The 230,686-nt window shown below is 55.0% G+C and carries 217 protein-coding genes and 8 tRNA genes (1 of these 225 running past the window's edge); 186 read left to right on the top strand and 39 right to left on the bottom strand.

Annotated features, from left to right (window positions below; all coding sequences use genetic code 11):
• Positions 1-78 precede the first annotated feature (78 nt).
• The 4 genes from JYE50_RS08790 (at position 79) to JYE50_RS08775 (ending at position 3,686) form a co-directional block, all read left to right on the top strand.
• Positions 79-942: a class I SAM-dependent methyltransferase gene (locus JYE50_RS08790; protein ID WP_084095167.1), complete on the top strand. Its 864-nt coding sequence runs from the start codon at positions 79-81 to the stop codon at positions 940-942.
• Positions 935-1,732: an RluA family pseudouridine synthase gene (locus JYE50_RS08785; RefSeq protein ID WP_283399166.1), complete on the top strand. Its 798-nt coding sequence runs from the start codon at positions 935-937 to the stop codon at positions 1,730-1,732. Before JYE50_RS08790 ends, JYE50_RS08785 begins: the two co-directional genes overlap by 8 nt.
• 128 nt (positions 1,733-1,860) lie before the next feature.
• Positions 1,861-2,988 (top strand): tRNA guanosine(34) transglycosylase Tgt, encoded by a 1,128-nt coding sequence (tgt, locus tag JYE50_RS08780; RefSeq protein ID WP_084095166.1) that lies wholly within the window; start codon positions 1,861-1,863, stop codon positions 2,986-2,988.
• 62 nt (positions 2,989-3,050) lie between these two features.
• On the top strand, positions 3,051-3,686 hold the full coding sequence (locus JYE50_RS08775) for a DUF4867 family protein (RefSeq protein WP_084095165.1): 636 nt from the start codon (positions 3,051-3,053) through the stop codon (positions 3,684-3,686).
• A 53-nt stretch (positions 3,687-3,739) separates the two neighbouring features.
• Here JYE50_RS08775 and JYE50_RS08770 read toward each other — a convergent pair whose 3' ends face one another.
• Positions 3,740-5,239 carry a carboxypeptidase M32 gene (locus JYE50_RS08770; RefSeq protein ID WP_084095164.1) on the bottom strand — a complete coding sequence of 500 codons (1,500 nt, stop codon included), beginning with the start codon at positions 5,237-5,239 and terminating at the stop codon, positions 3,740-3,742.
• A gap of 185 nt (positions 5,240-5,424) precedes the next feature.
• Between JYE50_RS08770 and JYE50_RS08765 the strand changes: the two genes are divergently transcribed.
• The 6 genes from JYE50_RS08765 (at position 5,425) to JYE50_RS08735 (ending at position 12,589) form a co-directional block, all read left to right on the top strand.
• A complete protein-coding gene (locus JYE50_RS08765) occupies positions 5,425-7,623 on the top strand; it encodes an InlB B-repeat-containing protein (protein ID WP_084095163.1) in 2,199 nt (732 codons plus the stop codon).
• Between the two features lie 31 nt (positions 7,624-7,654).
• Complete coding sequence (locus JYE50_RS08760) at positions 7,655-9,862, top strand: InlB B-repeat-containing protein (RefSeq protein ID WP_084095162.1); 2,208 nt, start codon at positions 7,655-7,657, stop codon at positions 9,860-9,862.
• 15 nt (positions 9,863-9,877) lie between these two features.
• Entirely contained in the window at positions 9,878-10,843 is a 966-nt protein-coding gene (locus tag JYE50_RS08755) for a class B sortase (protein WP_084095161.1), read from the top strand.
• A 69-nt stretch (positions 10,844-10,912) separates the two neighbouring features.
• A tRNA-Ala gene (locus tag JYE50_RS08750) sits at positions 10,913-10,985 on the top strand.
• A 540-nt stretch (positions 10,986-11,525) separates the two neighbouring features.
• Positions 11,526-11,915 (top strand): hypothetical protein, encoded by a 390-nt coding sequence (locus tag JYE50_RS08745; protein WP_084095160.1) that lies wholly within the window; start codon positions 11,526-11,528, stop codon positions 11,913-11,915.
• A 443-nt stretch (positions 11,916-12,358) separates the two neighbouring features.
• Positions 12,359-12,589, top strand: a complete 231-nt coding sequence (locus tag JYE50_RS08735) for a DUF2188 domain-containing protein (protein ID WP_084095159.1) — start codon at positions 12,359-12,361, stop codon at positions 12,587-12,589.
• 70 nt (positions 12,590-12,659) lie between these two features.
• Here JYE50_RS08735 and JYE50_RS08730 read toward each other — a convergent pair whose 3' ends face one another.
• Positions 12,660-13,235 carry a heavy metal-binding domain-containing protein gene (locus JYE50_RS08730; RefSeq protein WP_179138257.1) on the bottom strand — a complete coding sequence of 192 codons (576 nt, stop codon included), beginning with the start codon at positions 13,233-13,235 and terminating at the stop codon, positions 12,660-12,662.
• A gap of 46 nt (positions 13,236-13,281) precedes the next feature.
• Entirely contained in the window at positions 13,282-13,575 is a 294-nt protein-coding gene (locus tag JYE50_RS08725) for a hypothetical protein (protein ID WP_143763560.1), read from the bottom strand.
• 459 nt (positions 13,576-14,034) lie between these two features.
• Here JYE50_RS08725 and JYE50_RS08720 point away from each other — a divergent pair, with 459 nt between their 5' ends.
• Entirely contained in the window at positions 14,035-14,502 is a 468-nt protein-coding gene (locus JYE50_RS08720) for a hypothetical protein (protein WP_084095157.1), read from the top strand.
• A 210-nt stretch (positions 14,503-14,712) separates the two neighbouring features.
• Here the strand turns inward: JYE50_RS08720 and JYE50_RS08715 are convergent, their stop codons facing one another.
• The 3 genes from JYE50_RS08715 to buk form a co-directional block, all read right to left on the bottom strand.
• Positions 14,713-15,480: a helix-turn-helix domain-containing protein gene (locus tag JYE50_RS08715; RefSeq protein ID WP_179138256.1), complete on the bottom strand. Its 768-nt coding sequence runs from the start codon at positions 15,478-15,480 to the stop codon at positions 14,713-14,715.
• A 451-nt stretch (positions 15,481-15,931) separates the two neighbouring features.
• Positions 15,932-18,028 carry a hypothetical protein gene (locus JYE50_RS08710; RefSeq protein ID WP_084095155.1) on the bottom strand — a complete coding sequence of 699 codons (2,097 nt, stop codon included), beginning with the start codon at positions 18,026-18,028 and terminating at the stop codon, positions 15,932-15,934.
• A 269-nt stretch (positions 18,029-18,297) separates the two neighbouring features.
• Positions 18,298-19,404, bottom strand: coding sequence for a butyrate kinase (gene buk / locus JYE50_RS08705; protein WP_084095154.1), 1,107 nt, complete (start codon positions 19,402-19,404; stop codon positions 18,298-18,300).
• A 251-nt stretch (positions 19,405-19,655) separates the two neighbouring features.
• On the opposite strand from buk, the gene JYE50_RS08700 reads away from it, so the two are divergent.
• From JYE50_RS08700 to JYE50_RS08675, 6 genes are all read left to right on the top strand, one after another.
• Positions 19,656-20,501, top strand: a complete 846-nt coding sequence (locus JYE50_RS08700) for an ABC transporter ATP-binding protein (protein WP_084095153.1) — start codon at positions 19,656-19,658, stop codon at positions 20,499-20,501.
• 2 nt (positions 20,502-20,503) lie between these two features.
• On the top strand, positions 20,504-21,190 hold the full coding sequence (locus JYE50_RS08695; protein ID WP_084095152.1) for an ABC transporter permease: 687 nt from the start codon (positions 20,504-20,506) through the stop codon (positions 21,188-21,190).
• Positions 21,191-21,631, top strand: a complete 441-nt coding sequence (locus JYE50_RS08690) for a LytTR family DNA-binding domain-containing protein (RefSeq protein ID WP_084095151.1) — start codon at positions 21,191-21,193, stop codon at positions 21,629-21,631.
• A 1-nt stretch (position 21,632) separates the two neighbouring features.
• The gene (locus JYE50_RS08685) at positions 21,633-22,112 is read left to right on the top strand and encodes a DUF3021 family protein (protein WP_084095150.1); all 480 of its coding nucleotides are present in this window, start codon (positions 21,633-21,635) and stop codon (positions 22,110-22,112) included.
• Between the two features lie 172 nt (positions 22,113-22,284).
• The gene (locus JYE50_RS08680) at positions 22,285-23,118 is read left to right on the top strand and encodes a TrmH family RNA methyltransferase (RefSeq protein ID WP_084095149.1); all 834 of its coding nucleotides are present in this window, start codon (positions 22,285-22,287) and stop codon (positions 23,116-23,118) included.
• Between the two features lie 34 nt (positions 23,119-23,152).
• Positions 23,153-24,325, top strand: a complete 1,173-nt coding sequence (locus JYE50_RS08675) for a Card1-like endonuclease domain-containing protein (RefSeq protein ID WP_084095148.1) — start codon at positions 23,153-23,155, stop codon at positions 24,323-24,325.
• 107 nt (positions 24,326-24,432) lie between these two features.
• Here JYE50_RS08675 and JYE50_RS08670 read toward each other — a convergent pair whose 3' ends face one another.
• A complete protein-coding gene (locus JYE50_RS08670) occupies positions 24,433-24,957 on the bottom strand; it encodes a hypothetical protein (RefSeq protein ID WP_084095147.1) in 525 nt (174 codons plus the stop codon).
• Between the two features lie 127 nt (positions 24,958-25,084).
• Here JYE50_RS08670 and JYE50_RS08665 point away from each other — a divergent pair, with 127 nt between their 5' ends.
• Positions 25,085-25,969, top strand: a complete 885-nt coding sequence (locus JYE50_RS08665; RefSeq protein WP_084095146.1) for a LysR family transcriptional regulator — start codon at positions 25,085-25,087, stop codon at positions 25,967-25,969.
• 39 nt (positions 25,970-26,008) lie between these two features.
• Here JYE50_RS08665 and JYE50_RS08660 read toward each other — a convergent pair whose 3' ends face one another.
• The 3 genes from JYE50_RS08660 to JYE50_RS08650 are packed head-to-tail and all read right to left on the bottom strand — an operon-like array spanning position 26,009 to position 28,832.
• Positions 26,009-27,214, bottom strand: a complete 1,206-nt coding sequence (locus JYE50_RS08660) for a hypothetical protein (protein ID WP_084095145.1) — start codon at positions 27,212-27,214, stop codon at positions 26,009-26,011.
• A gap of 20 nt (positions 27,215-27,234) precedes the next feature.
• Positions 27,235-28,374, bottom strand: coding sequence for a hypothetical protein (locus JYE50_RS08655; RefSeq protein WP_084095144.1), 1,140 nt, complete (start codon positions 28,372-28,374; stop codon positions 27,235-27,237).
• Positions 28,371-28,832, bottom strand: coding sequence for an RNA polymerase sigma factor (locus JYE50_RS08650; RefSeq protein WP_084095143.1), 462 nt, complete (start codon positions 28,830-28,832; stop codon positions 28,371-28,373). Before JYE50_RS08650 ends, JYE50_RS08655 begins: the two co-directional genes overlap by 4 nt.
• Positions 28,833-29,062: 230 nt before the next feature.
• Between JYE50_RS08650 and JYE50_RS08645 the strand changes: the two genes are divergently transcribed.
• The 10 genes from JYE50_RS08645 (at position 29,063) to JYE50_RS08600 (ending at position 37,286) form a co-directional block, all read left to right on the top strand.
• Positions 29,063-29,575, top strand: a complete 513-nt coding sequence (locus JYE50_RS08645; RefSeq protein ID WP_084095142.1) for an RNA polymerase sigma factor — start codon at positions 29,063-29,065, stop codon at positions 29,573-29,575.
• Between the two features lie 182 nt (positions 29,576-29,757).
• Positions 29,758-30,483: a MerR family transcriptional regulator gene (locus JYE50_RS08640; protein WP_143763558.1), complete on the top strand. Its 726-nt coding sequence runs from the start codon at positions 29,758-29,760 to the stop codon at positions 30,481-30,483.
• Positions 30,480-31,838 carry an alpha/beta hydrolase family protein gene (locus JYE50_RS08635; protein ID WP_084095583.1) on the top strand — a complete coding sequence of 453 codons (1,359 nt, stop codon included), beginning with the start codon at positions 30,480-30,482 and terminating at the stop codon, positions 31,836-31,838. The genes JYE50_RS08640 and JYE50_RS08635 overlap by 4 nt, the downstream gene beginning before the upstream one ends.
• Before the next feature lie 41 nt (positions 31,839-31,879).
• Positions 31,880-32,884: a 4-hydroxythreonine-4-phosphate dehydrogenase PdxA gene (gene pdxA, locus JYE50_RS08630; protein WP_084095141.1), complete on the top strand. Its 1,005-nt coding sequence runs from the start codon at positions 31,880-31,882 to the stop codon at positions 32,882-32,884.
• Between the two features lie 563 nt (positions 32,885-33,447).
• Complete coding sequence (locus tag JYE50_RS08625) at positions 33,448-33,612, top strand: response regulator (protein ID WP_179138255.1); 165 nt, start codon at positions 33,448-33,450, stop codon at positions 33,610-33,612.
• 103 nt (positions 33,613-33,715) lie between these two features.
• The gene (locus tag JYE50_RS08620) at positions 33,716-34,177 is read left to right on the top strand and encodes an NUDIX domain-containing protein (protein WP_084095140.1); all 462 of its coding nucleotides are present in this window, start codon (positions 33,716-33,718) and stop codon (positions 34,175-34,177) included.
• Positions 34,178-34,197: 20 nt separating this feature from the next.
• Positions 34,198-34,665, top strand: a complete 468-nt coding sequence (locus tag JYE50_RS08615) for an HIT family protein (RefSeq protein WP_084095139.1) — start codon at positions 34,198-34,200, stop codon at positions 34,663-34,665.
• A gap of 19 nt (positions 34,666-34,684) precedes the next feature.
• Complete coding sequence (locus tag JYE50_RS08610; RefSeq protein ID WP_084095138.1) at positions 34,685-35,134, top strand: free L-methionine (R)-S-oxide reductase MsrC; 450 nt, start codon at positions 34,685-34,687, stop codon at positions 35,132-35,134.
• A gap of 23 nt (positions 35,135-35,157) precedes the next feature.
• A complete protein-coding gene (locus JYE50_RS08605; RefSeq protein WP_084095137.1) occupies positions 35,158-35,916 on the top strand; it encodes a GNAT family N-acetyltransferase in 759 nt (252 codons plus the stop codon).
• A 350-nt stretch (positions 35,917-36,266) separates the two neighbouring features.
• Positions 36,267-37,286 carry a serine hydrolase domain-containing protein gene (locus tag JYE50_RS08600; protein ID WP_084095136.1) on the top strand — a complete coding sequence of 340 codons (1,020 nt, stop codon included), beginning with the start codon at positions 36,267-36,269 and terminating at the stop codon, positions 37,284-37,286.
• 120 nt (positions 37,287-37,406) lie between these two features.
• Here the strand turns inward: JYE50_RS08600 and JYE50_RS08595 are convergent, their stop codons facing one another.
• The 3 genes from JYE50_RS08595 to JYE50_RS08585 form a co-directional block, all read right to left on the bottom strand.
• The gene (locus tag JYE50_RS08595; RefSeq protein WP_084095135.1) at positions 37,407-37,655 is read right to left on the bottom strand and encodes a hypothetical protein; all 249 of its coding nucleotides are present in this window, start codon (positions 37,653-37,655) and stop codon (positions 37,407-37,409) included.
• Between the two features lie 177 nt (positions 37,656-37,832).
• A complete protein-coding gene (locus JYE50_RS08590) occupies positions 37,833-39,065 on the bottom strand; it encodes a glycerate kinase type-2 family protein (RefSeq protein ID WP_084095134.1) in 1,233 nt (410 codons plus the stop codon).
• A 75-nt stretch (positions 39,066-39,140) separates the two neighbouring features.
• Positions 39,141-40,499 (bottom strand): GntP family permease, encoded by a 1,359-nt coding sequence (locus JYE50_RS08585; RefSeq protein WP_084095133.1) that lies wholly within the window; start codon positions 40,497-40,499, stop codon positions 39,141-39,143.
• Positions 40,500-40,707: 208 nt separating this feature from the next.
• Here JYE50_RS08585 and JYE50_RS08580 point away from each other — a divergent pair, with 208 nt between their 5' ends.
• The 11 genes from JYE50_RS08580 to JYE50_RS08530 all read left to right on the top strand — a co-directional run bounded on the left by JYE50_RS08580 (position 40,708) and on the right by JYE50_RS08530 (position 51,621).
• On the top strand, positions 40,708-41,385 hold the full coding sequence (locus JYE50_RS08580) for a response regulator transcription factor (protein ID WP_084095132.1): 678 nt from the start codon (positions 40,708-40,710) through the stop codon (positions 41,383-41,385).
• The gene (locus JYE50_RS08575) at positions 41,349-42,257 is read left to right on the top strand and encodes a sensor histidine kinase (protein ID WP_084095131.1); all 909 of its coding nucleotides are present in this window, start codon (positions 41,349-41,351) and stop codon (positions 42,255-42,257) included. Before JYE50_RS08580 ends, JYE50_RS08575 begins: the two co-directional genes overlap by 37 nt.
• A gap of 202 nt (positions 42,258-42,459) precedes the next feature.
• Positions 42,460-43,146, top strand: a complete 687-nt coding sequence (locus JYE50_RS08570) for an ABC transporter ATP-binding protein (protein WP_084095130.1) — start codon at positions 42,460-42,462, stop codon at positions 43,144-43,146.
• Positions 43,146-45,929, top strand: a complete 2,784-nt coding sequence (locus tag JYE50_RS08565; protein WP_084095129.1) for an ABC transporter permease — start codon at positions 43,146-43,148, stop codon at positions 45,927-45,929. Before JYE50_RS08570 ends, JYE50_RS08565 begins: the two co-directional genes overlap by 1 nt.
• A gap of 3 nt (positions 45,930-45,932) precedes the next feature.
• Positions 45,933-47,231, top strand: a complete 1,299-nt coding sequence (locus tag JYE50_RS08560; protein WP_084095128.1) for a COG1361 S-layer family protein — start codon at positions 45,933-45,935, stop codon at positions 47,229-47,231.
• A 194-nt stretch (positions 47,232-47,425) separates the two neighbouring features.
• Positions 47,426-48,307 carry a YunG family protein gene (locus tag JYE50_RS08555; RefSeq protein WP_179138254.1) on the top strand — a complete coding sequence of 294 codons (882 nt, stop codon included), beginning with the start codon at positions 47,426-47,428 and terminating at the stop codon, positions 48,305-48,307.
• 112 nt (positions 48,308-48,419) lie between these two features.
• Positions 48,420-48,878 (top strand): ribose 5-phosphate isomerase B, encoded by a 459-nt coding sequence (rpiB, locus tag JYE50_RS08550; protein WP_084095126.1) that lies wholly within the window; start codon positions 48,420-48,422, stop codon positions 48,876-48,878.
• A gap of 39 nt (positions 48,879-48,917) precedes the next feature.
• Entirely contained in the window at positions 48,918-49,844 is a 927-nt protein-coding gene (locus JYE50_RS08545; RefSeq protein WP_283399164.1) for an NAD(P)H-dependent oxidoreductase, read from the top strand.
• A 24-nt stretch (positions 49,845-49,868) separates the two neighbouring features.
• Positions 49,869-50,195: a MazG nucleotide pyrophosphohydrolase domain-containing protein gene (locus JYE50_RS08540; RefSeq protein WP_084095125.1), complete on the top strand. Its 327-nt coding sequence runs from the start codon at positions 49,869-49,871 to the stop codon at positions 50,193-50,195.
• A gap of 24 nt (positions 50,196-50,219) precedes the next feature.
• A complete protein-coding gene (locus JYE50_RS08535) occupies positions 50,220-50,864 on the top strand; it encodes an HAD hydrolase-like protein (RefSeq protein ID WP_084095124.1) in 645 nt (214 codons plus the stop codon).
• A 34-nt stretch (positions 50,865-50,898) separates the two neighbouring features.
• The gene (locus JYE50_RS08530) at positions 50,899-51,621 is read left to right on the top strand and encodes a class I SAM-dependent methyltransferase (RefSeq protein WP_084095123.1); all 723 of its coding nucleotides are present in this window, start codon (positions 50,899-50,901) and stop codon (positions 51,619-51,621) included.
• Positions 51,622-51,651: 30 nt separating this feature from the next.
• On the opposite strand, the gene JYE50_RS08525 is transcribed toward JYE50_RS08530, so the two are convergent.
• From JYE50_RS08525 to JYE50_RS08515, 3 genes are all read right to left on the bottom strand, one after another.
• A complete protein-coding gene (locus JYE50_RS08525) occupies positions 51,652-52,449 on the bottom strand; it encodes an HAD hydrolase family protein (RefSeq protein ID WP_084095122.1) in 798 nt (265 codons plus the stop codon).
• 113 nt (positions 52,450-52,562) lie between these two features.
• Positions 52,563-53,402, bottom strand: coding sequence for a metal ABC transporter permease (locus JYE50_RS08520; protein ID WP_084095121.1), 840 nt, complete (start codon positions 53,400-53,402; stop codon positions 52,563-52,565).
• A complete protein-coding gene (locus tag JYE50_RS08515; protein WP_084095120.1) occupies positions 53,402-54,148 on the bottom strand; it encodes a metal ABC transporter ATP-binding protein in 747 nt (248 codons plus the stop codon). Before JYE50_RS08515 ends, JYE50_RS08520 begins: the two co-directional genes overlap by 1 nt.
• A 98-nt stretch (positions 54,149-54,246) precedes the next feature.
• Between JYE50_RS08515 and rpiB (JYE50_RS08510) the strand changes: the two genes are divergently transcribed.
• The 42 genes from rpiB (JYE50_RS08510) (at position 54,247) to JYE50_RS08305 (ending at position 84,542) form a co-directional block, all read left to right on the top strand.
• Positions 54,247-54,705: a ribose 5-phosphate isomerase B gene (gene rpiB / locus JYE50_RS08510; protein ID WP_084095119.1), complete on the top strand. Its 459-nt coding sequence runs from the start codon at positions 54,247-54,249 to the stop codon at positions 54,703-54,705.
• 37 nt (positions 54,706-54,742) lie between these two features.
• Positions 54,743-55,513 carry a ParA family protein gene (locus JYE50_RS08505; RefSeq protein ID WP_084095118.1) on the top strand — a complete coding sequence of 257 codons (771 nt, stop codon included), beginning with the start codon at positions 54,743-54,745 and terminating at the stop codon, positions 55,511-55,513.
• Between the two features lie 96 nt (positions 55,514-55,609).
• Complete coding sequence (locus JYE50_RS08500; RefSeq protein ID WP_084095117.1) at positions 55,610-56,464, top strand: ParB/RepB/Spo0J family partition protein; 855 nt, start codon at positions 55,610-55,612, stop codon at positions 56,462-56,464.
• 103 nt (positions 56,465-56,567) lie between these two features.
• A complete protein-coding gene (locus JYE50_RS08495) occupies positions 56,568-57,257 on the top strand; it encodes a sugar transferase (protein ID WP_084095116.1) in 690 nt (229 codons plus the stop codon).
• A 132-nt stretch (positions 57,258-57,389) separates the two neighbouring features.
• Positions 57,390-58,262, top strand: a complete 873-nt coding sequence (locus JYE50_RS08490) for a transketolase (protein ID WP_084095115.1) — start codon at positions 57,390-57,392, stop codon at positions 58,260-58,262.
• Positions 58,259-59,182: a transketolase family protein gene (locus tag JYE50_RS08485; protein ID WP_084095114.1), complete on the top strand. Its 924-nt coding sequence runs from the start codon at positions 58,259-58,261 to the stop codon at positions 59,180-59,182. Before JYE50_RS08490 ends, JYE50_RS08485 begins: the two co-directional genes overlap by 4 nt.
• A gap of 7 nt (positions 59,183-59,189) precedes the next feature.
• Positions 59,190-59,933 carry a LicD family protein gene (locus tag JYE50_RS08480; protein ID WP_084095113.1) on the top strand — a complete coding sequence of 248 codons (744 nt, stop codon included), beginning with the start codon at positions 59,190-59,192 and terminating at the stop codon, positions 59,931-59,933.
• 204 nt (positions 59,934-60,137) lie between these two features.
• Positions 60,138-60,941, top strand: coding sequence for an MBL fold metallo-hydrolase (locus JYE50_RS08475; protein WP_084095112.1), 804 nt, complete (start codon positions 60,138-60,140; stop codon positions 60,939-60,941).
• 4 nt (positions 60,942-60,945) lie between these two features.
• Entirely contained in the window at positions 60,946-62,850 is a 1,905-nt protein-coding gene (locus JYE50_RS08470) for an ABC-F family ATP-binding cassette domain-containing protein (RefSeq protein ID WP_084095111.1), read from the top strand.
• Positions 62,851-63,367: 517 nt separating this feature from the next.
• Positions 63,368-63,676 (top strand): 30S ribosomal protein S10, encoded by a 309-nt coding sequence (gene rpsJ, locus JYE50_RS08465; protein WP_084095110.1) that lies wholly within the window; start codon positions 63,368-63,370, stop codon positions 63,674-63,676.
• Between the two features lie 19 nt (positions 63,677-63,695).
• Positions 63,696-64,337, top strand: coding sequence for a 50S ribosomal protein L3 (gene rplC / locus JYE50_RS08460; RefSeq protein WP_084095109.1), 642 nt, complete (start codon positions 63,696-63,698; stop codon positions 64,335-64,337).
• 23 nt (positions 64,338-64,360) lie between these two features.
• Positions 64,361-64,984 carry a 50S ribosomal protein L4 gene (gene rplD, locus JYE50_RS08455; RefSeq protein ID WP_084095108.1) on the top strand — a complete coding sequence of 208 codons (624 nt, stop codon included), beginning with the start codon at positions 64,361-64,363 and terminating at the stop codon, positions 64,982-64,984.
• On the top strand, positions 64,981-65,286 hold the full coding sequence (gene rplW, locus JYE50_RS08450) for a 50S ribosomal protein L23 (RefSeq protein WP_084095107.1): 306 nt from the start codon (positions 64,981-64,983) through the stop codon (positions 65,284-65,286). The genes rplD and rplW overlap by 4 nt, the downstream gene beginning before the upstream one ends.
• A gap of 21 nt (positions 65,287-65,307) precedes the next feature.
• Positions 65,308-66,141, top strand: coding sequence for a 50S ribosomal protein L2 (gene rplB / locus JYE50_RS08445; RefSeq protein ID WP_084095106.1), 834 nt, complete (start codon positions 65,308-65,310; stop codon positions 66,139-66,141).
• 18 nt (positions 66,142-66,159) lie between these two features.
• Entirely contained in the window at positions 66,160-66,438 is a 279-nt protein-coding gene (gene rpsS / locus JYE50_RS08440) for a 30S ribosomal protein S19 (protein ID WP_084095105.1), read from the top strand.
• Positions 66,439-66,460: 22 nt separating this feature from the next.
• On the top strand, positions 66,461-66,844 hold the full coding sequence (gene rplV / locus JYE50_RS08435; protein WP_093957130.1) for a 50S ribosomal protein L22: 384 nt from the start codon (positions 66,461-66,463) through the stop codon (positions 66,842-66,844).
• Between the two features lie 18 nt (positions 66,845-66,862).
• The gene (gene rpsC / locus JYE50_RS08430; RefSeq protein ID WP_179138253.1) at positions 66,863-67,531 is read left to right on the top strand and encodes a 30S ribosomal protein S3; all 669 of its coding nucleotides are present in this window, start codon (positions 66,863-66,865) and stop codon (positions 67,529-67,531) included.
• Positions 67,532-67,534: 3 nt separating this feature from the next.
• Entirely contained in the window at positions 67,535-68,005 is a 471-nt protein-coding gene (gene rplP / locus JYE50_RS08425; RefSeq protein WP_084095104.1) for a 50S ribosomal protein L16, read from the top strand.
• On the top strand, positions 68,002-68,193 hold the full coding sequence (gene rpmC, locus JYE50_RS08420; protein ID WP_084095103.1) for a 50S ribosomal protein L29: 192 nt from the start codon (positions 68,002-68,004) through the stop codon (positions 68,191-68,193). Before rplP ends, rpmC begins: the two co-directional genes overlap by 4 nt.
• A 20-nt stretch (positions 68,194-68,213) precedes the next feature.
• Positions 68,214-68,471, top strand: coding sequence for a 30S ribosomal protein S17 (gene rpsQ / locus JYE50_RS08415; RefSeq protein WP_084095102.1), 258 nt, complete (start codon positions 68,214-68,216; stop codon positions 68,469-68,471).
• An 18-nt stretch (positions 68,472-68,489) separates the two neighbouring features.
• A complete protein-coding gene (rplN, locus tag JYE50_RS08410) occupies positions 68,490-68,858 on the top strand; it encodes a 50S ribosomal protein L14 (RefSeq protein WP_084095101.1) in 369 nt (122 codons plus the stop codon).
• A gap of 15 nt (positions 68,859-68,873) precedes the next feature.
• Positions 68,874-69,209 (top strand): 50S ribosomal protein L24, encoded by a 336-nt coding sequence (rplX, locus tag JYE50_RS08405; RefSeq protein ID WP_084095100.1) that lies wholly within the window; start codon positions 68,874-68,876, stop codon positions 69,207-69,209.
• Positions 69,210-69,226: 17 nt separating this feature from the next.
• Positions 69,227-69,769 carry a 50S ribosomal protein L5 gene (gene rplE, locus JYE50_RS08400; protein ID WP_084095099.1) on the top strand — a complete coding sequence of 181 codons (543 nt, stop codon included), beginning with the start codon at positions 69,227-69,229 and terminating at the stop codon, positions 69,767-69,769.
• Between the two features lie 18 nt (positions 69,770-69,787).
• The gene (locus tag JYE50_RS08395) at positions 69,788-69,973 is read left to right on the top strand and encodes a type Z 30S ribosomal protein S14 (RefSeq protein ID WP_084095098.1); all 186 of its coding nucleotides are present in this window, start codon (positions 69,788-69,790) and stop codon (positions 69,971-69,973) included.
• A 20-nt stretch (positions 69,974-69,993) separates the two neighbouring features.
• Positions 69,994-70,395 (top strand): 30S ribosomal protein S8, encoded by a 402-nt coding sequence (rpsH, locus tag JYE50_RS08390; RefSeq protein ID WP_084095097.1) that lies wholly within the window; start codon positions 69,994-69,996, stop codon positions 70,393-70,395.
• Between the two features lie 33 nt (positions 70,396-70,428).
• On the top strand, positions 70,429-70,968 hold the full coding sequence (gene rplF, locus JYE50_RS08385) for a 50S ribosomal protein L6 (RefSeq protein WP_084095096.1): 540 nt from the start codon (positions 70,429-70,431) through the stop codon (positions 70,966-70,968).
• Positions 70,969-70,986: 18 nt separating this feature from the next.
• Positions 70,987-71,355 carry a 50S ribosomal protein L18 gene (gene rplR / locus JYE50_RS08380; protein ID WP_084095095.1) on the top strand — a complete coding sequence of 123 codons (369 nt, stop codon included), beginning with the start codon at positions 70,987-70,989 and terminating at the stop codon, positions 71,353-71,355.
• Between the two features lie 17 nt (positions 71,356-71,372).
• Entirely contained in the window at positions 71,373-71,870 is a 498-nt protein-coding gene (rpsE, locus tag JYE50_RS08375) for a 30S ribosomal protein S5 (protein ID WP_084095094.1), read from the top strand.
• A gap of 13 nt (positions 71,871-71,883) precedes the next feature.
• Positions 71,884-72,066 carry a 50S ribosomal protein L30 gene (gene rpmD / locus JYE50_RS08370; protein ID WP_084095093.1) on the top strand — a complete coding sequence of 61 codons (183 nt, stop codon included), beginning with the start codon at positions 71,884-71,886 and terminating at the stop codon, positions 72,064-72,066.
• 16 nt (positions 72,067-72,082) lie between these two features.
• Positions 72,083-72,523, top strand: a complete 441-nt coding sequence (gene rplO / locus JYE50_RS08365; RefSeq protein WP_084095092.1) for a 50S ribosomal protein L15 — start codon at positions 72,083-72,085, stop codon at positions 72,521-72,523.
• A gap of 1 nt (position 72,524) precedes the next feature.
• The gene (gene secY / locus JYE50_RS08360; RefSeq protein ID WP_084095091.1) at positions 72,525-73,811 is read left to right on the top strand and encodes a preprotein translocase subunit SecY; all 1,287 of its coding nucleotides are present in this window, start codon (positions 72,525-72,527) and stop codon (positions 73,809-73,811) included.
• A 42-nt stretch (positions 73,812-73,853) separates the two neighbouring features.
• Positions 73,854-74,483: an adenylate kinase gene (locus JYE50_RS08355; protein WP_084095090.1), complete on the top strand. Its 630-nt coding sequence runs from the start codon at positions 73,854-73,856 to the stop codon at positions 74,481-74,483.
• Positions 74,480-75,250 (top strand): type I methionyl aminopeptidase, encoded by a 771-nt coding sequence (gene map / locus JYE50_RS08350; RefSeq protein ID WP_084095089.1) that lies wholly within the window; start codon positions 74,480-74,482, stop codon positions 75,248-75,250. Before JYE50_RS08355 ends, map begins: the two co-directional genes overlap by 4 nt.
• A gap of 2 nt (positions 75,251-75,252) precedes the next feature.
• On the top strand, positions 75,253-75,555 hold the full coding sequence (locus JYE50_RS08345; protein WP_084095088.1) for a KOW domain-containing RNA-binding protein: 303 nt from the start codon (positions 75,253-75,255) through the stop codon (positions 75,553-75,555).
• A gap of 2 nt (positions 75,556-75,557) precedes the next feature.
• Positions 75,558-75,779, top strand: a complete 222-nt coding sequence (infA, locus tag JYE50_RS08340; protein WP_084095087.1) for a translation initiation factor IF-1 — start codon at positions 75,558-75,560, stop codon at positions 75,777-75,779.
• A gap of 23 nt (positions 75,780-75,802) precedes the next feature.
• Positions 75,803-75,916 (top strand): 50S ribosomal protein L36, encoded by a 114-nt coding sequence (gene rpmJ / locus JYE50_RS08335; protein ID WP_025434559.1) that lies wholly within the window; start codon positions 75,803-75,805, stop codon positions 75,914-75,916.
• A gap of 103 nt (positions 75,917-76,019) precedes the next feature.
• The gene (locus JYE50_RS08330) at positions 76,020-76,499 is read left to right on the top strand and encodes a hypothetical protein (protein WP_084095086.1); all 480 of its coding nucleotides are present in this window, start codon (positions 76,020-76,022) and stop codon (positions 76,497-76,499) included.
• A 60-nt stretch (positions 76,500-76,559) separates the two neighbouring features.
• Positions 76,560-78,410, top strand: a complete 1,851-nt coding sequence (gene uvrC / locus JYE50_RS08325) for an excinuclease ABC subunit UvrC (RefSeq protein ID WP_179138252.1) — start codon at positions 76,560-76,562, stop codon at positions 78,408-78,410.
• Between the two features lie 193 nt (positions 78,411-78,603).
• Positions 78,604-78,897 carry a hypothetical protein gene (locus JYE50_RS08320; RefSeq protein ID WP_084095084.1) on the top strand — a complete coding sequence of 98 codons (294 nt, stop codon included), beginning with the start codon at positions 78,604-78,606 and terminating at the stop codon, positions 78,895-78,897.
• Between the two features lie 93 nt (positions 78,898-78,990).
• The gene (pepV, locus tag JYE50_RS08315; RefSeq protein WP_084095083.1) at positions 78,991-80,358 is read left to right on the top strand and encodes a dipeptidase PepV; all 1,368 of its coding nucleotides are present in this window, start codon (positions 78,991-78,993) and stop codon (positions 80,356-80,358) included.
• Positions 80,359-80,426: 68 nt separating this feature from the next.
• Complete coding sequence (locus JYE50_RS08310) at positions 80,427-82,034, top strand: ABC-F family ATP-binding cassette domain-containing protein (RefSeq protein WP_084095082.1); 1,608 nt, start codon at positions 80,427-80,429, stop codon at positions 82,032-82,034.
• A gap of 63 nt (positions 82,035-82,097) precedes the next feature.
• Positions 82,098-84,542: a glycoside hydrolase family 94 protein gene (locus JYE50_RS08305; protein WP_084095081.1), complete on the top strand. Its 2,445-nt coding sequence runs from the start codon at positions 82,098-82,100 to the stop codon at positions 84,540-84,542.
• A 124-nt stretch (positions 84,543-84,666) separates the two neighbouring features.
• Here JYE50_RS08305 and JYE50_RS08300 read toward each other — a convergent pair whose 3' ends face one another.
• From JYE50_RS08300 to JYE50_RS08290, 3 genes are all read right to left on the bottom strand, one after another.
• Entirely contained in the window at positions 84,667-86,175 is a 1,509-nt protein-coding gene (locus tag JYE50_RS08300) for an ABC transporter substrate-binding protein (protein ID WP_084095080.1), read from the bottom strand.
• A gap of 347 nt (positions 86,176-86,522) precedes the next feature.
• Entirely contained in the window at positions 86,523-87,473 is a 951-nt protein-coding gene (locus tag JYE50_RS08295; protein WP_084095079.1) for a carbohydrate ABC transporter permease, read from the bottom strand.
• 14 nt (positions 87,474-87,487) lie between these two features.
• Positions 87,488-88,456 (bottom strand): ABC transporter permease, encoded by a 969-nt coding sequence (locus JYE50_RS08290; RefSeq protein WP_084095078.1) that lies wholly within the window; start codon positions 88,454-88,456, stop codon positions 87,488-87,490.
• Positions 88,457-88,742: 286 nt separating this feature from the next.
• Between JYE50_RS08290 and JYE50_RS08285 the strand changes: the two genes are divergently transcribed.
• From JYE50_RS08285 to JYE50_RS08210, 16 genes are all read left to right on the top strand, one after another.
• Positions 88,743-91,157, top strand: coding sequence for a glycoside hydrolase family 94 protein (locus JYE50_RS08285; RefSeq protein ID WP_084095581.1), 2,415 nt, complete (start codon positions 88,743-88,745; stop codon positions 91,155-91,157).
• Positions 91,154-92,575, top strand: a complete 1,422-nt coding sequence (locus tag JYE50_RS08280) for a phosphoglucomutase/phosphomannomutase family protein (protein WP_084095077.1) — start codon at positions 91,154-91,156, stop codon at positions 92,573-92,575. Before JYE50_RS08285 ends, JYE50_RS08280 begins: the two co-directional genes overlap by 4 nt.
• A gap of 35 nt (positions 92,576-92,610) precedes the next feature.
• Positions 92,611-94,332, top strand: a complete 1,722-nt coding sequence (locus tag JYE50_RS08275; protein WP_084095076.1) for a sensor histidine kinase — start codon at positions 92,611-92,613, stop codon at positions 94,330-94,332.
• Between the two features lie 15 nt (positions 94,333-94,347).
• Complete coding sequence (locus JYE50_RS08270; RefSeq protein WP_084095075.1) at positions 94,348-95,556, top strand: ABC transporter substrate-binding protein; 1,209 nt, start codon at positions 94,348-94,350, stop codon at positions 95,554-95,556.
• 11 nt (positions 95,557-95,567) lie between these two features.
• Complete coding sequence (locus JYE50_RS08265; RefSeq protein WP_084095074.1) at positions 95,568-96,317, top strand: response regulator transcription factor; 750 nt, start codon at positions 95,568-95,570, stop codon at positions 96,315-96,317.
• A 220-nt stretch (positions 96,318-96,537) separates the two neighbouring features.
• Complete coding sequence (gene hpf, locus JYE50_RS08260; protein WP_084095073.1) at positions 96,538-97,077, top strand: ribosome hibernation-promoting factor, HPF/YfiA family; 540 nt, start codon at positions 96,538-96,540, stop codon at positions 97,075-97,077.
• Between the two features lie 257 nt (positions 97,078-97,334).
• Positions 97,335-97,577 (top strand): hypothetical protein, encoded by a 243-nt coding sequence (locus JYE50_RS08255; RefSeq protein WP_084095072.1) that lies wholly within the window; start codon positions 97,335-97,337, stop codon positions 97,575-97,577.
• Positions 97,578-97,675: 98 nt separating this feature from the next.
• Positions 97,676-98,155 carry a COG2426 family protein gene (locus tag JYE50_RS08250; RefSeq protein WP_084095071.1) on the top strand — a complete coding sequence of 160 codons (480 nt, stop codon included), beginning with the start codon at positions 97,676-97,678 and terminating at the stop codon, positions 98,153-98,155.
• Positions 98,156-98,171: 16 nt separating this feature from the next.
• Positions 98,172-99,050, top strand: a complete 879-nt coding sequence (locus JYE50_RS08245; protein ID WP_084095070.1) for a DUF368 domain-containing protein — start codon at positions 98,172-98,174, stop codon at positions 99,048-99,050.
• 158 nt (positions 99,051-99,208) lie between these two features.
• Positions 99,209-99,283: transfer RNA gene (locus JYE50_RS08240), tRNA-Pro, on the top strand.
• A 20-nt stretch (positions 99,284-99,303) separates the two neighbouring features.
• A tRNA-Glu gene (locus JYE50_RS08235) sits at positions 99,304-99,376 on the top strand.
• A gap of 20 nt (positions 99,377-99,396) precedes the next feature.
• Positions 99,397-99,470 (top strand) — tRNA-Ile (locus tag JYE50_RS08230).
• 9 nt (positions 99,471-99,479) lie between these two features.
• Positions 99,480-99,556, top strand: a tRNA-Asp gene (locus tag JYE50_RS08225).
• A 33-nt stretch (positions 99,557-99,589) separates the two neighbouring features.
• Positions 99,590-99,665, top strand: a tRNA-Thr gene (locus JYE50_RS08220).
• A 27-nt stretch (positions 99,666-99,692) separates the two neighbouring features.
• Positions 99,693-99,777 (top strand) — tRNA-Tyr (locus JYE50_RS08215).
• Between the two features lie 5 nt (positions 99,778-99,782).
• Positions 99,783-99,866: transfer RNA gene (locus JYE50_RS08210), tRNA-Leu, on the top strand.
• Between the two features lie 152 nt (positions 99,867-100,018).
• Here the strand turns inward: JYE50_RS08210 and JYE50_RS08205 are convergent.
• Both JYE50_RS08205 and JYE50_RS08200 read right to left on the bottom strand, forming a co-directional pair.
• Positions 100,019-102,094: a CotH kinase family protein gene (locus JYE50_RS08205; protein ID WP_084095069.1), complete on the bottom strand. Its 2,076-nt coding sequence runs from the start codon at positions 102,092-102,094 to the stop codon at positions 100,019-100,021.
• A 300-nt stretch (positions 102,095-102,394) separates the two neighbouring features.
• On the bottom strand, positions 102,395-105,001 hold the full coding sequence (locus tag JYE50_RS08200) for a glycoside hydrolase family 3 protein (RefSeq protein WP_084095068.1): 2,607 nt from the start codon (positions 104,999-105,001) through the stop codon (positions 102,395-102,397).
• 243 nt (positions 105,002-105,244) lie between these two features.
• Here JYE50_RS08200 and JYE50_RS08195 point away from each other — a divergent pair, with 243 nt between their 5' ends.
• The 11 genes from JYE50_RS08195 (at position 105,245) to JYE50_RS08145 (ending at position 114,274) form a co-directional block, all read left to right on the top strand.
• Positions 105,245-105,835 (top strand): TetR/AcrR family transcriptional regulator, encoded by a 591-nt coding sequence (locus JYE50_RS08195; protein WP_084095067.1) that lies wholly within the window; start codon positions 105,245-105,247, stop codon positions 105,833-105,835.
• A gap of 12 nt (positions 105,836-105,847) precedes the next feature.
• Positions 105,848-107,074 carry an MFS transporter gene (locus tag JYE50_RS08190; protein WP_084095066.1) on the top strand — a complete coding sequence of 409 codons (1,227 nt, stop codon included), beginning with the start codon at positions 105,848-105,850 and terminating at the stop codon, positions 107,072-107,074.
• Positions 107,075-107,097: 23 nt separating this feature from the next.
• Positions 107,098-107,964, top strand: a complete 867-nt coding sequence (locus JYE50_RS08185) for a CPBP family intramembrane glutamic endopeptidase (protein WP_084095065.1) — start codon at positions 107,098-107,100, stop codon at positions 107,962-107,964.
• 142 nt (positions 107,965-108,106) lie between these two features.
• A complete protein-coding gene (locus JYE50_RS08180; protein ID WP_084095064.1) occupies positions 108,107-108,877 on the top strand; it encodes a hypothetical protein in 771 nt (256 codons plus the stop codon).
• Between the two features lie 103 nt (positions 108,878-108,980).
• Positions 108,981-109,385 (top strand): HIT family protein, encoded by a 405-nt coding sequence (locus tag JYE50_RS08175; RefSeq protein ID WP_366212099.1) that lies wholly within the window; start codon positions 108,981-108,983, stop codon positions 109,383-109,385.
• 36 nt (positions 109,386-109,421) lie between these two features.
• On the top strand, positions 109,422-110,039 hold the full coding sequence (locus JYE50_RS08170; RefSeq protein ID WP_084095063.1) for an HAD family hydrolase: 618 nt from the start codon (positions 109,422-109,424) through the stop codon (positions 110,037-110,039).
• 60 nt (positions 110,040-110,099) lie between these two features.
• Complete coding sequence (locus tag JYE50_RS08165; RefSeq protein ID WP_084095062.1) at positions 110,100-111,107, top strand: phosphotransferase; 1,008 nt, start codon at positions 110,100-110,102, stop codon at positions 111,105-111,107.
• Between the two features lie 20 nt (positions 111,108-111,127).
• Positions 111,128-111,655 carry a GNAT family N-acetyltransferase gene (locus JYE50_RS08160; protein ID WP_084095061.1) on the top strand — a complete coding sequence of 176 codons (528 nt, stop codon included), beginning with the start codon at positions 111,128-111,130 and terminating at the stop codon, positions 111,653-111,655.
• A gap of 123 nt (positions 111,656-111,778) precedes the next feature.
• Complete coding sequence (locus JYE50_RS08155; protein ID WP_084095060.1) at positions 111,779-112,828, top strand: hypothetical protein; 1,050 nt, start codon at positions 111,779-111,781, stop codon at positions 112,826-112,828.
• 24 nt (positions 112,829-112,852) lie between these two features.
• Entirely contained in the window at positions 112,853-113,353 is a 501-nt protein-coding gene (locus JYE50_RS08150) for an NUDIX hydrolase (RefSeq protein WP_084095059.1), read from the top strand.
• Positions 113,354-113,479: 126 nt separating this feature from the next.
• Positions 113,480-114,274, top strand: coding sequence for a mechanosensitive ion channel family protein (locus JYE50_RS08145; protein ID WP_084095058.1), 795 nt, complete (start codon positions 113,480-113,482; stop codon positions 114,272-114,274).
• A gap of 53 nt (positions 114,275-114,327) precedes the next feature.
• Here the strand turns inward: JYE50_RS08145 and JYE50_RS08140 are convergent, their stop codons facing one another.
• Positions 114,328-115,017 carry an ABC transporter ATP-binding protein gene (locus tag JYE50_RS08140; protein WP_084095057.1) on the bottom strand — a complete coding sequence of 230 codons (690 nt, stop codon included), beginning with the start codon at positions 115,015-115,017 and terminating at the stop codon, positions 114,328-114,330.
• 16 nt (positions 115,018-115,033) lie between these two features.
• Positions 115,034-118,057: an FtsX-like permease family protein gene (locus JYE50_RS08135; RefSeq protein ID WP_179138251.1), complete on the bottom strand. Its 3,024-nt coding sequence runs from the start codon at positions 118,055-118,057 to the stop codon at positions 115,034-115,036.
• A gap of 224 nt (positions 118,058-118,281) precedes the next feature.
• On the opposite strand from JYE50_RS08135, the gene ansA reads away from it, so the two are divergent.
• The 26 genes from ansA (at position 118,282) to JYE50_RS08005 (ending at position 143,895) form a co-directional block, all read left to right on the top strand.
• The gene (ansA, locus tag JYE50_RS08130; RefSeq protein ID WP_084095055.1) at positions 118,282-119,304 is read left to right on the top strand and encodes an asparaginase; all 1,023 of its coding nucleotides are present in this window, start codon (positions 118,282-118,284) and stop codon (positions 119,302-119,304) included.
• 170 nt (positions 119,305-119,474) lie between these two features.
• Complete coding sequence (locus tag JYE50_RS08125; protein WP_084095054.1) at positions 119,475-120,404, top strand: C-GCAxxG-C-C family (seleno)protein; 930 nt, start codon at positions 119,475-119,477, stop codon at positions 120,402-120,404.
• A gap of 159 nt (positions 120,405-120,563) precedes the next feature.
• Entirely contained in the window at positions 120,564-121,490 is a 927-nt protein-coding gene (locus tag JYE50_RS08120; protein WP_084095053.1) for a LysR family transcriptional regulator, read from the top strand.
• A 254-nt stretch (positions 121,491-121,744) separates the two neighbouring features.
• A complete protein-coding gene (locus JYE50_RS08115) occupies positions 121,745-122,377 on the top strand; it encodes a redox-sensing transcriptional repressor Rex (RefSeq protein ID WP_084095052.1) in 633 nt (210 codons plus the stop codon).
• 1 nt (position 122,378) lies between these two features.
• Positions 122,379-125,081, top strand: a complete 2,703-nt coding sequence (adhE, locus tag JYE50_RS08110; RefSeq protein ID WP_084095051.1) for a bifunctional acetaldehyde-CoA/alcohol dehydrogenase — start codon at positions 122,379-122,381, stop codon at positions 125,079-125,081.
• A gap of 14 nt (positions 125,082-125,095) precedes the next feature.
• A complete protein-coding gene (locus tag JYE50_RS08105; RefSeq protein WP_084095050.1) occupies positions 125,096-125,845 on the top strand; it encodes a phosphotransferase family protein in 750 nt (249 codons plus the stop codon).
• Entirely contained in the window at positions 125,749-126,111 is a 363-nt protein-coding gene (locus JYE50_RS08100) for an NAD(P)H-dependent oxidoreductase subunit E (RefSeq protein ID WP_494545864.1), read from the top strand. Before JYE50_RS08105 ends, JYE50_RS08100 begins: the two co-directional genes overlap by 97 nt.
• Positions 126,112-126,171: 60 nt before the next feature.
• Positions 126,172-127,848 carry a [Fe-Fe] hydrogenase large subunit C-terminal domain-containing protein gene (locus tag JYE50_RS08095; RefSeq protein ID WP_084095048.1) on the top strand — a complete coding sequence of 559 codons (1,677 nt, stop codon included), beginning with the start codon at positions 126,172-126,174 and terminating at the stop codon, positions 127,846-127,848.
• Positions 127,841-129,010, top strand: a complete 1,170-nt coding sequence (locus JYE50_RS08090; protein ID WP_084095047.1) for a SpoIIE family protein phosphatase — start codon at positions 127,841-127,843, stop codon at positions 129,008-129,010. The genes JYE50_RS08095 and JYE50_RS08090 overlap by 8 nt, the downstream gene beginning before the upstream one ends.
• Positions 129,011-129,019: 9 nt before the next feature.
• Entirely contained in the window at positions 129,020-130,441 is a 1,422-nt protein-coding gene (locus JYE50_RS08085; protein WP_084095046.1) for a 4Fe-4S dicluster domain-containing protein, read from the top strand.
• A gap of 147 nt (positions 130,442-130,588) precedes the next feature.
• Positions 130,589-133,225 (top strand): cation-translocating P-type ATPase, encoded by a 2,637-nt coding sequence (locus tag JYE50_RS08080; protein WP_084095045.1) that lies wholly within the window; start codon positions 130,589-130,591, stop codon positions 133,223-133,225.
• 286 nt (positions 133,226-133,511) lie between these two features.
• A complete protein-coding gene (locus JYE50_RS08075) occupies positions 133,512-134,060 on the top strand; it encodes a GNAT family N-acetyltransferase (RefSeq protein WP_084095044.1) in 549 nt (182 codons plus the stop codon).
• Positions 134,061-134,074: 14 nt separating this feature from the next.
• Positions 134,075-134,887: a class I SAM-dependent methyltransferase gene (locus JYE50_RS08070; protein WP_084095043.1), complete on the top strand. Its 813-nt coding sequence runs from the start codon at positions 134,075-134,077 to the stop codon at positions 134,885-134,887.
• A gap of 34 nt (positions 134,888-134,921) precedes the next feature.
• The gene (locus tag JYE50_RS08065) at positions 134,922-135,437 is read left to right on the top strand and encodes a GNAT family N-acetyltransferase (RefSeq protein WP_179138250.1); all 516 of its coding nucleotides are present in this window, start codon (positions 134,922-134,924) and stop codon (positions 135,435-135,437) included.
• A complete protein-coding gene (locus JYE50_RS08060) occupies positions 135,437-136,222 on the top strand; it encodes a class I SAM-dependent methyltransferase (protein WP_084095041.1) in 786 nt (261 codons plus the stop codon). The genes JYE50_RS08065 and JYE50_RS08060 overlap by 1 nt, the downstream gene beginning before the upstream one ends.
• A gap of 88 nt (positions 136,223-136,310) precedes the next feature.
• Positions 136,311-136,664 carry a TIGR04076 family protein gene (locus tag JYE50_RS08055; RefSeq protein ID WP_084095040.1) on the top strand — a complete coding sequence of 118 codons (354 nt, stop codon included), beginning with the start codon at positions 136,311-136,313 and terminating at the stop codon, positions 136,662-136,664.
• A gap of 10 nt (positions 136,665-136,674) precedes the next feature.
• The gene (locus JYE50_RS08050) at positions 136,675-137,184 is read left to right on the top strand and encodes a GNAT family N-acetyltransferase (protein ID WP_084095039.1); all 510 of its coding nucleotides are present in this window, start codon (positions 136,675-136,677) and stop codon (positions 137,182-137,184) included.
• Positions 137,185-137,218: 34 nt separating this feature from the next.
• Positions 137,219-138,115 carry a carbohydrate kinase family protein gene (locus JYE50_RS08045; protein WP_084095579.1) on the top strand — a complete coding sequence of 299 codons (897 nt, stop codon included), beginning with the start codon at positions 137,219-137,221 and terminating at the stop codon, positions 138,113-138,115.
• A 72-nt stretch (positions 138,116-138,187) separates the two neighbouring features.
• A complete protein-coding gene (locus tag JYE50_RS08040) occupies positions 138,188-138,784 on the top strand; it encodes a helix-turn-helix domain-containing protein (RefSeq protein ID WP_084095038.1) in 597 nt (198 codons plus the stop codon).
• 17 nt (positions 138,785-138,801) lie between these two features.
• The gene (locus JYE50_RS08035; RefSeq protein ID WP_084095037.1) at positions 138,802-139,209 is read left to right on the top strand and encodes a GNAT family N-acetyltransferase; all 408 of its coding nucleotides are present in this window, start codon (positions 138,802-138,804) and stop codon (positions 139,207-139,209) included.
• A 21-nt stretch (positions 139,210-139,230) separates the two neighbouring features.
• A complete protein-coding gene (locus JYE50_RS08030; RefSeq protein ID WP_084095036.1) occupies positions 139,231-139,740 on the top strand; it encodes an NUDIX hydrolase in 510 nt (169 codons plus the stop codon).
• Positions 139,741-139,775: 35 nt separating this feature from the next.
• Positions 139,776-140,471 carry an HAD family hydrolase gene (locus tag JYE50_RS08025; RefSeq protein WP_084095035.1) on the top strand — a complete coding sequence of 232 codons (696 nt, stop codon included), beginning with the start codon at positions 139,776-139,778 and terminating at the stop codon, positions 140,469-140,471.
• A 17-nt stretch (positions 140,472-140,488) separates the two neighbouring features.
• A complete protein-coding gene (locus tag JYE50_RS08020) occupies positions 140,489-140,941 on the top strand; it encodes a GNAT family N-acetyltransferase (RefSeq protein WP_179138249.1) in 453 nt (150 codons plus the stop codon).
• A gap of 17 nt (positions 140,942-140,958) precedes the next feature.
• Positions 140,959-141,498 (top strand): BUD32 family EKC/KEOPS complex subunit, encoded by a 540-nt coding sequence (locus JYE50_RS08015; RefSeq protein WP_084095578.1) that lies wholly within the window; start codon positions 140,959-140,961, stop codon positions 141,496-141,498.
• Positions 141,499-141,605: 107 nt separating this feature from the next.
• A complete protein-coding gene (locus JYE50_RS08010) occupies positions 141,606-142,982 on the top strand; it encodes a peptidoglycan-binding domain-containing protein (RefSeq protein WP_084095033.1) in 1,377 nt (458 codons plus the stop codon).
• A gap of 148 nt (positions 142,983-143,130) precedes the next feature.
• Positions 143,131-143,895, top strand: a complete 765-nt coding sequence (locus tag JYE50_RS08005; protein WP_179138248.1) for an HAD hydrolase family protein — start codon at positions 143,131-143,133, stop codon at positions 143,893-143,895.
• A gap of 1 nt (position 143,896) precedes the next feature.
• Here JYE50_RS08005 and JYE50_RS08000 read toward each other — a convergent pair whose 3' ends face one another.
• The 6 genes from JYE50_RS08000 to JYE50_RS07975 all read right to left on the bottom strand — a co-directional run bounded on the left by JYE50_RS08000 (position 143,897) and on the right by JYE50_RS07975 (position 149,966).
• Complete coding sequence (locus JYE50_RS08000; protein ID WP_179138247.1) at positions 143,897-144,829, bottom strand: ComEC/Rec2 family competence protein; 933 nt, start codon at positions 144,827-144,829, stop codon at positions 143,897-143,899.
• Positions 144,830-144,878: 49 nt separating this feature from the next.
• The gene (locus JYE50_RS07995) at positions 144,879-146,003 is read right to left on the bottom strand and encodes a DHHW family protein (RefSeq protein ID WP_084095030.1); all 1,125 of its coding nucleotides are present in this window, start codon (positions 146,001-146,003) and stop codon (positions 144,879-144,881) included.
• 18 nt (positions 146,004-146,021) lie between these two features.
• Entirely contained in the window at positions 146,022-147,419 is a 1,398-nt protein-coding gene (locus tag JYE50_RS07990; protein ID WP_084095029.1) for an MBOAT family O-acyltransferase, read from the bottom strand.
• A 6-nt stretch (positions 147,420-147,425) separates the two neighbouring features.
• Entirely contained in the window at positions 147,426-147,878 is a 453-nt protein-coding gene (locus JYE50_RS07985) for a DUF4358 domain-containing protein (protein WP_084095028.1), read from the bottom strand.
• A complete protein-coding gene (locus tag JYE50_RS07980; protein WP_179138246.1) occupies positions 147,875-148,657 on the bottom strand; it encodes a GDSL-type esterase/lipase family protein in 783 nt (260 codons plus the stop codon). Before JYE50_RS07980 ends, JYE50_RS07985 begins: the two co-directional genes overlap by 4 nt.
• A 121-nt stretch (positions 148,658-148,778) precedes the next feature.
• Positions 148,779-149,966, bottom strand: coding sequence for a DUF2130 domain-containing protein (locus JYE50_RS07975; protein WP_084095026.1), 1,188 nt, complete (start codon positions 149,964-149,966; stop codon positions 148,779-148,781).
• Between the two features lie 175 nt (positions 149,967-150,141).
• Here JYE50_RS07975 and JYE50_RS07970 point away from each other — a divergent pair, with 175 nt between their 5' ends.
• From JYE50_RS07970 to JYE50_RS07960, 3 genes are all read left to right on the top strand, one after another.
• The gene (locus JYE50_RS07970; RefSeq protein ID WP_084095025.1) at positions 150,142-151,119 is read left to right on the top strand and encodes a biotin--[acetyl-CoA-carboxylase] ligase; all 978 of its coding nucleotides are present in this window, start codon (positions 150,142-150,144) and stop codon (positions 151,117-151,119) included.
• 3 nt (positions 151,120-151,122) lie between these two features.
• Positions 151,123-151,653: a biotin transporter BioY gene (locus JYE50_RS07965; RefSeq protein WP_084095024.1), complete on the top strand. Its 531-nt coding sequence runs from the start codon at positions 151,123-151,125 to the stop codon at positions 151,651-151,653.
• 97 nt (positions 151,654-151,750) lie between these two features.
• Positions 151,751-153,244, top strand: coding sequence for an alpha-L-fucosidase (locus JYE50_RS07960; protein WP_084095023.1), 1,494 nt, complete (start codon positions 151,751-151,753; stop codon positions 153,242-153,244).
• 108 nt (positions 153,245-153,352) lie between these two features.
• Here the strand turns inward: JYE50_RS07960 and JYE50_RS07955 are convergent, their stop codons facing one another.
• Together JYE50_RS07955 and thrS are read right to left on the bottom strand one after the other, a co-directional pair.
• Complete coding sequence (locus JYE50_RS07955; protein ID WP_084095022.1) at positions 153,353-154,165, bottom strand: Bax inhibitor-1 family protein; 813 nt, start codon at positions 154,163-154,165, stop codon at positions 153,353-153,355.
• Positions 154,166-154,186: 21 nt separating this feature from the next.
• Positions 154,187-155,971 (bottom strand): threonine--tRNA ligase, encoded by a 1,785-nt coding sequence (gene thrS / locus JYE50_RS07950; protein ID WP_084095021.1) that lies wholly within the window; start codon positions 155,969-155,971, stop codon positions 154,187-154,189.
• A 394-nt stretch (positions 155,972-156,365) separates the two neighbouring features.
• On the opposite strand from thrS, the gene JYE50_RS07945 reads away from it, so the two are divergent.
• On the top strand, positions 156,366-157,583 hold the full coding sequence (locus JYE50_RS07945) for a L,D-transpeptidase (protein ID WP_179138245.1): 1,218 nt from the start codon (positions 156,366-156,368) through the stop codon (positions 157,581-157,583).
• Positions 157,584-157,634: 51 nt separating this feature from the next.
• Here the strand turns inward: JYE50_RS07945 and JYE50_RS07940 are convergent, their stop codons facing one another.
• Entirely contained in the window at positions 157,635-158,813 is a 1,179-nt protein-coding gene (locus JYE50_RS07940) for a phosphoglycerate dehydrogenase (RefSeq protein WP_084095019.1), read from the bottom strand.
• 162 nt (positions 158,814-158,975) lie between these two features.
• On the opposite strand from JYE50_RS07940, the gene JYE50_RS07935 reads away from it, so the two are divergent.
• The 7 genes from JYE50_RS07935 to tatC all read left to right on the top strand — a co-directional run bounded on the left by JYE50_RS07935 (position 158,976) and on the right by tatC (position 171,687).
• Positions 158,976-159,287: a metal-sensing transcriptional repressor gene (locus tag JYE50_RS07935; RefSeq protein WP_084095018.1), complete on the top strand. Its 312-nt coding sequence runs from the start codon at positions 158,976-158,978 to the stop codon at positions 159,285-159,287.
• Positions 159,288-159,301: 14 nt separating this feature from the next.
• Positions 159,302-161,860, top strand: a complete 2,559-nt coding sequence (locus tag JYE50_RS07930) for a heavy metal translocating P-type ATPase (RefSeq protein WP_084095017.1) — start codon at positions 159,302-159,304, stop codon at positions 161,858-161,860.
• Between the two features lie 292 nt (positions 161,861-162,152).
• On the top strand, positions 162,153-169,328 hold the full coding sequence (locus JYE50_RS07925) for a Cna B-type domain-containing protein (RefSeq protein ID WP_084095016.1): 7,176 nt from the start codon (positions 162,153-162,155) through the stop codon (positions 169,326-169,328).
• 110 nt (positions 169,329-169,438) lie between these two features.
• Positions 169,439-170,191 (top strand): hypothetical protein, encoded by a 753-nt coding sequence (locus JYE50_RS07920; protein WP_084095015.1) that lies wholly within the window; start codon positions 169,439-169,441, stop codon positions 170,189-170,191.
• 104 nt (positions 170,192-170,295) lie between these two features.
• Positions 170,296-170,652 carry a Sec-independent protein translocase protein TatB gene (gene tatB / locus JYE50_RS07915; protein ID WP_084095014.1) on the top strand — a complete coding sequence of 119 codons (357 nt, stop codon included), beginning with the start codon at positions 170,296-170,298 and terminating at the stop codon, positions 170,650-170,652.
• A 33-nt stretch (positions 170,653-170,685) separates the two neighbouring features.
• Positions 170,686-170,889 carry a twin-arginine translocase TatA/TatE family subunit gene (locus tag JYE50_RS07910; protein ID WP_084095013.1) on the top strand — a complete coding sequence of 68 codons (204 nt, stop codon included), beginning with the start codon at positions 170,686-170,688 and terminating at the stop codon, positions 170,887-170,889.
• A gap of 18 nt (positions 170,890-170,907) precedes the next feature.
• Positions 170,908-171,687, top strand: a complete 780-nt coding sequence (gene tatC / locus JYE50_RS07905) for a twin-arginine translocase subunit TatC (protein WP_084095012.1) — start codon at positions 170,908-170,910, stop codon at positions 171,685-171,687.
• Positions 171,688-171,734: 47 nt separating this feature from the next.
• On the opposite strand, the gene JYE50_RS07900 is transcribed toward tatC, so the two are convergent.
• Positions 171,735-172,613 (bottom strand): LysR family transcriptional regulator, encoded by an 879-nt coding sequence (locus JYE50_RS07900; RefSeq protein ID WP_084095011.1) that lies wholly within the window; start codon positions 172,611-172,613, stop codon positions 171,735-171,737.
• 146 nt (positions 172,614-172,759) lie between these two features.
• Between JYE50_RS07900 and JYE50_RS07895 the strand changes: the two genes are divergently transcribed.
• The 14 genes from JYE50_RS07895 to JYE50_RS07830 all read left to right on the top strand — a co-directional run bounded on the left by JYE50_RS07895 (position 172,760) and on the right by JYE50_RS07830 (position 187,219).
• Positions 172,760-174,796, top strand: coding sequence for an FAD-binding protein (locus JYE50_RS07895; protein ID WP_084095010.1), 2,037 nt, complete (start codon positions 172,760-172,762; stop codon positions 174,794-174,796).
• 302 nt (positions 174,797-175,098) lie between these two features.
• A complete protein-coding gene (locus JYE50_RS07890) occupies positions 175,099-175,875 on the top strand; it encodes an alpha/beta hydrolase (protein WP_084095009.1) in 777 nt (258 codons plus the stop codon).
• 18 nt (positions 175,876-175,893) lie between these two features.
• Positions 175,894-176,661, top strand: coding sequence for an SGNH/GDSL hydrolase family protein (locus JYE50_RS07885; RefSeq protein WP_084095008.1), 768 nt, complete (start codon positions 175,894-175,896; stop codon positions 176,659-176,661).
• Positions 176,662-176,894: 233 nt separating this feature from the next.
• Complete coding sequence (locus JYE50_RS07880; protein WP_179138244.1) at positions 176,895-177,431, top strand: GNAT family N-acetyltransferase; 537 nt, start codon at positions 176,895-176,897, stop codon at positions 177,429-177,431.
• Positions 177,432-177,574: 143 nt separating this feature from the next.
• Entirely contained in the window at positions 177,575-177,871 is a 297-nt protein-coding gene (locus JYE50_RS07875) for a YciI family protein (RefSeq protein ID WP_084095006.1), read from the top strand.
• A 17-nt stretch (positions 177,872-177,888) separates the two neighbouring features.
• Complete coding sequence (locus tag JYE50_RS07870; protein ID WP_179138243.1) at positions 177,889-178,050, top strand: hypothetical protein; 162 nt, start codon at positions 177,889-177,891, stop codon at positions 178,048-178,050.
• Positions 178,051-178,079: 29 nt separating this feature from the next.
• A complete protein-coding gene (locus tag JYE50_RS07865; RefSeq protein WP_283399185.1) occupies positions 178,080-179,234 on the top strand; it encodes a tyrosine-protein phosphatase in 1,155 nt (384 codons plus the stop codon).
• A gap of 155 nt (positions 179,235-179,389) precedes the next feature.
• Entirely contained in the window at positions 179,390-180,739 is a 1,350-nt protein-coding gene (locus JYE50_RS07860) for an MATE family efflux transporter (RefSeq protein ID WP_084095004.1), read from the top strand.
• 925 nt (positions 180,740-181,664) lie between these two features.
• Positions 181,665-182,126: an Hsp20/alpha crystallin family protein gene (locus tag JYE50_RS07855; RefSeq protein ID WP_084095002.1), complete on the top strand. Its 462-nt coding sequence runs from the start codon at positions 181,665-181,667 to the stop codon at positions 182,124-182,126.
• 165 nt (positions 182,127-182,291) lie between these two features.
• A complete protein-coding gene (ftsH, locus tag JYE50_RS07850; RefSeq protein ID WP_084095001.1) occupies positions 182,292-184,124 on the top strand; it encodes an ATP-dependent zinc metalloprotease FtsH in 1,833 nt (610 codons plus the stop codon).
• A 222-nt stretch (positions 184,125-184,346) separates the two neighbouring features.
• The gene (locus JYE50_RS07845; protein ID WP_436197982.1) at positions 184,347-184,550 is read left to right on the top strand and encodes an integrase; all 204 of its coding nucleotides are present in this window, start codon (positions 184,347-184,349) and stop codon (positions 184,548-184,550) included.
• A gap of 371 nt (positions 184,551-184,921) precedes the next feature.
• Entirely contained in the window at positions 184,922-185,383 is a 462-nt protein-coding gene (locus tag JYE50_RS07840; RefSeq protein WP_084095000.1) for a low molecular weight protein-tyrosine-phosphatase, read from the top strand.
• An 83-nt stretch (positions 185,384-185,466) separates the two neighbouring features.
• Positions 185,467-186,291: a tetratricopeptide repeat protein gene (locus JYE50_RS07835; protein ID WP_084094999.1), complete on the top strand. Its 825-nt coding sequence runs from the start codon at positions 185,467-185,469 to the stop codon at positions 186,289-186,291.
• Positions 186,278-187,219 (top strand): DUF4037 domain-containing protein, encoded by a 942-nt coding sequence (locus JYE50_RS07830; protein ID WP_084094998.1) that lies wholly within the window; start codon positions 186,278-186,280, stop codon positions 187,217-187,219. The genes JYE50_RS07835 and JYE50_RS07830 overlap by 14 nt, the downstream gene beginning before the upstream one ends.
• Positions 187,220-187,332: 113 nt before the next feature.
• Here the strand turns inward: JYE50_RS07830 and JYE50_RS07825 are convergent, their stop codons facing one another.
• Positions 187,333-187,974, bottom strand: coding sequence for an HAD family hydrolase (locus JYE50_RS07825; RefSeq protein ID WP_179138241.1), 642 nt, complete (start codon positions 187,972-187,974; stop codon positions 187,333-187,335).
• Between the two features lie 307 nt (positions 187,975-188,281).
• Here JYE50_RS07825 and JYE50_RS07820 point away from each other — a divergent pair, with 307 nt between their 5' ends.
• The 8 genes from JYE50_RS07820 to gdhA all read left to right on the top strand — a co-directional run bounded on the left by JYE50_RS07820 (position 188,282) and on the right by gdhA (position 195,486).
• Positions 188,282-189,145: an NAD(P)/FAD-dependent oxidoreductase gene (locus JYE50_RS07820; RefSeq protein ID WP_084094996.1), complete on the top strand. Its 864-nt coding sequence runs from the start codon at positions 188,282-188,284 to the stop codon at positions 189,143-189,145.
• A gap of 14 nt (positions 189,146-189,159) precedes the next feature.
• The gene (trxA, locus tag JYE50_RS07815; RefSeq protein WP_084094995.1) at positions 189,160-189,474 is read left to right on the top strand and encodes a thioredoxin; all 315 of its coding nucleotides are present in this window, start codon (positions 189,160-189,162) and stop codon (positions 189,472-189,474) included.
• Positions 189,475-189,498: 24 nt separating this feature from the next.
• On the top strand, positions 189,499-189,960 hold the full coding sequence (locus JYE50_RS07810; RefSeq protein ID WP_084094994.1) for a MarR family winged helix-turn-helix transcriptional regulator: 462 nt from the start codon (positions 189,499-189,501) through the stop codon (positions 189,958-189,960).
• A gap of 15 nt (positions 189,961-189,975) precedes the next feature.
• Positions 189,976-190,755: a transporter substrate-binding domain-containing protein gene (locus JYE50_RS07805; protein ID WP_084094993.1), complete on the top strand. Its 780-nt coding sequence runs from the start codon at positions 189,976-189,978 to the stop codon at positions 190,753-190,755.
• 25 nt (positions 190,756-190,780) lie between these two features.
• Complete coding sequence (locus tag JYE50_RS07800) at positions 190,781-191,455, top strand: amino acid ABC transporter permease (RefSeq protein ID WP_084094992.1); 675 nt, start codon at positions 190,781-190,783, stop codon at positions 191,453-191,455.
• Positions 191,455-192,192 (top strand): amino acid ABC transporter ATP-binding protein, encoded by a 738-nt coding sequence (locus tag JYE50_RS07795; RefSeq protein ID WP_143763592.1) that lies wholly within the window; start codon positions 191,455-191,457, stop codon positions 192,190-192,192. Before JYE50_RS07800 ends, JYE50_RS07795 begins: the two co-directional genes overlap by 1 nt.
• 93 nt (positions 192,193-192,285) lie before the next feature.
• The gene (locus tag JYE50_RS07790) at positions 192,286-193,986 is read left to right on the top strand and encodes a CotH kinase family protein (protein WP_084094990.1); all 1,701 of its coding nucleotides are present in this window, start codon (positions 192,286-192,288) and stop codon (positions 193,984-193,986) included.
• A 165-nt stretch (positions 193,987-194,151) separates the two neighbouring features.
• Positions 194,152-195,486, top strand: a complete 1,335-nt coding sequence (gene gdhA, locus JYE50_RS07785) for an NADP-specific glutamate dehydrogenase (protein ID WP_084094989.1) — start codon at positions 194,152-194,154, stop codon at positions 195,484-195,486.
• A gap of 592 nt (positions 195,487-196,078) precedes the next feature.
• On the opposite strand, the gene JYE50_RS07780 is transcribed toward gdhA, so the two are convergent.
• The 3 genes from JYE50_RS07780 to JYE50_RS07770 form a co-directional block, all read right to left on the bottom strand.
• Positions 196,079-196,306 carry a hypothetical protein gene (locus JYE50_RS07780; protein ID WP_084094988.1) on the bottom strand — a complete coding sequence of 76 codons (228 nt, stop codon included), beginning with the start codon at positions 196,304-196,306 and terminating at the stop codon, positions 196,079-196,081.
• Positions 196,307-196,496: 190 nt separating this feature from the next.
• Positions 196,497-196,922: an ACT domain-containing protein gene (locus tag JYE50_RS07775; protein WP_143763554.1), complete on the bottom strand. Its 426-nt coding sequence runs from the start codon at positions 196,920-196,922 to the stop codon at positions 196,497-196,499.
• Positions 196,923-197,047: 125 nt separating this feature from the next.
• On the bottom strand, positions 197,048-198,352 hold the full coding sequence (locus tag JYE50_RS07770; protein WP_084094986.1) for a phenylacetate--CoA ligase family protein: 1,305 nt from the start codon (positions 198,350-198,352) through the stop codon (positions 197,048-197,050).
• 399 nt (positions 198,353-198,751) lie between these two features.
• On the opposite strand from JYE50_RS07770, the gene JYE50_RS07765 reads away from it, so the two are divergent.
• Complete coding sequence (locus JYE50_RS07765; protein ID WP_304588406.1) at positions 198,752-199,615, top strand: DegV family protein; 864 nt, start codon at positions 198,752-198,754, stop codon at positions 199,613-199,615.
• A 205-nt stretch (positions 199,616-199,820) separates the two neighbouring features.
• Positions 199,821-200,702 (top strand): SPFH domain-containing protein, encoded by an 882-nt coding sequence (locus JYE50_RS07760; RefSeq protein WP_084094984.1) that lies wholly within the window; start codon positions 199,821-199,823, stop codon positions 200,700-200,702.
• 60 nt (positions 200,703-200,762) lie between these two features.
• On the opposite strand, the gene JYE50_RS07755 is transcribed toward JYE50_RS07760, so the two are convergent.
• Both JYE50_RS07755 and JYE50_RS07750 read right to left on the bottom strand, forming a co-directional pair.
• Complete coding sequence (locus JYE50_RS07755) at positions 200,763-201,269, bottom strand: YitT family protein (protein WP_304588420.1); 507 nt, start codon at positions 201,267-201,269, stop codon at positions 200,763-200,765.
• On the bottom strand, positions 201,269-201,640 hold the full coding sequence (locus JYE50_RS07750; protein ID WP_304588404.1) for a YitT family protein: 372 nt from the start codon (positions 201,638-201,640) through the stop codon (positions 201,269-201,271). The genes JYE50_RS07755 and JYE50_RS07750 overlap by 1 nt, the downstream gene beginning before the upstream one ends.
• 449 nt (positions 201,641-202,089) lie before the next feature.
• On the opposite strand from JYE50_RS07750, the gene JYE50_RS07745 reads away from it, so the two are divergent.
• The 17 genes from JYE50_RS07745 to JYE50_RS07665 all read left to right on the top strand — a co-directional run.
• The gene (locus JYE50_RS07745) at positions 202,090-205,413 is read left to right on the top strand and encodes a PD-(D/E)XK nuclease family protein (RefSeq protein WP_179138237.1); all 3,324 of its coding nucleotides are present in this window, start codon (positions 202,090-202,092) and stop codon (positions 205,411-205,413) included.
• Between the two features lie 46 nt (positions 205,414-205,459).
• Positions 205,460-205,870 carry a hypothetical protein gene (locus tag JYE50_RS07740; RefSeq protein ID WP_084094981.1) on the top strand — a complete coding sequence of 137 codons (411 nt, stop codon included), beginning with the start codon at positions 205,460-205,462 and terminating at the stop codon, positions 205,868-205,870.
• 95 nt (positions 205,871-205,965) lie between these two features.
• On the top strand, positions 205,966-207,462 hold the full coding sequence (gene thrC, locus JYE50_RS07735; protein ID WP_084094980.1) for a threonine synthase: 1,497 nt from the start codon (positions 205,966-205,968) through the stop codon (positions 207,460-207,462).
• A gap of 218 nt (positions 207,463-207,680) precedes the next feature.
• Complete coding sequence (locus JYE50_RS07730; protein WP_179138236.1) at positions 207,681-208,754, top strand: M24 family metallopeptidase; 1,074 nt, start codon at positions 207,681-207,683, stop codon at positions 208,752-208,754.
• A 45-nt stretch (positions 208,755-208,799) separates the two neighbouring features.
• On the top strand, positions 208,800-209,357 hold the full coding sequence (gene efp, locus JYE50_RS07725; protein ID WP_084094978.1) for an elongation factor P: 558 nt from the start codon (positions 208,800-208,802) through the stop codon (positions 209,355-209,357).
• A 2-nt stretch (positions 209,358-209,359) separates the two neighbouring features.
• Positions 209,360-209,803, top strand: a complete 444-nt coding sequence (locus JYE50_RS07720) for a CD1247 N-terminal domain-containing protein (RefSeq protein WP_084094977.1) — start codon at positions 209,360-209,362, stop codon at positions 209,801-209,803.
• Positions 209,804-209,946: 143 nt separating this feature from the next.
• Complete coding sequence (locus tag JYE50_RS07715) at positions 209,947-210,522, top strand: metallophosphoesterase family protein (RefSeq protein WP_084094976.1); 576 nt, start codon at positions 209,947-209,949, stop codon at positions 210,520-210,522.
• On the top strand, positions 210,498-211,868 hold the full coding sequence (locus JYE50_RS07710) for a TrkH family potassium uptake protein (protein WP_179138235.1): 1,371 nt from the start codon (positions 210,498-210,500) through the stop codon (positions 211,866-211,868). The genes JYE50_RS07715 and JYE50_RS07710 overlap by 25 nt, the downstream gene beginning before the upstream one ends.
• A gap of 16 nt (positions 211,869-211,884) precedes the next feature.
• Complete coding sequence (locus JYE50_RS07705) at positions 211,885-212,535, top strand: potassium channel family protein (protein WP_084094974.1); 651 nt, start codon at positions 211,885-211,887, stop codon at positions 212,533-212,535.
• A gap of 23 nt (positions 212,536-212,558) precedes the next feature.
• Complete coding sequence (locus tag JYE50_RS07700; protein ID WP_084094973.1) at positions 212,559-213,545, top strand: glycosyltransferase family 2 protein; 987 nt, start codon at positions 212,559-212,561, stop codon at positions 213,543-213,545.
• A gap of 310 nt (positions 213,546-213,855) precedes the next feature.
• Positions 213,856-215,775 (top strand): Cna B-type domain-containing protein, encoded by a 1,920-nt coding sequence (locus JYE50_RS07695; protein WP_179138234.1) that lies wholly within the window; start codon positions 213,856-213,858, stop codon positions 215,773-215,775.
• 21 nt (positions 215,776-215,796) lie between these two features.
• The gene (locus JYE50_RS07690; RefSeq protein ID WP_084094971.1) at positions 215,797-218,118 is read left to right on the top strand and encodes an ABC transporter substrate-binding protein; all 2,322 of its coding nucleotides are present in this window, start codon (positions 215,797-215,799) and stop codon (positions 218,116-218,118) included.
• A 60-nt stretch (positions 218,119-218,178) separates the two neighbouring features.
• Positions 218,179-219,018 (top strand): sugar phosphate isomerase/epimerase family protein, encoded by an 840-nt coding sequence (locus JYE50_RS07685; protein ID WP_084094970.1) that lies wholly within the window; start codon positions 218,179-218,181, stop codon positions 219,016-219,018.
• A 38-nt stretch (positions 219,019-219,056) separates the two neighbouring features.
• Positions 219,057-219,938 (top strand): ROK family protein, encoded by an 882-nt coding sequence (locus tag JYE50_RS07680; protein ID WP_084094969.1) that lies wholly within the window; start codon positions 219,057-219,059, stop codon positions 219,936-219,938.
• 669 nt (positions 219,939-220,607) lie between these two features.
• On the top strand, positions 220,608-223,205 hold the full coding sequence (locus JYE50_RS07675; RefSeq protein WP_143763550.1) for a hypothetical protein: 2,598 nt from the start codon (positions 220,608-220,610) through the stop codon (positions 223,203-223,205).
• 88 nt (positions 223,206-223,293) lie between these two features.
• The gene (locus JYE50_RS07670; RefSeq protein ID WP_304588399.1) at positions 223,294-230,166 is read left to right on the top strand and encodes a Cna B-type domain-containing protein; all 6,873 of its coding nucleotides are present in this window, start codon (positions 223,294-223,296) and stop codon (positions 230,164-230,166) included.
• A gap of 94 nt (positions 230,167-230,260) precedes the next feature.
• Positions 230,261-230,686, top strand: partial view of a SpaA isopeptide-forming pilin-related protein gene (locus JYE50_RS07665; protein WP_369413451.1) — the start only. The gene runs 2,496 nt beyond the window's last position; the window shows 426 of its 2,922 coding nt (coding positions 1-426); it begins with the start codon at positions 230,261-230,263; the stop codon falls past the right edge of the window.

Below are 230,686 nucleotides of genomic sequence, written 5' to 3'. Positions count from 1 at the left end.
ATGGAAAGCTGAAGATGTCAGTCTTTTCACCTCCTACCTGCTACCTCATACCTCCTACCTGAACTGAAAGGAGCCCCTATGTTCTTAGCTGACAGCTGGGTTGATTACGAAGTTTTAGATACCGGTGACGGCGAAAAGCTGGAACGCTGGGGAGAGATTATCCTGCGGCGCCCGGACCCGCAGACGATCTGGCCCAAGGCCCAGGAAAAACTGTGGAAGAGTGCCCAGGCACATTATCACCGCAGCGAGCGGGGCGGCGGAGAATGGGAGTTTCTGAAGAAGCTGCCGGAACGGTGGACCGTGAAACACGGGGATCTTTCCTTCTATGTGCGTCCCACGGGCTTCAAACATACCGGCCTTTTCCCGGAACAGGCGGCCAACTGGATCTGGATGAGCGACCTGATCAAAAAGGACGGCCGCAAGGATATCAAGGTGCTGAACCTGTTCGGCTATACCGGCGGGGCTACACTGGCCTGTGCCGCTGCAGGCGCCCATGTGACCCATGTGGACGCGGCAAAAGGCATGGTGCTGTGGGCCAAGGAAAACAGGGAACTGAGCAAACTGCCGGAAGACCGTTTCCGCTGGATCGTGGAGGATGCGCTGCGCTTTGTGCAGCGGGAACTGCGCCGCGGCAACAGCTATGACGGTATCCTGATGGATCCGCCCAGCTACGGCCGGGGACCTTCCGGTGAAGTATGGAAACTGGAAAATGAACTGTACGGACTGATCGACACCTGCGCGCAGGCCCTGAGCCGGGAACCGCTGTTCTTCCTGATCAACAGCTATACCACGGGCTTCCAGGCCAGCGTGCTGAGCAACATGCTGGAGAAGTGCGTGGTGCGCCGCTTCGGCGGGAAGGTGGACAGCGAGGAGCTGTGCCTGCCTGTAACCGCGGGAGGCGTGCTGCCCTGCGGCGCCAGCGGGAGGTGGCAGCGTGATTGACCTGGTAGACTCTATCCTGTATGAGGATAATCAGGTGCTGGTAGCCGTGAAGCCGCCGAACATGCTTTCCCAGGCGGACAGGACCGGGGATCCGGATATCCTGAGCGTGCTCAAGGAGTACATCAAAGAGAAATATCACAAACCCGGCAATGTTTACCTGGGCCTGGTACACCGCCTGGACCGCCCGGTCGGCGGGCTGATGGTTTTTGCCCGGACCAGCAAAGCGGCAGGACGGCTTGCTGTTCAGCTCCAGGAACATGATATCGGCCGGCAGTACCTGTGCATTGTCACCGGTGAAGTGCCGGATGAATTTACCCTGACCGACTACCTGATCCACGATGAGATCAAGAACAGGGAAGTCGTATGTGAGGCGGACGAGAAGGGCGGAAAGCTTGCCATTCTCCACGGACGCTGCATTGACCGCCGGAACGGGACAGCCCTGTGCGCGATCCGCCTGGAGACCGGCCGGAAACACCAGATCCGGGCCCAGCTGAGCAATATCGGCGCGCCGCTGTGGGGCGACAACCGCTACGGTACCGGGATCCCCGGACAGCAGATCGCCCTGTGGGGCTACAAGCTGACCTTCCGCCATCCCACCCTAAACGAGCTGATGGTCTTCCACTCCCTGCCGGAAGGCAATATCTGGGATACCTACGCGGACCTGCTGACTGTGCCGGAAGACACGGACACACCGCGGGAACGCCCGGCGCTGGTGCTGCGCGAAGAGGTTGTGCAGAAGCTGGAAGAGTTTGACAAGTTTAAGCCGATCAAAACAGACGAGTTGCTTTGATCTCAATGAACAATTAACAATGAACAATGAACAATTAATACTGAAACAGCCGAGTGAACTGTCCTGAGGTGTCATCCCGAGCGAAGTCGAGGGATCCCTTGCCATTTAAAACCAGAAAGGAATCCGATTTGAGTAAACCATTCAGTTATGAAGTAAAGCACGTGTGCAAGCAGTCCGGCGCAAGGCTGGGCGTGCTGCATACGCCTCACGGGGATATCCCCACGCCGATCTATATGCCGGTGGGTACCAGCGCCTGCGTGAAGGCGATGACGCCCCGGGAAATGGAAGAGATCGGCACGAAGATCCTGCTGTCCAACACCTACCACTTGCACCTGCGGCCTGGTGAGGCCCTGGTGAAGGAAGCCGGCGGCCTGCATAAGTTTATGGGCTGGAACGGCCCGATCCTGACGGACAGCGGCGGATTCCAGGTGTTTTCCCTGGCGGGGATCCGGAAGATCAAAGAGGAAGGTGTTACCTTCCAGAGCCACCTGGACGGCTCCCGGCAGTTCATCGGCCCGGAGGAGTCCATGGATATCCAGCAGGCGCTGGGCTCCGATATCGCCATGGCCTTTGACGTCTGTTCTCCCTATCCCTGCGACTGGGAAACAGCAAAGAAGAACATGGAGATCACCCACCGCTGGGCGGAGAGGTGCAAGAAGCACCACACCCGGGAAGACCAGGCGCTGTTCGGCATCGTGCAGGGTGCCTTCTACAAGGACCTGCGGATCGAGAGCGCCAAGACACTGGCTGATATGGATTTCATCGGTTACGGCATCGGCGGCCTGAGCGTCGGAGAACCGAAGCCGATCATGTACGATATGCTGGACGAGATCAGGCCGTATATGCCGGAGAACAAACCCCGGTACCTGATGGGCGTCGGCACCCCCGACTGCTTCATTGAGGCAGTGATCCGGGGCGTGGATATGTTCGACTGCGTGCTGGCCACGCGGATCGCCCGCAACGGCAGCGTGATGACCAGCAAGGGCCGGGTGGTTGTCAAGAACGGCAAATATGCCCATGACTTCAGCCCCCTGGATGACCAGTGTGACTGCTACGCCTGCAAAAACTTCACGAGGGCATATATCCGCCACCTCTTCAACGCGAAGGAGATCACCGGCGGACGGCTGGCATCGATTCACAATCTGCGGTTCCTCATCCACATGATGGAGGAAATCCGGGAAGCGATAGCGAATGATTCTTTGCTTGATTATCGTAAAGAATTTTATGAACGGTATGACCTGACGAAAAACTTCTGATCGGAAATAATTCTGAATTCTGCATTCTGAATTCTGAATTGATAAATGAGGAGGACAAAACCATGAAGATCTTACCCGTAAGCGACCCGTCATTCCAGAACTACGGCCAGGTGATCACCGGCTACGACCTGAAGGAACTGCTGGACACCCTGGACAAGGTTACGCCCTGCCCCGATGGTGTGGAATATGTTCCGGAACAGCCTGAACTGCAGGCGCTGGCCATTGAAAAGGATCTGCGGAACAATGCCTATGGCGGAATGCCCATCCAGATCGGCTGGTGCAACGGCCACAACACCAAGATGAACTGCCTGGAGTATCACCGTGACAGCGAACTGAACGTCGGCACAGAGGATTTCATCCTGCTGCTGGCCAAGCGCGAAGACCTGGTGGACGGCATCCTGGACACTGACAAGGTGGTTGCTTACCTGTGCCCTGCCGGCACCATGGTTGAAGTATATGCCACGACCCTGCACTACGCTCCCTGCAGCGCCAAGAAGGGCCAGGGCTTCAAGGTCATCGTTGTCCTGCCGAAGGGAACCAACCTGGCCAAGCCCGAGTTTACCGTGAAGAACGCTGAAGATGAACTGATGACCGCCGCCAACAAGTGGCTGCTGGCTCACGCGGATTCCGCCGAAGCTGCCGCGGGCGCGAAGGTCTGCATCAAGGGCGTCAACCCCGACATCGCAGATCTGATCTGATTCAAGACATAAGCAAAGGGCACTGCCAATCGGCAGTGCCCTGTTTTATTTGATCATAATCCATACAGTTCGCTGAACTTCTTTTTCAGGTAATCCGTATACACAGCAGCGTCCAGCGGTCCGCCCATGGCGGCGGGCAGGAGATCCTGCGGCTTTTTCAGGGCGCCGTACTGGTGGATGTTCTCCGTCAGCCAGGTGGTGACAGGGGAGAGGTCGCCCTTGGCGACAGTCCCCCAAACGTCCACGGTCTTTTCCATCTGGCGGAGCATCTGGACGCCGTAGGCGCTGCCCAGGGCATAGGAAGGGAAATAACCGATATATCCGGTGGACCAGTGACTGTCCTGCAGGCAGCCGCGGCGGTTGTCGGGCACATCCACCCCCAGCACATCTTTATACAGCCTGTTCCACTCGCCGGGGATATCGGCAACCTTCAGGTTTCCGGCGATCATGGCTTTCTCCAGCTCGTAGCGGATCATGACGTGCAGGGAATAGGTCAGTTCGTCAGCTTCCGTCCGGATAAGGGAAGGTTTGGACAGGTTGATGGCGGAATACAGTTCCTCTTCGGTAACGCCCTTCATCTGTTCCGGGAAGACTTCCTTCAGGATCTTCAGCAGGGGAGCGCAGAAGGCACGGCTGCGGCCGATGATGTTCTCATAGAACCGGGACTGGCTTTCATGGACACCCATGGTGACGCCGCCGGCAAGGCCGGTGAACTGCAGATCATCCCGTACATCCATTTCATACAGGGCGTGCCCGCCTTCGTGGATCACGCTGTACATGCTGGAGAAGGGATCCTCCTCGTGATAGTGGGTAGTGATCCGGATGTCCCATTTGTTGGGGCCGCCGGTGAAAGGATGTTCTGTCTCCCCGATGGCACAGTTCAGTGGATCAAGTCCTTCCAGAACCATGAGCTTATCAGAAAAGATCCTTTGCTGCGCAATGGGCCAGGGACCCTTCATGAAGGCGGGCACCGGCTTTTCCCGGGCTGCCACTTCCCTGATGACCGGAGACAGCTCCTCCCGCAGGGTACGGAAGAAGGGATCGAGGTCGGCCATCACAGCGCCTTTTTCGTACTGATCCAGCAGGATATCATAGGCAGGCTTTGCCGGATCCTTCAGCGAGGCAAACCGCCGGCGGGCGGCAATGAGCTTTTCCAGATAAGGCGCGAACATATTCCAGTCGCTTTTCTCTTTCGCGTCATGCCAGACGGCGGAGGATTCATTGGTCAGCTCCTGGTATGCGACGAACTCCTCCATGGGCAGGATGTGCAGATCGTCATAGCTTTCCTTCATCACTTCCGCCCGGCGGAAGGTTACCTCATCGGTTTCATCTTTATGCTGCAGGATGGTTTCCAGAACCTCGCCGGTTTCCGGATTAACCAGCTGCCTGTACATCAGTTCACCCACATAGGAAAGGGCCTTGCCGCGGCCTTTCCAGGAGTTTTTCGGCGCGACGGTGTCGCCGTCCACAAACAGGATACTCTGGGCATGGCCCAGCGCGTAGGCTGCTTTTTCCAGCTCGTTCAGTTTTTCAATGGCTTCACTCAATATCATGTGGTTCACGCTCCTTTGCCTGTGGTATCGATTATAACAGACAAATGTTAAAAAAATAAGAACAAATCCGCAAAATGTTGACAGTATAAGGGCTCAATGCTACAATATGTGCCAATGTGGCAAACGTTTTAGCGGTTGCAGTTTGTCCGGACAAAAACTCATATTATACCAGGAGACAGAATCCGATGAACACGCGCGGAACAGGGAACCAGGTCAGCCTGCGGGCAGTTTTTTCTTTTTTGGTTATTTTGGTGATGATGATGCTTTCGGCCGGAGGCGCGGCCGCGGAACAGACGGAAACGCATACCCATGAAGGGTGGACCGCGGTTGAAGCATTGCCGACGGAATCGGGCAGTTACTACCTGACAAAGGATATTGAAATCACTTCTGCCTGGAAGATCAGCAGCGGAATGAATATCACACTGTGCCTGAACGACCATTCCATCACCATGACAGCTGCGGGATTGGGAATTATAATCGATGGCGGCACCCTGAACCTGTACGACTGCGGGACGACAGCGCACAGCTATACAACCGATACCTGGCCTGCGGTGATCGGCAGCGGATCCGGCACCTTTACCGGGGGCTATATTACCCATGCCGCCGGTAAAAACGGCCCCGCAATCCGAATAAATAAGGGCGAATTTAGTATGTACGGCGGTACGCTGATCGGAAACAACAATGTGAGCGATCAGTATTATTCCGGTGCGGTAGATATGGATGCCGGCACCTTTAATCTGTACAACGGAACTATTGCCGGCAATCAGGGAAGCAGAAGATTAGGCGGCGGAGCGGTATACAAAACCGGTGGCACAATGAACATATATGGCGGAGAGATCAGGCATAATTACGCCGAGTCCGGCGGAGGTGTACTGTCCTATGGCGGCACTACGATAATGAGAGGCGGCAGTATTCATCATAATACAGGCTATGCTGCCGGAGGCTTTTTTATAGCTGAAGGAACGGTTTCCATGTCAGGGGGCAGTATTGCTGATAATTCTGCGACAAATATCGGCGGGATGGTAGTGAACGGAACATTCAATATGTCCGGAGGCAGCATTACGGGAAACACCGATTCCAGCGATTATGGCTGCATATGTATTGGCGGGACAATGAACCTGTCCGGGGGCAGCATTAAAGGAAATACTTCGAAATATGGCGCTGTCAAGGATGAGGGAACGCTCTGTATTTCCGGCAATCCGGTGGTTGCCGGCAACAAAGCCCCAAACGGTAATGAGATGAATGTTTATCTGCCCGGAGGCAAGACGGTTCTTGTTACAGGCGCGATGACCGATGGCGCATCTGTGGGTATAACCACAGAGACTGCACCGACAGCAGGGAATCCGGTTAAGTTCGGCGTGAAATACAAAGCAAACAATACAGAATCTCCGGATAAATGGTTTTCCAGCGACAAAGGCTTTGACGTGCTTGTGATGAACGATACAGCTGATCAGGATGCATATCTCGCTGCAAAAGTTACCCTGACCTATGACGGTAACGGCGCAGACTCAGGGGACGTACCGGCTGCACAGACGGTTACCCACGGAACGGCGGTAACAGTAGCGGGCGCGGGAACGCTGAAAAAGGCGGGCAGCATCTTCGATCACTGGACGACGGTACCGGAGGAGGGAAGGAATACCTTTGCTCCGGGCGATGAGATTTCCCTTGAAGGGAATAAAACACTGTATGCTTCCTGGCTTACGGGATATACCGTGACATGGCAGAACGGAGACGGATCCGTGCTGGATGAAAAGGAAGTCAAAGAAGGGGATCCGCAGCCGACTACGGACAAAATCCCCGCAAAGAAGCCGGATGAGCAGTATACCTATACTTTCACCGGATGGGCGGAACCGGTGATTGACGAAAACGGGAACCGGGTGTATAAACCGGAGTTCTCCACGCAGCCGCGGGAATACACAGTAACCTTTGCGGATGACGACGGCAGCCCCCTGAAAGAGATTACGGTGGAATACGGAAAGACGCCGGTTGTCCAGCCGCCGGAAAAGAAGGAGAGGGAAACAAGCACTTATACCTTCGCCGGATGGAGCGACGGAACGAATACCTATCCGCCGGACGCTGAGCTGCCTGCGGTAAAGAAGGACGTGACCTATAAGGCGGTGTACACGGTGACAGCCAAGCCGACTGCCGCACCGGTGCCGGGTCTGGCGGCGGCTCCTACAGCCAGCCCGACCGTCATCCCGACGGCAATACCGAAGGTTACAGCCGCACCTACAACAGCTCCGGAACCGACAGTGACACCGAAGCCGGTGCCGAAAACAGGAGACCGGGAAGACGTGCTTCTGTGGGCGGAGATCCTGGCCCTGTGCCTCGCCATGCTGGTGGTGCTGTGGGCGGTAAGATCCGGCCAGAGAAGAAAACAATAAAAGAAACACGTGTCTCACAGGAGAGAAAAAGATGAATCCGCGGAGAGCAGGAAACCGCACTGACAGGACAATCACGATCATTCTGGCCATTCTGATGATGCTGACAGTCATTCCCGCCGGGAACGGCCTTGCTGAAGAAGTACACAGCCATGAAGGCTGGGAGGCTGTTGATGCCTTACCAATTGCGTCGGGCAGTTATTACCTGACAAAGGATATAGAGATCTCCTCTCCCTGGACGATCGCGAGCGGAGTTACGATCGATCTGTGCCTGAATGATCATTCGATCATCATGACGGCGGACAATAAAGCGGCGATCAGCATCAGCGGCGGTACGCTGAACCTGTATGACTGCGGAACAACGGTACACAGCTATACAACCGATACCTGGCCCGCGGTGATCGGCAGCGGATCCGGAACCTTTACCGGGGGATATATTACCCATACCAGCGGCATGAAGGGACAAGGTGTCCTGATGACACACGGTGTGTTTAACCTGCACAGCGGTACGATCATCGGGAACTGGACTGTCGGAAACGGCGCAAACGACCTGTACGGAAACGGCGGCGGCATCCGGGCGGAAGGCGGCACCGTGAACATAACCGGCGGGTCAGTTCTAGGTAACAAATCACATTTCGGCGGGGCCGGGCTGTTTCAGGATTATGCCCATATAAACCTGTCCGGAGGCCGGATCGCGGACAACCAGGGCGGTTATGCCGGAGGATTGTATCTTGCGGGCGGCACGTGTGAGATGACGGGCGGCATTATAGAACAAAACAACTCGGACCGGTCCCACGGCGGTGGCGTCTTTGTCCATAAAGGGCACAACGATAAACTGTCCGACATGAAAATGTCCGGCGGAATCATCCGGAACAATGCATCGTGCAGAAGCGGCGGCGGTGTTTACGTCAATTATGGCAGTTTCTCGATGTCCGGTGACGCGGAGATCAGCGGCAATAAAGCGAAAGATACCGGCGGCGGTGTATATACCTGGGGGATCACAAATATGAGCGGCGGCACGATCAGCGGCAATACCGCTGAAACCGCAGGGGGCTTTAATGTGGCCTCAAAATCATCGACTGTTATTACCGGAGGCCGTATCATCAACAATACCGGAACTGCGGAGGTGGGCGGCCTGTGCAATAACGGCGGAAGCATCATCATGACCGGAGGAGAGATCACCGGAAACGCTGCTCCGGAATCCGGCGGCGGTGTTTATAACGACGGTACATTCAATATTGAGGGAAATCCGGTGATCACCGGCAATACCGGCCTGAACGGCGCAAAGAGCAATGTATACCTGTTTAACGGGACAAAAAGTTCTTATATGACTGTTACGGGCGCACTGACCGGCGCGAAGATCGGCGTGACGAGCGTGAAAGAACCGCAAGCAGGAAGTCCCGTTATGATCGCGGAAGGTTACGGAAGTTTTAATGCTTCCGTACCGACAGGCGTGTTCTTTGAGATGGACGACAGCGAGACCTATGATGTGATCCGGCTGAATGACACTGCTGATCAAAATGTGTATCTGGCGGCGAAGGTGACACTGGCCTATGACGGCAACGGCGCTGATTCGGGAGACGTTCCGCCCGCGCAAACTGTTATCCACGGCAAGACTGTAGCGGCGGCAGCCCCGGGAAGCCTGAAGAAGGCCGGCCATATCTTTGATTACTGGACGACGGTACCGGAAGGCGGAAGAGTTTCCTATGCGCCGGGGGATGAAATCACACTTGAAGGGAATATGACCCTGTATGTTTCCTGGACGGCCGGACATACAGTGACCTGGCTGAACGGGGATGATTCCGTACTGGATCAAAAGGAATACCGGGAAGGTGATCCGAAACCCAACACGGAAAAAAATCCCACAAAGGCGGAAGACGACCTGAATACCTTCGTGTTTGACAAGTGGGAAGAGATCATCACCACAGATGGGAACACGGTTTACAGGCCGGAGTTCAAAGCTGTGCCGAAGCCGAAAGCCACGCCCACGGCAACTGTCCCGGCGGCTGTGGCAGAAATACCTGCTGTTACGGCAACAACCGCACCGACCGCAACGCCTGCAGCGACGATCGCACCGACGGCGGCACCGACAGCTGTTCCGGCGCCGACATCGACTCCCAGGCCGGTGCCGAAGACCGGGGATCGGGAAAATGTATTCCTCTGGGCTTGTCTGATGACCCTGTGTGCGGGTATACTTGCTGTGACACTGGTTTTGATTCCTTCCAGGAAAAGAAGGAAATAAAAAGAGGTACAGGGTATGCCGTATTATCCGGAGAGAAGACCGGATCCGTATGCGGAAGAACAGAAGCGGATCGAAGAAGCCGCGGCGCGGAGCAGGCGCCGCAGGCTTGCTCTTGCTGCGCTGTTTGCCCTGATCATTGTTTACAGCCTGATCCGGCTGATCGCCTACGGTGCGGATTACTTTTCCTCCCGGCAGGCCAGCCGGGAACTGCATGAGCTTTATGAAGAACCGACACAGGCTGTGACTGCCGCGCCAACCGCAACCCCGCAGGCACAGCCGGCGACGGAAGCACCACGGCAGGAGGAAGCGACACCCACGCCGGAACCGGAGCAGGAGGCTGTTCTTCCGCCGGTCGCTTATCCGAATAATCCTGATGTGATCGTTACAGAGCGGTTCCGGAAACTGAGGAAGAAGAATAAAAACATCATCGGCTGGGTTAAAGTGGATGCTGTGGAAGAGCCTGTCGGGCTGAAAGACAACTCCTATTTCCTGACCCATGACATCAACGGCAAAAAGAACGCAAACGGCGCGATCTTTACGGATTCCGGCATCAACCTGAATTCAAGGCCTTATACGGTTTTCCTCTTCGGCCATAACATGAAGAGCGGAAACATGTTCGGGCGGCTGAGAAAGTACAAGGAAAGTGCCTACTGCTACAGGCACCGGATCATTACTTTTGACAGCATGTATGAAGAAGGCCGGTACGCGGTATTCGCCGTGACGGAGATCAGCACAGAACCGGGGGACTCAAACTATTATGACCTCTGGTCACTGGACTCCCAAAACGTAGAGGAAAGGGAAGCAGCGCTGAACAAGCTGCTTTCCCGGTCCATTCATACCAGGATGCTGGACGTGCATCCGGATGAACAGTTCCTGATCCTGGTCACATGCGAAGGCAGGGATACGGACCGGCTGGTGGTTGCCGCCCGGCGGATGCGGGAAGGGGAAACCGAGAATAACCTTACGCTGCCTCCGCTCTGAAGATTTGTTTCTGTCCGGGAAAAAAGTGCTTTACAAAGCGGAAAAGATGTGATAATATATCCGCTGTTCGGGGCATTAGCGCAGTTGGTAGCGCACAACACTGGCAGTGTTGGGGTCAGGAGTTCGAATCTCCTATGCTCCACAAAAAAACGGATCACCTTCACGGTGATCCGCTTTTTTTGTTGTGTCGCAGGGAGATTCGCCCTCCTGTTCCAACACTGCCAAAGGCAGTGACGGGGGGAACGAAGGAAGCGGTAGCCCAGTGGGCTATCCTGCGATGCAGGAAGCGACCTGAGTGAGTCAACCGAAGCAAGCAGAGGGTTGAAGCGACAGCAATGCTCGCTGCGACGACTGAGGTTGCGGAACAGGAGTTCGAATCTCCTATAATTATGTATCATGAAGATCTCATTCATAATATTTGAGATTAGATTTTTTACAAGCGTGCTTGTGACAAATAAAACATGCATGAAAAGAAACGAAACAAAGAGAAGAAAACAAGGCGGAGAAAAGGCAAAGAGAGAACATAAATGTGCGCACAGCGACACAAATTGACATAATTGTGGTAAAAAATGACCGCAATAAGCACAAAATGACATAAATGTATCGCATACGATACAAAACACGCGATTGACAAACGAGGGATTTTTAGGGTATAATGCAAATGTATAAGGAGGTGACGCAAATGTATGAACTTGATGGATTTATAGCATTCAACTTTGATGTTGGTGTTGCAAGCGCATCAATCACACCAAACGGCATAACTTTCAATCGATCTGTGATTATGAAATTGGACTACCCAGAGTATGTAGTACTACTGATTAATCCAGAAACGAAACAAATAGCTATTAAAGCTTGTACAGCCGATACACCTCTTGCTACGCCGTTTTACAAAACACAGGAGGATGGAAAAGCAGTCAGGTCTGTACGTTGGAATAGTCGGGACTTGTTAAATAGTATATCTGAACTAATGAACTGGGACTTGAAAGAGATGCCACATCGGGTTGAGGGTAGACTATTATCTCAAGGTAATACAATGATATTCGATCTTACAAAGGCAACCGATATGAAGTAAGTTGTCTAACAGCATAAGCTGTTTGACATAAAAAAGCTTCATCCATGCTGGCACATGAATGAAGCACAAGCGAAAAGTTAGTTCGGTGAACCTCCCTATACTTTCCTGATTCATATAAAGTATAGCACTCCGAATTAACCTTTCGCAATAAAATCCGTAAGATGACTTCAACTTGTTTCTGTTATGTTTCGGATTTGAGTCGAGAGGAAAGGAGGGCTTGTATTATGATAAAAGACGATTCTTTTATTGTATCATACATTTATCGCGCATATATCACGCTTAAAGATGGGACACGTATATATGCTCGTCAATACGGAAAAAAAGCATTTCGTATTCCGGTGTATGCATGTAAACATGAATAATCGATGATCTGAAGAAGGGCTTGGAGGTTCACCTTCTTCTCTTGTAAACTTAATGAGTGTACAAAGAGAGGAATGATAATAATGTCAAAGGGTATTAATCAGCATGTTACACCACATAAAGGTGGTGGGTGGCAATTGATTGGTGCTGGAAACAGCAAACCAACGATGGTTGCTAAAACCAAAAAGGAAGTTGTTGATTTTGGACGTAAGATCGCACAACATCAAAAATCAGAACTTGTTATACATGGCAAAGATGGGCGTATTCAAGAAAAAGATTCTCATGGACACGATCCATTCCCGCCGCATGGATAAAAAGAAGCAGTTTCTGCTTTATAGCAGAAACTGCTTCTTTGTTGGTAGTGTTATATGCTGAAAGAATAACCTATTCTTTTTCTATTATGACAGCATTCCCATTTGCTGTTACACAAATCACAAAGGGTTCATAAACGGTGATCTGCCTATTTAATGCACTGGATCTCTCTGGCTCAAGAGTTATGTAATCAAAATCAACGCCAATAACAGCATTACACCCAAGCTCATAAGCTGCTTCTTTAAGCTCTTTTAGTGCTTGTCGACGAATTTTGACTAACGCATTGGTGAGATCCTCACCATGTCTTCCTTCATCAAACCACTGTGCACGCGGTATCTGTGTAGCGTCATCACCTGAAATATATCCTGAATACTTGACAATTCTATAGCCATCAAAATTGAAACCAGAAGATATAAGGATCTGAGATATAGCTCTTTGTTTATCAATTTCCGCTTGCTTTGCTGCAATAGCGTCAGATTTTTGTTTTTCAATATATTCACTGAACAGTGAAACGTATTTTTCAACTTTTGAATCGTCAACTATATAGCTGGAGAAACCCTCTCTGAAACTAAGGTTATTTTTTCTTAAAAATGATTCAAATTCATTCTTGTCAATGGAATATTGTAAAGCTATATCCTTCGTTTTCATGTTTATACCTCCCATTAATAGCCAATATTTTATTGATTATTTCTCCTTATAAATACTTTTGTGCTTCCTGATTTGATGGATCTATATCTAGAACCAAATTGGCATACTTCCTTGCGTTTTTAGGATCTGATTTGCATTTTTGTAAAAGGAGTGCGACATCTTCATTGATGGCAATTGTGGATTCTGTTTGCTTTGCAACAGTTTGAATAATAGAAGGTATTATTCTATGTTTGTCTTCAGATGTTTTTTCGAACTTTGTGCCACAAAAGAGGCAAATACGATATTCACCGTCTTCCTTCCATCTGGAAGCACCACAGCTGCTACATATCAAAGCTCTCATAGACAATCACCCTTATAAACGCTATATAGTTATTTCTTATCTCAATTCAACAGTATATTACAATGTTATATTATGCATATCAAGAACAATTTATGTATACTTCTTCTGTGAACTAAAGAAAAAAGAACAATAAGCTATCCAATCCATGATTTATATAAGGAAGCAACATGACCTGTAATATGATAGAATGTCAATGATTTTTGAAAAACTATGTCAAATACATCTATGGAATTGCCTTTACTGATTGATCTTTTACATGCCGTCAGCTATAATATATCTAACACTTAAAACTTAATTGTGGTGTTTTCCCTTGAATCTTGATTTATCCAAGAAAAATCCCTGATTATTGCAAATTTTGTTATTGGCTATTTTTGAATCTGTACTTTTTGTTTTCTTTAGGAATTCGGCTTATAAAGAGAAAAAAGCTGAATAATAAAATAATGATTTATGGAGGGGAAAATGAAAAAACTAACTTCAATAGCTCTTGTACTCTGTATCGTCATGATTCCTGTTCTTAGTTTGGCTGCTACTATCGATCTATCAGGAATGTCCTTAGCTGATTTAATTAAGCTCCAAGAACAGATAACTATTGCCATGTGGAAAACCCAAGAATGGCAAGAGGTTACAGTACCTGCTGGTCTATATCAGGTTGGACGTGAGATACCTGCTGGAAAATGGACTATTACTGCAACACCTAATGCATCTATGGCTCAAGTCGAGATAGGAAGTAAGCTTGATGATACAGGCATGGGTATTTCTTGGTCTGGAAGTTATGAATCTAACTACCTATATGGGAAAGAAAGTTGGCTGTACAACGAATCTCAAATGAATTCCTGGAATGTTACCTTAACTGATGGCCTGTATATAAATTTAGGCGCAACAATGGTATTTACTCCTTATGCTGGGCCTAGTTTTAAGTTCAAATGATCTATTGAACAAGAACAAAATGCACCGCTTGAACAATCACTGTGGTGCATTTTTGTTGTATTGGCAGACATAGATAATGAACGTCCTTCGGACTTATCAAGGGATTCCTCTTTTTGTCTGCTCGTTGCATTGCCAAAATTCCAGACAGATATATCACAACCCGCAAAAAAAAACGGACCAGGGATCGTTCCCTGGTCCGTTCCACTATCTTCACTTCGAATTTTCCCACTGTTCCGCCAGGCCGCGCAGTTTATCCTTGCTCAAAAAGGGCAGAAGGGGGACAAGACTGTCCATGGAGAGGGAACCGTTTTCCAGCATGCGGCTGACGATTCCATCCAGGGTGTCTTTGGATAAGAAAGGCGCGAGGGCCGGCAGGCGGGAGGGATCGTGCTTTTCATAGTTCTCCGCAAGCTGATCCAGTTTTTCTTTGCTCAGGAAAGGCGACAGGGAGAGAATTGTGCTTTCATCCAGTTCCCCGTGCCGGTCGACCAGGGCATCCAGTGTACTGCCATTTAAAAACGGCGCAAGGGCAACCAGATCCTTCGGAGAGACATCTGCAGCCTTTTCCGCGAGACGGCCCAGACATTCCGCATCCAGGAACGGCGCCAGGCAGACAATATCACAGACAGCTGCAGGTTTATCGGATTTCTCCGCATCCTGTACAGCTTTCTCCACTGCCTCCGGAGAAGCCAGCGGGGCAACCTGTGCGATTTCACTGATTGTCACAGGTTCTTTGCTGATCAGCTTATCAATGATCTTTGTTTCCTGACGGTCATCCCCGAGCAGGTCAGAAAGACTGATATCCAGGACTTCACAGAGCTGGGACAGTTTGCCGATATCCGGCATGGAGTTTCCGCGCTCCCAGTTGCTGACAGCCTGGAAGCTGACGCCCATTGCGTCGGCAAGCGCCATCTGGGTCATATTCTGTGCCAGACGCGCATCTTTGATCCTTTTGGCGGTTTCAATGGTATTGAACATATGCATTACCTCCGGTTTTCTGTTTGCCCGGCCGGGTACAGGGACAGTATACACAGACGGCAGGAGAAATGTAAATCAAGAGATGCTTGAATAAGGGCAGATATGGGATTCAAACAACGATTGATATGATGAATGTCAGGTATAAATCACCCCGCAGAGGATAGCTCTGCGGGGTGTTATGCCTTCGGATGGAACAGTATTAATCTGAATCCGTGGGAAATTCTTCGACGCGCCTGCAAGCAGGCTTGCTCAGAATGACACCCTTGTCAGCAAGGCTCGCCGTGCCGATGAAGGCCGCGGATAGGAGGGGAGTGATCCGAGAGGTGACCCAGTGGGTCATTCGCCACAGGCGAAAACGAGGTGAGCGAGTCAACCGAAACGAGCAATGCGAAGCGCTCCAAGCAAGCAGTGCGAAGATTGAGGTTGCGGATAGGAGGTCTGATTACTTTATTCAGACCGGGTCGGAGGCGGAGACGGCCTCTTCGGCTGGGGCTTCCTGCAGGGCCATATCCATGACAAGGGCAAGGGGGAAGGGCTCTCCTTCATATTCATTGACATAGAAGGCGAGCATTTTCCCGTTATAGCCAATGGCCGGGTCCATATAATACAGATCATCCCAGTTCAGATTTCCGGCCAGCATCATGCTGTTATAGAAGGCGAGCTGCGGCTCCATTCCGGACAGAGCGGCATGCGCAAGCATTCCGCCGTCTATCACCTCACCGGTGTCTCCGTCCAGGCTATGGATTGAAGCAAAAATGATATCCGAGTCAATGCTTTCTGCATTAGTGATAAGCGAAACAACAGATCCGTTTCCGAAGAGGGAAGGATACATAAAGGTACCGTCTTCCTGTGCGACAGGGTCCAGGTCCTCAAGCAGGAACTGGCCGTGGAAAATAGTCAGGTTCAGCTTATGCCATGCATCCCGGAACTGCCTTACGGTTTTAACCGGTTCAGCGGGAGTGATGCCCACGAGCGTATCGGCGAGGACAGGCAGGGCCGCGGGGTTCAGTGCCTTGACGGACATATGGTTAAAACCGATCTCAACATCCGGGTCCACATGACTTCCGGACAGGGTGTAGTGTTTACCCTGCATATTCAGACTGATGAGCTCATCTGTCTTCTTTTTCCGAAGCTGATGATATTCGGCAGGCTCGCATTCCGCAGCTTCAGCGCACCAGGAGGTAAGCAGGGCATACAGGGATTCATCCGTCTGATCGTTCACAAAAACCTCGATCTCATTGATCAGGGCGTCTTCCTCCTCAGAAGAGACAGACAGAACCAGGAACTCATCCGAGTATCCCAGGTACAGTACCCGTTTCCATTGACCGTTGTTCCAGACGGGCTCACCGACAGAGACGCTGTCGACCGAATAGCCGTCTATACCCTCGGGACCGGTAAGCATCAGCGCTTTAAAGTTTTTACAGAACCGGCGAAGGGACACGGGCTCGCCGTCAGCCGGCTGCTCCCCGGTGAGGACCAGGTTTTCATCCATCCACAGCGCGGAATCGGGCGACAGCTGAAGAGAGGGATCTATCATGCTGTTCAGCCAGGCTCGGCCGGTTTCGGTATCATTGCAGAACAGATACCAGATGCCGTTCTCTCCCGATATGGTTTTTCCGCGCCAGGTAAAGGCTTCCGGGAGGATCTCGTTGTACTGGCTGTCCAGCATGAAGACATAGTCATAAGTCCATTCGGATTCGTCACCGGACAGGGTACCGGACAGGATGGAGGCGGGTCCGAACATCTCCATCGCGTTTTCCGACATGGATTTCATGGTTTTTTCAGCTTCTTCCGGGGAGTCTCCGAATGTAAATCCTACATGGACAAACTGTGCCATTATATTGGTATAATCCTCCGCCATGCAGAAAGCGGAAGAAACAGTTCCCTTGTCCTTCCCCATGACAGGTTCCTGCGGGAAGACCATCGGCAGACCGTAAAAGTCTATCAGGTGCTTGAAACGGATGGAATCAAACATGGCCTGTTTTTCTTCCGTGAGGGGCGTGAAAAGGGACATTGCCTTTTCACATTCATCGCATTCCTTCATATTGAAGCAGACGGCATAGGTTCCATCCAGGTAACACTTTGCCCTGTAAGTGCTGTCCGGCGTATCCGGATAGGTGTAGCAGAAGGTCATCAGGTGGTTTTCAGGATCAACAGCAGGCGTGTCTGTAGTTCCTCCCAACTGGGAGATAAAGTAGGTCGCGAAACTGTACAGCGCCTGATAGGTGTTCTCCTCATCACTGTCTTCCGGGTAACGCTCTTTGAATCCTTCGAGCAGCGGCGCAATATCAGCGGAGCGGAGCTGGTATTCCGCCCGGTCCCAGGCACAGTTTCCCCACATCTGCAGACTGTCGGTCCATACGCCCTCATTGTCCGCGTCATGGAAAACAGTCAGCGGGATTCCGGGGAAAGCAAAGGCAATATTCCCAACGGTGCCCTGATACACTTCAAAGGGATCATAGAATGCCTCGTCCTCTTCCGCGGACGCACAGCAGGTAAAGAGGAAGACAATCAGCAGGATCATGGCCGGAATGACTTTTTTATGCATTCGGATTCGCTCCTTTTCTCCCCGGAACCCCGGTTTATGTGATTGTGACTTGCGATGCTTCCACATTGATAAAAAAATATAAGGCCCATGCAGCCGTGCCGGCCGCGGGGGAGCGTGCGATGGTCTACAGGCCTTATGAACTCAGGTGCGGGTTTTTCTTTCAGACAACGAAAAAAGAATAACATAACTGCATACAATTTGCAATGCATTGCAGTCTGGACAAAAATCCGGGCCCGGGAAGCAGCTCCCGGGCCCGGCCGTGATTCACTTTACAGATCGATTCCTTCGAAGCCCTGCCATACATTCTTTCCGCTGTAAGTAATCGCTTTGGCTTCGCCGCGAAGCACCTTCAGCACGGGGAAGGCCATGGCCTCCTGCTCCATCTCGCCAGGATAAACGGCAATGGGAGCAATCCAGCCGCAGCGCTCCCGGATACCTTCCTCGATATCCCTGAAGCGCATGAGGCCGCCGGTAAGCACGATGGCGTCCACCTTGCCGCAAAGCACGGCGCTCATTTCGCCGATGCTCTTGCAGATCTGGTAGATCATGGTGTTCCAGACCAGCGTTGCCTTTTTGTCTCCCTGTTCCACCAACGCGTGGACAGTATCCGAGTTGGACGTTCCGAAAAGGCTGACGAATCCGCCGGAACGGGAGCACATCCGCCGCACATCATCCAGGGGATGGGTTTCAAGATAATCCAGCAGCTCCAGCACCGGTACGCTGCCGATCCGGGTGGGGGCAAAGGGACCGTCACCGTCGGCTCCCATGGTGCCGTCTATCATTTTTCCGTGATAATGCGTGCTGACCGTGACACCGCCGTCAATATGTCCCACAATGAAATTGCAGTCCTCATACCGTTTGCCGAGAGATTCGGCATGGGCTTCGGCGACAGCCTTGGGGTTCAGCACATGGGAGTGGGGCGTGCGGTAGAGTCCGCGGATGCCGGTAAGGCGTGCGTAATCACAGTACTCATCCACGTTGGTGGGGTTCAGCGTATAAGCCGGCTTATGATAATTCTGCGCGAAACGCCAGGCAAGCATAACGCCCAGCTTCGCGGCATGTTCACTTCCGCCGACAGCCGCTTCGGTATCGTCATACAGCTTCTGGTCGATGATCGTTACGCCGCTGGGCTGTGTGCAGGCGCTTCCGCCGCGGCCGACAAACACATCGATTTCGGAGGGGTCAACCCCTTCCTCTTTCAGCATATCCAGGATCACCTGGTAGCGGAAAGGCACCTGGCCGTTCACATGGGGGAACTGCAGCAGAACCGGCGCGTCATGGAACTGGCTTTTCTGGAACAGTTCCTTTTTGTTTTCAAAGAGGCTGATCTTGGTGGAGGTGGAACCGGGATTGATGATCAACAGTTTAAAGTCCATAATTCATTCCCAACACTATTCTTCAAGAATGGGCTTCCTTCGCAGAAAGCTGGAATATCATTTCGACACACCGGAATGATAACCCTTTGCATTAATTATGTTTTTCGGGCGCGGGGGAAGGGCGTCCGCCATTTACCCTGTGAATCCGGCATCTCATGCACGGAAACCGGCAACATACGTTCCGGCAGGTTGAAACCTCCTTTTCACTCTGCTATTGTGTGCCCTGCGAAAAGCATTACGGGAGGTACGACATGATTCAATGCACTGGAATCGAAAAATCCTACACTGACAAAAAGGTCCTGTCAGGAATCAGCTTTGACATTCCGGACGGCCAGATCTTCGGACTGCTCGGTCCCTCCGGCGCCGGAAAGACGACCCTGATCAAGATCCTGACCGGCCAGCTGGCTTTTGACGGAGGATCGGCCATGATCCTCCAGAAAAACGTAAGGCATCTTACGGGGGAGGATAAGAAGAAGATCGGCATCATGATGGACCAGTTCGGCGTATATGAACGGCTGTCCTGCTATGACAACCTGAAGGTGTTCGCGGACATCTACGGTACCCCGAAGGAAAAGATCATGGAAACCCTGAAACTGGTGGGCCTGGAGGATTCCGCAAAAAAGCCCGCTTCCAGCCTGTCCAAGGGCATGCGGGTCCGGCTCCAGCTGGCACGGGTGTTCATGGTTTCCCCGGAAATCATCTTCCTGGACGAGCCTACAACCGGCCTGGATCCGATGACGATGAAACAGATTCACAGGATTATCCTGGATAAGAAAAAGCACGGCTGCACCATCTTCCTCACGACCCACAACATGGAGGAAGCGGCCAAACTCTGTGACACTGTCGCCCTGCTGAATGAAGGCGTGATCGTGGACACGGGAGCGCCGGAAGAAATTTGCCGCCGGTTTAACCACCAGAAGAAGATCGTCCTTCACCTGAAAACGGGCGAGGACAGGGAACTGGCCCACAGCAGGGAATCCGCGGCTGAGATCAGCAAACTGCTGGAGGAGGACAAGGTGGAAACCATCCATTCCTCAGAGCCGACACTGGAGACCGTATTCCTGGAACTGACAGGAAGAAAACTGGAGGAAGAGTGAGCATGAATAATATTCTTGTTATGATCAGAAAGCAGATGAAGGATACCTTCAAAAACAAGGCGGTCCTGATTCAGCTGATACTGCTGCCGGTGGTTGCATTCGTGCTGGAACGGGTCATCAGGCCGGAAGGAGTACCGGAACTGATGTACACCAAAATGTTTGCCGCCATGTATATGGCCATGGCGCCCCTGACCGCGATGTCTTCCATTATCGCGGAGGAAAAAGAGAAGAACACCCTCCGGGTGCTGATGATGTCCAACGTTAAGCCCGGACAGTATCTGACGGGTATCGGCGCCTATGTATGGATCATCAGCATGATCGGTTCTGTATTGTTTGCCGTTTCCTTTCCGGCGGCTGAGATGCCCTTCTTCTTCCTGGTGATGGGCGCGGGCTTCATTATTTCCATTGTGATCGGCGCCGTGATCGGTATTGCTTCAAAGAACCAGATGTCCGCCACTTCCATAGGAGCTATGGCGATGATCATCCTCTCTTTCATTCCGATGTTTGCCATGTTCAACGACGGGATTGAAAAGGTGGCCAGGTTCCTTTACACCCAGCAGACCCGGTTCCTTCTTGACGCTATGTCCTTTGCTGAAATAAAATGGGATGGAGCTGCCATCCTGGCGGCGAATGCTGTCCTGGCGGTGGTGATGTTCTTTATCGCCTTCAGGAAAAAAGGACTGGAGTAAATGAGGATAGATATCGACATCAACGATCAGTATCCTGATACATCCGTGACAATCCATGCCCCGAGGTTGTCCCAGGATATCGAGAAGATGATCGCCATGATGCGGATGCTGGATATGCAGATCAGCGCGGAAAGGAACGGGGAAACCTACATCCTGGACGCCAATCAGATCCTGTATATCGAAGCGGTGGAGCGAAAAACCTTCATCTATACAGAGACGGACATGTATGAGTCGGAACTGAAACTGTATGAGGTGGAGGAACAGCTTCTCGAAAGGGATTTCCTGCGGATCAGTAAACAGAGCATCGTCAACCTGAGGATGATCAAGAGCCTGAAAGCCGATATCAACCGAAAGATCAAGCTGACACTGAAAAACGGGGAACAGATCATGGTTTCCCGGATGTACGCCGACGAGCTGCGCGCAAAGCTGGGGGTGAGGTAAGATGAAAGAAAAACTGAAATACCTCAACTGGCTTATCAAGGAAATCATGGCAAGCTTCGGAGGGGGCATCGTGACGCTCGCCCTGATGAGCTACCTGCTGGGAGACGGTGTGGCGCAGTTCAGCCCAGTGTTCGGCCTCGGGAAGCGCGGTATACCGCTCGAGATCGTGGTGCAGTTCCTGCTGCTCGCTGTTTTTTCCGTCATCGTCAAGGACGTGCTCCTGACAGACCGGTGGATCAAAAACATGAGCGTCTTCCTGCGGAAAACCCTCTATTTCTTCGTTGTTATCCTGGGTGTATTCATTATGAGCCGCCTGTTCAAATGGTTCCCGGCAGACGCGACCAGGGCCTGGATTTTCTTTGGTGCATTCTTTGCAGTGGCTATGGTTATCATGACCATACTGACCCGGACAAAGGAAATATCGGAGAACAATAAGCTGCAGGAAGCGCTGGAGAAATACAAGAAAAGGGAAAAGAAGTAATTGATGAGGCAGCGGAGCGGAAGCTCCGCTGCTTGTCAATTAACAATGAACAATGAACAATGAACAATTAAGTGCTCCGGAATGCAGATAATATCACGCTTCTTGCGGGCGCTCACGGCGTATGCTACAATCCAGACAGATCCAAACCTCTATTTAACAGGAGTACCGGCAGATGAAGATTGAACGCATGTATGCGCGCGGAGCGGAATACCAGCGGTTCGAAACGCTTAAACGCAACCGCGAAAAACGTACCAGACAGAAGCTTGCCTTTATGGAAGGCGTGCAGATGGTGGAGCAGGCTATCCGCCATAACTGGGAGTTTGCCGCCATGGCGGTGGCTGACGGACGCCGTCTGTCCGGATGGGCGGAGGATATGATCGCGAAAGCGAAGCCGGAAGTTCTTTATCAGATGGAGGAAGGCATGCATGCGGATCTTTCCGACCGGGAAGAGAGCTGCGAGATCATTGCCCTTGTCCGTGAACGTACGGACGGACTGGAACGGATCGAAGAGAAGGCTTCCGAAAGCAGCATGCCGCTGCTGTATGCTGTCTTTGACCGCCCGGCGTCCCCCGGAAACCTGGGAACCTTCCTCCGCTCCGCCGACGCCTTTGGCGGAACGGGGGTTATCGTTACCGGCCATGCCGCGGACTTTTATGATCCGCAGTGCATCCGCGCCAGCGTGGGCACGGTGTTTGCCATTCCCTTTACGGAGATGCCCAGCGCGGAGGGGGCCCTGGAGTGGCTCCATGCACGGCCGGAAAAGCCGCTGATCGTTGGGACGAGCGCCCACGGAACAAAGAACCTTGATGAGATCGACCTGACCGGCCCGGTTGCCCTGGCCATCGGCAATGAGACTTTCGGCCTGTCCCGGGCCTGGAAAGACGGATGCGATGTGCTGGCGAAGATCCCGATCTTCGGCGCGGCTTCCTCGCTGAACGCCGGAAGCGCCGCCACCGTCTGTTTCTATGAAATCAGCCGGCAGCGCCTTGCCAAAGGGCTGAAATAAAAAACTGGATCCGGACAGGAGAAAGGCATCACAGATGGAAGTAAAGACGCTGGTTGAACTGTTTGACGAACGCCCGCTGGAAAATGTGCTGGGTGTGGAGATCTTTCATCCGGAAGAGGTGATCTATGTCTGTCCGGAGGGAACGCCGGAGCATGCCTGGAGGCAGCTGAAGGATTACTTTGCCCACCGCGGGATCGAGGCCGCGATGGAGTTCCTGTATGTGAACATCTATGATACACAGAAGATCCTGGAACTGTTCCGCGCCATCCTGAAGGATCATCCGGACGCTGTGATGGATATCACAGGCGGAACGGACGCGGTGCTGTTCGCGGCCGGACTGGCCTGCTCCGAGGCAGCAATCCCCGTGGTCACCTACAGCCGCACGATGAATAAGTTTTACAGTATCCAGAACGCGCCGTCCATGCACGGTTACGTATGCGATATCACCTTCTCGGTGGAGGACTGTTTCCTGATGGCCGGCGGATCCATGCGCAAAGGCCGGGTGGACAACAGCATCCTGTCCCGGTATATGGAGGATATTGATCCGTTCTTTGAGGTTTTCCTGAAGTACCGGCGCAGGTGGGATAAGATCGTTACCTACATCCAGCGCGTATCGGCCGCACGGGAGGACGGAACCTATTCCCTGAGCGTGCAGGGAGACTACACCGTCAAGGGAGAACAGGGCGCCCGGCTGACGGCGCCGGAGGAAGCGTTCCGGGACCTGGAAAAAATCCGGATGATCTCCGGACTGAAGATCGTGCCGGAGGAGAGCGTGGAGTTCTATTTCCGGGATCCGCAGATCCGGGCATGGCTGCGGGACGTGGGCAGCGTACTGGAACTGTATATCTACAAAGCGTGCCTGGATACCGGCATGTTCAACGATGTACGGACCAGCGCGGTGGTGGACTGGAACGGGGATGACCGGGACAACGCGGTGTCCAACGAGCTGGATGTGATGTGCACCCGGGGGATCACGCCGGTGTTCATCAGCTGCAAAACCTGCATGATCCGGACCGAGGCGCTGAACGAACTGGCGGTGCTCCGGGACCGCTTCGGCGGGGAGATTGCCCGGGCGGCCATTGTGACCGCGGAACCCGCGGGGGCATCTGCCCGAAACCGCGCCGCGGAACTGAACATCCGGATCATTGACCTGAACGATCTGGAGGAAGGGAACATCGGGGAGAGCATAAGGAGCCTTATGAAATAATGAACAATTAACAATGAAAAATGAAGAATTATATATACTGTTTTTACCTGAAGATAAAACAAACCCGGAAGCGCTAAAAGCGGTTCCGGGTTTTGTTTTGGGGGAGGTCAGGGTTTGACCGGACCTTTACGGTAGCGGCCGAAGAAGATGCCGTCATCCACATAACCGGCGGTTTCAGAAACCCACATGGGGAACTTTCCGGTGGCCAGGGCGGTCTGGCCGTTCAGCATACCGGTGTGGAAGGAAAGATGCCGGTACTGGCGGAGAACCAGCTCCATGCGGGTGAAACGGCAGTTCTCCGGCTTTTCATACAGCATTTCATCTGTCAGCGTATCAAGGTATGCCATGGTTTTGGCTTCGATCTGATCCAGGTAGGCCAGCAGCTGTTCATCGGTCAGGACGACGGAAGTCGGGTTGTCCGGATTATCCATGCCTTCCTGATGGAAGGAGGGCTCTTCATAGACATTGGGATTGAAGAACCATTTATCCGCGGAATGGAGCGCGTGGTAAGCCCAGCGCCAGCAGGGAGCGCCGCAGCACAGGGCATTCCGGTCATAGGTCTGGAGGGAAGTCCTGATATTCAGGAAGTTGGGTTTGACGGTATCCCTGATAATCATAACCAGTTCGTTCATGGTGAATCTCTCCTGTTCGGTTGCTTTTTTCCGGGCCCGTGAGTATAATAGCATCGGTTAAACAATCAGTAAAATTGAAATAAACGAAAGAAACGATCGATAAAATCGATACAGAGGAGAACCAAACATGACGATCACGCAGCTGGAAACCTTTCTGAAGATTGCGGAAACCCGTAATTTTACCACCGCGGCCAGCCTGCTGGGATACGCGCAGTCCACCGTGACCATGCAGATCAAACAGCTGGAGGAGGAACTGGGCTGCCTGCTGTTTGAGCGGCTGGGAAAGACCGTGGCGCTGACCGCGGAAGGGGAACGGCTGTGTGAATATGCGGCGAAGATGATGCAGCTGGAACGGGAGATCAGGCTGGAGGTCCCAACGGTGAGAGAGCCGGCCGGAATTCTCCGGCTGGGCGTGTCCGAGTCGCTGTGTTATCACGGGCTTCCGGAAGTGCTGCTGAAGTATAAGCAGAAGTATCCCAAAGTGGAGATTCAGCTTTCCTTTATCATGCATGATACTTTTCCGGCGACGCTGAAGAAGGGAACATTGGACCTGGCTTATTCACTGAATCCTCCGGAGGAATACCCGGATCTGACGATGCTGTATGACAGGCCGGAAACGCTGGGGTTTTACGTCAGCCCGGAACACCCGCTGGCAAAGAAGAAAAAGATCACGGAAAAGGATCTGGAAGGCATTCCCCTGCTGCTGACCTCCCATAACTGCAGCTTCCGGCATATGCTGCTGGAGGATCTGGCGGAAGCCTCCGTGACGCCGCACATCGCCCTGGAGACCAGCAGCAAGGAGGTTCTGAAACAGTTCGCTATCAACGAGCTGGGAGTCGCCTTTATGCCGGATCTGGCAGCGCGGAGGGAAGTCGAAAAAGGCCGGCTGAAAAAGCTCAGCTGGGCCGGGAAAGCGTTCCCGATCTGTGCCCGGATCTACGTTCACAAGGATAAACATGTGAGCATGGCCATCCGGGAACTGGCAGATCTCATCGCGGAAAACGAAGCATAAAAAAACAGCCGGCTACGAAGGATCGTAACCGGCTGAAGTTTATTCTTCGGCCCTGTTCTTTTCCAGCTTATCAATAAACTTCTGCGGGGAAAGCTTACCGCTCAGGAACTCTTTCAGCAGGGAGCCGAAAGCAACATCTTCACCGTAGTCACCCAGGCCCACATTGAAAACGGGTACGGCATTGATCCGCAGGGTGCTGTCCACCATTTCCTGCGACAGGAAGCCGTCTTCTATTTCGGGGAAGTATTTCCGGTTAAACGCGTCCACGTCCAGCTGATCCGGATGTGAATACTGTAAATCTCCTTCTTCCTCCTCAAGGGTGATGACCCGCTCCAGGAAGTCGGACGCGCGGGAAGCAAAGGGACTGTCCTTCCGGACACAGATGACCCGGGATTCGACATAGATCAGGGGATCCTGGCCCGGGTCTATGCGGTAGGGAATCATGTTGTCCCAGGTGTAGGGATCACGGCTCAGGAAATCCTTTCCGTTATCCAGATCGGTAAACAGCGGCCGGAGGTCCTTCTGGTCCTTTTTCTTTACAGGCTCCTGCTTTTTGAGCTCCCGGATGATGCGGTCCGTCCGCTCCAGGAGCGCGACAAGTTCCGGTGAATTGTACCGGGCAGGTTCACCGGCGTGGACTGACTGGTAAAACCAGCTGTCCAGCAGCAAGAGCACGATGGTGCGCTCCGTGTAGTTCTTTTCCCCGAAGTTATACATCAGCTCGAAGCCCTCATGAGGCGTGGCCAGATAAACCTCCAGGAAATCCAGCATCTCCGTGAAGGAGGAAGGGGGCGTCCTGTCCGCAAAGGGGGAGGCGTTCCAGGCATCGGGAATCCAGAACAAAGGCGTTTTCACATGGATCATTCCCCGTACGCCCCACATACGGCCGTCTTCTGTGATCAGGTAGTTTTTCAGGATATTCCCGAAAATGGGCGGCATGGTATCCAGGTCTTTCAGCAGGGCTTCACCGGGTTCAAAAGAGGCAATGACGCCTTTTTCCCGGACTTCTTTCATGGACAGGCCCTCGTCGTAGAGACGGAAGAAATCCGCGTCTTCGGCTTTGGAATGAGGATTGAAACACAGGTCTTTCACGGAGGCTACTCCGGGCATTTCCGCCCAGTACTCCTGCAATTCATCTTCAAGCGCCATCACGGTCAGGGGGAAGGATTCCTCGCCCAGAACGGGGGAAATGGCGAGTGTGATCAGCAGCACTGCGATGAGCAGTGCAGAAATTGTTTTTTTCATTTTTTATACTCCTATTCCTGTTATTTCTTCAGGTCCAGGGTAAGGACGGTCTTTCCCGGGCCGGTCAGCAGGATGCCGACTGCCTCCGGAATGCTGTCCCCGGGAATCATCTGCATCATATGGATTACGGGCAGGTCGTTCAGCTGATTCAGGACACCGCAGCCGGACAGGTTCATACCGAAGGGGAACTCTGTTCCGTCCGGCCGGACAAAGTCAAGGGAATAGTTTTCACAGTTGTCCCAGAAGGTTTCTTCATCCATGTCTTCCGGGAAGAGATAATCGGCAAGCAGATAGACGCCGGCAGGCATCCGCAAAGCCCGGACGGATTCCAGCCGAATCCCCTCCGGAAGTCCGGTGTTTTCCGGTATTACGTATTCCCCTGTTTCAACCGGCGCCTGCAGGGGGATGCTGACATCCACCCCTTCCCAGACGGCTTTGGGTTCGTCCTCTTCCTGGTTCAGATTGATTTCCGCGACCCGCAGGCGGACCTGGCAGTCCACTTTTTCCCCGGAGGCTTTGCCGTTCATCATGGCACAGGAGAAATAGGTGAGGCTGCCGTCCTCATTGAACAGCGGATCTTCAAACTGGTATCCGTCAGACAGTTCCTCCGGAATCTCCAGGACGGCGCGGACGCTGTAAAGCGGCCGGTTCAGCTGTTTCGCGGCATCAACCCAGGAGGTGTCCGGGTCCACACCGAGCTTTTCGGCAACGGCGTCGCCGTTTTCCCCGTTGGCGCCGACGGCGTCATAGGGATCATCCCCGGTCAGCAGAATGCCGGATTCCCCGGTGGCTTTGGCGACAACGGAGGTGGTGGCGGTGTAGCCGTCGCAGTACAGGCCGCCGACGGTGAAGGTGACCGGGCCGATGGTATGGGAAATTTCTCCGTTATCCTTCATAATCTGCACCGTGTCCTGCGGGACAGAGATGTCATAGTATCCTGAAAAGAAATCGGTCCATCCGAAAATCTGGCCGGCAGCCACGGCGATGGTTGTGGCCGCTATGATAATACATGCCGCAATGAGTACGGCCCTGAATGTTACGCGTTTCACGGGTTCTTCCTCCTTTACGGAGCAGGCGGCCGTCATCAGCGCGTTACGGCATTCATCGGGCATGGGCTTAAAGGCGCCCCGCAGATCCAGGTTATCAAGATCGCGCTTCATTCCGCATTCAGCTCCTTTCTCAGTTCTCCTTTTCCCCGGTGCAGCCGTCCGCGGAGGGTTGTCAGCGGAACACGCAGCACCTCGGCTGCCTCCTCATAGCTCATGCCCTCCGAATAGCAGAGGACCAGCGGCAGCCGGAGAGTATCGGGAAGCGCTTCCAGCGCCAATGCGAGGTCGGGATCCGGAACGGATGCCGGGACCTGCGCGGGAATCTTTTCCAGGGAAACAACCGGCCGGCGTTTTTTTCGCGTGTCATAGCACGTATTGATCAGTATGCGGGTGATCCAGGTGCGGAAGTATTTCTCCTCCCGGAGCCTGTCCCGCTTTTCCCAGGCTTTCAGGACGGTATCCTGAAGGGCGTCCTGTACGTCGGCGTCGTTCTGCAGGATCGACCAGGCAACCCGGTACATCATGTCCGAGCCGGCTTCGACCTGCGCTATAAAGAATCCCCTGTCCACGGTGTTCAACCTCCATCATTGACGGGTTTTTAGTAACGTTACACCTATTAGACGATTGAGGATATGAAATCCTCACACGGTGCAAAAAAAGATTTTAAAACATTTGTGAATAACGGAAAAGCAGGCAATGAGCCTCCCGCGTAAAGTTACAAAGCTTACGAAATCGTAAGGCAGAAGTCACCTGAAAGTAAGATTCGTCTGCTAATCTTGTGACTGAGGAGGGAAGACTCATGGAAATCATGCGCAGCGGACGCTGTAACGTCAGGGAAACCGAACTGAGAAACGAAAACACACTCTCAGCATGGTATGATTCATATGGTACGGATATTCTCCGTTACTGCTTTATGATGCTTGGAAACCGGACGGACGCGGAAGACGCTACCCAGGAAACATTCCTGAAGGTCTGGCGGAACATCGGACGGTTTGAAGCCAAGAACGGATGCTCCCCCAAATCATGGATCATCCGGATCGCCGGCAATACCTGCCGGGACTACCTCAGGAGAGGCTGGCACAAGTATGAGAACCGGCTGATCACTCCGGAAGACCTGAAGAAACTCGGAAACGCGCCGGACGAGAGCCGGGAAATGATCATGGACGTGATGAACCTGCCGGAGAAATACCGGGAAGTGGTCCTGCTGGTGTTCCTGCAGGGAATGACCCTCCGGGAAGCCGCGGACTGCATGCAGACCAGTGCGTCCACCATCTCCAGGAGACTGGAAAAAGCCAAGAGAATGATAGCCTGAACCTATTTCATAACATCCTTTTTAGCAGAAGCCCTGTCCGGTTGCCCGGACGGGGCTTCTGTGATATCATCGAAATGATTTTCCGATCAAAATCACCGAAAACGGAAAAATCCCCTTACGTCATGTATTGCATGTGACGCGGCGTAATAAAGTAGGATGACGCCGAAAGGAGGTGGAACGCTATGGCACAATACACCACCGGAGAACTGGCGAAAGAGTGCGGCATCACAGTCCGGACCGTACAGTTTTATGACCAGCGGGGGATCCTGGTTCCCAGCGCGCTGACCGAAGGCGGCCGCAGGCTGTATTCAGAGGAAGACCTGAAGATGATGAAGATCATCTGCTTCCTGCGGGATACGGGCCTGTCCCTGGACACCATCGGAAAGCTGCTGAAGGAAGAGGACCTGGGCAGTGTGGTCTCGATTTTCCTGGAACAGCAGGAACAGGTGCTGCAGGAGGAGATCGCAGACCGGAAGGATAAGCTGGAGCGGCTGGAAGAACTGAAAAGCGGACTGAAGGATGTTCCGTCGGTTTCCGTGGAATCCATCGGTGACATAGCGACCGTTATGGAAAATAAAAAGAAACTGAGCGCAGTGCACCGGAAGATGGTGCTGGTCGGAGCACCCTTCACCGTGGCAGAGGACGCGGGGATCCTGCTGTGGATCTTCAAAGGACAATGGTGGCTCTTCGCGGCGGCCCTGGCGGCGGCCATTCCCGTAATCATCTGGATGGTCCGGTATTATTACCGCAACGCAGCCTATATCTGTCCTCAGTGCCATGAGATTTTCAAACCGGCCATGAAAGAGTTTTTCTTTGCAAACCATACGCTGAAAACCCGGAAACTGACCTGCGTGAAATGCGGGCATAAGGGATACTGTGTAGAAACTTACGGAGGAAACGTGGAATGAAGAAGGTACTGTCTGTTTTACTGGCCCTGATGATGCTGATCGCCTGCGGCGCCGCTGCCGCGGAGCAGGAAACCCGGAAGATCGAAACGCCCGCGGACGCGGAGGAATGGATCCGGGTTTTCCTGGGTGAACACCCGGAAGAACTGGACGGCGCCTGGGCGATGACTGCCCAGATGCAAGCCGCCGCCGACCAGATGGGCGGCATAGGCGGCCTGGCGAAATCACTGGCTGCGCTGGGCACGGCCGGAGAGATCGGCTCCGCTGTGGAAGGGGAACTTTCCGGATTTAAAACGTTCAGCATTCCCTGCGCGTTTTCCCTGATGCCGGTGGACCTGGTCCTGGTTATCCAGGACGGCGCTGTCGCCGGCCTGCAGACCGGCGCATACAGCGGGAGAAAGGAAGAAAAGACAGAAAGTGATCTTTTTGACAGTGTTGAGCTGAACCTGCCGGTACCGGCCCTTGGAGAACTGCCCGGAATCCTGACCATGCCCAAAGGAGACGGTCCGTTCCCGGCAGTGGTGCTGATCCAGGGCTCCGGCGCCAGCGACAAGGACGAAGCTGTCATGGGCCTCAGGCCTTTCCGGGATATTGCGGAAGGTCTGGCGGAACAGGGTGTCGCTGTATACCGCTTCGACAAACGGACCTATGTTTATGGCGCAGCGATGGCGGATAACCGCCGGATCACGCTGATGGACGAATCGATCGATGACGCGGTGAACGCGGTGCAGCTGCTGGCGAAACAGGAAAAGATCGATCCGGAGCGGATCTTTGTGCTGGGACACAGCCTGGGCGGCAACGCCATTCCTGCCATTGCCCGGGAACTGAAGAAGCAGCCGGCGGACAGCCGCGGCTTCATCATGATGGCAGCATCCCCGCGTCCCCTGGAGGAACTGGCACGGGAACAGAATGAATTCCTGTATTCCCTGATGCCGGAGGAAACAGAAGAACAAAAGGCGGAAAAAGAAGCATACCTGGCAGAAATAGAGAAAACGTTCAGCGACCTGGATAAGCTGAAAGACCTGGACAGCCTGACGGATGATGATACGGTGCTGGGAATCTGGAAATCCTACTGGAAATGGCTGGCGGATTACGATATCCTGCAGGCGGCAAAGGAGATCACACAGCCTGTCCTGCTGCTGCAGGGCGAGGAAGACTACCAGGTGACCATGGAAGACTTCAGCATCTGGCAGGAAGCGCTCGGAGACAAGGCAAACTGGAAAATGATTGCCTATCCGGGGCTGGTCCATGTTTTTATTCCCGGACAGAAAGCGGAAGGTTCCGCGGTTTACAGCCGGACCGAAAAAGTGGACAGCCGGGTTATCAGCGACATCGCGGACTTTATCAACGCACAGTAACTGACAAAGTATTCAGGCAATAACAACCGGGGGACAGAAACGTGAACAGACCTTTTATCGGCATCCCCATGGGAGACGCTGCCGGCATCGGACCGGAAATCGTGCTGAAAACCATCGCGAACCCGGAGATAAGCGGGATTGCCCGCTGTGTTGTGGTGGGAGATAAAGGCGTGATGGAACTGGCGGAAACCTATCCGGGCTCCCCCAAACCCGGGATCAACGTGATCCGGGAACCGGCGGAGGGAAGGTATGAGCCGGGAATCCTGAACCTGATCGACCTGCATAACATCGACCTGAATAAACTGAAGGTCGGGACGGTTGACGGGATGTGCGGAAAGGCCTCCTATGAGTATATCGCTGAGAGCATCCGCCTCGCGAACGCACGGCTGGTGGACGCAGTTGCCACAACACCGATCAACAAGGAATCCCTGAGGAAAGGCGGCGTTCCCTATATTGGTCATACCGAGATCTTCGGGGCTTTGACAGGCACAGAGGATCCCCTGACCATGTTTGAGGTGCGGGGGATGCGGGTGTTCTTCCTGACGAGACATGTTTCCCTGCGGGAGGCCTGTGACCTGGTAACCAAAGACAGGATTGTGGACTATGTACACCGCTGCACAGAGGCGCTTCGCCGGCTGGGTGTGACGGAGGGAACCATGGCTATTGCCGGACTGAATCCCCACAGCGGAGAACACGGGCTGTTCGGCACTGAAGAAGTGGAACAGGTATACCCGGCGGTCGAGCAGCTCCGGAAGGAAGGATACAACGTGGAAGGCCCCATCGGGGCGGACTCGGTATTCCACCTGGCGCTCCAGGGCCGGTACAACAGTGTGCTGTCGCTGTATCACGACCAGGGACATATCGCCACCAAGACGCTGGACTTTGAAAGGACGATCGCCATTACCAACGGCATGCCGATCCTGCGCACTTCCGTGGACCATGGAACAGCGATGGACATTGCCGGAAAGGGGATCGCCAGCGCGGTCAGCATGATGGAGGCGGTGCGGCTTGCAGTTAAATACGCACCGGCGTTTAAGAATAATTAAGAATTCTGCGATCGCCGTTAACAAAATGCTTTCAGCATTTTGACGGCTGTAGCATGGGAGGCATTCGCATCGAATGGCTCGGCGTTACCAGCGCTGAAGCGCTGACGCCTGCATGGACGATCTGTTGCCAGCACTAAAGTGCTGACAGATCTGTCTAAAGCGCTGGTGCCTCCTCAACAATTCAGAATTATTCTTTCCCCAACCCGTTTCATCGTCCGGACAGAACAGCATCCCTGTTGTCATTCCGACCAAGCGTTAGCGCGTGGAGGAATCCCTTACTATAATTGGCATCGGCAGTCAAACCGTTTCATGGTTGAAATGAAGGGAACGATAGGGACGGTCAGAGTCAATTAAGAATAAAGAGTTATGAATGTCTCTGCATTACGGCTTTTCAGCATGGCCGGGCAGAGACTTTTTTTCGTCTGCAGAAATACGTACCGGCAGGACGGGCTCACGCGCTGCCATACGCGGAGAAATGAAAACAAATGAAATGTACATACTTTTACAACTCCTTTACATTATTTCAGTATTTGCTGTGATATACTGAAACGGGGTGATGAGAGATGGCAAATATTCTGTTTGTGGACGATGAATCGGCCATTCGCGATATGTTGAGAACGGTGATGAAACTGGCGGGGCACAGGCCCCTGGAAGCGGCAGACGCGGACCAGGCACGGCGGGTGATGCGGGAGCAGGCTGCCGACCTGGCTGACCCATACCGGTGGTAGTCCGGTTATCCGCTTGTATTCTTACCGCTGTTCTCTTTCACGGACAGCGGTTTTCCTGTATAATAAGCCAATCAGCACACAAAAACGGACAAGGAGAAGCAATATGAGCAGAAGTATACGAACCTCAGCCAAGGCCCTGGTGATCAGGGACGGCCGCATGCTGGCCATCCGGCTTCATGACCAGGACGGGGATTTCTATATCATGCCCGGCGGCGGACAGAACACCGGGGAACTGCTTCCCGCGGCGGTTGAACGTGAAGTGGCGGAGGAAACCGGTATCGCGGTGAAAGCCGGGGACGCCGTTTTTATCATCGAAGGCGAGAAAGGCGAGGAAAGCCACCGGGTGGATATCGTGTTCCGGTGTGAATACCTGGGTGAAAGCGACGCGGAACGGCACACGGACTGGAACCAGACCGGATATGAGTGGCTGGACATCGCGACACTGAACACGGCGCCGCTTTATCCCTCAAAGCTGAGACGGCCGATCATGAACCTGTCTGCGGAGAAGGAAGCGCCGGTTTATCTTGGAAATGAAAACGTCGGAGATCCGGAGATCACGGACTGACGGAAAAGAAGGAGAAAAACATGGAACACAAGTTACTGCCCGCGGATGAATGCCTGGTCTGCGGAAGGATTGAACAGACCCTGCGGGGAGAAAACCCGTTTTTTGTGCGGGAACTGGAAACCGGTTATGTGGTGATCGGCGATCACCAGCGGTTTGAAGGCTATACCCTGCTGCTGTGCAAGGAACACGCGACGGAACTGAGCCAGCTGACACCGGAGTTCCGGGCGGCTTTCCTGCGGGATATGGCGATCACGGCGGAGGCAGTTGAGAAGGCCTTCAAGCCCGACAAGATGAACTACGCGCTGCTGGGCATCGGCAAATGCCAGCATATGCACTGGCACCTGTATCCCCGCAGGGAGGGGGATACTCCGACACCCGGACCTGTGTGGCGGGTGACGGACGCGAATGATGACCGTTGGATCCCGTCCCCGGAAAAGCTGGAAGAGCTGAAGGAAAAAGTGAACCGGGAACTGGAAAAACTGCTGTGACAGGCAAACGGAGGAACATATGCAATACGATATACTGACGGAACAGGCCAGAGGAATCCTGGAAGCGGAGCCGTGGTACGCGTCGGCAATGAGCAATCTTTCCGCGCTGCTGATGACCTCCATGGACAGGCTGAACTGGGCCGGATTTTATCTTGTAAGGAACGGCGGGCTGACCGTTGGGCCGTTCCAGGGCAAGCCGGCCTGCATTCATATTCCCATGGGCAGGGGTGTATGCGGAACGGCGGCCATGATGGACGAAATACAGGTGGTGCCGGATGTACACCTGTTTCCGGGCCATATTGCCTGCGACAGCGAATCGGCATCGGAGATCGTGATCCCGATCCATCATGATGGAAAGGTCGCGGCGGTTCTGGATATGGACAGCCCGGTAAAAAGCCGGTTCTCCGCGGAAGACGCGGATGGCCTGACGGCGCTGGTGCGGCTGATGGAAGAGAAGATCCACTGGTAAAAGAGTAAATGTGAGGGATATGTATGACACAGCAGGAGATCCTGGACGCCGCAATGCGGCAGTCCGCTGTTGATTGTTCCTGCTCTGCGGAAGATTTCCGCAGGGAAACGAATGTTGTGGTTGAATCCAGGCCATCGGCAGACGCGAGCAGGTACCTGACCAATCCGAATATCTGCGCGCTGTTTACCTATGGTTCCAATGTTGTCGCATCCTGCCGCGGAGACCTGATCCCGGAGGTGGAAGCCTTTGTCAACGGCATGCCCAAGCATCACCGGTGCTTTGAACCACAGGGCATTTATGAACTGAACCGGATCCTGCAAAAGGCAGACGCGCGGGTTACCTGGATGCACAGCTTTTACCTGCCGGATCTTCAGGCTGTCTTCAGCGCGGAAGTTTTCTGCCCTTATGAAACGCGGGAACTGCATCCGGAGGATTTTACAGACCTGTACCTGCCGGAGTGGAGCAACGCTTTGTGCAGCAGCCGGAAAGAGCTGGACATGCTGGGCATCGGCGCGTATGACGGCGGGAAACTGATCGGCCTGGCGGGATGCTCCGCGGACTGCGCGGAGATGTGGCAGATCGGGATTGACGTGCTGCCGGAATACCGGCAGAAGGGGATCGCTTCCACACTGACCAACCAGCTGGCCCGGGCGATATTTGAACACGGTAAGATCCCGTTTTATGCCGCCGCCTGGTCCAATGTCCGGTCAGTGAAGAACGGACTGAAAAGCGGTTTCCGGCCCGCGTGGGCAGCAATGCAGGCGGAAAAGATAAATAAATGAAAACTGAAGATTTAAAACTTTGCGATCGCTGTTACCAAAGATCCGTTTGCTGTCACTCCGGATCTTTGACAGCTGTAGCATGGCAGTTGTATTCCGCAATCTCAATGGTCGTAACTCCATAATATGGAGCTTACTCCCTTTCGATTGACCTCAGATCCGATGAGATTTCCGCCACTGGCGGTCATCGGCTCTTCGCCCCAAATCAAAGATTTGGACAACTGCTCAATAAATGAATAATGGCGGAGGGATGGCTACGCCATCCTTTGAATTAATAATCCGCGCGGCGGGGACGTACAGGACGCGGAGACGGGCGCCGCAGAGCAGACTGATACAGGAGACAGGTGAAAGAGATGGACTTCAGGCATTTTGGGGGCGTGTTCGGCGTGTATGAGCGGACTGCCCCGCTGACAACGGGCGGCGCGGGACTGGCGGACAGGAATTTTACCATTCCTAACGATCCGTCCTTCAGCTATCAGACGGCTTCGGGCACAAAAGGATTTACCGCCGCGGCCGTACTCGCATTGATCGCGGAAGGAAAAGCCGGCCTTGACGACTGCGTAAAAAGGATCCTGGCAGAAAGCCATGAACCGCAGAAATACGGAAAGCTGGAGTGGCTGGATGAGATGGTTACGTTCAGATCGCTGCTGAGCCACACGTCGGGTGTGCCCGATTATTATGACGAAGACCTGACAGACAGCTTTGAGGACGTCCTGAACGGAACACCCTGCTATCACTATGAAAAGCCGGAACAGTTCTTTCCCCTGACGGAGAAAGCCTGGAAGAAGCAGGAGAAATCTTACAGCTTCCGGGACGTATTCAAGTATTCCAACGGCGGATTCGTCCTTTTGGCAGCGGCGGCGGAAGCTGTGTCGGGCGAACCGTTCGGGGAATACGTCACAAGGCATGTGTTCAGACCATACGGGATGAACAGGAGCGGCTTTTTCCGCTTTGATGAGCAGCCGCCGGACGGTATTGTCCGCGCGGCCGCGTACCAGGGGAACGGGAAAAGCAACATCTATGCGGTACCCGTGATTGGCGGAGGGGACGGCGGCGCCTATACGAATCCGGCGGACATGGCACGGTTCTGGAATGCCCTTGATCCGGAAATCAACCCGCAGAGTCCTGCGGCGGGCCTGGTTGAGGAAGCCTGGACCCCGCGGCAAAAAGCAGAAGAAAACTTCTACGGGCTTGGATTCTGGATCAGCGGGAAAAATCCGAGGATCGTATTCCTGGAGGGCTTTGATCCCGGCGTTCAGTTTTTCAGCTTTTACAACCGCGACACGAAGCGATCCCTGACGATCTGCCTGAACGATGAAAACATGAACTGCGACGAGGTTTTTGAACAGTATTTTCCCATGATACAGGGATAAAAAGAGGGGGCAGCCGGTTCATCCGGCTTGCCCCCTCAAATCGTAGACAAAGTGGTTTCAGCAAGTAATAGCTGAGCCCCTTCCGGGTTCTCCGGAAGGGGCTGATTTGTTGAACTGTGTTTAAGCGGCCAGGGCTTCGACCCTGTTCAGGTAATCAAAGAACTTCATTTCATCCTTATAGGAGGAAGCGAACAGCTCGGGCTCGTTAAGGCCTTCTCCCTGGAGCATGGCCGTGATGCCGATATAGCGCTGGGCGGGATCCTTGAGATCATATTGTTCACCCTGCGCAGTGACAACCAGCACGGAAGCCTCGCAGCGGTCGAGCGTTTCTTCGAACAGTTTCAGTTCATCATTATTCCTGATCTTCATATGTATCAACTCCTTTGCGATCAGAATTCATGAGAAAGAAGTTGTACCACTTCTTTCATACAATATGATACAGCAAAAAAGAGCCAACACAATCGAAAAACAGGCGATTTGGCGGACAAATTGTACAGGTTTGACAATACATGTCGCATCTGGTAAAAAAGTGACAGGCGGCAGGCGTCAGTCCAGCAGGGCGACCGCCACGTCATTCACGTTGGTGCCTGTGGGGCCGGTGATGATCAGGCCGCCGGTCTTCTCCAGGGCATGATAGGCATTGTTATCCTGCAGTACCGCGTCAATGGACAGGCCGTGCTTCGCCAGCTCAGCACAGGTATCGCCGTCCGCATAGCCGCCGGCCGCGTCCGTGGGGCCATCAGTTCCGTCGCTGCCCACAGAGAAGACAGCAGCCCGTTCCAGGCCGGCGATGCCCGCCGCGGCGGAAAGGGCGATCTCCTGATTCCGGCCGCCTTTTCCGTGACCGGTCAGTTTTACCACGGTTTCCCCGCCGGCGATGAAAGCCAGGGCCTTGGGATCCGCGGAATGTGTTTTCAGGATGGAGGCAAGGAAGCTTCCGGCTTCCCGGGCCTGACAGCAGAGCTGGTCCGTGAGGATGACGGGTTCATAGCCCAGATTCCGGCAGGTGACAGCCGCGGCAGCACAGAGCTCCCGGACACTGCCGTTGATCTGTGTGTGTACGTTATCCAGGGCTTTGGGCGTTTCGACGCCCAGCAGGTTTTCAGCCGTTTCGGACATGCGCAGGTTATACTTTTTCCGGATGCGCTGCGCATCCTCCGCGGTGGAGGAGTCCGGGCAGGCGGGACCGGAGGCAATCATATCCAGCGGATCCCCGAGGATATCCGAAAGTACAACGGCTTCGACTTTTCCGGGCCAGCAGAGCTGGGCAAAGCGCCCGCCCTTGACCTGGGAAAGACGCTTGCGGATGGTGTTGATCTCCACAATGTCCGCGCCGCAGGCAAGCAGCTGGCCGGTGATATCCTGCAGTTCCTCCCCGGAAACCAGGGGTTTTTCAAACAGTGCACTGCCGCCGCCGGAAAGCAGAAAGAGAACCGTATCCTTTTCCGTCAGGTCTGCCACGAGGTCCAGGGCAGCCTGGGTGCCTTTGAAGGAGTTTTCATCCGGCACGGGATGGCCGGCTTCGAAGCAGGTGAAATTGGCGATGGGTCCCATGACGTGATCGTATTTGGTGACCACCACGCCGTTTTCAATCCGGTCACCAAGACAGTCGGATGCGGCTTTTGCCATCTGCCAGGCAGCTTTGCCGGCGGCGACCAGCAGCACCCGGCCGGAAAACTCCATGCTTTTCAGGGCACGCTGTACCGCCGCGTCCGGCTGTACGGCCGCAATGGCTTCGCGGACGATCTGATCCGCGTGTTCACGCAATTGTCGGTTCAATGTGAAGCCTCCTTATCTTACGGGGGAAAGAAGCGCACCGTGCGGGCACGGTGCGCGGGAAGTGATCCTTCAGCATCAGAAAATCAGGCTGAGGATGAAGATTTCAATGATGGCGGCGATGCCAATGACCAGGGTCATGGCCGTCTGGGTTCTGTAACCTTCTTCAGGCTGCATTTCGCCGAAGTTGGTAACCACCCAGAAGTAGCTGTCGTTGGCATGGGAAACGGTCATGGCGCCAGCGCCGATGGCCATAACCACCAGGGCGATGTCCACGGGAGCGGTGAAGCCGAGCACGGGAAGCAGAGGCGCCACAATACCGGCAGTGGTGGTAATCGCGACGGTGGAGGAACCCTGCGCGCTCTTGAGGATGGCGGCGAGCAGGAAGGGGAAGAAGATGCCGATGGCCTGCAGGGCAGAAGCATTGGCGGTGATGTAGTTGACCATGTCGGAGGAAGAAATGACCTTGCCCAGGACGCCGCCGGCCGCGGTGACGAACAGGATCGGGCCAACGGTCTTCAGCGTATCATTGGTCAGGTTATAGAAATCCTTGCCCTTGCCGGCGGTGAACAGCTGGATGATGGCCAGCACGGAACCGACAGCCAGAGCCATGATGGGCGTGCCCAGGAAGGTCAGCAGGTCGGCAACCGGGCCGGTCCACTTAGCCATGGAGGAGATGGAGGACAGGGCCATCAGCAGGATCGGAACCAGCAGGGGAGCCAGAGCGTTGCAGCCGCCGGGCAGCTTGCCGAATTCCGCCTTGAGTTCCTCATAGGACTTGACAACTTCGCCGTTGTCACCGGTTTCGTCCGCGCTCTTGATCTTCTTACCGATAAACTTCGCATAAATGAAGCCGGCAATCAGCGGGAAGATGGAGCAGAGCACGCCGATGCCGATGACCAGGAGCAGGTAATCGCCCGCACCGAGGGTCTGGGCCGCCGCGATGGGGCCGGGTGTCGGCGGGATAAAGACGTGGGATACATACAGACCGCAGGAGAGGCAGACCGTCATCGCCACGGAGGAGACGCCGGTGCGCTTGACCAGGGCTTTGCGGATCGGGTTCAGGATGACGAAGCCGCTGTCGCAGAAGACGGGGATGGAAACCACCCAGCCCATGAGTTCGATGGCCAGTTGGGGATTCTTTTCACCCACCAGTTTGATGACCATGTCAGCCAGCTTCAGGGCAGCGCCGGTTTTTTCCAGCACCGTGCCGATGAAAGCGCCGAGGATGATGACGATACCGATGGAGGTGAAGGTTCCGGAGAAGCCGGCACCGATGATACCCGGAATCTGGGTCAGTGGGATACCCGCAATAATGGCAAGCAGCAGGGAAATCCCCATGATTGCCAGGAAGGGATGAACCTTGAGCTTCGAAATGAGCAGGATCATCAGGACGATCGCGACAACAAACGCGATGATAAGCGGAAGACCGGTCATAAAAGAACCCTCCTTACTAAATATGGAATTGTCGTAAACGGTTCAATACCATATGCAGTGTATCACCGGTCAAAGAGAATGTCAACGAAATTGTATTTTTTCTGTATTTCCAAGGCAAACTTGCCGGGCTTTCCACGGCGTGATATCATTAGTTAACAGCCGCGCAGATATGTTGAAGCAGCTGCACAGAAAACGGAGAACAGGAAAGATGAATACCATACTGCTTGTGGAAGATGATGCCGCCCTGCGGGAGGGACTTACAGAACTGTTTATACGGGACGGATATGAGGTTATTGCCGCCGGTTCCCTGCGGGAAGCGCGTGAACGCCTTTCGGACGCGGTGCAGGCGATCGTGATGGACGTAGGCCTGCCGGACGGGGACGGAGTGAACCAGTGCCGGGAGTGGCGTGCCGCCGGAGAAACACGGCCGGTGCTTTTCCTGACTGCCCGGGGTGAGGAATTTGACGTGGTGCGGGGCCTGGATTCCGGCGGAAACGATTATGTGACCAAGCCTTTCCGGATGCAGGAGCTGCTAAGCCGCGTACGGGTACTGCTGCGGGGCAGCACCCGGACTGCCCAGACGACCAGCCGGAGCGGCTTTGTTGTGAACCATGAGCGTATGCAGGTGGTGAAGGACGGGGAAGTGCTGCCCCTGACACTGACCGAATACAAGATCGTTACCATGCTGATGGATCATCCGGCTGTGGTTCCGCGGGAACGCCTGCTGGAGGTCCTGTGGGATGAAGGCGGAAAGTTTATCGATGACAACACGCTGTCTGTTCATATGAGCCGGCTGCGGGAGAAGGTGGGCGCTGAGCACATCAGCACCATACGGGGAGTGGGATATCAATGGTTGGATACATCCTCAGCGGAATCCTCCTGCTGATCCTGGCTGCTGTCCTGGTCCGCCGGTATCTTGACATGAAGCGGCTGGACAGGCTTTCTGAGAAAATGGAGGATTACCTGACGGGAAACGGCGGAGACCTGTCTCTGTCCCTGAAGGAAGACAAGATCGCGCAGGTGGAGAACGCTGCCCTGGAGATGCAGAACCGCATTGAGACGGCGGAAGAGCGTTTCCGGCAGGAGGCGAGACGGACCAGCAACCTGACGGCGGACATCTCCCACCAGCTGAAGACGCCGCTGGCTTCCCTGCGCCTGTACTGCGAGATGGATGAAAGCGCTCACAGCGAGCAGCAGATCGCCCAGATCGAGCGTATGGAGACGCTGATCAGCAGCCTCCTGCGGCTGGAAAAACTGTGCGCCGACGGATATGAATTTGCCTTTGAGGAATGCAATGTCCGGAAGATGATCGAAAAAGACTGGGAACAGATGCATTCCCTGTGGCCGTACACAACCCTGACCATAGAAGGGGAAGCTGTTATTCGCTGCGATGAGAAATGGCTTTCCGAGGCTTTCCGGAACCTGATCAAGAATGCCTGCGAACATACCGGAGAGAACGGGGAAATCCATATCTTCATGGAACGGACGGAAAGCTTTTTCTACTGCACGCTGGAGGACAACGGCGGCGGCGCGGCAGCGAAGGACCTGCCGCATCTGTTTGAACGCTTTTACCGCGCGGAAGGACAGCACAGCAAGGGAGCAGGCCTGGGACTGGCGATCGTGAAGGAGATCATTTACCGCCATCACGGACAGATCATGGCGCAGAATACGGACAAAGGACTGAAGTTTACAATCTCGCTGCCAGTGCTGGACATGATAAAGACAATTAAGAATTCAGAATTCAGAATTCAGAATTAAACATAGAGAGCTGGATGAAGACACTGCTGCTGCGGGGAGCAATCTGAACCCGAGGGAAAGACAATTCATAATTCATAATTCATAATGAATACTTGCGGCGGAGGAATAAGAGAAGGGATAAGTATTCTTACGAAAACGTAAGATGAAAGTCACCTGAAAGTAAGGTTGGTTTGATATGCTGGCTTCCGAGGAGGGATGAACGATGGAAATGATTCGTTGTGAAGATCTTATGAAAACCTACGGGAGCGGTACCGGTGCGGTACATGCGGTTGACGGTGTCAGCCTCTCTTTTGAGCAGGGAAGTTTTACCGCTGTCACAGGTAAGAGCGGCAGCGGCAAATCCACCCTGCTTCATCTTTTGTCCGGCCTGGACCGGCCGACATCCGGAAAGGTGATCTACCAGGACAACAACCTGTTCCAATACAATGACAACCAGCTGTCGGTGCTCCGCCGCCGGCGCTTCGGATTTGTTTTCCAGGCTTACAACCTGGTGCGGGAGCTGACTGCACAGGAAAACATCCTGCTGCCGGTGATGCTGGATAACCGCAAGCCGGACGAAGCTTACCTGAAAAGGCTGGTGGAGATGCTGGATATCGATGACCGGCTGAGCCACCTGCCAGGCGCCCTGAGCGGCGGGCAGCAGCAGCGGGTCTGTATTGCCCGGGCCCTGGCCAACAAACCTTCCATCCTGTTTGCGGATGAACCTACCGGTAATCTGGACGGAAAGACCGGCAGGGAAGTGCTGACCCTGATGCGCACCGTGAGCAGTGAGCTGGGCATTACCATGATCCTGGTCACCCATGACCTGGGCGTAGCTGAACAGGCAGACCGTATTATCCGACTGGAGGACGGCAGGGTCGCTGAAGACAGCGGCAAGGGGGCCAACTGATGAAACGCCTTACGCTGAACCAGGTTGCGAAGGCAAATATCCGGGTGAACCGGAAAGCCTATATAAGCCTTTTTATCGGAATCCTGCTGGCTGTTTTCCTGGCCACATGCACAAGCCTGTGCGCCTGGGGAACTGTGCGGGGCCACGAAGAACAGATGGCCCAGCGCGTAGGCTGGATGGATATGTATATGCTGGGAAGCGGCGGCCCCACAGATGACCAGCTCCGGGACTGCGGCTTTTTCCAGAGGATCGGTCATGTGATGGTGGATGCCTGTGTGAAAGACACCGACGTCTGCACAGGCTTCTATGACGAAGAAGCTGAAAAGCTGATCAACCGGACGCTCATGGAAGGCCGTATGCCGGAGAAGGCCGGTGAGATCGCCGCGGAGCTGAGCGCCCTGATCCGCATGGATAAGGACAAAGCCCAGGTGGGCGATGTGCTGACACTGACCATGAAGCCGGTTCACGGGCCTGAAGAGCAAAAGACTTTTACCCTGGTGGGTATCCTGAACGAACAGACGGAATACCTGAACTGGGATGGATATACAGAAGGCGAAGGCATGAAGCTGCCTTCCATTGTGGTCTCCCCGGAGGAGAAGTATGCCGTAGGAGGCGTGCAGGTCCACCGTGTGCTGACCTACGCGCCGCTGATCACCCTGAACCAGGTGATGCGGAACTGCCCGCTGGCCCTTGGAAGATACGTCGCCGGTGTGAGCCGTGAAACCGGTGAGGCCGTGTATTATGACTCCGGCTGGAACCGGGCCAGGGATCTGGTGAACCGGATCGGCCTGTGGGTTGTGTTCGGTGCGGCGCTGATGCTGTCCGCCTGTATCGGGATCACAACGGCTATGGAGAGCCTGCTGAGCCGGAAAACAGAGGATATCGGTATGCTGCGGGCCATCGGTGCGACGCGCCGGCAGATCCGAAGGATCTACGGAGCGGAAGCCTGGATGCTGGCTGCTACGGCGCTGCCTGCCGGCCTTCTGCTGGGTATCGGTGCAACCCGGATCATTTCCGTGCTTAGCCGGGGCCAGGTGATGTTTTCCCCGCAGATCTGGCTGCTGATCCCGATCCTTGGACTGTCCGGCCTGTGCGTGTTTGTCGCGTCCCGGCTGCCGCTTTATCACGCGTCTGCCCAGATGCCTATGGGCGTGCTGCGGGATACGGGTATGCTGCGCCGTGCCGGGAAACTGAAGAATCACAGCGCGTTTAAACCGGATACGCTGATCGCGGGACGCCGGGTGCGGCTTCATCCGCTGCGTCAGGCCGGTACCGCAGGCATGATTGCGCTGACACTTCTGTCCACGCTGCTGCTGGGCGAGGTTGTCCTTGGGATCAAAAACCAGGACGGTGAATATCCGGCATACGAACTGTACAACCTGGGCAATACCCATACGGAAGACAGGTTTTCCCAGTGTGAATCCGGCGCTGAAGACGTCCGGTATGAGATCCGGAAGATCTCTGGCATGGACGGCGTCAGCAAGGTCAGGGCCAACACGGAAATCACCGCCAACCTGCTGATGGATGAGATACCGGAGTATTTAAAAGACCGGACCCTGACAGGCGTCACTGAGGACGGTACTGAGATTCGTTACAGTATCAACGCGCTGGGTGTTTTCGGAGAGCCTGATACGTGGCTGTATTTCACCGACGAAGAACTGGCGGATGCAAGGGCCCGGAGCAATGTTGACTGGACGGCCAGCGACCTGGTGATGAATGTGGACCGGATGGAACTGATCCGCAGCAAGCTTGGCATTGCTGAAAAGGTTGTACCGATCAGCATCATGATCGCTGATGTGGATCCGGAGGAACTGAAAGAGTGGGTTGTTGACGGAACCATCGATCCGGAAAAAATGGACAGCGGCGAACAGGTGCTGGTTTACGCGCCGACAGTATGCGTCAGGATGATGAAGCAGGGCGGCGCCCAGATAGAAACAGAACAAATATCCGGACAGGTTAAGGATGATGAGTGGGATCTGGTTATCCGCAATGATCATTTCAAAAAGGGAATGCCCCTGAGTCTGCTGGAACTGGCCGGAAACAAAGCGGAAGATGTTCCGAACGAAATGCCTGTCGGTGCAAACTGGAAGGCCTGGTATCAGTCCATGGAGGCTATGCAGGCTGACGTGAGCATCGGGGCTGTCCTGAGCGGATCTCCAATGATCTGCAGCGGCTATGCGAGCGGCTTAACCGTTATTGTATCAGAAAAAGGCGCGCAGGCTTTGGGCCTGAAGCTGCCGAATCCGGGAATGGTTGAGGTTTATCTTTCTGACGGCCTGACGCCGGAGCAGGAAGAATTGATCGAGAATCAGCTCAGGCAGATCGGAAACCGGGGCTGGCTGGGCTTTGAAAACGAACTGCGGATCAACCGTGCGAGACAGGCCAAAAAGATCCGTGAGATCCTGATCCTGGCCGGCATGACCCTTCTGTTCTTTGCTGTGTCCGTGTTTATGCAGGTATCCGGTGTGTCCCGGCAGATCCGGTCCGACACCCGGATGATCGGTACCCTTCGAGCTGTGGGCGCTGACCTGAAAATGCTGGTGGGATGCTACCGGCTGCCGGTATGGATCTGCGCGGCCTGCGCCATGATCCCGTGCCTCCTGTTCTACGCGGTCAGCGGAATACCCGCGTTGAGACTGTTTACGCTCTGCCATCCGCAGATTATGATACCGGTCCTGGCCATCCTGGCAGCCTGTGTCGCGCTGGCCTGTACAGCAGGCATCCGCGGCCGCCTGTACCAGGTATCCCGCCGGCCGATCGTTGAGAATATCAGGGAGTTGTAATATATGAAGAGAATCAATAAATGGATCGCGGTCCTGATGACCGCTTTGTTCCTCATGCCTGTATGCGGCGTACAGGCCGAAGACACTGAGGCATTTACCATTGACGATACCGCGGTGCTGCGCGGTATGGACCGTTCCTGGTACCAGGGATATATGCCGGACGTTTCCAGGAACAGATGGAACCTGGTGATCCCGGTCCGCTCTGAAAGCGCTGCCGGCGCGATCACAGCTGAACTGGCGGTGAATGACACGAAGAAGTCCCCTTTCAAGCCCCAGGTGATGACCGTGCAGGCCAATGAAGAGACTAAGGGGCTCTGGGGAGTGCGCTTTGCCCTGTCGGTGTTCCCGGACCAGAAGAATGCTGATTATCCCTGCACGATCCGCCTGACCGGCAAGGACAAGGACGGCAATCCGCTGAGCACGGAGATCCCCTATATTGTGAAGTTCCGCGGCGCCAAGGAAAGCATTGAAAAAGCCGCTATCGCGGTGACCGAGGTGCAGTCCGAGCTCCACGTCGGAGAAGAGGGCGTGATCCGCGTCACCCTGGCCAATCCCTGCTCCGCAACCATCATAGAGAACCTGGAGCTGAAGATGAACGACGCTGCCGGCCATATCCTTCCCAGAAAGGGAGAAACCCTGAAGATCGGTACGCTGCCTATCGGCGAAAGCGTGACTGTGGAGTATCCGGTGACTGTGCTGGAGAAAGCGAACGTGGCGCCGCATGTGCTGAAAATGGACCTGAACTGGACTGCCCTTGACCAGGACGCGACCTACACCGTGAACAATACGGTGTCCATCAGCCAGGAGATCCGGCTGGAACAGGGCGGCATCAGAATGGCCTCCAGCGTTGTGGCAGGAGATTCCGCAACCCTGACGCTGCCCCTGATGAACATGGGCAAAGCGGACGTTGTGAACGTGCTGGCAACTGTTTCCATGCCGGGCATTACCGAGCGCCAGAGCGTGCTGGTTGGTACCATCCAGCCCGGTGAGACCAAACAGGCCCAGCTGATCCTGAGCCCCGCAAAGGATACTGCCGGTGATTTCTCCGGTACCATTACGGTGGAATGCACGGACCAGGACGGAAACCCCGCTTCCTTTGAACTGCCGGTGAACCTGAAGGTGGAAAAACCGGTGCAGACTGAGACCGATAAGACGGACAGCGGGAAAAAGGAAAAGAAGGAACAGACTTCTCCGCTGACCCTGGCACTGGCAGGTGCCTGCGGATTGCTGCTGATCCTGCTGATTCTCCAGGGCGTGATCCTGCGCAGGAAACTGCATCGTCTCGAAGAAGACAAACTGTAAGACAGACAGGGCAAAAACCTTTTTCAAAACCTCCTGAAAAGCAACGGTGCCGGACAGAATCAATCTGCCCGGCACTGTTGTTTACGCCTGCCTGTGTGAAGCGGTTAATACGGGAAGCATTCTGTATGTATTGCAAACTGAGGCTATTCCTGTATAATCAGAGAATGAATGACTGCCGGGAAGGAGGACGCCGGATGGATATCCAGATCTATGAAGACGCGGCAAACCGGGAACAGTGGCTGGAACAGCTGAAGAACTGCGACTGGAAGGCAGGCGCTTTTCTTTATTCCCTCCTGAAAGAAAACCGTTTCCATGAAAGGTATGGGGAAAAGGCAAAGGTTCTGCTGCTGACGGACGGAACGAAGCTGGCTTCCTTCTGTACCTATGCGGAGAAGGATGAAATCCCGGATACGGAACGGAAACCCTGGATCGGATTTGTTTATACCTATCCGGAATACCGGGGCCGCCGGCTGATGGGAAAACTGATCGCCCAGGTGAAGGAACTGGCTCGGGAGGACGGATATGATACAGTGTACGTTTCCACGCGGGAACAGGGACTGTATGAAAAATACGGTGCGGAATTCGTTGCTGTAATGAAGGATGCCTGGGGAGAAAACAGCCAGGTGTTCCGGATGAACACCTACGGGTTTTACGGCTGGGAGACCGCGCTGGTTCCGGCGAAGACAACAGACTATCCGGGAATCCGCACACCGAGGGACCTGTATAATATCCTTTGGCACGTATGGGAAAAAGAGACCTGTGCACCCCGGATGCAGCAGGACTGGAGCGAAGAGAACCGGACGCTGGGCCAGTGCTCAATCACGGCCTTCCTGGCACAGGATATCTTCGGCGGAAAAGTGTGGGGTGTTCCGCTGGGAGACGGGAATTTTCACTGTTTTAACGCAGTCGGGGACTGTGCGTTTGACCTGACCAGTGAACAGTTCGGAGATGAAAAACTGGATTATTCCCTGCTGTATGAACAGACGAGGGAAGAGCACTTTCAGAAAGCTGAGAAGGAAGCACGGTACGAGGTGCTGAAAGCGAAGCTTTCAGCACAATTCAGAATTCAGAATTAAGAATTCAGAATTATAGAGTGTTTAAGCATATCAAAGATTTAGACAACCACACAAACTCACATTTATAGTTGATCATTATCAGGTTAATCGCTGAGACGGAGGTGTGTGCGTCATGATCGCACTGGCGAGTGATCATCATGGGGTTGCCCTGAAGCATGAACTGATGAAAATGCTGGACGGGATGGGCCTTGCGTGGAAGGATTTCGGCAGCTATGACGAAAACAACCGGAACGATGACTATCCTATATACGGGTATAAAGCCGCGAGGGCGGTGGCTTCGGGAGAATGCGACCGGGGCATTCTGATCTGCGGCACCGGGATGGGTATCAGTATCGTCGCGTGCAAAGTGAAGGGAATCCGTGTCTGTACCTGCAGTGACGCATACAGCGCCGAAATGAGCAAACGGCACAACAACAGCAATATCCTGACAATGGGTGCCCTGGTGGTAGGGACAGAGAAGGCGAAGATGATCGCCCGGCACTGGCTGACCGCCGAATTTGAAGGCGGACGCCATCAGCGGCGGATCGATATGATCGAAAAGATTGAAAACGGAGAGGCTCCGGACGCGTAAAACAGTCCGGAGTTCATTATAAGCAGAAAGGGAAAAGCAATGAAGGCACTGATCGTTTACTGCCACCCGTCGGAAGATTCCTTTACCAGGCATGTCCGGGACGCATTTATCAGGGGCATTGAAGATTCCGGAAATGAATATATTCTTTCGGATCTGTACGCCATGGATTTCCGGACGGACATGTCTGAAAAGGAATACCTGCGGGATGCCAACTACAGAGACACCAATGATCTGGCGGAGGATGTGCTGGCAGAGCAGGAAAAGGTTAACGCGGCGGACGCGATCGTCCTGATCTACCCTGTGTTCTGGACGGAAGCCCCGGCGAAACTGGTTGGATGGTTTGACCGGGTATGGTCATACGGCTTCGCATACGGCGAAAAAAGGATGAAGATGCTGGACAAGGGATTGATCCTGTGTACCGCCGGCAATACGGCAGAGAGACTGGAACAGTTCGGCTTGCTGGACAGCATGAAAAAGGTGATGTTCGGCGACCGGTTCTTTAACCGGATCAGGAAGCAGGAGTTTGTCGTCTTTGACGGGATGACAAGGGAACTGGAACAGCGGGAAAGGAACTGGGACCGGAACCTGGAAACAGCCTATGAGAAAGGGAAAGACCTGTTTGCTTCCGGGGAAGAACCGTTCTCCGTGGAAGGCCGGTTTTTTACCGCGGTGGAGAATTCTGAAACCGGGGAAGTGTCTGCACAGACCATTTTCAGCTATCACCAGCAGGGAAACGTTATCTGGGCGGAATATTCCGGCGGAAGTGTTGTGAAGGGCTTCCTTGTGGGAACGATGGATGAAAAGCACTGCCTGCATTTCACCTATCAGCATCTCAATAAGGCAGGAGAACAGAAGTCGGGTTCCTGCGATTCCGAACCGCGGGAGGTTAACGGAAAACTGCGGTTCTATGAAAAGTGGAAATGGACGATGGGCGAGGAAGGAACCTCCATCATTGAAGAAATCTGACGCGATAAAGGAAGGCGTACAGTCATGACAGACTTTGGCATGAATGAAATGCAGGAAATGCAGCGGCAGCTTCAGGACAGGTATAAAGACAAGTGGGAAGCGATCGGACCGGAAACCGGGAAGAACAAGCTGCTCTGGATGATCGGCGAAACCGGCGAAGTGATCGATATCGTCAAGAAGAATGGCGGAACCAGGGCAGCCGGGGATCCTGAAGTGAGGAAGCATCTTGTGGAAGAAATGGCGGACGTGCTGATGTACTATAACGACGTGATGCTCTGCTACGGGATTACACCGGAAGAACTGAAAGCCGCATATACAGAAAAGTTTGAAAACAATATGAAGCGCTGGTGAACCGGCGGGAGACGGGGTACGGCGATGAAATACCAATACTGTTTGTTTGACCTGGACGGAACGCTGATGGATCCCGGTATCGGGATCACCAATTCTGTCATGTATGCCCTGAAGAAATACGGTATAGAGGTGAAAGACAGGACGGAACTGTATTCCTTTATCGGACCGCCGCTTCAGGATTCCTTCCGGAAGTACTGCGGCTTTTCCGAAGCACAGGCCAGCCAGGCGGTGGAGTATTACCGGGAATACTTCAGGGCGGGCGGAATGCTGGAAAACAAGGTATATGAGGGAATACCGGAGCTCCTTCAGGAACTGCAGGACCGAAAGGTCACTGTGGCGCTGGCCACATCCAAACCGTATGAGTTCTCGGTGCAGATCCTGAAGCATTTTGGGCTGTATCCGTACTTCAGCTATTTCGGCGCGGCCACCATGGACGGCCGTATCAGCAGGAAGGCGGATGTGATCGCGCACCTGCTGGAGGAGATCGGCGATGCGGACAGGGAGGCCATCCTGATGATCGGGGACAGGGCACAGGATATTGCCGGCGCCAAAGCGAACGGACTGCACAGCGCAGGGGTGCTGTGGGGATACGGATCCCGGGAAGAGCTGTCCGGAGCGGGAGCGGACCATCTAGTATCCGAACCGGCCGGTATCCTGGAACTGATCTGATCAGGATTTACGATGATCCATGAGGTGAGAAACAGTGGACAATGTATTTGAACAGGTTGAAAAGAATATAGACAATCTTGTGGTGAACAACGCGGACTGGACGGCATGTGCCACGAAGGAAGAACTGGCGGCGGCGAGAAAAGGAGAACTGCACCTGCGCTTCTGGAGCGGGGAGGTGCCGGAAGCGTGGCTGAAGGATATCAAAGGAAAACGTGTACTCTGCCTCGCCGGAGCCGGCGGACTGCAGGCGCCTCTTTTTGCCTGCGCCGGCGCAAAAGTGACGGTGATCGATATTTCCGGCAAAATGCTGGAGAAGGACATGGTAATCGCTGACCGGGAAAAGCTGAACATTGAAATCGTGAAGGGAAATATCTGCGACCTGTCCCGGTTTGAAGATGAATCCTTTGACCTGATCTTCAATCCTCCGTCCCTGATGTATATCCCGGACGTCAGTGTGGTATTCCGGGAATGTTTCCGCGTACTGGCCAAGGGAGGGGAACTGATGATCATGGCTCCGGCTCCCATCCAGTATGTATGTGACCGGGTGGAGGATGAGCAGGGCGGCTACTACAAGGCCGTGAACCGGATGCCCTGGTGTTCCCGGGATTATGATGATTCCGAATGGGTTGAGTACGGACACACCATGGACGAATACCTGGGCGGGCTGATCAGCTGCGGCTTTGTGCTGAACGGATATTTGGAATGCCAGGAAGAGGACATTACCGAACTCAATTTCCTGGTCAGGGCTAAAAAATGAGCCCGGGATCATCCGGGTCCAAAGGCTTGTTTATTCATCGGCTATGATCCCGAAGTGGATCATGGCTTTTTTAATGCCATCCTTCTCCGGGAGATCTGTGACATAAGAGCAGGCGGCTTTGACATCCTCCGGGGCGTTGCCCATGGCGATGCTGTTTCCCACATGCTCAAACATGGGCATATCATTCCGGCTGTCGCCGAAGGCGAAGCAGTCCTCCAGGGGAACGTTCAGCTTCTGCCGGATGACGTCGATACCGGTTCCCTTGGAGAAGGCCGCGGGGACGACCTCCCATCCGCCTTTGCCCCGGTCTATGGCTGTGTAGGGCATACCGATGGCAGCAGTTTCCTTTTCAATCCGGTCGATCAGGTCACGGGTGTCGGAGAAACAGAACATCTTCACAGCCCTGAACTCCGGATCGGTTTCAGTGATATCCCTGTCGAGTCCGGCTTTCCGGGCGAAGTCCCGGAAGAGGGGAATGGCCGGATGGGAAGGCGCCAGGGGGTCAAAATAGATGGCGGTATCACATTCATAGGTGAGGGGCACGTTCAGATCCAGGAAAAGCTGCCGGAGGCGGAGACTTTGGGGAAGATCATATTCCATGCTCTGCAGGGTTTCACCGCGGAATACGATTCGGGTACCGCAGCCCATAATCCAGCCGTCGACGGGAAAACCGTCCAGCCGGTGATCCGTGTTGCACAGGGTTCGTCCGGTATTGATAAAAAGCAGATGACCGTTCTCATGCGCTTTTTCCATGGCGGGAAGGACAGAAGCCGGCAGCTTCCGGCTGTCGTCAAACAGGGTTCCGTCGATATCGAAAAAAAGCAGCATGAAGGTTCCTCCTCAGGGTATGAATGAGTCTCCATTGTAGCGGCTCCGGAAGTTCTTTGCAACAGAAAACGGAGACCGGAAAGGCCTCCGTGGGAAACCGCGGGAAAGCAGATTTATTTCCGGGCGCTCCTGACCGCCAGGGAAACGGCATAGCACAGGGCGGAGACCAGCACGATGGACGCGCCGGCACTGGTATCCAGGTAATAGGAAAGGGTCAGGCCCAGCAGGCCGCTGAAAAGAGCGAGCACCACGGACCAGACCGCGTGCTGGCGGGAAGAGCGGGCGATGTTGCGTCCGGCGGCAGCCGGCAGGATCAGCAGGGCGTTGATCAGCATAACGCCGACCCAGCGGATGGAAAGCATGACAGCAACGGCGACTATGACCACGAAAGCGCATTCCACCAGGCGGGTTTTGATGCCGCGGCTGCGGGCCAGGAAGCTGTCCACACTGGTGAGCAGCAGGGAGTTATACAGCAGCGCCCAGAAGGCCAGGGTGCCGATGAGCGCCAGCAGCAGCCAGAGAAGATCCCCGGGAGTGACTGCCAGGATATCGCCGATCAGCAGGGAGGAATACTTCGCGAACTTGCCGCCACGGGCAAGGATCAGCAGGCCTGCCGCCACCGAGGTGGAGGAGAAAACAGAGATGACCGTATCCGCGGAGGCGGAACCGGACTGTTTGATCACGCAAATGAGGATAGCCCAGATAATGCCGAAGACCAGCATGGCGACCAGGTCGTTCCGCAGACCGAGGATGATGCCCAGACCGATGCCGGTGAGGGCGGAATGGCCCAGGGCATCAGAGAAGAAAGCCATCTGGTGATTGACCGCCATGGTGCCCAGCAGGCCGAGAAGCGGGGTCAGCAGCAGGATCGCCAGGAAGGCGTTTTTCATGAAGGTGTACTGATAGGCCTCCAGGGGGAGGATCGTACCGAGGATGCTGTAGATCGTATCCATTATTCCGCCTCCTCCTCTCCGCTGTAGCCGAAGACCGCGGAAAACTCGGGAGAGGCAAAGACCTCTTCCGCGGACCCCTGGGCCAGGACGGATTTATCCAGCAGGACCACGTGGTCCGCGTATTCCCGCACGAAGCGCAGGTCATGGCTGACCAGCAGGATGGCCATATGATGGGAATGCTTGAGATCCAGCAGGGTATCCAGGAACATTTTCAGGCCGTTACGGTCAATGCCGCTGACGGGTTCATCCAGCACCAGCAGGTCCGGCGCGGGATTCATGGCCAGGGCCAGCAGAACGCGCTGCAGTTCGCCGCCGGAGCAGCGGCCAAGGGGCTGGTCCGCGAGACTTTCGGCATTGACGGAGGCAAGCGCTTCGTCCACCCGGGCACGGGTCTTTTTACTGACGCCGGTCCAGACCGGACGCTTTGACAGGGAAGCGGCCATGAAGTCCCGGACGGTGAGAGGCATTTCCCGGTCAAACTGCAGGTGCTGGGGGACATAGCCGGTCCGCAGGTGCGGAATATCCAGCCCGCGGCCGTCCACATGGCGGATGAGGCCTGTGTGGGGGATCTGTCCCAGCAGTGCACGGATCAGCGTGGTTTTACCCGCGCCGTTCTGCCCGATCAGGACAGTGAGCTGTCCGCAATGGATATGCATGGACACATCCTGGAGCAGGGTCTGGCCGCCGCGGCGGACGGCAATCCTGTCCAGATCGATGTGGCAAAGCTCGCAGTGATGCAGGGGCATTGATCTTCCCGCCTCCTTGAAATTCAGCGCATGATGATGTATTATAGCATAGATTCCTATGCGAAGGAATATTATAAGGAAACGGGAGCGTATAAGCCATGATTGCACTTGCCTGTGACCATACCGGAGTTGCCCTGAAACAGGAACTGATGAAGATGCTGGACGAGATGGGACTCGCCTGGAAGGACTACGGCAATTACGACGCGAACAACCGGGATGACGACTATCCGGTATACGGTTACAAGGCTGCCAAAGCGGTGGCGGACGGAGAATGTGACCGGGGAATCCTGATCTGCGGAACCGGCATCGGCATCGGCATCGCTGCCGGCAAGGTGAAAGGCATCCGCGTCTGCACCTGCAGCGACGTGTACAGCGCGGAACTGAGCAAACGGCACAACAACAGCAATATCCTGACCATGGGCGCCCGGGTGGTAGGTACGGAACTGGCGAAAATGATCGCCCGTCACTGGCTGACCGCCGAATTTGAAGGCGGACGCCATCAGCGGCGGATCGACATGATCGAAAGAATTGAGAACGGAGAAGCTCCGGAAGCGTAAACCGCTGTCCGGAGTTCCTCATGAAAGGCAAAAACATATGGCAAAAATCATCGCGATCGCGAATCAGAAGGGCGGGGTGGGCAAGACCACCACGGCCGTGAATCTTTCCGCCGCCATCGCGCAGGCGGGTAAAAAGGTCCTGATGGTGGATCTCGATCCCCAGGGGAATACAACGAGCGGTTTCGGAAGAGGCGTGAACGAGCGCAGCTCGGTTTACGACGCACTGATGGGCCGCGCGGACCTGAAGAACTGCATTCAGGACACGGATATTAAAAAGCTGAAGCTGATCGGGTCAGATATCCGCCTGGCCGGCGCCGAGGTGGAGCTGGTCAGCGTGAAGGAACGGGAGTTCTACCTGAAGAAGCTGCTTGGCGTTGTCCGGGATGACTATGATTTCATCTTCATTGACTGCCCGCCGAGCCTGAGCCTGCTGACCCTGAACGCCATGGCGGCCTCAGACAGCGTGCTGGTTCCGATCCAGTGCGAGTATTACGCGCTGGAGGGCGTGAAGGCCCTGATGGACACGGTGAACCGGGTGAAGCACACCTTCAACCCCCATCTGGAGATCGAAGGGATCCTGCTGACCATGCTGGACGGCCGGACCAACCTGGGCCTGCAGGTGGTGGACCAGGTGAAAAAGCACTTCAAGAAGGCGGTATTCGCCACCACGATTCCCCGGAACGTCCGGCTGGGCGAGGCTCCGAGCCACGGCGAACCGATCTGCATCTATGATCCCCGCAGCAGCGGCGCCATGGCCTATGAGAGCCTGGCGAAAGAAGTACTGTCCCGCAACAAGAAAAAGAAGTAAAACGACAATTCATAATTCAGGATTCAGAATTCATAATTGAGAATGATGAAATCCTGATAAATGGAAAAGAATCAGATTTAACAGGAGACTGCAGTTATGCCGAAGAAGACGCATGGCCTGGGAAGGGGTCTTGACTCCCTGTTCGCAGGCGCCGAAGACTGGGGAACCAGCATCCAGGAAATTTCCGTGGGTGAACTGGATCCAAACCCGGATCAGCCTCGCCGCACCTTCAGCCCGGAAAGCATCAGCCAGCTGGCGGACAGTATCCGGGAGCAGGGCGTGCTGCAGCCGCTGCTGGTAGCTCCCGCAGGCGGCGGCCGGTATATGATCATTGCCGGTGAACGCCGTTACCGCGCGGGCCGGGAAGCCGGACTGGAAACCCTGCCCTGCATCGTCAAGGATATTGACGTGATCCGCCAGCGGGAAATCGCGCTGATCGAAAACCTGCAGCGTGAAGACCTGAACCCCATCGAAGCCGCGAAGGGCATCCGCGCCCTGATGGACCAGTGCGGCTATACCCAGGAGAAGGTCAGCACCCGGCTGGGCAAGAGCCGCCCTGCTGTGGCCAATATGCTGCGCCTGCTCCAGCTGCCGGATGAAGTGACCGAGATGGTGAAGGACGGCCTGCTGACCGCCGGACACGCCCGGGTACTGGCCGGTGTGAACAGCAAGACGGAACAGCTGCGCCTTGCGCATAAGGCCGTTGATGAGGGACTGAACGTCCGCCAGATGGAACAGCTGGTGAAAGCCCTGGGCGCGAAACCCAAGAAGAAATCCGCGCCGAAACGGCTTCCCGCGGAACTGAATGAACTGCAGGAGAAGATCCTGCAGCGGACCGGCCTGAAGAGCACCCTGACCGGCAGTATCTCCAAAGGCCGGATCGTGCTGCAGTACAGCAGCCGGGAAGAACTGGAAAGATTTAACGAAATGCTGGAACGCATTTCTGACTAATTCAGAATTAAGAATTCAGAATTCAGAATTATTGGTTTGAATTCTGCCGGGATTCTATCCACCTGTAAGCGTTAAAGATAAGGTTTATTTGACGGAGGAAGACATGGGGAAGAGTGAGCTGCCGAAGGAGCCGTACTGGGACGGGCCGCTTTCCCATCCTTTCTACAGTAAAGTGGTCAAGCGGGTCCTGGATTTCCTGCTGGCTCTGATCCTGCTGGTTCCCGCACTGATCGTGATGATCCCGCTGGCTGTCTGGGTGAAACTGGATTCCAAAGGTCCGGTATTTTACCGGGCGGTACGCGGCGGATACCATAACCAGCCCTTCCGCATTTTCAAATTCAGGAGCATGGTGGTGGACGCTGACAAAACCGGAGGGTGCACTGCCAAGAATGATGACCGGGTGACCCGGGCAGGACGGGTGATGCGGCGGCTGAAGCTGGACGAACTGCCCCAGCTGTTCAACATCCTTAAAGGCGATATGAGCTTTGTAGGCCCGCGGCCGGAACTGCTGCTGTATACGGAACAGTATACGGAGGAACAGCAGTGCATTATGTGGGTGCGGCCGGGCATCACGGACCGCAGCAGCATTGTGTATATCTCCCAGGATGAGATCGTGGGAGAGGAAGATCCTGTGGCCAACTTCGAGCGGCTGATCCTGCCGGAGAAGAACAGGCTGCGGGTGGAATACGCAAAGAGCCAGAGCTTTAAGCTGGACGCGGAACTGTTTTTTGAAACGATCAAAGGCGTGTTTCATAAAGCAGAAGACATGAGAAAAGAAAAGAGAAATTCATAATTCACAATTCATAATTATGAATTGTTGATGCAAAGTATGGGATGGTCCTGTATGGAGCGGATCAATGCAGTGTTATTCCAGAATTGAGGAAAACACTATGAATTCTGAATTCTGATTTAAGAAGGAGACGGCATGGAAAGCTACGAGGCGCTGGTGCACAGCGGGTTTGAGGGGAAACCGGACGTCCGGGATCCGAAAACGCTGGCCTGGCTGATCCGCAGGAACGGTCTTGAAATGACCCACCTGAGCCGGGGCAGCCATATCGGCAGCGTATTCAGCGTCGCGGAGATTATCGCGGTGCTTTATGCTTCTGTGCTGAATGTGGATCCGAAGGAACCGAAAAAGCCGGACCGTGACCGCCTGATCCTGAGCAAGGGCCACGCGGGCAGCGCGGTATATGCCGCACTGGCGGAGACCGGCTTTTTCCCTGTGGAACAGCTGAAAACGCACTATGCCAACGGATCGATCCTGTCCGGCCATGTGAGCCATAAGGGAGTTCCGGGCGTGGAGGTTTCCACGGGATCCCTTGGCCACGGCCTGGGCGTTGGCGTTGGTATGGCGCTTGGAGCGAAGATGGACGGTGCGCAGTGGCGGACCTATGTGGTGCTGGGCGACGGGGAATGCGATGAAGGCTCCGTCTGGGAAGCCGCGCTGCAGGCAGCCCAGTACAAGCTGGACCGGCTGATTGCCGTGATTGACTACAACCATATGCAGAGCCTGGCCACAGTGGATGAAACCCTGCGGCTGGAGCCTTTTGAGCAGAAATGGAAGGACTTTGGCTGGAACGCCCTGAGCGTGAACGGGCATGACACAGAAGCGCTGCAGAAGGCGTTTGACTGGGCAAAGGAAAACGCCGGCAGCCGGAAACCGTCTGTTATCCTGGCCCATACCGTGAAGGGCAAGGGCGTTTCGTTTATGGAGAACGATATCCTGTGGCATTACCGGACGCCCCAGGGCGAAGAATATGACGCAGCACTGAAGGAACTGGAGGCACAGAGACCGTGAGAGACGCGTTTGCGCGGGTGCTTGAAGAGGAAATGGCGCAGAACGAGCGGATCGTCCTGATTACGGGCGACCTGGGCTTCGGCGTGCTCCGGCAGATCCACAGAAGATTTCCGGACAGGCTGATCAACGCCGGCATCGCGGAACAGGGCATGGTCAGTATGGCCGCAGGACTGGCAACTACCGGACGGACGGTGCTGGTGTATTCCATCGGCAATTTCCCGGTGCTCCGGCCGCTGGAGCAGATCCGGAATGACTGCGTCTATCACAAGGCGGACGTCAAGATCGTATGCGTCGGCGGCGGATTTGTATACGGAAGCCTGGGCATGAGCCATCACGCGACAGAGGATATGTCCGTCATGCGTGCCATACCGGATATGATCTGCTATACGCCGGGAGATCCGGCCGAAACAGAGGCTGTGACCCATGACATGATCTGGCGGAAGGGAACCTGCTACCTGCGCCTGGGCCGGGGCAACGAACCGAAGGTGCATGAGGGCCCGGTGAAGGGCTGGAGCTTCCCCAAAGCCATTACACTGCGCGGCGGCAGGGATATCGCGATCCTGAGCTGCGGCGGGATCCTGACCCAGGCTATGGACGCGGCGGAAAGACTCGCCGCGAAAGGAATCAGCGCGCGGGTGGTCAGCTTCCCCTGCCTGAAGCCACTGGACACGGACACGGTGAAGGAGCTGCTGACAAGCTTCCGGCGGATCATTACCGTGGAGGAACATACGATCATCGGCGGCTTCGGCAGCGCGATCTGTGAACTGGCCGCGGAAGCCGGAACCGGCTGCCGGGTGAAACGAATCGGCCTGGAGGACTGTTTCACCACAGTGGTGGGAGACCGGCAGTACCTGCGGGAAGTATACGGTATGGACGGAAAAGCAATCGCTGACAAGGCGGAAGCCTTCCTGAAAGAATGAGGAACGCATGGAAAGAGAACTGACGCTGGAGGAGATCCACGCGGAGCTGATGTGCCAGCTGCGGGACATCCTGGCAGTCTGCGAAAGACACGGGATTGAGTATAACCTGATGTGCGGGACACTGCTGGGCGCGGTGCGCCACAAAGGGTTCATTCCCTGGGACGATGACGTGGACCTGCTGATGACACGGGGGGAATTCACCAAATTCCGTGAGGTCTATCCCAAAGAGTGCGATGAACGGTTTGAACTGACCTACCTGGACACATGGACTCCCCGGGTGATGAACCGGGACCCGGAGAAGGCAGCCGCCTTCACCGATTTCTTTATCCTGGATCCGCTGCCGCCGGAAGGCTGGCGGAGAAAGCTGCATCTGCTGCACCTGCATCTGCTGCAGGGGATGATGAAGAAAAACGTGGACTACAGCCGGTTCGGACTGAAAAACCGGATCCTGCTGCGGGCAACGCACCTGCTGGGACTGCCTTTCTCCTATGCGTGGAAGGCAAAACGGTATGAGAAGGTATCCACCCGGATTAAAAGCGGGAATGACCTGCATATGTCCAACGGCGCGTTTGAACTGATGACGCATGTGTGGCATCCGGAACAGTTCGCCGAAAAGATGAAGGTGCCTTTTGAAACGGAGGAGTGCCTGATCCCGGTAAAGTACGATGAAGTGCTGACGGTGCTGTTCGGACCGGACTATATGACGCCGCCGCCGGAGGCGGAGAGGGTTGCGAAACATCTTGACCTGTAAACAGGTCAAGATGTTTCGCAACAATTCATAATTCACAATTCATAATTATGAATTGTTTACCCGGCCTTTACTTGCTGAAGCAGGAAAAACTGACAGTATATGACATGGAATTGCGGCAGGGAAAAGCATACAATCATTATGAATTATGAATTATGAATTCTGAATTCAGAGAATGACAGGAAACGGGGATAAGACCAGTTGGACATGTACTTTTGCCCCCTGTACTCCGGATCAAGCGGAAACTCGCTGTTCTGCCAGTACGGGAACACCAAACTGCTGATTGACGCGGGAAAATCCGGGAAGACCATCGAGGACGCACTGGCTTCCATCGGTACGGATATCAATACGATCAGCGGAGTGCTGATCACCCATGAGCACAGCGACCACATCTCCGGCGCCGGCGTGCTGGCCCGGAAGTACCATCTTCCGCTTTATGCCACCCGGGAAACCTGGTGGGCGATGAAAGACAAGCTGGGGAAGATTCCGCAGGACTGTATGCGGGAGATCACAGCCGGGAAGGATTTCTGGCTCGGAGACATCGGCGTGGTGCCTTTTTCCATTCCGCATGATGCCGCGGATCCGGTGGGATTCCGGCTGTACGGCGGAGAACTGAGCGTTTCCACGGCGACTGATCTGGGCTATTTTTCCGAGGAAGTGTATGCCAATGTGGCCGGCAGCACACTGGTGCTGCTGGAAAGCAACCACGATCCGGATATGCTCCGGGCAAACCCCCATTATTCAGCGGCGCTGAAGGCGCGGATCCTGGGGGATCACGGACACCTGAGCAACGAAGCCTGTTCCGAGGCGCTGCTGCGGCTGATCAATGCCGGAACCGGCAATGTGATCCTCGGACACCTGAGCGGGGAAAACAATACCCCCCTGCTTGCCCGCCGGACGTCAGCGGACGCCCTCACACGGGAGGGAATCCGGCCGGATCAGGACATCAGCCTGCAGGTTGCCCTGCGGGATGAGGTCGGCGGTGTTTATATATTGAAAGAGAGAGCATAAGTTCATGATCATACTGGCCCTTCAGGACGTAAAGAAGAGCTTCGGCACCCATGAGGTGCTGAAGTCTGTTTCCTTTACCCTTCAGGAGGGCGAACGGATGGGCATGGTCGGGGTGAACGGCAGCGGCAAGAGCACCCTGATGAAGATCATTGCCGGCGTGGAAACTGCCGACAGCGGCAGTGTCAACATGCAGAAAGGCCTTCGTATCGGTTACCTGGCCCAGCAGGGCGAGCTGACCGGAGAGGAGACCGTGCTGGAAACACTGGAGAGCGTTTTTGAACCCCAGCGGCGCATGGAAGCGGAACTGCGGGCCCTGGAGCAGGAAATGGCCATTTCCGGTTCCGATCCCGACGCGCTGAGAATCCTCGGCAGCCGGTATGACGCGCTGACACGGGAATTTGAACGAAGCAACGGCTACGGCTGGCGGTCCTCTGTGCAGGGCGTGCTGGCAGGCCTGAAGCTGCGGGAGTTCCAGGATATGAAGACCGGCCTGCTTTCCGGCGGGGAACGAACCAGGCTGTGCCTTGGCCGCATGCTGCTGACAGAGCCGGATCTGCTTCTGCTGGACGAGCCGACCAACCACCTGGACCTGAAGAGCATCGCCTGGCTGGAGGATTACCTTGCTGCATTCCGCGGCGCGGTGCTCGTCATCAGCCACGACCGGTATTTTATGGACCGGGTCTGCGGCCGGATGGCGGAGCTGCTGATGGGCAGTGTGGAAACCTACAACGGCAACTATACGGAATATCTTGAAAAAAGAACCGCGGTTTATGAAACCCGCATGAAGGCCTGGGAACTGCAGCAGAAGGAAATCGCGCGGCAGGAGGCCATCATCGCCATGTACCGCCGGTTTAACCGGGAGAAAAGTATCAAGGCCGCGGAAAGCAAACAGAAGCGGCTGGATAAGATTGAGCGGTTGGAGCGGCCCCAGGAAGAGGGGACTGTCCGGTTCCGTTTTGAAACCCGCCGGAGAACCGGGGATGACGTGCTGATGACGGAAGGCCTGAGCAAAGGCTACGGCGACCGGATCCTTTTCAAAGACCTGAAGATGCATGTGCGCGCCGGTGACCGGATCGCCCTGATCGGCGACAACGGTACAGGAAAGAGCACCCTGCTCAAGTGCCTCATCGGCACCGAAAAGCCGGACGGGGGTACCATCCGGTGGGGAACCGGCGTGGACCTGGGCTACTATGACCAACACCAGGCGGGGTTGAATGAGAATAAAACAGTACTGGATGAGGTCTGGGACAAATTCCCCAGGATGGAACAGTATGAGGTGCGGGGAGCACTGGGACTGTTCCTGTTTACCGGGGATGACGTGTTTGCGCCTGTCAGCACCCTGAGCGGCGGGGAGAAGGGCAGGGTAGCCCTGACGGAGCTGATGCTCCGGAAAGACAATGTGCTGCTGCTGGACGAACCCACCAACCACCTGGACATGGACAGCCGGGAGGTGCTGGAGAACGCGCTGAGCGATTTTCCCGGCACGATCATATCCGTCAGCCATGACCGGTATTTTATCAACCGCTTTGCCGAAAAGGTCTGGGTACTGGACGGAAACGAGATTAAGGAATACCTCGGCAACTATGACAGTTACGCGCTGAAGGTAAGCCGGGACCAGGAACCGGACGGGAATGCCACGCAGCAGACCCGTACGGCGATGGAAAAGGAAAAACGGAGAAGCCGGGAAGAAGAAAAGAAACTGCGTGAACAGAAGGAAGCCCTGAAGGCAGTTGAACAGTCCATTGCAGCGGCGGAGAAGAACGCCGGGCTGATGGAAGCGGAGCTGGCAGATCCGGAGACCTGGAAAGACCCGGAGAAGGCGGCGGAAACCACCCGCCGGTACAATGACCTGAAAGCGGAAATTGAGCGCCTCTATGAACAATATGATGCGCTCGAAAGTGCCCTGTAATACAAGATAATGTATATAATGCCCGGAACCGAAAGGTTCCGGGCAATTTGTATGTTTCCGGGAGGTCGTAAATAGATACACATGACAGGGTGTATATAAATAACAGCTGGAAGTATTGAAAAATAACGATAAATATGATAGAAAAAAGCAAAAGAAAATTTTCAGGGTGGGAAAAGAGGCGGAAAAGCGAAAAACAGGGACACACCAGAGAAAGTGTTCACATTCAAACCACGGAACGCAAGCAAAATGGCAGTTCACGGGAAATCAAAAAAGTAAAAAAGTTCAAAAAAATTTTCAAAAAAGATCGATTTACCCCTTGAAAAAAACTTTCGGGTCATATATAATTCTCCTGTTGTCTGTTTAGGGATGAAGTGGTAAGTTGCCGTCCGGCCAGACGGGTAATTATCACGGACCAGCCCGCTAATCGGGCGACGGACTCGATAGCGTCAGAGAGGACCTGCACCTGCAGTGGGTCACGGAGAACGCAAACGAGAACGAATTGAGGAGGTTAACAGGAATGGCCAACCAGAAAATCCGTATCAAGCTGAAGAGCTACGAGCACAAACTGATCGACCAGAGCGCGGAGCGGATCGTTGAAACCGCAAAGCGTACCGGCGCTCGTGTCTCCGGCCCCATCCCGCTCCCCACGGAAAGGGAGATCGTCACTATCCTTCGCGCCGTCCATAAGTACAAGGACAGCCGCGAACAGTTCGAACGCCGTACACACAAGCGGCTGATCGACATCAACAATCCGAATCCCAAGACGGTGGACGCCATGATGAAGCTCGATCTTCCTGCTGGTGTCGAAATCGAAATGAAACTGTGAGGCAGGAGGAGCGATTAAAATGAAGAAAGCGATCGTGGGCAAAAAGATCGGCATGACGCAGGTCTTCACTGAAGACGGCCGTCTCGTACCGGTCACCGTGATTGAAGCGGGCCCCTGCACAGTGGTGCAGACCAAGAACATCGAAAGCGACGGCTACGATGCCGTACAGGTCGGTTTCGGCGATCTGACCGAGAACCGTGCCAAGAAGCTGCTCACCAAACCTGAACTCGGTCACTTCAAGAAGGCCGGCGTGGATGCCAAGCGCACCCTGCGTGAGTTCCGGTTCGAAGACTGCAGCGGTTACAAAGTCGGCGACGTTCTGAAGTGCGACCAGTTCGCCCAGGGCGACAAGATCGACATCACCGGAACCAGCAAGGGTCATGGTTACACCGGTCCCATCCAGCGGTGGAACCAGCACACCGGCCCCATGGCTCACGGCTCCAAGTATCACCGCGGCGTGGGTTCCATGAGCGCGAACTCCGACCCCAGCCGGGTATTCAAGAACAAGCACATGGCCGGCCACTACGGTGTGGATAAGGTCACGGTGCAGAACCTGGAAGTCGTCCAGGTGGACGCGGAACGCAACCTGCTGCTGGTCAAGGGCGCTGTGCCCGGCCCCAACGAAGGTCTGCTGATCATCCGTGACACCTGCAAGGCCTGAAGCTGAGCAAGGAGGAAGAGACAATGGCAAAAACCGCACTTTATAATATGGAAGGAAAGACCATCGGCGAAGTTGAGCTGAGCGACGAGATCTTCGCGGCTCCGATCAACGAAGCAGCGATGCACCTGATGGTCCGCTCCTACCTGGCCGCACAGCGCCAGGGAACACAGAGCGCCCTGACCCGCGGCGAAGTCCGCGGAGGCGGCCGTAAGATCTACCGCCAGAAGGGCACCGGTAATGCCCGGCACCATGGCAACCGCGCTCCCCAGTTCAAACACGGCGGCGTGGTGTTCGCCCCCAAGCCCCGTGATTACGATCTGGCCGTGAACAAGAAGGTTCGCCGCCTGGCTTTCAAGAGCGCTATGACCTCCAAGCTGAACGCCGGTGAGATCATCGTTGTTGACAAGCTGGAGCTGAAGGATGCCAAGACCAAGCTGATGGCCGAAACGCTGAAGAAGCTGCAGGCTGAAAAGAAGGCTCTGGTAATCCTGCCTGAGCGTGAAGAGAGCATCATCCGTGCGACCGCGAACCTGCCCCAGGCGAAGGTCAGCTACGTGAACACCCTGAACGTATACGACATCCTGAACGCCGACAAACTGGTGATGACCGTTGCGGCCAAGGAAAGCGTCGAGGAGGTGTACGCATGAAGAACCCCCATGACATCATCAAGCGGCCGATCCTGACGGAAAAGGCATACGAAGGAATCGACGAGAAGCGCTACGTCTTCGAAGTCGATATCAAGGCCAACAAGGCCGAGATCAAGAGCGCCATTGAAGCTGTTTTCGCGGATGACGGCGTGAAGGTTGCCAAGGTCAACACCCTGCGCACCATCGGTAAGATGAAGCGCCAGGGCCGCACCCAGGGCATGACCCCCGAAACCAAGAAGGCCTATGTGATTCTGAAGAAGGACTCCAAGCCCATCAAGTTCTTCGAAGGCATGGCACAGTAACGCAAGGGAGGAACGAAAGAAATGGCTATCCGAGTTTACAAGCCGACTTCGCCCGCCCGGCGGCATATGTCGGTTCTGACCTTTGAAGAGGTCACCAAGAAAGCGCCCGAGAAGAGCCTGACCGAGGTTCTGAAGAAGAACAGCGGCCGGAACAAGCAGGGCAAGATCACCGTCCGTCATCAGGGCGGCGGCAACAAGCGGAAATACCGCATCATCGACTTCAAGCGTGACAAGGTGGACATCCCCGCCAAAGTCAGCGCCATCGAGTATGACCCGAACCGCAGCGCCTTCATCGCCCTGCTGAACTACGCGGACGGCGAGAAGCGCTACATCCTGGCTCCTCTGGGCCTGAAGGTCGGGGACACCGTGGTCAGCAGCGACAACGCCGACATCAAGCCCGGCAACGCGCTGCCCATCAGCAACATCCCCGTCGGTACCCTGATCCACAACCTGGAGATCAAGCCCGGCCGCGGCGGCCAGATGGTTCGCAGCGCCGGCATGAGCGCCCAGCTGATGGCTAAGGAAAACGGATTCGCGCAGGTGCGTCTGCCCAGCGGCGAAATGCGGAAACTCCCGCTGAACGCCAAGGCGACCATCGGCACCGTCGGTAACACCGATCATGAGAACGTACGCCTGGGCAAGGCCGGCCGTGTCCGCCACATGGGCATCCGTCCCACCGTCCGCGGCGTCGTCATGAATCCCTGCGATCACCCGCACGGCGGCGGCGAGGGCAAGAGCCCCGTCGGTATGCCGGCTCCTGTGACTCCGTGGGGCAAGCCCGCGCTGGGTCTGAAGACCAGGAAGCACAAGAAGTACTCCAACAAGATGATCGTCAAGCGCGCAAGCTCGAAGTAAAGGAGGCACCTGTAGAATATGAGTCGTTCCGTAAAGAAGGGCCCTTACGTAGAGCCCGCGCTGATGAAGCGTATCAACGAGATGAATACGAGCGGCAAGAAAGCGGTCGTGAAGACCTGGAGCCGCTCCAGCACGATCTTCCCGGACTTTGTTGGCCACACCGTCGCCGTGCATGACGGCCGGAAGCATGTTCCGGTGTATGTCACCGAAGACATGGTCGGTCACAAGCTGGGTGAGTTCGCCCCCACCCGCACCTTCCGCGGCCACGCCGGGGACAAGAACAGCTCGCGGAAGTAATTAGAAGAGGAGGAAAAACGAAATGGCTACCCGTTCGAAAGAAAAGGCAGCGGCCCGCAAGGCTAACGCTGACAAGCGTCCTCAGGCCCATGCCAAGTACATTCGCATCTCTCCTCGTAAGGTGAAGATCGTGATCGATCTGATCCGCGGAAAGAGCGTGGATGAAGCCGCTGCGATCCTGCAGTTCACCCCCAAGGCCGCGAGCCCCGTGGTCCTGAAGGTCCTGAACAGCGCCATCGCCAATGCGGTTAACAATCAGGAACTGAACCGTGACAACCTCTATGTCGCCGAAGTGTATGCCAATCCCGGTCCTACGCTGAAGCGCTACGTTGCCCGCAGCCGCGGCAGCGCGTCACCGATGCTCAAGCGCACCAGCCACATCAGCGTGGTGCTGGACCAGAAGTAAGGCGAAGGAGGAAAAGACATGGGTCAGAAAGTAAATCCCCACGGTGCACGGGTCGGAGTCATCTATGACTGGAGCACCCGCTGGTACGCCGGGAAAAAGGATTTTGCCAACAATCTGGTGGAAGATTTCAAGCTTCGCAAGATGCTGAAAGAAAAGTACTACTCCACCGGTATCAGCCACATTGATATCGAACGTACGGCGCAGACCATGACAGTGAACATCTTCACTGCCAAGCCCGGCATGATTATCGGCCGCGGCGGCGCCGGAATCGAGGAACTGAAGAAGAACATCACCGAGTTCCTTGGCCGTCCCTGCCACATCAACGTCATGGAGATCAAGCAGCCTGACGCCGATGCCCAGCTGGTGGCTGAGAACATCGCCCAGCAGCTCGAGAAGCGCATCAGCTTCCGCCGCGCGCTGAAGCAGGCCATGGGCCGCAGCATGAAGATCCCGGGAGTCAAGGGTATCAAGACTGCTGTCAGCGGACGTCTGGGCGGCGCCGACATCGCCCGCAGCGAGCACTACCATGATGGTTCCATCCCGCTGCAGACCCTGCGCGCTAACATCGACTACGGCTTCGCGGAAGCGAAGACAACCTACGGACGCCTGGGCATCAAGGTCTGGATCTACAAGGGACAGATCCTGCCCCGGGCCAAGAAAGCCCCCGCCGGGAAGGAGGGAAAGTAAGCCATGTTAATGCCCAAAAGAGTTAAGCACCGCAAGCAGTTCCGCGGCCGCATGAAGGGTAAAGCCCAGAGAGGCAACACCCTGGCTTACGGCGAATTCGGACTGCAGGCCACCGAACCGCACTGGGTTACCAGCCAGCAGATTGAGGCGGCCCGTATCGCCCTGACCCGTTACACCAAGCGTGGCGGTCAGGTGTGGATCAAGATTTTCCCCGACAAACCGGTAACGGCCAAGCCCGCCGAGACCCGCATGGGTTCCGGTAAAGGCGCTCCTGAGTACTGGGTAGCCGTGGTTAAGCCCGGCAGAGTGCTGTTTGAAATCGCCGGCGTCTCCGAAGAGATCGCCCGTGAAGCTCTCCGTCTGGCCAGCCACAAGCTGCCTCTGAAGACCAAGCTGATCACCAAGGCATCCGAAGCCGCAAAGGCCGCCGCCGAAAATGTGACAGCCAAAGAAGCGGGTGGTGAAGAAGCATGAAGGCAAATGAACTGAATGCCATGAGCAAGGAACAGCTCGAAGAAAAGGTTAAGGAACTGAAGAGCGAACTGTTTGGCCTTCGCTTCCAGCTCGCGACGGGCCAGCTGCAGAACACCATGCAGATCAGCCAACTGAAGCGCGACATCGCACGGTGCAAGACGATCCTTCGGCAGAAGGATGAAGCCTGAGAAAGGAGGCAGCTGGAACAATGGAAGAAAGAGGACTTCGTAAAACAAGGATCGGCGTTGTGGTCAGCGACAAAATGGACAAGACCTGTGTCATCCAGATCAAGACCCGCGTCCGTCATCCCCTGTACGGAAAAATCATGAACAAGACCAGCAAACTGAAGGTTCATGATGAAAATAATGAATGCGGTATCGGAGATACCATTAAGGTGATGGAGACCCGCCCGCTGAGCAAGGACAAGCGTTGGCGTCTCGTTGAGATCATCGAGAAAGCTAAGTAATTTAAGGAGGAAACCGCTATGATTCAGCCGCAAACCCGGCTTAAGGTAGCCGACAATTCCGGCGCCAAGGAAATCATGTGCATCCGTGTTCTGGGCGGTTCTTTCCGGCGTGACGGCAGCATCGGTGATGTCATCGTGGCCAGCGTCAAGACAGCAACCCCCGGCGGCACCGTGAAGAAGGGCGAGGTCGTCAAGGCCGTTATCGTCCGTATGCGCAAGAATAAGCGCCGTCCCGACGGCAGCTACATCAAGTTTGACGACAACGCCGCCGTCATCATCAACGACCAGAATATGCCCCGCGGCACCCGTATCTTCGGGCCCGTGGCTCGCGAGCTGCGTGAGAAGGATTTCATGAAGATCGTCTCTCTGGCTCCCGAAGTACTGTAAGGAGGCAGAACGGTAATGCATGTAAAGAGTAAAGATACCGTGATCGTTATCAGCGGTAAAGATAAGGGCAAGAAGGGCAAGATTTCCGCCGCTTTCCCGAAGCTGAACCGTGTGACGGTTGAGGGCGTGAACGTTGTAACCAAGCACCAGAAAGCCCGCAACGCTGCGCAGGCCGGCGGCATCATCCACAAGGAAATGCCCATCGACGCCAGCAACGTTATGCTGGTTTGCCCCAAGTGCGGCAAGGCCACCCGTGTCAACAACAAGGCCGAGAAGGTCACTGATGAAAACGGCAAGAGCCACCGCAAACTGATCCGCGTCTGCAAGAAGTGCGGCGCCGAAATCGACTGATAAGGAGGAAGAGCCAAATGGCAACCAGAATCAAGGAAAAATATCTGGCCGAGGCGATTCCTGCCCTGGAGGAAAAGTTCGGCTACAAAAACGCCATGCAGGTTCCGAAGCTCGCCAAGATCGTGATCAACATGGGTCTGGGCGACTGCAAGGATAATGCGAAGGCCATGGAAATGGCTGTGAATGAACTGACTGCTATCGCCGGTCAGAAGCCCCTGGTCACCAAGGCCAAGAAGTCCATCGCTAACTTCAAAGTCCGTGAGGGCATGAACGTTGGCGCCAAGGTCACCCTGCGCGGTGCCCGGATGGAAGAGTTCATGGACAAGCTGGTCAGCGTGGCCCTGCCCCGCGTCCGCGACTTCCGCGGCGTGAGCGCCAAGGCTTTCGACGGCCGCGGCAACTACAGCCTGGGCATTCGTGAACAGCTGCTGTTCCCCGAAATCGAATACGATAAGGTGGAGAAGATCCGCGGTATGGAAATCGTGTTCGTAACGACCGCGAAGACGGACGAAGAGTGCAAGGAGCTGCTGAGGCTTCTGGGCATGCCCTTCGAGGCGTAAGAGGAGGAGGACAGAAAAATGGCAAAACTGAGCATGAAACTCAAGCAGCAGAGGCCGGCCAAATTCTCAACCCGCGCCTATACCCGTTGCCGCATCTGCGGAAGACCCCACAGTGTGCTGCGCAAGTACGGCGTATGCCGCATCTGCTTCCGGGAACTGGCTTATAAGGGACAGATTCCCGGTGTCCGCAAGGCCAGCTGGTAAGCGAAAGGAGGAGACAGGAAATGGTAGTTAATGATCCCATCGCCGATATGCTCACCCGCATCCGCAACGGACAGGTGGCCCGGCACGACGCCGTGACCATGCCCGCCAGCAATACGAAGAAGGCGATCGCGAAGATCCTTCTGAACGAAGGTTACATCAAGGCGGTTGACTTTATTGATGACGGACTCCAGGGCGAAATCAAAATCACCCTGAAATATATGAACGGCAAGCAGACCCCTGTTATCGCGGGTCTGAAGCGCATCTCCAAGCCCGGTCTGCGGGTTTATGCCCGCAGCGAAGAGCTGCCGAAGGTTCTCGGCGGCCTGGGCATCGCCATCATCAGCACCAGCAAGGGACTGATGACCGACAAGGAAGCACGGAAAGCTGCCATCGGCGGCGAAGTGCTGGCGTACATCTGGTAATAACACGCTCGTGAAGTAAGGAGGAATGACAAAATGTCTCGAATCGGAAAACTTCCGATCACAGTACCCGCGGGCGTGACGGTGACGGTGGACGAGAATAACTTCGTGACGGTTAAGGGCCCCAAGGGCACCCTGACCCAGCAGGTTAACCCGGACATCAAACTCAAGCAGGAAGGCAACGTCCTGACGCTTGAACGCCCCACCGATTCCAAGCCCCACAAGGCCATGCATGGCCTGTACCGGGCGCTGGTAAACAACATGGTCGTTGGCGTGACCGACGGCTTCACCAAGACCCTGGAAATGGTCGGTACCGGCTACCGCGCCAGCGCGGAAGGCAAGACCCTGACCATTAACATCGGTTTCAGCCATCCGGTGGTTCTCGAGGCGCCCGAAGGCATCACCTACGAGACCCCCAACCAGACCACCATCGTGGTTAAGGGAAGCAACAAACAGCAGGTCGGCAACCTCGCGGCAGATATCCGTGCTATCCGGAAACCCGAACCCTACCTGGGCAAGGGCATTAAGTACCAGAATGAGCACATCCGCCGTAAGGAAGGCAAGACCGGTAAGTAAGAGAGGGAGTGACTGCAGATGTTTAAAAAACGTGACCGGAACGAGATTCGCGTGATTCGTCACGCACGGGTACGGAAAAAGATCAGCGGCACACCCGAAGCCCCTCGTCTTTCCGTATATCGCTCCAACAAGCACATTCAGGCTCAGATCATTGACGACACCAAGGGCGTAACCCTGGTGAGCGCCAGCACGATGGATCCGGCCCTGAAGGGTCAGCTGGAGGAAGTGGACAAGAAGGGTGCCGCCAAGCTGGTGGGCAAGCTCATTGCGGAGCGCGCCGTCGAAGCCGGCATCAAGACCGTGGTTTTTGACCGCGGAGGGTATATGTACACCGGACGCGTGGCCTCTGTGGCTGAAGGCGCCCGGGAAGCCGGACTTGAATTCTGATAAGGAGGACGACGCAAATGCAACGCACAGAACAGGTCAGCGAATTCAAAGAGCGCCTGGTAGTAGTCAATCGCGTCAGCAAGACTGTTAAGGGCGGCCGCAACATGCGGTTCAGCGCCCTGGTCGTCGTCGGCGATGAAAACGGCCGCGTCGGTGCCGGTATGGGCAAAGCTGCCGAAGTTCCGGAAGCTATCCGCAAGGCCAATGAAGACGCTAAAAAGCACCTGGTGAACGTGCCGCTGGACGGCACAACCATTCCCCACGAAATGACCGGATACTATTCCACAGCCAAGTCCGTTCTGATCCCCGCTCCGGAAGGAACCGGCGTGATCGCGGGCGGTGCTGCCCGTGCCGTGCTTGAAATGGCCGGCATCAAGGATATCCGGACCAAGAGTTTCGGAACCAACAACCCGATCAACATGGTTAAAGCTACCATCGAAGCCCTGAAGCAGGTGCGCAGCGCCGAGCAGGTTGCCAAGATGCGCGGCAAGACCGTGGAAGAGATCCTGGGATAAGGAGGCAGAAGAGATGAAACTGAAGATTACCCTGGTGAAGTCTCCTATCGCCAGCCTGCCCAAGCATAAGGCTACTGTTGCCGCACTGGGCCTGCGTAAGGTCGGCCAGACGGTTACCCAGCCTGACAACCCCGCTATCCGGGGCCAGATCTTCGCCGTGAAGCACATGGTGAAGGTTGAGGAAGTTGACGAATAAAGGAGGTTGAACCCCAATGAAACTGCATGAAATGCATCCTGCCGAAGGGTCCACTTCCGCTCAGAAGCGGCTGGGCCGCGGTGCCGGTTCCGGCCTGGGCAAGACCTCCGGTAAAGGTCACAAGGGTGCCAAAGCCCGCAGCGGCGGCGGCAAACGGCCCGGATTTGAAGGCGGCCAGATGCCTCTGTACCGCCGTGTGCCTAAGCGCGGATTTACCAACGTGTTCGGCACCGATTACGCTACTGTGAACGTGGAACGCCTGGAAGTCTTCGAAGACGGTGCTGTGGTTGACGCTGCTGCGCTGCTGGAGAAGAAGATTATCCGCAAGGAGCTGGGCGGCGTGAAAATCCTCGGTGTCGGTGAGCTGACCAAGAAGCTGACCGTGAAGGCGGCGAAGTTCTCCGCTACCGCCAAGGAAAAAATCGAAGCCGTCGGCGGAAAGGCCGAGGTGATTTGACATGATCGAAAGCATCCGTAAAATGTGGAAGATCGGGGAACTCCGCAAGAAGATCCTCTACACCTTCTTTATGCTCGTGCTTTTCCGTCTTGTCGGTGTCATTCCAGCACCCGGTGTGGATGCAGTGAAGGTTATGGAAGCTATGAAGCAGAATGCCTCCACCCTGCCGCTGCTGGAGCTGGTCAACATGATGACCGGTAACAATTTTGAACAGATGACCCTGATGGCTATGGGTATCACGCCCTACATCAACGCCAGCATTATTATGCAGCTGCTGACCATTGCCATTCCCGCCCTCGAGCGGCTGAGCAAGGAAGAAGACGGCCGCCAGAAGATCAACCGGATCACCCGGTATGTGACGATCGGCCTGGCTGCACTGCAGGCGATCGGTCTGGTCCGCAGCCTTGGCTTCATCAAGGCTGGCTGGCTGAACTACGTACTGGTCGGCGTCAGCATGGCCGGTGGTACCGCCCTGGCGATGTGGATCGGTGAGCGGATTACCGAAAAGGGAATCGGAAACGGCATCAGCCTTCTGATCTTTGCCGGTATCATCTCCAATATCTTCAACGGTATTGTGAAGAACTTCCGTACCGCTTCCACCACCGGACTGACTTCCGCATGGATCAATCTGGTTGTGGTGCTTGCCACCTGCATCCTGATGACTGTCGTCGTAACCTTTGTTGAACTGGGCGAGCGCAGGATTCCCCTGCAGATCGCCAAGCAGGTGAAGGGCCGCCGCGTTTACGGCGGACAGAACACCCACATGGGCCTGAAAGTGGTCTCCGTCGGCGTTCTTCCCCTGATCTTTGCTTACTCCTTCCTGGCATTCCCGGGAACGATTGCCCAGCTGATTGACAAGAACAGCGGCTTTGCCAAGTGGTGTGAACAGAACCTGAGCAATAACAACGGAATCAGCTATGTTTACCTGATCCTGTCCTCCCTGCTCATCATTGCTTTCACCTTCTTCTATTCTTCCATCAGCTTCGATCCCAAACAGCAGGCTGAACAGCTGCAGCAGCAGGGTGCTGTTATCCCCGGACAGCGGGGCAAGAACATCCGGCAGTATCTGCAGAACATCATGAACCGCCTGAACCTGTTTGCGGCTTTCTTCCTGGCTATTCTGGCCGCTATCCCCACGCTTCTGATGAAGTGGGCCGGCGTGACGAATATCCCCTTTGCTGCCAGCTCCATCCTGATCGCTGTGAGCGTCGCTCTCGAAACCGTCCGGACTATCCAGGGCGAGATGAGCGTCCGCGGCATCGACATGGATATGGATGGATTTATGTAATTGCTCCGGCAGTTCCATAAACCCAATGAATGGAGTAATGATATGAACATTATCTTCTTAGGGCCTCCAGGGGCCGGTAAGGGCACACAGGCGCAGCGCATCTGCGACGCGCTGAAGATTCCGCAGATCTCCACCGGTGATATTCTCCGGCGGGCGATCAAGGAAGGTACAGAAACCGGTATCAAGGCGAAGAGTTTTATCGACGCCGGCAAACTGGTTCCGGACGAAGTTATCATTGACATCGTCAAGGAACGCCTTGCCATGGATGACTGCAAAGACGGTTATATCCTGGACGGCTTCCCGCGTACCGTTCCCCAGGCGGAAGCCCTGAGCACCTTCGCTACCATCGACAGCGTTATTGAGCTGGCGGTTGATGACCAGGTGCTGGTAGACCGGCTGAGCGGACGCCGGGTGTGCCTGAAGTGCGGCGCTACCTATCACGTCAGCATGCTGAACGGTAAAACCACCTGCGACAAATGCGGTGAGGAACTGATCCAGCGGAACGACGATAAGGCCGAGACCGTACTGAGCCGCCTGGAAGTGTATCATGCCCAGACAGCCCCGCTGATCAATTATTACGGACAGAAGGGCCTGCTCAAAACGATCCCCGGAGATCAGGGCATTGATGGTATCTTTACAGCGATCATGAACGCTTTAGGAGCAAAGGCATGATCAGCCTGAAGAATCCGAATCAGATCGCAAAGATGCGCGAAGCAGGGAAAATCCTTCGTGAGGTGGAGGATGAAGTCCGCCTGGCAATCAAGCCGGGCGTGACAACCGCGGAGCTGGATATCCTGGCCGAAAGGCTGATCCGGAAAAACCACGCGATCCCTTCCTCCCTTCATTACGAAGGATATCCCTGCAGCATCTGCGCGAGTATCAATGATGAGGTTGTGCACGGTATTCCCAGTGACCGCAGGGTACTGAAAGATGGAGACATCATTTCAGTTGACTGCACACTGCTGCTGGACGGCTGGCAGGCAGACTCCGCTTTTACAGCGGGTGTCGGAACGATCAGCGCGGAAGCGGAGAAGCTGATCCGGGTAACCGAGGAATGCTTCTGGAAAGCGGCCAGGCAGTGCATTGCCGGCAACCGGCTGGGTGATGTGGGCCACGCGGTCCAGGCCCATGCCGAAGCAAACGGGTTCACACCGATCCGGGAATTTACCGGACACGGTATCGGCAGGGAGATGCATGAAGATCCCGCCGTATACAACTTTGGTGAACCCGGTCATGGAATGAGACTTCGCAAGGGCATGGTCATTGCGGTCGAACCCATGATTGCCGCAGGCAACTGGCGGCTGACGATCGATGATGACGGCTGGTGCGCACGCACCGCTGATCACAGTTTGACGTCACATTACGAGCACACCATTGCCATCACGGAAGAAGGGCTTCCGGAAATCCTGACCCTTCCCGGCTTTACCTGGGAGGAATAAGGATGAAGGAACCTTTCAGCTTTGAACCCGGCAGGGTAGTGGAAAGCGCGCAGGGAAGGGATAAGGGACACTGCTTCCTGATCCTGGAGAACGCGGCCGAAGGCATCGTCATGATCGCCGACGGACTCCACCACAAGCTGGGAAACCCGAAGAAGAAAAAGACGAAACATCTGCGCGCAAAACCGGTGCTGCTGGACCTGAAGGCTTTGCGGCCGGAAGGCGGAGCGCTGCAGGACAGTGACCTGAGAAGGGCGCTGGAAGTAAACGGTTTTGCCGAGAAACGCTCGCTGCGAGAGGGGGACTGAGTTTGTCCAAGAGCGACGTAATCGAAATGGAAGGCAAGGTTATTGAAGCTTTGCCCAACGCCATGTTCCAGGTGGAGCTTCAGAACGGCCACCAGATCCTGGCGCATATCTCCGGAAAGATGAGGATGAATTTCATCCGGATCTACCCCGGTGACAAGGTAACGATTGAATTATCGCCCTATGATCTGACCAGAGGCCGGATCACCTGGCGCAGCAAGAACTGATCCTGAAAGAGGAGGGTACAACGATGAAAGTTCGTCCGTCTGTAAAGCCGATCTGCGAAAAGTGCAAGATCATCAAGCGCAAAGGCCGCGTGATGGTTATCTGCGAAAATCCCAAGCATAAGCAGAAGCAGGGCTGAGCAACCGAAACCCGTGTCCGGTACGTCCGGAACGGGTTTTTTTGTTCGCCTTTACGGCTTGGAATGATTATGTTACAATTATCCTGGAAAAGGAGGGAGTGCCATGTACAGACGATATTCCCAGGTAGGGGAAGGCGCCGTGCCTCTTTCGCAGGTTAACCGGAACAGGATCAAAAACATTGTCATCCTGTTATTGAGTGTTGCGCTGATTGCCCTGCTGATCATCAGCTTGCCGATGATCAAGGATAAGGGAAATATCCGCACGCAGTATATCATGCAGCTCCGGAGGGAATGCCAGGAAGCATATAACAACACGCAGACACTGAGCAGGACCGCCGGGGCCGATTCGGCTGAGATCCTTGCGAGTGTCAGAAGCAATATTCACGCGATGCGCGTTGTCAACAATCTGAGCGCCAACAGCGGAAACGGATTCCTTGTGGATGACTCACGCCTGGCATCGCTGCTCAGCACGGTGGAAGAATATATGGGTATCCTGACAACCGGTATGGAAACAGGCCAGTATGTGACCAGCCTGTCCACAAACCTGGCAGACATGCAGGCTGCAATCAGCAACCTGGAATAAAAAACAACAGAAGCGGGGGTCCCGCTTCTTTTTATGCCTGAAAGAAAGGGGGAGACGGCAGTGATCCGATGGAGTGAAAAGCTGGAAGAGAAGATCCGGATGCTACCGGACTCTCCCGGATGTTACCTGATGAAGAACGCGGCAGGCGAGATTATCTACGTGGGCAAGGCGGTCAACCTGAAAAACAGGGTGAGGAGCTATTTCCGCGATACAGCCCATACACCCAAGGTGGCGGCAATGATCGCCCATATCGATGATTTTGACATCCTGCTGTGTGAAACCAACCTGGAAGCGCTGATCCTGGAATGCAACCTGATCAAGCTTCATAAACCCTATTACAACATCCTGCTGAAGGATGACAAACACTATCCTTACCTGAAGGTCGATATGCGGCAGCCGTTCCCCCGGCTGGAGCTGTGCCGGAAAATGGAGAAGGACGGCGCCCGGTATTTCGGACCGTATATCGGTGCCAATGCCGTCCGGCAGGTGATTGAAGCCGTCCGCGACGTGTTTCCGATCCGCTCCTGCACACAGACGCTGCCGCCTAAAACCCTGAAACGCCCCTGCATGAACTATGATATCGGCCGGTGCCTTGCCCCATGCGCGGGAAAGTGTACGGAAGAAACATACCGGGAGATGATGGAGGGAGTCCTGAGTTTCCTGGGCGGGGATTATGAGGGTGTCCTGAAAAAACTGAAGAAGGATATGCAGGACGCGGCCGCGGCCATGCGGTATGAAAAGGCGGCGGCCATAAGGGATAAGATACGTGACGTGGAAGGCCTCATGGAGCGGCAGATCGCCCTGCGGACAGACCGGAGCGAGCAGGACCTGATCGCCCTGGCGCAGGACGGACTGGACGCCATGATCCAGATCCTGTACGTCCGGGGCGGCCGGATGGTAGGCGGGGATCACTTTGCCCTGCCGCGGGAAGGCGGCGAGGAACCCGGAGAGATCATCGCCTCCTTTATGACCCAGTATTATGAACAGGCCGGACTGATCCCCCGGAACGTGCTCTGCGAGACGCTGCCGGAGGGTGCCGTTGAACAGCTGGAAGCCTGGCTGCGGGAAAAGAAGGGTTCCGCGGTGACCGTGGCAACACCCCGGCGGGGAGAAAAGCACGAACTGGTGCTGCTGGCTGCGAAAAACGCGAAAGATGCCCTGCTGAAGCGGAATGCAAGGCGCACCATTCACGAAGAACGCACAGTGGAAGCGGCAAAGAAGCTGGGACAGATCATCGGCATGGACCGGTATCCCCGGCGGATAGAAGGCTATGATATATCCAATACCCAGGGTGTCCAGAGCGTGGCGGCGATGGTTGTGTTCATTGACGGTGAACCGGCACGGAAGGAATACCGCCATTTCCGGATCAAAACAGTGGAGGGAGCAAATGACTTTGCCTCCCTGTATGAAACCCTGAGCAGGCGTTACGCGCACGCTGCACGTGAAAAAGAAGAAGGTACGGAGAAAGGGAAGTTTACGGACCTGCCGGACCTGATCCTGATCGACGGCGGCCCCCAGCAGCTGCGCTTTGCCAGGCAGGCAATCCTGGACCTGGGAATAGAACCTCCGGCCATGTTCGGCCTGGCGGAAAGGCTGGAAGAGATCTGGCTGCCGGACGCGGAGGAACCGATTCTGCTGGATCACCACACCCCGGAACTCCAGCTGGTGCAGCGGGTCAGAAATGAAGCTCACCGCTTCGGCATTATCCATCACCGGACGCTGCGGGGCAAGGCTTCCATTCATTCACAGCTGGAAGATATCCCCGGTGTCGGACCGGCAAGGCGGAAGGCGCTGCTGAAGGCTTTTGGCAGCCTGAAGGCTATCCGTGAAGCGGATCCGGATGCCCTGGCTGCCGTTCCCGGCATGAACCGCGCAGCAGCGGAAGCGGTTCGGGCCTGGGCGGAAAAATAAAGGTTGCCATAGGGCCTGAATCCATGAGATAATAATTTGTTGATATATTCATAATTCATAATTCATAATTATGAATGGTCAACGGATGCCCGGATGGTTCTGTGACAGACCGATCAAGAGGGAATTGTCAGGTGAACCGGGCATACACAATATCATTATGAATTATGAATTGGTTTTCGAGGGGGTTCTTTTCATGGCTACCGCGCTTTGGGTGAAGACAATCCGGCACCACAGGACAGACCTGCAGACAACGGTGGCCTGCACCCGGGCGGACGCTCATGCGGCTCTTCACGACGCGTGCCATGAACTGGACCTGCCGGAACCCATCTGGCTGGACAAAAACGAGCGGGAATGGGAAGAATTCGGAATGACCCGCTTTATGCCGGATGCTTTCTTTGAAACGGTTCCTTTTGAACGGCTGGAAATTGAGTACATTGATCCGGACGCCCCGAAGAAAAAGAGCAGGGATCCGAGGAATGCCTTCTAGTTCAATTCAGAATTCAGAATTCATAATTCAGAATTATTGGTTAACATCTGAGCATAGCAGAGACTGCGGACGGAGAACAGGAAGCAGGGAGAAATGATGGAAAAGAAAGTTTATGAGCTGATAGACAGCTATCGGGATGCCTACACGGAAATGCTGCAGCGCTGGATCCGTGTCCCTTCCGTGAGAAGCGACGCGGAAGACGGAGCGCCTTTCGGCCGGGATGTCCGGAAGATGCTGGACACAGCAATGGAAGATGCCCGTTCACTGGGATTTCCGGTGCGGGATTTTGACGGATACGCCTGTGACGTGACCCTGGGAGACGCGGAAGAAAAGATCGCGGTACTGGGTCACCTGGATGTGGTTCCGGTGGGAGACGGATGGACAAAGCCGCCTTTTGAGGGACTGATCGAGAACGGCCGGATGTATGGACGGGGCACCAACGATGATAAAGGCCCAGCCCTGGCATCTCTCTTTGCCATGAAGGCAATCAAAGAGGCCGGTATTCCGCTGAAAAAGAGCATCCGGCTGATCCTTGGCTGCGATGAGGAAAGTGAATGGCAGGATATGGCCTACTACGGCGCTCATGAGCAGATTCCGGATGTCGGTTTCAGCCCGGACGCCAGTTTCCCGCTGATCAACACGGAAAAGGGAATGCTGGTCCTGGCAGTGTTTGCCCCCGTTTCCCAGAGCGGCCTGAAGATCCTGGAACTGTCCACCGGAGACAGGGTCAACGTGATCCCGGGCGAATGCCGGGCCCTGGTGGAGGGGAATGAGGATACCGCCGCACAGGTTCGGGCATACGCGGAAAAGACGGGGCTGCCTTATACGGCTGAAGTAACGGACAAGGGTGTGTGGCTGAAGGCTGTCGGCATTCCCGGACACAGCGCTTATCCGGAAGGCAAACGGAACGCTATCGGCATGATGCTCCTGCTGCTGAAGGAACTGGGAGCGGACGGACCGATTGCAACCCTGGCGGATAAGGTCGGAATGGAACATGACGGACGGAGCCTGGGCTGCGCCTGCAGGGATGAGATCTCAGAGGAACTGACCTGCAATATGGGCATCCTGAAGCTGGAGAACGGCAAATGGTTCTGTACCCTGGATATGCGCTGCCCGGTGACCGCGGACCAGGAAAAGCTGAAGGAGTCGGCAATCGGCAATCTGCAGGGATTCGAGGTTTACATCGGAACCCAGAAGCCGCCGCATCATGTGCCGGCGGAGAGCGAGCTGGTGAGCAGCCTGCTGGCTGCCTATGAAGAGGAAACAGGCCTGGAAGGGAAACCCATGTCCACCGGCGGCGGAACCTATGCCAAGGTGCTGAAACAGGGTGTGGCCTTCGGGGCGCTCTTCCCCGATGAGGAAGACCTGGCGCATCAGGCGGACGAGTATGAGGAAATCGACCGGCTTATGCTGGCGATGAAAATATACGCAAATGCACTGATCCGGCTTGCAGCCGAATGAACAATGAACAATTAACAATGAACAATTATAGTTACTGATTCGACGAGAGCATACAGGAGAAGGATAACATGATTACAGTAAGCAACGTATCACTGACATTCGGCGGGCAGAAGCTGTTTTCCGGCGCGGACCTGAAATTCCTGCCGGGCAACTGCTACGGCATTATCGGCGCGAACGGTGCCGGTAAATCCACCTTTCTGAAGATCCTGAGCGGTGAGCTGGAACCCACGACCGGTTCCGTGACTGTTCCGCCCACGGAGCGCATGAGCACCCTGAAACAGGACCAGTTCATGTATGATGCCTATCCGGTTCTGGATACGGTCATCATGGGCAATCAGCGCCTGTATGACATCATGAAGGAAAAGGATGCGCTGTATGCCAAGCCCGACTTCAGCGAAGCGGACGGCGAGAAGGCGGCGGAGCTGGAAGGCGAGTTCGCTGAAATGGACGGCTGGAACGCTGAAAGCGACGCGGCCACGCTGCTGACAGGCCTTGGTATTCCCGCGGAAGAGCATACGATGCTCATGTCCGAGCTCCAGGCCGGCGACAAATTCAAGGTGCTGCTTGCCCAGGCGCTTTTCGGCAATCCGGATATCCTGCTGCTGGACGAACCGACCAACAACCTGGATAACCGCTCCGTGGCCTGGCTGGAGGACTTCCTGATGGATTTCCCGGGCACCCTGATCGTGGTCAGCCATGACCGGTGGTTCCTGAACAACGTGTGTACCCACATCGTGGATATCGACTACAACCAGGTGAAACTGTATGTCGGCAACTATGACTTCTGGTATGAATCCAGCAAGATCATGCAGGCCCTGATGAACGACCAGAAGAAGCGCCGCGAGGATAAAATCCGCGAACTGCAGGCCTTTATCCAGCGGTTCTCCTCCAACAAGTCCAAGGCCAAGCAGGCCACCAGCCGCCGCAAGCTGCTGGATCAGCTGACCATTGAACAGATGCCGGCTTCCAGCCGCCGCTACCCCTGGGTCGCCTTTACCCCGGACCGTGAGGCGGGCAAGGACATCCTGCAGGTGACGAACCTGAACTACACACAGGACGGCGTGCAGCTGCTGAAGGATGTTTCCTTCCTGGTGACCAAGGGCCAGAAGATCGCCCTGGTGGGCAATGAGCAGGCCCAGACAGCGCTGTTTAAGATCCTGGCGGAGGAAATCCAGCCGGACAGCGGTACGGTGAAGTGGGGCGTAACGATTTCCACCAGTTATTTCCCCAAGGACAACAGCAAGTTCTTTGACGGCTGCGACCTGAACATGATGCAGTGGTTTGCTCAGTATTCCCCGGAACAGCTGGAAACCTACATGCGCGGCTTCCTGGGCCGGATGCTCTTCAGCGGCGATGATGTGTACAAGCCTGTGAGCGTACTCTCCGGCGGCGAGAAAGTGCGCTGCATGCTGAGCCGGATGATGCTTTCCGGAGCGAATTTCCTGATGCTGGACCAGCCCACCAACCACCTGGACCTGGAATCCATCACAGCTGTGAACAACGGCCTGATCAATTTCCCGGGCAATGTGATTTTTACAAGCCAGGATCACCAGTTTATTTCCACGATTGCTGACCGGATCATTGAAATCAAGCCGGACGGCACCATTGCGGACTATCTGTGCAACTATGAAGAGTATCTGGAGAAGATGAAGGAAACGTTTGCACAGGGGAAGTAACTGTGATATACTGTCAAATGAATGTTTTTTGACGGACAAATCACCACAGGAGGAAAGGATTCCATGAAATACGGTCATTTTGACGACAAGGCGCGGGAGTATGTCATTGATACGCCGCGGACTCCGTATCCCTGGATCAACTATCTCGGATGCGAGAAATTCTTCGGCATTATCAGCAATACAGCCGGCGGCTACTGCTTCTACCGTGACGCAAGACTGCGCCGGATCACCCGTTACCGTTACAACAATATGCCGATCGACAACGGCGGCCGGTATTTCTACATCAATGACAACGGCACTGTCTGGAACCCCGGATGGAAGCCTGTGAAAACAGAGCTGGATGAGTATTCCTGCCGCCACGGCATGGGCTATACGATCATCACCGGCAAAAAGAACGGCCTGAAAGCCTCCCAGAAGAGCTTTGTGCCCATGGGCTATGACGCAGAAGTGCACCAGGTGACCCTGACCAACGAAGGGGATACCGCCAAGGACGTCATCCTGACCAGCTTCGTGGAGTTCTGCCTGTGGAACGCGCAGGACGACATGCTGAACTTCCAGCGCAACTTCTCCACCGGTGAGGTGGAAGTGGAAGACGGTGTTGTCTATCACAAGACTGAATACCGCGAACGCCGGAATCATTATTCCTTCTATGCTGTCAATACGCCCGTGGACGGTTTCGACACCGATATGGAAACCTTCCTGGGCATGTATAACGGTTTTGAAAACCCCCAGGCGGTTATGACCGGAAAGATGGGCAATTCTGTCGCCTCCGGCTGGCAGCCCATGGCGGCTCACCAGATCAAGGTACACCTGGAAAAGGGTGAAGAAAAGAAATTCAACTTTGTTCTGGGTTATGTGGAGCTGCCCGTTGAGGAAAAGTGGGAAAAGAAGGGCGTTATCAACAAGAAGCCCGCAAAGGCCATGCTGGCCGCCCTGTCCTCCGATGAACAGGTGGATAAGGCCTTTGCCCAGCTGAAGGCTCACTGGGATAACCTGCTGAGCGCCTACACACTGACCTCTTCCGAAGAAAAGCTGAACCGGATGGTCAACATCTGGAATCCTTATCAGTGCATGGTAACCTTCAACATGAGCCGGTCCACCTCCATGTTTGAGAGCGGTATCGGCCGGGGTATGGGCTTCCGTGATTCCAGCCAGGACCTGCTGGGCTTTGTGCACCAGATTCCGGAACGGGCCAGGGAACGTATTCTGGATATCGCCGCGACCCAGTTCCGCGACGGCGGCTGCTACCATCAGTATCAGCCCCTGACCAAGAAGGGCAACAACGACATCGGCGGCGGCTTCAACGATGACCCGCTGTGGCTGATCGCCGGTACGGCTGCCTATATCAAGGAAACAGGCGATTTCGGCATCCTGGATGCCGCCACGCCCTATGACTGCAATCCGGATGACTGCGGCACGCTGCTGGAGCACCTGGAAGCCAGCTTCATGCACGTGGTGAACAACCGCGGACCGCACGGCCTGCCGCTGATCGGCCGCGCCGACTGGAACGACTGCCTGAACCTGAACTGCTATTCCGATACGCCGGATGAAAGCTTCCAGACCTTCTCCAATCCCAACGCGCCGGATGAGCGGGTTGCGGAATCCGTGCTGATCGCCGGCATGTTTGTGTCCATCGGACCGGAACTGGTGGCGATCGAACGCCGCAGGGGCAACAACGACAAGGCGGATGCCTACCAGAAGGATATCGACGCCATGACCGCCGCCATTGAAAAGGACGGCTGGGACGGCGAATGGTTCGTGCGCGCCTATGATGCCATGGGCAACAAGGTCGGCAGCAAGGAATGTGAGGACGGCAAGATCTTCATTGAATCCCAGGGCTACTGCGTGATGGCCGGCGTCGGCGTGAAAAACGGCATGGCTGAGAAGGCGCTGGAGAGCGTCCATAACATCCTGGAAACCGAGCACGGTATCGTGCTGCTGCAGCCGGCTTACAAGGAGTATCACCTGGAGCTGGGTGAAGTGAGCTCCTACCCGCCGGGATACAAGGAAAATGCCGGTATCTTCTGCCACAACAATCCCTGGATCATCGCGGCGGAAACCGTGGTGGGCCACGGCGACCGGGCCTTCGACCTGTACAGCCGGATCGCTCCCGCCTGGCGCGAGGAGATTTCCGACCTGCACAAGCTGGAGCCCTATGTTTACAGCCAGATGATCGCCGGCAAGGACGCGAAGAACTTCGGACAGGCCAAGAACAGCTGGCTGACCGGTACCGCGGCCTGGAACTTCTACGTAATCAGCAATTACATCCTGGGCGTGAAGCCCGACTGGGACGGCCTGAAGATCGATCCCTGCGTGCCCCACACCTGGGACGGCTACAAGGTGAGCCGCCGCTTCCGCGGAGCTATGTATGACATCGAGATTAAGAATCCCTCCCATGTCTGCCGCGGCGTGAAGCAGGTTACCGTTGACGGAAAGGAAATCAGCGGCAATGTGCTGCCTGCCTTCGGCGACGGAAAGACCCACAAGGTTGAGGTTGTCCTCGGATAATCTGAATATGAATCAAGTCCCCCTGTTCCGGTAAGGAACAGGGGGACTTTTTTTGCCGCACACAAAACGGAACCGCCGGAGTACGGCGGTCCCGAAAAAAGGAGTAGGTGTTGTCCCTGATAGTTTATTTAGCCATGTAGGCGTCCAGCTGGGCATTGGCTTCGTTCAGGTAAGCTTCCATGCCGGCAGCGTCCAGAGCGCTCAGGAAGGCAGGCAGTTCGGAGTCAGGATCAACCGCGCCGCAGTCCAGGGCGAGGGCATACTGGGCGGCAACGTTGCCCAGAGCAGCCATTTCATTTTCAACGGGGGTGTTGTCGAACACGAAGCCCAGGGAAGGAATGCCCTTCGCACCGGCGTAGTATTCCTGGAAGGACTTCCGGAATCCCTTGCCTTCATCAGCGGTATCGGGCAGGATGGTGACGTTGCCGACGCCGTTGGTCCAGGGGCTGTAGGTGGCACGGGCATCCGCGTTGAAGACGACCAGGCCTTCATCGTTAAGGGTGTAGTGGATGCCTTCCACGCCGTAGTTCATCAGGGTCATGAGGGTCGGGTCGCTGTTCAGCAGAGCCAGGAACTTGAAGGCTTCTTCCGGATGCTCGGAAGCGGAGTTGATAGCCATCATGGCACCCTGGGAAGCGGTGGTGTCCACATAGGGATCGGTGCAGGGCACGAATTTGATCTCGGCGCCGCGAGCCAGCACCTCGGCAGAATATTCATAACCGAAAGCGTAGGACTGGGTTCCGATCAGGTAAGAAGCGTCCTTCTGGTGGTTGGTGCGGCAGTCATTGGAGGTTTCACCCACGGACAGGGCGGGATCAATGTAGCCGGCTTCGTAGTACTTGTGCATCTGATCCACGAAAGCTTTGTATTCGGGAGTGGCGAACTTGTTAACGAGTTTGTTTCCATAGACGCCATCAGCGGAAACATCTTCAGGATTCAGGTACAGGGAGAGGAGGTTGGTGGAACCGGCGTCACCGGCAACGATGATGGAGTTGGTGACCATACGCTCGGCAACCATGGGCTCCACGAGGAAGGGGTAGAAGCTGTCGCCCTTGACTTCCTTGGCCTTGGCGAAGATCTCGTCCCAGCCGAAGAATCCCTTGGCCATCAGATCGTCCACGGTGTAACCCAGTTCGGTCAGCAGGGTGACGTTCACGTCCCAGGTGTTCTGGGTAGCGGTGTCTTTGAAACCGTTGACGGCGTAGATGCCCTTGCCTTCAGCGCCTTCGATGGTGGCGGCCTGCATCAGGCTTTCCGGGATGGCGGCTTTCAGGTCGGCACCGTACTTTTCGATCAGGTCATCCAGCTTGAGGAAGTAACCCTTCTTGGCATAGCTGTTGTACTCGTCAGAGCTCCAGGAACAGGTGAAGACGATGTCCACATCCTTGTCGCCGGAGGTCAGGGCATTGACGGCTTTCTCGTCGAAGTCGCCCCAGGTGCCCCAGATGACTTCCAGTTTCGCGCCGACTTTGTCAGCGATGTATTCGTTGACTTTTTCCAGCACAGCGCTGTCATCGGTTACGTTGGAACCATGGAACATGATGGTGATGGTGGGCAGATCATCAGCCGCGGCGAAGCTGCACACGGAGAGGACCAGTGCCAGGGTCAGAATGAGAGACAGGAACTTTTTCATGGTTATCCTCCTTATTTTCAGCACCTGTCCGGTGCTGAGATTCTATATTTTTAAGGGCTGGACCCTTAAATTACCTTGTGATGAATGAACCTTTTGATTTTCAGGAACTGATGTTCCTGAAATTTCCGCAAGCTCAATCGGCGCGACTGCCTTCCACAATCTCAGTCGGCACAGTGGGTTTTGCTGACGCTTCAACCCACTGTTTGCTTCGATTGACTCGTTCGGGTCACTTCCGCTTTCAGCGGACAGCCCACTGGGCTGCCGTTTCCCTCGCTCCCCAGACAGCTCGCTTGTTTCGCTTGAATTCACATCCGATGAGATTTCAGACATTGTCTGTCATCGGATGTTCATCCTTTTACCGAGCCGATGGTCAGACCTGCGATGACGTACCGCTGGAAGAAGGGGTATGCACAGGCAATAGGAACCACGATGAACACCACGAGGGCCATTTTCAGGGACTGGGAAGGCAGCTGTGCCGCAGCCTTGGCGGCATCCGCCCCCAGCATGGAGGAGTTCTTTGCAAGGAAGTCCGCGTTACGCTGCATCCGCATGAGCAGATACTGGAGAGGCATGATTTCCATGTTCTTATTCAGGTACAGCAGGGAAAGGAACCATTCATTCCAGTATCCCAGCGAGACCAGCAGGGCGATGGTCGCGATGCCGGGCTTGACCACCGGCAGGACAATCCTGACCAGGGTGGAGTACTCTCCGCTGCCATCAATGGTGGCTGCCTCGATCAGCTCATTTGGCACTGTGGTCTGCAGGAAGGTGCGCATGATGATGACATTGAAGGGGCTGAAGAGCATGGGAACGATCAGGGCAGCGTAGTTATCGCTGAGGCCCAGGACGCTCTTGCAGATGACGAAGGTGGGGACAAGGCCGCCGCCGAAGATCATCGTAAAGAAGCTGAGGAAGTTGAAGAAATTCCGGTGGCGGTAATCCCTTCTGAACAGGGGATAGGCATACAGTACAGTCAGGGCTACGCTCAGGGTTGTACCGATGATAGTGATCAGGAAGGAGTTGAAGTAGCTTCTCCAGAGCGCGTTGCCCAGCTTAAAGGTGTAATCAAATGCCTGGGTGCTCCAGGAAAGCGGCGTGAAGGAGTAACCTATCTGCCGGATGCTCTCTTCGGAAGAGAAGGCGATGATAACCACAAAGAGGAAGGGAATAATGCACATCAGGGCGAAGAGTGCGAGCACCACATGGAAGGCGGTCTGGGTTCCGGAACCGAAACGGTTCAGGGAGAAGGAACCGGCTTTTATTTTTTTCCGAGGAGAAGATTTGGCGATCGTTGTCATTTTTATATCCCTCCTCAGAACAGGGAGCTTTCCGCGTCGATCTTCCGAACCAGCGTGTTGGCACCGACGATACAGATCAGGCCGATGGCGCTCTGGAGGAAACCCGCGGCGGAGCTCATTCCCAGGTTGTGTGTGTTGGCGTAAGCCCGGTAGACATAGGTGTCAACCACCTGGGTGACCGGGTACAGGGAACCGGAGTTCTGGGGCACGTTATAGAACAGGCCGAAATCCGCATTGAAGATCTTGCCGACATTCATGATCAGCAGGATGACGATCATGGGGCGGATACCGGGCAGGGTCACGTGCCAGATCTGCTGCCACTTGGTGGCGCCATCGACAGCTGCCGCTTCATACTGGGTGGTGTCAATGCCGGTGATGGCGGCGAGGTACAGCACTGACGAATACCCCAGGTTCTTCCACAGGTTACAGATGGTAAGGATCAGCGGCCACCAGGTGGTGTCGTGGTAAAAGTTGGCGGCTTTTTGTCCGGCGGCTTTCTGCATGAAGGGAATCATACCGCTGGTAGGATCCAGGAAGGCCAGGACGAAGTAGCTGGCAACGACCCAGGACAGGAAGTAGGGGAAGAACATCAGAGTCTGGTAGGTCTTGGCCATGAACCGGGAGGTCAGCTCGCTCATCATAATGGCGAAGGCCACGGAGATGATCAGACCCAGGATGATCCACAGGATGTTATAACCCAGGGTGTTGCGGATCATGATGCCGGTGTCGGGGGATTTGAGAAATTCGAAGTTCTTCAGGCCCACCCATTCGCTCCGGACGATATTGTTCCAGAAAGTGTTGGGGCGGAAGGCCCGGTAGTTTTTAAACGCGATCACAATACCGAACATGGGCAGGTAACGGATCAGCAGCAGCCAGATGGCACCGGGAAGCATCATGGTGGTCAGCCAGAAGGTCTTTTTCCTGGAAGTGACGCTTCCGTTTCCGATCCGTCGCTTACCGGCGTTTGATTGAATTGCCGTCATACTATTGTTCTGCTCCTTTCCCGCGATGTCCGATCTGGTAATTGAATTCTATAAAACAGACATCCAATCTGTCATTATCTCCGTTTGTTAATTCTTGACTCCGGTTGTTGTGTTGGCAAAGACGGACAATTGCATCCAATAAATGCCTTGATCCGACGGGGTGGATGGCTTCCGGGGAAAGAAGAAGGACGCCAATCCAAGACAAAAAATGACAGGCCTGTTCCTTCTTCTTGTGCTTTTCTTTTGCTATGCTTATAATGAAAATGCGGACAACAGGAGGTTCTATATGCGTTACGGGTACTTTGACGATGCCGCACGTGAATACGTAATTGACCGGATGGACGTACCGGTCTCCATGACCAACTACCTCGGAACTCAGCGGATGGGTACTGTAATATCCCATAACGCGGGAGGCTACAGCTGGCTGGACAGCCCCCAGCATCACCGGATCACCCGGTTCCGGCCAAACGGAGTCCCCATGGACTGGCCGGGACATTATGTTTATCTTAAAGATGAAGAAACAGGAAAGTACTGGTCCCTGAGCTGGCAGCCCACAGGGCTTCCGCTGGACGAGGCCCGTTATGAGGCCCGGCACGGACTTAGCTATTCCCGTTTCTTTTGTGAATATGAAGGAATCAACGCGGAGCAGATCCTGTTCATTCCCCGGGAGGACGGGAACGAGGATCCGGTGGAGATCTTCGACGTCCGCGTCCGGAACACTTCCGATAAAGAACGGAAGCTCAGCGTGTTTGGCTATGTGGAGTTTTCCTTCCATGAAATCGACATGGACAACCAGAACTTCCAGATGAGCCTGTACGCTGCCGGATCCCACTATGAAAATGACGCGGTTCTCTGCGAACTGCATTATGAACAGAATGCCTGGCAGTTCCTGGCGGGCAACTTCAAGCCGGACGGATTTGACGGCGTGCGGGAAGCCTTTATCGGTCCTTACCGTACAGAGCGGAATCCGCTGGGTGTTGAAACCGGAAAACTGACATCTTCCACGGAACTGGGCGGCAACCCCTGCGGCGCGCTGCAGAAGAAGCTGACCCTGAAGCCCGGCGAGGAAGCGAGAGTCATCTTCTATCTGGGAACAGGCAGGGGAGACGCGGCGGAAAAAGCCCGGACCCGGTATGATGAAGCCGGCACGGACCGCGCCTTTGAAGAGCTCCGCAAGTTCTGGGATGACAAACTGGGCAGGTTCCAGGTTACCACGCCCCACGAGAATATGAACCGCTCCCTGAACATCTGGAACTTCTACCAGAGCGAAGTGAACGTCCTGTTCTCCCGGTTCTCCTCCTTTATAGAGGTAGGCGGACGCACGGGCCTGGGTTACCGGGATACCGCACAGGATGCCATGTGCATTCCCCACGCGGAACCGGATATGTGCATGAAACGGATCTGCCAGCTGCTGCATGGACAGATGAAGCAGGGCTACGGCCTGCACCTGTTTGACCCGGCGGTGCTGGAAAAGGCGGACGAAGGTACCTTCAAGTCCCCCACGGTGATCCCGGAGGCGGACAAGAAGGGCATGCTGCACGGCCTGAAGGATGCCTGCGCGGACGACGCGCTGTGGCTGATCCCGGCAATCGTGGAAAACGTCCGGGAGAGCGGTGATCTGTCGTTTTTTGACAAGGTAATCCCCTTTGCCGATGAAGGAAGCGGCACTGTCTGGGAGCATATGAAAGCGTCTCTTGACTTCTCCTATGAACAGGTGGGTGCCCACGGCGTAACAAAGGGCCTGCGGGCGGACTGGAACGACTGCCTGAACCTGGGCGGCGGCGAAAGCGCCATGGTGGCCTTCCTGCTGGTGTGGGCCACGAACCATTTCCTGGATGCCGCCAGGGCCCTGGGACGCAAAGAAGATGAAGCGAAATATACGGCGCTGAAGGAACAGATGGAAAAGACCTGCCGGAAGCAGCTGTGGGACGGCAAATGGTTCCTGCGTGGCTTTACGGCAGCCGGCGCGCCGATCGGATCACAGGAAGCCCGGGAAGGCAAAGTCCATATGGAAAGCAATACCTGGGCGGTCATCAGCGGCGCCGCGGACCGTGAGCAGGGACTGAGCTGCATGGACGCGGTGGACGAATGGCTGTATACCCCCTGGGGACTGATGCTGAACGCTCCTTCCTTTGTGACACTGGATGACAGCATCGGCTTTGTGACCCGGGTTTATCCCGGCGTCAAGGAGAACGGCGCGATCTTCAGCCATCCGAACCCCTGGGCCTGGGTGGCGGAATGCATGCTGGGCCGCGGAAACCGGGCCATGAAGTTTTATGATGCCCTGCTGCCGGAAAACCAGAACGACAAGATGGAGATCCGCCAGGCGGAGCCCTACAGCTACTGCCAGTTCATCATGGGCAAGGATCACACGGCCCATGGCCGTGCCCGCCATCCCTTTATGACCGGTTCCTCCGGCTGGGCATACTTCGCGGCTACCCGCTATATGCTTGGTATCCGTCCGGGCTTTGACGGCCTGACGGTGGATCCCTGCATCCCGGCGGAATGGGACGGCTTTGAAGCTGTACGCAAATGGCGCGGCGCTGAATACCGGATCACGGTGAAGAATCCGGCGCACGTGGAAAAAGGCGTTGGCCGCATCATTGCGGACGGCAAGCCCGTGGACCGGATCCCGGTCTATACAGAAGGAATCCATACCATTGAAGTGGAACTTTCCGGAGAGGAGCGTGACCGCAAATGATTAAGTTCGGTACAGGCGGATGGCGCGCAATCATCGGGGACGGTTTTACCAAGGCAAATATCCGGCTGGTCGCCGCGGCGGTGGCCCGCAGAATGAAGCGGGAAGGCGTCGCGGAGGAAGGCATCTGCGTAGGCTATGACCGGCGGTTCCTGAGCAAGGAAGCGCTGATCTGGTTCTGCGAGGTGCTGGCAGGCGAGGGGATCAAGGTGTTCTTTGTGAACATGAGCTGCCCGACGCCCCAGATTATGTTTACCGTAAAAGAAAAGAAGCTGCCCTACGGCGCGATGGTGACCGCGAGTCACAATCCCGCGACGTGGAACGGCATCAAGCTCTTCACCTTCGGCGGCCGGGATGCCGCGCAGGACGTGACGGAAGCCATCCAGGAAGAAGCGAACAGCATCGCGGAGGCGGATGTCCGGGCCATGGATTTCGAGGAAGCGAAGGCGGAGGGGATCATCGCGATCATCGATCCGCGGGACGCTTACCTGGACTCCATCCTGAACCAGGTGAATACGGAAGCGATCCGGAAACGGCGTCTCCGGATCGTGCTGGACCCGATGTTCGGCGTCAGCCTGACGGGCCTGCAGACGATCCTGTACACCTGCCGCTGCGACGTGGACGTGATCAACGACCGGCATGACGCGTTCTTCGGCCGGCACCTGCCGGCTCCGAACCCGGACACGCTGGTGGATCTGCAGTACGCGGTGAAGGAACACAAGGCGGACGTGGGTATCGCCACCGACGGTGACGCGGACCGCCTGGGCATTATTGATGAAAACGGCCGGTATGTGACCGCAAACGAGACCCTGGCCCTGCTGTATTACTACCTGCTGGAGTATAAAGGATGGAAAGGCGCCGCGGTGCGGAACATTGCCACTACCCACCTGCTGGACCGGATCGCGGAAGCGCACGGGGAAAAGTGCGTGGAAGTGCCGGTTGGCTTCAAGCATATCTCCGCGGGCATGGAAAAATATGATGCCCTGATCGGCGGAGAATCCTCCGGCGGCCTGACGGTCCGGGGACATATCTCCGGCAAGGACGGCCTGTATGCCGCCAGCCTGCTGGTGGAAATGCTTTCCGTGAGCGGCAGGAAACTCAGCGAGCTGGTGCAGGACCTGTATGAAAAATACGGCGAAATGCACACGGCGGAATATGACTGGGCCCTGACCGAAGAAAGCCGGGAGGAGATCGCCCGGAAGATCATGGAAGAGAAACAGCTGCCCGTTTTCGACAAAAAGGTGGAAAAGGTCAGCTATATGGACGGCTGCAAGGTCTACCTGGAAAACGGCTGGGTGATCGTCCGCTTCTCCGGAACTGAACCCAGGGTCCGGATCTTCGCCGAAGCGGAGACAGAGGAAAAGGCAAAGCAGACCGTGAAACAGATGGCGGATTTCGTCGGACTGCCCTGGCAGGAATGATTTGACCGGCGGGAACCACGGGAAGGACAGAAAGCATGGAAATGGATACGGGCAGACAACCGAAGAGACGCCTGTTTGGCAGCGTGCGGCAGTCACTGCGCGCGCAGATAGGCCTGATTGTGCTGCTCAGCTATCTGATTCCCGTGGTCCTGCTGGGTGTTTTTACGGGCGGCTTCCTGATGAAGAAGCTGGAGAACCAGACGCGGGCGGCAATCACCTCCGGCGCTGAACAGGCCTGGACGCTGACGGAACAGAAGATTCAGCGGACACTGGATCTGGCCCGTGACGCCACCTATGACGGGGAACTGATGGACTCCTGGCAGAAATGGAAAGACGGGAGTGTCGGGGACAACGAGTATATGCGGCTGGGGCGAAGCTACCTGGAACGGAAATACAGCCGGGAGCCGCTGCTGTCTTTTGTGGCCTGTTTCCCGGTGGAAAAGCCGGATATGCGGATGTATCTCCGGAACGGGGCCATGGAGAATACCGGCGAACTGCAGGCGCTCTGTGAAACTGTTCTGGCCATGGGAGAAGAACTGGATACCCGCTGCCGCTTTATCCGGTTCGGGGATAACATCTACCTGGTGCGGAACCTGCTGAACCTGCGGATGGAACGCTTCGGTATGCTGATCCTGGGGATCAACGAGGAAAGCGTTTTCCGGCCCCTGACGGAACTGGGACAGGAATGGGACGCGCAGGTGGCGGTCCGCCTGGATGACTGCGGTGATCCGGAAACCGAATGGGTGGACCTGGGATCGGGCCTGACGGATGACCGGAAAGAAAAACTGTATTATACCCGCCTGTCCGGAGATATCGAAAACGGACTGAACGTGCAGCTGACCATGGACCGCAGGAAGCAGTACAGCGAAGTTTATTCCTTCCAGATGCTGCTGCTGGTGATGGCCCTGCTGCTGCTTCCCATCATGATCCTGATCGGCGTTTACCTGAGCAGGCGTATCGTGAAGCCGCTGACACTTCTGTCAGCGGCCAGCCGTCGTATTGAAGAAGGCAAGCTCGGCGCGACTGTTCCCCTGAATGGGGAGGATGAACTGGGCCGCCTGGGCAGGTCCTTCTCCCAGATGTCCCTGCGGCTGAAGGAACTGATCGACAAAACCTACAAGGAAGAAATCGAACTGAAGAATGCGCAGATCCTGGCGCTTCAGAGCCGGATCAATCCGCATTTCATCAACAACGCCCTGGAGGACATCAACTGGACGGCCAGGATGGAGGGTTCGGAGAATATCTCCTCCATGGTGACCTCCCTGTCCGTGCTGCTGAACGCCACCATGGCCCGGGAGGACAGGCGTCTGGTTACCCTGCGGGAAGAGATGGAAGTGGCGGAAGCATATATCTATTTTATTGAGCAACGCTTCGGTACGGACCTGACCGTGAACCGTGAGATCGAGGAAAAGGCCATGGACGGCATCCTGCCGCTGCTGACGATCCAGCCGCTGCTGGAGAACGCCGTGGAGCACGGCATTGCCCCGGCGGGAGGCGGCGTGATCACCATCCGCTGCTCGCTGAACGACGCGTGCATGCATGTTGAGATCATCAATACAGGCCGGGAAACCGGTAAGGAAGACCGGGAACGGATCGAGGCAGCCCTGCACGGGCAGCCCACCGGGAAACATCTTGGCCTGGCCAATATCGTGAACAGGCTGCGCCTGATCTACGGGGAATCGGTAACGATCCGCGTGGATACGGACACACCCGGACAGACCACGGTGTCTATCGTGATCCCCCGGGAAATTCACTGAAGGAGGCGAAAAGGTATGCGGATCAGAAAACGGATTGCCGCTGTGGCGGCTTTAGTACTGATGATTGCTGCCGGAGCCGGACTGGCTGAGGACGGCGTTACACTGCGGACCATCAGCTGCTTTGCCGGTCCGGACGGTTCCGCTGAAGAATACGTCGCGATCCTGAAACGCTATGAATCGATGAGCGGCAATACGGTGATCGACAATTCCTCCATTATCGATGAGACCTGGAAGACGGCTATCCTGAAGGACTTTGCGGCAGGGAATGAACCGGATATCCTTTTCTTCTTCGCGGCCGGGGGAGACTCGGCGCCGATCCTGTCCCGGGTTGTTTCCCTGGAGGAGATCAACGCGGCTTATCCTGATATAAACCTTCAGGAAGAGGATGTCCTGCGGGAACCGGACGGAAAGGTTTACGCGGTACCGGTGAGAGGCTTCTGGGAGGGTTTGTTTGTCAATACAGACCTGTTTGACAAATACCAGGCGCCGCTGCCGAAGGACTGGGCATCCCTGCTGGAAGCAATCCGTATATTCCGGGAAAATGATATTGTACCTATTGCCATCTCCCTGTCAGACGTTCCTCATTACCTGGCGGAAATGTCCGTGCTGGCATGCGCCACGAAGGAGGAACAGCAGGCCCGGCCGAAAACCTTTGAAGAGGTTCCGGCATCCTGGTTTGAAGCAATGGGCGTGATCCGGGAACTGGCGGAAGCCGGGACTTTTGCGGACAACGCGTGGAGAACGGATGATGAGTCATCCACGGCGCTGTTTGTTGCCCAGAAAGCTGCCATGAAGATAGACGGCAGCTGGCTGGATTCCAATTTCCCGCATAAGATGATGGATTCCCTGGCTGTGCTTCCCATGCCGCTGAAGAACGGGGAAGGGGCTTCCAGCTGCTATGTCGGCGGCGTATCCATGGGCTTTTACCTGACCCGCCGGGCCTGGGATTCCGGACACCGGGACGCGGCTGTGGAACTGCTGAAAGAACTGACCAGCGAAGAAAGCATCTGGGAACTGGGCAGTTCGTCCCTTTCCGGCAGACTGCTTGATTCCGCGAACGACCTGCAGACGGGCAGGCAGATGGTCAGCCCGCTCCAGGACGCCATGAACAACCGTGCCCGTGAAAAATGGCTGCTGCAATGCATTCCGGCGGTGGCGGAGGGCACAATGACGCCGGAAGAATGCTGGCAGCGGGTGATGGCACTGAATCCCTTCGGGGAATGAGAGGAGAAGCAATGTACCGAGTAATCCTTGTGGACGATGAACGGCTGATCATCCGGGGCCTTTCCACGGTGGTGCCGTGGGCGGAGCTTGGCTGCGAGGTGGCGGGAACAGCCCATGACGGAATCTCCGGGCTGGAACTGATCCGCAGCATTCACCCGGATATCGTGCTGACGGACATCCGGATGCCTAATATGGACGGGCTGACCATGCTGGCAGCCATCCGCAGCGAGTTTCCGGATATCCAGATGAGCGTTCTGACTGCCTACCGGGATTTTGAGTATGCCCGGCAGGCAATCACCCTGGGCGTATGCCGTTATCTCCTGAAACCCAGCAACCTGGATGAACTGAAGGAAGCCTTCCGGCAGATGGTTTCCCGGCTGGACGCGATGCCGCAGCTTCGGGATGAGGAACCGGAAGACGAATCCGTAAAGGAAGCCGGCAACCACCTGGTCAAGGCGGCGCTGGCCTATATGAAGGAACACTGCACAGAACAGCATCTTTCCCTGGGTGAAGTGGCGGATCATGTATATGTGAGCCAGTGGCACCTCTCCAAGCTGCTGAACCGGGAAACGGATCAGAGCTTCTTTGACCTGCTCGGAAGCATGCGGATCGCGAAGGCGAAGGAAATGCTGAAGAATCCCTCCTACCGGATCCATGAGATCGCGGAGGAAACCGGTTTTTCCGATGTGGCGCACTTCTCCCGCAGCTTCAAAAAGATTACCGGATGCACGCCCGGAGAGTACAGAAACCGTGAATCATAAGGCTTTCATGTGATAAATGGTACAAATCAAATGTAAAAAATACAAAAATTTATAAAACAAAGAAGGAATCCTCTCCATCGTGTCGAAATAATAAATCAGAACGACAAACGAAAGGGTGTGATGCCGATGGCACACGATCTTTCACAGAAGGGCAGTCAGAAATGACCGCTGTTCTGTGAGAATCACGGAATCACTAATTTGAAAGGAGCCCATCGGACATATGAGACTTACGATACAGGCACGAAACATGTCGGTTAGCCCGGCAATTACTCAGAGGATCGAAAAGAAAACGGAAACCATGGGCAAATACCTCTGGCCTGAAACCGAACTGCAGGTCAAAATGAGAAAGGAGAAGAACGACCGCCGGGTGGTGGAAATCACCGTCCCCATGGGAAAGAACGTAATCCTGCGCAGCGAGTCCTCCGCGGATGACAACCTGTTCCTGGCCATTGACAAAGCGCTGGCGAAGATGGAACGGCAGATCCGGAAACACAGGACCAAGCTGGGCAAGAATCTGAGAGAAGAGATCCCGGACGTGCCCGAATTCATTGAAGAGGATTCAGGCGAAGAAGAGAAAGAGAGAAAGGTGGTTAAGCAGAAGACCTTCCCGGTACGCCCCATGAGCGTGGAGGATGCCGCGATCGAAATGGAACTGCTGGGACACAATTTCTTCGCCTTTGTGAATATTGACACAGACAGGACCAACGTCCTCTACCTGAGAAAGGATGGAGACCTGGGACTGCTGGAGCCGGAAGCCTAAACAGACTTGAAAGTCCGGACAGGACAATCAGGAGTCGGCACAAAAAGCTCGCACAGCATGATGATATCCGACAAGGAACCATGCATATCAGGCGCGATTAGCGGACAGAGCGTAAGGCCGAAAAGCAAGACCCTGAGATCCGGACGTACAATATACCCCGGGGCCGCGGGTGCGGCCCCTTTTTTTGCGCATTATTGCCCGTATTGCCGGATTCTGCTATAATAACTCAGCTATTTTTCGGGGAGGGGACGGTCTGTATGCGTTGCAGCTGTAAAGAATGCGGAACCTACATGATCCAGGCGGAAAGCGATCATCTGGGCTGTATCTGCCCGGACTGCGGGTATCGCTGCAATGACTGCCTGGGAACGAACACCGTGGTCAGCCGGGACCGGCTGAAGGAACTGGCTTTTGATCCCCGGTTTGATCCGGAGAATATCGCCAGGTCCTTTGAGGATCCGGAAGATGCAGAATGGTTTGATGACGACATAACGGGGCGGTAAGACCGGACTCCGGCTGCCTTTACACTGTTTTGCGGCTATGCTATAATGCCCACGTTGTTTTTCTGACAGGACGCCAGCACTGACCGCCGGAGGAATATATGCTGAAACACTACGTTATTTCATTCCTGATCTCCATGGTTCCCCTGATCGAACTCAGGGGGGCTTTGCCTTACGCACTGGCCAACGGCATTCCCACCCTGCCTGCCTATATCGTGTGCATGGTGGCGAATATGCTGCCGGTGCCGGTGATCTTCTTTTTCGCACGCAGGGTGCTGGAATGGGGCAAGGATAAAAAATACATCGGACGCTTCTTTACCTTTTGCCTGGAAAAAGGCCATAAAGCGGGCGAGAAGCTTAAGGAGAAGGCCGGGACCAAAGGACTGTTCATCGCGCTTCTGCTGTTTGTCGGCATCCCGCTGCCCGGTACCGGCGCCTGGACGGGAACCCTGGCCGCAAGTATCCTGGATATGGATTTCAAATCCAGCGTAATCGCTGTTCTGCTGGGTGTCCTGCTGGCTGCTGTTATCATGGGCGTGGGCAGCCTGATCGTTATCAACGGCGTACAACTTTTTGCCTGAAGGGAAGGGTTATTCAATGCTGCAGTGGTTTCTTGACATTCTGCGCGGAGCCGTAATCGGCGTTTCCAATATCATCCCCGGCGTATCGGGCGGGACCATGGCGGTGTCCATGGGTATTTATGACCGTGTGATCTATGCGGTGAATAATCTTTTCAAGCAGTTCAAAAAGAACTTCCGGGATCTTCTGCCGATTATTATCGGCGTGCTGATCGGCCTGTTTGCTTTTGCTGCGCTGATCGGCAACCTGCTGGGAACAAAGTCCAGTGAGATTCCGATGACACGCCTTCCCACCAATTTCGCGTTCATCGGACTGATCCTCGGCGGCCTTCCCGCCATTTACAAGCGGGTCAATATGAAGAGCGCCAGGATTCCCGGCGTTATCCTGTTCCTGATCTTCCTTGCGCTGGTGGTGGTTCTGCCCCTGCTGAATCCTCCGGAAGCCAGGACGGTGGATCATTCCATCGGCACCATTCTGCTGATGATCCCGCTGGGAGCGATCGCCTCTTCCACGATGGTCGTTCCGGGCATTTCAGGTTCCATGATCCTGATGCTCCTGGGTTACTACAACCCCGTCATCAACGCCATGAATGATCTGCGGGGAGGGGACTGGTCCAGCCTGGCGATCCTGGCTCCTTATGCGATCGGCCTTCTTGTGGGCATCGTGTTCATTGCGAAGCTCATGAATTTCCTGCTCAAAAAGCATGCCGCACTGACCTTCAGCGCTATCTTCGGACTGGTGATCGGATCGCCTGTGGCCCTGCTTATGCAGAACCGTGAATGCTTCCAGATCGCAACTACCGGAAACTGGATTATCAGCATTGTGTGCCTGGTCATCGGGTTTGCGGTTGCGTGGTTCATGTCCACGCTTGATAAAAAGCAGTCAGAACCTGCCTGATCCGGGGGCTTTTTTGAGGGACACGCATATACGTGATAAAGACTGACTCAACATTGAAAATTTTCTTCCGAAAATGGAGAAAATAGTGATTGACATCCGGTCAAAAATCATGTATATTAACAAAGTCGCCTGCGGGATAGACCGCGGGAAGGATGCACCGGGGTGTAGCGCAGTCTGGCTAGCGCACGTGCTTTGGGAGCATGGGGCCGGGGGTTCGAATCCCTTCACCCCGACTCAAAATCGCCTCGTACGTGGCTCCGTGGTCAAGAGGCCTAAGACACCGCCCTTTCACGGCGGCTACCCGGGTTCGAATCCCGGCGGAGTCACTTTCTTTCCTTTCCGATATGGGCCTTTAGCTCAGTTGGTCAGAGCGGCCGGCTCATAACCGGTTGGTCCGGGGTTCAAGTCCCTGAAGGCCCACAGCCATTTGGCCCGGTAGCTCAGTTGGTTAGAGCGCCAGCCTGTCACGCTGGAGGTCGAGGGTTCGAGCCCCTTCCGGGTCGCCACTTTTCTGGTTGAATCCGCAGAACGAGCTTCGTGCTGGCGTAGCTCAATTGGCAGAGCAGCTGATTTGTAATCAGCAGGTTGCGGGTTCGAGTCCCATCGCCAGCTCCACCCTTTGGGTCAAGAGGGACATCATATGGGTAGGTTCCCGAGTGGCCAAAGGGAGCAGACTGTAAATCTGCCGCTATTAGCTTCGGTGGTTCGAATCCACCCCTGCCCACCATACTTGCGGGAATGGCGGAATTGGCAGACGCGCATGATTCAGGTTCATGTGTACGTACGTACTTGCAGGTTCAAGTCCTGTTTCCCGCACGTAGAGCTCTTGAGAAATCAAGAGCTCTTTTTCATACGTACCTATGCTGTACCCATGAGGGAATTGAGCGACGAAAAAAACTTGTTTGTCCAACCGGAACAAACAAGTTCATCGATGATGCAGATCCGGCCGATGAGCCTGTCCGTCCGGATCAGACGGCTTCAGGCGGCATCGGCGGTTTCGGACCAAAGTATTTCTCCATTTCCGCATTGCTCAGGCCGAAGGCTTTTTTCGTAAAATCCCACAGCCGTGTCGGCCGTTTCCGGATCACGTTCCGGAGGCGTTCCACACGCTTCTGCCAGTATTTGTAGGCACCTTCCGCCGTCCTCGGTGCTTCGGAAACGATGTTTCTGTCGTTTTCCGGTCCCCAGCGAGTCCAGTGCCGCTCCATCTCCGGTTCTATCAGCTCCACCAGTTCGTCCAGTACTTCCATCATCGTGTCCGTTGTCAGTTTTTGATAGATTTTGCCGTATATGGTCAGGTACCGGTCCTTGTATTCCGGAACGGTCAGCAGCTTCCGAAAGATCGTATTGTCGTAATTAAGTTGACCCATGCCGCTCTTCTTGGTATAACTCTTCGGACTGTCGAATCCGGAGTTCCACAGGCCGTAGTCCAGATCGTTGATCAGCCATTTCCATTTACTTCCGGGAGCGTTCAGGCGGTAGATACGGAAATTGCCGATATCGCTGTTGCCGAAGAACATCTCGAAGCCCATAAACCAGAAATAATTGTCCACATCGATGTTGTCCAGGATGTACTGCAGATCCTCCTGTTTTTTGGCCGGTTTGCCGGCTTTGATCTTTTTGATCATAGCCTTGTATTCCGTATTGGATCCGTTCTTCACTCTGCTGCTTGCCTCCAGCAGGTCCAGCTGGTCCGCGTCCTTCAGGTCCAGCCCCTCAAACTGCGCGACCATATACTCGTCCACCCGTTCCCGCAGGTTCATATGGCCCCAGTACTGACCGTTCAGATATACTACATAGGGTTTCCATGCCTGATGGGCCACGGTGCTTCCGAACAGATCCATCAGCCGGCTCTGAAACCCGTCCTGCAGCCGGGTCCACATGCAGTCATTTCCGCTGTTCCGCAGCACGAAGCTTTTATATTCCTCATAATCCCTGTCCGGGAACAGTTTTGCTTTGAACGTTTTTTCACCGTATTTGCTTTTCGCTTTGAATTTGAAACTCTTCTGGGGCATGTCCAGCGAATAGTCGCCGTTCAGGGAGATATCCGCACCCTGACTGACAATCCTTTCTCCGGTGTCGTCGTACATCTCCACATAGCTTTCATATTTGACCCCGGAGTTCTTCACTTTCCGGTAAACAGTGTTTTTGAAGGGCAGGCCTTCTTTGTTGTTGACACCCTTTCCAACGGTCAGCATTCCCCGTTTGCGATTCCACAGGTCTTCCGGATCCACAGTGACTGATACCACCGGCAGGCTGTGATCCGCTTGGATAAAGAACGTACCGGTGAGCGTATCGCCGGGCCGGATCATTCCCTCCGCGAAAGCCCTGGCCCGAATCACGGTCGTAGCGGTAATTTCCAGTGTTTCCCCGTTGTAAGGCGTGGATTTCCGCGTCGGCTCCGATCCGTCCAGGGTATAAAACACCTGTGTGCCTTCCGGGACGATGATCTGAAGATACTGGTCTGAATCATAAAAACCTGGCTCCGCCGAGAACGACGGCGCCGCGGTATACCCCACGAAGCCGCCTTTGTTTGCCGCAAAAGGCGTAGGCGTGTCATAACAGTACAGGCCACCATCCTCATGACTCCGTCCGAAGGAGATATCCGTCTTCATTTCAGGAAGCGTGATCCGGTCATGCACGGTGCCCTCCACGTCAGTCAGGACAATAATCTCCCCGCTCTTCCGGCTGATCGTGAAAGATGCGTGCAGCTCCGCGTCGCTGCTCTTTTCCGTGTCCTTGTCACACAGAATGACCCTGTATTCCCCGGGACGAATCGTTGTTCCGTCGGGAAACTGCCATTTCAACGGTTTTTCCGGATTGTCGCTCAATCCCCATCCGCTCAGATCAACGGCAGAATCTCCGGAATTGAAGATCTCGACCCAGTCTGTATATCCCGCTTTCGGATAAGTAGCGACCGAATCATTGCTGGCCATCACTTCGCTGATCATAATCACCGGATGAGGTGCATTCTCCGCGGTTGCCACATTCCAGGCCGTCGCTGTCAGGAGCAGAACCGCTGCTATGATCATAAACCGCTTCAACCTTTTTTCCTCCGATCATCGGTTTTCTGTCTGAATAAACTCATAACTCACATGTTTCACTTTCGGGACAGATTATACAATAATCTACGAATCACGAACAATTATTTTTCCCCATAAAAGGAATTTCGCAAGCCTTGCTGTCAGCAAAACTCCCCATATGGATGCAATCCCAACATCTTCAAGTTCTGCTTCCCGTACGCGGAGCTCTTGAGAAATCAAGAGCTCTTTTCTTTTGTTTCGGCACAGAAAAAGGAGACAGGGAACTGAATCCCTGTCTCCGAAAATGCCGCCTGTCTTACATTACAGTTCTATTTCCGCGGCGATCCGCTCATCGAGGCAGGAGCCGCCGGCATAAACCAGGTATTGTCCGGGCTCAATAACCTTCTTCCCAGCATCCTCCATATAGATCTCCAGGTCGCAGGGATTAACGGTGAAGACGGCTTCCGCACTCTGCCCGGGGATGAGGCTGTGAAGCCGTTCAAAGCCGATGAGCCGGCGCAGCGGATGCACCGTTTTGGAGGGCGATACGCGCCGGATATACAGCTGGGCTACCTCATCGCCGGTTACGGCGCCGGTGTTCTTCACATTCACGGAGACACGCAGGCCGCCGTTCTGTTTTTCAACTTTCAGGCCGCTGTAGCTGAAGGCGGAATAGCTCAGGCCGTAGCCGAAGGGATACAGTACCGGCTTATCAAAGTACCGGTAGGTCCGGGGATGGTTGATCAGGTCATAGTCCTCCATCGGCGGCAGGTCCGCGTCGCTTCTATACCAGGTCATCGGGAGACGTCCGGCCGGGTTTGCTTCCCCGAAGATGGCGGAAGCCAGGCCGTTGCCAAGATCCTGGGAGCCGGTGGCGTTCATCAGGATAGCGGGCACATGTTCCTGCATCCAGTTGACGGCATAGGGATAGTTTGTGATCAGGACGACCGCGACATTCGGGTTTGTCTCATACACCGCTTCCAGGAGCTTCTCCTGCAGAGGGATCATCTCAATCGTGCTGCGGTCGATTTCTTCCTTTGCGTTCATGACCGGGTTGCAGCCCAGGGCAACAATGACCTTTTTCGCCTTTTTGGCCAGTTCCTTCGCGCGGGCGATGCCGTCTGAGACGATCTCCACGGTGAGCGCCGTCGCTTCCTTTTCGGAACCGGCCCAGGCTTCCAGAACATTGCCGCCTTCCTTGGTATTGCTTTCGGGTTTGCGCCGGACCAGGGGATCCGTCTTCAGCTTTCCGCTTTCCAGGTAGACGTTCCGGTTGCCAAAGCAGTAAAGCTTCACGTCACACGCTTCGTCATTCCAGTATTCGGTCAGCTCTACACAGTTCGCGTTTCGCGGACACGGCGTGCGGACCGCATCCGCCTTACCGATTGTGAAGTTTTCCATGACCGTAAAGGTGAACGGTTCATCGGAGGCCAGGCTGATCTTTCCGTCCGGCCCTACGGTCGCATACTTCCTGAATTCGGGAGCGTAGAGGAAATTGCTTCCGCAGCCCCAGTTCAGCTGTTCAAAGACGAGAGCATCTTCCGCTTTATCCACCAATACCAGTTCAGCAGGGCCGGGATCGGGCGTTCCCCACGGAATCCGCGCCGGACGGCTGGCACCGATATATTTGTTTCCGGCTTTGAAGCGGAAAAGGGTCTGTCCGCTCTCATAGGGGATCGTCCGGTGCATTTTCTTTTCCAGACCGGCCTTCAGCGTTACGCTGTACGTCGGTTTTCCGGCGTACCAGTCCATATACCAGTTGTTTCCCACAAAGCCGATGAGAGCGATATCGTCCTCTTTTGAGAAGGGCAGGAAGCCGTTTTCGTTCTTCAGCAGGACGTTGGAGGCCTTGCTCATTTCCAGGGAGATCCGCTTTGCCTCATCTGTTCCGACATCTGCCATATCCAGTTCGGCATAGGGATCCTCCGGATCGAAGGTGCCCTGGCGGATAAGCTCCACAACGGTGCAGGTAATGGACTTGTCCATTTCCGCTTCCGTGATCAGCCCGCGCTCATAAGCCTCTTTTGCCGCTTTGACGACTTCGACCGGATTATCCAGCATGGCGTCCACGCCGGCCTTTACACCTTCAGCCAGGGTTTCCGCATGGGATTCAAAATAATGATGGAAGTTCACGGTCTGCAGGAAATCACCGCCGTCCGTCATGGCATACTGAATACCCCACTGATCTTTCAGGATGTCCTGAACCTCATGGTTCAGCATGGCGGGCAGATGGTTGATCTCATTATAGGAGGTCATGACGCCTTCCGCATGGCCTTCCTGAGCGCAGTAGCGGAAAGATTCCAGTTCATAGTCATATTTGACCTTGTCGCTGATGTCAAAGCTGTCATATGCGCGCCGGTATTCCTGGTTGTTGGCATAGAAATGCTTCAGCACAGCGGCGGTCCGGACACGGTCTCCCCGTGCACCGGGGGCAAGGGGTGTGCCATCGTAATTGTGCTCATCCTGCATGCCGGCGATGTAGGCGGAGGCCATCTTGCCGGTCAGGTACGGATCTTCGCCGTAGCCTTCCTCATTCCGGCCCCAGCGAGGATCACGGCAAAGATCGACAGTGGGCGCCAGGCGCCCGTGACCGCCCTTGCCGACGGCATTTCCGAAGGCGCGGGATTCCTTTCCGGTCACATCGCCGGCTTTGCGGATCAGATCCCGGTCAAAGGTTGCAGCCATACCGATCGGCTGGGTAAAGGAGGTTGTTGGCGTCGGCGGGTACAGCTCTCCCTGCCCGGCGCGGGCCTGGACACCATGGGCACCCTCGCCGCCGCAGGTGGAGGCGATGATCCCGAGACGGTCGTTCCGGACACGCAGGGAGAACCAGCTGAACTTTTCCTCAACGGTCATTTGGGAAACGAGCCATTTTGCACGGGCTTCGTTTGAAAGGGATGTATCGTACAAAGGTGTATTCCTGTCCATACGGCGTCCTCTTTTCTTTCGTCAATTGTTTTATATATCATAAACCTTAGAGTTCACTTGAGGTCAATATGCGATATGCCCTGAAGTGCTCTGCTGCAGAAAACGGAGAGGCACCCCCTGCCTTCTTAGAATGTGATTAATGACAGATAAAAAATCGACTAAAAGTCGAAAATTAGCTTGACAAATGCAGAACGGCTCATTACACTAAAAACCGACCGATGGTCGAAAACAAGGAGGGTGAGTATGAAAAAGGGCGAAAGAAGAAAACAGGAACTGCTTCAGATCGCATACAGGATGTTCATTTCCCGGGGATATGAGAACACCAGTGTGGATGAGATCATCGAAGAGGCAGACATAGCCAAGGGGACATACTATTACTACTTTGAGACCAAGGAGCAGATGCTCGAGGAAGTGATCGGGATGATGATCGACCAGGAGATGGAAGCGGCCGGCCGGATCCTGCAGGCGGAAATCCCGGTACCGCAGAAGATCATCGGAATGATCTCCTCACTGCGTCCAACGCAGGAGGAAAGACCGATCGAAGGCGCCCTGATGCAGCCGGAAAACATCGTGATGCATGAGAAAATCCGGAAAAAGATTGTGGAAATGGCAGTCCCGCTGCTTTCCAAAGTGGTTGAGGAAGGGATCGGACAGGGAATATTTGCCTGCGACAATATTGCCGAACGGGTCCGGATGCTGCTGGTGATCAGCAGCAGTACCTTTGACGAAGGCTGCTTTACCGAACGGGATATTGAAGTCTTTATCGATATGACGGAGAAGCTCCTGGGCGCGGAAAGCGGAACAATGGGCTTCATCAGGGAACTGATCAGATAAGGAGCGGGCTAAATGAAGACGGGCAAAAACTTCCGTAAATTCCTGCTTCTGTGGTCTGGGGAACTGATCTCATCCATCGGCGGCGGACTGACCAGCTTCGGTCTCGGCGTTTATATCTTCCGGCAGACAGGCAGCGCCGCGAGCATGGCGGCGGTTACCCTGCTGGGCTTCCTGCCGACACTGCTCCTGTCTGTGCCGGCAGGCGTCCTGGCAGACCGGTACGACAGAAGGCTCCTGATGATGATCGGAGACGGATGCTCGGCTGTCGGAATCCTGTATATCCTGCTCTGTATGATGAGTGGGGGAGCGACACTGTCCCAAATCTGTACAGGGGTTTTTATCAGCTCCTTTTTTTCTGCCTTACTGGAGCCTTCCTTCCGGGCAACCATTACGGACCTGCTGACCCGGGAAGAGTATTCCAGGGCAAGCGGACTGGTCTCCCTGGCAGGCAGCGCGCGGTATTTGTTTTCCCCGGTGATCGCCGGATTCCTGCTCACGATCAGCGATATCAAACTCCTGCTTATCATCGATATATGCACGTTTTTCCTGACCGTGGTCAGCACCGCGGTGGTACGAAAGGGAATCGGAAGCAAGGCAGCGGAAAAGAAAGACAGTTTCCTGCAGAGCATGAAGGCGGGCTGGCGTGTGCTGCGTGCGAACAGGGGGATACTGATCCTTGTGGCGATCTCTTCAGCGATCACGCTGTTCATGGGCGTATTCCAGATCCTGGCGGAGCCGCTGATCCTTTCCTTTGCTGACGCAAAAACCCTGGGAATCGCGGAAACGATCTGCGCCTGCGGTATGCTTGTGAGCGGTGTTCTCCTGGGCGTCAAAGGGCTGAAGGGGCATTATGTCCGGATCCTCGGCCTGACCTTTATCGCGGCGGGACTGTTCATGCTGGGGTTTGGCCTGTTTGAGAGCATTATCCCGATCTGCCTTTTCGGATTCCTGTTCTTCATGACGCTGCCGCTGGCCAACAACTGCCTGGACTACCTGATGCGGACGAACATCCCGGAGGATGCGCAGGGCAGGGCATGGGGACTGATCGGCTTTATTTCACAGCTTGGCTATGTTGTGGCTTATGCCCTGGCCGGTACGGCGGCAGATACCCTTGGACAAATCGGAGAACGCGGCGTTGGCAGGGGCGCGGCACTGGTGATTATGATTGCCGGGATCTGCATGGCGGCCACGGCGGCAGCGATCCTGATCCCGAAAAATATCCGGAAACTTGAACAATAAAGATAAAGAAAGAGAGAAAGAATATGATGGCGGACAACGCAATCAAGGCACCCAATGATTCCTACCGGTACAGGCCTGTCCTGTTCTTTGCCCTGGCGTATCTCTTCACATGGATCTTCTGGCTTCCCGCAATCTTTGTATCGGAAAACCTGGGAGCTGGCTTCATGATGATCGGCCTGATCGCACCGGCTGTTGTGTCGACCGTGTTTGTCCTGGTTTCAGGCTCCGACGCGCTGAAACAGGACCTGAAGAACAAGATTATCGGATTCTATAAGGTGAAATGGCAGAACGTGCTCCTGGCGATCCTGGTATTCGCGGGAATCGTGGCCGTGTCGATCCTGCTGTCCCTGCCTTTCGGCCAGTCCCTGAAGCAGTTTTCCCTGACAGAGGACTTTTCCTTTACCGGCGTCGGGATCGGCAGCGCCCTGATCACGGTGACCGTGGCGTCGATCATTGAGGAGGTCGGCTGGAAGGGATACTGCGAGGATTCCATCGGCAATTATATGAACTGGTTCTGGGAATCCATGATCTTCGGCGTCCTGTGGTCTTTCTGGCATTTCCCGCTGCTCTTCATCAAGGGAACATACCAGGCCGGACTGATGGTGAATCCTGTTTATGTGATCAACTTCTTTGTAAGCGGGATCCCGCTCGGATTCATCATTACCTGGGTTTACCTTGCGAGCGACCGGTCCATCCTGGCCTGCATGATATTCCACCTGACGGTCAACTTCATGCAGGAAAAGATCGCCATGACGCCTGAGACCAAGTGCGTGGAAACGGTCGTAGTGACCATCGCCGCGGCCATTATTGTGCTGGCGAACAAGGAAATGTTCTTTGGAACGAAACATGTCGGAAGACTGCTGGACACACTGCAGGTACAAAAGGCATGATTCGGGGTAATCCTCCCATACAAAAGAGCTCCCGTGCGACCGGGAGCTTTTTTTCAGTTTAGGCGCCTTCGGGATTCCGGGAACTTCACGGCGGTGCCGTACGTCAAACAGAACGAAGTAAGGAAAACGGAGGAATTGCTGAATGAAGAAGATTATGAGCCTGCTGGCGGCAGTGATGCTGATGTGCCCGGTCTGCAGCGGGATCGCTGCGGCGGAAACCCTTCGGACTGAAGTGACCAGGGAATGGATACAGGAAGTATACGGCTTCAGCGATGAAGACCTGGAGGGAGTTGCTGTTGAGGAAGTGGCAGAGGCGCTGTGGTGGACACGGGACGAGGTGCAGCGGGAGTTCGGGAGTGATTCCCGGGGACTTTTGAGGAACCTGAAGTGGGGACAGAAGCAGCTGGAGCTGCACAGGACAGAACACCATTACAAAGAGAGCGCGTACGACGTCATCATCGGTAAAAGGATGCAGGGCAAACTGCCGGGTTTTGAAAACCTGAAAAGAATCGATTTCCGGGCTGAATGTGCGGAAGACGGGTTTTTCTGCAAAATCTCCGGAATGCTGGACATGGAAAACCGGAAGATCTGTTTCAGCGGAATCGATATGCTGGATGTATGCCAGGTGGTCGGTACGGATCTTCCGACAGCGAAGTATATTGAGATCTATGACGTCACAAACGAGGAGATTGAAGCTGTTGTTTCCTCCCTGAACAGGGCATGGTTCCGGAAGCCGTTTGAAATCAACGGCGGAATATGGTCCGCCGGATTCGAATTCCGGGACGGCTCCGTTTACAGCTTTACGCTGGATGATATCTGCGCTGAGCCGGAGGAACTGGCCCTGATCCGCCTGTTTTTCGCAAAGATGAACAGCGGGGGAGGAAGCAAAAGCTTTTTCCTCCCTGAACAGTAAGGGAAGCACGGACGAATTGCCGCTTGCTGTACCGCGGAAGGAAATGATATACTTTTGCCTAAAGCGGCGGAAGAGAAAATATCACGATGGGGAGGCAATCTATATGTCAGACTGTATATTCTGCAAAATCATCAGCGGGGAGATCCCGTCCAGGAAGATCTTTGAGGATGAATGGACATACGCGTTCATGGACGTGGCGCAGGATGTGGACGGGCATATCCTGGTTGTTCCCAAAGCCCACAGGAAGAATATCCTGGACTGCGATGAGGAAACCCTGGCGCAGCTGATGCGGACCGTGAAAAAGATCTCCAATCACCTGACGGAAAAATGCGGGTATAACGGGGTGAACCTGCTGAACGCCAGCGATGAAAGCGCGGGCCAGTCCGTACCGCATTTCCATATCCATATCATCCCGCGGAAAACCGGGGACGGGATTGATGCCTGGCCGCATTTTGACGGAGCAAAGCAGGACGCGGAAACGGTATTTAACAGCATCAAAATGCAGTAAATTCATTCCGGAAGCCGGTGTGAAGGAAAGGGAAGCATGATCAGATATATCTTTTTCGATCTTGGATCAACACTGATCGATGAGAGCAAGTGTATCGAGTACAGGATCTGCCAACTGCTGACACAGCCAGGCGCGCCTGACAGGGAAACCCTGGAACGCCGGATGGCGGAGCTGGCCTCACAGAACAAGCTTCCCTACAAGGATGCCGCCAAAGAATTCGGCCTTGAAACCATCAAATGGCCGCAGCAGCTGGAGCGGCTCTATAACGGCGCGGCGGAGACACTGGAAAAACTGAAACCGCGGTATCACCTGGGGATCATTGCCAATCAAAACCCGGGAACTGAAGAACGGCTGAAAGCATACGGAATCCATCATTTCTTTGACGTGATCATCGCTTCTGCTGAGGCGGGGCTTGATAAGCCTGATCCGGAAATCTTCAGACTTGCCCTCCGGGAAGCCGGCTGTATGCCGGATGAAGCATTCATGGTCGGCGACAGACTGGATAATGATATTGAGCCTGCCGCAGGACTGGGAATGCATACGGTCTGGGTGAAACAGGGATCGTTTGCCCGCGGGGATGTTACCCTGATCAGGCACAAGCCTGAGTATACGGTGGACAGCATTTCAGATGTGCCGGGAGTATTTGACCTGTGACACAGACAAAAAAGCGCAGCTTCTGATCAGAAAAGCTGTGAAACACAGGAGAAAAAGAGTATGAATGATGATATCATAAAGATATTTGCACTGTTTTCCGATGAAGTACCGAAAGAGGTTCGCCTGCTTGACACCAGCCATGGCGATGAAGATTTCAGAACTGCCGTCATCGTTGAAACGGAGTCCGGCAGCAAGTATGTGCTGAAGCTGGCGGATAATGATTTTACGCTTCCGGAGAGGATCACGATCTGGCAGAGAACGGTTGAGGAATACCGCAAGCTGGGGTATTACTGCCCGAGGATCATCGCGGATAAATCCGGCAGTTTCCCCAGGGTTGATTATGAGGGCCACAAGTGCACGGCTTATGTGGAGGAATACGCGCCTTACCGGTCTGCAGAAGATCGTTTTGCGGAGAACGAGGGCGAGCATGAAGGAAAACTGTATAAAACCTACCTGCGGGATATCTGGCAGATGACGGCAAAGATGGCGGCCCAATACTTTGATTATTCGGAGTATCCGTCCGCTTACTGCCTGTTTGAAAAATTCTGTCCCAGCGATGAAACGGATGAGGTGCTGGGAAACGCCCTGGAATGGAAAAAATACGCGGACACCCTGCCCGAAGAGTTCAGGGAGCAGGTGGAAAGAATATGGCAGCTGTGGACGGATAACCGGGCGGCGCTTGAAAAGGTCTATAAACAGTTTCCAACCACAGTGCTGCAGGCAGATCTTAACTTTTCCAACGTTCTTATTGATGATGCGGGAAAGTTTGTCGGGATCTATGATTTCAACCTCTGCGGCAGGGAAGTATTCCTCAATTACCTTATCCGGGAATGCCGCGATGACGGTTATATATGCGAGGCGCTGAAAGCCTCCGCCGAATACTATCATTTCTCGGACTTCGAAAAGGATACAGTGCAGATGCTATACCGCTGCCTGATGCCGCTGTGGTATACCCGGGTGGAGGACATGAAAGATCTCGGGAATGATTACAAAGCTGTCAGGGCATTCCTTGATGAAACTGAGCGCATGCTTACCGATCCGATCGATTTCAGGGAATATATGGAGTAAAGGAAGGATTGTGAAACAGGATGAATCAGGAAATCAGGGGAGAGAAGGTCATCCTGCGCGAACAGCGGGAGGAAGACGCTCCGTACTTTACCTATTGGTTCAACCAGCCGCAGGTTATGTTCCAGTGCGGCTTTGAAAAGCCCGCCAGCGAAGAAGAAATCAGAAAGACCATCACAGTCAGCCACAAAAGAGAAGACTCTGTCTGGTATACCATTACGGACCTGGACGGCAACATCATCGGCGAGACCGGGCTGCTCCGGATGTTTCCGGCCTGGCATCAGACGGATCTGACAATCATCATTCCCGATCCGGAGATGCAGCATAAGGGATATGGGACGGAAGCCATACGGATCATACTGGATATGGCTTTCAAAAAGTATGAAATGCACCGTGTCTCCATCGGCGTGGTGGGACTGAACACGGACGCGCTGGCATTCTACCGGAGGATCGGTTTCAAGCAGGAAGGCATCCTGGAAGAGGCTTATTACTGGAACAACGAGTACAGCGATTTTGTGATGATGCGGATCCTGAGCCAGGAATGGAAATAAAAATATAAAAATGGTATTGACCTTGCACTTAACTGCAATGATATAACCTGAACCGGGAAGAGGAACTGAAACCTCTGAACCCGCCTGGAACTGCAGAAAAAGCTGAAAAGGAGAGATACCAAAATGATGAATATGAACCTGGAAGAAAAATATAACCAGCTGAAGGAGTCCATTGCCAAGGTGGATTTTGCCAGGCTGTGGGAAGGCTTTACTCCCCTGAAGTTCGCACTGTACAACGATACGGAATGCTATTTCGACGGACGCTATATTGAGAAGACAGATGATTTCTGCGCCAATACAGCGATAGAGTACCAGGGCGAGATCATCGCCATCTGGAATGTGATGGAGGAAATGGAGATCAGCGTCTTTACCTCCAAGATCATTCATGAAATGTTCCATGGCTTTCAGGAGAAACAGGGCTGGGACTGCTGGCCGAAGGAAACGGAGGCACTTTTCAACTACCGCTACCGCGAGGAGAACCTGAGCATCAAGCTTCGGGAGAACAAGCTTCTCCTGGAACTGCTGGAAGGATTTGATCGGGAGAAATACCGTGAACTCCTTGCCTGCAGGAAATACCGGTCGGAACGGTTCCCCTATGAATTCGGGTATGAATGCCGCGGAGAGGAAATCGAGGGAAGCGCCAACTATGTGGAATGGCAGGTTCTCCGGCAGCTGGACGCCCGGAAGGCGGATCAGCTGACTGAGGATATGCGCAGAACCATGCTTATGCCGGAATGCTTCTTTCCCATCAGGATCTCCGGTTACTATACCGGCGCGCTGCTGATCAACACGATGATCAGCGCGGGCGGATACAACTACGGGCCCGCGAACCGGCCGGTGATTATGCAGACACTTGACGGGATGGAGCCCGTCAGCGAAGTGGATGCCGGAACCGAAGAGGAACGCCGGCAGATGGCAGACGCTGTGGCTTCCTATACGGCAGAATCAAAAAGGATCGTGGAAACTGCCGTGGCGGCCAATGAAGTGGTACTGACCGGCCCGCGGGAGCTTGTCACGGTGAATATCTATAATGCCAGGTTCTACAACGGTTATCTTACTTCAACCTACTTCCTGATGTATCTTGAAAACGGTGAACGAAAAATGATCCAGGGCAATTTCGTGATCCGGATGAAGGATGAAAAGACGATCGATACGGTTTACAGATGGAAGTAATACAGGAAAGCGGGAGGTATCCGCATGGCAAGGTTTGAATGGGTCGGGGACAGGGTTCCGGAAGGAATGAGGATTACGCAGGTTTACGGGATTATCCTGGACCGGGAGGGCCGGGTGATGCTGCGCCTGGAAAAAACTGCGGGCGGGATCCGGTATTCCCTTGGCGGCGGACGCCCCGAACCATTTGACGACGGCATTGAAGCCACCTGCCGCAGGGAACTGCTGGAGGAAGTCAATACCGAGATTGAGACGCCGGTATACATCGGATATCAGCTTGTGGACGAGGGAGACGGAACACCGCCGTATGCCCAGGTACGGATGGCGGCGCTGATCAGAAGGATCGGAGAGAAAAAGCCGGATCCGGACAACGGGGAGACCTATGACCGGTATATGGTTTCCCCGGAGCGGGCGGCGGAGCTCCTGAACTGGGGAGACACGGGCCGTGCGCAGGTCATGAAAGCCAAAGAGGTGATATACCGGCAGTACGGTATTACCGGGGAAAGCAGCAAGGAAGAATATGTGTGAACGGTTTATCCGGGGCTCCTGCAGGCAGGAGCTCTTTTTTCTGTTCATTTGGCTGTCCCGATGCTATAATAAACCTGTTTCAGGAACGGATTATATAATTGCATACAGGCAGAAAGGAACAGAAACATGGAAAAGAGTTTCCTGGATTACCTCAAGGAAGCAGGGGTGAATCTTCTCGGCGGTATCGCGGTGCTTGCGATCGGATTCCTGCTGGTTCACTGGATCGGCAATATTCTCAAGCACAACAAGAAATTCCATGCGATTGAACCGACGCTGCGGGGCTTCCTGCAGAACCTGGTGAAGATCGTCCTTTCCGTGATCGTGGTTATGACCGCCGTGAGTATCATGGGCATTCCCATGACCTCCGTTCTGACGCTGCTGGCTTCCGGTGGCGTGGCTATCGGCCTTGCACTGCAGGGTGCCGTCGGCAATCTGCTGGGCGGTCTGATCCTGCTGATCCTCCGCCCCATCCGGGCCGGGGAGTATGTGAAGATCGGCGACAGCGAAGGAACTGTGAAAACCGTGGGAGCCTACTATACGGAGCTTATTACCGTGGATAACAAGCAGCTCTGCCTGCCCAACGGCTCCCTGACCAACACCACTATTGTCAACTTCTCCCGGGAAGGAACCCGTCGGCTTGACCTGACCTTCTCCGTGGATTACAGCAGTGATATGGACCAGGTGTATAAGGTGCTGAACGACCTGGTGGCAAAGGAAAACGCCATCCTGAAGGAGCCGGCCCCGATGATCGCCCTGGCAGAGTGCGCGGACAGCAGCCTGGACTTTACGGTGCGGGTATGGGTTAAAACCGCGGATTACTGGCCGGTGAATTTCCGCCTGCTGGACCAGGGGAAACGGGCACTGGACGCTGCCGGCATCTCCATCCCGTTCCCCCAGATGGACGTGCATGTCAAGTCCTGACCAGATCGCGCATAAAAAAGGAGTTCCTGAGAAATCAGGAACTCTTTTTTGATTTACTGATCACCGGCGCCGGTATGAACCGGCATCAGCTCACCGTCATGAATCCTGAGCGTTTCATCTGTGCGCTTTCCCAGCTCTTCATCATGCGTCACAACAACCACGCAGTAACCGTCCTCGTGAGCCAGGTCCTTCAGGATGTTGAAAAGATTCTCGGTATTTTTGGAGTCCAGGTTGCCCGTGGGTTCGTCAGCCAGCAGGACTTTTGTCTCCATTCCCAGGCCGCGGGCCACGGCCACACGCTGCTGCTCACCGCCGGAGAGCATGGCGGGGAAACGATCCAGAACTGTTTCGGGAAGGCCAACCTTCCTGATGAGCTCGGCCGCGCGTTTTTTGGCCGCGGCGGGTTTCATGCCGCGCAGTTCCATGGGATACATCACATTCTCAGCCACGGTGAGCAGGGGAAACAGACGGAAGTCCTGATAGATCACCGCTACGCGCTCCCGGCGGTACTGTTCCAGGTCTATGTCCGCCGTGGAAACGCCATGGCACAGGATACTTCCCTCGGTGGGCACATCCAGCCCTGCCATGAGGGAGAGCAGGGTTGTCTTACCGCCTCCGGAGCTGCCCATGATCGCATATATTTTTCCCGGCTCAAAAGCATAGGAGATGCCGCGCAGGGCCTCCACACGCTGATACTGGGACTGGTAGACATATTTGACATCACGCAGTTCAATGACATTCATAGTGATTCTCCCTTCATCAATCACGGACGGCCAGGAGTTCCATGAGATTGGTTTTCCTGATGATCAATATAGAAACAGCTGTTCCCAGCAGATAACAGATGAGATAGGCCGCGGCGGCCAGGGGCTGGGTGATCCCGCCCGCATACAGCCAGAAGAGCGCCGCACAGCCGACAAGGCAACCCACAAGACAGAGGATCGCCTGCTCCAGGAAGAATGAGGCGAACACCTGCCGCTTCTTTGTGCCGAAGCCGCGCATCAGCGCGAATTCGCGCTGGCGGGAGAAGGTCATAAGCCAGGAAATGATAAATCCAAGCAGTATGATCATCAGGGAAAGGATCGCCGACATGATCCGGCCCATGGTAATGTTGTGCTCCATCCCTTCCCTGAATTTCAGGAAAGCGGCATCCCGCAGGAGAAGCGCCATACGAATTGCGGCAGGACGGTTCACGGCACTGAAGCTCGTGCTCCGCAGATGTTTTCGGATAGTTTCCAGTTCGCGGGCTGAGGCCAGGCGGAACCGGCAGGTACGGAAAGTGAAGAGTGTCTGATTGCCGCGGACGGAAGGATCATTGCTGCCTGTGAGCAGTGAAAGCGGGATATAGCAGGACAAGGGCGCGAAGATGCTGGCTTTTCCTTCATGCTGAACATAGCTTCCGACAACATGAAGGACTACAGGGACTTCCATGGAAAAATAATCGATCGCTACCTGCACCATGGGGCTGAAAGTGCTGCCAAGGGTCAATCCATGCTCATCCAGGAAAGAGGTGCTGCAAACGACAGGGATCGGCCGTTCATCTACGACTTCATCATACCGATAGAGCAGGGGGGTAACCTCTGTTTCCGTGAGCATGGATTCATTCCAGCCTTCGAGCCAGGTGACGGCAGGATCCCGGTAATAGAATTCACGGGCTGCTTCAAGGGCATTCAGGGACACCAGTTCAGGCTGCGCAGAAATCCACTCCATACGATGCTCGCGGCCGAACGCATTCTGCGCAAAGTCCGGCGCATCCTCCGGCAGCCAGTAATGGTAACCGCAGGACAATGAAACGCTGTCCACGCCCTTTGCGGCCATCAGGGTCCGGACATCGCTCACGGACAGGGCCAGACCGGAATAATAACGTCCGTCCAGGCTGACGACCATTCCGTCGATATGTGTATTATCCAGCGCGTAATCCAGCTCGTTCTGCCATCCCTGATATACCCCGCCCAGAACAAGGACGGTTATCGTCAGAACCAGCGAAACCAGCGGTACAACCAGCGACCTGAGACCACCCCTGCGGATGGAGAGCAACGCGAAACGCAGACCGTTCCGATGCCGTACGGAAGTTCGTCCGCGCGGTACGCGGACTCTGGATTTACCGCGCTTGCGCGTCCAGCCCTGGCGGGCCAGGCGAAGGAACAACAGGCAGAAGATCACCGTGAGGAGCATAATGCCCAAAGCCGCCAGAAGATTGGGCCAAAGCGGAACCTGCGGATCGAAGGTATCCTGCTTCACGATGCCCAGGACGGTCTCGCTGAACCACAGGGGACCATTTCCGGTCCGGGCAGCGGCAGCAGCATCAGCGATAGCCCGGAATAACGCGGGGCGCAGGGCTGTGCCCAGGATAACAGCCGAAACAACGGCGGCGCCGCAGATGAACAGGGCGCCTGACAGGAACCACAGGGCGATCTTCCCGCCCGGCGTTCCCAGGGAAACCATGATCCTGACCGTACTGCTCTGCCTGCCGACAAACAGGAACGCGAACAGGAGCAGGACTGCCGCTACGCCCGCCGAACAGACAAGCAGTATATCTACCGCTGTTTTCCGGACAGAATGGAAGGGTTTTACGGCATCACTGTATCCCTGGTCCAGCAGGGTTACCCGTACCTGTTCCGGTACAAGGGCCTGCAACGCCTCTGTTGCAGTTTCCGCCATATCGTTGCGGAGTGAGACTGTACCGAGCAGATAGCCGAAGAGCGGCGTATCTGCGTCTTCTGAGATCACCCAGACAGTTCCGAAACCGGTTGAACCGGCTGCGGCAATACCGCTGACCGTGAAGGTCTGTGCGCTGCCCGCGGGTTTGAGATAATACCGGTCTTCCTTCGTTCCCCGGAGTTCATCCAGTGAAATGACATCGCCGGGAGTCAGTTCCAGGCGCTGTGCCAGGTCATTGGAGATCACGCAGGAGAAAGGAACCCCGGGATCCGGCATGGAGCCTTCGGCCAGATGGAGTTCATTCTGCTGGAACACATAGACATCGTTCACATCGCGGCAGGGCACGACATGGACGAAATTATTCATGATCCGGTACTGATCCGCGGCACGGAGGAAAACTTCCGGAATCTCACTTTCACCATCATATTCCAGATACGGCAGATCGTCCGAATCGAGGAAGGATTCGACACGGAAAATGACATAGCCGTTCGTCGGATATTTACCCGCCTGCCGGGCGGTGCTGGCTGTGCTTATGAAAGAACCGTTGAGGATATAGCTCTTTCCCTTCTCCGGGATAAAACCGCTGGTACCGGCCAGAAGGTCGATATAGGTTCCCTCCTTGCCGCTCCGGGCATAGAGGGCTGTTTTCATCGTGGCGGTATAGTAGACGGGCTGTTCTTCCATGTCCTCCTGATCACTGATGGAAGCGTAGGGATCAGCCAGACTGAGCGGAGCGGACACGCGGCTGACAACGATGACCCCGCGGCCGCCGTAGGGCATGGTTCCGGCGCGGCGCTCATAGCCTTCAACAGAAGCGAAAGCGGTATTACCACGGGTCCATGCGGTGACACCGGGAACAGAGAGAACAGCCTCATCCGTCAGTTCTTCCGCCGCGGCGCGGGCAGCAGCGTCCGGAACATCCTCACCGGGATATTCTGAACCCATATACTCCACCAGAGCAATGGAACGATAGGCCCTGCCGCAGGCATCCAGTACGTTGTTGCAGTACAACAGTACGCTGAGCGAAAGGATTACGGTGGCTGTCAGAAAAAAGATCAGAAGCGAGAACAGTGCCGTACGGCCCTTTGCCCGCAGATTGGATTTAATTCCGTTACGAATAAACATAATACACCGTCCTGAAAAGACAGACTGGAATCTGAAAAAAACCATATCACATATGCCAGCCTCAAGTCAATTTGCCGCAGAAGGGGACAGCATGGCTGTTTTTTGCCATGAATGATGGTATAATGCCTTGTGCCTGAACGGCCGCGTTCATCGCGGCGGTTTCCGGTCGGACGGCGACCGGAAAAAATTTTACAGGCAGAAACGATCATACCCCGGAGGGAATCATGAAACAGGAACGGAAAAAAATACTGATTATATATACAGGCGGAACCATCGGCATGATGAAGACCAGGCATGGCTATGCCCCGCAAAAGGAAAAGTTTCATCAGCTGCTGGACGCGATCCCGGAGCTGAAGGCGGAGGGCATGCCGGAGTGGGAAGTGGCGGATATGGACCCGCTGCTGGATTCCTCCAACATTACCGTACGGGAATGGAACACCATCGGGAGCATGATCGCCGGGAACTATGACCGGTTTGACGGCTTTGTGATCCTGCATGGAACGGATACAATGGCCTATACGGCTTCCGCACTTTCCTTTACCCTGCAGAACAACAATAAGCCGGTGATCCTGACCGGCTCCCAGATTCCCCTGTGTGAGATTCGGAACGATGCCCGCGACAACCTGATCACCGCCATGCAGGTGGCGGCGGATGACCGGGTGCATGAGGTGTGCCTGTATTTCGGCGGGAAGCTGCTGCGGGGGAACCGGTCCATCAAATACTCCGCGGATGACCTGATCGCTTTTGAATCCCCCAACTTCCAGCCCCTGGCGGAGGTGGGAATCGAGATCCGGTACAACACGCCTGCCCTGCTTCCGGCTCGGAAGGAGCCTTTTTCCCTGCAGAGCCTGAAGAGCGTGCCCATCGGGGTTATCAAGGTTTTCCCGGGAATTCAGTTTGAACTGTTTGATTCCATCATGACAGAGCGGCTGAAGGGAATCGTGATCGAAACCTTCGGCGCAGGCAACATACCCGGGTCGGCGGACGCGCTGCTGCCGATTATCCGCAAGGCCAGTGAGAACGGAACGATCATTATTGTCTGTTCCCAGTGTCCCCACGGTACTGTTGCCCTGGGCGCATATGAGACCTCTGAAGCGCTGCGGAACGCGGGCGCGGTCAGCGGATATGACATCACCACGGAGGCGGCCGTTGCCAAGCTGTATTACCTTTTCAGCTGCGGAATGGATGAACGGGCGATCCGCCTGAGAATGGAACAGAGCCTGCGGGGGGAAATGACGGTATCATGACCCGCGGATCCGGACAGAAAAGCTTACGGTAAAAAGACCGGAAGCTTTTTTTGTTTGACGGCGCATGATGGAGCAGGGATGCTGTTGACAGGGCGGACACCTTTCCGTACAATGGAAACAGATGTCTGAAATGTACATACAGACTGAAAAACAGAAAAGGAGAATGAAAAATGGACATGAACCGCCGGGATTTTTTGCGTACCGCTGGAAAAGCCGCCCTGGGTGCGGTTGCTGTCAGCAGCCTGCCGATGCCTGTGATGGCGGAGGGAGCGGAAACCCCTGTATGGCCCTGGAAGTATGTACCGCTGGACAAGGATGAACTGCTGAAACGCTGCTATGAAAAGTTCTTTGAATATGGCGGCTGCGGCGGAGGATGCTTTGGCGGCATCATCGATATCATGAGCGAAGTGACCGGCTATCCCTATAATGAGATGGTTCCGGGCCGGGTATGCGCCCTGATGGGCGGCGGCTTCGGCGCAGGGACGCTGTGCGGTTCCCTGGCGGGCGCCCTGATGTTTATCGGCCTGGTGTGCCAGCCGCAGGACGCGGCTGCTGTAAGGGATCAGCTTTTCGCATGGTACCGGGAGCACAGCTTCCCGCAGTACCAGCCGGAATATGAATCCATCACCACTGTGGCCCATTCCATCAACTGCGTTGATTCCGTGGGTACCTATATGGCAGCCACCGGATACAAGATGGCTGACCCGGAACGTAAGGCGCGCTGCGCGTCCGTAACCGCTGAGGTGGCGGTTAAGGCCATCAGCCTGCTGAACGTCCTGTACGGGTACGAGGAAGCTGAACCCGAAGAAGCAGCTCCCGCGGAGGAAGCGCTGGCTGCCAATGAATACATCGGTACCGGCGTCAGCGAGATCGGCGGCGAGGTGAAGGTTAAGGTCACCATGGACGGGGACAAGATTGCGAAGATCGAAGTGCTGAGCCACAATGAAACCGCCGGTGTCAGCGATCCGGCTTTCGCGGCGATCCCCGACGCGATCATCGCGGCCAATTCCACGGAGATCGACACGGTAACCGGAGCGACCAAAACCAGTGAAGCGCTGATTGCCGCGGTGAACGACGCCCTTTCGCAGATTCAGAAGTAATAACATGGATTCCATCTTTGCCGGAGACCTTTCAGACAGGCCTCCGGCTTTGTTCCGTTCCGGCGGCGCTGACAGGAACTGTCCGTTGTGTTATAATAGACATGTCCGATATGGTTTTTCGGGCATTCTTTTTGTGTTCAGACCAAGGGAGATGAAAGCTTGAACATTCTGCACCTGAAATACGCTGTCAGCATCGCGGACAACGGGTCCATCAACAAGGCGGCAGAGGAGATCCATGTAGCCCAGCCCAACCTGAGCCGGGTGATCAAGGAACTGGAAGCCGACCTGGGGATCACCATCTTCCAGCGCAGCGCCCATGGCATGATCCTGACTCCGGAAGGAGAAGAGTTTATCGGCCGGGCCAGGAAGATCCTCGAACAGGTGGATGACATGGAAAACCTGTATAAATCCGACCGGCCGGCACAGCAGCGCTTTTCCATTTCCGCGCCGCGGGCAAGTTACATCTCCGACGCGTTTGCCCATTTTTCCCGTTCGCTGGGCAAAGCGGACGCGGAGATTTTTTACCAGGAAACCAATGTGCTGCAGGCTGTTAAAAACATCCTGGAAGTGGGTTATAACCTGGGCATCCTCCGCTATGCCTCCAAACATGATAAGTATTTCCGGGAGATGCTGGAGGACAAGGACCTGACAGGAGAACTGATCATGGAATTCACCTACTGCCTGATCATGCATGAGGACAGCCCACTGGCCAAAATGGAAACGATCCGGATGAAGGACCTTTCGGATTATATCCAGATAGCCCACGCGGATCCCTATGTTCCGTCCATGCCGCTGTCGGTGGTCAAAAACGAGGAACTTCCCAATATCCCCCGGAGGATCTATGTGTTTGAACGGGGAAGCCAGATGGACCTGCTTGCGGAAAACCCGCAGACCTTTATGTGGGTGTCCCCGATCCCGGAACGCCTGCTGAAGAACCTTCACCTGGTGCAGAGAAGATGTGTGGATAACCAGAAGCTGTACCGGGACGTTCTCATCCGCAGGAAGAATTACCACCTGACGGCACTGGACAAGCAGTTCATTACGGAGCTGACGCTGTCGAAGAGAAACTGCGAGTTTGACGAATAATGCATAATTCATAATGCATTATGAATTATGAAGGTAGGAGGTAGGAGGTATATATAGCTTCAATCCTTCTGCTCTTTATTCTTATACACCATACAACCGAAGAGGAGAAAACCGCACCGGAGGGTGCGTTTTTTTGTTTTATATCGATATATCGATATGACGTTATCGATATGTATATAACCCATATACGGTTTTGGTAATTCCGCTGGAGGCATATATCTTTTATAATACGGCGCGGCAAGGAGGGAAGCGCCATGCGAAACGGTACGATTTCCAAGGCGACGATCGGAAGACTGCCGTTATACCTGCAGTTTATCCGCACGGTGAAGACGGAGATGGTTTCATCAGCGACCGTGGCACGGCACCTGGGACTGGGTGAGGTTCAGGTGCGCAAGGACCTGGCCAGCGTATGCCCGGCAGGGATGCCAAAGATCGGTTATCCGACCGAACGGCTGCTGAACGACCTGGAAGCGGTGCTTGGAATGAAGCAGACGGTTCCGGCGGTGGTCGTCGGCGCGGGCAAACTGGGCAGGGCGCTGATGGCCTATGACGGATTCCGGGAATACGGCCTGGAAATCGCGGCAGCGTTCGATGCCTGTCCCTCCGACGCGTTCCATGAAAAGAAGCCGGTACTCACCATGGAACAGATGCCGGGCTGGTGCAGGGAACATGACGTTCACATCGGCATCCTGACCGTGCCTGCTGTGGCAGCCCAGGAGGTTGCGGACCAGATGGTGAACAGCGGCATCACGGCGATTCTCAGTTTCGCTTCCGCACCGATCCGCGTACCCGCGGCGGTGACGGTGAAGCATGAAAATATCGCGTTATCCCTTGCCTGCCTGAAAATAGCGGCAAGTATGGCTGATCAAACAACGGAGGAGGATTGACATGGATCACAAACCCTACGAAACGACCGACAGTCCGGAAACGCTGGAAGCTGCCATTGCCCGGGTGCGGGAGGCACAGCGCCTGTACGCTTCCTACACCCAGGAACAGGTGGACAAGATCTTCCTGGCTGCCGCCACCGCGGCCAACCAGGCCCGGATCCCGCTGGCGAAGCTGGCTGTTGAGGAAACAGGCATGGGTGTGGTGGAGGACAAGGTGATCAAAAACCACTACGCCAGTGAGTACATCTACAACGCTTACCGGGATACCAAAACCTGCGGCGTGATCGAGGAAGACAAGGCCGGCGGCATGAAGAAGATCGCGGAGCCCATCGGCGTGGTGGCGGCTGTGATTCCGACCACCAATCCGACTTCCACGGCCATCTTCAAATCCCTGATCTGCCTGAAGACCCGCAACGGCATTATCATCAGCCCCCATCCCCGGGCAAAGAAAGCCACGATCGAAGCCGCAAAGGTGGTCCTGGAGGCAGCGGTGAAAGCCGGCGCGCCGGAAGGGATCATTGCCTGGATCGACGTGCCCAGCCTGGAGATGACCAACACCCTGATGAAAGAGGCGGACATTATCCTGGCCACCGGCGGCCCCGGCATGGTGAAGGCGGCCTACTCCAGCGGCAAACCCGCGCTGGGTGTAGGGGCCGGTAACGTGCCTGCTGTGATCGACGAAAGCGCGGACATCCTGCTGGCGGTGAACAGCATCATCCATTCCAAGACGTTTGATAACGGTATGATCTGCGCTTCCGAGCAGAGCGTGATCGTTGCGGACAGCATCTATGACAGCGTGAAGGCAGAATTCGCTTCCCGGGGATGCTGGTTCCTGAAGGGAAATGACCTGGACAGGGTCCGGAAAACCATCCTGATCAACGGGGCGCTGAACGCAAAGATCGTGGGACAGAGCGCCTATAACATCGCAAAGCTGGCAGGGGTAACAGTTCCGGAAGGCACGAAGGTGCTGATCGGTGAAGTGGAATCCGTGGAGATCACCGAAGAGTTCGCCCATGAGAAGCTGTCTCCCGTACTGGCTATGTACCGCGCGGCGGATCTGGAGGACGCGTTCGCGAAAGCTGAAAAGCTGATCGCGGACGGCGGATACGGACACACCGCTTCCCTGTACATCAATACGCAGAAAAAGCAGGAGGTGCTGGATGCTTTCGCGGCCCGGATGAAGACCTGCCGTATTGTGGTGAACGAGCCCTCCTCCCAGGGCGGTATCGGCGACCTGTACAACTTCAGGCTGACGCCCTCCCTGACGCTGGGATGCGGAAGCTGGGGCGGAAACTCCGTTTCAGAAAACGTGGGCGTTAAGCACCTGCTGAACATCAAAACCGTGACGGAAAGAAGGGAAAACATGCTCTGGTTCCGCACTCCCGAGAAGATCTACATCAAGAAGGGCTGCCTGCCGGTGGCCCTGGGTGAACTGAAGTCTGTGATGGGGAAGAAAAAGGCCTTCGTGGTGACAGACAGTTTCCTCTACCACAACGGGAACACAAAGCCGATCACCGACAAGCTGGATGAGATGGGAATCCGGCACGCCACCTTCTTTGATGTGGCTCCCGATCCCACACTGGCCTGCGCCAAGGCCGGCGCGGAGCAGATGCGGCTGTTTGAGCCGGATGTGATCATCGCCCTGGGCGGCGGAAGCGCCATGGACGCGGCCAAGATCATGTGGGTGCTGTATGAGCATCCCGAGGTCGATTTTATGGACATGGCGATGCGCTTCATGGATATCCGCAAGCGGGTCTACACCTTCCCGAAGATGGGCGAAAAGGCCTATTTTGTCGCGGTACCCACCTCGGCGGGAACCGGAAGCGAAGTGACGCCTTTCGCCGTGATCACGGATGAAAGGAGCGGTGTGAAGTATCCGCTGGCCGACTATGAACTGCTGCCGGACATGGCAATCATCGACACGGATTTCCACATGACAGCCCCGAAGAGCCTGACCGCCGCCAGCGGAATCGACGCGGTAACGCACGCCCTGGAAGCCTATGCCTCCATGCTGGCTACCGACTATACGGACGGCCTGGCCATCCGGGCACTGCAGAACATTTTTGCTTACCTGCCCAGGGCATACGATGACGGCCTGACCGATGTAGAAGCCCGCGAGAAGATGGCCAACGCCGCCACCATGGCGGGAATGGCCTTCGCAAACGCTTTCCTGGGCGTATGCCACTCCATGGCGCATAAGCTCGGCGCGTTCCACCATATCGCCCACGGCGTGGCCAATGCCCTGATGATCGAGGAAGTGATCCGGTTCAACGCGGCGGAGACCCCGGCCAAGATGGGTACATTCCCGCAGTATGACCATCCCCGGACCCTGCGGCGGTACGCGGAGGTGGCGGAAGCCCTGGGTATTACGGAGGGCACGGACAGCGAAAAGCTGGAAACCCTGATCCGGAAGATCAACGACCTGAAGGCCTATGTGGGGATCAAGCCGACTATCCGGGACTACGTACCGGATGAGAAAGACTTCCTGGACCGGCTGGATGCCATGACGGAACAGGCCTTTGACGACCAGTGCACCGGCGCGAACCCGCGGTATCCGCTGATGAGCGAGATCAGGCAGATGTACCTGAACGCCTACTACGGCGGAAAGCATTTCACCGAGACTGCCAAACCCACTGAATATGACATTGCCACCTACGAGGATGACCCGGCCAAGAAGGCCTATCGTCCCGGACATAAACAGTGAGAGGGGGAGAAATAATGAATCTGGATCGTGTGATCGCTGTACGGAACGCCAAGACGATCTACCGGGACGGTGACCGGTGCCTGAAGGTGTTCAACGCGGAATACTCCAAGGCGGACGTGCTGAATGAGGCACTGAACCAGGCCCGGATCGAAGAAACGGGACTGCACATTCCCAAGGTACTGGAAGTGACCGTGCTGGACGGAAAGTGGACCATCGTGTCCGAGTTTATTGCCGGAAAAACCCTGAGCCAGCTGATCCATGAAAACCCCGAAGGGAAGGATCAGTACATTGAACAGATGGTGAACCTGCAGCTGGAGGTTCAGAGCAAGACATGCCCGCTGCTGAACAAGCTGAAGGACAAGATGAACCGCAAGATCAGCCAGGCCAACCTGGATGCCACCATCCGGTATGAGCTTCATACCCGGCTGGAGGGTATGCCGAAACACAACAAGGTGTGCCACGGGGATTTCCGCCCGTCCAACATCATCATCTCAAATGACGGAACCCCCTACATCCTTGACTGGAGCCATGTGACCCAGGGCAATGCCTCGGCGGACGCGGCCCGGACCTACCTGCTTTTCTGCCTGAAGGGAGATACCGAAGGGGCGGAAAAATACCTGGACCTGTTCTGTGAAAAGAGCCATACGGACAGGCGGTATGTGCAGAAGTGGATGCCGATCGTGGCGGCCAGCCAGTCCGTGAAGGGCAACGAACAGGAACGGGAATTCCTGCTCCGCTGGGTCAACGTGGTGGAATACGAATAAGAAAGAAACGGAGAATAGGGCATATGAAAATCACAGTGTGTATAGGTTCTTCCTGCCATATCAAGGGATCTCGGCCGGTGGTTGAACAGCTGCAGACGCTGATCGCGGAAAACGACCTGGGGGACAGGATCGAACTGGGCGGCACCTTCTGCATGGGCAAGTGCCAGCAGGGAGTGTGCGTGACGGTGGACGGCGCATTGTTCTCTGTTTCACCGGAGAACGTAAAAGAATTTTTCAGGGATCATGTGAAAGCAAAGCTGGCGTAAAACACCAGGCACCGGGCGGGGGAGTCACCGCCCGGCGCCTTTTTGCGAGGAGGAAGTCGAATGCCGCACGGCCTGACACTGAAGAAAACCAATTGTAAAAACTGCTATAAATGCATCCGGCACTGCCCGGTGAAATCCATCCGCTTTTCGGGCAACCAGGCGCATATCATCGGCAATGAGTGTATCCTGTGCGGCCGGTGTTTTGTTGTTTGTCCGCAGAATGCCAAAGAGATTGTGGACGAAACGGAAAAGGTGAAGGTGCTGATCCAGAGCGGCGACCCTGTGGTGGCCTCCCTGGCGCCGTCCTTTATCGCCAACTATCCCGGTGTGGGGATCGGGAGCATGCGGGAAGCCCTGCAGCGGCTGGGCTTCCATGACGCGGAGGAAACTGCCCTCGGCGCTACCCAGGTGAAGCGGGAATACGACCGCATGCTGCGGCAGGATGACCGGGATATTGTCATTTCGTCCTGCTGCCACAGCGTAAACCTGCTGATCCAGAAATTCTTTCCCCGGGAACTGAAATACCTGGCGGACGTGGTTTCGCCCATGCAGGCCCACTGCCTGGATATCAAGAGCCGGATCCCCAACGCGAAGACGGTTTTCATCGGCCCCTGCCTGGCCAAAAAGGACGAGGCGGAGTATTACGAGGGAATTGTGGACGCTGTGCTGACCTTTGAGGAACTGACCAACTGGCTGCGGGCGGAGAAGATCGGCCTGCGGCAGGAAGTTACGCCCGAGAACCGTAGCCGGACACGCTTCTTTCCCACAACCGGGGGCATCCTGAAGACCATGGACTGCGACGCAAAGGATTATACCTACCTGGCTGTGGACGGGGTGGAGAACTGTATCGCAGCCCTGAAGGACATTGAAAGCGGCAGGATCCACCATTGCTTTATTGAGATGAGTGCCTGCTCGGGGAGCTGCATCGGCGGCCCGGTGATGGAAAAGAACCGCTGCAGTCCGGTACAGGATTACCTGTCCGTGGCATCCTTCGCGGGAAATGAGGATTTTGACATCCGGCAGCCGGAAGACCGGGCTATGCGCAAATTCTTTGAACCGATCGACCTGCGGGCGGCTATGCCCAGCGAAACAGAGATCACGGAAATCCTGCGGGAAATGGGCAAATTCAAACCCAGCCAGGAGCTGAACTGCGGATCCTGCGGATATGACACCTGCCGGGAAAAAGCGATTGCCATTTACCAGGGAAAGGCGGAAATCTCCATGTGCCTGCTTTTCCTGATGAACAAGGCAGAAAATGTGACCGACACCATTTCCCGCAATTCCCCCAACGGGATCCTGATGCTGAATGACCGGCTGGAAGTGCAGCAGATCAATCCCATGATGATGAAGCTGCTGCACCTGCACGACGCCGGCGCGGTACTGGGCGACCAGGTGGTGCGCATCCTGGATCCGGAACCGTTCCTGAAGGTGCAGAAGACACGCCGGGGGATCTTCAACGAGCGGGTGTACCTGACCGAGTACGGCTGCTATGTGGAGCAGACTGTAGTGCCCGCGGAAGAGGGCCGAATGATCCTGTGCATTATGCGTGACGTGACGATGGAAGAGGAAACCCGCAGGGAAAAGGAAGAGATCAGCCGCCAGACGGTGGAAGTGGCGGACAAGGTCGTGGAAAAGCAGATGCGCATTGTACAGGAGATTGCCTCCCTGCTGGGCGAGACCGCGGCTGAAACCAAAATAGCGCTGTCCAAGCTGAAGGAGTCGATTACCAATGAATGACCTTTGCTGTGATATCGGCTTCAAAAGCATTAACCACGCCGGGGAACAGCTGTGCGGCGATCATGTGGACATCGCCGAACAGGAAGACGGCTCCACGGTCATTGTGCTGGCGGACGGCCTGGGCAGCGGTGTGAAGGCCAGCATCCTTTCCACCCTCACCAGCAAAATCATCTCCACCATGCTGGCGGCAGGCCTTTCGCTGGAGGAATGCGTGGAAACTATCGCGGCTACCCTGCCGGTCTGCTCGGTACGGGGAGTGGCATACTCCACCTTTACGATCCTGAGGATCATCCAGAACCGTACGGCGGAAGTGATCCAGTATGACAATCCCCATGTGATCCTGCTGCGGAACGGCGCCAACTGGGATTATCCCCGGCAGGAAATGTCCATCGGCGGAAAGCAGATTTACCGCTCGGTGATCCGCCTGCAGGAGAACGATGTATTCATTGCCATGAGCGACGGCTGCCCCCATGCGGGCATCGGCGTTGCCTATAACTTCGGCTGGAAACGGGAAGACATTATCTCCTATATGGAGGCCATGAACCTGTGCGGATATTCCGCCAAACTGCTTTCCACCATGCTGGTGGATGAGTGCGACAGGCTGTACGGCGGGAAGCCGGGCGATGACGCCACCTCCTGTGTTGTGCGGATGCGCAGGCGGGTACCCATGAACCTGCTCTTCGGTCCGCCCGGAAACCGGGATGACGTGAACAGGATGATGAGCCTGTTCTTTGCCAAGGAAGGGAAGCATATCGTCTGCGGCGGAACCACATCCTCCCTGGCGGCCAAGTGGCTGAACAAACCGCTGCGGCCTTCCCTGGACTTTGAAGGGGACATTCCTCCCATCGCAAAGCTGGAGGGCGTGGACCTGGTGACAGAGGGCGTTATCACCGTGAACCGGGTGGTGCAGTATGCCGAGGATTTCATCGCGGATAACAACTGCTATGACGAGTGGAGCAACCGGAAGGACGGCGCTTCCATGATCAGCCGGCTGCTGTTTGAGGAAGCGACGGACATTAACTTCTACGTGGGCCGGGCAATCAACCCGGCACATCAGAACCCGGACCTGCCGATCAATTTCAGCATCAAGATGAACCTGGTCCAGGAGCTGAGCGCGGCGCTGCAGAAGATGGGCAAACGGATCAAGGTCAGTTATTTTTGAGGTGAGAGAATGCATAAGTTTGATACCAAGGTACAGCATCTGAAATACAAGGTCCTGCGGGAAGTGGCCCGCCATGCCTGGAATGATACACTGATGGAGAATGTGATGGATATTCCCAAAACCATCGTTCCCGGAAAGGTGCCGACCATGCGCTGCTGCGTATATAAGGAACGGGCGATCCTGGGGGAGCGGGTCAAGCTGGCCATGGGCGGCGGGAAATCCGACAACATCATCCAGGTGATCGATATTGCCTGTGACGACTGTCCGGCCGTAGGCTACCAGGTGACGGAATCCTGCAGGGGCTGCCTGGCCCACCGCTGCGAAGATGCCTGCAAGCGCGGGGCAATCTCCTTTGACCATAAGCATGAGGCGCACATCGACAAAACCAAATGCGTGGAATGCGGCATGTGCGCCAAGGTGTGCCCCTACAGCGCGATTGTGAACCGGAAACGTCCCTGCCAGAACGCCTGCAAGATCAAGGCGATCTCGATCAACGAGGACAACGCGGCCAAGATCGACGATGAGAAGTGCATCCAGTGCGGCGCCTGCGTTTACCAGTGCCCCTTCGGCGCGATTTCGGACAAGTCTTTTATCATCAACGTCATTGATATGCTGAAACGGAGCGAAGACAACAGCCGGTACAAGGTTTACGCGCTGGTCGCCCCGGCCATCGGCAGCCAGATGAACTACGCGAAGCTGGGCCAGGTGATCACGGGCATCAAGAAGCTGGGCTTCTATACCGTGGTGGAAGCGGCGCTTGGCGCGGACCTGGTGGCACTGGCGGAATCGAAGGAACTGACGGAGAAGGGTTTCCTGACCAGCTCCTGCTGCCCGGCCTTTGTGCGTTATGTCAAAACCGCGTTCCCGGCCTTTGCTCCCTATATCTCCCATAATCCTTCCCCCATGGCAGCCCTGGCCAGGTATATCCGGGAGCATGAGGAGAACGTGAAAATCGTCTTCATCGGACCGTGCACAGCCAAGAAGGCGGAGGCGCAGCTGGAGGATGTGAAGCCCTATGTGGACGCGGCAATCACCTTTGAGGAACTGCAGGCCCTGTTTGACAGCCGGGATATTGACCTGACGACCCTGGAAGAGGACACCCTGGACAACGCTTCCTACTTCGGCCGGATCTTTGCCCGCAGCGGCGGCCTGTCCGACGCGGTGACCGAGGCACTGAAGGAACAGCACCTGGATGAATTTGAACTGAAGGCCTGCGTCTGCGACGGCATTGAGGAATGCAAGGCGGCGCTGATGCGAAAGAGCAGGAACGTGCTGGACGCAAACTTCATCGAGGGCATGGCGTGCGTCAGCGGCTGCATCGGCGGGGCAGGAAACCTGACCCACGGTGAAAAGAACAGGGCCGCGGTGGACAAATACGGCCATGAAGCCCTGGAGAAGACCATCTGTGACGCAGTTTCCGTGCTGAAATAATACAACTGGAGAAGAACGCTTTTGCGACCGGCAGAAGCGCTCTTTTTTTATAACGCCTGATTTCGCTTGAATGAAAGGCCGGAAAAGGTGTAATATTCTGGAAGAAGATATGACTCATCAGCTTATATTCCGGAGGAGGAAACGCAATTGAAAGCTTACCTTGAGGATAAAGAAGCGGTGCTGGAGGAGCTTGGCTCCGGCATGGAAGGCCTGACCGATGAGGAAGCCGCGGCACGGCTGGCACAGGAAGGCCCCAACAAGCTGAAGGAAGGCAAAAAGGAAAGCCTGATCAGCAAGTTCTTCGGAGAACTGAAGGATCCGATGACCATTGTGCTGATCATCGCGGCGATCGTCAGCGCCATTACCGCCATTTACGCGGGAGAAAGCCTGACGGACACGATCATCATCCTGGCTGTGGTGCTGATCAACGCCTGTCTGGGCGTATACCAGGAGAGCAAGGCGGAGGCAGCCATCGAGGCACTGCAGCAGGTGGCGGCGGCCACCGCGAAGGTGATCCGCGGCGGACACCAGAAGACCATTCACGCGGACGAGGTGGTCCGGGGCGACCTGCTGATCCTGGAAGCCGGAGACGCGGTACCCGCGGATGCCCGGATTGTGGAGTGCGCCTCCATGAAGACGCAGGAAGCGGCCCTGACCGGTGAGTCCACGGACGTGGATAAACAGAGTGAAGCGCTCGCAGCCGCCGAGAACGGGGAGGTTTCCCTGGGCGACCGGAAAAACATGGTGTACATGGGCTCCATCGTCACCTACGGACGGGGACACGCCGTGGTCACCGGCACCGGTATGGATACGGAGATGGGCGCCATTGCGGATGCCCTGTCCAACGCGAAGGACGAGGAAACACCCCTGCAGGTGAAGCTGCGGGAGCTGTCCCGGAAGCTGTCCGCCATGATCCTGGTGATATGCGCCTTTGTGTTCATTGTGAACCTGGTCCGGAACGGCGGAAAAGCCATACTGGATACCTTTATGATCGCGGTTTCCCTGGCGGTGGCGGCCATCCCCGAGGGACTGAGCGCCGTGGTGACGGTGCTGCTCTCCATCGGCGTGACCAAGATGAGCAAAAACCATGCCATCATCCGGAAACTGACGGCCGTGGAGACCCTGGGCTGCACACAGATCATCTGCTCGGATAAGACCGGTACCCTGACCCAGAACCGTATGACCGTGGTCAAAAAGGTGACCGATGACGAGAAGCTGCTTCTGTCCGCCATGGCCCTGTGCTCCGACGCAGAACTGGAAGAGGGGGAAGCCGTCGGCGAAGCCACTGAGTGCGCGCTGGTCAATGACGCCAACCGGAACGGAATGCCCAAGAACGAACTGGCCGCGGATCTGCCGCGGGTGGATGAGGCTCCCTTTGATTCCCTGCGCAAGATGATGACCACCCTGCACCGGGCCGGAGCCGGACACGGATTTATCCAGTTTACCAAAGGCGCTCCGGATGAGGTGCTGCGCCGCTGTACGAAAATCTGGAACGGGAACCAGGCCGTTCCGATTACAAAAGAACAGCGGGAACAGATACTCGCGGAAAACAAGGGAATGGCAGACCAGGCCCTGCGGGTGCTGGGTGCTGCCCAGCGGATCTATGATGAGCGGCCGTCATCCAACGCGCCGGAGGAGCTGGAACAGGACCTGACCTGGATCGGCATGTGCGGCATGATCGATCCCATCCGGCCGGAAGTGAAGGATGCCATTGAAAAGTGCCGCAGCGCCGGAATCCGGCCTATTATGATCACCGGCGACCACAAGGATACCGCCACGGCCATTGCCCGTGACCTGGGGATCCTGCGGGCGGGACAGATGGCGATCACCGGCGCGGAACTGGATGCCATTCCGGATGAGGTTTTCGCGCATGACGTGAGGCGGTATTCCGTTTATGCCCGTGTACAGCCGGAAAACAAGGTACGCATCGTGAACGCCTGGAAGAACCTGGGCATGGTAACCGCAATGACCGGAGACGGCGTCAATGACGCGCCGTCCATCAAGAGCGCGGATATCGGCGTGGGTATGGGCATTACCGGTACGGACGTGACCAAATCCGTGGCGGACATGATCCTGACGGATGACAATTTTGCGACGATTGTTTCCGCGGTGGGTGAAGGACGCAGGATTTATGACAATATCCGCAAGGCGATCCAGTTCCTGCTGTCCGCCAACCTGGCAGAAGTGCTGGCAGTGTTTTCCGCCACACTGATGGGCTTTACCATCCTGAAACCGGTTCACATCCTGTGGATCAACCTGATCACCGATACCATGCCGGCAATCGCCCTGGGCATGGAGGACGCGGAAAAGGACGTTATGCAGCGGCCTCCGCGGCACCGGAAGGAAAGCATCTTCTCCGACGGGCTGGGCTTCGGTATAGCGTTCCAGGGATTTGTGATCGCGGCGGTGACCGTTCTGAGTTACTTTATCGGACACAGGCTGGAGAGCGGAACCTGGGGGATTGCGGAATCCCCTGCGGGCATGACCATGGCTTTCCTGACACTTAGCATGGTGGAGATCTTCCATTCCTTCAACATGCGTTCCCGCAGCGCCTCCCTGTTCAGCCTCAAAAAGCAGAACAGGTGGCTGTGGGGCACGCTGGTCTTCTCCCTGCTGATCACGGCAGCGGTGATCTTTGTGCCCTTCCTGAGCAAGGCATTTTCCTTTGCCCCGATCACCCTTACGGAGTATATGATCGCAATGGGACTGGCGCTGATGATCATCCCTGTTGTGGAGATTGAAAAGGCTTTCCGCCGGCTTGCCCATAAGGACGGGCAGAAATAAGTTTTTCCGGAAAATGAAAACTTATTCTTGACACCGGTATTTTCCCGTAGTATAGTCATCCCAATATTTCAGGAAAGGAGCCCTCATACTGTGAACCGGTACGCAATGATCTCCGTTTATCCGTGGCACGTTGACGCGAACAAGGAAAATTTTGTCCGCGAACCTTTTGCGTACAATAATCCGGGGATCAGAGAAGAGTAGCTTCGTATAACCAGACAAAGAGCTTAAAGCCGCTTATCTCTGAAAGATAAGCGGCTTTTTGATTATATTTCGGGAGGGAACAACCATGAGATTTGCGGAGAGAACCATAGCCCTGAAGGACGGCAGAACCTGTATCCTGAAGCCAGCCACCCCGGACCTGGCTGAAGAGATGATCGAATACATGAGGAAGACTGCTGTTGAAACGCCATTCCTGACGCGTTATCCGGACGAGATCAGCGATACCGCAGACCATGAGCGGGAATTTCTTGCCGGCAAACTGGAGGATCCGCATTCCGCGATGATCGCGGCTGTGGTGGACGGAAAACTGGCAGGGAACTGCTCCGTGTACGGTGCAGGATCGAAAAGAAAGGTCCGGCACCGCTGCATGATGGGAATCGCCCTGTGCGAAGAATACTGGGGCCAGGGGATCGGTACGGCCATGATCGGATACCTGACGGAGCTCGCAAAACAGATCGGCTATGAGCTGATGGAGCTGATTGTTGTGGCGGATAATGAGCGGGCAAGGGCGCTGTATCAGAAATGCGGTTTCATTGAGAGCGGCAGGCGGTATCACGGGATGAAGTTTGATGACGGCAGCTACCACGATGAGATATTCATGTATAAAGAACTGTAAGGGAGGAATCAGCCATGCGGGAAGAACAGGAAACGATCCGGGAGCACTATGACACCAATCCCAGGAAGGAATGGGACCGGCTGCAGAAAAGGTTCCCCCACGAAAAATACATCACCACCCATATGATGGACCGGTATATCCGGCCGGGGGATACCATCCTGGATATCGGCGGAGGCCCCGGACACTATTCGATCCATTACGCGAGGAAAGGCCACGCGATGACCCTGCTGGATCTGAGCGGCGGAAACGTGCGGTTCGCGAAACAGAAGGCAAGGCAGTACGGCGTCCGGATCGCGGCGATGCAGGGAGACGCACGGGATCTTTCCAGGTTTCCGGACGATTCGTTTGATACGGTTTTCCTGATGGGTCCGCTGTATCACCTGATGAACGAGGAAAACCGCCTGCAGGCGATCCAGGAAGCAAAGCGCGTGCTGAAACCCGGCGGAACCCTGTTCAGCAGCTTTATCCTGATGTTCGGCGGTGTTATCTACGGACTGCGGGAACTGCCGGAACTGATCCACAGTCCGGAAGAACAGGAGTACTTTGAGATTGCCGCAAAGGATGAAAGCGCTTCCTTCGAAGCCTTCACCTTTGCCTATCTGACAACTGTCAGGGACGCGGAGAACCTGCTTGCGTCCATCCCCGGACTGGAGACGGAAACGGTTTTCGGACAGGAAAGCATCCTGGCTCCTTACACGAACGTGCTGAGCCGGAAACCGAAAAAGGTCAGGGAGGCGTGGTATGAATACGCGCTCCGGTACTGCGAGAAAAAGGACTACCTGACCCATTCGGAACACCTGATGATTGTGTCCCGAAAGGAAGCATGAGACAGCGTAAAACTGCCGGAAACGGAGAATGAAAATGAGAATTAATCTTGAAACGGAACGGCTGATCCTGCGTAACCTGACGCCGGAGGATTACCAGGCGGTTTTCCGCTGGTGCGGAGATCCGGACGTGGCGCGGTATATGGTCTATCCCGTATACACGAAGGCGGAAGATGTCAAAGCCTGGCTTGAAACGCTGGATCCGGACAGCCCGGACGATTATGACGCGGGAATCGTACTGAAATCCACGGGTGAACTGATCGGAAGCGGCGGCCTTTATTACCGGCCGGATGACGATCTTTGGACGATCGGATATAACCTGCGAAAGGACCAGTGGGGAAACGGATACGCGGGAGAAATGATCCGGGCTGTGCTGGAACTGGTCAGGAGCCAGCGGGAAGTCCGGGGGATCCAGGGAACTTTTGCCAAAGCCAATAACCGCAGCCGGCGGGTGATGGAAAAGCTGGGCATGACTTATACTGAAGACGTGATCCTGACCAAGCTGGACGGAAGCTCCAGCTATCCCGGGGAAAAATACAGGAGGATATTCTGATGAGCTATCTTGAAGATTTCTACAACAGCCTGTGTGACGAGGAAGGGCGCCTTCTTTCCCGGCACGGGCAGGTAGAATACCTGACGACCATGAAATACATTCATGAGTGCCTTGAAGGGATTACCGACCCGTCGATCCTGGAAGTCGGCGCGGGAACCGGAAGATACAGCGTGGCGCTGGCACGGGAAGACTACCGGGTGACAGCGGTGGAACTGGTTGCCCGCAACCTGGAAATTCTGAGGTCAAAGCTGGACGGAACAGAACCGATCCGGGCCATGCAGGGCAATGCGCTGGACCTGTCCTTCCTGCCGGATAACGCCTTCGACATGACGATGCTGCTGGGTCCGCTGTACCACCTGTATACCCGGGAGGATAAGATCCGCGCCCTTTCTGAAGCGGTCCGGGTGACGAAACCCGGCGGGTACATCCTGGCGGCCTACTGCATGAATGAACCGACGGTCATCAACTACGCCTTCAGGTCAAAACACCTGCAGGATCTGCTGGACCGGAACATGATCCTGCCGGACTGGCACCTGGGGAGCGACCCGGCGGAAGTGTTCGACCTGATCAGGACGGAGGAGATTGCCTCGCTGAACGCGGAGATTCCCGCGGAACGGGTGAAACTGATCGCTGCGGACGGCGCTACCAATTACCATCGGGAAATGATTGACGAGATGGATGACGAGACCTTCGGGAAATGGCTTGAATACCATTTTTCGATCTGTGAACGGCAGGACCTGATCGGGGCATCCCATCATACACTGGACATTCTCCGGAAAAACTGAACGGGTGGATTGCAACTTCCTCCGGCGCATTCTATAATCAATATCAGACAGATACAACGGAGATCAGACGGACGCACAGGAGGTCTGTATGAAAAAATGGTATGATGAGGAATACGAGTTCACGGTTGAGGTGACCGGATTCCTGCGGGGTGACCATACGGAACGGTACTGCCGGAACGGAGAGGAACCCGGTGACAAATATACCTGCACCTATGGCTGCCCGGTGAACCAGGACGGGCAGGGCATCTGCTCCAAGGCGATGATGATGCTCTATCCGCTGATGGAAGCTGTGCGCAGCGGCGGAGACCTGGAGAACCTGGGCGGCGACAGCAAATATACCAAGACCATTGTCTGCCCGGACGGGTGCGTGATGTTCCGGCTGACGGCGAAACCGCTGGGCAATGAGAATTTCCACAAAGGCGGATTCTGGAAGGAACCGTGAGGATATAGCCATGCTGAGACTGAGACCCTATAAAGCATGCGACGCGGCAAAGATCGTTTCCTGGACCGGCGATGAGACGGCATTCCGGAAATGGTGCGCGGACCGGTTTGAATCCTGGCCGATCACGGCAGAGGACCTGAATCGGCATTATGACGCACTGGCGGATTCGGACAGCTTTTATGAGATGACAGCCTTTGATGAAACTGGTGCTGTTGGACACCTGATCATGCGTTTTACGGATGAACGGAAGACGATCCTGCGCTTCGGGTTTGTGATCGTGGATGACAAAAAGCGCAGGAAGGGCTGCGGAAAGGGAATGCTGCAGCTGGCGATCCGGTATGCCTTTGATATGCTGAAGGCGGAAAAGATCACCCTGGGTGTTTTTGAGAACAACGAACCCGCTTACCGGTGTTACCTGGCTGTCGGATTCCGGGAAACAACCACGGCGCAGACGGAATACTACCATATCGGAAATGAAGCCTGGAAATGCCTGGAACTTGAACTGGAAAGGCCGGCGTGATAAGAACGGAAGGGACACAGAGAAGGGGAAAAGCATGGAGCGGAAGCATGAGGTTTATCTCTTTGGCCAGATCCTGGGCACCCATTCCTTCCTGCTGAGGGACGGCTTTCTGCAGCCGGATGAGTACGCGGAGATCAAGGACCAGTATTTCCTTCCCGGCGGGGAAACGGGGACAGCGGCGACTGTGCTCAGTTCCCTGGGTGTATCCGTGAAGATGGACGGTACCTGGATCGGCACGGAGGTCGCGCCGATGCTGAAGGCGTTCTACGCCGATAAGCAGGTGGACCTGTCCTCCATGACGTTTACGGAAGATCCCGGCGTGATGGATTATGTGGTGATCGCCGGACTGGTGCGCTCTCCCATGGGACGGTTCCAGACGCTGTTTGAAACCGGAAAAAGATGGTGGGGTGTTCCCAGAGAGGAAGACATTGCCGGCTGCAAGGCAGCGGCGATCGATCCGTTTTTCCGGGATGAATCCCTGCTGGCGGCGGAATACTGCCAAAGGAACGGGGTCCCCTTTGTGACCATTGACAGTCCCCACGATTCTCTGCTGCATAAGCTGGCAGCGGTCAATGTGGTTTCCAAGGAGTGCGTGGCGGAGCATTATGCGGGCATGGCGCCTGAAGCCATTATGGAAAAGATGCAGCAGGCAACCGACGGCCTGACGATCATCACCCAGGGCGGGGGAGAAATGCTGTATGCCCGGAAGGGTGAAGAAATCCACCGGATGAAGCCGTTCAACGTTACAGTCCGGAGTACACTTGGCGCGGGGGACACCTTCAAGGCCGGCTGTGTGTACGGCCTGCTGCACGGGATGAAGGATGAAGAACTGGTGCGGTTTGCCAGTGCCTGTTCCGCTGTCGCAATCTCGCGGTTCCCGCTGCCGCTGAATCCGCCGCGGATTGAGGAAGTACAGGCGCTGATCGGATAAAACACTCTACGGAGCGTAGGTTGCAGGCTGACGGACCAGGCGCTATGCTCGTCCGGAAAGGAGTGATGATAAATGGATCACTATGTAACCGGAACAACGATCAAGGCGCTGCGTGAAAAATACCGGATGACGCAGGCGGAACTGGCGGAAAAACTGTGCGTGAGCGATAAGGCAGTATCCAAATGGGAGAACGGAAGGGGGTTCCCGGACGTATCCTTGCTGGAACCGCTGGGCAAAGCCCTTCATATTTCCGTGCCGGAACTGCTGTGCGGGCAGACGGTGACAAACACGAACCGGGCATCCAATATACTGAAAAGCCGCTTTTACGTCTGCCCTGTCTGCGGAAATGTTGTTTTCGCACGGGGAGACGCGGTGATCTCCTGCTGCGGTATCCAGCTTCCGGCACTGGAAGCGGAAGAACCGGACCCGGCACACCGTTTGATTATTGAACGGGTGGAGGACGAGATCTTCGTTTCCGCGGAGCATCCCATGACCAAGGAACACTCGCTGTCGTTCATTGCCTATATGACGGCAGACCGGTGCGAAACCGTTGTGCTGTATCCGGAAGGAAACGCGGAGGCCCGGTTCTTTTACCGCGGAAGCGGATGGCTGTATGCCTGCTGCAACCAGCACGGCCTGTTCAGGCAGAAAGCAGCCGCCTCAAAATAAAACGTGAAAGAAGCAAAATGATGGACTACAGGATCATAGAAGGGAATGACCAGATCACTACAGAGGAAGCAGCCAGGCTGCTGAAAGCAACCTACTGGGCCAATAAACGGTCCCTGGAACAGATCGGGAAATCCATGCGGAACTCAGTGTGCTACGGTATCCGGCTTTCCGGGGAGGAAAAGCTGATTGGATTTGCCAGGGTGATCAGTGATTTCGCAACAACCTATTACCTGTGCGATGTGATCATTGATCCGGAATACCAGCACAGGGGACTGGGGAAGGCACTGGTTGCCCACATTGTGGCCAGGCCGGAATATGAAGGCCTGCGCGGATTCCTGATGACCAGGGATGCCCATGGCCTTTACGCGCAATACGGCTTTGTGCCGGTGCAGGGCAGGGCCATGGAACGGGCACCTGGACAATGAAAGAACACGGGGGAAGCTGTGATGGAAATCTGGGATCTGTATGATGAACTGGGAAGAAAAACCGGTGAAACGTGGGAACGATCCCGGATAACAGATATTCCGGAAGGCAGATACCATCTCGTGTGCGATATACTGATCAGGCACCGGGACGGAACATTTCTCCTGACGCTCCGGGATTCCCGAAAGGAAATGTATCCCGGATGTTGGGAAGCCAGCGCCGGAGGAGCCGCTCTGGCGGGTGAAACGCCGGAAGAAGCAGCACGCAGGGAAATGCGGGAGGAAACCGGCCTGGAAGCGGAAACGCTGGAGCTGATCGGGATCACGCGGAATCCGAAAACAAAGTCGGTTGTTTACGCCTATTTGGCTATGGTGGACAGCGCAAAAGATGCCATCAGCCTTCAGGAGGGGGAAACGATTGACTATCAGTGGACAGACCCCAAAGCATTCCTTGACCTGATTCCGAATGAGCCGGTACTACAAAAACAGTATGCAAGGTATAAACCCTATCTGGATCAGATGGAAATAAGCTGACAGGGGAAAAGCGACATAAAAAACGGAGAAGCATCATGATCAGTCAGATAAAGGATAAGAAAGTCATTTTTTTCGATGTGGGCTATACACTGGACAGGCCGGCATCAGGAGACTGGCTGTTTACGAATATGTTCCTGGAACTGGCCGGGAAACGGCTGAAGCTGCACAGCGACGAGGAGATTCGGGACGCCAGGGAAGCCGGTATACGCTTCCTGAACCAGGATCACCTGCTGACCTCTGTTGAAGCGGAATATAAGCAGTTTATCCAGTTTTATTCCATTATCTCGGAGAAGCTCCAGCTGGGACTGACCGGTGAGGAACGGGAAGCGATTGCCCGGGACCGAGCCTACAATATGAAAAACTATATTCCCTATCCGGGGATCCGGGAAGTGCTGGAAACGCTGGGTAAAACGCATAAGCTCGGTGTCATCTCCGATACCTGGCCAAGCATCGTTCCCCAGCTGGAATATCTCGGCGTATCGCAGTATTTTTCGTTCACGACTTTCAGCTGTTCCCTCGGAACGGTTAAGCCGGATAAACGCATGTACCTGGACGCGCTGGGAAAGGCCGGCGTTCCTGCCGGGGAAACGGTCTTTATTGATGACAGCGTAAACAATCTTGAAGGTGCTGCGGCTTTGGGGATCACACCGATCCTGATCGCGGCGAACCCGGCTTCCGATGTGGATACCGTTTATCTGAAGATCCGGGACCTGAGGGAATTAATCCGGTAAACACAGGAGTAATGTTCATGAGTCTTTCTTTTGTTCAAACGGGGGTGGAAGCGCCTGACGCACAAACGATGCTGCGGGAGCTGAATGAAACCCTGATGGGAATCCTGGGCCATAACGGAACGGCGCATGTATGCCTGGATGATTTCAGCCAGGAAAAGGCTTTCTTCCTTGTGGGCTATGATGATGACATTCCTGTCTGCTGCGCGGGAGTCCGCAGGATGGATGACAGAACCGGTGAAATCAAACGTGTCTATGCGCGGAAGAACAGGAAGGGAATCGGCGCGGCGCTGATGAAGGCAGTGGAGGAACTGGCCGGAAGGACCGGATACAGGCGACTGGTGCTGGAGTGCCGGGAGGGGAATCCCCACGCAATCGCGTTTTACAAGAAAAACGGATACACGGTGTGTGAAAACTATCCGCCTTATGACAATGAGGCGGATGCCGTATGCCTGGACAAGGACCTGGAATGAGCGTTCCGGAGGATGCTATGGACAGAGAAGTGACAGCACTGGGGGAAACATACCGGATCATCCGGCTGCTGGGACACGGAAAGGGCGGGTATTCCTACCTGGCGGAGAAGGACAACCGGCAGTTCGTACTGAAACAGATCCATCATGAGCCCTGTGACTATTACACCTTCGGCAACAAGATCGAGGCGGAACGCCGGGACTATGAGCGCCTGAAACAGGCGGGGATCAGGATCCCGGAAATGATCGCCATTGACGAAAAAACAGAACGGATCGTCAAGGAATACATCGAAGGGGATACTGTCTTTGACCTGGTAAGGAGCGGACAATCCGCTGCTCCTTACCTGGAACAGGTGAGGGAGATGGCCGGAAAGGCCAAAGCGGCCGGACTGAACATTGATTATTTTCCGACGAATTTCGTGATCCGCAACGGCCTGATCTGGTATGTGGATTATGAATGCAACGAATACATGGACGAATGGAACCTGGAGAACTGGGGCATCAGATACTGGTCACGGACGCCGGAGTTTGAGGAATACCTGGCACAGCATCCGGAATGAACGGCAGTCTGCGGAAAAAATGTGTACGCGGATGAAATAAAAAAGCTTTTGCTTTCGTCTATTATGTAGGGAACGTTCAGTTCTCCAGAAATACGAGGTGAAAACAGGTGAAGAAGTATTCATTTCTGATGCTCCTGGCAGCAGTATGCCTGCTGGTATCAGCAGCCTGCGCGGCTCCCGCGGTGACGGACGGCCAGACAACCGGATGGATCGCGGAAAACGGATACCTGTGCATCCAGAGCGGTGATGAAAGCTACCGCCAGATCCCGCTGGTGATGGAAGACCTGATCCAGGCCACAGAAAACGGGATCATCTGCCAGACGAAAGACCAGGGCGTTGTTGTGGTGAACAAAGATGGCGCCATGTACAGAAAAGCGGAAGGCGCCGAAGCGGCAGCTCCCGGTGCTGTCCAGATGAAGCTGGAAAACGGGATCCTGACTGTTGACGGAACCGCTGTTTCCGTGACTGCCGGGGCGATGGTCAGCGACGGCACCTACCTGTATTATGTGGAGAAAACGGATGCGGGATGGATCCTGCGGGTCCGGGACGTTGTTGAGAACAAAGACAGGGCGATCGTTCCGGGAAGCAGGGATGCTTATGTTACGGGATTGTCCGGCAGACTGGTGGATGAACCCGAAAGCCTGACCGTTACCCGGGATGCCCTGACACTGACCGGGAAAAACCACCGGGTTGAGGTGATGGACCTGAAGACCGGCGGCTTTACAAACTATCCCCAGATCAGTGACCAGACAGCCGGGGCATGCGTGATGAATGGCATCCTGTACCGCTATACGCAGCCGGAACCGCAGAAATGGGCGCTGGAAAATGCCGCAGCGGAGACTGTTTCCCTGTCCGCAACCGCTCAGCCGGCGGTTCAGGCGGCTTCTGTGACAGCTGCCCCTGTGGTAACAGCGGCTCCTGTGGTGACGGCGGCACCGACGAAGGCTCCGGCCAAGAACACGGAAAAGACCTCATCCGGTGACCTGATCGATGAAGACGGTACCGTTCATAACGGCGCCAAGGGCAAAACCGTACGGAAAATCCAGCAGCGCCTGGCTGACCTGGGTTATCCGACGGGCAGCGTTGACGGCAGCTACGGCGAGCTGACCCAGATCGCCATCGACCTGTTCTGTGAAACGGCGGGCCTGAAGAAACACAACTATATTTCTCCTTCCGTACAGAAGAAACTGTTTGCGGATGACGCACCGTTCTTTGATGCCTATGTTCCGCTGAAGAAGGGCGACCGCAGCACCCGGGTGAAGGCGATGCAGAAGCGCCTGAAGGACATGAGATATGATCCCGGAAAGGCGGACGGCGTTTACGGCGCAAAGACTGTTGCGGCTGTAGCCCTGTTCCAGCGGGATTACGGCATTGCCCTTGCAAACCAGGAGATACCGGGTGAATATGCCTCCAGGGAGATGCTGGAGACGCTGTTCACCACGAATCCGAGGCTTGCCCCGGCAACATCGACAGACATCCGCTAAAGAAGAAAATGAAGGGGAATCCGGTGAAAAACCGGATTCCCCTTTTTTGCAAAAAATGTGATTGCCCGGCACTCCGGACGGGAGTATAATGGGCGAAAATATCTGCCGGCCGATACAAACGGCGCAGAGGAACAGCGGAGGAAAACAAATGGCACAGCTGCCTTATCTCGCGGTGATCGTTGACCTGGACCGGACGCTGCTGCGGACAGACAAAACAGTTTCAGACTATACCCTGGAAGTGCTGCAGGCCTGGCGTGAAGCAGGCGCTTTCCTGCTTGCGGCAACGGCAAGACCGGAACGGGCGATTACCGAATACAGAGACCTGATCGGATTCCATGCGGCCACCACGCTGAACGGCGCACGGACTGTGACTCCCGACAGCGTATATGAGAATACCATTGATACAGAGGACGCTGTATCCATCCTGGAACAGCTTTTACGGCAGGAAGGCGCGGTGATCTCCGTGGAAGCGGAGAACGGCATCTATGCCAACTCGGATATCCCCGTATGGCATCCGGCGGTGATCGATGACATCGGGATGCTGCCCCGGAGAGAAAAGATCTATAAGATCCTGGCAAGTCATCCGGACATGCCTCCGGAACAAATTGCTGTTGACCTGCCGGAAAATGTGTACAGCACTGTGGCGGACAAGAAACTGCGCCAGTATATGAGTAAAGCCGCGACCAAATGGCGCGGCATCCGGCAGATGCTGGAGAATGTGAATGTGGAAACAGAAAAAGCCGTTTATTTCGGGGATGACAATGATGACGCGGAACCGATCAGGAGATGCGGTTACGGCGTTGCGGTGAAGAATGCCCTTGATCACATCAAAGAGATTGCGGACGAGATCACGGAAAGCAACGATGAGGACGGAGTGGCCAGAGCCCTGGACAGACTGTGGCCCCGGAAATGAATCAATCTTCTGTCCTGGGAGGAAGCAGCTCACCGAGGGGCAGTTCACCGGGAACAACATTGGCGGCATACCAGAGATTGGTGCCGTCGCTTGTGACCAGGAGATTACCGTCTTTCATGGACAGATAGACGGCGTCTTTTCCGGCGTAGGCTGTATGAAAGGCAAAGGACTTGACCGGTCCTGCCTGGCGGCCGGGAATGAGTACCAGGCGGGGATCCATGTGCCGGAAGCATTCCTTGGTCATGGTCATGGGCTCAAGACCGTGATGAGGGAAGGAAAGGACGTCAATATCCGCCGTTTCCTCCGGCCAGTTTTTACAGACGGTGCGTTCCACAAAATCACCGGTGAACAGGAAGCGATGGTTTCCCCAGGTGACGATGAAATTCAGGGAATCATGGTTGAAGGTGCCGACCAGGTTATCCCGGAACACGGGACCGACGCAAAGAATATCCAGCGGGCCGGCGGTAAAGTGATCCCCGTCGATCAGGTGACGGTAGATGCCGGTGGGGAGGGGCGCCAGTTCGGCATACAGTTCCGGGGTGGAACCGTAGACGACGGTGTCCTCCCGGCCATAGAGCTCCATCAGGGTGTCCACGTTATAGCAGTGATCGTTATGCCAGTGGGTGACAAAATACAGGTCCACATGGTCGATGCCGACAGCTTCCAGATAATCAAAGAGCGGATAGTTATGAACATGCTGCGCGATGGGGAGGGTGCTGTCGGTTCCGCAGTCAACGAGGACGGTGTAGTCCCCGACGGTGAGGAGATAGGCATCTCCGCAGCCGATATCAATCTGGTGCAGGCGAAGGAGTGTACTGTCCGGGGAAGGAGAAGGAACAGCAGTGTCCGGGGATTGTTCGGCGGAAGCCGGCAGGACAGCCGCTGCCAGGACAAGAACCAGGATCCAGGAAATCAGTTTGTGAAACAGGCGCATGGATTTCAATTCTCCTTCAACAGTGAATTCCCGCACAGAGCGGTTTTTTTTATTTTGCCTTCCTTGTGATCTCCGTGTCATTGACCAGGCTGCTGAGCGAATAGACAAAGAGAACTGCCTTTGTATCCTCGCTGCGGGCAAAGACGTCAGAAAATACACCTGTGCAGTAGCGTGCGTCCACGGCAATAATACGGCGGAAATGAGCGCTGAGCAGGGGCAGGAGGCAGTTGGCCATGGAATCCTTGAAGACGACAAGCGTGCCTTCCGGCGCGTCGGGACGCTCAATGATCAGCGTTCCGTGGTTGCCGTGCAGGTACACGGCATATCCATCCCAGGTTCCGGCATCCTCCGGGAAGATCAGACGGTTTTCGGAGGACTCAGCATCCCTGTCGATGAAGGTTACCCGGACGGGAGAGTCCGGCTCGGCACAGACAAGCGTATCCTCCCAAAAGGCAGGAAGGCCGGAACGGGACAGGGTGGTTCCCCGGAAGCCGGGATATTCCGTGATACGGAAATCCTCCAGGGCCAGCGGTTTGTAGCCAAGCGGCCCGGACAAAGCCAGATAAGCCTGCCATGCTCCCTGAAGGGTCCAGTGATGGTCGGTAGTATAGTACATGCCATCCGGCTCGGCATCAAACACGCCGGGCATGGGAACATAGTTTTCGCAGGCATCAAGGACGGCATAGCCTGTTGCTTCCGACCGATACTGGCGGCCGAGCACCGGAAAGATCCGATCCCGGAGCAGCCAGCCGTGGGTATGGGGCGAAAGCACATACCATGGCACACCACCGGCCTTGCCGGCCAGCTTTTCAAAGCGGCGGAGCTTTGTGCTGATGCTGTCGGCATTGATTTCCACCGGAGGCTCAATGACAGAACCGGAGGTGTACCATGTGCTGAGCTGGGAATCGCGTCCGGTGAGGAACAGACCACTGCTGTCCAGGGCGATGAGAGCCTGCCTTCCGGGAATATGGTCGGAAAGGAAGTCCTCAGTTTCCCTGTCCGTTGTCCAGGTGTTCAGGTCCGGAGCGGCCGGGCGGTTCGCCAGGTAACGGCGTTCCCAGTCGCTGAACTCTCCGCCGCCGCAGAAGACGGCTGCGAGCCCGAGGGCAAGCAGAATGAGCATGCCCGCAATGACCGCGAAGCTGTCAGGAAATCTTTTTCTCTTTTTTTCCATGCGGACATCCTCCTTTCATCAGAACTGGAAATACACAAAGGGGGCATAGCCCTGGGAAACCAGCGCCGCCAGGCAGAGCAGGAACAGGATCGGCGCTGTGAAACGCCATTCCTGGATCCGGGGAAGAACCGGTGAAAAGGAAATCACCGCGCACAGTAGCAGCAGGGGGACAAAAGCAAGACAGGTCAGGGCCGCCCTGGATGAGGCAAAGCCGGCAAACCCGAACAGGGCGCTGAACAGAGGCGCCCCGAAACCGGAGAAAAGCCCCCAGCCGATCATGACGATCACAAAGGTGATGAACCTGCGGACCCAGGGAGCGCCTTTGTTGGTAAAGGGACGATCATGCAGGAGATGCTTTTCAAGGATCAGAAGGACCGCAAAATAAAGCCCCCAGAGGACAAAATGCCAGCCGGCACCGTGCCAAAGCCCGGTCAGGGCCCAGACGAAAAAGACATTCAGGTCCCGGCGCCAGGGGGAGCAGCGGTTGCCGCCCAGCGGGATATAAACATATTCGGTGAACCAGGTTGTCAGGGAAATATGCCACCGCCGCCAGAAACCGGTGAGACTTTCCGCACGGTACGGACGGCTGAAGTTTTCGGGGAAAACGAAACCAAGCGCCTCGCCAAGGCCGATGGCCATATCGGAATAACCGGAGAAATCAAAATAGATCTGGAAAGAGAAAGCGAGAAGCCCCATCCAGGCACCCAGGGCGCCGGCCTGTGACAGGTCGGCGTTCATCTGCCCCCAGAAACGGCCGAGGGCATCGGCAAGCAGGACCTTTTTGGCCAGGCCGACGCTGAAACGGCGGATACCATGACGCATCTGAGCCCAGGTGGGCCGGGGATGCTCAATCAGCTGTTTTTCCAGGTCAATGTAGCGGACAATGGGACCGGCCACGAGCTGGGGAAAGAGGGAAAGATAGACGCCGAAGATGACCGGTGAACGCTGAGGACGGGAGTCCTTCCGCCACACATCAATCACATAGGAGATGGCCTGGAATGTAAAGAAAGAAATGCCGGCGGGCAGGACGGGCGTTTTGATCCCGGGACTCCGGCCGAAACACTGCTCAAGCAGGGAATCAGCGGCGGCAAAGCCGTCCCAGCCGGTCAGGTCCCGGATCGTATCCCGGAAGAAACCGGCGTATTTAAACCAGAAAAGGGGAAGGAGATCCAGGATGATGATCAGGATCAGGAAAACCCTGCGGTTTTTTCCGCCGCGGGTCATCAGCAGCGTGCCGCCCCAGCTGACGAGTACGCACCAGGCCAGAAGCAGCAGCCAGCGGGGAGAACCCCAGCCATAAAAAAGCAGGGATGCCGCCAGAAGAAAAGGCATCCTTGCTTTTTGGGGCATGAGCCGGTAGCCCAGAAGCACGCAGGGCATGAAAAGCAGCAAATAGGTCAACGAACTGAAGACCATAAGGTGTTACTCCTCCTGAAGCAATAAACTGGCTTCCTCAGGATCCGGAGGAGCAACGGACAAAACCAGAAGCAGATTTTCCTGACGGACTGCTGCTTCGCTCAGGGCGCGGTAAACATCCGGCAGGTAATTGCGGGTTGCCTTGAGGCGGTGTTCCAGATACAGCGATAACAGGGTGGAAATACGTTCTGCGGCTTCCTCATCGACAGCGCGGACGAGAACCAGCTCCCGTCCGGAGAGCGCGTCATAATCTGCCAGGTAAGCATAGTCTGAATAGTCTTCCGGAGCGATGCCGATGACGTCGTACAGTTCATCCTCATCCATGCGAATCAGGTCGCTGCTGTCTTCCGCGACACGGAGAACACGATCCATCAGGGTTTCTGATGCTTTTTCCGCACAGGACGGGATCAGGACGAAGCAGAAGGACAGAATCAGCAGCAGGGAGATGACGTGTTTCATGGCTCGTTCCCTCCTTCCGGAAGTGATTCACCGGCGTCATCAAAGGGATTCCAGAGACCGGCATCATACTGTTCCTGGGCATATTCTTTCATGCGGTCCAGCCAGATGACCAGTCCTTCATCGCTGATATGACAGATCTTATCGCTGGAATACTCCTCCAGCAGGTAGTTGTTTTCATCCTTCAGTGCTTCCGCAATATCAATATATCCACCGCCGGTGGACACACACAGTTCCTTCAGGAGAGCGTTATATTCATCCAGCTTATCCTGATAGCCGGGGAAGTCTATCTTCTTTTCAAATTTAGGAGTGACGGGCGTTTCGGAGAAGAAGTACACCACGGTGTCCGGGGAATGCTCCTTCATGGTTGTGATGACCTTTTCCGCCCAGGAAAGCCCTTTATCGATCTTGGTAGCAATCTCATCATTCAGGCCGAGCATCACGAAGGCCTTTTTCGGACTGAGCTCTTTGGCAATTTCATAGATGGTCCGGTCGTTGCCGTGAAAGTAGTAATGGAAATCACCGCTCAGGTAATTCCGGCTGGCGGCATAGAGACCGATGCTGGAGGTGCAGATGATGGTGGTCTTGCGCAGGAAGGATTCATCTGTCTGCCGGACGGCGGAGCAGTAACGCTTGAGCGCCTCCATCCTGGAATCGCCGAAAAGGACGCAGTCATCATAATAACTGAGCAGGACACTGTCATCCAGCTTTTCAGCACAGGCCAGGGGAGCAAGAAAGGAAAATAAAAGGATAGAAACCACCAGCAACGCAATCCGTTTCATGGTAAATGCCACCTCATGAAAGTCTCTATGATCAATCTTTGTAAACCTATTGTATATCAACCGTTCGGGAAAGTCCATACCGGAAATGCAACTGCAAAAAAACTGACGAAAAAAGGCCGGATCAGTCGATGCTGATCCCTGCCTCTTCGAATTTATCCCGCATGGTGGGATTCCCTTTGGTGAGCTTTTTAATGGTGAGATCCTGCGCCTTGTCATTAGCCAGACGAAGCTGGTTGCCGGATTTGGTCAGGGATTCCTTGACACGCTCCAGGTGCTTGATGGTCTCATCAATCTCTGCGATGGCTTTTTCAAAATGGGACTGGGCGATCTGGTAATTCTTTCCGAATTTATCACGGAACTCCAGAAGAGCCTGGTCAAACTGCTCCACATCCAGGTTCTGGCGGCGGACCGTTTCCAGTTCCCGGCGGACCTGGGTATTGGAAAGGGCAGCGTTTCGCAGGAGGGAAATCAGCGGGAGGAAAAACTGCGGGCGGACGATGTACATCTTTTCATACCGGTATTCGGTGACAATGCCGGCGTTATACAGGTCGCTGTCAGGCTCCAGCATGGTTACCAGCACCGCGTACTCACAGTTTTTCTTTTTGCGGTCTTTGTCCAGCTTATCGATGAAGTCTTCATTCTTATGCTTTTTCTCGGTGGCGTCCGCCTCATTTTTCATTTCGAAAAGGATGGAGAGCAGGGGAAGACCGTCCTCGGTTTCCTCCCGGTAAACAAAGTCACCTTTTGTGCCCTCTATCACTTCATTATCCTTTTCAAAGTAGGCACGGGGGAAAGCCATCATCCGGACCTGGTTGAATGTGGTCAGGCAGTGCTGCTCCAGGCTTTCACCGATCATTTTGGTGGACTGGCGGAGCTTAAAGTCCCGATATTGTTCCACTTCTGCTTCCAAACGCTCCACTTCTGTTTTGTGGGCATCCTTCAGGCTTTGTTCGCGGATCGCTGCCGCCTGTTTTTCCAGCTCTATTTTATCCTTCAGGGAGATAATCTCGGTATCTTTGGCCTGAACGGCCGTCTGAACGGCAAGCTGTTTTTCCGTTTCCGCTGCCCTGGCGTTTTCCTTCAGCTGCAGGATTTCCCGGTCTTTTCCGGCCAGGTCAAGCTTATGTTTCGCATCCAGCTCGGCGAGCGCTTTTTCCTGGACAGCAGCGCTTTCACGGCGAACTGAACTGATCCGGTCCGCCACTTCCTTTTCAAACAGGGCGTTCCGTACCTGGGAAACAATAGAGGCATACCCGGCTTCATCCACCTGGAAAACTTTTCCGCAATTGGGACACTTAATCTCGTTCATGGCTACCTCCCCGGATCAGCTATGGAACCATAGGCATATTATTGGTATATATTTTACCATAGAGAAAAGAAAAATGTCCATGAAATGAATTGTCACCCATAATGCGCAGAAATGGTTGACGATCGGGTGATGGAATGGTATCATCTCCCGGAATGAAACGGAGGGGAGGGCCTGCATGTATATCAGGGAAAAGGCTCTGGCACTGCTGGAAACAGGAGATACTGTGTCCGGTGAACAGCTGGCGAAGGAACTGGGTGTCAGCCGGAACGCGGTGTGGAAGGTGATGAAGCGCCTGCGGGAAGACGGCTATGAGATCGAAGCGGTGACGAACCGCGGATACAGGCTGGTCTCCGCTCCGGACGTGCTGACAGAGGCAGGCATCCGCAGATGGCTGAAGACCCGGGAGCTGGGCAGGGAGCTCGAGATCCATGACCGGCTTGATTCCACCAATAACCGGGCCAAGATACTGGCTGCGAACGGCGCAAAGCACGGCACGGTCATCATTGCTGACAGCCAGAGCGGCGGGCGCGGGCGGCAGGGACGCAGCTTCTTCTCTCCGGATCACAGCGGCGTATACCTGACCATTATCCTGCGGCCGGACTGTGCACCGGACCGGGCGGGGCTGCTGACATCCCTGGCGGCGGTGGCAACAGCCAGGGCGGTGGAGAAAACCGCGGATGTGAAGGCTGATATCAAATGGGTGAATGACCTGTATGTAAACGACCGGAAGATCTGCGGCATTCTGTGCGAAGCCGGCCTGGGCATGGAAGCCGGCAGGCTGGAATACGCTGTAGTCGGGATCGGTGTGAACACGGCACGTATGCAGTTTCCGCCTGAGCTGAAGGATATTGCCACCTCCATCGGCAATGAATGCGGTGAAGCGCCGGAACGGAACAGGCTGATCGCAGAGATCCTGAATGAGACAGAAGCCCTGCTGGGTGATCTGGGGACAGGGCATTTCCTGGCGGAAAGCCGGAAAAGGTCCAATGTGATCGGCCGGACAGTGACGGTGATCGAGGGTGACAAAAGGTATCCCGCCAAAGCGGTGGATATTGACGACCAGGGCCGGCTGGTGATTGAAACTCCGGAGGGGCGCACCTGCCTGAACTACGGTGAGGTAAGCCTGAAACTGACGGAAAAGAGAGATAAGTAAAACATGAAAACAAAAGATATGACACTGATTGCCGTGATGGCGGCGCTGATCTGCGTGGCGGGACCGCTGACGATCCCCGTGGGGCCGATCCCGCTGTCCCTGGCAACTTTCGCGGTCTACCTGGCAGGATCGGTGCTGGGACGGAAAAAAGGAACTATCGCCGTGGGACTTTACCTGCTGATCGGCATCATCGGAGTACCGGTTTTCAGCGGGTTCAGCGGCGGATTCCAAAAGCTGGCCGGGGTGACCGGCGGCTACCTGATCGGATACCTGCCCTGCGCGTATCTTTCCGGCGTGGGAGCGGAGAAACGGGACAATACCGGCTGGTGGTTCCACGTGCTGATGATGACAGCCGGGACAGTGGTTCTGTACGCCATCGGAACGATCGTCTTCATGCAGCATACAGGGAACGCCCTTGGGGCTGCGCTCTCCCTGTGCGTAATCCCGTTCCTGCCGGGAGACGCGATCAAAGTCGCCGCAACGGCTTTGATCACACAGACGCTCAGAAAAGCTGTCTTCGCAAAGAATTCATAATATCATCATTGATGCTGAAAGCGTGTACGGGAAACGTACATGCTTTTTTTATCTGTAAATAAAAAAAACAGTAGGCAACAGAAACGTTTCGTGTATAATGGAGGCAGCCAATACAACAAAGAAAGAGCGGGTTGCAAATATGAAGTTTGAACCGACGTTTGAGTCACTGCGGCAATATTCCGCACCGGAATGGTTCCGGGATGCCAAATTCGGAATCTGGAGCCACTGGGGTCCCCAAAGCGTACCGATGTTCGGGGACTGGTATGCCCGGAATATGTATATCCAGGGACAGCCGCAGTATGAATACCACCTGCGGCATTACGGGCATCCTTCCAAATTCGGGTATAAGGATATCTGCGCCCTGTGGAAGGCGGAGAAGTTTGATCCGGACGCACTGATGGCGAAATACTACAAGGCCGGGGCCCGGTACCTGATGACACAGGCAGTGCATCATGACCATTTCTTTAACTATGACTCCAAAATCAACCGCATGAACAGTGTGAACGTTGGACCGGGAAAGGATATCCTGGCCATGTGGAAGGCTGCGGCGGACAAGTACCACCTGCCCTTCGGCATCAGTGAACACCTGGGGGCATCCTTTTCCTGGTGGCGGGTGAACAAAGGCTGCGACAAGACCGGACCCTATGCAGGTGTGCCCTATGACGGCAATGATCCGGCTTATCAGGATTTCTATCACGCAAACCAGGGACACGGAACAGGGGAGGACCTTAACCCGTGGTATACAGGGAATGAACAGTTCCGGGACTACTGGCTGAAGTGCGTTAATGAGATGATCGACCGGTTCCAGCCGGATTTGCTGTATTCCGACGGCGTACTGCCTTTCGGGGAACACTGGATGGCGGAGCAGGGCGAATTGAAAGACCTTTCGGTGTACGACCGCGGCCTGCAGGCAGTAGCGAGGCTTTATAATACCTCCATTGACCGGTATGGAGAGAACCGGGCTGTTTACCTGCAGAAGGACCGGCGGGAAGAAATCTTCAGCGTTGGCGTGCTGGATATCGAGAAGAGCCAGCTGCCCGGTATCATGCCGGAACCCTGGCATACGGACACCTGCATCGGCAACTGGTTCTATGATGTGCATTATCCCTACAAGAGTCCGGAACAGATCATTGAGATGCTGGTGGATATCATCTCCAAGAACGGCGTCATGCTGCTGAACGTCCTCCAGAGGCCGGACGGCACCATCGATGAGGACGCGGAATTCATCCTGGACAAGCTGGCAGAGTGGTTCGCAATCAACAGTGAGGCAGTATACGGAACGAGGCCGTGGCGGACCTTCGGCGAAGGGGAAACCAGGGTGAAGATTGACGGCTTCACTGAGGAAAAGACCGACTGGAACCTGAGCGACGTCCGCTTCGTACAGAAGGACGGCACAGTATACGCCTTCCTGCTGGGCGCGAAGGGCGGAGAAACAGTGACGCTGCGCAGCTTTGCGGAGGACGAAGTGAAGAGCGTGGAGCTGCTGGGATACGGAGCAGTTGAATTCAGGAAGGAGCTGGGCGTTCTCCTGGTGAGGCTGCCGGAGAAGCTTCCCGGTTTCTGCGCGAATGTACTGAAGGTGAATTTATAATTCATAATTCATAATGTTTGCCGTTTGCCGTTTGACGGATGCATGTGGATGAAGACCAAAAGAAAACCCCGTACCGCAAGGTACGGGGAATTTTGCTTTGGAAATCAATCAGTCTCTTCTTTTTCCGAGGATGCTCAGGATCCGGATGAAGAGATTGGCGATATCCATATAGATGTCCAGTGCAGAGTCCACCGCGTTGTCCAGGGTAAAGGAGAACTGCTGGGCACGGTGGATATCATAGCCAATATACAGGCAGAAGAGACCGGCAACGAGCCAGTCTGTAATCTGCTGCTTCACGCCGAAAATCAGCAGAAGGATCTCACAGACGATCAGGCCGATCAGCACACCGGCGAGGGTACCGCCCAGTCTGGAAAAGAAATCCGGGGCGATCATAACGCAGGCCATCATGCCGATGGAAATCAGCAGAGTGTACAGGAAGGCGTCCGATACCACTTTGGAGCCGATGCCGCCGTAGGTTTCCACCATCAGGGTAATAACCAGCCCGAAGGGAATCACCACCAGGTTGTACCCCAGAAAACTGATCAGCGGGTTACGGGACCTGGAAGAAATGATGATACCGCAGAGGGCAAGCACCATATAACCGACCAGCAGGACGATGGGATTGACGGTAAAGATTGAGGTGCCGACAAACTCACACAGCAGGTAATTGACCAGCAGGCCCCACAGGAGCACAACCGCGATGGTGCCGTTATAGGCACGGGCGCTGATGAGGGCATGAGGATCCACCGGAGTGTTGAGCCGGAGCTCACGGGCTTTTTTGCCCAGGACCAGGCCGGTGGTGGTGACAGCCTTCACGGCTTCGGGCGACGCTGCACGGCCGGCCTGCTCCAGCGGGGCTCCGCAGGCATGGCAGGTTGAGGCGAAAGAGTCGTTTTCAGCCTGGCAGTTCGGACAGATCATTGCATATACACCTCTTTTCAATTACAGGCGTTCCGTGATTTCCTTTTCAAGCTTTTTGATCAGTTCATCCAGGGTCATGGAGGTGGTCTGGTCTGTTGCGCGGTCGCGGACGGAAACCGTGTTCTCGTTGATTTCCTTCTCGCCGATGATCAGCATGTAGGGAACCTTGTCCTCCTGGCGGGCGTAACGGATCTTGTAGCCGATCTTTTCGTTACGCTCGTCCAGCTCAGCGCGGATACCGTCGTCCAGCAGGGCATTGGTGATCTTTGCCGCATATTCCATGCTCTTGTCGCTGACGGGGAGCACCTTGACCTGTACGGGAGCAACCCACAGCGGGAAGGCACCCTTGGTTTCCTCGATCAGGTAAGCCATGAAGCGGTCGATGGAACCCAGGATTGCGCGGTGAAGCACGACGGGGGTCTTTTCGGAACCGTCCTGGTCCACATACTTCAGGTTGAACTTGGCCGGCAGGCAGAAGTCCAGCTGACAGGTGCTCAGGGTGTACTCGGCACCGATGGCGGGTTTGACGTTCACGTCCAGCTTCGGACCGTAGAAGGCCGCTTCACCGATCTCTTCCGTGAAGTCGATGTTCAGCTCCTTCAGTACTTCACGCAGGGCGGATTCAGCACGGTTCCACATTTCATCATCCTGATGATACTTGACCTTATCTTCCGGATCCCGCAGGCTCAGGACACAGCGGTAGTCCGTGATGTGGAAATCCTGATACACTTCGCGGATCAGGCTGACCACACTGGCAACCTCGTCCTTGATCTGCTCGGGAGTGACGAACAGGTGAGCGTCATTCTGGCAGAAGTGACGGCCGCGCTCAATCCCCTTCAGGGTGCCGCTGGGCTCGAACCGGAAATCGTGGGCGATTTCACCGATGCGGATGGGCAGATCGCGGTAGGAATGCAGGCGGTTGGCGTAGATCATCATGTGATGGGGACAGTTCATGGGGCGCAGCACGAAGCTTTCGCCTTCCACCTCCATGGCGGGGAACATGTTGTCCTTGTAATGATCCCAGTGGCCGCTGGTGCGATACAGATCGACGGTGCCGACGCAGGGGGTCATAACATGCTGATAACCCAGGCGGAGTTCCTTATCCCGGATGTAGTTTTCCAGCTCACGCCAGACGGTATATCCCTTGGGCAGGAACATGGGCAGTCCCTTACCGACCAGGTCGTCTGTCATGAACAGGCCCATCTCACGGCCGATGCGGCGGTGGTCACGGGCTTTGGCTTCCTCCACCTGCTTCTCATAGGCGGCCAGCTCTTCCTGGTTGCGGAAGGCAACGCCGTTGAGACGGGTGAGCATCTTATTGTTCTGGTTGTTCTTCCAGTAGGCACCGGAAAGGGCTGTGAGCTTGAAAGCCTTCAGAGCCTTGGTGTAGGTGAGGTGCGGACCGACGCACATGTCAATGTAGTCACCCTGCTGATAGAAGGTGATGACAGCATCATCGGCCAGGTCAGCGATGTGCTCTACCTTGTAGATCTCGCCGCGGTCCTTCATCAGCTGAACCGCCTCGTCACGGGGCAGGGGATAGACCTTGAAGGGGAGATTCTCCTTCACGATCTTCTGCATTTCCGCCTGGATGGCGGGCAGATCCTCATCCGTGAGTTTGACGTCGCCCAGGTCGATGTCATAATGGAAACCCTTTTCAGTGGCGGGACCATAGGCAAAGTGGGCGTCGGGGTACAGGCGTTTCACCGCCTGGGCCATGATGTGGGCCGCGGAGTGGCGGAGAACTTCCAGTTCCTGATCTTCAGGACATTCCGCAACATGACCGTCGTTGTAGATGATCTTCATGGGTTTACCCTCCTTTTGTTTCCGGGCGTCTGTGTACAAAAAAACATCCGCCCTGCATTCTTGTGCCGGGACGGATGCTGGATAAGCATTCGCGGTTCCACCCTGCTTGTTGTAAAACCACTCATTGAGCCGCGGTATCGGGCGGCAGCCGCTTTTCATCCGGGAATGGTATCGTATCAGGGCCTTGCTGCGGGCTTGCACCTTTTCCCGCTCTCTGTGAACCGGTATCCTGACCGCGTGTTTCCCTTCATCTGGAAAGGATACAGGCAGTATACCCCCACCGGGGAAGAAAATCAAGGGGTTTATCGTTTTTTAGACAGACCGGTTTTTTGACAGTGAAGAGCGGCGCATGATAAAATATGCGGGCCGCGGAAACCGGCGGCGGAGGAATGAAATGCGCAGAGCGATTACATTTATACTACTGTTTATGATCCTGTTTTCAGCCTGCGGCGCGCAGGGTGAGGATTTCCTGCTGGGTGTGGAACCGGAACCTTCTGAGATCACCCCGGCATACCGCTCCGAAGAGGAGCCGGCGCAGGATGACACGGGCAGCTACTGGTGTACGCCGATGAACCTGGAGGACGAGAAAGCCATCTGGAAGATGCTGACTGCCCCGATCACAGTGGCGGACATCGACATGAACAAGCAGACGGTGATCTATTCCGAACCGGATGAAAACAGCGAGGGGATCGGCATGGTCACCGGCCAGAGCCAGGGCCTGCGGGTGCTGGAAACGCTGGATAACGGATGGACCAAGGTGCAGACCTATTCCACCAGCTTCCATGACAGCAAGGTGCTGAACTTCAATGCCTTTGTGACCGGCTATATCCTGACTAAAAAGCTGAAGACCGTTAACGTCAACCAGAACTACGGCATCATTATCGACAAGCTGACCCAGCGGCTGTACCTGTTCAAGGACGGCCACCTGGAAACGTCCCTGGCGGTGTCCACAGGCAAATACAATCCGGACGCAAAAAAACAGCAGCCCTATAACGAAACCCGGTCCGGTGAATACCTGATTATCTATACCAAGACGGGCTCCCTGAACGACGAGGAGTCAGGCATGGTCTGCAGCTATGCCCTGAAGTTCAATGCTGCTGACTATATCCATGAGGTTCCCCACCGGAAAAACGCGGACGGAACCAAGAACTTCCGCGGATTTGAAGAGATCCTCGGAAACCGGGCAAGCCACGGCTGCATCCGGGTGCAGGCGAAGAAGAACACGGCGGGTTATAACATGTCGGTACTGGCAAACCTGATCAAGAAACGCAAGGATAAAAACTGCATCAAGCTGGTCATCTGGGAGGATTATCAGGGACGGCAGGTGAAAATACCGGAGGACGATACACCTCTGTACTACAACCCGAAGGGCGGCTCCCTGTATCATTCTGTGGCGGACTGTGCCAGCGTGAAGAAGAAGTTCCTGCCGCTGAACGCCTTCACTTACGGAGAACTGGAGGAGGCTGACTACAGCAAACTGAAGCCCTGCCCATACTGCATGCCGAGCCCCCGGAAAGAAGCCCTGGAAGAAATCAACCGGATTCACCAGGAATCTTCCCCCGGTGAGGTGATGCCTGTATACGAAGAAAAGAAAGCAAAGAAAAAGAAATAAAAAAGACCGCTTCCGGCCAGATGCCGGAAGCGGTTCACATTTACAGGAGAATTATTTGTTTTCCACGATCCTGCGCACACGGATGACGCCGTCGATTTCCTTCAGGCGTTCCACTGTGTCATGGGGCATGGGATGGCTCAGGTCCAGGAGTGTGTAGGCATAATCGCCGCGGCTCTTGTTGGCCAGGTTTTCAATGTTCAGCCCCTGGTTTCCGAAGAAGTTTGTGATCTGGCTGAGCATGTTCGGGATGTTCCGGTGAAGGATACCGACCCGGGCATCGGTTTCACAGACGCCAAGGTTCATTTCCGGATAATTGACGGAGTTGTGAATGTTGCCGTTGTCCAGATAATCCTGCAGCTGCTTGACCGCCATGATGGCGCAGTTGTCTTCTGCCTCTTCGGTGGAGGCACCCAGGTGCGGGATCACGATGGCATTCTTCATATGGGCGCTGGCGGGCGTCGGGAAGTCGGACACATAGCGGTGCACGACACCGGATTCGAGCGCGCCGGCCAGGGCTTTTTCATCCACCAGGGTATCCCGGGCGAAGTTCAGGATGACTACACCGTTCTTCATCTGGGCGATGGCGTCGGCGCCGATCATTCCCTTTGTGGCGGGAGTGGCGGGCACATGAATGGTGATGAAATCACTGACCGCGTAGATTTCCTCAACTTTTTCCGCATGGATGACCATGGGGGAAAGGTTCCAGGCATGGCTGACAGACAGATAGGGGTCAAAGCCGTAAACTTTCATCCCCAGGGAGACTGCCGCGTTGGCGACCAGGACGCCGATGGCACCCAGTCCGATGACGCCCAGGGTTTTTCCCTTGAGTTCTGTGCCGGCAAAGGCTTTCTTGGCCTTCTCGGTGGTTTTGGCGATGTTTTCATCTTCCGCGTTCTCCCGGACCCAGGAGATGCCGCCGGCAATGTCACGGGAAGCCAGGAGCATGCCGCAGAGCACCAGTTCCTTGACGGAGTTTGCGTTGGCACCGGGAGTGTTGAAGACCACAATGCCTTCTTCCGCGCAGCGGTCCAGCGGGATATTGTTGACGCCGGCGCCCGCGCGGGCAATCGCCCGGAGACCGGCGGGGAAGGACATTTCCTTCATATCGGCGGAGCGGACCAGCACGCCGGCAGCCTCGTCGATGGAATCAGTCAGCGTATAACCGGAACGGAAACAGTTTGTCCCAACCTTCGCAATATTATTCAGGCAAAAGATTTTACGGTCTTTCATAAATCAAGTGCTCCTTTCCTCATATCAGTTTCCAATCGTAGCACGAAGGAACAGGGCGGTCAAGGAAAGGGCAGGAAAAGAACAGTGTTGACAAATACCCCGGGAGGGTATAAGATGATGATACCCGGAGGGGGTATCTGACGAGAGACGGAGATGAAAGCAATGAGTGAGAATAATACGTGCCCGCACTGCGGCGAAAGGAAAAAGAAGCGCACGGCGGAGGAACAGAACGCCCTCCTTCGGCGGCTGAAACTGGCGGAAGGCCAGATCCGGGGAATCCAGAAGATGGTGGAAGAGGATGCCTATTGCCCGGACATCCTGATCCAGGTATCCGCGGTGAGCGCCGCGCTGAACAGCTTTAACCGGGAACTGCTGGCCTGCCATATCCGCAGCTGCGTATCGGAGGATATCCGGAGCGGAAAAGAAGAGGCCATCGACGAGTTTGTGAAAGTTATGCAGAAGCTCATGAAATAAGAAAAGAGGGAACCATGGAACAATATATTGTGACCGGCATGAGCTGTGCAGCCTGCCAGGCCAGGGTGGAGAAGGCAGTGGCAAAAGTGCCCGGCGTGGATACGGTTTCCGTGAGTCTGCTGACCAATTCCATGGGCGTGGAGGGAACCGCCTCGCAGGAGGAGATCATCCGCGCGGTGGAGGCGGCAGGATACGGCGCCAGCCTGAAAGGAGCGCCGTCCGGAGAACAAAAGGCGGATTACCTGACCGCGCAGGAAGAAGCACTGAAGGACCGGGAAACCCCGAAGCTGAAGCGCAGGCTGCTGCTGTCGGTTGGATTCCTGGCGGTGCTGATGTATATCACGATGGGACATCATATGGCAGGATGGCCGCTGCCGGCATTCCTGGTCCACAACCACCTGGCACTGACGCTGACCCAGATGCTGCTGGCACTGATCGTGATGATTATAAACGGGAAGTTTTTCACCAGCGGATTCCGTTCCCTGGCGCACGGTGCCCCGAACATGGATACGCTGGTTGCGCTGGGATCATCGGTATCCTTTGGCTGGAGCCTGTTTGTATTCTACCGTATGTGCGGGATGATTACAGCGGGGGCATCCAACAGCGATCTGATGGATCTGTATCACGGTCAGCTGTACTTTGAATCTGCAGCGATGATTCCGGCCCTGATCACCGTCGGCAAGATGCTGGAAGCCCGTTCCAAAGGAAAAACAACCAGCGCGCTGAAAAGCCTGATGAAACTGGCCCCGCAGACGGCTGTTCTGCTCCGGAACGGCAAAAAGGAGAAAGTCCCCATTTCCGCTGTAAAAGCCGGAGACACCTTTGTGGTACATCCCGGGGAAAGCATTCCGGCGGACGGCATGGTTCTTTCCGGGACAGGCGCGGTGAATGAATCCGCCCTGACGGGTGAATCGATCCCGGTGGATAAAGCGGAAGGAGATCAGGTCAGCGCGGCGACGATCAACCAGTCCGGTTTCCTGACCTGCCGTGCTACCCGGGTGGGAGAGGATACCACCCTGAGCCAGATCATCCGGATGGTTTCCGATGCCGCCGCGACCAAGGCGCCGATCGCCCGGATCGCGGATAAGGTTTCCGGCGTTTTTGTGCCGGCTGTAATCGTGATTGCCCTGATCGTAACAGCGGGCTGGCTGATCGCCGGCGCGTCCGCGGGGGACGCGGTAGCCAGGGGCATCTCCGTGCTGGTGATCTCCTGCCCCTGCGCGCTGGGACTTGCCACACCTGTAGCCATTATGGTCGGAAACGGCCTGGGGGCAAGGAACGGCATCCTGTTCAAGACAGGGGAAGCACTGGAAACGGCAGGAAAAGCGCAGATTATCGCACTGGATAAGACCGGAACGATCACCTCCGGAGAGCCGGGGGTGACGGACCTGATTCCCGCAGGAGGAAAGACAGAAACGGAACTGCTCAGCAGGGCGGCTGCCCTGGAGCAGGGAAGCGAGCACCCGCTGGCCAAGGCCATTCTGAGGGCAGCTGAAGAACGGCAGATGAAACCGGACAGTATTTCAGATTTCCGGGCACTACCGGGTAACGGACTGGAAGGCACCGCCGGAGGAAAACGGCTCCGGGGCGGCAGCGGCAGCTATATCGGCAGCCTGGTCAGGGTGCCGGAGGAACTGAACCGGCAGGCTGAAGCGCTGGCGGAGCAGGGCAAAACCCCGCTGTTCTTTGAGGCGGACGGGGAACTGCTGGGCGTGATCGCTGTGGCGGACCGGATCCGGGAGGATTCACAGGAAGGAATCCGGCAGCTGAAGAACCAGGGACTGCGGGTGGTGATGCTGACGGGCGACAACGAGCGGACGGCACAGGCCATCGCGGCACAGGCCGGGGTGGATGAATGGGTGGCCGGAGTTCTGCCGGAAGGCAAGGAGAAAGTGATCCGGAAGCTGCAGGCATACGGCCGGGTTGCCATGGTGGGCGACGGAATCAACGACGCACCGGCATTAACCCGGGCGGACACCGGAATCGCCATCGGCGCGGGGACGGACGTGGCAGTGGACAGCGCAGACATTGTGCTGATGAATTCCAGCCTGACAGACGCGGCTGCCGCGATCCGGCTGAGCAGGGGAACGGTGCGGAACGTACACGAAAACCTGTTCTGGGCATTTTTCTACAACCTGATCTGCATTCCGCTTGCGGCGGGATTGTTCGGATGGAAGATGAGCCCGATGATCGGCGCGGCGGCCATGAGCCTTTCCAGCTTTACGGTGTGCATGAACGCCCTGCGGCTGAACCTGTTCAGGCTGAAGGATCCGGCAAAGGATAAACCGCTGAAAGCGGCGAATATACCCCTTACCATCACTGAATCAATCAAAGAGGAACAAAAGAAAGAGAGGAACGGAACCATGACAAAGACGGTAAAAATCAAAGGTATGATGTGCGGACACTGCGAGGCCTCTGTGAAGAAGGCCCTGGAGGCGCTTCCCTTTATCACAGAAGCCGTGGTCAGCCATGAGGCGGGCACCGCGGTCATTACCCTGTCCGGAGACCTGGATGAAGCCGCGGTGAAGGCAGCTGTGGAAGCCAGGGACTTCACTTTCGAAGGGATCGAGTAACAGAATATATGCGGAGGCATCCGGCCGGAAAGAGGCGGGATGCCTCTTTTTTTCTGTCTGAAAACCGTGAAAGGAGTGAAGAACAGGAAAAGAACAGCAATAATTGTAAAAATGTAATAAAAAAACTGAAAAAATGTAATATTCATTCGCCGTCATGCATTGTACGGCGTATAAACGTTATGATATCATGAATTAATTGATTCACAGAAGTACAGACAACTTTCAGACGATTGTAAAAAACCCGATCCTTTCCGCAAAAGCCCCCACTTTCAGATGACGGAGTGAACGCATCATGATCAGAAGCTTCAGACGACGGATATTTCTTTTACTTGCCATCCTTACGCTGATTATCGGTATAAACAGTGTAATGCCGTTGTCTGCCGGATATGCGGAGGGCGCCTCACAGGGCAATCAGATCCGGAGCGCGAAGATCGAGTGGATGACGCCGGACAGCCCGTCGGACGGGCAGGCGAACCGGCTGTTTATCCGGAAGCACAGCGACGATTCGGAAATCAGCATGCAGTTCCAGATCAACGCCGTCCTGACAGGACAGGAACCGCATGAGCCGGGTTCTGTCCGGATCCTGTTTCCGCGGCAGATCTGGCATGAGCGGAGCACATACTACGCTGATGGTGCGGTTATGTCGGCGGGATGCGGCGGAATGACCTTCTCCGTTCCGGACGCACCGAGCGAGAGTTCCGCCTGGCACTGGGAGGAAGCGGAGAACGGGCAGTACGCCATCGTCAACGACGCGGCTATCGATGCCGCGGCGGATATTAATTTCGAGTGTACGATCACCGGGATCGTGGTTTCGAAGATCGTGGATATGCGGCCCAGCGATCCCCTGAAGGCCACGGTGGAGGTCACGACCCGCAGCGGCGTGAAGGACACCATGAGCACCCAGGAACTGACGGCGGCCATCGACACGAGGGAATGCCTGAGTGATCCCGGCGCGGGCATGTCCGCCCAGGTGTACTCGACGCCGGAAAGCGTTCCGGCAGGCGCGAAGGAGAACCTGCCCGGCGGCCCGGAAACGGCGAATAAGTATGTGTTTGTGCGCTGGAAAACCTGGCCGCTGTATGAAGGCACGCAGTACTTCAGCCTGGACATGGACGTGTGGGCCGGGGTGGCGGAAGGAAACGGGGTCTCGATCCCGGGCATCATCCTGGGTGAGGTCAACGTCAGCGGCGGGACGGTCGGCACGGAGACCTCCGGCGAGCAGGCCGGGGAGCACTACAGCCGGCAGACGGTCCGGTACAACTATGACGGCCGGGGATGGAACGACTACCGGGCCCGGGAAATCTGGGCGGCGTATCCCACGGACCAGATGCAGAACAACAAAACCTATACGATCCGCGCGGCGTCGCAGTGGACGCTGACGGAAGCCGACCCGGAGCAGGCCGGCGACCCGAGGGAAGTCTCCCGGGCCGGGGCGACGGCGTCGGCGAACTATCTGCACGCGGGATGGGAGTATCCTGCGGGAACGTTTGGCGTGTATAAGTATTCGGGCTCGCAGCCCAGCCATACGCACAATACCCCGGTGAAGGACCGGCCGGATGGGAGCACCAGCTCCCAGAGCCACAAAAAGGACAAGACCTACGAGATGGCCGTCGGCGCGCTGCGCAACGGAAAGAGCGTAACGCTGGACTTCGAGGTGCTTACCGTGGGGTACGGCTATTCGTACACCGCGGGCCCGACGAGCGAGGTGCCGGACATGCCGGAAGGCTGGGAAGAGGACCCCTCCCATTACCTGAACTGGACCTACCGGATGGAGACCACGGACGATACGGTTTCCGTGGCGAACATCAGCAACGGCGGGAACCTCGGGGCAGGGGACTACTACTTCGACAGCATCACCATCGCGGCGCCGGAGATGTTCTCCTACGGGCGCCAGACGTCGGATACGTACCAGATCCCGGGTTCTGAATTCGGCTACAGGCCCGACAACCGCCTGCCGAAACCGGACGTGGAGGTCTGGATCGAGAAGAACAAGAGCGGGAGCTGGGAGCTGTACCAGACGGTGGCAGTACGCAGCGGGACGAAGAAGATCACCTTCCCGGCGGACGCGAACGTGACCGGTTACCGGACGGTGATTGCGACGAACCAGGCCGCCTGCAAGCTGGCGGTGTGGCCGAAGGTGACGATCCTACCGTCCGCGCATGTGATGGAGCTGGCGGAAGAGCGCCTTCAGGGCTACACGAACGTCGTCCTGAAGAACGAAGCACGGCAAGTGACGACCTTCTACCAGAGCGCGGAGCGGCAGGACGAGGTGCTGCCGGAGCAGACCGCGTGGCTGGAGGCCAACGACGACTACACAACCGAGAGCAGCGACAGCAGCCTGTCCACGCTGACGGAGGCCGGCTACAAGGTCTACGGATCCATGCCCTCGACCGGGGATTACACGTACACCAGAACCTCGAACGATCCGGCGAACCGCCGCGTCGTGGTGACGCTCTTTGCGGCGGTGTACGAACAGGCCAACGTGACGGACGGGACCAAATACAACGAAGCGGTGGCGATGGGCGCCATCACTCCGGAGACCTCCGGGACCTGGTACCTGCTGCTTCCGGAACACTTCGTGCCGAACACGTCGACGATCCAGATGCGGAGCGGCGACCGGGTCACCGACGTGAAGGTGACGGAAAACTTCCGAAACAGCGGGCGGACCCTGGTGACGGTGAAGGCGACGCTGACGCCGGATCCAAAAAAATTGTCCAGCTATAATTCGCAGGCCAACAACTGCTGGGGGGACAAAATCCAGATCTCCATGGATATGTATGTGCCGTGGTCGGACTACAACAAAGTCCGTAACGGGTACGCGGTCTACCACGCGGCGTTTGAATCGGGCAACCCGGGCCGGCTGGGGAACCTGACGGATCAGAATTATTACCAGACCGTCGGATATCCGGACGTATGGCCGGGTACCCCCAACACCTACCTCTACAGCATTTCCGACTCGCAGATCCGCGGATGGATGAGTGACCTGGACCCGGACAGCGATGAGGAACGGTTCGTGTACCTGCGCGTCTCGGAGAGCATACGGGACGCTGACCTCTCGGAGCAGGTGGAATTCCGGAAGGACGCCCGGGCGGACCAGGGCGACTCCTGGGGCAGGGGCACCCGGGATGAGAACCAGGTCACCGTAACCGAGGGCGGCAAATACACCTACCGGCTGACCGTTGCCTCGAAGCAGGACGCCAAGACCATGGGAATCCTGATCTACGACGCCCTCGAGGAATATGTGCCGCACGAAGGGTACGACCAGGACGACGTGAACGGGAAAAAGGCCTGGAGCGGCGCCTGGAACGGCAAGGGCCAGTGGAAGGGAACGCTGGAGTCCGTGGACCTGTCCGAACTGTACGGGGACAGGTGCATGGGAAGACTGTACTACAGCACAACGTCCGGACTGGTGTTTGACAACAACATCGACACAAACGTGCGGGGATGGGTCAACTTTGACAGCGGCGCCTGGGGCAGCGCCTACAGGCTGACCGACACGGATATCTGGACCGAAGTGACCGGCAGCCTGGAAAACGGTGTCTGGACTGTGCCGGACGCACTGAAGGGAAAAGTGACCGCCATTGCGGTGAACGCCGAGCGCTATAACCAGGCGGACATCGCAGCATCCTATGTCCTGGACCCGGGGGAGAAGCTCTCCGTCTACCTGAATATGGCTGCGCCGACGGACAACGGCAATGACGGCACATGGAACGCGAAGGGTGCCTACGACCACAAGAAGGACAACGCCGCGTCCACGGACGATATCGACTGGACCGGCGCGGCGGACCCCGCCAACAACATGTATGCCTACAACGCGGCGACAACCGTGTATATCCCCTTCGTCAAGTCCGGGAACAGCGAACAGGCCCAGCCCAGGGCACGGCTGGAGAGCGCGTATTCCCGGGTGGGCATCGTGCCCGGTGTGGTTTCGGTGCGGAAGACCTGGAACGACGGGGAAAGTGTCAACGGCCAATATATGGAGAACCGCGATGGGCTGCGCCCGGACAGCGTGACGGTGCACCTGAAGGGGCGGACCTCCGACCCGGATTCCCCGAAGATCGACCGGGATCTCACCCTGACCGCGGAGGGCGGCTGGAAGGGCGTGTTCCTGAACGCGCCGGACACAGACAGCAACGGGAACGCGTACACCTATACGGTGACGGAGGACCCGGTGCCCGGGTACACCACGGGGGTGTACAGGGAGGCCGGACGTTCCTGGGAGATCGTCAACACGCACAAAAAGGAAACCTTCACCCTCACGGGTGAAAAGCTGTGGCTGAACCCGGACGGAACGCCGGCGGAACCGACGGTCAGCAACATCTGGATCGCGTACCGGCGGATCACCAGCACCGGGCCGGAGGACGGTACGCGCCAGATCCAGGTCACACCGGACAGCTCAGGCCGGTGGATCTACACATTCAAAGACCTGGACCGCTATGAGCTGGGCGGATTTGAATACCAGTATGTCCTGGAGGAGCACAGCGTGCCGGACGGCTGGTTCGCGCAGACGGAAGCGGCCCCGGCAGGGGTCACGGTGACGGCGGAGTACGACCCGGAGGACCTCACGACCTTCCGGAACTTCAAAAAACCTGATTTCGGCTATGCCATGATCTACTGCATCCTGAGCGACGAGTGCAGGCCGAAGGACGGGAACACGGCGGTGCCGTCGTTCACCTTTACGCTGGACATGACAAAAGACGGCGCGTCTCTGGACGGGCAGTACGAATACGTCCTGTACGATAAGGCACCGCAGTACACAGGGTACACCACCCTGCCGGAAGGAGCGGCGCAGATTGGCAGCGGAACGGTACGCAACGGCGACACCTTCACGCTGCCGCCGGGACAGGCCATGGTCATCATCGGCATTCCTGATGACACGTCCTGCATGGTGACGGAAACTGTGGGCACGGGCTGGACCACGGACCAGTATCATGACCAGGTGACCGGCACGATCTGGACGGGGCGGAAGACGCCATTTTCCTTCCGCAACACGTACAAAGCAACGACATTCATCACGATCACCGGAACGAAGCGCCTGCGAGGCCGGGAGCAGAAGGCAAAGGAATTCGCCTTCAACCTGACCGACTACAACGAATTTAACGATTACGGCTATGAAAACGACAGCTATGGGCAGGTCATCGCCACAGTGAAGACCGGCGGGAGCCGGGGCACGGTGACCGAGGCTGACGGCACGAAGACCGGCCTCGCGATGTTCACGTTCCGGGCGTCATATGACGATCACAGCACGTATACCATGTATGAATACGGCGGGACGAAGGTCCTGCACTACAGGGCGGAGGAGGCCCTGCCCGCCGGTGCGCAGGCCAACGCGGACGGGACCGTGACGTACAACAACGTCACCTATGACACGACCCGGCGGGACGTGACGGTGACAATCCGGGATAATATGGACGGCACCCTGAAGGTCACGTCGACCCCGCTGGTGTTTACGAACATATACAGCCTGCGGAAGGACATCGCCCTGACGGCACACAAGGAGCTGCAGGGACGGACACTGCAGCCGGAGGAATTCTCTTTTGAGGTCCGGCGGAGCGGCGCCGCGGCCGGCTCGGCCCCCATCGCCCGCGGAAAGAACGACGCGGACGGAAACATCACCTTCACGCCGGAGATCACCCTGACGGAAAACGACCTGGCTTCGATCTCCGCAGAGACCGGCATCGGGGAAGTGAAGTTCCTCATCAGCGAGGTGCAGGGAACGGACCCGACGGTGGCCTATATGACCACGCCGGCCGAAGCAGTCGTGCAGATCGGCCAGGCGGCGGACGGCGAAGTCCTCACGGCCCTGCCCGGACAGACGCTGAAGCACTGGGAGGCGGACTGCACCATGTGCGGCGGGACCGGCGAGAGCGGCGGCCTGACCGCGGTGCTTGTCGACTCAAATGACGGAACGCTTACCGGAATCCTTCCGCTGAGTGATTATTTCAGCAGCCAGTACCTGGAGATCTGCTCCACCTGCCAGGGGACCGGATATGATCCGACCAGCCCGGGTACGACCTGCGGGGCCTGCAGCGGTGACGGCTTCACATTTAACGAATGCACCCACGCGAACCAGACCGGGACGGTCTGCCCGGACTGCTTCAGCATGTTGAGCCCGTATAAAGTGCTGCGCGTGAACGGCACGGTGCTGGCGCCCGTCAGTGGAAGCATGACGATGAATTCGGTCGCGACGAATTTAGGGATTGACACGACCTCTTACCCACCCTGCGCGTCCTGTACGGTCAAGGTGGCTTATGTATTCCCCGAAGCGGAATGGAACAGCGCGGCGGAGAGCGGAACCCTGCTTAATCTGTTTATGGGAGACGCCGGTACCGCGGCCCTGATTTACCTGGCAGAGGGCGACGGCGAGTGCACAGCCTGCCACGGAACCGGCAAGGTGGACGGTGAACTGTATGTGGACGGCGAAGCGGAGCCTGTGGCCCTTGTAAACCGCCTGAAGACCGGGATCCGGTTCACGGCGGAGAAACTGATGGACGGGCAGCCCGCAGCGGAGCCTTTTGAGTTTGTGCTGCTGGAGACAGATGAAACCAGAAGGACAGAAACGGAAATTGCCCGGACAAAGAACGGAACGGACGGCAAAATCCAGTTTGAGAATGTATATGTGGATCCGGTCCCTGCCGGCGATCGTTACTATGTGATCCGGGAAGCGGCAGGAACCAATCCGGCGGTGGAATATGATACCGGCGAAGATCTGTATAAGGTGACCATTATCAGTTCCCCGGACGGCATTCATACCGTGAACCAGAAGCTGATATCGGGTGACGGCATCTTCCGGAACACCCGGAAAGCCGGATCGCTGGCCATTGAAATCAGGACAAAGGGATATACAAGACCCTGGTGGGCCTGGAACTGGGAGCCTCCCAGATTCAGGGTGAATGTGCTCCTGAAGGACCGTGAAGGGAGACCGCTGGCAGGCTATCCACTTCCCGGCACACCGGAAAAACGGCTTTCCGCCAGGGCAGAAAGCAGCCTGTATACTGTATCGGATGTCCGTGACAGGGCGGAAAGCCCCGCACAGAACGTGACGGACAGTGACGGCCGCGGGACCATCCTGATCGAAGGCGGCAAAACCGCGGTAATCACCGGACTGCCGGACGGCGCGACCTATGAGGTTTCACAGCCGGCGGACAGCATGCCCAAGGGTTTCAGCCAGGGCAGCGCGGAAGGAGCCACGGGTACGATCAGGGGCGGCGAACAGAGCAAGGCAACGCTGGAAAACAACTATGAGGGAGAAGAAGCGCCGAATCCTTCACAGTCTCCTGAACCGACAGAAATACCCACCGCAACACCGACAACCACCGCAACACCGACACCGGCGCCGACGAACACGTCGAAGCCCCAGAAGGTACCCCAGACCGGGGACAGCGCCAGCCCGCTGCTGTGGGCAGGCCTGATCCTGATTGGCCTGATCGGAATCGGTGTGCTGATGAAGCCCCGCAAGAGGAAATAAGAAATAAACGGGAATACCGGCTGGGAACAGCCGGTATTTTCCTGTTGCCGGGGATTCCCGGTACATGGTATGCTGATAAAAAGTTTGCTGACTGAGCGAGGGATACAAGCATGTTTCTGCCAAGGGTGAAAGTGGAACTGATCAATCCGGAGGACAATATCCGGTTTATCCGGAACTATCTCGGGAAGGAAAAAAAGGATAATACCACCAGGCCTTTCTATGAAAAGACGCTTGCCCTGTACCCGGAACTGCGGGATATTGACCGGGCCGTGGATGAAGCCGAAAGGGAAGAGATGATCCGCCGGGCGGTCACAAAACGGCTGGAGGAAAACAGGGAAGAGATCCGGAAGAGGATGGATTACTTTTCCGAACGGTTTGATACGTTCATGGACGGGTTTATCGAAGCCAGCTGCCGGCTTTTCAACTACGAATGGAAGCCGGACCAGCCGGTGATCACCTGCTACACCGGATACCTGCCCTTCTATCCGAGAAGTGCCGCAGAAAAGGTTTTCTTTGTTTCCTACCAGGACGAGGAGAGGGTCTTCTCCGGGGCAGTTCACGAGATCAACCACATGATTTTCTTTGACAAATGGAATGAGATGCACGGAGGAAACGTCACTGAGCCCGCATGGCCGGATCCGCTGTGGTACCTGGAGGAAATCATTGTAGATCCAACGCTGAACGAGAAAAGCGTAAGAAAACATACCCTGTATGAGAACAGGGCTTATCCCCAATTCTACGAACCCGGTGAAACGGGGGAAAGTATGATGGACCGGATTCTAAAATTATTCCGGTCCCGGAAGAGTATGGAGGACTTCCTGGAGGAAGCCTATGCTGCTATATGCAAGGAAATAAAAGGCTGAACGGGTTTTCCGGGACCCGGGAAAAAGGGTATCCGGAGAAGTCTTGAAAAAACCGGACAAACAGCATATAATCAGAAAACAGTTCACGGAAGGGGTGAGACAGCATGTTCAATATCGGGTTTTCGGAACTGATCGTTGTGCTGCTCATAGCCTTTCTGGTTGTCGGCCCGAAGGACCTGCCGAAGGTGGCCCGCTGGCTGGGCCGGATGGTCAAAAAACTGAAACAGCTGATCCGCGAGGTCAAACAGGAAACCGGATGGGATGACCTGGAAAAGGAACTCAAGGATACAAAGGCATCCGTGACAGACCTGAAAAAAGACCTGGATGTTACGTCTGAACTGAAAGGAGCCACAGCTGACCTGAACAAGAGCCTGAACAGCGTAAAGGACGAACTCCATCAGACAGGGAAAGAGATTCAGGCGGAGACCAGAGAGATTGAAAAAGAGACCATGAAAAAATAAGCCTGCAGCGTCAGGCATAAGGAGGATACATCTATGCGTCTGGGAACTACGGAAATCATCCTGATTGTGGTGCTTGCACTGGTACTGTTCGGCGGCGGCAAACTGGCCGGTGTCGGTAAAGCCCTGGGAAAGAGCATCAAGGACTTCAAGCATGAAGTGAAGGAAGATGACGACAAGTCCGAAGAGGACGGGGAAGAGGAAAAGCCTGCTCAGAAAACCACCAAGGCGAAGAAATAATAAGGCTGTCCTGATCGTATGAGAAAAAAGAATCAACAAGAGCTTCAGCCTGATCAGGGACAGAACGAACAGGAAGAAGCGCAGCTGCAGGGCGCACCGCTGCTGGTTCACCTGCAGGCGCTGCGGCATGTGCTGATCGTGTCCGCTTTGGCGGTGGTCATTGCTTTCTTCCTGGTGTTCTACCTGGCGATTGAGAAGCTGATGGCCTGGATCATCGGTCCTATTGCGGACCGGGGGATCCAGATCATTTATACCGCCATGTCCGAAGCGCTGGTCACCAAATTCAAGGTGGCCATCATCGCCGCCATCATTCTGGCTTCGCCGGTGATCATCTGGCAGATCTGGAGCTTTATCAAGCCCGCCCTTTTCCCGAAGGAAAAGAAAGCGTTCCGTGTACTGTTCCTGATCGCCCTGATGCTGTTCCTGCTGGGCGTGGTGTTCTGCTATCTGGCTGTGTACATGCTGGCGGTGGACTTTTTCCTGGTCGCGGGTGACAACCTGGCGACACCGATGCTGTCCATCGACAAATATGTCAGCTTCCTGTTTGGGTTTATTGTTCCTTTCGGACTGGCATTCCAGCTGCCTGTGGCGCTTTATCTCACTACCCGTGTCGGCTGGACCGATTACAAAATGCTGGCTTCCAAACGGAAGTTTGTGATCCTTGGCATTTTCGTATTCGCTGCCATCCTGACTCCGCCGGATGTGGTTTCCCAGCTGGCACTGGGCCTGCCGATGATCCTGCTTTATGAGATCGGGATCCAGGCCTGCAGGCTGACCAGAAAAAGGGAAAGAGAATAAAACAAAACATAAAACTGACCGTCCGTTTTATCAGGACGGTCAGTTTTTCATTTGATGATCTGGCTGAAAACCTCTTTGGAGACCTCTATAAACTGATTCAGGACGGCGGAACGGGGTTCCCGGTATACAAAACCAACCGGCCATTTCATGTCCATTTCCAGCGGGACGGTCCTGAGGGGAAGAAACTGTGAACCGACGTGGGGCGGAACCAGGCCGATATGACCGTCCTCAAAGGAACGGATCAGGGTGTAGGAGTCCATGACACGGGGGTCTTCGCTGATCTCGATGTCCGGGTAGTTCTGTTCCACGTATTCCCGGAGACCGGGAAGGCGGTCAAAACGGTACACGATGATATGCTGCCCGCTGAGATCCTCCAGGGTCAGTTTTTTCCTGGAAGCCAGGGGATGGCCGGGGGACATGAGGACGTCACGGCCTTCCCAGAACAGGGGTTCAAAATTCCGGCCGGATGCATGAGCCCGGGGACAGTCAAAGTATTCAATCACATCCAGGGCGCCGCGGTCCAGGTCTATGAAAAGCTGATCTTCACTTTCCATAACCGGCTTCTGGACGATCTCGGGATATTTCTGGAAAAAGGGACCGCTGACCCGGGGAAAAAGGTCGGGCTGCAGGCCCAGAATGGCCCCGACGCGCAGACAGCTGCTGAGGGATGCTGTCTCCCGGCAGCGGGTCAGCAGCGACTCCACATCAGACCGGAGCCGGATGATCCCGTCCAGAAAGGTTTGACCTGCCGCCGTCAGGCGGATTCCGGAAGCGCTGCGCTCAAAAAGTTTGAAGCCGACATCGGCTTCCAGACGGTTGATCTGCTGCTGCAGAGCAGGGGAGGAAATAAACAGGGCGTCTGCGGCGGCGTTGATGCTGTTGTATTTTGTGACGGTGATGAAGGTGTCCAGGTTCTTTGTGTTCATAGTGCCTCTCCGAATCTCTTTCGGGTGAAAAGTTTTTCCTTTTCACATTTATACAAGAAATCTTCTTCAAATGCAAGAAAAATAGTATTAAGATACAAGTACATTAAAAAGCCAGTTAGTGGCTGAATAGGAAGGAGTCTTTTGTTGTGGAAAAAAATATTTCCCGCCGTTCATTCCTGAAGGGTGCCGCCATCGGTGCCGCTGGACTGACGGTTGCCAGCGCCGGCCTGAACCTCCGGCAGGCAAAGGCTGAAGATGAGATTGCATGGGACGCTGAGTATGACGTAGTCGTGCTGGGCTTCGGCGGCGCCGGCGCCAACGCGGCTGTTGCCGCTTACGAACAGGGAGCCAAGGTGCTGCTGGCTGAAAAAGCCCCCGAAGGCGCTGAAGGCGGAAACACTGCGGTTTCCGGCCAGTTCGTTATGTCCACCGACGATGCTGACGGACTGTATGAATACCTGACCACCCTGATGGGCAAATTCCAGAACTGGGATCCGGACGCTGTCCGCGCTTACTGCGAAGGCTGCGTTGAGAACTATGCCTGGATGACCGGCCCCATGGGCGGTGATCCCGCGATCATTTCTCCCACCGACCATCCCTCCGCCGGCATGGAAGCCATGAACAAGGACTGGAAACTGGCTGACGGCAGCGACGGCAACCTGACCGACCCCTACAAGCTGGGCCGGACCGACTACTGGTATTACAACTGGGCTGAGTTCCCGGAAATCCCCGCCAGCAAACACTGCCTGTGCCTGACCGCTACCGGTTCCCGCTTCGACCGCGGCTATTACAATCTGTGCCAGGAAGCTGTGAAAGCCCGTCCCATCGACGTGTGGTTCTCCGCTCCCGGCAAGAAGCTGATTACCGATGCTGAAGGCGCTGTAATCGGTGTGATCATCAACAAGGAAGGTTCCGACCTGAAGATCAAGGTCAACGGCGGCGTGGTTCTCGCCTGCGGCGGTTTCGAACACAACCAGGAAATGGTTTCCAGCTATCTGCAGATGCCCTATGTACATCAGCAGGGCGGCCTGTATAACGACGGTGACGGGATCAAGATGGCCCTGGGCGCAGGTGCCGACCTGTGGCATATGTCCAACTCCGCCGGCTTTACCTGGACCCACAAGCGGCCTCACCTGGACGCTGTGAGCCTGTTCAGCGGCCCCAACGCCACCAGCGGTATCTACGTCGGCCTCGGCGGCGACCGGTTCATGGATGAATCCGGTGCTACCCGCCACGGCCGTATCTACATCGGCGGCCGCTGGATCTCCACTCCCATGCCCCTGCCTGCTTACCTGGTGCAGGATTCCGATCAGCTGGCTGCCGGTAAGAAGCTGGTCAGCGCCTTCTCTGACGGATATGTGGACGAACTGAAGACCGGTGAAGTCCTGATGGGCGAAACCCTGGAAGACCTGGCAGAAGCGATCCGCAATTCCGAAGGCGGCAAGGACGCTCCCGACTTCAGCACCGAGCGCTTCGTCGCCGCGGTCAACGCTTACAACAAGCGCTATGACGCCGGTGAGGATGCCGACTACGGCCGTCCCTTCAACACCATGGTGCCTGTCAAGAAGGGTCCCTTCTATGCCACCAAGATCGGCCCGACCTACTTCAACACCCAGGGCGGTCCCCGCAAGAACAAGTTCAGTCAGGTTATCAACACCGACGGACTGCCGATCGAAGGCCTCTTCGAAGCTGGTGAGATGGGCTCCATCTTCTGCGATATGTACAACGGCTCTGGCAACCTGGGCGAGACCATGGTCTTCGGCCGCATCTCCGGTACCAACGCTGCCAAGCGCGCCAAGGGCGAGTTCAAGAGCGAAGACACTCCTGTGACCACCTTCGTCGGTGAGATCTACGCGCCCGGCACAACCCGTCCCGCCAGCGCCATCGCTGCCGCTTCCGAGAACGTCACCGGTACCTTCAAGGACGGCGAATACGAAGGCGAAGGCAACGGCATCAACGGCAAGATCAAGGTGAAGGTCATCATCAAGGACGGTAAGATCGAAAACGTCGAAATCCTTGAGCATGCTGAAACTGAAGGCCTCGGCGGTGTTGCGCTGCCGCAGTATGCCGCGCAGACCGTTGAAAAGCAGAGCCTGGACATCGATGTGGTTTCCGGTGTGACCGTTTCCATGAACGGCTACAAGGAAGCTGTCAACGACGCTCTGTCCAAGGCCGTTGAATAAGACATTCAGAGTCTTCTTCATATTTCCAGCGTATGGGGTTCCGCGAAAGCGGAACCCCATACTGTTTTGTGCTTCCTGGAGATTGCCCAGACTGCCTATACCCGGATGAATTCCTATCAGTACTGATCAGGAGAACAAGAATCCGGCCGGAAAATAATCCGGCCGGTTTTTATTGCCCGCAGCTGTGCTGTGTGATATGCTATAAAACAATCTGGTTGTAAGTTTTATACAGCTTTCCCGGGCACAGTACCGGAATGAAATCAACATGGTTGAAAGTCTTCGGACGGAGGGCGAGAAGCAATATGCGGCATGAGGTCATTACCCTTCCCGGAACGGGAGCAGAACTGGAAATCTATCTGGCGGACAACCGGGCGGTGGAACCGGAAAGAAGAAGGCCGCTTGCGCTGATTTTTCCCGGCGGCGCCTATGCCTGGCGCAGCGACCGGGAAGCGGAGCCGGTGGCCCTGCGCCTGCTGTCCCTGGGGATCCAGGCGGCGGTAGTCCGCTATTCTGTGGCACCGGTGCGCTATCCGAAGGCACTGGAGGAGGCGGCGGAGGCTGTGGCCTATGCCCGGGCACATGCGGGAGAGTGGCTGTGCGATCCGCACAGGATCGCGGTTATGGGCTTTTCCGCCGGCGGACATGCGGCGGCGCATATCGGTTTGAAATGGCATCAGATGCCGCAGGGAAAGACCTGCAGGCCGGACGCCATGATCCTTTCCTATCCGGTCATTACTTCCGGGGAATATTCCCACCGGGAATCCATCGAAAACCTCCTGGGAGATGAATATGAGAACCTGAAGGACGAAGTGTCGCTGGAAAAGTTTGTGCGGGAGGATACCCCGCCGGTATTCCTTTGGCATACCCGGGAGGACGGCTGCGTTCCTGTTGAGAACAGCCTTTTGCTGGCGGAGGCGCTCTGCAGAAAGGGCATTGCTTTTGAACTGCACATCTGGCAGCAGGGAGAACACGGCCTGTCCCTGTCCAGCGACCAGGTTTATCCGGCAGGAGCGGAGAGTATCCGGGCTGAGTGCCGGGAATGGATCGAAATGGCTGCCCGCTGGCTGCGGGCGATATGATACCGCACGGAGGCAGAAATGAAAGAAATGCGCTGGTGTGCTATCGGGGATTCCTTCACGTACCTGAATGATCACCTGGATGAAACAGGATACAGGGTGAAAAAGGGATATCTTTCCAGGATCGGGGAGAAGATTCCGGAACTGAAACTGAATAATATCGGGATTAACGGATCCACATTCCAGGACTGGATTGCCCAGCCGATTCCGGAAGCAGATCTCTATACAGTCCTGCTGGGAACCAATGACTGGCACTGGGGGATGCCCCTGGGCTCGGAAGCTGATTTCAGCAGCAGAACAGCCGGGACGATTCTGGGCAACCTGGGAATCCTGCTGGATCATATCCGGAAAGCATCTCCCGAGGCCTGTATCATTGTGGGCAACCCGGTGGAACGCACGGATTTCGTATACCTGTGGGATCCGGAAAACAACGCGCAGGGAAGCTATGCGCCGGAGCATGGACAGAAACTGTCTGAAGTATCGGCAGGAATTCTTAAATGCTGCGAGCTTGAGGGGATCGCAACGGTTAACTGTCACGATCTTTCCGGCTTTACGCCGGAAAACGCGGTCCGGTTCAAGCGCGTCCGACGAGGAGACCGGACAGAAGATCTGGTTTTTCCGGATTATACAGGCGTCCCGTTTTCGCCCGGGGAGGATCCCTATCCCTATCCGCCGGAGGCGGCCTGGATGACCTATGACGGACTGCATCCGACAGACGAAGGATGCGAAATCCTGGCCGGTCTGTTTGCGGAAAAAATCTGTGAGAAAACCGGCAGGCATATGCCGTAAAACCACGGATGCAGGCTGATGCACAATGGAATCTGTAAGATAACGGAGCGGATTATGGAACTGGCGGAATATGAGGAAAAACACGTCAGGGTGACGGAGAAACATATACAGGAATCGCTGTATATTTTCCGGCAGAATACAGCCTGCATGAGTATGGCGAAGAAGAGGCAGGAATCAGGATCGGAGATATTCTCCTCTATGAATCGCAGATTGATTCCATTGAGGAAGCGGAAGTGCACGGAACAGCGGAGCTCCGGACAAAACGGCTGATCCTGCGGAGATACAGTCTCCATGACGCAGCAACGCTGTATGAGGAGTTTGGGACAGATCCGACGGCATATCAGTATTCCGGCTGGAATCCTTATGCATCTCCCGAAATGGCGGAGGAGACGGTGCGCGGGTTTATGGATAGTTACCGTGACAGGCATTTCTATGGCTGGGCGATTGACTCGGAAGATGTGCTGTATGGAACGATCGGAGCCTATGACTATCAGGATGACCGGATTGAGGTCGGGTTCAGCATCGTCAGGGCGTGCAGGGGAAGAGGCTATGCCACTGAGGCACTGAAGGCCGTGCTGACCTATCTGACGGAAAACGAGGGGATTGGCTGTGTGACGGCCTGGTGTGCCGCGGAGAATGCCGGATCGCGCAAAGTGCTGGAGAAGGCGGGAATGCATCTGATCCGCACCGAGAAGGACGGACTGACCATCGGGCAGCAGACATATGACAAACTGATTTATGAATACAGGAATACACGGAACGGGCTGTGAAAGCAGCCTGTTTTTTGATTGCCCGGGAGTACCGGATATGGTATTCTTGAGCAGGAAAAGAAAAACAGAAACGGATGGGAATCAAAAGGAAGGCATAAGCCTGAAAAGAAAAGGGGATGCCTGAATATAAGGAGGATGGAATCATGCAGTTTATTGTCAAAGCCTATGACGGAAAAAATATGCTGGAGAAAAGGATGGCCGTCAGGCCGCGGCATCTGGAGGGCATGAAGGCCCTCGGAAAACAGATCATCTGTGCCGGGGGACTGCTGGATGAAGAGGGCAGGATGAAGGGTTCCGCACTGGTCATGGAATTTGAAGACAGGGCTGCTCTGGATGCCTATCTTGCGGCTGAACCGTATGTGACCGAGGGCGTCTGGGAGAAAATAGAAGTGGAACCGATGAACGTGGTTCTGGTTCTGGGAGAAAAAACGGTAAAATAAAAAACCTGGAAGGCAAAATGGTTCGGGGAGCTGACCAGGGGGAACCCGGTGAGATTCTCCGGACACGCTTTGAAATCTTCGCAGCGGAGCAACAATGTGACTATAAGGCCATAGACGGTATGGATGAAAAAGACCTTCCTGTTTTTGCGAAGAGGACGGGCGGGGAACTGCTGATATGAAAGAAAAAGGAGGTTATCCCGTGAAAAAAATGCTTTCGCTTCTTTTAACTGTAATCCTCTGCCTCACAATGGCAGTTTCCGTAATCGCGGAGGATACCGCGGCACAGATGTCCGGAATCACGGTGGCTGATATCCAGAAGTATGGCAACCTGGTCCTCTCCGTCAGCGGAACAGACCTGATGGCGGAAGGTTTTTCCTATGGCGATATTGTGGATGTGACGATCAACGGACAGGTGTATGAAATGCCTGTAGGCAGCAATTTCGCGGATGTTGACCAGGGAGAAATGATCTGCAGGGTTGTGGTCAAGGAGGAACCGAAGGAGGACTATGTCATCCTGGCGATCAACATGGGCGACCTGGCCACCACGGCGGGTATTGCCGTAAAGCAGACAACGGAGGAAGCTCCCGGCTTCCTGTGGGAATATAACGAGGGCGTGCAGACACCTGTTGCTGTGACCATCGGGATGAAGGAAAAGGGCGGATATTATGACCAGTGGACAATCCGCCAGCTGGTACGGAGCGAGAAAAGGGAAGACTATCCCGGACTGACAGACGCTGAATTTGCTAATTTCCGCATGATCAGGGCGGGACGAATCGCGGACGGAAAACTGTATCGTTCCTCCTCCCCGGTCAATCCTGAGATCGGCCGGAACACGTATGCGGATGCCGCTGCCGCGGAGGCGGGCGTAAAGACCTTCATCAATCTTGCTGACAATGAAGAAACCATGCGCCTTTATGAGGGTTTCAATGACAGCTATTATGCCAAACAGCAGATCATTGCCCTGAACCTTGGCGTTGACTTCAGCGCTGATTCATTCAGGGAGGGCCTGGCGAAAGGCCTGCGTTTCATCGCTACGGGTGAAGCACCCTATCTGATCCACTGCAACGAAGGAAAGGACAGGGCCGGCTTCACCTCCGCCATCCTGGAATGCCTGATGGGCGCAACCGCCGATGAAGTGGTGGCTGACTACATGATCACCTATCATAACTATTATGGCGTCGAGCTCGGCACGGAACAGTATGATATCATTGCCGGGAGCAACATTATGAAGTCCCTGGCGACGTCCTTCGGACTGGAGACCATTGAGGGAGCAGACCTGCAGGCCTGCGCGGAAAAGTACCTGCTGAGCATAGGACTGACACAGGAAGAAATCTCCGCGGTACAAACGGCACTGGGTGAATAACAGGAAAGACAGATTACCGGCTGACAACAGTCAGCCGGTTTTTTGTTGCCCGGGGGTATGTTCTATGGTATGCTAATTCAGATACCAAGAGCCAGATCATTAGGGATGAATAAAAAATGCGCCCTAAGCATTATTCATAAAGGGAATTGAGAATCATGCCGAACAGAAAAGGAACCGTTCTGGATATGACACAGGGAAACGCGGTCAGGAAGATCCTGGCTTTCGCGATTCCTCTTTTTATCGGAAATATCTTCCAGCAGATCTATTCCATGGTGGATACCATGGTGGCCGGATACTGCCTGGGGGATCAGGCAATCGCCGCAATCGGCGCGACCTCTTCCCTCTACGGACTGATCATTAACCTGGCCTGGGGACTGAACAGCGGATTTGCGCTGATTGTGACGCAGGCCTTCGGAGGCCATGAGAAGGAGAAGATCCGCAGATCCATTGGCCATATGATGGTGCTGGACGGGATCATTACAGCTGTCCTGACCATCCTGGCACTGACCCTCCTGCCTACCCTGATGCGGCTGATGAACACACCTGAAAGCATCTTTGACCAGGCATACAGCTATATGGTGATCATTTTCGGAGGTATGGCAGCGACAATCTGCTACAGTATGTTTGCCGGGATTCTGCGGGCATTCGGGAACAGCAAAACACCCCTGTACTTCCTGATCTTTTCCAGTCTGCTGAACGTCGCGCTGGATCTGCTCTTTGTGGCGGTATTCCATATGGGCGTGGGCGGAGCGGCGCTGGCTACCGTTACGGCCCAGGCGGTCTCCGGAATCCTGACCGGCATTTATGTATATCGCAATTACCGCGATATGATGCCGGCGAGGGAGGATTTCCGGCTGGAAAAAGGACTGACAAAAGAGATGCTCGCCACCGGCGGGGCTATGGGATTTATGTACAGCCTGGTGGACATTGGTTCTGTGGTATTCCAGGGAGCGGCAAATGTGCTCGGAGAGACGTATATCGCGGCGCATACCGCAGCCCGGCGGATCATCAATATCCTGATGCAGCCCATGAGCAGCATGATGAACGCTGCCGGGACCTTTGTGGGACAGAACTGGGGCGCGAAGCAGAAGCAGAGAATCCGGGATACGCTGAAAAGCATCATGGGAATACAGATCGCCTGGGGACTGTTTTCCTGCCTGATCGTATACCTATTCGGACGTGCCATCATTCTGTTTACGACCGGAACGCACAACGGGGAGGTCCTGGACAACGCGGTGATGAGCCTGAGGATCCATTTTCCCTTCTTCCCGGTGCTGGGCGTGCTGCTGGCAATGCGGGTCAGCATGCAAAGCATGGGACAGAAAACAGCACCGGTTTTCTCCAGCGTCATTGAACTGCTGATGAAGATCGTCTTTGCTTTGTGGCTGATCCCGTCGCTGGGATTTACCGGCGTCTGCGTGACAGAGCCGGTCACCTGGGTGATCATGACCATTTTCCTGATGACTGTGTATATGGTAAAAACCAGAAAAATGCTGACAGAATAAGGGAAAACGGAACAAGGGGATTGCTTAAGGAAATCAGGATTATACTTATCATAGAAACAAGGAGCTTTTGAGACATTGACCAGGATTTTGTTTATCTGCCACGGCAAAAGTGACTAAGGGGCTGACAGGACACGCCCGGACACGCACTTATCGCGGCAAATCGTGCCGGTCAGAATTGAAATTACTACTACTGTTTTACTACTGGTGAAATTTTGCCGAAAATATGAAAATCAACGCTATATGAAAAAACGCTGGCCTTTTGAAAAACAAGGGTTCGGCGCTTTTTCAGTAGTAAATCATATTATTGATCAAGCGAATATGTTCCGGCTTTATCGGCTTAGCAGATTGATCAGTGCCAGCCGGATAAGGTTTATAGTTGACTTTGTTCGGCAACAGAGTGATTACTACTACGATTCTATGGAGGAGGAGTAGTCAATGAAAGTGCCGATCAATCAGAAATTCAATGAAAATACAAGGGTTCAGCGCTTTTTGGTAGCAAATCTTTTTTGCTGATCGAGGAGAAGAATCAAGGATTCATGCTTCTGGATATTAAAAAAGGATTTGTCTTTCAACTGACAGTTAAATACTCAAAAATCCTGGATATATCTATGCAGAAAATTCAGAGCATTGATTTTGGAGACAAAAAAATCCGCAAATGAAAATCTTTAGAAATACAATGAATTATCCAGAAATTCTCAGGAAAACAGACTAAGAGGGACAAAAAGCATACAGTCGCCGGATAACGGAGTAAATAGGCCAATCTTAAGTTTGACTATCTTTGATCTTTGAATATAATATAATCAGCGTTCGGAAGAACGGGGTGGCCGGAGACCACAAAGTGCACGACCTGCATAAAGGCCAGATTGCGACCCGGCATGACGGGTGAGAAGCCCGGCGATGAAGGCCATGAATGGAGGTTGTTATTATGAGTACTTATCTTCCCAGCGTATTCGGTGAGAACCTGATGGATGTCTTTGATGACTTTGACCGGGACTTCTTCCATGGATTTACCCGTCCTGAGCATGTTCTGTACGGCAGAAATGCACAGCACATGATGAAGACGGATGTAAAGGAAACGGATGAAGGATACGAAGTCGATGTGGATCTGCCCGGATTCAAGAAAGAAGAAATCAAGCTGAATCTGGAAAATGGTTATCTGACAATAGCGACAGAGAAAGCACTGGAAAAGAAGCAGGAGAACAAGAAAGGTAAAGTCCTGCGCCAGGAGCGGTACACCGGCACAATGCAGCGCAGCTTCTATGTCGGTGAAACTGTGACCGAGGAGGACATCAAGGCGAAGTATGAAAACGGTGTGCTGAGTCTGACGATTCCGAAGAAGGAACAGCAGAAGGTTAATGAGAAGAAGCAGATCCTGATCGAAGGTTAACTGACATACCCGCCAATCGGCCCATGTATAGAAAATCAGAGGGCTCCGGCTCAATCGTGAGTCGGGGCCCTCTGCCTTTTCTGTAGCTTTTTCCTGTTATTCTTCCGTTTTTCACTTGCCCTTTATGTTCAGGATATAAGATACCCCTAAGAAGGAGATGGCCTTATGATCAATGATCCCAGTCAGAATAAAAAGCCGCTCATTTTCTACATGGCTGTTGCAGTCATCGTGATTATGCTGCTGAATGCGTTCGTTTTTCCGATGCTTTTGCAGCGCCAGGTTCAGGAAGTCGGTTACAGCGATTTTCTGAAAATGGTGGATTCAAAACAGGTATCAGAAGTATCCATGGATGAAAACGGAGAACAATTGATTTTCATCGCCAAAGGCAAAGACGGACAGGACGGCATCTATAAGACAGCGGTTTTCCCGGATAACAGTCTGCGTCAACGGCTGGAGGATGCCAGAGTTTCGTTTTCCGCACAAATTCCAACGCAGAACAATCTGCTGATCAGCTTTATCATCAGCTGGATAATCCCGATCGCACTGTTCTGGGCATTGGGCCGGATATTATCAAAGCGGATGATGGGCGGGATGAATGCACTGAGCTTCGGTAAATCCGGTGCGAAGATTGTTGCTTCAGAATCAACGGGTGTAACTTTCGAAGATGTAGCCGGTGAGGAAGAAGCCAAGGAAGCACTGAAAGAGATTGTTGATTTTCTGGAGCACCCGGGTAAATATGCCTCCATTGGCGCTAAACTGCCTAAAGGCGCGTTGCTTGTCGGACCGCCTGGAACAGGTAAAACTTTGCTGGCGAAAGCTGTGGCCGGCGAGGCCGAGGTTCCTTTCTTTTCCATTTCCGGCAGCGAATTTGTGGAGATGTTTGTTGGCATGGGTGCAGCAAAAGTCAGGGACCTGTTCAAACAGGCGAACGAAAAGGCACCCTGTATCGTTTTTATTGATGAAATTGATACAATCGGGAAAAAACGTGATACCGGAGCCGGCATCGGCGGCAATGATGAGCGTGAACAGACTCTGAATCAGTTGCTGACAGAAATGGATGGCTTTGACGGAAAAAAGGGTGTGGTCATACTGGCAGCAACTAACCGGCCTGAATCCCTGGATCCAGCTCTTCTGCGCCCAGGTCGTTTTGACAGAAGGATTCCGGTTGAACTGCCCGATGTCGGCGGCCGTGAAGCGATTCTGCGTGTGCACAGCAAGGGGATCAGAATGGCCGATAACATTGACCTGAAAGCTGTCGCCAGGGCAACAAGCGGTGCAAGCGGTGCGGAACTGGCCAATATCATCAATGAGGCAGCTCTGCGTGCGGTGCGGCTGGGCCGCGATACTGTAACACAGGACGACCTGATGGAAAGTGTGGAAACGGTTATCGCCGGTTATCAGCGTAAAAATGCAGTTATGTCTGAGAGTGAAAAGAAAATAGTTTCCTATCACGAAATCGGTCACGCATTGGTGGCAGCTCTGCAGACCGATTCTGCACCTGTGACAAAGATCACGATTATCCCCAGGACATCCGGTGCTCTTGGATATACTATGCAGGTGGATGAAGACGAGCATTATCTGATGTCCCGCGAAGAACTGTATAATAAGATTGTTACCCTGACAGGCGGGCAAGCGGCTGAGCAGCTGGTTTTCCACTCCATCACCACGGGCGCAAGCAATGATATTGAAAAGGCCACCCGGCTGGCACGCGGGATGATTACCCGCTATGGCATGGGCAGTTTTGGTATGGTGGCACTGGAAACACAGAACAGTCAGTATCTGGGTCAGGACACATCCCTGACATGCAGTCCTGCTTTTGCGGAAAAGATTGATGAACAGGTAGTCGCATTGGTAGAAGAAGCCCGGAAGAAAGCAGACAGTATTCTGCGGGAACACGAAGATAAACTCCATGAACTGGCGGCATATCTTCTAAACAAAGAAACCATTACCGGTGAAGAGTTTATGAGCATCCTGAAGGCTGAGGATCAAAAGCCATAAACAGATCGACGGAACTGAACGCTATTGATGAAAATAAAAAACTCCTGAAGTTTGTGCATGACGATGTACGGCAGTGCGCGGCAACCTGAAAGCAAACGGTTAGTCAATTCTGATGGTTTTTGCAGATCTTGACAATACAACGAGATTTTCCGAGAGCAGATGCCGAACATCACGCCCCACGTATGTCGCCATACTTACTGCAGCATTCAGGCGCGGGCAGGTGTGTACTCGAAGACGCTCCAGTACCTTATGGGTCACAGCGACATCGGCGTGACGATGAACACGTACACGCATTTGGGCCTGGAGGACGCACTTGAGGAAGTTGGACGGATGCAGGAGCTGGAAAACGCCAGGAAAGAACAGGAAAAGCTGGCAGGAAAGAAGGAAGAAACTAAGGTGAGCAAGAGGATGTTCCGGGTAGGATAACTGGACAGCGAATTTGACTCCGGCTGCGAAAAGTGGCCGGTTTTTTGTTGCCCGGGGAGAGCTGTATATGGTATCCTTGAAACAGAAATTCCGGTAGTAGAAAAATCCCGTTTTACTACTTTTCTACTACTTTTGGCGGCCTCGATTTGCCGCATTGACCCGCAACCTCAATCGACACGACTGCCCACTGGGCAGCTCGCTTGTTTCGGTTGAGCAAGCATTCGATGAGATTCCCGCCACTGGCGGACGTCGGATGCTTGCCCGCTATTACCGAGTGATGAATTTCATTTTGGAAAACGTGGGACAGATTTGACCCGCAGAGAACTGCGAAAAACGCGGCATCCTGCGGCATTAGGAGGCATCTTGTATCAGTGATTAAAATCTTATTTATCTGCCATGGCAATATCTGTCGAAGCGCTGCTGCGGAAATGGTGATGAAGCAAATGGCGCGGGAACAGCATAGAAATGATCTGAAGATTGCATCCGCTGCTGCAACCCGGGAAGAGATCGGAAATGACGTTTATCCGCCGATGAAAAGGGCGCTGGCGGCAGCCGGATATGAATGCGAATATCACGCGGCAAGGCAGACAACCCGGGCGGAATACGGCGAATGGGATTATATCATCGGGATGGACGATGAAAATATGTGGGACATGAAACGGATTTACGGCGGGGATCCGGAAGGAAAGCTGTCTATGCTGCTGGCTTGGGCCGGGCAGCCGGGACGGGAAATAGACGATCCCTGGTATACAAGGGACTTCAGCGGGGTCCTGAAGCAGATTGAAGAGGGATGCAGGGGTTTGATGCAAAGCATCAAACCCAATGAACAATGAACAATGAAAAATGATATACTGAATACAGCGGGTTTGAAGTAAAAACCAGTACAGTGCAAGATTAAGAGAACCGGGGTGAGTGTATGAACCTGGAGAGGGAGGATTATGTGGATCCGCGGTGCGCTTTGTGCGGTAAACCGGGAGAAGAGGAAACTGTCCAGCCGGTACCGGTGGGCCGGATCATGGATAAGCTCCGGGAATATGAGGACAGGAATGACTGGCCGGCAGTGGAACGCCACCTGAAATACTGGCTGGCAGAGGCGGAAGCCAACCGGGACGAGCGGGGCCAGCTGATGCTGAACAATGAGCTCATGGGCTACTACCGGAAGCAGGGGAAACAGGACCAGGCGTTTGCTCATGCGGAGAAAGCGGCCACACTGGTGGAAAAGCTTGGCATGGAGGACACTGTGACGGCAGGAACCACCTGGGTGAACGCCGGTACGGTGCGGGAAGCTTTCGGGGATCCGGTGGGCGGACTGGCGTTCTTTGAACGGGCACGGGAGAACTATGAAAAGAACCTGCCGCAAAATGACGGCAGGCTGGGCGGCCTGTACAACAACATGGCGCTGTCCCTGTCCGTTTGCGGACGTTATGAGGAAGCCATGGATATGTTCCGCAGGGCAATTGCGGTGATGGCAACACAAGAAAACGGTGAACTGGAGCAGGCGATCACCTGGCTGAACATGGCGGACGCAACAGAGGCCGCCCTGGGCCCGGAAAACGCGGAGGAAGCCGTGGAAGACTACCTGGACAGGGCAGAGACGCTCCTGAACACGGAACACCTGCCGCGAAACGGGTACTATGCTTTTGTCTGTGAGAAATGCGCGCCGGTATTCGGCCACTACGGATACTTTGCCACGGAAGCGGAACTGAAAAAGAGGGCGGAGGAGATCAATGACAGGGCTTGAGCTGGCACGTGCCTACTGGGAAACGTACGGCGTTCCGATGATCCATGATCAGTTTCCGGAATACGAGGAGATCGTCGCCGCGGCTTTGACCGGAAGCGGATCTGAATGCTACGGTTTTGATGACGAGGTTTCCCGGGACCATGATTTTGAACCGGGATTCTGCCTGTTTATTCCCGAGGAGGAGATTGTGGACCGGCGGACAGCTTTTCAGATGGAACGGGCCTACGCGAAGCTTCCGGCGGAATTTGAAGGCTTCCGGCGGCAGAAGCTGCAGCCGGTAGGCGGACAGCGTCACGGCCTGTTCCGGATCGATGAATACTTTACGGATAAGATTGGCTGCCCTCCGGAACAGATGACAACAGAACAATGGCTCCGCATCCCTGAATACGCGCTTGCGGAAGCGGTGAACGGGGAAGTGTTCCGGGATCCGGCGGGACTGCTGACAGACTGCCGGAAGATCCTGGAGGACATGCCGGAAGATATCCGGAGGAAACGGCTGGCGGGCCGGCTGCTGCTGATGGCCCAGAGCGGCCAGTATAACTATCAGCGGTGCCTGAAGCACGGTGAGACCGGCGCGGCGCAGCTGGCTGTGGGAGAGTTCGCACGGAACACCCTGTCGGCGGTATTCCTGCTGAACAGGAAGTATATGCCGTATTACAAGTGGAGCTTCCGGGCATTGAAGGCGCTGCCGGGCGGCGAGGACCTGGGAAGAAGCCTGGAGTGGCTGCTGACCACGGAGAACGGGAAAGAACTGGCGGAAGACAAATATTTCTGCATGGAAGAGATCGCGTCCCAGATTATTGGCCTGCTTCAGGAACAGGGGCTGACAGAAGCAACCTGCGGCGACCTGGAGAAGCACGCGTACTCAGTGAATGACGGGATAAGGGACGGAAGCGTAAGGAATCTGCACGTGTTATATTGTGTATGAAAGGCCTTCGGCCTACTTAAAACTTAAAACTTAAGACTGAAAAATGAATAATGGTGGAAAAAACTCCTGCGGTATCGCAGGAGTTTTTATGATTTATATGTGGTGTTGAAAACTTAGTTAAGGAGATTTTTGATTACGGAAGGGAGTTCGGAAAGACTGTGGATGACACCGTCGGGGTTTACGGATTTGCCGAAGCCATAGGCTGCATGGATGAAGGGAAGACCGGCCTGGAGGGTGGCCTCCTGGTCTTTCTTTGTGTCGCCGATATAGATGCCTTTGGTGTAGCCATTGCGGTCCATGACCAGGCGGATGTTTTCGCCCTTGGACAAGCCGGTACGGCCCCATTCCTCGTAGTCCAGGAAAAGATCAGAGGCTCCGGAGGAGGCAAGGAAAGCGGCTACATATCCCGTCTGGCAGTTGCTGACAACAGCCAGCCCATAGCCTTCCTTTTTCAGGGCTTCCATGGTGGAACGGAAATCCGGATACAATGTGCCGCAATGGGAATAGAGGTATTCCACTTCGTAGTTGCAGCATTGATCAAAGATCGCTTCCCGGTTGGGAATGATCCGGTCGGCATACAGCGTTTCACCAATCTCTTTCATCGTCATTCCCATGACGCTGTGGATATCATCAATGGTAAGCAGGGGCAGGCCGGGAGCCTCACGCTGAAATACTTCATTCCAGGATTCGGCGACGGGTCCGGCAGAGTCCCAGAGGGTTCCGTCCAGGTCAAAAATCAGCAGGGTATCTTTCACCAAAGAGTCCTCCAATCGGAAAAGATAGGGGTATTATATCACAATTCGGAAAACATTCCGAATTGTGGTAATGATATGTTTGCCAAAGGCAAACATGATATATTCTGCCTTCAGCAGAATATGATATATTGAGCCTTCGGCTCAATGTGATATATTCGCCTGACGGCGAATGTTTTTATATACTTACGGCTATTTCACAATCAATAAAACGGAATGACCGATCAAAAATCTTTTATCAAAGGTTATTGACAAATAAAATATATTTGATAAAATATTATTTGCAAAAAGGATTTAAGGAGGAAGTGTCGTGGAACGCTATGACATCGCCATTATCGGAACCGGACCGGCGGGAGTTTCCGCGGCGCTGACTGCAAAGAACCGGAACAAAAGCATCCTGCTCCTGGGCAGCCGGCAGATGAGCGAAAAGGTGGCAAAGGCTCATGAGATCCGCAACTATCCGGGACTGCCGCTTGTGAAGGGAGCGGACCTGGCCGCTGCCTTCCGGGAACAGCTGGACGGTATGGATATACCGATCACGGAAAGCCGGATCGGCGCTGTATATGCCATGGGAGATTATTTCGCCCTGCAGGCCGGGGAGGAAATGCTGGAGGCAAAGACAGTGATTCTTGCGACCGGTGTTGTGATGGCCAAGACCCTGCCGGGAGAGGAAGAACTGCTGGGCCGGGGCGTGAGCTACTGTGCGACCTGCGACGCTCCGCTGTACAGGGGACGCACTGCCGCAGTGATCGGTTACAGCCCCCGGGAAGAAACGGAAGCGGCTTTCCTGGCCGGAGTTTGCAGCAGGGTAATGTATTTCCCGATGTACGCAGACCGGACAGACCTGCCGGAAACGGTGGAAGTGATCCGGGAGAAGCCGGAAGGAATCCTGAAAGCGGAAAACGGCCTGCTGGTGAAAACAGCGGCGGGAGAGTACGCGGCAGACGGGGTATTTGTGCTGCGGGAAGCCGTGGCACCGGGACAGCTTGTACCGGGACTGGAAACAGACGGCGCCCATGTGAAGGTGAACCGAAAGATGGAAACCAACCTGCCGGGAGTATTCGCCTGCGGAGACCTGACCGGGACGCCTTACCAGTATGTGAAGGCGGCCGGGGAAGGAAATGTCGCGGCAATCAGCGCAGCAGCCTATATTGACAAAAAAACAAAAGAATAAAGGAGGATATCAAAATGGTTAAGAAAGTGAACACACAGGAATTTCAGAACGAAGCGATGAAGGCCCCCGTGGCAGTTGTGGACTTTTCCGCCACTTGGTGCGGCCCCTGCCGGTTGCTGGCACCGATCCTGGAGGATGTCTCCGAGAAGTACGAGGGCAAGGTGGCGTTTTTCGCGGTGGACGTGGACGAATCCCCGGAACTGGCCATGCAGTACAGGGTTAATTCTGTACCCTGCCTGGTCCTGCTGAAGGACGGCGTATTTGCTGACCAGAGCGTGGGCTTCCGTCCCGAGCCGCAGCTGACCGCATGGATTGACAACAACCTGTAACAGAACCCAGGGAGGAACGGAAAAATGAGCGATCAGAACAGGAAACAGAACGAAACAGAGTATCCCCAGCTGCAGCTGGACAGCCAGCTCTGTTTTCCGCTGTATGCCTGCGCACGGAAAGTGATCAGCGCTTACACTCCGCTGCTGAAGCCCTTCGGGTTAACCTATACACAGTATATTGTGCTGCTGGCCCTGTGGGAAAACGGCAAGGAAAAGGTCGGAGATGTGTGTCACAAGCTGTATCTGGACTGCGGCACCATGACGCCGATGCTGAAAAAGATGGAGGAGAACGGCTGGATCACACGCTGCCGCTGCAAGGTTGATGAACGCTGTGTCTATGTGGAACTGACTGACAAAGGCTGGGCCCTGCGGGAAGAAGTGAAGGATATACCCGCAAAGATCGGGAAATGTGTCAGCCTTCCGCAGGAAGACGCGTTTGAACTGTACCGGCTGCTGCACAAGCTGCTGGATTCCATGGAAGAATAAAAAAGGAGAAACTGTATGATGAAGAAGCTCGTTGCTGTACTCATGGCCCTGCTCATGCTGACTGCTTCCGCCGCGATGGCGGAAACCGCCCTGGAAGAAATCCAGGCAAGGGGAACCCTGACAATTGCCATGGAAGGTGCCTGGCAGCCCTGGACTTATCACGATGAAAGCGGCGCACTGACCGGTTTTGACGTGGAAGTCGGCGCCCTGATCGCGGAAGGACTGGGCGTAACCCCGGATTACAAGGAAACCGCGTGGGACGGCATCCTGGCCGGCGTGGATTCCGGACGCTTTGACATCGCCTGCAACGGTGTGGGCTATACTGAAAAGCGGGCGGAAAGCTACAGCTTCAGCACGCCTTATGTATATACGGAAATGGTGCTGGTGGTCAGGGCAGACAACGAGGATATCAAGTCCCTGGATGACCTGAAGGGAAAGAAGACCGCGAATTCCCCGAATTCCACTTATGCCATGCGCTCTGAAGCGGCCGGGGCTGAAGTGATCTATGTGGACACCCTGGGTGAGACCATGGAGATGCTGCAGCAGGGCCGCGTGGAGGCAACACTGAACGCCAAGGATTCCGTGGACGCCTATCTGGCGGAACATCCGGAAGCACAGATCAAAGTGGTGCTGAGCGTTGCCGGAGAACCGGTGGCGATTCCTGTACAGAAGGGCGAACGGACAGAAACCCTGGTTGCCGAGATCAACCGGATCCTGGAAGAAGCCCGGCAGAACGGCAAACTGGCGGAACTGAGCAACAAATACTTCGGCCGTGACCTGACAAAGGAAGAATAATCATACGCCGACACAGGTGATTTAAATGACTGAAAGGCTTTGGAACATCCTGACGGATTCCTTTCCCAAGATGCTGGAATACGGAATCAAGGTGACCATTCCGCTGACCATCCTGTCTTTTGCCCTGGCATTGACAGTGGCACTGGGAGTGGCCCTGGTTCAGTATGCCAGGGTGAAGGGAATCCGCCAGATCTGCCGGTTCTACATCTGGATTACCCGCGGCACGCCGCTGCTGGTACAGCTTTATATTGTTTTCTACGGGCTGCCGAAGATCGGCATTGTGCTGGACGCGTTTCCGTCCGCGGTTATTGTCCTGGGACTGAACGAGGCCGCGTATATGGCTGAAACAATCCGCGGAACTCTGGAAAGCGTGAGCGCGGGCCAGCTGGAAGCCGGCTACTGCGTGGGAATGAGCTGGCCGAAGATCATGTGGCACGTGGTGCTGCCCCAGGCGATGAGAACAGCTTTCCCGGCTTTATCCAATTCCATGATCGCCATGCTGAAGGAAACGTCCATGGCGGCAACCATTACGGTGATGGAACTGTTCCGGCAGGCACAGGTGATCAACGGACGAGTATATGAACCGCTGGCCCTGTATATTGAAGCAGCCCTGATCTACCTGATCTTCTGCACGATCCTGACCTGGCTGCAGCACCGCGGAGAGAAAAAACTGGGCAGCTATGGAGGTGTCCGCACATGATGCTGGAGATCCGGGATGTAAAGAAAAGCTTTGACGGACTGACCGTGCTGGACGGTATCAGCCTGGACGTGGAGAAGGGTGATGTTGTGGCCATTCTCGGGCCCAGCGGATCGGGAAAAACCACGTTCCTGCGCTGCCTGAACTTCCTTGAAACCGCGGACAGCGGCAGCCTGGTGTTCGACGGAGAACCCTTTGACCTGCACAAGGCGGGTAAAAAAGACATTGCCCGGCTGAGAAGAAAAACAGCTTTTGTATTCCAGAACTACAACCTGTTCCTGAACAAGACAGTGCTGCAGAATGTGACGCTGGGCCTGACATCCGGAATGGGGATGGAAAGACAGAAAGCGGAGGATATTGCTGTAACCATGCTGAAAAAGGTGGGAATGGCGGATAAGCTGAAGAGCTATCCTTCCCAGCTTTCCGGCGGGCAGCAACAGCGGGTTGCCATTGCCCGGGCAATGGCGACAAATCCGGAAATCATTTATTTTGACGAACCTACCAGCGCACTGGATCCTGAGCTGATCGGGGAGGTGCTGGCGGTCATGCGGCAGCTGGCTGAGGACGGCATGACGATGCTGGTGGTGACCCATGAAATGGATTTTGCACGGAACGTGTCCAATAAAGTCATGTTTATGGAAGGCGGAAAGGTTGTGGAGACCGCCCCGTCGAAACAATTCTTTGAAAACCCGACGGAAGAACGGGCAAGAGAGTTTATACGGAAAATACAGAATCAATGATTCTGTATTTTCTTTTAATGAAGAATGAAGAATTAAGAATGAATAATGATATAATGTGGTTGGGCTGGAAGAAAAGCGGGAAGGAATGAGGGTATGAAGCATACCACAGGAAAGAGTATCAGGATCGCCGTGACGGGGATCCTTTTCCTGCTGCTTCTGACCGGCAGCGCTTCCGCCCTGAAGGAGCGGAAGCTGACCGCATCCTGCCCGTCCGTGAGCGGAGAACAGGTGACCGCCCAGTGGAAACAGGGAGAGATGACACTGTACCTGCCCGGAGTCTGGGACCTGACGAAGATCCGCCTTACGCTGGAAGACTCGGAAACGATCCTGCTCGGGGATGAGAAGACAGCGGTTTCCGCAAATGAAGAATCGGACCTTTCCGGCTTTACAGGCAGAAAACTGAAGGTGCTGGACGGCGGCGGAGAGGGACGGGGAACGCTGACGATCCTTCAGGGATCGCGTATTCCCGGCCTGTTCCTGGAAGTGGACGGGGAAGAACTGAAAAAGGTCAACCGCAGCAAGGACAATGTGATCACGGAAGGCCGAGCGGTCTATACAGAGGCAGACGGCAGCGTATCCTACACGGGCGGGCTGGACCAGTTGAAGGGTCGGGGAAACAATACCTTCCGGTATTCCAAGAAACCCTATCAGATCAAGCTGGCGGAAAAGGCTTCGCTGAGCGGAATGGGAAAGGGCAGGACCTGGGTGCTGCTGGCCAACTGGACAGATCTGAGCCTGCTGCGGAACCAGATCGTACTGGACATGAGCCGGGAGATCGGCCTGAGGAACGCTGTCAGCTGCACACAGGCTGACGTATGGATCAACGGAGCTTACCAGGGCTTGTACCTGGTTACGGAGAAAATCCAGATCGGCAAGGGACGGATCGACATTGCCAACCTGGAGAAAGAAACGGAAAAGGTGAACGGGTATCCTTTTGAGGCCGGGAAGATCGTTACAGAGAAGTCCGCGGCGTATCCGCTTCTGAGAAGTTATCCGCAGGTGAAGGATCCGGAGGATATTACCGGCGGATACATCATGACCATTGAGAAAAAGCACCGGATGAAGGATTATGTGCTGGCCGGGTTCCGGACGGAAAACGAACTCAGCATCCAGATCAAGGAACCAACATATCCGAGCCGCGGACAGGCTGAATACCTGTTTGCCAGGATCACGGAGATGCAGAACGCGCTGATCGCGGAGGATGGGACGGAACCGGCAACCGGAAAACGCTATGACGAGTACCTGGATGTTCAGTCCTTTGCCCGGCGTTTCCTGATCGAGGACTGGTGCAAGAACTATGATTTTATCGGCGGAAGCCAGTTCCTGTATAAGGATTCCGACCTGAATGACCCGCTGATCTATGCCGGGCCTTCCTGGGACTATGACCTGTGTTTCGGGAACATGGAAGACCGGGGATATCCGGCAACAGGGAAATACCTGACGTCCTACCGGAAAAAGACCAATCTTTACTGGCTGCTTTACAGCCATGAAGACTTCCGGAACACGGTGGGGGATATCTGGCAGAACAGCTTCAGGCAGGCCGCGGCGGTGCTGCTGGGCGAAAAAGAGGCGGAACCGGAGGGAGTTATCCGTTCACTGGATGAATACGCGGAACAGATCAGGGACTCCGCGGCAATGAACAGCCGGAGATGGCCGGGAGGCGGAGGAACAACCGGACGCGGAGCCGGCGGAGACTTTGACAACGCGATCAGATATATGAAAGAATGGATCTCCGCCCGGACGGAATGGATGGACGGGGAGTACGGAACAGTAGCTCCGGAAAACGCACAATAGCAAAAAAACATCATTAATACGGAAATCGCCTGCCAGGCGCATTGACAAAGGGGCCGGGCAGGCATACACTTTCTCCCGTAAAGGCAAGGGCGTCTTTAACAGTGTGTGTTAAAGGCGCTTTGTTCTATCAGAACATAAGCAAAACCAAAGGAGGTTTCGATTCACATGTCTTACGTTGATGAGGTCCTGGAACGTGTTATCCGGGAGAATCCGAACGAACCCGAATTCCATCAGGCTGTTAAGGAAGTTCTGAACTCCCTGCGCCCCGTGGTGGATGCCAATGAAGAGAAGTTCCGCAAGGATGCCCTGCTGGAGCGTCTGGTCAATCCGGAACGGCAGCTGAAGTTCCGCGTGCCGTGGGTGGATGACAAGGGACAGGTTCAGGTGAACACCGGCTACCGTGTACAGTACAGCAGCGCCATCGGCCCCTACAAGGGAGGCATCCGGCTGCATCCTTCTGTGAACCTGGGCATCATCAAGTTCCTGGGCTTCGAACAGATCTTCAAGAACTCCCTGACCGGCCTGCCCATCGGCGGCGGCAAGGGCGGCAGCGACTTTGACCCCAAGGGTAAGAGCGATCGTGAAGTGATGGCCTTCTGCCAGAGCTTCATGACCGAACTGTGCAAGTATATCGGTGCTGACACTGACGTGCCTGCCGGCGATATCGGAACCGGTGCCCGTGAGATCGGATATATGTTCGGACAGTACAAGCGGATCCGCGGTGTATACGAAGGCGTCCTGACCGGCAAGGGACTGAGCTACGGCGGTTCCCTGGCCCGTAAGGAAGCGACCGGCTACGGCCTGCTGTACATCACCCAGGAAATGCTGAAGAGCAAGGGCGACAGCCTGCAGGGCAAGACCGTGATCGTGTCCGGCGCCGGCAACGTGGCCACCTATGCCATCGAAAAGGCCTATCAGCTGGGCGGCAAGCCCGTGACCTGCTCTGACTCCACCGGCTGGGTATACGATGCTGAAGGTATCGACCTGGCTGCCCTGAAGGAGATCAAGGAAGTCAAGCGTGCCCGCCTGAGCGAGTACAAGAACTACCGCCCCAACGCCGAATATCATGAAGGCCGCGGCGTCTGGACCGTGAAGGCTGACATCGCTCTGCCCTGCGCGACCCAGAATGAACTGAACCTGGACGATGCCAAGGCCCTGGTTGCCAACGGTATCAAAGTTGTTGCTGAAGGCGCCAACATGCCCACCACCCAGGAAGCGACCGATTACCTGCAGGCCAACGGTGTGGTCTTCCTGCCCGGCAAGGCTGCCAACGCCGGCGGTGTGGCCACCTCCGCCCTGGAAATGTCCCAGAACAGCGAGCGCCTGAGCTGGTCCTTCGAAGAAGTTGACCAGAAGCTGCAGGGCATCATGGCGAACATCTTCCACAACATCGACAACGCTGCCAAGAAGTACGGCTTCGAAGGCAACTACGTGGTTGGCGCGAACATCGCCGGCTTCGAGAAGGTTGTCGACGCTATGAACGCACAGGGAATTGTGTAATTAGTGTAATAATGATTTATAAACAGGATCGTGGGGCGGATGCCTCACGATCCTGTTTTCATTATTACACAATGAAATGTATCATTCGGAAACAAAAGTGTTTCCGAATGATACGTGAAATATTAAAGAGGCAATACAGCCGTATTGCCTCTTTAATGTGAAATATTCCGCTTCGCGGAATGTGAAATATTGGCCCTGTGGGCCAATGTGTTATTTACTTTACAGCCAGGAGTGAAAAGTGATGAGTGAAGAGTTTTATCGGCTGCGGCCGGGGAGCCTCTCCGCAATCTCAGTCGACGCAATGGATATTGCTGGCGCTTCAATCCGCTGCTTGCTTCGATAAGGAAACGCACACGCACCGCGGACGGAATCCCCGTCCCGCGCACCGCGCGCGTCAGGACTCCAGGTCGTTTCCTGCTTTGTAGGATAGCCCACTGGGCTACCGCTTCCTTCGTTCCCCCTCCACGCACTTCGTTTGGTCAGGATGACATCCACGGGATGTCAGTTAAGAGTGAGTAGTGAAGAGTGAAGAGTGGAGAGTGAAGAGTTAACAGTTAACAAAAAAAGCCACCCCGCAGGGTGGCTCTTACTGTTAACTGTTTTGCCAGGCCTTGACCTTGTCAGCGGCGAGACGCTTGATGGTCTGTTCCGGATAGGGAGATTCGGAGCCGCCGTAACCATAGAGGAAGAACTTTCCTCCCTGGGTCTTGTACAGGGACTCTTCGTAGCCCTTGGGATCACCGAACACGCCGAAAACTTTCTTCTGGATCAGTTCGGAAGCGTCGGTATCGTACTCGATCTTGCAGATAACCTTCTTCATTTTCCTCTTCCTTTCGCGCTGTGCGCCTGATGCTGAAATGTGTTTCGCGGAACGTTCCGCCGGTGCATACTATAGCATATAAACGTTTACACAACAATGGACGGTTATATGCGAAAGGATACCAGATGTTGCAAATAACTATTATTTGCGGTTGTATGAGAGGAAAAATACAAAACAATACAGAAAACGGTCAGATCTTCAGGTTTTCATCGGACAGGGTCCGGATGCCGTTGGCATTCAGCAGTTCTTCCGCGGTCTTTGTATCATTGACCCGGATGACGACATAGGCTTCTTCCGGACCGGAACCGGTAAAGGCGTACATATATTCAATATTGATATTGGCCTCGTTCAGCACAGCAAGGATCGGATAAAGGGCACCGCTGCGATCGTTCATCAGCGCGGCCACAACTTCAGTTTTTGAGAAGAGATATTTATCACCCAGGAGTTTGCAGGCGGCATCGGTATCGGAAACGATAATGCGGAGAATGCCAAAGTCATTGGCTTCGGCAATGCTCATGGCGCGGATATTGATGTTTGCATCAGAAAGAGCCTGGATGGCTTCGATCAGGGCGCCGGGCTGGTTCATCAGAAAGACGGACAATTGCGTAATAGCCATAGGAACCTCCTATTCAATTAACAATTAACAATGAACAATGAACAATTAAGACTTTTCCTTTATTCTGTTCAGAAGGATGTTTGGACTATGAAAAACGACATGTATTTGCTGATAGAAGTATTATATCAGTGGAGTTTACGTTTGTCGATGACGCGGACGGCTTTGCCTTCACTGCGGGTGATGGTCTTGGGAGCTACCAGATGGATCTTGGGTCCGATGCCAAGCATGGTGCGCATGGCGGATTCAAGACCCTTCTCCATCTTCTGGATCTGGCCCATCAGGTCGGAGAACTGGTCCGGACTGACTTCCACATAGATATCAAATGTGTCGGTGTTCCGTTCGCGGTCGAGGACGATCTGGTAGTTGGGCGTATAGCCTTCATTCAGCAGCACGGTCTCGATCTGGCTCGGGAAGACGTTGACACCGCGGATGATCAGCATATCATCGCTGCGGCCCATGGGCTTAGCCATCCGGACATGGGTGCGTCCGCAGGAACAGGGCTTACGGCTCAGCACACAAAGGTCGCGGGTGCGGTAGCGGAGCAGCGGGAAGGCTTCCTTATCCAGAGAGGTGAACACCAGTTCGCCGACGGAGCCTTCCGGCAGGACTTCACCGGTATCCGGGTCAATGATCTCCGCATAGAAGTGGTCCTCGTTGATATGCATGCCCTTCTGCTCTTCACATTCGAAGGCCACCCCGGGGCCGCTGGTCTCGGTGAGACCGTAAATATCATAGGCTTTGATGCCCAGGCTCTTTTCGATTTCCCGGCGCATTTCCTCGGTCCAGGGTTCAGCGCCGAAGATACCGGCTTTCAGCTTGTTGTCCTCGGGTTTGAAACCCTGTTCCTTGAGGGATTCGCCGATATAGGCGGCATAGGAAGGGGTGCAGCAGATAATCGTGGATTCCAGGTCCATCATGAACTGGATCTGGCGCTCGGTGTTGCCGGAAGACATGGGAAGGGTCAGGCAGCCCACCTTGTGGGAACCGCCGTGAAGTCCGGAACCGCCGGTGAACAGGCCGTAACCGTAGCAGACCTGGACCACATCCTCTTCTGTTCCGCCTGCCGCAACGATGGCCCGGGCACAGCAGTCTTCCCACAGATCGATATCGTGCTGGGTGTAGAAAGCGACGACCCGTTTGCCGGTTGTGCCGGAGGTGGAATGAATGCGGACACAGTTCTTCAAATCTGTTCCCAGCAGGCCATAGGGATAAGTTTCCCGCAGGTCGGCTTTGCTGAGGAAGGGGAGCTTATGGATGTCATCCACGGTTTTGATGTCATCCGGTGTGAGACCCTTTTCTTCCATCAAATGACGGTAATAGGGAACGTTGTCCCAGACGTGGTGAATCTGTTTGACGAGCTTTTCGTTCTGGATTTCCAGTATTTTCTCACGCGGAGCAGTTTCAATCTCCTGCTGGTAATATCTCTTCATAAGATTTCTCCTTTGTCATCATACCTGATTATTCTGAGCGCCTTAGGGCTTCAGTCAGCGATGGTTGAGTAAACTCTGACAGTTTCTCAGAAAAACCCCTCCGCCTTTTTTCATCTCAAAAGGCGGTGGATTCAAAGCGCTCTGTGCGTCTGATTAATCCATCGCTGACCTGGTAAAGAAGAAGATAGCCGCGAATGATTTCATTGCTGAAATCCCCTTTCTGAAAACGGTTATACTTTCCCGTTGCAAAGAATATATGCCCGGAAAGGGAAGCTTGTCAACAGGCTCTTTTGTACTGTTGCTGTTTTTACAACGAGTTAGTTGACATAAAAAGTTGCGAATGATATATTCTCACTGTTGCCGGAACCTCCGGCGGCAGTGATGGCAGGAGGGACAAAAATGGCTGAGAATTATGTGCTGTATACCGACTCCGCTTGTGATATTCATCCGGACAAACTGGCAGAATGGAATGTAAAAATGCTTCCGCTGGCTTTTCTTTTTACAGATACAGGCGCGGAGCAGAAGGATCACGAAGAACCTATTGATGAGTTCTATAAATCCATGCGTGCAGGACGAGTTGCAAAAACCTCCTGTGTCAATGAAGAAGCTTTTGAAAGCGCATTTACCGAGATTCTTGAGGCAGGACAGGATATCCTTTACCTGGGCCTGTCCGGCGGACTGAGCGTGACCTGTGAAAACGCCAAAAAGGTTGCTGAAAGGCTTGCCGGGAAGTATCCTGACCGAAAGATCGAAGCGATCGATTCCCTTTCCGCTTCCGCCGGTGAAGGCCTGTTCGTATATCTTGCCGTGAAAAACCGGGATGCCGGAATGACACTGGAAGAAAACGCGGAGACACTTAGGAAAGAAATACCCCATGTGTGCCACTGGTTTACGGTGGAAGACCTGGTTTACCTGAAGCGCGGCGGACGGGTCAGCGCAGCCACAGCCCTGCTTGGTACGGCCCTGAACGTGAAACCTGTGCTTCATGTGGATGACGAAGGTCACCTGATCAAGATGACCCAGGTGCACGGACGGAAAAAGTCCATCAAAAAGCTGGCGGAAAAGCTGGGTGAGACGATCCGGCCGGATTCTCCGATCTTCATCTCCAACGCTGACTGCATTGAAGATGCTGAGATGCTGAAGGATATCCTGAAGAATGAATACGGCAAAGAGGTTACGCTGATCACCAGTATCGGATCTGTCATCGGCGCCCATGCCGGCCCCGGGACACTGGCACTGTTCTTCATGGGAAAACAGAGATAACAAAAAACCTCCGGTGTGATCCGGAGGTTTTTAATGAATAATGAAAACTTAAAACTGAAAAATGAATAATTTTGGAAACGGAAAAATAGGTTCCGGTAAATTTCGGAAAACGATATTTACCGGAGCTGTTGTTTTTGGTATTCTTCTTTCAGCCGATAAGAAGAAACGGCAGTAAGCCCTCAGGGCATGAAAGGAACGAAAGACTATGAAAAAGGGACTGATCATTCTGGTTGCTGTTATCATCCTGGCACTGGTGGTGGCGACAACCTGTACCGCGACGGTGCAGACCGGATATACGGGTATTGTAACGACATTCGGTAAGGTGGAGGATGTTACGCTGGAGGCAGGACTGCATTTCAAGAGTCCCTTCCAGAGCATTATTCCCATGGACAACCGGGAGCAGAAGAGCACGTTTGAAACCCAGGCGTTCTCCAGCGATATCCAGCAGGTGGATATCACCGGTTCCATCAACTACGCCATCAACAAGAGCACGGCTATGAACCTGTTCAAGGAAGTCGGCACAGACTACTTCAATAAGCTGGTTTATCCCCGGATGCTGGAGATCACTAAAGGCGTGTTCAGCAAATACACTGCTGAAAACCTGGTGGCGAACCGCCAGAAGCTGAGCGAACTGATCCGTGAAGGTCTGGACAATGAACTGGACGAGTACGGCATCAACGTGATCAGCGTGAGCCTGGAGAACCTGGACTTTACGGACGCCTTCACGGACGCGGTTGAAGCCAAGCAGGTTGCTGCCCAGAAGAAGCTGCAGGCCGAGATCGAACAGAACCAGATGACCATGGAAACCCAGCAGCAGGCTGAACGGAAACGCATCAATGCCGAGGCTGAAGCCAATGTGGCCAAGATCAACGCGGACGCAGATGCCTACGCCCTGCAGGTACGCAGCGAAGCGGAAGCCGAAGCGAACAAGAAGATCGCAGAATCCCTGACGGAAAACCTGATCCGCTTCAACGAGATCAAAGCCTGGGACGGCAAACTGCCCACCTATATGGGCGGAGAGGGCGGCACCACGATGCCGATCCTGAACCTGGGCGGAGCCGCGGATACGCAGGCAGTCGGTGAATAATGAACCTGTAACGCAGCAAGGGGAGCCGAAAGGCTCCCTTGTTTCATGATTCCGGCGTATTTATTTTTCCATTACTGAGAACCCGTCACCGATCGCTTCATGGGCTTCGACAATGATGACGAAGGCGTTTTCATCCTCTTCGTGCAGGATCCGTTTGAACGTCATGATCTCGCTGCGGCTGATGACGCACAGCAGGGTAGGACGTTCTGTGCCGGTATAGGCGCCGCGGGCAGTGAGCAGGGTAACGCCGCGATCCATGTCCCGCATGACACGATCCGCGATCTCCTGCCAGCGGGCGGACATGACAAAGCAGGCCTTGTTTGAGGAGAAACCGACGATGACGGTGTCCATCACCTTGGCGGACAGGAAAATGTTGATCAGCGCGTAAAGGGCCTCGGAGGTACCAATCAGGAAACCGGCAGAAATGACAACGGCACAGTCGATGGCAAAGAGGAAGGAACCTGTGGAAATAAACTGGAAGCGTTTATGCACCATGCGGGCGATCATATCGGAGCCGCCGGTGGTGGCGCCGCCGCGCATGATCAGGCCCAGGCCGGCTCCCAGCATCACGCCGCCCGACAGGGCCCCAGCAGCGGATCATGTGTCATGGGCTGCAGGGGCAGGATGTCAATGAACAACGTGAAAAGCAGCGTGGCGATAATGCTCCTGAAGGCGAAAATCCGGCCCATTGCCCGGAAACTGATCAGGAACAGCGGAATATTCAGGATCAGGGAGACAGCACCGACGCGCCACCCCATCAGATGATTCAGGATTGTGGCAATTCCGGTTATGCCGCCGGGCGCGATATGGTTCGGTGTCATAAACAGGGGATAGGCCGCACCGGCGATTATCGCACCAAGAAGGATCTGCGAATAAGAGAAGAAACGCTCCGCTGCCGCCGGATGCCTGCTGATTGCGGAACGAACGGATTTAACCATGAGAGAACACCCCTTCCGGGCCATAGAGGCTGCCTGAAATACAAAATAAATACAAAAGAACTTTAGCACATTCACCGCTGGCAGGCAAGGGATGGATAATGAAAAATGAAGAATGAAGAATTGTCAGTCTGTACTTTATATGGTAAACAAACAATACATTATGTATAATGACAAGTGTTTGAGAGAATGAGTTTAGAGTGAACAGTGAACTGCGATCGCCGTGTTCCGCAATCTCAATGGTCGCAACTCCACACTGTGGAGCTTGCTCCCTTTCGATTGACCTCAGATCCGATGAGATTTCCGCCACTGGCGGTCATCGGATCTTCGCCCAAAGTACTGATGGTACTTTGACGGCTGTAGCATGGCAGCTGTTACCCAAATCAAAGATTTGGACAGCTGCTCAACTGAAGAGTGAAGAGTTTGCCTCTGAAGTGGCGGGGAAGACAGACATGAGCAAGGTTAAGATTATCGGGGACCGGAGCGGGCGAGTCTGGCCGATGGTGCTCCGCACAGCGGAGGAAAGCAGGAACGCCGGACGGAGGCTGATCCTGTATGTGCCGGAGCAGTACACCCTGCAGGCGGAGCGGGACCTGATCACGGGCCTGAAGCTGCCGGGACTCCTGGACATCCAGGTGATCAGCCCGCGGAAAATGAAACAGCAGGTTAAGGAACGAACCGGTACAGGAACGAAACGCCTGCTGAACGAAATGGGCCGGGCAATGGCGGTCCACCGGGTGATGACTGAAAAGGCGGACGAGCTTGTCTATTACAAGGATATGACAGACCTGCCCGGTGCGGTGAAACGGGTTGAAGAGGCCCTGGATGAACTGCGTGAGAGCGACATGACGCCGGAGGAACTGGAAGCGTATGCCGCATCGGCTGTGACCGGGGCGGAACGTGCCAAACTGAATGACCTGAAAACCATCTGGCAGGGATATGAAGAACTGATCTCTGAACAATTTGATGACGAGAAAACAGCCTGGGCCGACACCGTGGACCGCCTGAGACGAAGCGGTATGTGGAAAACGGCGGACGTGGCGGTATATGGTTTTGACACAATCCGGCCTGACCTTCGGAAACTGCTTGCCGGGATCTGCGAGGATGTGAACAGCCTCACAGTATTCCTGGTGACGGACACGGACAAGGCACCGGACGGCAGGATCTTTTCAAGCCAGCGGGAGAGCGTGGACCGGCTGACTCAAGCCCTGGAGGAACATGGCATCGCAGCTGAGGAGATCATGCTGAAAAACAGCCGGGAAAACTGCGCAGCGGCACTGGCTTTCCTGGACAGGAACCTTTTTGCGCTGAATCCGGAAAAGTGGACAGGGGATGCCCGGAGTACGGTGACCCTGTACGCGGGAAGTACGCCGTGGGATGAGGCGGAAAAGATCAGCGCGACCCTGCGGAAATGGAATGAAGAAGGAACGGCGTGGAGCGAAATGGCAATTGCGCTGCCCTCGGGCGCGGCATCCGCGGGAGTGCTCCGCTCCAACCTGAAGATCAACGGGATTCCTTTTGTCTGGCAGCAGAAGGATAAAGCGGAGGATCATCCGGTATGCCGGATGCTTCTGTGTGCGCTTTCCTGCCTGAGCGACGGATACCGGACGGAAAACGTGACCAACATGGCCAGAAGCGGTTTCAGCCTGCTGACGGAGGAGGAAGGACTGCTGCTGGAAAGCTATGCCCTGGCGCACGGCGTGGAAGGCCGGCGGTGGCAGAAGCCTTTTACCGCGGGGGAAAACGCGGCGGAAGCTGAAGCGTGCCGCCTGCGGCTGCTGACGCCGCTTGAAAAACTCAGGAACGAACTGAAGGAAGCGGACAACGCAGGTGAATCCGCCTCCGCACTGGCGGATTTTCTGGAAGAAATGAATGTTTGGGTCCGGATGGAGGAAGAGGAAGAAATCCTGCTGGACCGTGAAATGTATCGGGAGGCAGTAATCAACAGGCAGATCGGCAAACTGCTGGCGGACCTGCTTGAACAGCTCCAGACGCTGCTCGGGAAGAAGCGGGCGGCGATCCGGGACCTGAAATATATGCTGGAAAGCGCCCTGGCGCAGGCATCCCTTGCGGCACTGCCGGAAGAGGAAAACGGCGTCATTATCGGCGAAGTGGGCCATCTGCTGGCCGGCGAGATCAAGGCGCTTGTGCTGGCACAGGCACAGGACGGGATGCTGGCGGCTCCTGAAAGCGGATGGCTGACGGATCCGGAACGCCGGAAACTGGAAGAAGCCTCGGGCAGGACGATCGGAATCAGCCGGGAAACGGGCTGCCTGATCCGCAAATACGATTTTTACCGGACGCTGACACTGCCGCTGGATAAACTGATGGTAACATGGAGCCTCCGGACGGAAGACGGCGGCGCGCTGCAGCCGGACGGCCTGATCATCCAGCTGGAGGAACTTTTCCCGGAACTGCAGGAAGAAGGCGGAGTCCTGGGAAATGAAAAACGGACAGATCCCGTTACTCCCAGGGCCGCGATAGACGGACTGGGCCCCTGGCTTACGGAAATCAAAAAAGGGGAGATCGGGGACGTACCCGCGGACTGGAAAAAAGCCCTGATCCAGCTGCTGCACAGCGGACAATACGGCAACACGGCACACCGGATGCTGGATGAATTGCTGCCAAAGAAAGAAAAGCAGAAGCTGGAAAAGGAAACCGCCAGGAGACTGTTCATGACCGACCGCCTGTCTGTGAGCCGGCTGGAACAGTTTGCCTCCTGCCCTTACAGGCATTTTATTGATTACGGCCTGCGGCCGGTGCAGCAGGACACTTTTACCTTTGAAAGCAATGATGCCGGTACATTCTTCCATGAGGCGCTGGACCGGTATATGAAACGGGCAGGAGCAGACAGCCGCTGGCCGGGATTCACACCGGAACAGGTGGACGACGTGCTGGAACCGATCCTGGCGGAACTGACGGAGGAATGGAAAGACAGTCCGCTGCAGGGAGATGCCCTGGGAGAGTGGACGGGCGAAGGCTATGTCCGCCGGGTGCGCCGGGCTGCCCACGTGCTGACCCGGTTCGCGGCCAACAGCGATTTCAGGACAATCGCGACGGAGCAGGCATTCGGAGACGCGGAAGGTCTCCCGCCCATCGTGATGACGCTGTCTGACGGCAGCCGGGCGGCTATCCGGGGCAAGATTGACCGGATCGACACCTATGAGAACGGCGAAGGTATCTGGCTGCGGATTGTGGACAACAAGAGCCGGGAAAAGAAACCGGATCCGGCGCGGATGGCGACCGGGGAACAGCTGCAGCTGATGATCTACCTGAAGGCGGCGGCTGAAAGCATGCCCGGAGCGCATCTGGCAGGTGCCTTCTATTTCCCGGTGATTGATAAGGAAGTGGAAACCAAAACAGATAACCCGGAAGAGATTGAAGCGGACCGGATCGACAAGACGCGGATGAAGGGCGTGGCTGCCGCGGAAGAGGACGTGATCCGGGCCATGGACCGGGATATCAGACCTTTTTCTGTGGATAAGGTTTTCAAACAGGACGGGACCCTTTCGAAAAGCGCTTCCTGGGTCATGGAGGAAAAAACACTCCGGGGACTGACGGACGCGGCGCTGGAAAAAGCCGGGGAGCTGTGTGAACGGATGCGGGAAGGCGAGATTGAGGCTTCTCCCGGAGAGGATTCCACAGGCTCTGTGTGCCGGTACTGTGATTACAGGACGATCTGTCGCCTCGGAAACGGCAAAACCCGCGTCCGGGACAAGGAAATCACATATCAGGATATTGCGGGGAAAAACACGTTGCGCGAAACAGAAAAGTAGCGTATAATGGCGTCAGAGAAAACCCCATAAAAGGAGGCTGATTCCCATGATACAGGTAATTGCAGGCAAAAAGGGCTCCGGTAAAACGAAGCGGCTGATTGACCTGACCAATACCACTGCCCGCGATGCGGTTCACGACGTCATTTTCCTTGATGATGACAATCGCTACATGTTCGACGTGGACCACAAGGTCCGTTTCATCAACGCCGAAGATTATCATATTCGCAACGCCGATATGTTTATCGGTTTCCTCTGCGGAATCCTTTCCTCCAACTTCGACGTTGGCACCATCTTCATCGACGCGTTCCTGAAGCTGTGCCGCACGGAGCTGGCGGAGACAGAGCCGATTGTGAAGGTTCTGGTTGAACTGGCTGCGAAACACGATGTGGACTTCGTCCTGAGTCTGAGTGCTGATCCTGAGGAGATTCCGGTCTTCTTCAAGCAGTACCTCATCTGATCAAACAGACAAACACGAAAGAGGCGGCGGATCAACCCCGGCGCCTCTTTGTATGAAGGCAGATGCCTATCCTGAAACCGGAGGTCGATTGACTCGTGTCATTCTTTTCCACCCGCGGCGAAAGCTGCGTCACAGCCAGCCAGGCGATCCTGCACGGACTGGCTCCCGACGGCGGCCTGTATGTACCGGCCATGTTTCCGACTGTTCCGATGCAGAGGATCTCAACATTCTGCGAGATGGACTACGCCGCACGCGCGGTGTCTATCCTGAAACGCTACCTGGAAGACTTCAGCATTCCGGAAATTGAAGAAGCGGTTCGCGCGGCTTACAGCACGGAACGTTTTGACACGCCGGAGATCGCGCCGGTCACGCAGATCGATGACAGCACGTGGGTGCTGGAACTGTTCCACGGACCGACCCTGGCGTTCAAGGATATGGCGCTTCAGCTGCTTCCGCACCTGACCCGCCTTTCTGCCCTGAAAAACGGGGAGAAGCGGGAGATCAGCATTCTGGTCGCGACAAGCGGTGACACCGGCAAAGCAGCCCTTGAAGGGTTCCGGGATGTGCCCGGCACCAGCTGCACGGTGTTCTATCCGCTGGACGGCGTCAGCGACGTGCAGAAGCTGCAGATGGTGACCACCGGCGGAAACAACACGCATGTGATCGCGGTCAAGGGCAACTTTGACGATGCACAGACCGGTGTAAAAGAACTGTTCTCCTCCCAGGATTTCATCCGGCAGATGGAAAAACGCGGCAAGATCCTGTCTTCCGCGAACTCCATCAACTTCGGCCGCCTGGTGCCGCAGATCGTCTATTATTTCTCCGCCTACGCGGACCTGGTCAACAAACACGCCATTGCCCCCGGTGAAGCCGTTAACTTCTGCGTGCCGACCGGCAACTTCGGTGACATCCTGGCGGGCTATTATGCCAGGAATATGGGCCTGCCGGTGAATAAGCTGATCTGCGCCAGCAACCGGAACAACGTGCTGACAGACTTCTTCGGAAGCGGAATCTATTCCACCCACCGCACGTTCTTCAAGACGCTGAGTCCCAGCATGGACATCCTCGTGTCCTCCAACCTGGAACGGCTGCTGTATGAGGCGACGGACCGGGACGGCGCACTGGTTAAGACCTGGATGGAACAGCTGAAGGAATGCGGAAGCTACTCCATCGGTGAACAGCGCCGCGACTGGCTTGCGGATGTGTTCTGGGCAGACTGCGCGGACAACAAGGATACCGTGGCCGAGATCGGCAAACGGTTCCGCGAGGATCACTACCTGATGGATCCGCACACGGCAGTAGGCGCGTATGTGCTTCGCCAGTACAGGCTGAAGACAAACGATGCCACGCCGACCATCCTGCTGTCCACCGCCAGCCCCTACAAGTTCGCGGCGGATGTGCTGCGCGGGGTGGCCGGAGCAGAAGCGGCGGAAGGAAAAGACGCCTTTACCTGCAGCGAGGAACTGGAAAAGCTGTCCGGTATTCCGATGCCGGCCCAGGTCCGGGCACTGAAGGACCTGCCCGTGCGCCATACCGCCGTATGCGAGCGGAATGCTATGGGAGAAGCGGTGATCAAAGCCTTCGAGCTTTGATCAAATGAACAATGAACAATTAACAATGAACAATTGCGGAGAGAACTCATGCTGAGGCATGAGTTCTTTTTTATATGGGCGGGGAATGAGGAAAAAGGCTGTAAGAAAATGAATACAGGCATTTTTGTCAGTTTTTTCTTTTCAAACGGAACCGGATATGATAAAATGTCCTGTGGATGTGCCCAAATAAGGGTTTCGTCCGGAAAGGCGTGATACATTTGACCGCAGCCGAACGGCTGATCAATTACCTGCATGCCGGCCCGAAAACGGCTGTGGCAGTGCATGATCCCTCCAATATGTTCTACCTGACGGAAGGATATACAGGCGAAGGACTCGTTTATATATCCGAAGCAAGCCGGGTGATCATCACTGACTTCCGCTATACAGAACAGGCAGAGCGGCAGGCGCCCGGTTTCCGGGTGGAAATGACCGAAACAGGACGAAACCATAACCGGGTCCTTTCGGAACTGGTGAAGGCTGAAGAGATTACTGAACTCCGGGTTGAAACCAACTGGCTTTCCGTGGACGCGTTTGAAGACCTGCGCGCCGCGGTGGGAGAGGAAATCTCCTTTGTTCCCCTGAAGGGTGCACCCCAGAAGCTCCGGGAGATCAAGACCCCGGCCGAAATCGTAGCCATCCGCAAAGCGTGCGATATCACCTCGGAAGCATTCAACGCGATCCTGCCGAAAATCCGGCCGGGTATGACGGAAAAGGAACTGCAGATCGAACTGGACTTTACGATGCTCCGCCTGGGCGCGGATGAGTTCGCTTTTGACACCATCATCGCTTCGGGCGAAAACGGCAGTCTCTGCCACGCGATCCCCGGCAGCAGGACGCTGAAGAACGGCGACATGATCACCATGGACTTCGGCGCGAAGGTCGGCGGATACTGCAGTGACATGACGCGTACGGTTGCCCTCGGCAAGCCGTCCGATGAGATGCGCACAGTCTATGAGACCGTGCTTCGGGCCCAGAGCATGTGCGAGGACGCGCTCATGGCCGGCAAAACCGGTGAAGAGCTGGACAAACTGGCCCGGGATTACATTGACGCAAGGGGATACGCCGGACGCTTCGGCCATGGACTGGGGCATTCCGTCGGAATCGACATCCACGAGGAGCCGCGGCTTAGCCAGAGATGTAAGGACGTCCTGCAGGCCGGCGTTGTGATCACCGTGGAACCCGGTATCTACCTGCCCGGTGTGGGCGGCGTCAGGATCGAAAACACCTGCCTGGTGAAGGAAAACGGCTGCGTACCGCTGACGACAGCGGATAAGCAGTTGATCATCCTATAAATATATTTATTTGAATTCAGAGAGAACGAACGGAGGAATGACAAAATGATTACCGCTGGCGATTTCAAGAAAGGCATTACGATTGAGTGGGACGGCGGCGTCTGGAATATCGTTGATTTCCAGCACGTGAAGCCCGGCAAAGGCGCTGCTTTTGTCCGCACCAAGATCAAGAACGTGATGACCGGCGCTGTGGTTGAGCGCAGCTTCAACCCCACTGACAAAATGCCCAAGGCCATCATCGAGACCAAGGAAATGCAGTACGTCTACAACGACGGCGACCTGTACTACTTCATGGACGTTGAAACCTATGAACAGCTGCCGCTGAGCAAGGACCAGGTTGAAGACGCGATCCCCTTCGTGAAGGAAGGCACCAACGTGACCGTCCGTTTCTTCAAGGGAAGCGCTTTCTCCGTGGAAGCTCCCAACTTCGTGGTTCTGGAAGTGACGGATACCGAACCCGGTTTTGCCGGCGATACCGCTTCCAACACCTACAAGCCCGCTACGCTGGAGACCGGCTTCAGCCTGCAGGTGCCGCTGTTCATCAACACCGGCGACAAGATTCAGATCGATACCCGCAGCGGCGAGTATCTGAAGAGGGCTTAATCATGAGCAGACTGACGGACAGAATCAGTTATCTTCAGGGTCTGGCGGAAGGAATGAAGCTGAACCCGGACAAAGACTCCCATAAGCTGATCCTCGGCATCCTTGATGTGCTGGGTGAAGTTGGCGAGTCCTTTGAGGCTCTTGCGGAGTCTCACGGAGAACTGAGCGACTATGTGGAGAGCATAGATGAAGACCTGGCTGATCTGGAAGCCGATCTTTATGACGATGAGGACGAGGAACTGGCGGAGGATGACGAAGATCAGGCCTTCGAAGGCTCGATCGAGTATGAATGCCCCCACTGCGGTGCCACAGTAGAAATTGATCCGGATGAGATCGATTTTGATGAGGATGCCCTCTGTCCCCAGTGCGGCAAGGAACTTTTCCCCGAACTGCCGGAAGAAGAGGATCCGGACGGTGAACCGGAAGAAACGAACGAAGAGGAGTAATCCTTTATTCGGTCACCGGGATCTGACACGGCCAACGGGGAGCTATCCAGCTGATATCATCTCCGGACGAACCAGGGGAATCCCGTGATTCGCGTTCTTTCAGGCTGCCTTCGGGCAGCCTTTTCTGTTATGGAGGAATAAGCATGAATGAGGACACAATCCGGATCGCTGTCCTTTCCGATACCCACGGACTGCTCCGCAGGTGCGTGGTGCGGGCTGTGCAGGACTGCAGCGTGATCCTGCACGCGGGGGATATCATCCATGAAAGCGACCTGGATGAGCTGGCGGTTTACGGAAGCCTGTATGCCGTCAGGGGAAACAACGACATCTGGATGAGCGGAGTCTGCGACCTGGCAGGCTCGCTGCGCTTCACCATCGGCGGCGTTACCTTCTTTATGACCCATGACCGGCGGGACGTGGCAAGGGACCTGACAGGCGTGGACGCAGTCATCTTCGGCCACTCTCACCGCTACAGCGAAGAACGGATTGACGGACGGCTGTGGCTGAATCCGGGAAGCTGCGGAAGGGCACGCTTCGGCAGTGATGTGACCATGGCAAAGATCGTGGTCCGCGGGGAAAAATCAGCAGCGTGGAACGGATCGACTTTGAGAACACGGACGACTGAGGAACGCCGGGAGATATTGATCCTGTGCGCGGGTATGGTGTATACTCAATGCCGAAAGAGGGGAAACAGATGTCCAGTCCGACACCGTCCGTGAAGCGTCGAAAGAAACGGCAGGCGATCAGCATCAGCCGGGTCATCGCGCTCACGTTTTTGGGAATCATCCTGTGCGGAGCGATCCTGCTTGCCCTGCCGGTTTCCTCCAGGAACGGGCAGAGCGCGGGGCCGGTTACCGCGCTTTTCACAGCCACATCAGCCACCTGCGTAACAGGCCTGGTGCTGGCTGATACCTGGAGCCAGTGGAGCAATTTCGGCCAGGTGGTCATCCTGATGATGATCGAGATTGGCGGCCTGGGATTTATGTCCGCGGCTTCGCTGGCGTGGTTCAGCCTGCGGCGGAAGATCTCCATCCAGCAGCAGCTGGTGATGGCGGAATCCATCGGATCCAACATGAACGACGTTGTGGAGCACCAGAAGCGGCTTCTGATCCGTGCCTTCACGGTGGAGGGAGTCGGAGCTGCCATCCTGACGGCGCGCTTTCTGACGGAATACCCGTTTCCGCTGGCGCTGAAGCTTGGTATATTCCATTCCGTTTCCGCGTTCTGCAACGCCGGATTTGACGTCCTTGGCTTTATCAGGCCGGGAGCGAGCCTGATCGTTTACCAGACAGATCCTGTGATCTGCCTGACGCTGAGCGCGCTGGTCATCCTGGGCGGCCTGGGCTTCCTGGTATGGGATGAGCTGCTGCGGGAAAGACATCCGAAGAAGTGGAGCGTCTATACCAAACTGGTGATGATCACCACAGGCGTACTGCTGGTGGGAGGAACCCTGCTGTTCTGCGCGCTGGAGTGGAGGAATCCTTCCACACTGGGCACCATGCGGGGCCCGCAGAAGGTGCTTGCCGCTTTCTTCCAGTCTATGACCCTGCGTACCGCCGGATTTGCCGGTGTGGACCAGGGACTGCTGACACCGGCAGGCAAGGCGGTTTCCATTTTCATGATGCTGATCGGCGGCTCTTCGGGTTCCACGGCCGGCGGCCTCAAGACCGTGACTTTTGTGGTCCTCCTGCTGTTCCTCTGGAACAGGATGCGGGGACGCCGTACGGTGAGCATATTCCACCGGACCATATCCGACGATCATGTGCTGAACGCGATCACGATCTTTATGCTGATGGTGCTGCTTTCCTTCGCGGGGGCCACGGTGATCTGCGCGACCTCGCCGGTGGGCTTTGCTGACAGCCTGTATGAGACGGTTTCCGCCATCGGAACGGTCGGCCTGACAGCGGGAGCGACCCCGAGGCTGAGCATTGTCTCCAAATTCATGATCATACTGTTTATGTACTTCGGAAGGGTGGGCCTGCTGACCATCAGCTTCGGTTTCCTGAAAAAGAAGCCTTCCGGGGAACAATACAAATTCGCGAACACCGATCTGCTGATCGGATGACAGGAGGGTATAATCCATGAAGTCTTATGTTGTTATCGGCCTCGGACGCTTCGGCAGCGAACTGGCAACCCGCCTTTACGCCTGCGGTGAAGAGGTTATGGCCATTGATATGGATGAACAGCTGATCGACAAGATCGCCGACCGGGTTACCCGGGCGGTGGCGGCTGATGCCCGTGATCCTGACGTACTGAAGAAGCTGGGCGTGGAAAACTTTGACCGGGCGGTGGTTGCGGTCGGTTCGGACCTGGCGGCTTCCGCACTGATCACCATGAACCTGAAGGCCCTGAATGCTCCCTTTATCATCTGCAAAGCGCATGATGACACCTACAAGGATATTCTTGAAAAGCTTGGCGCGGACCGGGTGATCATCCCGGAAAGGGAAGTGGCGGACAAGCTGGCGCTGGGGCTGACCCATGCCGGCGTCATGGAATACATTGAACTGTCCCAAGAATTCGGCATTGTTGAAATGCAGCCGATCGCTGAGTGGGTGGGCAAGACCATCCGTGAACTGGAACTGCGCACCCGCTACGGGGTGAACGTGATCGCGGTCCGCAGCAATGAGGATACCATCAAGATCCCGCCGGACATTGACGCACCCATCCCCGAGGACGTGGTGATGGTCATGCTGGGACAGTATGACATGTTTGAGAACCTGAAGAAAAAGTAATTCTGCCGGGAGGAGAAAAAACGATGGCCAGGCCAATCCTCTGGATCGTGGTTCCGTGCTATAACGAGGAGCAGGTGCTGCCGCTGACCGCACCGATGTTCCTGCAGAAAGTGCAGGAGCTGACAGACGGCGGAAAGATCAGCAAAAACAGCCGGATCCTTTTTGTGAATGACGGATCCGCGGATAAAACCTGGAGTATTATCCGGGAACTGGCGGAGAAGGATGAGCATTATATCGGCATCTGCCAGAGCCGGAACCGGGGACACCAGAACGCGGTGCTCGCCGGACTCATGGAAGCCAAGGACCGGTGCGATATTACCATCTCCATTGACTGTGACGGCCAGGACGATATCAACGCCATGGACCGCATGGTGGATGAATACCTGGACGGCGCGGAGATTGTTTACGGTGTCCGTGCGAAGCGGGATACGGATTCCTTCTTCAAGCGGTTTACCGCGGAAACCTTCTATAAGCTTATGAAAACGCTGGGAGCTGACGTGGTGTTCAACCACGCGGACTACCGGCTGATCTCGGCAAAGGTGCTGCAGCACCTGGCTGATTTTGAGGAAGTGAATATCTTCCTGCGGGGCATGGTGCCGCTGGTGGGCTTTAAAAGCACAACAGTTTCCTATGACCGTGCGGAACGGCTGGCAGGCAAAAGCCACTATCCGCTCCGTAAAATGCTGGCGCTTGCCTTTAACGGCATCACGAGCCTTTCCGTTAAGCCTATTACGCTGATCACCGCCATCGGGGCCGGGTTCAGCTTTATCGGGCTGATCCTGATGATCTGGGCCGTGGTGAAGGCCATTCTCGGACAGACGGTCGCCGGCTGGGCTTCCACGGTATGTATTGTGTGTCTGCTGGGCGGCATCCAGCTGATCAGCATGGGCATCCTGGGACAGTATATCGGAAAGACCTACCTGGAGACAAAACACCGTCCGCGGTATATCATTTCAGCCAGGACCTGGGAGGCGGAGACACGGCACTATCTTGAGGACGATTTGTCCTGACCGGAAAGACAAAATTTGCAAGCCTTGAAAACAATGAATTTATTGTAATCGTTACCGCAAAATGCAACTTCAAAAAACAGTATAAAAACATTACTGACCGGAGTGAGTCAAATACAGACTTTCCGGTCAGTTGTTTGCCATTCAGACTGAAAAAAGCCGTTTTTGACTTGATTTTTGGGCATGGCGGCCATATAATCAATCCTGTAGAAGTATGCCCATACAGGAAAAGTTTTCCATTTCACGAAGACGACTGTACGGTGACATAGATAGAACGGAAAACAAAAAGGAAAACCAGAGGGGAGAATCATTCATGAAAAAGCACCTTCAGCGAATCGTGTCCCTGGTTTGTGTTCTGGCGCTGGCGTTCAGCGTGATCCCCGCAATGGCCGAGGAGTATGACGCCCGCGTTATCACCGCCAAGTGGAAGGACGGAGACAATCAGGAAGGTTTCCGGCCGGATCATGTGGACGCGTCCCTGGCGGGCCAGAAGGTTACCCTGAACGATGACAACGGATGGACCGCGGAGGTTTCTGTTCCGTCTGACACAGGGAACAACTGGACTTTTGACACTCCGGATGGATATACAGCAACGCTGGATGAGGGTGCTATTTCTGTTATTACCTATAACCGTCCGATCGCCGCGACGATCGACGTATCCGGTACGGTGACCTGGGACGATTCCGAGAATGCCGGAAAGACCCGGCCGGAATCGGTTCAGCTGATGCTGCTTGCCGACGGGGAAGCCTGCGGCGAACCCCTGACCGCGAAAGCTCCCGCCTGGAAGGTAACCTGGACGGACCTGGCTGCCAAAAAGGCCGGAACAGACCAGGCCATCACCTATACCGTGCGGCAGCTGCAGACACCGGACGGCTACACTTCCTCCGTGAGCGGAACGGAAGTGACCAACACCCTGGAAACCGGCAGCCTGAAGCTGAACGTTTCCGTTGCGGGCGCGCCGGAAGACGCTGACCTGAGCGGCCTGAGCCTGACGGTGGACGGCCCCGATCCCAGCATGCCGAAGACCATCTCCTGGGCGCAGGTTTCCGGCGGCAGCTTTGACTTCGGCACAGTGCTGCCCGGCGCCTACCTGGTCCGCGGCACCAACGCTGATACGCTGGTGGAAGGCTATATCATGGACGCCGGGAACAGCAAAGTGGCGGATGCCGTATATCTCAAGGCCGGTGAATCCGCTGCCCTGACTTTCAAATACACCTATAAGCTTCCGGAAGAAACCGACGCTCCGGAAGATTATGATCCCATGGCCAACATCGGGAACCTGAGCTTCGAGATCCTCGGACCGGATGCTCGGATGCCCATCACCGTGACCTATTCCCAGTTTACGAACGGGAAATACGAACTGCCTGACCTGGCAGCCGGCGTTTACACCGTGGTGGAAAGAAACGCGGAAACCCTGGTGAAGTACTATACGCTGACCGGTGCCAGCGTGACCGGCATGAAGCTGGAAGTCAGCCCGGACGGAACGGCGACAGCGAAGCTGTTCAACCAGTACATTCCTGCCCCGACGCCGGAACCCGACGCGGAGTTTGTTGACATCCCCGTGACCAAGACCTGGAACGACAATAACAACAAGGACGGAAACCGCCCGAACGCCATTACCGTGCGGCTGTACGCCGACGGCGTGGAAGTGGACAGCCATGTGCTGACCGCTACGGAAAACTGGGTCTACACCTTTGCGGAAAAGCCCCGCTATAAGGAAGACAACAAGACCGAGATTGTATATTCCGTAAACGAAGATACGGTGCCGATGTACACGGTGGAAATCAACGGATACAACCTCGTGAACAATTACCATCCCGAGCTGACAAGCATTTCCGTGTCCAAGATCTGGCAGGATGACAACAACGCTGCCAAGGGACGGCCGACCAGCATTGCCATGACGCTGTCCGACGGACAGAAGAATGTGACAGTGGTTGTGCTGAACGCGGAGAACGGCTGGTCCGCCACCGTGAACAACCTGCCCACCGTAGTGAACGGACAGCCCGCGAAGTACGCGTGGAAGGAACAGGAAGTGATCGGCTATACGCTGGTCAGCGTCAAGGAAGAAGGCAACTCCATGGTCTTCACCAACGCGGTCTGGACCAGGCCTGATACTCCGACCGCAGGCCGGACACCCAAGACCACCGGCGAAACCTGGTATGTCTTTGAAGAGTATGATACGCCTCTGGGCGTGGAAGTGGTTATCAACCACGTTGGCGACTGTTTCGATTAATGAAGGAAGGATCTGATCATCATGAACAAGCTGCAACGATTCCTGTGTCTGCTTCTCTCTGTGCTCCTGCTGACCCAGGCTCCCCTGCTGGCAATGGCGGAAGCAACGGAAGACGCTGCCGGACTCCCGGAAGAGCTGATCGTTGGACATCCTACGGTTACCAAGGGAGACTTTTTCACAGAACTGTTCGGCAATGACACAGCGGATATCGACGTACGCGCCCTGATCCATGGCTACAACCTGGTCAACTGGGATCAGAACCAGGGTACCTATGTGTTTGATCCCAGCGTTGTACAGACCATCGGACCGGTGGAAGTGGACGAGCTTGGCAACCATACGTATAAAATGATCATTTATGATGATCTGTATTATTCGGATGGAACGCCCATCACCGCCTGGGACTACGCGTTCTCCATCCTGCTGATGATGAGCCCTGAAATCGAAGCCATCGGCGGCAAGATCTACCGCGCTGAGCACCTGATGGGCTATGACGACTATATCGCCACCCGGAAAAAGATCCTGGCCGGTGAAGAACTGACCGATGATGACGTTCGCAGCCTGAGCGGTGTGGAAGTACACAGTGATCATGAAATCTGGTTCCACCTGGACGCGGATTTCCTTCCGTACTTCTTTGAGACCGGTCTTCTGCTGACCGTTCCTTATCCGATCAGTGTGATCGCTCCCGGATGCAAGGTTTATGACGACGGCTTCGGCATTTACCTCGGTAACGCGGATCCCTATACCGAGGAACCCGTATTCACGCCTGAACTGCTGAAGAAGACCATCCTGGATCCCGAGACCGGATACAATTCCCATCCGTCCGTGGTTTCCGGCCCCTACAAGATGGTTTCCTGGGACGCGGCTACGGGCGAAGGACATTATGAAATCAACCCCTATTTCAAGGGCGCCTGGATGCACAACAACCTGCCCGGCCCGGACTATTCCGGCCCCGTGAACTATGTCCAGGTGATGGACATTGACAACGAGACTCCCAAACTGGATGCCAACGGCCAGGAAATCTGGCTGGTAAAGCCCACCATTGAAAAGATCAAGTTTGTGGTTGCTGACAATGACACGATGATGCAGCAGCTTGCTGACGGCGAACTGCACCTGGTCAACAAGGTCACCTACGGCCCGACGATCCTCGACGGCCTGCAGAACGGCCGGGACAAGGGAATTGCCTACCAGAACTACCGCCGTATCGGCCTGGCCTTCCTGACCTTTACCTATGACTGGCCCACCGTGCATGACATGGAAGTACGCCAGGCAATTGCCTGGTGTATGGACCGCGACCTGCTGGGTGCCCTGTACTGCGGCAGCGAAGACGGCGGACAGACCTTTGCGCTGCGCGTTGACGGATACTACGGCATGGAACAGTGGGAATACAAGCTCTTGAGCGGAGAACTGTCCTATCCCGTGAACTTCCTTGACCAGGTTACGCTGCCCCAGGTCCAGGTAAAAGACGGGGAAGAGGAAGACCTGACCAAGAAGTATAAGAACCGTTATGTGGAAACCCAGGAAGACTATGAAAAGGCTGTTGCCGCCTGGGAAGCCCTTGCCAAGGAATGGGGAGACAAACTGGTCAAGTATACCGTTGATCTTTCCAAGGCGAAGAAGCTGCTGGAGAAGGCCGGCTGGACGCTGAACCGCAACGGCGAGCCCTTCCAGGAAGGAACGGATGACGTTCGCTGCAAGAAGATGGAAGACGGTTCCATCGTTGCCTTGGACCTGACGCTGATGTACCCTGCGGGCAACCATATGGCGGAACTGATGCAGACTGCCGTGCGGTCCGAAACAAATATCAGTGCCAGAGAAGGCAGTCCGGAACCGGACGCCGACGCGGGCAGCTTTGTGGATAACCTTGCCAGGGTCGGTATCAAGCTTACGCTGGTTCCGACTCCCATGGAAGAGCTGCTGAAGTCCTACTACCGCCAGACCGAACGGACGACCGACATGATCTACCTGGCTACCAACTTCCACGTGATCGTTGACCCGTCCATCACCTACTCCACGGACACCACCAAGAATCACGAGATCTGGAACAACACCTACTCCGATGACGAAGAGCTCTGGATTGACGCCAAGGCCATGCGGAAGACCGAGCCCGGCGACATCTTCGAGTATGTGTCCAAGTGGGTGACCTTCCAGGAACGCTATAACGAAGTACTGCCCACCATTCCGATCTATTCGAACGTCTACTTCGACTTCTACAATGAGAACCTCCAGAACTACTATATTACCGGACAGGTAACGTGGTCCCAGGCCATCCTTCCTTCCTACTTCGCACTGGAGAATGAGCCTGCGGCTGAAGAAGACGGCGAGTTCGAATCCTTCGACGACTGATGAATCCATTCAGGCCGGGCGCTGAAAACAGCGCCCGGTTTTTTACACACAGGAGAGAAGATGCAGCAGATAATATGCTCCACGGGAGCGCTGATCGGACGGCCGAACGGTAGGGATTACCGCCTGCTGAAACAGTTTTGTCCCCAACTGGAATGTGACGGGTTCGAGTTTATTATGTACGGCACCTGGTATAATGAGGTGGACGCAATTACCCGGTTTCTGACTTCGACAGGGCTGAATATTCCGGTGATGCACAGTGAAAAAAGCATTACGGAACATATTGCCAGGGGCGGAGAGGAAGAGGAGCGGGAGGCCTGCCGCCTTTTCGGGATCAATTGCCGGATGGCAGAAGCCATCGGCGCCGAAAAGATCGTGATCCATCTCTGGAACGGACAGATCTCCGATACCCATTTTGAGAACAATCTCAGGTCTTATCCCGTGTTCCGGGAAATGGCGGAAAAGCACGGCCTTACCCTGCTGGTGGAGAATGTTGTATGCCTGCAGGATCCAATGTCCCACTGGGTGGAGCTGTACAGGCATTATCCGGATATCCGGTTTGTTTTTGACACCAAAATGGCGGATTTTCACAGACAGCTTGACCTGCTGTACGCACCGGAATATGATTGGCTGTGGAAGGAAAACCATATCCTGCATTATCATGTGAACGACTACGGCGGCGGATATATGGATTGGAGCAACCTGAAGGTGCTCCAGCTTGACAAGGGCCATATTGATTTTAAACGTTTCTTCCGCTTTGTGGGGAAGACGGGCTATACGGGAGACTTTACTTTTGAAGGAACCGGCTTTGACCATACAGGCGAAGTGAATATCCGGAACCTGAATGACCAGTTTGCCCGGGCAAGGGAATACCTGGCCCTGGCGGGACAAAAGAACGGCTGAGCATTGACGGCAAACCATAAGGAAGAGAGGCGGGGACAATGCTTTTCGGAACCCTGGAAGCGGGTGGAACCAAAATGGTTCTCTCCATTGGCAATGAACAGAACGAACTCATTGAACAGACGAGTATTCCCACGGAAGCTCCTGAAAAGACAATACCGGCAATGATTGACTGGTTCCGTGACAAAAAAATCGCGGCCCTCGGCATCGGAACATTCGGACCGGTGGATCTGAAAAAGGATTCACCGACCTACGGGTGGATTACGAAAACCCCCAAGCCAGGCTGGAGCGACAAGCCCCTGCTGCCACCTATGCAGGAAGCACTGGGCGTGCCTGCCCTTATAGACACGGATGTGAACGCGGCTGCGCTGGCAGAGTGGAAGCTTGGAGCAGCCCGGGGACTGAACAGCTGCCTTTATGTCACGGTAGGAACCGGGATCGGCGCGGGTCTGGTGATTGAAGGGAAGCTGGTTCACGGGCTGGTTCACCCTGAATTCGGTCATATGCTGCTTCGGCAGGAAAAGGAAGATCCGGCTCCGGACGGCTTTTGTCCCTATCACAAAGGATGCCTGGAAGGCCTTGCGTCAGGTCCGGCTATCGAGAAGCGGTGGGGGAGAAAAGCATATGATCTTCCGGAAGACCATGAAGCATGGAACCTGGAAGCGGCATACCTTGCGCAGATGTGTATGGACGCTGTCTGCGGATTCTCGCCGGAAAAGATTATCCTGGGCGGAGGCGTGATGCAGCAGAAGCATCTCTTCCCGCTGATCCGGAAGAAGACAAAGGAGCTTTTGAACGGATATGTCCAGGCAAAGGAAATACTGGAAGAAATTGACAGTTATATCGTAGAACCCGGCCTGGGAACAAGGAGCGGAGCGACAGGCGCTCTGCTGCTTGCGAAACAGGCATTGCAGGAAGCATAAAAGTACGAACAAGAACGTACAAATCGATACAAAAAAAGAACAATAGCCATTTACGGAACGGATAGTTAAAAATGTCCGTTCCGTTTCATTTTTTGTCTTTCGATAATATTTATGGTCGGTACATCTTTGCAAAACTATGCAACAAAACAGGCCGATTAGAGCAAAAAAATGGCAATAAATGCCAGAAAAACGGTTGAAACCGATACCAACCCAATGATTACAGGCGTTTGAGCCGATTTTGGCTGGTTACAGGAAAAAATTACATGAAAAAAGAGGTGAAATATGGGAGATGTACGTACCATATTATCAAGTTTGAGGTGTTTTTTTGCGTGTTTATCAGGCACCTGAAAGGGCCGAAAAAGGGTAGAAACGGTTACAAAAGGCAAAAGTTGATAAAATGAAGTGTAACATATATACGGATACATGAACGCCTTGAAATGTAAGCGTTTCTGGCATGACCATGACCGCACAGGCTTGTATTTGCTTGCGATCTGATCAAAAAGCTTGAAATCCTTTTTCTTGTATGGTATGATTTCCGTGGATTCGTATGCCCATTTTGAAGTTATGAAGAACATAAGAATCGGTCGGCATGTAACCTTGATGTAACAAAAACAGCCGAAAGGCGAATCCTAAGATTCAACCCAGGATGACGAAAAGAGGGGTAAGGACATGATGAAGCAGTTCAAGAAGGTTCTCTCCATCCTGTGCGCGCTTGCTTTACTGCTTTCCAGTTTGGCAATGGCACTGGCTGAAGGTGACCAGATCGAGAACGCAGCACCTGCTGAGGTTTCCACAGAAATCCCGGCTGAGGTTTCTGCTGAAGTTCCGGCGGAGGTCCCCGCTGAAGCTCCCGCAGAGGCTCCTGTTGCAGCACCGGCGGAAGAACCTGCCGAGGCTCCCGCAGTGGAAGTCCCTGCCGAAGCTCCCGCGGTGGAAGTTCCTGCTGAAGCTCCTGCAGAAGTACCTGCCGAAGCTCCCGCTGAAGTCCCTGCGGAACCCGTAAACGAGGTTCCCGCTGAGGCTCCTGCTGAAGTAAAGGCGGAGGATCCCGCAGAGGTACCTGCTGCTGAGACGCCTGCTGAAACTCCTGCCCAGGTTCAGGACAATGTACCCGCTGAAGCTCCTGTTGAGGCTCCGGCTGTTTCTGATGCGGATGAACAGAATGAAGTTCCTGCCGAAACGCCTGCCGCTGATGGTTTCTCTTTTGAAGAAGAGGAAGATGAAGACGGCCTGGTTGAGTTTGACAATGAATTCGGTTCTGTGGAAGAAGAAACCCTGCTGAAGAATACTCCGGAAATCACCGATGAGCTGAAGGGCCTCCGTTATGCTGAAATGAGCGTCGGCCAGACCCTGAGTGATTCCGTTGATTTCGGAGATACCCTGGTGATCACGCTGAAAAAGAGCGACGCTGAGATTGTTGTCCTGACCATCAATACCGCTTCCGATAAAGCGCCCACTGCTGTTGTGGATGGAAAGAAACTCGGCTTTACCCCTGTCGAGAATGACATTCCTTCCACAAATGTGTTTGCTGCTGAACTGAAGAACGCAGCGGGACGTACCCATGAGATCATCCTGGAATCCAATGAGAAGATTTCCTTCAGCCTGAATGCTGCCGAAAAGCAGGCTGAAGTGGTAGAAACTCCTGTTAATGAAGAAACTCCCAATATTATAGAAGAAACCACCACGGAAGAACCCGGGAACGAAGAACAGAATACCGAGCCGGAGAATGGCACTGCTGTTCCTGCTGAAGAACCTGTAAATACTCCTGCGGAAGAAACTGCCGAAACACCCGCTCCCACCGTTGAAGTTTCCGTAAAGACCTATGACGCCCTGAAACCGGGCAACAGCATCAGCGACACCCTGGTGGCCGGCCAGAAGGCCAAGATCCAGCTGAAGTGCGGCCGGAACGAGAACGTCACCCTGGCGCTGGGCGGCAATACGGATGACCTGGATGTGAACATCGACGGCGCTGCGTTTAACGGCAACACCTGCGAACTGCAGAACATCGCTTTCCGCAAATTCAATATCGTGATCACTGCCAAGCAGGATGCCTCCTTCACCCTGAGTGCTTCCGCCGTCAACACGGCTGAGGAAGCGGAAGAGGAAGAAACTGAAGAGCCTGCAGAGAATGTAACGGAAGAGCCCGCCGAGGAGATCACCGAGGAAGAACCTGCAGTAGAGATCAGCGAGGAAGAAAACGCTGAAGAGGTATCCGAGGAAGAAGCTGCGGAAGAAGTCACCGAAGAGCCTGCTGAAGAAGAAGCTGAAGAAGAAGTCACCGAAGAGACTGCTGAAGAAGAACAGGCAGAAGAGGTTTCTGAAGAATGCGAAGAGACCGAAGAAGCGGTTGAAGTCATTGATGAAGAAAAAGATGATGAAACAGAAGCTTCTGATGAAGAAGTGACAGAGGAAGAGACCTCTGAGGAAACCGCTGAAGAAATCGAAGAAGTAACAGAGGAAGAAGCAACTGAAGAAGAGCTCGTTGAGGAAGAAGAGATCGAAGAGATCGAACTCCTGAGCGACGAACAGATGGTCGAGCTGGGCTACCGCAAGATCCAGATCCTGAATAAGAACGGCGCAGATGTGTATGCCGCTGCGGAAGAGAATGCTTCCGTGACCGGTCATGCTGATTTCGAAACCGAGCTGTGGATCAAGGACATCGAAGCGGAAGGCTGGGCTCAGATCTACACCGCCGAAGGTGAAGAAGAACAGTTCATCCTCCTGGCTGAGATCGAAAAACAGCTGCCGACCGATGAGGAAATGCTGGCATTGGGCTACATCAAAGTGTATGTCGGTATTGATATCGGCGCGAACGTGTACGCCGGCCTGGGCTCAAGCGAAACCGCCGTTGATCACCTTGACGCCGGTATCGAACTGTGGGTGAAGCTGATCGAAGGCGCTGACCGCGCCCAGATCATCAATCCGGAAGACGAATCCGTTATTGGATATGTCAACCTGGTTGATATCATTGCCATCATGAAGCCGGAAGGCATGGAGAACCTGCCTACCCGCGAGATTGTGCTTCATGACGTCCTGAAAGAATTTGGCATGAATGTGATCTTCCTTGGTACGGAAGTTCCGTTTGAGCTGGAACTGATCAACTTTGCTGAGGATGACTGCTATGTAGTTAACTGGCAGTACAGCGTAGACGGCGAGGAGTTCATCGACATCCCGGATGCGCATGATCTTACTTTCACCTATATCGCTGATACCGAGAACCAGAACTATTTCTGGAAGGCCATTGTGAAACTGGTTACGGTCGAATAACAGAACAGATAGTAGCAGAATAAAGCAACTAGACAAATAGATATATCGGGCAACCTTTGATTATACCTACCACGAGAGGAGTTTCGTTATGAAACGCACAGCACAAAGGATAATCTCACTTCTGGCATCGGTAATGATGGTATTCAGTTCGGTACCAATTACTGCGCTTGCTGATGCAGAAATTACGTATCAGAACGGGTTGCCCGTATCCATAGCAGAAGGTGCGCTCACGCCGCAGCAGATTTTAGGACCTGCGGTTGAGTATGGCGTTGTCGCGAACAAGTATAAGCAGTCAGGCCATACCGAGACCAACTTCGCTGTCAAGCATTTCGAGATCAACAACTCCCAGAGTATCGAAATCATGGGCAGCGGCAGCAATCCGATTCCTTTCTATATCGGAGAGTTGGATAACAATAGCTATTTCTGGAATGGTGAAGCGACGAATGTTACGTTTGACGTGTTCATCAATAAAAACCAGTCTTCAAAAGGAAAGACCGACAGCAACGCAAATGTACGTTGTTCCAGGGACAATCCCCCGACGAATGTTTACCCGCGGGAAACGAGCGATATTAACGCCTATGTAGATACGTTGATCAGCTATCCTGTAAAAATGTCGCAGCTCATGTCCCAGAAAAGCACTTATACACCTACCTTTGAAAACAATTCAAAGACAATCGATCTGACCGGTCCGGCATTCAGCGCGGCTAAGAATGCCACCATCTATGTCAACTGCGCGAACATGAAGAACATCATGTCGCAGGATGGCTGGGAAATCATCAAATACGAAGGCCAGACCATTGTCTTTAACATGCCCGATGGCGGAAACTATGACATCAAGAAGTTCAAAGTTACCGTCAAGAATGAAGGCGGCGGCACTGTTATCAACGGCCTGGAAAGCCGAACAATCGAAAAGAACGGAAATCCCTCTCATAACGGTAATGTTGAAAAGTATATTCTGAATCATATCGTATTCAACGCCCCGAACGCTAGCAGTCTGTCCATCGATACGGCTGCCGGTATTTTCCTTGCGCCCAATGCGACTGTAAACCAGAACAACGGTGCAGGCGCCGGCTGGGTCATGACAAAAAAAGGCTTCAACTCCACTGCTGAATGGCATTACTATTTCAAAGAACGGCATTACCATGCCAACAGTGAAAAAGAGGTTAACATCTCCAAGGCATTTACTTATCAGGATGGTACCAAACTGCCGCCTGATGTTGCCAACAAGCAGTTTACTTTCCGTATGGATGAGGTGGATGGGAACACCTTCCAGATCAAGAATGGAAACAACACCTATCGTGCAACCGTAATCGGCAAGGCTGGAGAAACAATTAAATTCCCCAAGTTTAATGTCAGTAATAAAGATTTCAGATGCAAAGAGAATGGCGAAATTGAAGGTAATAATCAGAAAATCTACAAGTACTATGTAATTCAGGAAGTTGCTGACAGCGATGCTGAGATTGTTACGGACGCGAAAAAGATCTATGTGAAGCTGGAAGCACATGGCCACGATAAGGACCAGATCGACTTGAAGCTCTGGTATTCTGAAGATCATCAGAACTGGAATAACGAAGTTGGTGAGGATGGCAACGTCGGCACCTTCAACAACTACAAGAAACAGTATACTGATCTTGAAGTACAGAAGAAGTGGCAGAGGGCTGAATACAAAAACGGCAAGATTACCTATGTTGATACGACCGGTGAACATACTGCGGACAGCGTTGAAGTGAAGCTGATTGCAGTCAAGTCTTTGCTGCAGCAGGGTCATGGCGAACAGCCAACTGATCAGCCGACGGAGTTCGATACTGATGAGCCAGCGACAACACCTACGCCTCCCCCCAAGCCTACACCTGTGCCTACTTATACATTGCGTTTTGTGAGTTCACAAAACAATCTGTCCGTTGAGTATAAGTATAAGGGCGGTACAACGGTTGAATTCTGGTTTGACAATGGCAATCAATGGTGGCATCCATATGAAGGAATAAAATTATCCGGTGCTGTCAATGGAACAATAGGAAATGGTGGGGACCATTTCTCTGTTACCATGGATTCTAATAAAACGATTAAACTGACAGACACAAGCAATAGTAACTGGGGTAATGTTGTTACTAACTCTTTACAATTGTCACCTGCTCCAAATGGAGAGTCTTCTAGCATAAAGAATCTGGATACAAAACAGAACAGAACAGCGTTAGATCCTCGATTCTTTATCGCGGCCGCAGGCTTCACCGATATCTCCTACACTCCCACCAATACGGTTGGACCGATCCAAAGTGGACTGAAGTCTGTTTCTGAAATCACTGGCGGTAAAGAGTACACAGTTGTTGACACTCAGAGGTTGAGCAAGTCCAACAACTGGAAGTATAAGTGGGAGAATCTGCCGAAGCATCTGTATGAGACAGATGGATCTATCTACAATCTTACCTATTATATAGTGGAAACTTCCGCGATTGGAGCAGCCAGCAATTCCTACAGCGGAAACGGCACAAATAAAGTTACAATCACGAATACGGAAGAAGAAACTTCCGCGACCGTCAGGAAAATCTGGGACGACTCGGATAATAATGATGGAAAGCGGCCTGGCAGCCTGACTGTTGACCTGATGAACGGGACAACAGTGGTTGCCACCGTGACGCTGAACGCAGCGAACAACTGGACTGCTACAGTTGAGCATTTGGCGAAGTACAATAACGGGCAACTGATTTCCTACAGCTGGAGAGAAAACAATGTACCGGCAGGTTATACCCTGACGGGCAACAGTACAGAAGGAACAATCACTTCTCTGACAAACACCCACAACCTTGAAAAGACGGAAGTTTCCGTTAAGAAGGTTTGGGACGATGCAAATGACCAGGATGGTTATCGTCCGGAGAGCCTAACTGTCACGCTGAGCAACGGTCAGGAAGTGGTTCTGAACGAAGAAAACGGTTGGGAAGCGAAAATTTCAAACCTGCCGAAGTATTCCAACGGATCCCTGATCAACTATACATGGACCGAGAAGAATCTGCCGGATGAATATACCCTGACGAACACTGATAAGCAGGGTACAATTACCAGTCTGACCAACAGCCACACACCTGAAGAGACCCAGGTTAAGGTAAACAAGATCTGGGAAGACGATGAAGACCAGGATGGCTACCGGCCGGAAGAAGTGATCGTCAAGCTGCTGGCTGACGGCGTGGACACCGGCAAAACAGCCAAACTGGATGAAAGCAACTGCTGGAGTTATACTTTCACCGGCCTGCAGAAGAAAAAGGACGGAATAGAAATTGTTTACACCGTGGCAGAGGATCCGGTGGCAAACTATACATCCAGTATTTCTCCTGTTGCCGGAGAAGAAGGACACTTCGAGTATGACGTGACAAACAGCCATACCAGCGAAGAAACTGAACTGACGGTCACTAAGGTCTGGGATGACGCAAACGATCAGGATGGTTACAGGCCCGAGTCTGTAACGGTTAACCTGCTGGCAAACGGAAAGAAGATCAAGAGCGTCACGCTGGACGAGAGCAATAAGTGGACCTATACCTGGCATAAGCTGCCCAAGAAAGAGAAGGGCAAAAATATTAAATACACTGTTGAAGAAGAACCGGTGGAACATTATGAAACCGAAATCTCCATCAACAAGGGCAAGAACGGCAATTTCGAGTATGACGTAACGAATACGCATGTACCGGAAAACACCGAAGTATCCGTGAAGAAGGTTTGGGAGGACGCCGGAAACCAGGATGGCATCCGTCCTGACAAAGTAACGGTCAGACTGTTGGCTGACGGTACAGAAAAAGAGGCTGTTGAACTGAACGAGGGCAACGGCTGGGCTTACAGCTGGAGTGAACTCGATAAGAAGGCCGGCGGTAAAGACATTGCCTATACGGTTACTGAAGACGAGGTTACAGGCTATAAGGCGACTATCACATCTGACGGGGAAGGAACCTTCTCTTACACCGTCACGAATGCTCATACTCCGGCAAAGACCGAAGCAACTGTTAAGAAGGTCTGGAACGATAACGAAGACCAGGATGCCATTCGTCCTGCAAGCCTGACTGTTGTCCTGAGCAACGGCACAGAAGTGACGCTCGACAAGGACAATAACTGGTCCGCAACTGTCAAGGATCTGCCGAAGTATGCAGGCGGACAGCTGATCAGCTACACCTGGACTGAAAAAGATGTGCCGGCAGGATATACACTGACCGGAAATAGTGCAAACGGCACTGTTACAACCCTGACCAATACTCATACAACCGAAGAGACTGAAGTTGAGGTCACCAAGGAATGGAAGGACTATGACAATGTATTTGGTTATCGTCCTGATGAGGTGACTGTTAACCTGCTGGCTGACGGAGCCAAGGTTGGATCTGTCACGCTGAATGAAGAGAACCATTGGACTTATACCTGGACAAAGCTCGCGAAAAAGAATAAGGGAAAGAATATTACCTATATGGTTACCGAAGAGCCGGTAGCCAACTATTCCGCGAGAATCAGCCAGAAAAAGGATGGATCCTTCGTCTTTACTGTTACGAACACCCTGATCACCACGAATATCAGCGGCGAAAAGGTCTGGAACCTGAAGGGCAACAACGAGCTGCTGCCTGAAGAGATCACCGTATACATCAAGGACGGCACGACCACTGTCGATACCCTGACTGTGAAGGCGGGCGAAGACGGCAAGTGGAGCTTCACGTCCAAGGATCTGCCTAAGTACCGCGCAGACGGAAAGACAGAGATCGTCTACACAGTAGATGAAGCGGAAGTTCCCGGCTTCGATAAGGTCATCGACGGCAACCGGATCACCAACACGCTGAAGACCACGAACGTCAGCGGCGAAAAGACCTGGGATATGCAGGGCTATGACGCAACGCTCATGCCCGAGAGCATCACCGTATACATCAAGGACGGCGAAACGACTGTTGATACCCTGACCGTAAAGGCCGGCAAGGACAACAAGTGGACATTCACCTCCAGGGATCTGCCGAAGTACCGTGCAGACGGTAAGACCGAGATCGCCTACAGTGTGGATGAAAAGGTACCGGACGGTTTCAGCAAGGTTGTCACCGGCAGCAACATCAAGAATACCTATGTACCTGATCTGACGAAGGTCAGCGGCGAAAAGGTCTGGAACCTGAAGGGCAACGACGAACTGCTGCCCGAAGAGATCACCGTATACATTAAGGACGGCGAAAGCACTGTCGATACCCTGACCGTGAAGGCGGGCGAAGACGGCAAGTGGAGCTTCACGTCCAAGGATCTGCCTAAGTACCGCGCAGACGGAAAGACAGAGATCGTCTACACAGTAGATGAAGCGGAAGTTCCCGGCTTCGATAAGGTCATCGACGGCAACCGGATCACCAACACGCTGAAGACCACGAACGTCAGCGGCGAAAAGACCTGGGATATGCAGGGCTATGACGCAACGCTCATGCCCGAGAGCATCACCGTATACATCAAGGACGGCGAGAAGACGGTTGATACCCTGACCGTAAAGGCCGGCAAGGACAACAAGTGGACATTCACCTCCAGGGATCTGCCGAAGTACCGCGCAGACGGCAAGACCGAGATCGCCTACAGTGTGGATGAAAAGGTACCGGACGGCTTCAGCAAGGTCGTCACCGGCAATAACATCAAGAACACCTATGTACCTGAACTGACGAAGGTCAGCGGTGAAAAGGTCTGGAACCTGAAGGGCAACAACGAGCTGCTGCCCAAGCAGATCACGGTCTACATCAAGGACGGCGAAAAGACCGTTGAAGAACTGACCGTGAAGGCAGGCGAGGACGGCAAGTGGAGCTTCACGTCCAAGGATCTGCCTAAGTACCGCGCAGACGGAACGACTGAAATTGTCTACACAGTAGATGAAGCGGAAGTACCCGGCTTCGATAAGGTCATTGACGGCAACCGGATCACGAATACGCTGAAGACCACGAACGTCAGCGGCGAAAAGACCTGGGATATGCAGGGCTATGACGCAACGCTCATGCCCGAGAGCATCACCGTATACATCAAGGACGGCGAGAAGACGGTTGATACCCTGACCGTAAAGGCCGGCAAGGACAACAAGTGGACATTCACCTCCAGGGATCTGCCGAAGTACCGTGCAGACGGCAAGACCGAGATCGCCTACAGTGTGGATGAAAAGGTACCGGACGGCTTCAGCAAGGTCGTCACCGGCAATAACATCAAGAACACCTATGTACCTGAACTGACGAAGGTCAGCGGTGAAAAGGTCTGGAACCTGAAGGGCAACAACGAGCTGCTGCCCAAGCAGATCACGGTCTACATCAAGGACGGCGAAAAGACCGTTGAAGAACTGACCGTGAAGGCAGGCGAGGACGGCAAGTGGAGCTTCACGTCCAAGGATCTGCCTAAGTACCGCGCAGACGGAACGACTGAAATTGTCTACACAGTAGATGAAGCGGAAGTACCCGGCTTCGATAAGGTCATAGACGGCAACCGGATCACCAATACGCTGAAGACCACGAATGTCAGCGGTGAAAAGACTTGGGATATGCAGGGCTATGACGCAACGCTCATGCCTGAGAGCATCACCGTATACATCAAGGACGGCGAGAAGACGGTTGATACCCTGACCGTAAAGGCCGGCAAGGACAACAAGTGGACATTCACCTCCAGGGATCTGCCGAAGTACCGTGCAGACGGCAAGACCGAGATCGCCTACAGTGTGGATGAAAAGGTACCGGACGGCTTCAGCAAGGTCGTCACCGGCAGCAACATCAAGAATACCTATGTACCTGATCTGACGAAGGTCAGCGGCGAGAAGGTCTGGAACCTGAAGGGCAACAACGAGCTGCTGCCCAAGCAGATCACGGTCTACATCAAGGACGGCGAAAAGACCGTTGAAGAACTGACCGTGAAGGCAGGCGAGGACGGCAAGTGGAGCTTCACGTCCAAGGATCTGCCTAAGTACCGCGCAGACGGAACGACTGAAATTCTACACAGTAGATGAAGCGGAAGTACCCGGCTTCGATAAGGTCATAGACGGCAACCGGATCACCAATACGCTGAAGACCACGAATGTCAGCGGTGAAAAGACCTGGGATATGCAGGGCTATGACGCAACGCTCATGCCCGAGAGCATCACCGTATACATCAAGGACGGCGAGAAGACGGTTGATACCCTGACCGTAAAGGCGGGCAAGGACAACAAGTGGACATTCACCTCCAGGGATCTGCCGAAGTACCGTGCAGACGGTAAGACCGAGATCGCCTACAGTGTGGATGAAAAGGTACCGGACGGCTTCAGCAAGGTCGTCACCGGCAATAACATCAAGAATACCTATGTACCTGAACTGACGAAGGTCAGCGGTGAAAAGGTCTGGGATCTGAAGGGCAACAACGAGCTGTTGCCTGAAGAGATCACCGTATACATTAAGGACGGCACAACAACTGTTGATACCCTGACCGTGAAGGCGGGCGAGGACGGCAAGTGGAGCTTCACGTCCAAGGATCTGCCGAAGTACCGCGCA

The sequence above is a fragment of the Aristaeella lactis genome (assembly GCF_018118585.1).
Lineage (GTDB): Bacteria > Bacillota > Clostridia > Christensenellales > Aristaeellaceae > Aristaeella > Aristaeella lactis.
The sequence above is the reverse complement of the archived record's forward strand: the minus strand, read 5'-3'. Positions and strand labels throughout refer to the sequence as shown.

Excerpts from the sequence above, each read along its gene's own strand:
- JYE50_RS08790 (WP_084095167.1), top strand. The coding sequence starts at position 79 with ATGTTCTTAGCTGACAGCTGGGTTGATTACGAAGTTTTAGATACCGGT.
- JYE50_RS08775 (WP_084095165.1), top strand. The coding sequence starts at position 3,051 with ATGAAGATCTTACCCGTAAGCGACCCGTCATTCCAGAACTACGGCCAG.
- JYE50_RS08770 (WP_084095164.1), bottom strand. The coding sequence starts at position 5,239 with ATGATATTGAGTGAAGCCATTGAAAAACTGAACGAGCTGGAAAAAGCA.
- JYE50_RS08765 (WP_084095163.1), top strand. The coding sequence starts at position 5,425 with ATGAACACGCGCGGAACAGGGAACCAGGTCAGCCTGCGGGCAGTTTTT.
- JYE50_RS08760 (WP_084095162.1), top strand. The coding sequence starts at position 7,655 with ATGAATCCGCGGAGAGCAGGAAACCGCACTGACAGGACAATCACGATC.
- JYE50_RS08755 (WP_084095161.1), top strand. The coding sequence starts at position 9,878 with ATGCCGTATTATCCGGAGAGAAGACCGGATCCGTATGCGGAAGAACAG.
- JYE50_RS08745 (WP_084095160.1), top strand. The coding sequence starts at position 11,526 with ATGTATGAACTTGATGGATTTATAGCATTCAACTTTGATGTTGGTGTT.
- JYE50_RS08735 (WP_084095159.1), top strand. The coding sequence starts at position 12,359 with ATGTCAAAGGGTATTAATCAGCATGTTACACCACATAAAGGTGGTGGG.
- JYE50_RS08730 (WP_179138257.1), bottom strand. The coding sequence starts at position 13,235 with ATGAAAACGAAGGATATAGCTTTACAATATTCCATTGACAAGAATGAA.
- JYE50_RS08725 (WP_143763560.1), bottom strand. The coding sequence starts at position 13,575 with ATGAGAGCTTTGATATGTAGCAGCTGTGGTGCTTCCAGATGGAAGGAA.
- JYE50_RS08720 (WP_084095157.1), top strand. The coding sequence starts at position 14,035 with ATGAAAAAACTAACTTCAATAGCTCTTGTACTCTGTATCGTCATGATT.
- JYE50_RS08715 (WP_179138256.1), bottom strand. The coding sequence starts at position 15,480 with ATGTTCAATACCATTGAAACCGCCAAAAGGATCAAAGATGCGCGTCTG.
- JYE50_RS08710 (WP_084095155.1), bottom strand. The coding sequence starts at position 18,028 with ATGCATAAAAAAGTCATTCCGGCCATGATCCTGCTGATTGTCTTCCTC.
- buk (WP_084095154.1), bottom strand. The coding sequence starts at position 19,404 with ATGGACTTTAAACTGTTGATCATCAATCCCGGTTCCACCTCCACCAAG.
- JYE50_RS08700 (WP_084095153.1), top strand. The coding sequence starts at position 19,656 with ATGATTCAATGCACTGGAATCGAAAAATCCTACACTGACAAAAAGGTC.
- JYE50_RS08695 (WP_084095152.1), top strand. The coding sequence starts at position 20,504 with ATGAATAATATTCTTGTTATGATCAGAAAGCAGATGAAGGATACCTTC.
- JYE50_RS08690 (WP_084095151.1), top strand. The coding sequence starts at position 21,191 with ATGAGGATAGATATCGACATCAACGATCAGTATCCTGATACATCCGTG.
- JYE50_RS08685 (WP_084095150.1), top strand. The coding sequence starts at position 21,633 with ATGAAAGAAAAACTGAAATACCTCAACTGGCTTATCAAGGAAATCATG.
- JYE50_RS08680 (WP_084095149.1), top strand. The coding sequence starts at position 22,285 with ATGAAGATTGAACGCATGTATGCGCGCGGAGCGGAATACCAGCGGTTC.
- JYE50_RS08675 (WP_084095148.1), top strand. The coding sequence starts at position 23,153 with ATGGAAGTAAAGACGCTGGTTGAACTGTTTGACGAACGCCCGCTGGAA.
- JYE50_RS08670 (WP_084095147.1), bottom strand. The coding sequence starts at position 24,957 with ATGAACGAACTGGTTATGATTATCAGGGATACCGTCAAACCCAACTTC.
- JYE50_RS08665 (WP_084095146.1), top strand. The coding sequence starts at position 25,085 with ATGACGATCACGCAGCTGGAAACCTTTCTGAAGATTGCGGAAACCCGT.
- JYE50_RS08660 (WP_084095145.1), bottom strand. The coding sequence starts at position 27,214 with ATGAAAAAAACAATTTCTGCACTGCTCATCGCAGTGCTGCTGATCACA.
- JYE50_RS08655 (WP_084095144.1), bottom strand. The coding sequence starts at position 28,374 with ATGAAGCGCGATCTTGATAACCTGGATCTGCGGGGCGCCTTTAAGCCC.
- JYE50_RS08645 (WP_084095142.1), top strand. The coding sequence starts at position 29,063 with ATGGAAATCATGCGCAGCGGACGCTGTAACGTCAGGGAAACCGAACTG.
- JYE50_RS08640 (WP_143763558.1), top strand. The coding sequence starts at position 29,758 with ATGGCACAATACACCACCGGAGAACTGGCGAAAGAGTGCGGCATCACA.
- JYE50_RS08635 (WP_084095583.1), top strand. The coding sequence starts at position 30,480 with ATGAAGAAGGTACTGTCTGTTTTACTGGCCCTGATGATGCTGATCGCC.
- JYE50_RS08625 (WP_179138255.1), top strand. The coding sequence starts at position 33,448 with ATGGCAAATATTCTGTTTGTGGACGATGAATCGGCCATTCGCGATATG.
- JYE50_RS08620 (WP_084095140.1), top strand. The coding sequence starts at position 33,716 with ATGAGCAGAAGTATACGAACCTCAGCCAAGGCCCTGGTGATCAGGGAC.
- JYE50_RS08615 (WP_084095139.1), top strand. The coding sequence starts at position 34,198 with ATGGAACACAAGTTACTGCCCGCGGATGAATGCCTGGTCTGCGGAAGG.
- JYE50_RS08610 (WP_084095138.1), top strand. The coding sequence starts at position 34,685 with ATGCAATACGATATACTGACGGAACAGGCCAGAGGAATCCTGGAAGCG.
- JYE50_RS08605 (WP_084095137.1), top strand. The coding sequence starts at position 35,158 with ATGACACAGCAGGAGATCCTGGACGCCGCAATGCGGCAGTCCGCTGTT.
- JYE50_RS08600 (WP_084095136.1), top strand. The coding sequence starts at position 36,267 with ATGGACTTCAGGCATTTTGGGGGCGTGTTCGGCGTGTATGAGCGGACT.
- JYE50_RS08595 (WP_084095135.1), bottom strand. The coding sequence starts at position 37,655 with ATGAAGATCAGGAATAATGATGAACTGAAACTGTTCGAAGAAACGCTC.
- JYE50_RS08585 (WP_084095133.1), bottom strand. The coding sequence starts at position 40,499 with ATGACCGGTCTTCCGCTTATCATCGCGTTTGTTGTCGCGATCGTCCTG.
- JYE50_RS08580 (WP_084095132.1), top strand. The coding sequence starts at position 40,708 with ATGAATACCATACTGCTTGTGGAAGATGATGCCGCCCTGCGGGAGGGA.
- JYE50_RS08575 (WP_084095131.1), top strand. The coding sequence starts at position 41,349 with ATGGTTGGATACATCCTCAGCGGAATCCTCCTGCTGATCCTGGCTGCT.
- JYE50_RS08570 (WP_084095130.1), top strand. The coding sequence starts at position 42,460 with ATGGAAATGATTCGTTGTGAAGATCTTATGAAAACCTACGGGAGCGGT.
- JYE50_RS08565 (WP_084095129.1), top strand. The coding sequence starts at position 43,146 with ATGAAACGCCTTACGCTGAACCAGGTTGCGAAGGCAAATATCCGGGTG.
- JYE50_RS08560 (WP_084095128.1), top strand. The coding sequence starts at position 45,933 with ATGAAGAGAATCAATAAATGGATCGCGGTCCTGATGACCGCTTTGTTC.
- JYE50_RS08555 (WP_179138254.1), top strand. The coding sequence starts at position 47,426 with ATGGATATCCAGATCTATGAAGACGCGGCAAACCGGGAACAGTGGCTG.
- rpiB (WP_084095126.1), top strand. The coding sequence starts at position 48,420 with ATGATCGCACTGGCGAGTGATCATCATGGGGTTGCCCTGAAGCATGAA.
- JYE50_RS08545 (WP_283399164.1), top strand. The coding sequence starts at position 48,918 with ATGAAGGCACTGATCGTTTACTGCCACCCGTCGGAAGATTCCTTTACC.
- JYE50_RS08540 (WP_084095125.1), top strand. The coding sequence starts at position 49,869 with ATGACAGACTTTGGCATGAATGAAATGCAGGAAATGCAGCGGCAGCTT.
- JYE50_RS08535 (WP_084095124.1), top strand. The coding sequence starts at position 50,220 with ATGAAATACCAATACTGTTTGTTTGACCTGGACGGAACGCTGATGGAT.
- JYE50_RS08525 (WP_084095122.1), bottom strand. The coding sequence starts at position 52,449 with ATGCTGCTTTTTTTCGATATCGACGGAACCCTGTTTGACGACAGCCGG.
- JYE50_RS08520 (WP_084095121.1), bottom strand. The coding sequence starts at position 53,402 with ATGGATACGATCTACAGCATCCTCGGTACGATCCTCCCCCTGGAGGCC.
- JYE50_RS08515 (WP_084095120.1), bottom strand. The coding sequence starts at position 54,148 with ATGCCCCTGCATCACTGCGAGCTTTGCCACATCGATCTGGACAGGATT.
- rpiB (WP_084095119.1), top strand. The coding sequence starts at position 54,247 with ATGATTGCACTTGCCTGTGACCATACCGGAGTTGCCCTGAAACAGGAA.
- JYE50_RS08505 (WP_084095118.1), top strand. The coding sequence starts at position 54,743 with ATGGCAAAAATCATCGCGATCGCGAATCAGAAGGGCGGGGTGGGCAAG.
- JYE50_RS08500 (WP_084095117.1), top strand. The coding sequence starts at position 55,610 with ATGCCGAAGAAGACGCATGGCCTGGGAAGGGGTCTTGACTCCCTGTTC.
- JYE50_RS08495 (WP_084095116.1), top strand. The coding sequence starts at position 56,568 with ATGGGGAAGAGTGAGCTGCCGAAGGAGCCGTACTGGGACGGGCCGCTT.
- JYE50_RS08490 (WP_084095115.1), top strand. The coding sequence starts at position 57,390 with ATGGAAAGCTACGAGGCGCTGGTGCACAGCGGGTTTGAGGGGAAACCG.
- JYE50_RS08480 (WP_084095113.1), top strand. The coding sequence starts at position 59,190 with ATGGAAAGAGAACTGACGCTGGAGGAGATCCACGCGGAGCTGATGTGC.
- JYE50_RS08475 (WP_084095112.1), top strand. The coding sequence starts at position 60,138 with ATGTACTTTTGCCCCCTGTACTCCGGATCAAGCGGAAACTCGCTGTTC.
- JYE50_RS08470 (WP_084095111.1), top strand. The coding sequence starts at position 60,946 with ATGATCATACTGGCCCTTCAGGACGTAAAGAAGAGCTTCGGCACCCAT.
- rpsJ (WP_084095110.1), top strand. The coding sequence starts at position 63,368 with ATGGCCAACCAGAAAATCCGTATCAAGCTGAAGAGCTACGAGCACAAA.
- rplC (WP_084095109.1), top strand. The coding sequence starts at position 63,696 with ATGAAGAAAGCGATCGTGGGCAAAAAGATCGGCATGACGCAGGTCTTC.
- rplD (WP_084095108.1), top strand. The coding sequence starts at position 64,361 with ATGGCAAAAACCGCACTTTATAATATGGAAGGAAAGACCATCGGCGAA.
- rplW (WP_084095107.1), top strand. The coding sequence starts at position 64,981 with ATGAAGAACCCCCATGACATCATCAAGCGGCCGATCCTGACGGAAAAG.
- rplB (WP_084095106.1), top strand. The coding sequence starts at position 65,308 with ATGGCTATCCGAGTTTACAAGCCGACTTCGCCCGCCCGGCGGCATATG.
- rpsS (WP_084095105.1), top strand. The coding sequence starts at position 66,160 with ATGAGTCGTTCCGTAAAGAAGGGCCCTTACGTAGAGCCCGCGCTGATG.
- rplV (WP_093957130.1), top strand. The coding sequence starts at position 66,461 with ATGGCTACCCGTTCGAAAGAAAAGGCAGCGGCCCGCAAGGCTAACGCT.
- rpsC (WP_179138253.1), top strand. The coding sequence starts at position 66,863 with ATGGGTCAGAAAGTAAATCCCCACGGTGCACGGGTCGGAGTCATCTAT.
- rplP (WP_084095104.1), top strand. The coding sequence starts at position 67,535 with ATGTTAATGCCCAAAAGAGTTAAGCACCGCAAGCAGTTCCGCGGCCGC.
- rpmC (WP_084095103.1), top strand. The coding sequence starts at position 68,002 with ATGAAGGCAAATGAACTGAATGCCATGAGCAAGGAACAGCTCGAAGAA.
- rpsQ (WP_084095102.1), top strand. The coding sequence starts at position 68,214 with ATGGAAGAAAGAGGACTTCGTAAAACAAGGATCGGCGTTGTGGTCAGC.
- rplN (WP_084095101.1), top strand. The coding sequence starts at position 68,490 with ATGATTCAGCCGCAAACCCGGCTTAAGGTAGCCGACAATTCCGGCGCC.
- rplX (WP_084095100.1), top strand. The coding sequence starts at position 68,874 with ATGCATGTAAAGAGTAAAGATACCGTGATCGTTATCAGCGGTAAAGAT.
- rplE (WP_084095099.1), top strand. The coding sequence starts at position 69,227 with ATGGCAACCAGAATCAAGGAAAAATATCTGGCCGAGGCGATTCCTGCC.
- JYE50_RS08395 (WP_084095098.1), top strand. The coding sequence starts at position 69,788 with ATGGCAAAACTGAGCATGAAACTCAAGCAGCAGAGGCCGGCCAAATTC.
- rpsH (WP_084095097.1), top strand. The coding sequence starts at position 69,994 with ATGGTAGTTAATGATCCCATCGCCGATATGCTCACCCGCATCCGCAAC.
- rplF (WP_084095096.1), top strand. The coding sequence starts at position 70,429 with ATGTCTCGAATCGGAAAACTTCCGATCACAGTACCCGCGGGCGTGACG.
- rplR (WP_084095095.1), top strand. The coding sequence starts at position 70,987 with ATGTTTAAAAAACGTGACCGGAACGAGATTCGCGTGATTCGTCACGCA.
- rpsE (WP_084095094.1), top strand. The coding sequence starts at position 71,373 with ATGCAACGCACAGAACAGGTCAGCGAATTCAAAGAGCGCCTGGTAGTA.
- rpmD (WP_084095093.1), top strand. The coding sequence starts at position 71,884 with ATGAAACTGAAGATTACCCTGGTGAAGTCTCCTATCGCCAGCCTGCCC.
- rplO (WP_084095092.1), top strand. The coding sequence starts at position 72,083 with ATGAAACTGCATGAAATGCATCCTGCCGAAGGGTCCACTTCCGCTCAG.
- secY (WP_084095091.1), top strand. The coding sequence starts at position 72,525 with ATGATCGAAAGCATCCGTAAAATGTGGAAGATCGGGGAACTCCGCAAG.
- JYE50_RS08355 (WP_084095090.1), top strand. The coding sequence starts at position 73,854 with ATGAACATTATCTTCTTAGGGCCTCCAGGGGCCGGTAAGGGCACACAG.
- map (WP_084095089.1), top strand. The coding sequence starts at position 74,480 with ATGATCAGCCTGAAGAATCCGAATCAGATCGCAAAGATGCGCGAAGCA.
- JYE50_RS08345 (WP_084095088.1), top strand. The coding sequence starts at position 75,253 with ATGAAGGAACCTTTCAGCTTTGAACCCGGCAGGGTAGTGGAAAGCGCG.
- rpmJ (WP_025434559.1), top strand. The coding sequence starts at position 75,803 with ATGAAAGTTCGTCCGTCTGTAAAGCCGATCTGCGAAAAGTGCAAGATC.
- JYE50_RS08330 (WP_084095086.1), top strand. The coding sequence starts at position 76,020 with ATGTACAGACGATATTCCCAGGTAGGGGAAGGCGCCGTGCCTCTTTCG.
- JYE50_RS08320 (WP_084095084.1), top strand. The coding sequence starts at position 78,604 with ATGGCTACCGCGCTTTGGGTGAAGACAATCCGGCACCACAGGACAGAC.
- pepV (WP_084095083.1), top strand. The coding sequence starts at position 78,991 with ATGATGGAAAAGAAAGTTTATGAGCTGATAGACAGCTATCGGGATGCC.
- JYE50_RS08310 (WP_084095082.1), top strand. The coding sequence starts at position 80,427 with ATGATTACAGTAAGCAACGTATCACTGACATTCGGCGGGCAGAAGCTG.
- JYE50_RS08305 (WP_084095081.1), top strand. The coding sequence starts at position 82,098 with ATGAAATACGGTCATTTTGACGACAAGGCGCGGGAGTATGTCATTGAT.
- JYE50_RS08300 (WP_084095080.1), bottom strand. The coding sequence starts at position 86,175 with ATGAAAAAGTTCCTGTCTCTCATTCTGACCCTGGCACTGGTCCTCTCC.
- JYE50_RS08295 (WP_084095079.1), bottom strand. The coding sequence starts at position 87,473 with ATGACAACGATCGCCAAATCTTCTCCTCGGAAAAAAATAAAAGCCGGT.
- JYE50_RS08290 (WP_084095078.1), bottom strand. The coding sequence starts at position 88,456 with ATGACGGCAATTCAATCAAACGCCGGTAAGCGACGGATCGGAAACGGA.
- JYE50_RS08285 (WP_084095581.1), top strand. The coding sequence starts at position 88,743 with ATGCGTTACGGGTACTTTGACGATGCCGCACGTGAATACGTAATTGAC.
- JYE50_RS08280 (WP_084095077.1), top strand. The coding sequence starts at position 91,154 with ATGATTAAGTTCGGTACAGGCGGATGGCGCGCAATCATCGGGGACGGT.
- JYE50_RS08275 (WP_084095076.1), top strand. The coding sequence starts at position 92,611 with ATGGAAATGGATACGGGCAGACAACCGAAGAGACGCCTGTTTGGCAGC.
- JYE50_RS08270 (WP_084095075.1), top strand. The coding sequence starts at position 94,348 with ATGCGGATCAGAAAACGGATTGCCGCTGTGGCGGCTTTAGTACTGATG.
- JYE50_RS08265 (WP_084095074.1), top strand. The coding sequence starts at position 95,568 with ATGTACCGAGTAATCCTTGTGGACGATGAACGGCTGATCATCCGGGGC.
- hpf (WP_084095073.1), top strand. The coding sequence starts at position 96,538 with ATGAGACTTACGATACAGGCACGAAACATGTCGGTTAGCCCGGCAATT.
- JYE50_RS08255 (WP_084095072.1), top strand. The coding sequence starts at position 97,335 with ATGCGTTGCAGCTGTAAAGAATGCGGAACCTACATGATCCAGGCGGAA.
- JYE50_RS08250 (WP_084095071.1), top strand. The coding sequence starts at position 97,676 with ATGCTGAAACACTACGTTATTTCATTCCTGATCTCCATGGTTCCCCTG.
- JYE50_RS08245 (WP_084095070.1), top strand. The coding sequence starts at position 98,172 with ATGCTGCAGTGGTTTCTTGACATTCTGCGCGGAGCCGTAATCGGCGTT.
- JYE50_RS08200 (WP_084095068.1), bottom strand. The coding sequence starts at position 105,001 with ATGGACAGGAATACACCTTTGTACGATACATCCCTTTCAAACGAAGCC.
- JYE50_RS08195 (WP_084095067.1), top strand. The coding sequence starts at position 105,245 with ATGAAAAAGGGCGAAAGAAGAAAACAGGAACTGCTTCAGATCGCATAC.
- JYE50_RS08190 (WP_084095066.1), top strand. The coding sequence starts at position 105,848 with ATGAAGACGGGCAAAAACTTCCGTAAATTCCTGCTTCTGTGGTCTGGG.
- JYE50_RS08185 (WP_084095065.1), top strand. The coding sequence starts at position 107,098 with ATGATGGCGGACAACGCAATCAAGGCACCCAATGATTCCTACCGGTAC.
- JYE50_RS08180 (WP_084095064.1), top strand. The coding sequence starts at position 108,107 with ATGAAGAAGATTATGAGCCTGCTGGCGGCAGTGATGCTGATGTGCCCG.
- JYE50_RS08175 (WP_366212099.1), top strand. The coding sequence starts at position 108,981 with ATGTCAGACTGTATATTCTGCAAAATCATCAGCGGGGAGATCCCGTCC.
- JYE50_RS08170 (WP_084095063.1), top strand. The coding sequence starts at position 109,422 with ATGATCAGATATATCTTTTTCGATCTTGGATCAACACTGATCGATGAG.
- JYE50_RS08165 (WP_084095062.1), top strand. The coding sequence starts at position 110,100 with ATGAATGATGATATCATAAAGATATTTGCACTGTTTTCCGATGAAGTA.
- JYE50_RS08160 (WP_084095061.1), top strand. The coding sequence starts at position 111,128 with ATGAATCAGGAAATCAGGGGAGAGAAGGTCATCCTGCGCGAACAGCGG.
- JYE50_RS08155 (WP_084095060.1), top strand. The coding sequence starts at position 111,779 with ATGATGAATATGAACCTGGAAGAAAAATATAACCAGCTGAAGGAGTCC.
- JYE50_RS08150 (WP_084095059.1), top strand. The coding sequence starts at position 112,853 with ATGGCAAGGTTTGAATGGGTCGGGGACAGGGTTCCGGAAGGAATGAGG.
- JYE50_RS08145 (WP_084095058.1), top strand. The coding sequence starts at position 113,480 with ATGGAAAAGAGTTTCCTGGATTACCTCAAGGAAGCAGGGGTGAATCTT.
- JYE50_RS08140 (WP_084095057.1), bottom strand. The coding sequence starts at position 115,017 with ATGAATGTCATTGAACTGCGTGATGTCAAATATGTCTACCAGTCCCAG.
- JYE50_RS08135 (WP_179138251.1), bottom strand. The coding sequence starts at position 118,057 with ATGTTTATTCGTAACGGAATTAAATCCAATCTGCGGGCAAAGGGCCGT.
- ansA (WP_084095055.1), top strand. The coding sequence starts at position 118,282 with ATGAAACAGGAACGGAAAAAAATACTGATTATATATACAGGCGGAACC.
- JYE50_RS08125 (WP_084095054.1), top strand. The coding sequence starts at position 119,475 with ATGGACATGAACCGCCGGGATTTTTTGCGTACCGCTGGAAAAGCCGCC.
- JYE50_RS08115 (WP_084095052.1), top strand. The coding sequence starts at position 121,745 with ATGCGAAACGGTACGATTTCCAAGGCGACGATCGGAAGACTGCCGTTA.
- adhE (WP_084095051.1), top strand. The coding sequence starts at position 122,379 with ATGGATCACAAACCCTACGAAACGACCGACAGTCCGGAAACGCTGGAA.
- JYE50_RS08105 (WP_084095050.1), top strand. The coding sequence starts at position 125,096 with ATGAATCTGGATCGTGTGATCGCTGTACGGAACGCCAAGACGATCTAC.
- JYE50_RS08095 (WP_084095048.1), top strand. The coding sequence starts at position 126,172 with ATGCCGCACGGCCTGACACTGAAGAAAACCAATTGTAAAAACTGCTAT.
- JYE50_RS08090 (WP_084095047.1), top strand. The coding sequence starts at position 127,841 with ATGAATGACCTTTGCTGTGATATCGGCTTCAAAAGCATTAACCACGCC.
- JYE50_RS08085 (WP_084095046.1), top strand. The coding sequence starts at position 129,020 with ATGCATAAGTTTGATACCAAGGTACAGCATCTGAAATACAAGGTCCTG.
- JYE50_RS08075 (WP_084095044.1), top strand. The coding sequence starts at position 133,512 with ATGAGATTTGCGGAGAGAACCATAGCCCTGAAGGACGGCAGAACCTGT.
- JYE50_RS08070 (WP_084095043.1), top strand. The coding sequence starts at position 134,075 with ATGCGGGAAGAACAGGAAACGATCCGGGAGCACTATGACACCAATCCC.
- JYE50_RS08065 (WP_179138250.1), top strand. The coding sequence starts at position 134,922 with ATGAGAATTAATCTTGAAACGGAACGGCTGATCCTGCGTAACCTGACG.
- JYE50_RS08060 (WP_084095041.1), top strand. The coding sequence starts at position 135,437 with ATGAGCTATCTTGAAGATTTCTACAACAGCCTGTGTGACGAGGAAGGG.
- JYE50_RS08055 (WP_084095040.1), top strand. The coding sequence starts at position 136,311 with ATGAAAAAATGGTATGATGAGGAATACGAGTTCACGGTTGAGGTGACC.
- JYE50_RS08050 (WP_084095039.1), top strand. The coding sequence starts at position 136,675 with ATGCTGAGACTGAGACCCTATAAAGCATGCGACGCGGCAAAGATCGTT.
- JYE50_RS08045 (WP_084095579.1), top strand. The coding sequence starts at position 137,219 with ATGGAGCGGAAGCATGAGGTTTATCTCTTTGGCCAGATCCTGGGCACC.
- JYE50_RS08040 (WP_084095038.1), top strand. The coding sequence starts at position 138,188 with ATGGATCACTATGTAACCGGAACAACGATCAAGGCGCTGCGTGAAAAA.
- JYE50_RS08035 (WP_084095037.1), top strand. The coding sequence starts at position 138,802 with ATGATGGACTACAGGATCATAGAAGGGAATGACCAGATCACTACAGAG.
- JYE50_RS08030 (WP_084095036.1), top strand. The coding sequence starts at position 139,231 with ATGGAAATCTGGGATCTGTATGATGAACTGGGAAGAAAAACCGGTGAA.
- JYE50_RS08025 (WP_084095035.1), top strand. The coding sequence starts at position 139,776 with ATGATCAGTCAGATAAAGGATAAGAAAGTCATTTTTTTCGATGTGGGC.
- JYE50_RS08020 (WP_179138249.1), top strand. The coding sequence starts at position 140,489 with ATGAGTCTTTCTTTTGTTCAAACGGGGGTGGAAGCGCCTGACGCACAA.
- JYE50_RS08015 (WP_084095578.1), top strand. The coding sequence starts at position 140,959 with ATGGACAGAGAAGTGACAGCACTGGGGGAAACATACCGGATCATCCGG.
- JYE50_RS08005 (WP_179138248.1), top strand. The coding sequence starts at position 143,131 with ATGGCACAGCTGCCTTATCTCGCGGTGATCGTTGACCTGGACCGGACG.
- JYE50_RS08000 (WP_179138247.1), bottom strand. The coding sequence starts at position 144,829 with ATGCGCCTGTTTCACAAACTGATTTCCTGGATCCTGGTTCTTGTCCTG.
- JYE50_RS07995 (WP_084095030.1), bottom strand. The coding sequence starts at position 146,003 with ATGGAAAAAAAGAGAAAAAGATTTCCTGACAGCTTCGCGGTCATTGCG.
- JYE50_RS07990 (WP_084095029.1), bottom strand. The coding sequence starts at position 147,419 with ATGGTCTTCAGTTCGTTGACCTATTTGCTGCTTTTCATGCCCTGCGTG.
- JYE50_RS07985 (WP_084095028.1), bottom strand. The coding sequence starts at position 147,878 with ATGAAACACGTCATCTCCCTGCTGCTGATTCTGTCCTTCTGCTTCGTC.
- JYE50_RS07980 (WP_179138246.1), bottom strand. The coding sequence starts at position 148,657 with ATGAAACGGATTGCGTTGCTGGTGGTTTCTATCCTTTTATTTTCCTTT.
- JYE50_RS07975 (WP_084095026.1), bottom strand. The coding sequence starts at position 149,966 with ATGAACGAGATTAAGTGTCCCAATTGCGGAAAAGTTTTCCAGGTGGAT.
- JYE50_RS07970 (WP_084095025.1), top strand. The coding sequence starts at position 150,142 with ATGTATATCAGGGAAAAGGCTCTGGCACTGCTGGAAACAGGAGATACT.
- JYE50_RS07965 (WP_084095024.1), top strand. The coding sequence starts at position 151,123 with ATGAAAACAAAAGATATGACACTGATTGCCGTGATGGCGGCGCTGATC.
- JYE50_RS07960 (WP_084095023.1), top strand. The coding sequence starts at position 151,751 with ATGGAGGCAGCCAATACAACAAAGAAAGAGCGGGTTGCAAATATGAAG.
- JYE50_RS07955 (WP_084095022.1), bottom strand. The coding sequence starts at position 154,165 with ATGATCTGTCCGAACTGCCAGGCTGAAAACGACTCTTTCGCCTCAACC.
- thrS (WP_084095021.1), bottom strand. The coding sequence starts at position 155,971 with ATGAAGATCATCTACAACGACGGTCATGTTGCGGAATGTCCTGAAGAT.
- JYE50_RS07945 (WP_179138245.1), top strand. The coding sequence starts at position 156,366 with ATGCGCAGAGCGATTACATTTATACTACTGTTTATGATCCTGTTTTCA.
- JYE50_RS07940 (WP_084095019.1), bottom strand. The coding sequence starts at position 158,813 with ATGAAAGACCGTAAAATCTTTTGCCTGAATAATATTGCGAAGGTTGGG.
- JYE50_RS07935 (WP_084095018.1), top strand. The coding sequence starts at position 158,976 with ATGAGTGAGAATAATACGTGCCCGCACTGCGGCGAAAGGAAAAAGAAG.
- JYE50_RS07930 (WP_084095017.1), top strand. The coding sequence starts at position 159,302 with ATGGAACAATATATTGTGACCGGCATGAGCTGTGCAGCCTGCCAGGCC.
- JYE50_RS07925 (WP_084095016.1), top strand. The coding sequence starts at position 162,153 with ATGATCAGAAGCTTCAGACGACGGATATTTCTTTTACTTGCCATCCTT.
- JYE50_RS07920 (WP_084095015.1), top strand. The coding sequence starts at position 169,439 with ATGTTTCTGCCAAGGGTGAAAGTGGAACTGATCAATCCGGAGGACAAT.
- tatB (WP_084095014.1), top strand. The coding sequence starts at position 170,296 with ATGTTCAATATCGGGTTTTCGGAACTGATCGTTGTGCTGCTCATAGCC.
- JYE50_RS07910 (WP_084095013.1), top strand. The coding sequence starts at position 170,686 with ATGCGTCTGGGAACTACGGAAATCATCCTGATTGTGGTGCTTGCACTG.
- tatC (WP_084095012.1), top strand. The coding sequence starts at position 170,908 with ATGAGAAAAAAGAATCAACAAGAGCTTCAGCCTGATCAGGGACAGAAC.
- JYE50_RS07900 (WP_084095011.1), bottom strand. The coding sequence starts at position 172,613 with ATGAACACAAAGAACCTGGACACCTTCATCACCGTCACAAAATACAAC.
- JYE50_RS07890 (WP_084095009.1), top strand. The coding sequence starts at position 175,099 with ATGCGGCATGAGGTCATTACCCTTCCCGGAACGGGAGCAGAACTGGAA.
- JYE50_RS07885 (WP_084095008.1), top strand. The coding sequence starts at position 175,894 with ATGAAAGAAATGCGCTGGTGTGCTATCGGGGATTCCTTCACGTACCTG.
- JYE50_RS07875 (WP_084095006.1), top strand. The coding sequence starts at position 177,575 with ATGCAGTTTATTGTCAAAGCCTATGACGGAAAAAATATGCTGGAGAAA.
- JYE50_RS07870 (WP_179138243.1), top strand. The coding sequence starts at position 177,889 with ATGGTTCGGGGAGCTGACCAGGGGGAACCCGGTGAGATTCTCCGGACA.
- JYE50_RS07865 (WP_283399185.1), top strand. The coding sequence starts at position 178,080 with ATGCTTTCGCTTCTTTTAACTGTAATCCTCTGCCTCACAATGGCAGTT.
- JYE50_RS07860 (WP_084095004.1), top strand. The coding sequence starts at position 179,390 with ATGCCGAACAGAAAAGGAACCGTTCTGGATATGACACAGGGAAACGCG.
- JYE50_RS07855 (WP_084095002.1), top strand. The coding sequence starts at position 181,665 with ATGAGTACTTATCTTCCCAGCGTATTCGGTGAGAACCTGATGGATGTC.
- ftsH (WP_084095001.1), top strand. The coding sequence starts at position 182,292 with ATGATCAATGATCCCAGTCAGAATAAAAAGCCGCTCATTTTCTACATG.
- JYE50_RS07835 (WP_084094999.1), top strand. The coding sequence starts at position 185,467 with ATGAACCTGGAGAGGGAGGATTATGTGGATCCGCGGTGCGCTTTGTGC.
- JYE50_RS07830 (WP_084094998.1), top strand. The coding sequence starts at position 186,278 with ATGACAGGGCTTGAGCTGGCACGTGCCTACTGGGAAACGTACGGCGTT.
- trxA (WP_084094995.1), top strand. The coding sequence starts at position 189,160 with ATGGTTAAGAAAGTGAACACACAGGAATTTCAGAACGAAGCGATGAAG.
- JYE50_RS07810 (WP_084094994.1), top strand. The coding sequence starts at position 189,499 with ATGAGCGATCAGAACAGGAAACAGAACGAAACAGAGTATCCCCAGCTG.
- JYE50_RS07805 (WP_084094993.1), top strand. The coding sequence starts at position 189,976 with ATGATGAAGAAGCTCGTTGCTGTACTCATGGCCCTGCTCATGCTGACT.
- JYE50_RS07800 (WP_084094992.1), top strand. The coding sequence starts at position 190,781 with ATGACTGAAAGGCTTTGGAACATCCTGACGGATTCCTTTCCCAAGATG.
- JYE50_RS07795 (WP_143763592.1), top strand. The coding sequence starts at position 191,455 with ATGCTGGAGATCCGGGATGTAAAGAAAAGCTTTGACGGACTGACCGTG.
- JYE50_RS07790 (WP_084094990.1), top strand. The coding sequence starts at position 192,286 with ATGAAGCATACCACAGGAAAGAGTATCAGGATCGCCGTGACGGGGATC.
- gdhA (WP_084094989.1), top strand. The coding sequence starts at position 194,152 with ATGTCTTACGTTGATGAGGTCCTGGAACGTGTTATCCGGGAGAATCCG.
- JYE50_RS07780 (WP_084094988.1), bottom strand. The coding sequence starts at position 196,306 with ATGAAGAAGGTTATCTGCAAGATCGAGTACGATACCGACGCTTCCGAA.
- JYE50_RS07775 (WP_143763554.1), bottom strand. The coding sequence starts at position 196,922 with ATGGCTATTACGCAATTGTCCGTCTTTCTGATGAACCAGCCCGGCGCC.
- JYE50_RS07770 (WP_084094986.1), bottom strand. The coding sequence starts at position 198,352 with ATGAAGAGATATTACCAGCAGGAGATTGAAACTGCTCCGCGTGAGAAA.
- JYE50_RS07765 (WP_304588406.1), top strand. The coding sequence starts at position 198,752 with ATGGCTGAGAATTATGTGCTGTATACCGACTCCGCTTGTGATATTCAT.
- JYE50_RS07760 (WP_084094984.1), top strand. The coding sequence starts at position 199,821 with ATGAAAAAGGGACTGATCATTCTGGTTGCTGTTATCATCCTGGCACTG.
- JYE50_RS07755 (WP_304588420.1), bottom strand. The coding sequence starts at position 201,269 with ATGCTGGGAGCCGGCCTGGGCCTGATCATGCGCGGCGGCGCCACCACC.
- JYE50_RS07750 (WP_304588404.1), bottom strand. The coding sequence starts at position 201,640 with ATGGTTAAATCCGTTCGTTCCGCAATCAGCAGGCATCCGGCGGCAGCG.
- JYE50_RS07745 (WP_179138237.1), top strand. The coding sequence starts at position 202,090 with ATGAGCAAGGTTAAGATTATCGGGGACCGGAGCGGGCGAGTCTGGCCG.
- JYE50_RS07740 (WP_084094981.1), top strand. The coding sequence starts at position 205,460 with ATGATACAGGTAATTGCAGGCAAAAAGGGCTCCGGTAAAACGAAGCGG.
- efp (WP_084094978.1), top strand. The coding sequence starts at position 208,800 with ATGATTACCGCTGGCGATTTCAAGAAAGGCATTACGATTGAGTGGGAC.
- JYE50_RS07720 (WP_084094977.1), top strand. The coding sequence starts at position 209,360 with ATGAGCAGACTGACGGACAGAATCAGTTATCTTCAGGGTCTGGCGGAA.
- JYE50_RS07715 (WP_084094976.1), top strand. The coding sequence starts at position 209,947 with ATGAATGAGGACACAATCCGGATCGCTGTCCTTTCCGATACCCACGGA.
- JYE50_RS07710 (WP_179138235.1), top strand. The coding sequence starts at position 210,498 with ATGTCCAGTCCGACACCGTCCGTGAAGCGTCGAAAGAAACGGCAGGCG.
- JYE50_RS07705 (WP_084094974.1), top strand. The coding sequence starts at position 211,885 with ATGAAGTCTTATGTTGTTATCGGCCTCGGACGCTTCGGCAGCGAACTG.
- JYE50_RS07700 (WP_084094973.1), top strand. The coding sequence starts at position 212,559 with ATGGCCAGGCCAATCCTCTGGATCGTGGTTCCGTGCTATAACGAGGAG.
- JYE50_RS07695 (WP_179138234.1), top strand. The coding sequence starts at position 213,856 with ATGAAAAAGCACCTTCAGCGAATCGTGTCCCTGGTTTGTGTTCTGGCG.
- JYE50_RS07690 (WP_084094971.1), top strand. The coding sequence starts at position 215,797 with ATGAACAAGCTGCAACGATTCCTGTGTCTGCTTCTCTCTGTGCTCCTG.
- JYE50_RS07685 (WP_084094970.1), top strand. The coding sequence starts at position 218,179 with ATGCAGCAGATAATATGCTCCACGGGAGCGCTGATCGGACGGCCGAAC.
- JYE50_RS07680 (WP_084094969.1), top strand. The coding sequence starts at position 219,057 with ATGCTTTTCGGAACCCTGGAAGCGGGTGGAACCAAAATGGTTCTCTCC.
- JYE50_RS07675 (WP_143763550.1), top strand. The coding sequence starts at position 220,608 with ATGATGAAGCAGTTCAAGAAGGTTCTCTCCATCCTGTGCGCGCTTGCT.
- JYE50_RS07670 (WP_304588399.1), top strand. The coding sequence starts at position 223,294 with ATGAAACGCACAGCACAAAGGATAATCTCACTTCTGGCATCGGTAATG.